We start from the raw sequence: 230,686 nt of genomic DNA, 5'->3' as shown, positions 1-230,686 counted from the left end.
GACAGCAGCAGAGCGGCTACGCGCTGTGTACCGTTCATTCGGCGGGCAGGCGGAGCAGGTGGCTTGGCCAGGTTTGCAGCGGTTGCTGCGGCGGCGTTGGCGGAATTCATCATTTTGTCACTTCAATCCTAAGGAGACAGCCTTGGGCAAACCGGAGAATGTGAGGCCGGAGAAATTCGACCTCAGATGTCCATACCGCCGGCCTGGGCGCTCATGATCTCCGTCAACGAAACGCCGAAGCGCGAGTTGTCGTCTTCCACAACCACCACTTCTCCGCGGGCGATGACACGGCCGTTGACCACGATGTCGATCGGTTCGCCAACACGATGATTGAGCGGAATGACCGCGCCGCGACCGAGTTTCAGGAGGTTGGAAACCAGCATGGTCGCAGATCCGAGAACCACCTGGATGTTCACGGGAATGCCGAGGATGGTGTCGAGATTTCGGTCGTCACCGATGGTATCGCCATTCTGGTTCTTTTCCGGCGATTCCACCTTGGCGAAACTTGCGGCATCGGCCGGGCGGGTTTTCGGGCCTTTTTCAGCGTCGATGTGATCGATGATTGTTTCGGACATTACATCTTATCCTTCTGGTTCATGGAGACCGTGCGGAACGGGCTTTGCAGCGAATTGTCGATACGGTGGACGCGTGTCGGCGCCTGTTGATGGACCTGGCCGCGATGAATGGTCGTTTCCTTGCGCCCGCCGGACTGAGCGGAACCGGCGGCGCCAGCTGCCTGCTCGCCTGCAGTGTCGTCGGCGAAGATGTCGATGTCGTCGCGAACGGGCGCAAAACGTTTCGGGTCATGCAGGACGGCGGTCGCCTTGGAGAGCTCCTTCAGCTCCGCGCGCAGCACGGACTGCTGGCGCTTTGCCTCACGAGTCAGACCGTCGATTTCCGCGATCAGCTCCCGAGCATCGTCCATCCGGTTGCCGAGCGCATTGAGGATCTGTGCACCCTTGACGTTGATCTCCTGGATCGAGACCTCGATGCCGTCGAGCGCGAGGGCGGTCTGATCGAAGATACGCTGGTAGTCATCGTGGTAGCTGCCCAGTCGGCGCAGCTCCCGGTGCATGGAAAGCATCCGGACCGTGGTCGCGACAAGCGCGAGCAGGAGAACGCCATCAACGATTGCGGAGATCATCGAACAGATCCTTTTCTTCCTCATGGATGAGCTCTTCGATCTGCAACGTGTAGGATCCGTTCAACTGTCCAAGCTGGCAGGTGAAGACGGGCTGGTCGTTGCAGGCGAGTGTGACCGGAGAGCGGGCTGTCGCCTGAAGTTCGATGACCTGTCCGACCCGGAGGTTTGCAAGGTCGCCGAGCGACATTTCACGTTCTTCGAGAATGGCTTCCAGCTTGACTTCGGTGCGCTGGATCTCGTTGTGGAAATGCTGGGTCCACTGTTTGTCGCGGCTCGACATCTCGCCGGACAGAACCTGGGAAAGGCGCTGCCGCAGCGGGTTGAGTGTCGAGTGCGGCATGACGATGAACACTTCGCCGCCGCGCCCGATTGCCTGTTGCAGCAGTCGGGCCACCACGGCCGGGTTGTTCCGCCGGCCGACCACCGCAAAGTCCATGCGGCTTTCGATGCGCTCGATCTTCAGCGTTGTTTCGGCAATCGGGGCAAAGCTCTCGGCAAGTGCCTTGGCGGCTACCTCGAACATGGTGCGCGCGATCCGCGTTTCGATATTCGAGAAGGGGCGTTCATCGTCGATGGGAGGCTCGGTCCCGTCAGCACCGAAGAGGACATCCACCAGTGTGAAGATGAAGTCCCGGTCGAAGCCGACGAGTACACGGGCATCCCATTCCGGAGAATAAAGCACGGCCACCAGCGCATTGGATTCGAACTCGTCGAGTACGTCGCCGATGCGGTTGTTTTCAACGTAGCTCACCGAGATGTAGGACGGTGAGGGGGACTTCTGGCGCATGGCGTCGGCCATCAGGCGAGCCATGCGGTCGAACACCACCGGAAGCATCGGCAGGCGGTCAACGGAAATTCCGGCGGCATCCAGCAGTCTGTCGGCGATCATCGCGCGTTCGGAGCTGGAAGCATTGGAGCTTGCGGTCGCTGCTTCGATCATGGCTTAGGCGGCTCCCTGCAGGTCCTGGACGTTATCGGCACCAGCGCCGCCAGCACTCATCGTCTCGTTTTCAACTTCGTCGATGGTTGGACGGTCGTAGTCGGAGATGGTCTTGCGGCCATGCTCGAGGGCGATCTGCGGATCGGCGCCGTTCATGAAGGCAAGCAGGGTCTGCTTGACGACGATGTAGGTACGAAGGCGGGACTCGCGGACGTTGCGGATCTTGGAGGCGATCGGGCCGAACAGCGAGTAGGAGAAGAAGATGCCGACAAACGTGCCCACGAGTGCCGCGCCAATCAGGCTGCCCAGCAGCTGAGGAGACTGGTCGATTGCGCCCATGGCCTTGATGACACCGAGTACGGCCGCGATGATGCCGATGGCAGGCAATGCATCAGCGATGCTGCTCATGGCATGGTACGGCTTCATCTGGTCGCGGTGGATGGTGTGAAGTTCTTCGTCGACCAGCGCTTCGATTTCGTGAGCGCGGGCATTTCCGACGATGATCAGTCGGAAATAGTCGCAGATGAAGGTTGTCAGACTGGCATTGCGAAGGACCGACGGATACTTCTGGAAAATCGGAGAAGTATTCGGGTCTTCAATGTGCGGCTCGACCTGGTTGCGGCCCTTGGCGCGAAGCTCACGCATCAGGCCGTAGAGAAGTGCCAGAACGTCGAGATATTCCCGCTTGTTGGGAACTGCGTTGCGCAACGCATCCGACACGGCAACCAGGGTTCCCCTGATTACCTTCATTGGATTGGCAACGACAAAAGCACCGATAGCGACGCCAAGAATAATGACGAGCTCCCACGGCTGCCAGAGGACGGAGACCTTGCCTCCGAGTGCGGCAAAGCCGCCTATAAGGGACGCGCCTGCTATGATCAGGCCGATAAGAATAGTCACCTAACAGCTCCCAACTGGTGTGGATTGCAACTCTGATTGGGAGGACGCTACTGGCCGAGACTTGCCTGAAGCTGACGCGCGAAAGCCTTTTGGAAATCATCACCGGTCGTCAGCCTGGCGTAAGGTTTGCGAGTGAGTGTTCCCCGAAAGCCTGCCCGCCATGGGCCCGCAATGGGGATAGAACCATGATCAATACATTGAGCCAGGTTCAGCTGGTCAGAACCAATATGGAACGCTCGCTGAAGACGGTCGCCGCGGACCCTATGGTCGAACGTCAGACCGAATATTATCGCGAGAACATCCGCAATATTAAGTCCATCGACGAATTCCTGGCTGATGATCGCATCTTCAACTACGCAATGACTGCCATGGGTCTGGAGGACATGATCTACGCGAAGGCGTTCATTCGGAAAGTGCTGGAAGAAGGCACGGACGAACGTGGCGCATTCGCCAATCAGTTGGCCGATACCAAGTACAAGAATTTTGCTGAAACCTTCAATTTCAAGCGGTATGGCGAAACGACGACTTCTTTTGCACGGACGCAGGACGCGATTGTACAGAAGTATCATCGGCAGACTCTGGAAGTGCGCGAGGGTGAACAAAACCAGGGTGTCCGTCTGGCACTCTATTTCGAACGCCGTGCGCCCGATATCACCAACGCGTACGATGTTCTGGCCGACCGCGCGCTTGCCGAGGCCGTTTATACTTCCCTTGGCCTGCCGCAAGAATTTGCGATGACCGACATCGACAAGCAGGCAGCCTACCTGGAAGAACGTCTGGATTTCAGCAAGTTCGGAGATGCGGACTACCTGGCGAAATTCCTCAACCGGTTCTCGGCACTCTATGACCTTTCCAACGGCCCGTCCGGCAACATGTCGCCAACACTTGCTCTTTATGGCAATGGCCGAGGGGTTATCCAGATGGGCGAGGGACTGTTGGCAAGCATCCAGAATTTCCGCCTCGGAGGCTTTTGATCCATGGAATCCGCTCTTTATGTTGCGCTGTCTGCGCAGGTTGCACTTTCGAACCGTCTGGAAACGGTTGCCAGAAACGTTGCCAACATGAACACAGCCGGCTACCGGGCAGACGAGGTCAAGTTCGCAGAGCTCGTTTCCAAGGCCGCTCAGGACAAGGTCAGTTTCTCCACCGGTGGCGAGAAATACATTTCCCGGCAGTACGGCAGCCTGAACAAGACCGACAATCCGCTTGATCTCGCAGTGGAAGGCGAAGCCTGGTTTGCAATCCGCGATGTCAACGGCAACTTGTCCTATACACGGGACGGGCGCTTGCAGATCGGCAATGACGGAACCTTGCGTACCTTGACCGGACAACAGATCCTGGGAGCAGGCGGGCAGCCGATTGCACTCGATCCGGATGCCGGGACACCCTTGATCACGCAGTCGGGCGAGATTTCCCAGGGCGACGTTGGAATTGTCGGCCAGGTCGGTTTGTTCCTGATCCCCGACGATGCCCAGCTCACGCGTGCTGAAAACTCGGCGGTCATTCCCGACAAGCCGGTTATTCCCGTGCAGACCTATGACACAAACGGCGTTCGCCAAGGTTATGTCGAAGGCTCGAATATCAATCCCGTCCGGGAAATGACCAAGATGATCATGATCTCGCGCGCCTTTGAGAGCGCGACGAAGATGATCGATACCAGTAATGAAAGCCAGGAGAAGGCCATTCGCGAACTGGGGGCAACCTCATGACGGCGGTGGATGCAACACAGGCGGTGGGCAAGCCGATGGACCTCAATGCTGTCATGGATGGTTCGCCCGTCAAGGCAGCGCGGCCCGGGATTTCGCCCAAGGCTGAAAACTCTGCCTTCAGCTTCGGTGACTTCATCGACGTGATCAATCCCTTGCAGCATATTCCGGGGATTGCGGAGCTCTATCGATCGGTGACGAACGACGAGATTTCCGACAACGCCCGCAAGGCCGGCAATGCTCTTTACGGCTTCGCACTCGGCGGGCCGGTCGGATTGGGAGCCATGCTCGCCTATAACGAAGTCGGCGATCGCCTGAACAGCGGTCAAGAAAATGTCACGGCACAGCCCGTCGAAGTTGCGGAAGTGGCTCCAGTCGGCGACCCGGCGCCCACAAGCGATGTTCCTGTGCCAGTGCGCAAGCCTGGTGTTGAGCCAACTGCAACCGAAGCCGATAAGGCTGCTGCCACAGCCGTACTTGGTGAAACCGTGGCATCGGCTGGTCGCAAGGGCACTCCGCCAACTGCTCTTGTCGATCTCATCAACAGCACTGGTGCGGCTCCCGGGCCGGATGGGGAAACAATGACATCACCCGACAAGTCTTCTTCGGGTAATGCCTCATCCGTTTCCTATCTCGACATGCCGGATAGCGCCACGCCATCGGGACCGGTAATGCCCGACCAGCAGGGGCTTGACCGTCTCGCTTCGCACAAATCCAACCATCTGCCTCTCGATGTCTTGAAAGCTCTTCAGGAACGCCATGCCGAACGCTCCGTATCTGAACGCACTTGATCAAATCTCCGCGTCTTTGTCGGCCCTGGAAACTGAGATCGGGCCCGTCAAACTCAGCGGACGTGTGACCCAGGTTTCTTCCGAATCCATTCGCGTCTCCGGTCTTTCCCGCGTGGTTTGCCTGGGCGATCTGGTGCAGTTCGAAGGGCGGGCCGGCATCCGGCAGGGCGAGATCATCCGGCTCGACCAGAAGGACGTGGTAATCAAGCCATTGGAGCGCGTGACCGACATTGGCATCGGCAGCGTTGCTTCGGTCATGGGCGGACTTGCCATACATCCGGACATGAGCTGGCGCGGCCGGATCGTGAATGCGCTTGGTGAACCGATTGATGGGGCAGGGCCGCTTGCCCATGGTGTGGAAGCGTTTCTTCTTGACCGCGCACCGCCACCAGCAATGAACCGAAGCAAGATTTCCGAAGGCGTTCGAACCGGTGTGCGGGTGATCGATCTGTTCACACCACTGTGCGTCGGTCAGCGTGTCGGCGTTTTTGCTGGTTCCGGCGTTGGCAAATCCACACTTCTTGGCATGCTGGCCGGGTTTGGGGACTTTGACACGGTTGTGGTCGGTCTCGTTGGCGAACGCGGCCGCGAAGTGCGCGAGTTCATTGATGACATCCTGGGCGAGACCTTGGCGCATTCCGTTGTTGTCGCCTCGACTGGCGATGAAAGCGCCATGCAGCGCCGGCTTGCCCCCAAGACGGCTATGAGCGTTGCCGAGTACTTTCGTGCGCAAGGTCACAAGGTGCTGCTCATTCTGGATTCCGCCACCCGATTTGCCCATGCCGCACGGGATGTGGCGCTGGCGGCTGGGGAACCTCCTGTCGCCCGCGGGTTTCCGCCAAGCGTCTTTGCTGATCTTGCCCGCCTCATCGAACGCGCCGGACCTGGAAGCAGCGGCGAGGGCTCAATCACAGGGATCTTTTCCGTTCTTGTCGACGGTGACGACCACAACGATCCGGTTTCCGATGCCATTCGTGGTCTTCTGGATGGGCACATCGTTCTGGATCGTCAGATTGCCGAGGCCGGCCACTATCCGCCGGTCAGCGTATTGAAATCCACCTCGCGGCTTGCCGACCGGGCCTGGACACAGGATCAGCAGGAACTCATCCATCGGATCAAGGGGCTGATATCCTACTATGAAGATACGAAGGATCTCCGCCTGATGGGCGGTTTCCAGACTGCGGGCGACGAAAAACTGGAAAAGGCCTGCAGACTTGTGCCCAAGATTTACGAAGCGCTGAGACAGCGCGCAGACCAGGTGGCACCGTCCGATCCCTTTGCAGACCTGGCCCAGGCTTTAGCTGCCGATACGTAAACCATTTTCCACATCTCTAGTATAAATACGAAATTGCCGCCTTGTCTGGCGGCGATTTTTGTATATATCAGTGTTACATCTTATTAAGGATTGCGGAAAAACGCGGTCCCCGGCATTTTAATAAATTTTTCTCTCAGTTTATTGGTAATGTCCGTGATTTTTTATTTAGTTTTCTATGTGGATATAAGAACTTCCCCCACTATAAATTCTGAAATAGTTGTCGAGTTAGGGAAGAAACGTTGACCTTGTGAAGCTCCAAAATTACGGATTCTACATTGGTAAAATCCAAGGGGCTGATATGTTCATAATCGTAGACTCAAGAGAGATAGTGACCGCAGGCTATGCCTCGGCATTCGACCGGGAAGGCTATGCCTCCCTGGAACTTCATCCATCGGAACTTCTTGACTGGCTGGAAATCACCTGTGCCCAGGATCTGGGCTCGGTTGACGCCATCCTTCTGGGAGAGTGTGAAGAAAGATGCGGCTACGTTGCATCGATCCGAAGCCGGTGTCCGGAAGCCCAGATCGTGGCTCTGGAAGATACCGCCAACCTTGAGAGCACGCTCGACCTGTTTTCCGCAGGTATGGACGATGTTCTGAAGAAGCCGGTTCATGTTCGGGAAATCATTGCCCGCGTCGGAGCTTTCCGCCGCCGGATCACTTCCCGGAACAATTCAGCAGGCACCGGTGCCATCGAAGTCTTCTTCGACGGTCGCGATCCAGTCGTCGGTGGGGACGTCATGGAACTGCCGCGCCGGGAACGCCGCATTCTTGAATATCTCGTCAAGAACAAGGGACGGCGTGTCACCAAGACGCAGATCTTCAATGCTGTTTACGGCGTCATGAACGACGGCGTGGATGAATGTGTCGTGGAAAGCCACATCTCCAAGCTGCGCAAGAAATTGCGGAAAAAGCTTGGTTACGATGCAATCGAGTCGACGCGCTACATCGGCTACATGCTGAAAGATGCCACGGCCACCAAGCAGAAGGTTGCAGACACCCGGCGTCAGGTTCAGGCCTCGCCAGCAACCGCACACGCTGTAGAGGTTCCGGTTGACAGCCGCACCACCACCAACAAGCCGTTTTTGTCAGTGGTCAATGCCTGATCGGAATAAGCTCTGAATATGAAGACCTTGCAAGGAACAATAATTTGCAATGGCAACGATCGAGCGGACTGGTATGAAAGTTTTGCCGGAGACAATTGCATGATGCGATGCCGCTCTAATTCGTCGAATTCAGGTTTTTTGTAGATGCAAGACTATCTGTTTTGCTGTGGAAAGAAGGCTCTTTCAATTTACAATTGATTTTTATGGAAAATTTAGAAAACCTACCCAGAATATACGACACACTGACGCTCTAATCACATGATCTCCGCTGCGCGGCGCATTGATGGGGCGAGGGGCAATATAGATGTGTCTGTGAATCAAGTATTGAAGAGACGGTCCGCAAAGGCGGTTCGGTTTTCGTCCTTGACTGGAAGCCATTTAAAACGGCGTTCTGCCGGAGTTTTATGAGCTGGAACGGACACCGTGAATTGAGGTGGGCGTCTTGACACTGAACGGCAGTACGTCGTTGCCATATACTCCCAAGGAGATGGGCCGTTCCAGCCTGTCCCGGACATTCATTCTCTATACGCTCGGTCTTTTCGCTGTTCTTGGCGTCATATTCATCGGCATTCTCACGAAGATCACGTGGGACGCCTCTCACGCACGCGCCATTCGTGTAACGGAGGCCTTCTTTCAGGCAACCAAACGCCCGTTTGAACGCGCCATCTGGACAGTCAATGCGGACGCGACCCTGCAGCTCATCCGCGGGTTGGAAAGTCTCGAAGTTGTCGAGAAAGTCTGGGTTGAAACACCGGACACAGGCAATTTCGGTGAACCTGTTACCGGGCCGCGCGCTGCCGAAGCTCTTAGTTATACCCTCAATTCGCCCAGCACCATCCTGCACAAGGATGCAATCGGGCAGGTGTTCATTCTCATCGACCGCAACACGATTTCCTATGAAATCGTTTCGACTGTCGGGTTCATCGTCACCGCGATCATCGTCTATCTGCTGTTGCTCGCCATCGTGATCAGAACAGTCTTTCGCCGTCTGATCGGTCAGCCGCTTTCGGCAATCGTGGAATACCTTTCCACGCCGCGCCTGATCGAAGATCCACCCAAGGCCGAACTGATGCCTGGCCGTGCGGACGAAATCGGTATTCTCGCCGCCAGTCTCCAGTCCATGGTTCAGCGCCGGCATCTGGATTTGCAGAAAATTCAAGAATACCAGACTAATCTCGAGGACTTGGTCGCCCACCGGACGGAGCAGCTTAAGTTGGTGCAGGAAGAGCTTATCCAGGCAGATAATCTGGCCGCGCTTGGCGCGCTGGTTGCCGGGGTTTCGCACGAGCTGAACACGCCTCTTGGAAACGCGTTGATGGCGGCCACGACCATCAAGGATTCAACTGGTTACTTGCGTACCGAACTTGAAGAGCAGAAACTGAGCAAGGAAGCTCTGGAAAACGAAGTCGAACGTATTTCCGATACCGCGCATATTATCGAGAAAACACTCGGCCGGGCCCGCGAGCTCGTCGGGAACTTTCGTCAGGTGGCTGTCGACAGGCAGAGCGAGAAGAAGCGGTCCTTCAATTTCGACCACATCATTCGTGAAACTCTTGCAACACTGCAGCCGACGCTCAAGAAAACGCCTTTCAAGGTCGAGCTTGATCTCCATGCGGACGAAATCATCGACAGCTATCCTGGCGCGGTCAGTCAGCTCGTTTCGAATTTTGTCGAAAACGCCATCAAGCACGGATACGAGGGGCGCAGCGAAGGTCTGATCAAGCTGTCTTCCCAGGTGGTTCACCCGAAGGACAAGAACCGAAACAATTCGAACGAACGCAAGATTATCTTCAAATGTCAGGATTTCGGTGTAGGCATTCCGGAGAAGAATCTGAAAAAAGTATTCGAGCCGTTCTTCACGACGAAGTTCGGCAAAGGAGGATCCGGTTTAGGGATGGCGATTTGTTACCAGCTGGTCACCGAAGCCCTGAACGGAACCATCTCGGTGTCTTCCAGCGTTGGGTCGGGAACGGAATTCATTATCGAATTCCCCGCCTTGGCTGCTCAGGACACCAGGAAGCCTCTCGGACAGAAGGTGCATTGAGATGGTGATGGACTTTCTTGCCCCCTCCGAGCCGGAAGTGAAGAAGATCGCGAAGGCGCCCTGGAAAATCCTGATTGTCGATGACGATCCCGACGTACATGAAGTCACCAAGATCGCCGTTGGTGGATGCATCTTCGAAAATCGTCCGTTTGAACTTTTGCATGCTCTGTCGGCTCAGGAAGCCCGGCAGATCCTGTTGAAACACCCCGATATCGCGGTGGCGCTTGTCGATGTCGTGATGGAAAGCGATACGGCAGGCCTCGGGCTTGTGAGCTGGATCCGTTCCGAACTCGGCAATCATTTCACGAGGTTGATCCTGCGCACAGGTCAACCCGGGTATGCACCGCAGACCGACGTGATCATGAAATTCGACATCGACGGCTACACCGAAAAAGCCGAATTGTCGCGAACCAAGCTGATTACAGCCATCGTTACAGGTCTGCGCGGTTACAAGCTTGTCATGTCGCTTGAGACTAACCGCAAGAAGCTCAAACAGTTAAACGAGCATTTTGCAGCTATTGTCGAAAAGAACGCCCTGAGTGAATTTGCTGCGGCAGTCCTGAAGCATTTCACGGTTCTTGTCGGGCAACCTGTCGACAGCCTGTTGTGTGGTCTTGAGACGCTTCCCGACTACGGTTCCTTCGACAAGTCCAACGTCCGTGTGCTCGCGGCAACGGGAAATTTCGAGGACAAGATTGACCTGCCGGTGGACGTCATCAGTGACGATGCGATCCGCAATGCCGTGGCAAGATGCGTGGAGACGCAGGCAACATGCGCGTCGCCCAAAGGGCTTGCTCTTCCGCTTGTCACCCGTAACGGCATGACAGGCGCGCTTTATCTCGGTATTTCCGAGGAGTTGCTGGAGGAGCTCGTCGGGTCGGAAGTCGTGCAGTTGTTTGTTTCCAACGTCGCGCTTGGCTACGAGAAGACCGGCCTTTTGGAGCATATTCGCAACCTTGCTTATGTCGATCGCGTGACCGGGTTGTCGACATTCTCCGGTTTCATCGAAACCTTTCAGCGCCACGCCGCCAACGGTGCCAAGCTGCTGGTCGTTCATTCCGACATCCAAAGGTTCCGTGTCATTGTCGACGGGATCGGCGACGAAAAGGCGGGCGCGGTCTTGAAACGGACCGGTCACCGCCTGTCGCAGACCTTCCCCGATGCGCTCACCATTGCCAGGAAGGAAAAGGACGAATTTCTGATCCTTCTGAAGGGCGGTGAAGAGAATACGATTCAGGATGTGGTTGCGCGGATCGAAGATGCTTTCCAGCAACCGATAACGCTCGAAGACAACCAGATCACCCTTCGACTGCGGCTGGGGTTTGCATCCACCGGCACCGAGACGCAGGGCGCGGAAGAACTCGTGCGTTTTGCCTCCATCGCCCTTAACGATGTGCGTCAGAAAGGGGTGACCAACCACGCGGTTTTTCATCCGCTGATGCAGGAGGCAGCCTTTGAGCGCCTGCGGCTTGCTTCACTGCTTACCGGTAGTTCCAACCAGACGAAGTTTTCGCTGAATTATCAGCCGATCATGCACGCCCGGGACGAGAGCCTTGCGTCCTTCGAGGCCCTGATGCGGTTCCGTACCCCGAGTGGAACGTTCCTGAATACCGCTCGGATGATCGAAGCTGCCGAAGCCAGTGGTCTTATTACCGAAATCGGCGCATGGATGTTCAAGACGTCGTTCACCGAGTTCAGCAGCTTGACCGGAATTTCCGATGACGTTCGGTTGAATGTGAACCTGTCTCCCAGGCAGGTTCAGGCAAACCGGATCTACAAGGACATCGAAGATGCTGTGACAGCCGCCGAATTGCCGCTGGATCGCCTGGTGTTCGAGGTGACCGAAGGGCTGTTCCTCAGCAACGATCAGGTGACCCTGGCCTTCCTGACGTGGCTGCGTGACAAGGGGGCGCGCGTCGTTATTGACGATTTCGGCACCGGGTATTCCTCGTTCAGTTATCTGCGCAAGCTGCCGGTTGATGGTATCAAGATCGACCGAAGCTTTATCATGAACATGGATCAGGATGCGGATGCGCTTGCTGTCGTGAAATCCATCATCGCCGTTGCGCAGGCGCTGGATCTGAACGTTACAGCAGAAGGTGTCGAGACTGTTGCCCAGAGAAATATCATGCAGGAGCTGCATTGCGACTACCTGCAAGGATATTTCTACGCCAAGCCTCTGGCGACCAATGACCTGTCCGGTTTCATCCAGAAGGCCGTCGAACCGGGCGTTGCCTTCGGATAAAACAGTTTATCCGTCCGTTTATCAATTTCTGGCCGGAACTGTCAGGACAGAAGTGCCTTTTTGGCGCATACTGCGACAGCTAGGTCATACGTTGAATTGAAGACATCGGACAGCCTGTCAAGGATTGCGTTCTGCAATTCTGTTCACATAAGCGATTGAAAATTTGTACGAAACACGCTCTCATGCGGGAAAACGTGTTTGCGGCGGACGCGTCAATCGCGTTGAATGTCGACTGAACCTTTGTAAATATGCGCTAAAGCGCAACTTGGGGAGAAAACATATGGACATGAGCGGCTCCCACCGGATTCCGGCCAAACGGGAAACCGTATGGCAAGCCTTGAACGATCCGGATGTCTTGCGGGCCTGCATCCCGGGCTGCGAAAGCCTCGAGAAGACCTCGGACACCGAAATGACCGCCGCGGTCACATCGAAAATCGGGCCTGTCAAAGCCAAGTTCAAAGGGGAAGTGACCCTTGAGAACATCAATCCTCCGGAAAGCTACACGATCTCGGGAGAAGGCAAGGGCGGCGTCGCCGGGTTTGCCAAGGGGTCTGCAGATGTGAAGCTTACGGAGGAAGGTGACGAAACCATACTTTCCTACGAAGCCAAGGCGCAGGTCGGGGGCAAACTTGCCCAGCTCGGCAGCCGGCTGATTGATTCTACCGCCAAGAAAATGGCGGAAGACTTTTTCACTAAGTTCTCCGAGATGGTCGGTTCACCGGCAGGACAGGACGAAACTGCGACCGCAGCTGGTGCCGATGACGATCTGGATCCCGGAGTGGCCGAGGAAGCCAAGCGGATCGCGATCGAAGAGTCCCCTGGCGAAGTCATGCACGCAATTGAGGATGCGGAGCATGCAGTCGAGGAAAAGATCCATCAGGCGGAACAAAATATTGAAGCCGCTGCGGGACGCAACGTGTTCGGCGGCCCCATGGTCTGGGGGCTCGTGTTGCTCGCCGCCGTGATTGTCGTGCTTGCACTTGCAAGTTGACCGGGTAGGACAAATCTTGAAATGATCGGGCTCTGACAATTTAGGACGCGCCAGGGCCCCAGCACAAAACACGGTGACAAGCCGGGAAATTGGGTCAGTGACACGCAATCGAATTCGATTGTTTATTCGTACGCTGGTCTGGATCGGACATCAGAGGTCTTGCCTGTCATTTCATGCAGGTGGGCCGGTTTGATCGCTCCGATTCAGGGAATTTCATGAGGGAGAGGAATTCATGTCGAAAGTATCGATGGTATTGAACGGCAAGACGGTTTCGGCTGATGTCGAAGACCGGACGCTGCTCGTATCGTTTATCCGGGACGTGCGCGGATTGACTGGTACGCACGTTGGCTGCGACACCTCGCAATGCGGTGCCTGCGTTGTGCATGTCGACGGCAAGGCCGTAAAGTCTTGCACCATGCTCGCAGCCCAGGCCGACGGCGCAGAAGTTGTAACACTTGAGGGGATCGGCACAGCCGACAGCCTGCACCCCGTACAGGCAGCTTTTCGTGAACATCACGGGCTTCAGTGCGGCTTCTGTACCCCCGGCATGATCATGACCGCCGTGGACATGATCAAGCGTCATGGTGCTGGAAATCTCGACGAGGCAACCATTCGCCACGAGCTGGAAGGCAATATCTGCCGCTGCACCGGCTACCACAATATCGTCAAGGCGATCAAAGCCGCCTCCGATCAAATGGCTGGTATGGCTCAGGCCGCCGAATAACGGCGTTGGCCTGAACTCCCAAAATTGATGCGCGAACACGTTCGCGCAGCAGGACAGCAAGACCGATCAATCGAATGAGATGCCGGGAGGAACAGGCATCTTCGTATTGACCGCCAGGTCTTGAGAGACAGTTGCCTTAAAGGCAGCAGCCGGATTGTCCGGCGAGTGGAGGATGTCCGGTACTGGCGGAGCCGGCAGATATTCGGGAGAGAAGAAATGGCAGTTGAAGGGATTGGCGCCCGTGCCTTGCGCAAGGAAGACAAGCGCTTCATTACCGGCAAGGGCAAATACACCGACGATATGACCATGCCGGGCATGGGGTACGCTGCTTTCGTTCGCTCGCCGCACGCGCATGCAAAGGTCAAGGGGATTGACGCGAGCGCTGCTCTGGCAATGCCGGGTGTGGATGCGGTTCTCACCGGCGACCAACTGGTGGGTGATGGTATCGGCAACCTGATCTGTGGCTGGATGATCCATTCCAAGGATGGTTCGCCGATGAAGATGGGCGGTTGGCGCGCATTGGAACCGGAAATTGTCCGCCATGTCGGGCAGGCCGTTGCCGTGGTTGTGGCCGATACGCAGGCTCAGGCACGTGATGCCGCTGACGCGGTTGTGGTTGATTATGAGGAATTGCCTGCCGTTATCGATCCGCTTGCGGCACTCGAAGCAGGTGCCCCGCAGATTCACCCGGAAGCCGAAGGCAACCTGATCTACGATTGGGAAATTGGCGACGAAGGAGCCACAAACGCGGCCTTCGAAAAGGCCGCCCATGTCACGCGCATGGAGATCCACAACAACCGCCTCGTTCCGAACGCGATGGAGCCGCGCGCAGCTCTCGCAGGTTACGATGCGGCCGAGGAGCACTATACGCTTTACACCACTTCGCAGAATCCACATGTGGCTCGCCTGGTGTTGTCGGCCTTCTACAACGTTGCTCCTGAAAACAAGCTGCGTGTGATTGCGCCTGATGTCGGTGGTGGCTTTGGTTCCAAGATCTACATCTACCCGGAAGAAATGGTCTGCCTGTGGGCGTCCAAACGTGTCGGTCGTCCGGTCAAGTGGGTGTCTGACCGGACCGAAGCCTTCCTGACGGATGCACATGGCCGGGACCATCGCTCTGAAGCGGAACTCGCGCTTGACGCGGACAACAAGATCCTGGGCCTCAGGGTCAAGACGATCGCCAATCTCGGCGCCTACATGTCGTTGTTCTCGTCTTCCGTGCCGACGTATCTCTACGCTACGCTTCTTTCGGGTCAGTACGACATTCCGGCTATCCACGCCAACGTGAAGACGGTCTACACCAACACCACACCGGTGGACGCCTATCGGGGCGCAGGCCGGCCGGAGGCGACCTATCTTCTGGAGCGGATCATGGAAACGGCAGCCCGTGAAGTGGGCTTGTCGCCGGCAGAGTTCCGTCGCAAGAACTTCATCCGCACGTTCCCGCATCAGACACCGGTGATCATGTGCTACGACGCAGGTGATTATGATGCGACGCTGGATGCAGCCCTGAAGGCCGCGGACTACGACGGCTTTGCCGCCCGCAAGGCGGAAGCAGCTTCCCGCGGCAAGCTGCGCGGTATTGGTCTGTCCTGCTACATCGAGGCGTGCGGTATTGCACCGTCCGCTGCGGTCGGTTCACTTGGTGCTGGTGTCGGTCTTTGGGAATCTGCGGAAGTGCGGGTAAACCCTGTCGGATCGATCGAGGTTCTGACGGGGTCGCACAGTCATGGTCAGGGACACGAGACAACCTTTGCCCAGCTGATCAGCGAACGTTTTGGCCTGGATACCAATGCGGTGTCCATTGTTCATGGCGATACCGACAAGGTTCAGTTCGGTATGGGAACCTACGGCTCGCGCTCCGGTGCGGTCGGCATGTCGGCAATCGTCAAGGCGCTCGACAAGGTAGAAGCCAAGGCGAAGAAGATTGCTGCTCACCTGATGGAAGCCTCCGAAGGAGACATCCAGATCGAAGGTGGCGAATTGAAAGTAGCCGGTACCGACAAGAAGCTGACCTTCACCGAGGTGGCTCTCGCTGCCTACACGGCGCACAACCTGCCTGAAGGCATGGAGCCGGGCCTGAAGGAAGGTGCCTTCTACGATCCGACCAACTTCACCTTCCCGGCAGGTACTTATGTCTGCGAAGTCGAGGTGGATCCGGATACGGGCAAGACGGAAGTGGTCAACTTCGTCGCGGCTGACGACTTCGGCAACATCATCAACCCGATGATCGTGGAAGGTCAGGTGCATGGCGGTATTACGCAGGGCATTGGCCAGGCACTTCTGGAAAATGCGTCCTACGACGAAAACGGCCAGCTGCTGACGGCGTCCTACATGGATTACTGCATGCCGCGTGCCGATGATGTGCCGTCCTACAATCTGTCGACGCATGTCACGGCCTGCCCAGGCAACCCGCTTGGCATGAAAGGTTGCGGCGAGGCTGGGGCTATCGGATCTCCGCCGGCAGTTATCAATGCGATCACGGATGCGATCGGGGACAACAGCCTGTCGATGCCAGCCTCTCCTGAAAAGGTCTGGGCGCTTTACCATGCAGGTGTGAAGCAGGCGGCCGAATAACGCCACAACGGGATTTTCGGGCGGGGCAACCCGCCCGCCATTGCACAGTTCGAAATCCGGGGAGACCCAGCATGTATGAAACGACGTATCACAAGGCCGGATCGGTAGCGGAAGCTGCTTCACTAATGGCCAATGCCGATGACGGCAAATTCCTTGGTGGTGGCCAGACTTTGCTGCCAACCATGAAACAGCGGCTTGCAGCCCCCAGCGATCTGGTGGATGTCACCAAGATTGCGGACATGAAGGGGATCAGCGCAAACGGCGATGGTGTGACCATCGGCGCAGCAACGAGCCATTTCGAAGTCTCGACTTCCGATCTGGTGAAGCAGAAGCTTCCTGGACTGGCGTCACTCGCCGGTGGCATTGGTGACCCGGCGGTTCGTCATATGGGCACCATTGGCGGCTCGATTGCCAACAATGATCCTGCAGCCGACTATCCTGCTGCGCTGGTTGCGCTCGGTGCTACCGTTGTCACCAGCAAGCGGGAACTGGCAGCGGAAGAGTTCTTCACCGGCATGTTTGAAACCGCGCTTGATGAAGATGAAATCGTCGTCGCCGTCAAGTTTCCGGGTGCTGCGGCCAGTGCCTATGCCAAATACCCGAACCCGGCATCGCGTTATGCCATGGCCGGTGTCTTCGTTGCCAAAGGCAACGATGGCTCCGTCAAGGTTGCGGTGACCGGAGCAGGGCAGGGCGGTGTCTTCCGCATGTCCGCCATGGAAACGGCGCTTGCAAGTAATTTCTCAGCCGACGCCGTCGCCGGCATAGCACCCGACGCAGACGATCTTCTGTCAGACATTCACGGGTCTGCTGCTTATCGTGCGAACCTGGTTACCGTTATGGCAAAGCGCGCCGTCCAGAAGGCGTAACCGACCTCGTGCTGATTTAAGAATAAGAACCCGGCCGAGACTCGGCCGGGTTTTGTTTTCCTGAGGGAGGAGTAGTCAGCTTCTCGATTGGGGGACGAGCGCAGACAGTCGCACTGCTAGCTGCCACGTCACGTCAGAGTACCAGTATGGGCACTTCTGCTCCGGCTTCCAGTGCAGGTGCATGAGGTGGACGGACCACAAGTGCGCCGGATTTGGCGAGCAGGTTCAACATGGAACTGTCTTGCCGGGAAAACGGCGTTACGATCAGATCGCCGTGTTCCGAATTGGAAAGCGTTGCCCTGACGTAGTCCTGCCTGCGGTCGTTCTCGGGCAAGGGAGAAGCGAGTATGGCTCGTTGAGGTCCGGACTGTTCCGGCGTCTGACCGAGCATTGCCTGCATGAGTGGCTTCAGAAACAGCAAGCCGCATATAAGGCTTGAGACGGGGTTTCCGGGCAGACCAAGAACCTTGGTGCCGCCAAGACGTCCAGCCATCAACGGCTTGCCCGGACGCATTGCAATTCGCCAGAACGCCAGGTCCATGCCTTCCTGTCCAAGGACACTTTGAACAAGATCGTGGTCGCCGACCGAGGCCCCCCCAAGTGTGACCAGAATGTCGGCCTTCTCGGTAATCGCACGCCTAACGTGGGTCGCAAGTGCCACCGGTTCGTCGGGTGATATTCCAAGATCGAGTGGCTGACCGCCGCAATCTTCCACGAGTGCGGCGATACCTGCGTGGTTCGAGGCGATTATCTGATCCGGTCCCGGTTCCGTTCCTGGGCGAACGAGTTCATCCCCGGTTGCGAGTATCGCAACCTTCGGTCTGCGGTGCACCGGCAGGACCGCGTGGTTCATTGCAGCGGCAAGGGCGAGATGCCGGTAGGCAAGTTTGAGCGGCGGTTGCAGAAGCACATCACCTTCGGAAAAGTCCAGGCCGGCCGGACGGACGAATGCGCCCTTGGCCGGGTTCTCCAGAACGGTTATGCGCTCGCCTTCACGCTCTGCGTTTTCCTGGATCAGGATCGTGTCCGCACCGGCCGGCACAGGAGCACCGGTAAAGATCCTCACCGTTTCTCCGTTGCCGACCGTTCCGCAAAAACCATGGCCGGCCGGCGCTTCGCCGACAACGGTCAAGGATGTTCGGGAAGCGGAAAGATCTTCATGACGAATGGCGTAGCCGTCCATCGCAGACGCTGCGAAGGGCGGTTGGGTTCGGGTGGAAACAAGGGGGGCGGACAGATATCTGCCGTTGGCGCTCTCGAGCGGAACATATTCCGTTTCAAGAGGTTTTACGCCGGAAAGGAGCTTCGTCAGCGCTTCGTCGACAGGCATCAGGCTCATCAGGTGCCACCCAGGCTGCCGTCCTTGTCGAGTGTCCAATGGCCGGATTTGCCACCGGATTTTTCGACCAGACGGATATCTCCGATGACCATGCCCCGGTCTACTGCTTTCGCCATGTCGTAAATCGTCAGGCAGGCCAGCGAGCATGCGGTCAAAGCTTCCATCTCGACACCTGTCTGGCCGCTGACCTTGGTTGTCGCTGTCACTATGAGGCCGGGAAGATCATCATCGGTATCGATGTCGATGGACACCTTGGACAACATCAGTGGATGGCAGAGCGGTATCAGTTCGTGGGTCTTCTTGGCGGCCAGGATGCCGGCTATGCGAGCCGTGCCGATAACGTCGCCTTTCTTGGCGTTACCGGACCGGATGAGATCCAGGGTTTCAGTCCGCATGGTGACAGTCCCGCGCGCGACGGCAATCCGATGCGTTACGGACTTCTCGGATACGTCCACCATGTTGGCAGACCCTGCCGCATCCAGATGGGTCAGAATGGCGTCCTTGTTGGCCATGTCCGCCTAAACCGCTTCGGAGAGGGCCGGACGGGCCAGGAGCGTTCTGGTAGCCGAGGCGACGTCTTCCTGACGCATCAGGCTTTCGCCGATCAAGAACGTTGAAATACCAACCTTGTTCATTCGGGATAGGTCGGCGGGGGTGAACAGGCCGCTTTCGCCGACAATGATTCTGTCGTCCGGAATGCGCGGTGCGAGCTCTTCGCTTGTTTCCAGCTTGGTCTCGAATGTCTTGAGATTGCGGTTGTTGATACCGAGCAGACGAGACGACAGCTTGAGCGCACGCTCCAGCTCATCAGCGTCATGTACCTCGAGCAAGACATCCATTCCGAGTTCGAACGCGGTGTCTTCCAATGCTTTGGCGGTGTCGTCATCAACAGCGGCCAGAATGATCAGGATGCAATCGCCCCCCCAGGCTCTGGCTTCATATACCTGGTAAGGATCGTAGAGGAAATCCTTGCGCAGCGCCGGAAGGGCAACAGCGTCACGTGCAGCAGCCAGAAATTCAGGCTTTCCCTGAAAAGAGGGCGTATCGGTCAGGACCGAAAGACAGGCTGCGCCGCCTACTTCGTAAGCCTTTGCCAGGAGAGGTGGATTGAAATCTTCCCGAATGAGCCCTTTCGAAGGGCTGGCCTTCTTGATTTCCGCAATGAGAGCGTATTCACCGGTATCGTGTTTGGCTTCGATCGCCTTGAGAAACCCGCGTGGAGCACTCACGTCTTTGATGCGTGCCTTGAGTTCGTCGATCGGAACGGATGCCTTTGCAGCGACGATTTCCTCGCGCTTGTAGGCTTCGATCTTTTGAAGAATGTCTGCCATGTCTTACCCGTTCGATGCTGCGACAAGCTTTTCCAAGGTGTCGGCTGCGGATCCGCTGTCAATGGATTGCGCCGCCAACTCGACACCATCCTTCAAGGTTTCCACCTTGTCTGCAACCAGCAGGGAGGCAGCCGCATTGAACAGCACCACATCTCGATAGGCGTTCTTTGCTCCGGCGAGGACGTCGCGCAGGGCTTTCGCGTTTTCCGAGGGAAGTCCGCCCTTGAGATCTTTCGGATCGGAAACGGCAAGGCCGACATCTTCGGGTGAAATTTCAAACGAACGGATTGTCCCGTTCTTGAGTTCGGCAATAGCGGTTGGACCGGTTGTGGTTATTTCGTCCATTCCGTCGGACCCGTGGACGACCCAGGCCTTTTCGGACCCTAGCTCGCGAAGAGCTTCCGCAAGCGGCTCCACCCATTTGCGGGCAAACACACCAACCATCTGGCGCTTCACACCTGCGGGATTGGTCAATGGGCCAAGCAGGTTGAAGATTGTTCGCGTGCCGAGTTCCATGCGTGTTGGACCCACGTGTTTCATGGCTGCATGGTGCAGCGGGGCGAACATGAAACCGATACCCGCCCTGTTGATGCAATCGGATATTTTCCTGGCATCGATATCGATGTTGACGCCAAGTTCGGCGAGCGCTTCTGCAGCGCCCGACTTGGAAGACAATGACCTGTTGCCGTGTTTGGCGACCGGTACGCCGCTGCCGGCGACGACCAGGGCCGTGCACGTGGAAATATTGTAGCTGCCGGAATTGTCGCCACCCGTTCCCACTATATCCATCGCGTTGGCCGGGGCCCTCACAGGGATCATCTTGGACCGCATGGTAGCGACCGCACCCGTGACTTCGGCAATGCTTTCGCCGCGCACACGCAAGGCCATCAGAAACCCGCCAAGCTGCGATGGTGTTGCAGATCCCGACAGGATCACCTCAAAGGCTTCGCGGGCTTCTTCAGGGCTCAAGGCGTGACCGTCTGACACCTTGGCGATGAAGTCCTTGAATGTGCTCATGTCGTCATTCCACTTTCAAACGGATCAATTCCGGTCCAGCCCGATCATCTGGGCGATACCGGCATTGTTTATCTCGACCCCTGCCTTGGTTTCCCGGTCGGAGATGAACTGGCCGAGCAGCGTGTCCTGAATTTGCTGGGAAAGCTGCTGACCCAGGGCCGCTACTTGCGGTGCGTCGCTCTGGAAGTCCGGTACGTTGGAACCGCTCACTTTAAGCACGATCCGACCGTTGCCATCGTTGGTTTCGGTGACCGCGCTTGTTCCAACGGGGCCGTCGAATACTGCCGAAACAGCTTCGCGGCCGAAATCCCCGGACGGCGTGTTGCGCTTCAGGTCAGTTGCGGATTTCACTTCCAGCCCGGTTTCTGCGGAAAGGGCAATGAACGGCGTGCCGCCCTCTACCTTGGCCAAGAGGTCTGCCGCAGTGTCGCTCAAGCGTTTGCCGAGTTCATCCTGCTTCCAGGCGGCAATGACGTCTTCGCGAACTTCGTCGAGGGTCCGTTCGCGCGACGGAATAACCTTTGCGACGTCATACCAGAGAAAGCCTTGCTCACCGAGCTGAAGGACATCGTTTTCGATGCCGATGTCACTGTCGAACGCACCTGCTACAAGTCCCTCAGCATCAGGCAAGGTTACGGGTTTACCGTCTTCACCGTTTCCGGATGCATCAAAAGCTGACGGAGTTTCTACAGTCAGGGAGAAACGCTCGCCGATTTCGTCCAGCGGAGCACCGCCTGCCCGGGCATCCTCGACTTCGTTAAGCAGATCCAGAATTTCCCGTTCCGCCTGTTCCTTTGCGAGGCTCTGGACGATCTCGTCCTTCACGTCTTCGAAGGGTTTGGTGCTTTCAGGAAGGATTTCTTCGACATTCAGAATGACGGTCGAGAACCTGCCTTCCACCGTACCGCTGGTGGCGCCTTCTTCGAGGCTGAAAGCGGCGTCGCCGATAGCTTCATCGAGAAAATCGGTCTTTGCCATGATGCCAAGGGCAACGTCGTTGTTGGCAAGGTTGCGTTCACTCATGAGTTCGTCAAAGGTCTTGCCGTTCGCAATTTCTTCGGCAGCCTCTTCTGCAGCCTGTTGAGACGGGAATGACATCTGACGGATCTTGCGGCGTTCGGGCTGGAAGAAATCTTCCGACCGGCGCTCAAACTCAGCGCGAGCGTCTTCGTCGGAAATGTCATCCGGACGAGAGAGAGACGTCGGCGTGAGTGAGACGTATTTGATTTCACGGAACTCGGGTGCGCGGAAATTGTCCTTGTTCTCTTCGAAGTAGGTTGTCAGGACACCTTCGGCCGGATCCTCGATGTCTCCGATGAATTCCGGTGTGACGACCAGGTAATCAACGCTTCGCGTTTCTCCCTGATAGGCGTCAAGAACTTCCAGATAGGCAATCGGCGCCTTCATGCTTCCGGCGAGGCCTTCTGCAAGTTGCGCACGCTCTGCAACCTTGCGGCGTTCGACGACATATTCGTCTTCCCGGTATCCGTTTGCCTGCAGAACCTGCTGTAGTCGGGTCTTGTCGTACCTGCCGCCAAGGCCCTGAAATGCAGGGTCACTCTGGATAATGGTCGCCAGGCGTTCGTCCGAAACACCGAGTTTCATGTTTTGTGCGGTGTTGTTCATGGCCGCTTCGGCCACAAGCTTGCCCAGGGTTTGCTGCGGAACACCGAGGGTCGCACCTTCTGCCGGCGTCAGCGGCCGGCCGAACTGTTGAGCCAGCCGTCCGAGGTCCTGCCTGTAGGCCCGGTCAAAATCGAACAGGGAGACTTCCGTGTCACCGACCTTGGCGGCGGTGTTCTGGCCGACACCGGTCAAGAAACCGCTAATGCCCCACACGGCGAAGCTAAAGATCAACAGAGCAATAAACAGTTTGGCAACCCAGGTGCCAGCGCCCTTGCGCAGCGCGTCAAGCATGACGACTCCCGTATTCTTCTTCGTTCCGGCAGCCGGCGTGACCGGCTGAATTCAGGACCGGCCTTGGCCGGAGCGGGCGGATCATAAAGACGCCGCGCCGCCGCCGCAAGGCGGCCTTTTACAAACTTCGGAAGCGATTTGGGTTTTCCCGTCCTCAGGGTGATTGCAACGCGTGTGCGCTTCTGCTCTATAGGCGGCAAATCAAGGATCATGCCGCGGGAGAAACTGAACATGAGCGCAGCGATCAAACCGCTGGTTGCCGGTAACTGGAAAATGAACGGTCTGAAGGCAAGCCAGGCTGAAGTCTACAAGATGATCGCCGGCATCAGTTACGATCTGGCGGATTCGGTCGATGCGATGATTTGTGCGCCTGCAACGCTGATCGCAGCAATCGCGGAAAAGGCTGGCAGTGGCGCGCTGTCTGTAGGTGGTCAGGATTGCCATACCGCTGTTTCTGGTGCCCACACCGGTGACATTTCTGCTGAAATGCTTGCAGATGCCGGCGCAAAGGCTGTCATCGTCGGTCATTCCGAACGCCGGACGGATCACGCTGAAAGCGATGTTGATGTCAATGAAAAGGCTCGGGCAGCCTGGAGAGCCGGCCTTGTGGCGATTGTGTGTGTCGGCGAGACAGAAGCCGAGCGCAAGGCAGGCCAGGCACTTGCTATTGTCGACCGCCAATTGAACGGATCGGTTCCGGATGGGGCGACTGCCGAAAACTGCGTGATTGCCTACGAGCCGGTCTGGGCGATCGGTACAGGTCTGACACCCACCGCAGGTGATGTTGAGGAAATGCACAAGGCAATGCGGGACAATCTTTCCGCAAGGTTCGGCGGGGAAGGCGCTTCCATGCGCCTTCTTTACGGCGGGTCTGTGAAACCGGGCAATGCGCGTGAACTGATGTCTGTTGCCAATGTCGACGGCGCCCTTGTTGGCGGCGCCAGTCTCAAGGCTGAAGATTTCCTCGGCATACTTGCTGCTTATTCCTGAAGACACCGAATATATTGTGCCCGGCCTTGAAGCTTCTGTGTCGAAGGCGCAATTGAAGGGTGGAAAGCTGGCGGCGTCTGGTGTAGAAGGCCGCCAATCTTGAATTCAATGAAGAATGGCGTTCGATGGAAACCGTAGTCATCGTAATCCACTTGATGGTCGTCTTGGCCCTGGTGCTTGTTGTCCTCCTGCAGCGTTCCGAAGGCGGCGCGCTTGGCATTGGCGGCGGAGGCGGTGGTCTGATGTCCAGTCGTGGGACTGCGAATATCCTGACGCGTGCAACTGCCGTTCTGGCGGTCGCTTTCTTCGCTACATCGCTGACGCTCAGCCTTATTGCAAAGAATCAGGACCGGCCCGGTTCGATTCTTGATGCTGTTCCGACAGCAACCCAGGATGCGCCTGCCACGACGGACGGCACGACCGAAGGCGGTTCAGGCGGTGTTCTCGATTCGTTGAAACAGCTGAACCAACAGCAACCTTCCGGACCTCAGGTCCCGGCCGCCCAGTAAGGCGGCCGAACGGGTCTTCTGGCCCATTCACCCGACATATGCCCTGCGGCTTAACTCGCAGGGCATTTTTATGTGTTGAGAACGCAACTCCCGAGTGGCCAAGGCGCCCTCGGCAAGGATATGGTATTGGTCCATGGCGCGATATATTTTCATCACTGGCGGCGTGGTCTCCTCGCTTGGAAAAGGTCTTGCTTCTGCAGCACTGGGCGCATTGCTCCAGGCTCGCGGTTACAAGGTCCGTCTCCGCAAACTCGATCCCTACCTGAACGTCGATCCGGGCACCATGAGCCCGTATCAGCATGGCGAATGCTTTGTGACCGACGATGGTGCGGAAACAGACCTCGATCTCGGCCACTACGAACGGTTCACCGGTCGTCCTGCGAACCAGCAGGACAACATCACCACCGGGCGGATCTATCAGGACATCATCGCCAAGGAGCGGCGCGGCGATTATCTGGGCGGAACCGTCCAGGTCATTCCGCACGTGACTGATGCGATCAAGAACTTCGTTCTGACCGGCAACGAGGACTACGATTTTGTTCTCGTCGAGATCGGCGGAACTGTGGGCGATATTGAAGGCCTGCCGTTCTTCGAGGCGATCCGCCAGCTTGGCAACGATCTTCCGCGAGGCGACGTCGTCTATGTGCATCTGACCCTGATGCCCTACATCCCGAGCGCCGGTGAAATGAAGACCAAACCGACGCAGCACTCTGTAAAGGAACTGCGGTCCATCGGTATTCAGCCGGATATCCTGATGATCCGTTGTGATCGCCCGATCCCGGAAACGGAAAAACGGAAGCTGTCGCTATTCTGTAACGTGCGCGAGAGCGCGGTCATTCCGGCCTATGACGTCAAGTCGATCTACGACGTGCCGGTCGCCTACCACAAGGAAGGGCTGGACGACGAAGTTCTGGCTGCTTTCGGCATCAAGGGGGCGCCTGCACCGGTGCTCGATCGCTGGAACGGCATTTCCGAGGCGGTTGCCAATCCGGAAGGCGAGGTCAAGATCGCGATTGTCGGCAAGTACACCGTTCTGAAGGATGCCTACAAGTCGCTGATCGAAGCATTGGTCCATGGCGGTATCGCCAACCGGGTCAAGGTGAACCTTGAATGGATCGAATCGGAGACCTTCGAGAAGGAAGACCCGAGCCCTTATCTGGAAGGTGTTCACGGAATTCTGGTTCCCGGTGGTTTTGGGGAACGGGGTGCCGAGGGCAAGATTGCTGCGGCACACTTCGCCCGGACGCGCAAGATCCCGTATTTCGGAATTTGCTTCGGCATGCAGATGGCGGTTCTGGAAGCGGCGCGTAATCTCGCCGGGATCGCCGAAGCCAATTCCACCGAATTTGGTCCGGCGAAGGAACCTGTTGTCGGCCTGATGACCGAGTGGACGAAGGGCAACCGCAAGGAAGTGCGCGACGCCGAAGGCGATCTGGGCGGTACGATGCGCCTTGGAGCCTATCCTGCTGCGCTCAAGACCGGTTCCAAGATTGCTGAAATTTATGGAACGACCAGCATTTCGGAGCGTCATCGCCACCGGTATGAAGTCAACATCGGCTACCGCGATGAACTCGAGAAATGCGGACTGATTTTCGCCGGGACATCGCCAGACGGTGTTTTGCCGGAAACGGTCGAAATCGCGGATCATCCCTGGTTCGTCGGTGTTCAGTACCATCCGGAACTGAAGTCCCGTCCTTTCGATCCGCATCCGCTGTTTGCATCCTTCATAAGCGCAGCGATCCATCAGGGCCGTCTGGTCTGATCGCCCAAGGCGGGAAGGGGACAAGATAATGGTGCGCGGGCTCGATCACGTCGTTGTAGCGGTGAGGGATCTGGAGGCCGCGGGCCAGGCGTGGGCCGACCTCGGTTTCACGGTTACCCCCGAAAATCGCCATTCCTGGGGAACGGCCAACCGTTTGGTTCAGCTCGACGGTTTTTTCGTCGAGTTGTTGAGCGTTGCCGATCGGGATCTCATTTTCGAGGCTTCTGAAGAGGTTTTCTCGTTCGGAGCTTTCAACCGAGATTTTCTGTCCCGGCACGAAGGGGCCAGCATGCTGGTGCTGGACAGTTCCGATCCTGCGAAGGACAGGGACGATTTCAGCAAGGCTGGACTGAAACTCTACGAGCCGTTTTCCTTCGAGCGCACCGCCAATCTGGCGGATGGCGGCAAGGTGCAAGTTGCCTTCGACCTGACATTTGTCAGTGATGCACTTGCACCGGAGATCGGCTATTTCACCTGCAGGAATCGATTTCCCGAAAATTTCTGGAAAGAAGCCTTTCAGGATCATGCCAACGGCGCGTCAACGATAAAGACAGTCTATCTCGTTGCCGGCGATCCCTCGGATCATCACGAGTTTCTGGGTGGGTTCACGGGCCAACGCGAAATGCGCGCCACCAGTCTGGGTCTGGAGATCAAGACTGCTCGTGGAACAATATCCGTGCTAACGCCATCTGCGTATGCGTCACTGGTCGGCACTGATGCAGCTGCGCAAATCGCCGGTTCCCTGCCGCAGATTGTTGCTCTGGAAATCGGCTGCAAAGGCCTGGATGAGCGCAAGATAGTGCCAGCAGGCCAGCTCAACGGGCTCACGCTGATCCTGTCGCCAGTTGTCTCGTAAATGAAATACATTCTTTTTGAGAAGGCTTAGCCGGGAGACGTGTTCCGCCCACGGCTCTCTGGCAGGATTTGCTGCACTTTATCGCATTCAGAAAATTTGCCGACGCACAAACCATTAGGTGTGTTTCGTGATTGCCGTGTCGGGCAATGTATACGTGACTTTGAAAACGTTAAGGAATTTTTCCCGCCAAGACCACACGGCAAGGGCACTATTCACTTGTTGAATCAACCAGTCCTTTTATAGTGAACCCCAAATTATGCGCCTTGACCTGATGGTCGGACTGCGGAGTTCCCGAATGACTTTTTTGCCTTTTGCCTCTTTCCCTCGCAATTTTGCACTCGTTGCTGCAACCTCGGCGCTCTTGGCCGCGTGCTCTGACGACTCGCAAAAGGCCGCTCCGGCAGCGCCGCCACCATCGGTGACCGTTGCGAAGATTGCGTCCCAGGATATTCGCCAAAGCGCACGTTTTGTCGGGCAAGTCGCTGCAATCGACCAGGTCGATCTCATGGCTCGCGTCAAAGGTTTCCTGGAAGAGAAAGCTGTGCCGGACGGCTCCGTCGTCAAGAAAAACGACCTGTTGTTCACGATTGAAAAAGCGCAGTATCAGGCCGCACTGACAAAGGCCAAGGCGGATCTTGCAAGCGCAAAGGCAGACGCTGCACTTAAGGCTGCTGACGAGAAGCGTGACAGGGACCTCCGAGACAAGGGGCATCTCTCCGAGGCTGCTTACGAAGCGACCTTGGCGCAAAAGCAACAGGCGGAAGCCTCTGTGGAGGCAGCGCAATCGTCTCTGCAGGAGGCGGAACTCAACCTCAGCTACACCGACATTTCGGCACCTTTCGACGGCCAGCTCGGCAAGACCACCTACAGCGTTGGCGAGGTGGTCGGACCCACGACGAATTCACTGGCCAGCTTGATCAGCCTTGCTCCTGTCTATGTCAATTTTTCCGTCAGCGAGGCGCAGTACCTCAACGCGGTCAAGACACACGGGATAAACCCTGCCGATATCCAGCCGGATGAGTCTCCAGACCTGAAACTGGTTCTGCCAAACGGGCAGGACTATAATGAAAAGGGCAAAATCGTCTTCATCGACAATCAGGTCGATACGGCGACAGGCACCATCTCCTTCCGCGGACAATTCGATAACAAGGACATCCGCCTGATTTCCGGAACCTATGTGACGGTGGTTCTCGAAGCGCCGAAAACGGAAACGGCGCTGGTTGTGCCGCAGGCTGCCATTCAAAGGGACCAGGAAGGTGCGTTTGCACTGGCAATCACGTCGGACAAGAAGGTCGAACAGCGCTACGTGACACTGGGTCAGCAGGAAGGCACGGATTTCGTCGTCTCTAAAGGCCTGAAGGAAGGTGACGAGGTCATCATCGAAGGGTTGCAGAAAGTGCGCCCCGGCGTTGTCGTGAACCCGGTACTTGCTTCCAAGCCGGCGGAGAAAAGCTAAATGTTTTCACGCTTTTTTATCTACCGGCCGAAATTCGCGCTGGTCATTTCCATTGTTATCACTATTGCCGGTGTGCTTGGGTATCTGTCGCTTCCGGTTGAACAGTTTCCGAATATCACCCCGCCGGTCGTAAATGTTACGGCGACCTATACCGGTGCCAATGCCGAAGTGCTGGAAGAAACTGTTGCCGCCCCAATCGAAGGGCAGGTCAACGGCGTCGACGACATGATCTACATGCAGTCGACCAGTAACGACAGCGGCAACTATTCGCTCAACGTTACCTTCGCTGTCGGAACAGACCCGGACATTGCCACGGTCAACACGCAGAACCGGGTCAGTCAGGCCAACAGCCAGCTGCCAAGCGATGTGACCAACAACGGTGTGACAGTGCAAAAAGCCAGCACGAACATGTTGCTGGTCATTACACTGTTTTCGCCAAACGGCAGTTACGATCCGGTCTTCCTGTCAAACTATGCCTCGATCAACCTGAAGGATGCACTTGCCCGTGTGCCTGGGGTTGGTCTGGCAGACGTCATGACCGACTTTTCCTACGGCATGCGCATCTGGCTTGATCCGGACAGGTTGACCAGCCTGGGCATGACGCCGACGGATTTCATCACCGCCGTACGTGACCAGAACATTCAGGTGGCTGCCGGTCAGATCGGCGCGCCTCCGGTTCCGGACGGACAGCAGTTTCAGTACACGATCAAGGCAAAGGGCCGTCTGGCCTCACCGGAAGAATTTGAGCAGATCGTTCTGCGGACCGGTGCAGACGGCGCGGTCGTAACGATTGGCGATGTTGCCCGCGTCGAACTTGGCGCACAGGTTTACAACGCCTCCGGCGAATACAACGGCAAGCCTTCCACGGTTCTGGCAATCTATCAGGCACCAGGCGCAAACGCGCTTCAGGTATCGGAAAACGTGCTGGCTCGCCTGGATGAACTGGCCAAGAATTTTCCGCCGGACATGCAGTACGGCGTACCCTTCAACACCACGGATTTCGTTCAGGCTTCTCTCAACGACGTCATCACCACACTTTTCCTGACCTTCCTTCTGGTGGTCTCGGTGGTGTTCATCTTCCTCGGGAACTGGCGAGCGACAATCATTCCGACTGTTGCCATTCCAGTGTCGCTTATCGGCACGTTTGCCGTGCTGCTGGCACTTGGCATGACGCTCAACACGATTTCGCTGTTCGCACTGGTGCTGGCTATTGGTATCGTTGTGGATGATGCCATCGTCGTCGTGGAAAACGTGGAACGCATCATTGCCGACGAAGGCTTGTCGCCGAAAGAAGCCACGACGAAAGCGATGGAACAGATCACCAGTCCGGTGATTGCCACGACGCTGGTGCTGCTGGCGGTGTTCGTTCCGACTATCTTCATGCCAGGCATTACGGGCCGTCTCTATTCCCAGTTCGCAGTCACCATCTCGGTCTCTGTGTTGATTTCCTCAATCAACGCGCTGACGCTGTCTCCGGCTCTCTGTGGCCTGATCCTGAAAGCCCGTTCTGGCCCGCCGCGCGGCATCATGGGGCTGTTCGACCGTGGCATAACCTCGGTACGCAACGGATATACCGGTATTATTCGCCGCCTTGTTCGCTTCGCCGTGATAGGGCTTGCCGTTGTTGCCGGGGCGGTCGCCTTGATCGTGACACTCGGCGGATCACTGCCTCAGGGCTTTCTGCCTTCGGAAGACCAGGGCTACCTGATGGTCGACGTTCAGCTTCCCGATGGAGCGTCGTTGCAACGGACGGAGAACGTTACCAAGCAGGTGGTTGACCTGACCTCCAAAACGCCGGGTGTGGAAGACGTCGTCATTGTCAACGGCTACTCAATCCTCAACGGCGCAACGTCCTCGAATGCGGCGCTGGTGATTGCGACCATGAAGAACTGGGAAGACCGTCAGGCACCCGACCTTCGCATTGACGCGATCCTTGCAAAGTTCTGGGCGGAATTTTCGACTATTCCTGGCGCGAATATCATTGCCTTCAACCCCCCGCCGATTCCGGGCCTTGGCACGACCGGCGGTGTTCAGGTGATGCTGCAACAAACTGGTGGAGGTTCGCCGCAGGATTTGTCATCGGCACTTGGCTCGATGATTTATTCTGCCAACCAGAGTGCCGAAGTTGGGCGAGCCTACTCGACTTTCCGGGCCAATGTGCCTCAGGTCTTTATCGATCTTGATCGTGAAAAGGCCAAAACGCTCGGCATCAATGTGTCGGATGTCTTCACGACACTGCAGGCTTATCTGGGCTCGTACTATATCAACGACTTCAACATCTTCGGCCGGGTCTACAAGGTGATGATCCAGGCGGAAGGCAAGTTCCGCGATCGGGTGGAGGATATCGGTGCACTTTATGTGCGGTCGAGCGACGGGACGATGGTGCCCATGCGCAGCATTTTGACGACACAGAATGTCCTCGGTCCGCAGATCCTGACCCGCTACAACATGTTCCGTGCCGCTGCCGTGATGGCTGATCCGGCACCTGGAGCCTCAACAGGTGTGGTCATCAACGAAGTCAATGCCGCGGGGGCTGAAGCTCTTCCGGACGGGTATTCTCTCGAGTGGACAGGTACAGCGCTGCAGCAGCTCGGATCGGGGCAGATCGTTCTATTCATCCTGCTTTTGTCAATCTTGTTCACGTATCTCTTCCTGGTCGCTCAGTATGAGAGTTGGACGATGCCGATTGCGATCTTGATGTCGGTGTCCTTTGCAATCCTCGGGGCGCTTGTTGCGGTCTTTGCGACTGGGGGGGATGTCAACCTCTACACACAGATTGGCATGATCATGCTTGTCGGAATGGGCGCCAAGAATGCCATTCTCATCGTGGAGTTTGCAATGGAGCAGAGGGCCGATGGCAAGTCGATCAAGGATGCAGCAGTAGAAGCGGCTCATCTTCGGTTCAGGGCGGTCATGATGACGGCCTTGTCGTTCTTGCTGGGTGTCGTGCCTTTGATGACCGCATCAAGTGCTGGTGCGGCCAGTCAGAAGGCCATTGGCTTCGCGGTGTTCGGTGGCATGCTGTTTGCGACCTGCATCGGCATTCTCATGATCCCGATTCTTTATGTGAACATGCAGACCATGCGTGAAACCGTCAAAAGCTGGTTTGGCGGAAAAGGAAAAACCCAGACGGAACAGGAGCCTGTTGCGTCCTGACGTGAGAAAATTTTCAATAGGCAAACGGTTTTGCGTTGTTTGAATCTTACTTAAGGTTAGTTTGGCCGGGCGATCCAGATGGGTTGTCCGGCTTTGCTTTTAGGTCAAATGCCAGCAAGTTCTCAGGTCTCGGGATCGCGAACTTGGATAGTGAAAACACAGATCTCGTCCACCGTGCGACGCGCAAGCGGTGGATACTACAAGCTTAAAATTTTTAAGGCTAAGGTTTTGGAAATATTGGTGAGCCGACAGGGGTTCGAACCCTGGACCTACTGATTAAAAGTCAGTTGCTCTACCAGCTGAGCTATCGGCTCTCACCAATTTCCGAAGCGGTTCAGTGCGTTGTTGCAGCGCCACCGCGTTGGTGGCGTGTGTTTAGGCCGACCTTGAGGACAATGCAAGAGGCAAAATCGATTTTTTCAACAGGGTAGCAAAAAACAGCGTTGTTCAGTGGTCACTGTTGAAAACACACAACCAAATTCGGGAAATGGTGAATTCTCGCACATGTTATTAGCAACAACGGTCCTTCGATTGATAGTATTATCAAGTACAGTAGATTTTACTCTTTTTAACTCTAGTTGCTAATTTTCGCTTCTAAGAAAATAACGATCATTCTCCTGCGAAAACTGTCAGGTAGCGCAATAAAGCTATGTGAGGTAACGTTATCAGGCACATGAGAGGTTACATGCACACAACGACAATCGACACCCACACGAGCTCCGTCGAGTTCGATTTCGTGAAAGGGCACATCGCGGCGACGATGACGCTGATTCACGGATTGATCGACCAGGGTTTGATCGACCGGGAACGGCTCGACCTGTTTTTCGCGTCGTTTATCGGAGACCTACCGCATAGCCGGGAAACGCTCGGCTTGCGTCTCATCCTTGACCAGTGGCGGCAGGGCCTTCGCGACGGTGATGCTGAAGAAGAGCTAAAGGGGAAGCTCTTTGAGGTAATCCGGGGAGGGCGAAACAACTGACGCTGTCTGGAGTATGGCCGGTCCAAGGGGTTGGGGACCGTGGCATATTCTCGTCCGTAGCATTTGTTCAATCTAAATTTGTTCTGATCAGAAATTTTTTCAAACTGTTTGTGCTATCGGTCCGGTCATGGGCTCGGTAACTTGTGATTGAACCGATCGTCCCGAACTGGTGTTGACGCGTCGCCTTTGCTATCCCTTCGACATTGCGTAATCTTGCGGGTGCCTCGGCAGCCAGATGTGCAGGAGTCGCGCTGCAGCGCCTGATGCTGGGTTGTTGCAGTCGGTGTGTAGCCGAGTTGTTGAAGGATACCGCCATATTTGTCGGCGGCAGAAGGGCGGAACATTTGGCAAAGTCTCAAGAGACCCTCGTAGCAGCGCAGTGCTTTACGCGCCAGTTGTCCGGTTCCAATACCGCATGCAGCCGTCTTACCGCACTTCTGGGCGCGGGATTGTTGGTTATGAGCGGTGCAATCGCTGGCGTGCGTGCGGATGAACAGCATTTCATTACGATTGGCACCGGCGGCGTTACCGGCGTCTACTATCCGTCCGGCGGGGCGACTTGCAAGATCGTCAACATGACACGCGCCGACCACGGCGTTCGTTGCTCAGTCGAAACCACGCTGGGGTCAATTGCCAATATCGAAAAGATTCGTTCCGGTGAAATCGATTTTGGTTATGTGCAGTCCGACTGGCAGCATCACGCTTTTCTCGGGACCTCTGCCTTTGAAGAGGTCGGGCCGTTTGACGAGCTACGCTCTATCTTTTCACTTCATGCCGAAGTCGCAACGATCGTCGTTCGAGACGAATCTTCTTATCGGGTCTTCGATGATTTGAAAGAGGCAAAGATAAATATCGGCAGCAAGGGATCGGGGTCTGCAGCTTCCTGGAACGCACTGATCAGCGGCCTTGGCTGGACGCAGAGTGATCAGGAAGATCTTGAAGAGCTCAAGATATCGGAGCTGTCTGAAGCTCTTTGTTCAGGCAGAATTGATGCCTATTTCGAATTGATAGGTCATCCGGCTGCGTTGATCGAGGAAACTCAGGCTCGTTGCGATATTCGTCTGATTGGTATCGATGGCAAGGCGGTTGACGAGCTTTTGACAGAAGTTCCCTATTACATGCCGGCCGACATCCCTGCGGGCCTTTATGGTCTTTCGCAGCCAGTGGATTCCTTCGGCGTTGTCGCGACCTTCGTAACGTCTGCGCGCATGCCGGAACCGATCGTGACAACACTCGTAGAAGCGGTTTTCGAAAATTTCGACAGTTTCAAACGTCTGCATCCCGCACTTGGCCGCCTGACCGAAAATGACCTGGTTGCCTACGGCATGCCGGCGCCGCTACATCCTGGCGCATTGACCTATTTCCAGGAAAAAGGCCTAGTGCCCGCAACTGCACCGGCCAAGGCAAACTGACCGGTGTTCACAGCTCTCCAAATGGTGAGCACCTTGTGTCTTTGGTCAAAGCGGGGAAGCGGCTAATAAGGTCGCTCCGAGCCTCGCCGGATTGCCGGTGGGCTGCCCGAACAACCGGAATGTCGAATGATCCAGGAAGTCACCATCATAGGTGCCGCGCTTGCCGGTGTCCTATCTTTTGTCTCGCCTTGCGTCCTGCCTTTGGTGCCACCTTACCTGGGGTTCCTTGCGGGCGTTTCGCTGGAGCAACTATCAGGTGAAGCAGAAGACAGCACGGCTGCATCGCGTCGGGTGTTTCTGAGTGCCCTGTTCTTTGTGCTTGGTTTTTCAACCGTGTTCGTTTTGCTGGGGGCGACTGCCAGTTTTCTTGGCCAGTTCATTCGCGCCTATCTCGATTACCTGAGCTATATCGCCGGCGCCGCGATCATCGTTATGGGCCTGCATTTCCTTGGCGTGTTCCGCATAGGCCTGCTTTACAAGGAAGCGCGTGTTCACGTGGAGAAAAAGCCTGCGGGTCCGCTTGGCGCCTATGTCATCGGCCTTGCCTTCGGCTTTGGCTGGACACCTTGTGTCGGCCCAATACTGGCTGCCATTCTGTTTGTCGCTGGCGGAAAAGAAACGGTTGGGCAGGGTGCCTTGCTCTTGAGCGCCTATGCACTCGGCCTCGGTATCCCGTTCCTGATTGCCGCGCTTTTCGCTTCGCCGTTTCTCAAGTTCATGCGGCGGTTCCGCAAGCACATGGGTGTCGTTGAAAAGACCATGGGCGGCGTTCTCGTATTGACCGGGGTCATGTTCCTGACCGGGCAGATGGCGGTCTTGTCTTATTGGCTCCTGGAAACGTTCCCCGCGCTGCAGACCATCGGGTAAACGCAGCGCCAAAGTTCTTCGTCTTGGCGCATTGCATCAACCGACTGAAATCTAACGAGATTAGGTTGCCTTAAAACGCCGTGTCGCGAAATTCCGCCGCAGTCACGAGCGGGTCACCCGCGAACAGGGCCGGGTGACAGAGCTCAGTCACATCCAACAGGTGAAGACACGCAACGGCAGCGTCCGCCGCATTGGCAAACGGTCCGACCATCAAGGCAATACCGCCTTGAGGCGTATTTCGTTCCATCAGGAGCGGGCGAAGGTCACGCATGCGTTCCGCATTTTGATTCTTGAAATCGGCCCATGCTTTTGCTGCTGCAGCAGTTGAGCTGTAGTGACCGATAATCGCTCCGAAATCGCTTCGCTTCAGTTTGCTGTCACCGCCACCGCGAAGCCGTCCGGCGGGACTGGAAGGCGTGATAACCGCAGGTCGACTTGTCGTCTGGGTAGGTGTTGCGTCGAACGGCTCCGGCGAGGGCGGTGTAGAAGGCGTATTGTCTTCAACAGCCAAGGGGATTGAACCTGTCGCTTGGGGTTCGCCACCTGGCGCGGGCAGATCTACCCTTGGCAGGTCGACTATCCGGACCGGTTCGGCAGGATTGAAACTTCGGGTAGGCGCGTCGACTGGAGCGGTTCCGGAATCGATGCTGACCATCCGGGGGGGCGCCTTGGGAACATCAAGGGCCGGCGTTGCAACCTGTTTCTTGGTGTCCGCCTGATCTGGTGCCGCAGAAGTCGTCTGGTTCAGCTTTGAAGCATCGCGTTTTGCTTTAGGCGACGCTACGGGGACGGGAAGTGGTTTTTCCAGTTTTTCCGTCACCTCGGTGCGGACGATGCCCGGGCTCGGTTCCACTGGTTCGCCGCTGTCTCTGTCGGTATTTCCCATTTCAGAGAGCCTGGAAAAAGCAGCTTCCTTCTCCAGTGCAGCGATGCGGCGCGAATACGCAATATTTTGTTCGGCAAGTGCGCTAAGGCGTCGACGCAACCCGACGATTTCTTTTTGCAGCACAGCGATCTGGCTCTGGTCCAGACCGGGAAGGGGGGCGTGATCACTATCTTCCGGCAACTGCATGACTTCTACTGGCACTCCTCTGGCGGAAGGTGACGTGATGGAGGCAGTTGAACCCACGCTTCCGATCGGGGGCAGAGTTATTCCCGTCGGGAAATCGAACTTCGGTGTGAACTGGCCGTGGGCGTTGCTGAACTGATAGGAAGCAAGGCCGACAGTTCCCATGCAAACGGCCGCAAATGCCCAGGAAAGCAGGCCGACACGCGAAGGCGTGAACGTATCCCGGACAACGTCCCGAACAGATTTTTGTGCCTTCCGTTTTGCCAAAAGTCCTGCTTTCCGAGCCTGAAACCGAATCTCAAAGAAGATACCTCATCAGGTGCGCATTATGGTTAATGAAAAGCAAACCGAAGCACTCAGGAAGTCAGATCTTTCAATGTTCTGTGGATCGGGGCATATAGAGGCCGACTTGTGTGGGTGATGCCCGAAAAATTGACAGTGGACCTTTGATGACTTCCCGTTCTTGCCTTTCGATTGTTCTGGCCGCCGGACTCGGCACCCGGATGAAATCCAACCTGCCAAAGGTGATGCATGAGATCGGCGGACTGCCGTTGGTCGGGCATGTGGTAAAGGCCCTGAAACAGGCTGGCTCTGACCGAATTTCCGTCGTAACCGGCCCAGATATGCCCGAGCTTGAAAAGCTGGTTCAAAACCTTGCACCGGAAGCGCACTGTCATGTCCAGCACGAGAGGCTGGGTACGGCTCACGCGGCGCTTGCCGCCCGTTCTGCGCTGGCCTCGCCTTCGGACGATGTCCTGATCCTGTTCGGCGACACTCCACTGGTGACGGCAGACACGATAGGCAAAGTTCGACGGGCCTTGTCGGATGGTGCAGATCTGGCAGTGCTTGGGTTCGAAACCCAACAACCATTCGGCTATGGCCGGTTGCTGACCGATAACGGGCAACTGGTTGCCATTCGGGAAGAAAAGGACGCCTCGGAAGCAGAACGGAGGATCACGTTCTGCAATTCCGGCATCATGGGTTTCTCGGGGCAGCATGCTCTCTCTTTGTTGGATGCGATTGGCAATGCCAATGCCAAAAGCGAATTTTACCTGACGGACGCGGTTGAAATCGCCAACAGCAGGGGCTTGAAGGTTGTTGCGGTTTCCGGCTCGGAAGTCGAAACGCAAGGCATCAATACACGTGCCCAGCTGGCTGCCTGTGAAGAGGATTTCCAGGTTCGTATGCGTAATTTCGCTTTGGAAAACGGCTGCACATTGCTTGCGCCGCACACGGTTTATTTCTCGCATGATACCGTTCTGGAATCTGATGTGGTCGTAGAGCAGAATGTCGTCTTCGCCCCGGGGGTAAGGGTCGCAAGGGGAGCAAGGATCCGCGCCTTCAGTCACCTTGAGGGAGCATCCGTTGGCAGAAATAGCGCTGTTGGCCCCTATGCCCGTCTGCGGCTCGGCGCGGTTCTGGGGGCCGACACCCGTGTCGGTAACTTTGTCGAAGTCAAAAACACGACCTTCGAAGACGGTGCCAAGGCCAATCATCTCAGTTACATCGGCGATGCAAGTGTCGGTTCGAAGTCGAACATTGGTGCTGGCACGATTACCTGCAATTACGACGGCTACCTGAAACACCGGACAGAGATTGGAGCGGGCAGTTTTGTCGGTTCCAATTCCACGCTGGTGGCACCGGTCAGCCTTGGCAGTGGATCTTTTGTCGCTGCCGGAAGCGTGATCACCGATGATGTGGACCAGGATTCCATGGCATTTGGCCGCGCTCGGCAGATCGTCAAGGAAGGCAAGGCAAAACAGCTGCGGGAGCGGCTGAAGGCTGCCAAGGAAACCAAATCCTGACTTTCATACAATTCTCGACCCTTGTCATTTAATGAAACAGGGATTGATTTCTGGTTGGCAGGCGCTGTCGTCTAAAGCAGTGCGGTCCGTTGGATCCATTTTTAAAGGGCTTTTTGCATGTGTGGCATTGTTGGCGTGTTGGGAACGGTTGATGCGGCGCCGCGGATCGTGGATTCGCTGAAGCGGCTGGAATACCGGGGCTATGATTCTGCTGGCGTTGCCACATTGGTGGATGGTGCCATCGTGCGCCGCAGGGCGGAAGGCAAGCTGCGCAATCTTGAAGCTGTTCTCGAAAAGTCGCCCCTGACAGGCATCTCCGGGATCGGTCACACACGGTGGGCAACACACGGTGCACCAACTGTTGCCAATGCCCACCCGCACCAGGCCGGCTCGGTTGCCGTCGTTCATAATGGTATCATCGAAAACTATCTGGAACTGCGAGAGGAAATCGTCGCTGCCGGTGCCGTGCTGGATACCGAAACCGACACAGAAGTCGTGGCCCATCTGGTCAATCTGGCGATGGCCAAGGGACTTTCTCCTCGCGATGCTGTTGCACAGGTTCTGCCGCGCCTGAAGGGTGCTTTTGCATTGGCGATGCTGTTTTCCGGTGAGGAAGATCTTCTTATCGGTGCCCGCAAAGGATCGCCGCTTGCTGTCGGGCATGGAGACGGGGAAATGTTCTTCGGGTCCGATGCCATCGCCCTGTCGCCGTTTACCGACCGGATTACCTATCTTGATGAGGGCGATTGGGCTGTCATCACTAGGGCAGGTGTTGAGATTTTCGATCAGGCGAACCAGCCTGTCACGCGCCCGGAAGCAAGGTCGTCTGTCACCTCCAGTCTTATGGACAAAGGCAACTACAAGCATTTCATGGCCAAGGAAATCCACGAGCAGCCGGAAGTGCTGGGCCATACGCTGTCACGCTATTTCGATTACACGACCAAGCGGGCCCGCGTGGAAGGGGCTGACCAACTCAAGTTCAAGGACCTGTCGCGTCTGATCATCACGGCCTGCGGGACAGCGTATCTTGCCGGTCTGGTGTCCAAATACTGGTTCGAGAAATACGCCCGTCTTCCCGTGGAGATCGATATCGCCAGCGAGTTCCGCTATCGCGAAACACCGGTGAGCGACAAGGACACGGCGCTGGTCATTTCCCAGTCTGGCGAAACTGCAGACACGCTCGCCTCACTGCGCTACTGCAAGACGAATGGTGCCACGATCGGCGCGATCGTCAATGTTCCGGAAAGCACGATAGCCCGGGAAGCCGACAGGGTTTTCCAGACAATTGCCGGACCTGAAATCGGCGTTGCCTCGACAAAGGCCTTCACGTGTCAGCTTGCGGTGCTCGCCGGTCTTGCCCTGCAGGCCGGACGGGAGCGCGGCGTGCTGACGCCGGAGCGGGAGCAGGAGCTTGTCGCGGAATTGATCGAAGTGCCGAGCCTCGCTCTCAAGGCCCTGGCCCGTGAAAGCGATATCGAGAAACTGGCGCATCCGCTCTCCAAGGCAAGCAATGCACTTTACCTCGGCCGGGCAACCAATTTCCCGCTTGCACTGGAAGGCGCGCTGAAGCTCAAGGAGCTCTCCTACATCCACGCAGAAGGCTACGCTGCCGGGGAACTCAAGCACGGTCCTATAGCCCTCATCGATGAAAACATGCCGGTTTTCGTGATCGCGCCCTTTGACGCGATTTACGAGAAAACCGTTTCCAACATGCAGGAAGTGGCCGCGCGCGGCGGACGGATCGTGCTCATCACAGACGAGCGCGGTGCGTCGGAGTGCGGCAATGCGGCCGAAAATACCGTCATTCTGCCGGACATGTCGGATATCGTTGCGCCGATCATCTACGCGTTGCCTGTTCAGCTCATTGCCTACCACACGGCTGTCTTCATGGGCACCGATGTCGATCAGCCGAGGAACCTGGCCAAATCGGTGACGGTTGAATAGTCCATGGACAGCACAAGCACGCAAGACCGGGTTTTGCCCTTTGAGGAGCGGTACAGGGCCGACGTCATTGCGCTCTGGGAGAAATGTGGCCTGACGCGCCCCTGGAATGATCCGGACAAGGACATCGACCGCAAGCAGACCGACGAAAACGGAGCCTTCTTCGTGCTTCTGCGCGGGGACAGGCTTATCGGGTCCGTCATGGCCGGGTATGACGGCCACCGCGGCTCGATCAACTATCTTTCAGTCGATCCCGAATGCCAGACGGCGGGCCTTGGGAAAATGCTGATGAGCCGCTGCGAGGCATTCCTGGTTGCGAAGGGCTGTCCGAAGATCAACCTTATGGTACGTCAGGACAACGACAAGGTTCTGCGGTTTTACGAACAACTCGGATATGCGGAAGAAAGCGCTGTTTCCCTTGGGAAACGGCTTATTCCAGACATTTAGCCCGTCGACCTATGACGGATCCTTGCAACCGTCGGGAGGGGTGTTGCCCGGGCCCGATGGACGAGACAGGACGTAGGCTGCGCAGCCGATCATGAACAGTCCGACACCTATGGCAAGCCACAGGTCAGGATGGGCTGAAAGATAGAAGACGCAATATCCGAAGGTCATTCCGGAAATGGCGAAGATCTTTGCCTTCGGCGGGATCGCGCCATGTTCGCGCCAGGCAATCACTGGCGGCCCGAAGATAGGGTGGTTGAGGATGCGCGCCTCAAGTGCGGGAGAGGATCTGGCAAAACAGGCAGCGGCGAGGATGAAGAAGATCGTGCTCGGCAGAATGGGAAGGAACGCACCGACAATCCCGAGGCCGACACATCCGGTTCCCAGAAGTTTGAACGTGGTCCGCCGCAACACTGCCTCCAAATCCGGCATAATTTGAATACATCGCTGAAAAATAAATCAAGCGAAGGATACCGCACTGCGATAAAGATGCTTATCTAATTGCGGGTCAGTTGAAAAGACGAGCACACACAGGGAAGTTTCGGGTTTAACCCATGAGCCGACACAAACATAAAGCAGAAGACGCGCACAAGATAGGCCATCGGCCGGGTGCGGCAACACGTCTTCGCAACTACTTCCTGACAGGGCTGGTCATCGCCGGCCCGATCGGCATTACCCTGTGGTTGACCTGGACCTTCATCAAATGGGTGGACGGCTGGGTCAAGCCGTTTGTACCCAAGATCTACAATCCGGACACCTACCTGCCGTTTCCGATACCCGGTTTCGGGCTCATTGTTGCAGTTTTTGTCCTCACGGTCGTCGGCTTTCTTGCAGCAAACTTCCTTGGGCGTAGTCTTATCTCGGTTGGCGAAAAAATCGTCGGTCGCATGCCGCTCGTTCGTAACATTTACAGTGGCTTGAAGCAGATTTTTGAGACAGTGCTTGATCAGCGTGGAAGCAGCTTTACCACAGCTGCACTGATTGAATATCCGCGTAGAGGCCTCTGGGCGATTGTGTTCATCTCCACCGACACCAAGGGCGAAGTGGAGCGCCGGCTCAAGGACAAGGCCGATACACTTTCCGTGTTCCTGCCGACCACGCCGAACCCGACATCGGGTTTCTTGCTGTTTGTTCCGAAGGAAGATGTGATCGAACTGGACATGAGTGTCGAAGATGCCGCAAAGCTCGTGATCTCGGCTGGTCTGGTCAATCCGAAATATCCGGAAATTCTCGCAGACGATATTGTCGATCCGGCGCAGCTGGAGCGGGTGAGAAGCTCTGAAGACGCCTGAGTGCGTTAGCAACCAATGTAATCCATTATTCACTTTGCCCTACGTCGTCAGGCGTCCTTGCCGACTTACGTACGATTGGCTCAAATGGCTGCTGGTGTAGTCGTGCCGACACCTGGGAATTGACTCGCTGCTGTTCGAACTTGTCAGCCGGCCCTGAGGAGCCTGATCGCGGCATCGCGGCCGAACAGATACAAAAGACACCGCAGAGCTTCGCCGCGTTTGGTTTTCAGATCCGGATCCAGTTCAAGGATAAGTCTCGCGTCGTCGCGTGCAACTTCCATCAGATCGGCGTGTTCGTCGGCGCGTGCGATACGAAAACCTGGCGTGCCGGATTGTCGGGTGCCGAGAATTTCACCACCGCCGCGAAGCTTCAGATCTTCTTCCGCGATCAGGAAACCATCGTTGGTCTGGCGCATGATGTTGAGGCGCGCGCCAGCCGTTTCTCCAAGCGGTCCCTTGTAAAGAAGGACGCAGGACGAAGGCTTGTCACCGCGTCCGACACGGCCTCGCAGCTGGTGCAATTGCGCGAGGCCAAAACGTTCGGCGTGTTCGATCACGATTATGGTGGCATCGGGCACATCGACGCCGACTTCAATAACGGTTGTTGCCACCAGCACCTTGGTTGCGCCGGACTTGAAGTCTGCCATTGCGGCATCCTTTTCGTCGGCGTTCATGCGGCCATGGACCAGTGAGACGCGTTGCCGAAGAGCATGTTCCAGAACCCGGTGACGCTCCTCAACGGCGGCCAGGTCGATCTTTTCGGATTCTTCGACCAGTGGACATACCCAATAAACCTTCTGTCCGTCGGCGACCGCTGCACCAACCCGGCCAATGATCTCGTCCAGGCGGTCCAGTGACACCGAAACGGTGGTGATGGGCTTGCGGCCCGCGGGTTTGTCCGTCAGGCGCGACACGTCCATGTCGCCAAAGCCTGTCAGCACAAGCGTTCTCGGAATAGGAGTGGCGGTCATGACCAGAACATCGACGCCGTTGCCCTTGGCCGAGAGGGCGAGCCGTTGATGCACACCGAAGCGATGCTGCTCGTCTACGACGACCATGGCCAGATTGCGAAAGGTCACGGTTCCCTGGAAAAGGGCGTGGGTGCCGACCACGAGGTCGATCTCACCTGCGTCCAACTGCTCCTGTCGAAGGCGACGTTCCTTCTGGCTGTCCTTTCCGGTCATCAGGGCAAGGCGAATGCCTGCTTTTTCGCACAGCGGCAACATCGAGGCGTAGTGCTGGCGGGCGAGAATTTCCGTCGGGGCCATCAGGGCTCCTTGCGCACCGGTTTCTATCACCTGTGCCAGGGCGGCAAGCGCAACAACGGTCTTGCCGGCGCCGACATCGCCTTGCAGAAGTCGCAACATGCGCACCGGCTTGGCGAGGTCTTCATTGATTTCTTCGATCGCTTTTGCCTGACTGCCGGTCAATTGAAACGGCAGTGACGCTATCACCGCTTTTTGCAGTTCCCCTTTGGGGCTTCGCGATATTCCGCCAAGCGTACGCATGTGTGCCCGCACCATGGCAAGAGCCAACTGGCTGGCGAGCAGCTCGTCATAGGCAAGCCGCTGCATGAAGGGGGAGGCGGGGTCGATGTCGTTGCGTTCATGCGGTGCATGCAGTGTCTTCAAGGCTTCTGCAAAGTCCGGCCAGCCAGTCTGGTGAAGATGGGCGTCATTCAGCCATTCCGGGAGGTGAGGCACACGGTCGACAGCCGCCCGCACAGCCTTTTGCAGGGTTTTGGAGCTCAAACCGGCGGTTAACGGATAGACCGGTTCGATCGCCGGCATTTCTTCCGCTTCCTCAGGTTTCAGCGAATAGTCCGGGTGCACCATCTGAGGGCGCTCGTTGAACCATTCGACCTTGCCTGACACGATTCTTCGTTCGCCTTCGGGAAAAGTTTTCTCCAGCCAGTCATGGCGCGGGTGAAAGAAGACAAAGGTGATCTGGCCTGTCTCGTCGTAGGCGTTGATCCGGTAAGGTGCTTTCGAATGCCGGGGGGGCGCCATGTGCCGGCCGATGGTGACATCCAGTGTGACGATGTCGCCATTTTCCGAATAGGCGATGCCCGGGCGGTGCCGCCGGTCTATAAGGCTATGAGGAATATGAAAGAGCAGATCAGCAACGGTAGCGTCACGGTCCGGCTGGCTGCCGACGAGGCCGGACACCAGCTTTTCGATCTTTGGTCCGATTCCGGGCAAAGTCGAAACCGGGGCAAACAGGGGATCGAGGACCGGCGGGCGCATGTTCGGCGTGTAAACCTTCGAGAGACGGCAGGGCATTCGGTATCAGGAACCCCTGTTCTGCCACGAAGGCGGAGCGCTGCGCAACAAATAGAACATTCTGTGAACTGGGCGCTGACAAGCTCGTTCTCTGGCGCTATATAACCGACACGAAATCACTCGTCCGGCCGATATCGGCGAAAACAATACTGCCTTTGCCTAAAGGCCGGTCAGCTTCTCATAGGTCTGTTTCTCATGTCCGAAATGTCCGGCGCACACGTCGATACAAATGGTGGCGAACGGGATTCCCGGCGCAAGAAAATACTGTTTCGGTGCTGGCATCGGGGCATGAAGGAAATGGATCTGCTGTTGGGGGGATTTGCGGATGCCAAGATCGACAGCCTTACGGAAGAAGAACTCCTCGAACTCGAGCACCTGCTGACAGCGCATGACCAAGATCTGTACGCCTGGATGACAGGTCGCAAGCCCTTGCCGCAGGAGTGGGACGGTCCGCTTTACCGCCGCATCATTGCCTATCATGAAGCCGCCGGTCCGGCCGGGTTCGGCAGATAACAACAAGGACGCCAGCTGTGTTTGACAGCCTGCTGAAGGATCAGGCCAACGTGACGCTTGCCGGCGTTCCGGATGGGGCCGAAAGCTACGCTCTTGCAAGGCTGCTCGCCGAAACCCGGGCGCAGGGCCTTGCCCTGGTATTTGTCGCTCGCGACGCCACGCGCATGGCCATGGTCAGCGAAGCACTTCAGTTCTTCGATCCAGAGGTCGAAATCCTGCAGTTGCCCGCCTGGGATTGCCTGCCATACGACCGCGTTTCGCCCAATTCTGCGATCAGTGCACGCCGCTTGCTGGCGCTCGGCCAACTTGCGCGAGGCATGACGGATGGCAAGAAAACCGTACTGATGACAACGCTCAACGCGGCACTTCAGCGTGTCCCCGAGCGCTCTTTCATGGCCGACCAGACCTTCTCCATGGCACCGGGTAACCGGGTCGACATGGGAGCGATCTCCACATGGCTGGAGATGAACGGTTTTTCGCGAACTCCGACCGTTCGTGAAACCGGTGAATATGCTGTTCGAGGCGGTATTGTCGATCTCTTCGCGCCTGGAGCGGAGGAGCCCGTGCGGCTCGATTTCTTCGGCGATACCCTTGAATCGATCCGCTCATTCAACGCGGAAACACAGAGAACCTCCAAACAGCTGAAACGCCTTGACCTGGTTCCGATGAGCGAGGTCGTATTGTCCGAGGAAGCCATCTCCCGCTTCCGTCGTTCCTATCTTGCCAATTTTGGCGCAGCCAGCCGAGAAGACGTGCTCTATCAGTCGATCAGTGACGGTCGCCGATACGCAGGCATGGAGCATTGGCTGCCACTGTTCCACGACCGACTGGAAAGTCTGTTCGATTACATCGGCGATACGCCTGTCGTTCTGGACACCAGCATGAGTGACGCAGTCCGCGAACGCGTTGACCAGGTCACGGAATACTACCGCGCACGTCAGGAAGCGCGCGAAATGGGGACAAGCGCCGGAACGGTGCCTTACATGCCGGTGGAACCGGCCAGTCTCTATGTCACCGAAGAGGAATGGCGTGCAGCTGTCGCCGACCGCGCAAGCGCCGCACTTGATCCCTTTACGCCGCCGCCAGGCAGCGGCAAGACGATTGTCGAACTGGGTGGGCGTCAGGGCCGGAGTTTTGCTGCCGAAAGGGCAGCGGGCGACATCAACATTTTTGACGCGCTGACAACTCACGTGCGCCAACTGCAAAAGCAAGGCAAACGCACGGTGATTGCCTGCTGGTCAGAAGGTTCGCGCGACCGTCTCGGCCAGATTCTTGAAGACCATGGTCTTGGAGCGGTCAAGAATGCGGACACGCTGAAGGACATCGAGGGCCTTCCCGCCAAGACAACCGCGCTGTGTGTACTGGGCATCGAGCATGGCTTTGAGCTCAATGACGTCGTCTTCATCGGCGAGCAGGACATTCTCGGCGACAGGCTGGTTCGCAAGTCGCGGCGCAAGTCCAAGGGCGCCAACGTCATTACCGAAGCGACGGGCCTTTCGGAAGGCGATCTCGTCGTTCACGTGGACCACGGTATCGGTAGGTTCATCGGTCTGAAAACGATCGAAGCAGTCGGCGCGCCGCATGACTGCCTGGAACTTCAATATGCCGGAGGCGACAAACTCTATCTTCCGGTCGAAAACATCGAGCTTCTGTCCCGCTATGGCTCGGAAGACCAGGAAGCCCAGCTCGACAAGCTCGGTGGTGGTGCCTGGCAGGCACGAAAGGCCAAGCTCAAGAAGCGCATTCTGGAAATCGCCGACGGCCTGATCAAGACAGCAGCTCAACGCGCTCTCAAGACTGCGCCGGTGGTGGAAACACCGGAAGGCGTCTACGACGAGTTCGCGACGCGATTCCCCTACGAGGAAACAGACGATCAGCTTACGGCGATCGATGCGGTTTTCGACGATCTGTCATCAGGGAGGCCGATGGATCGGCTGGTTTGCGGCGACGTTGGGTTCGGCAAGACGGAAGTGGCACTTCGTGCAGCTTTCATTGCCGCCATGTCCGGGCGCCAGGTTGCGGTGGTGGTACCTACGACCCTTTTGGCCCGTCAGCACTTCAAGACCTTCTCCGAGCGCTTTCATGGTCTGCCGATCAACGTAGCCCATGCATCCCGCCTGGTGCCCACCAAACAACTGAGCCTGACCAAGAAAGGCATCACGGACGGTTCAGTCGATATTGTCGTCGGCACCCATGCTTTGCTGGGCAAGTCCATCGAATTCCGGGATCTCGGCCTGCTTATCATCGACGAGGAGCAGCATTTCGGGGTCAAGCACAAGGAGCGGCTGAAGGAGCTGAAATCGGACGTTCACGTGTTGACGCTATCGGCCACACCGATCCCGCGGACCTTGCAGCTTGCGCTGACCGGGGTACGCGAACTGTCGCTGATCGCAACGCCGCCTGTGGACCGACTGGCAGTGCGCACGTTCGTTTCGCCGTTCGATCCGTTGGTGGTTCGAGAAGCCCTTCTGCGCGAGCATTACAGAGGCGGGCAGAGCTTCTATGTCTGTCCGCGCCTTGCCGACATCGCAGAGCGCCTCGAGTTCCTTGAAAATCAGGTGCCTGAACTGAAAGTGGCGGTTGCCCACGGCCAGATGCCTCCGGGGGAACTGGAAGACGTCATGAACGCCTTCTATGAGGGCAAGTACAACGTCCTGCTGTCGACAACGATCGTGGAATCCGGGCTGGATATTCCGACCGCGAACACGTTGATCGTACACCGGGCGGATATGTTCGGCCTTGCACAGCTCTACCAGCTGCGCGGCCGTGTCGGCCGGTCCAAGACCCGCGCCTACGCGCTCTTTACGGTTCCTGCGAACAAGACGTTGACGGCGACTGCCGAGCGCCGATTGAAAGTCCTTCAGTCTCTCGAAACGTTAGGGGCAGGCTTCCAGCTGGCAAGCCACGATCTCGACATTCGCGGGGCAGGGAACCTGCTTGGCGAGGAGCAGTCCGGGCATATCAAGGAAGTCGGATTTGAACTGTATCAGCAGATGCTGGAAGAGGCGGTTGCCCAGCTCAAGGATGGTGGCGCGGATTTTGGCGACGAGCAGTGGTCACCGCAAATCAACATCGGCACGCCTGTGCTTATCCCGGAAAACTACGTCGCCGACCTGCAACTGCGTCTGCAGCTTTACCGCCGTTTGGGCGATGTCACCGAGGCGGAGGAAATCGATTCCTTCGGCGCGGAACTGATCGACCGGTTTGGACCGTTGCCGGAAGAAGTGCAGCATCTCCTAAAGATTGTCTTCATCAAGGGGCTTTGCCGCAAGGCCAATGTCGAGAAGGTCGATGCCGGGCCGAAAGGGATCGTCATCACGTTCCGCAATAGCGAATTCTCCAATCCGGCCGGTCTGGTTTCCTACATTGCCGAGCAGGGTGTCCTTGCGAAGATCCGACCGGATCAGAAGGTGGTGCTGACGCGCGATTGGGATAAAACCGACGCACGTTTGAAAGGGACCGCAACGGTGCTGACCAAGCTGGCGCGCCTGGCGGCCGCCTGAGGCAGAGTTCGCCGGCTCGCTCAGACGTGTGGAACGAGGGCGCGGACCCGAGCAGGGGCCAGCCCAAAATCGCATTGAAAGTGTGGTTATCCGGAGGGTCGAGGAGTTCGCGATGGACGAACTGGTGGCCCCAAGCCAGAGTAACTTCCTGTTTTACAGTGTTTTTCTGTAACAACGCTTGAACCAATTGAAGGGGCCGCCGGGATACCTGATGTTGGCGGTTGACACCCGACAGGCCTCAGCCCGCATCCGTCCATCCTTCGGCGCCCACCAGAGGTACGTAGGCGACAGCACCGAGATTGTCTGTTTTGAACTCGGTTTCGGAAAGCCTTTCGATCCGGATGAGATCTTGCTGCCGCTTTGACCTGCCAACCGGAATCACCAGTCGACCGCCTACCTTGAGTTGCTTTTTGAGAGAATCGGGGACAGCCGGCGCTCCCGCCGCAACTGCGATGGCATCTAAAGGGGCTTCCGCCGGACAGCCAAGTGTTCCGTCGGCGCAAATAACCTCGACGTTCCTGCAACCTGCCTGTTCCAGATTTTCCCTGGAAAGGTTGACGAGCTCCTGAAGTCGATCGATCGAAATGACTTTGTGAGCGAGATTTCCAAGCACAGCAGCTGCGTAACCAGAACCTGCTCCGATCTCCAAAACCTTCGCGTTTTCGCTGATTTCAAGCAGTTCGCAAGTGAGAGCAACAACATAGGGCTGGGATATTGTCTGGCCATATCCGATGGACAAAGGCCCATCCCAGTAGGCTCGGTTTACCTCGCTCTCCGGAACAAAGATATGGCGCGGCACACTGGCCATGGCGGCCAGAACCCGTTTGTCGCTAATGCCGCGCCTGCGCAGTTGCTGCTCAACCATTTCTTCGCGTGCGGTCGTCCACTGATCCATGGGCTGCTCTCGCCGGACACAAATTTACCGTGCATTTGATTGGCTGTCTCAAGACTCTATTAAACCTAAATCCGCATAGTGAGAGAACCAAGAGGCCAGTGTATCAGCGTTAAGGTCCAAAGAGTGCCCCGAGCAGCTACCCGTCAGCGAAAACAGTCATTTCTCCGTCGATTGATCACGCCTGCAATCGCCATTGCTGCGCTTGGTTATTTTGGCTTCCATGCGATGAGCGGTGAGCTCGGTATGGTTGGCCGAGCAATGATCGAGCGTCAGGTTTCCGAACTTGAAGGTGAATTGGCTGTCTTGACCGCCCAGCGTCAGGAGCTCGTCTCAAGGGTTAGTCTGCTTCGGCCGGAGAGCCTCGATCCTGATATGCTCGATGAGCGCGCAAGGCTTAATCTCAACCTGGTGCATCCTGACGAGCTGGTAGTTCTCAGGCCGGGCCACCGTTACAGCATGAACTGAATTTCAGTTGATTTTGCTGCATTAACAATAATCTGGTTAAATATAAAATTCTGTAGTATCAACAATACCTTGATACTGTTGTTGCAGTGCGAGATGCGTGGATTGGATTGACAGACCCAACCGGATAAGTTGCTCCTACCTATCTTAGGGGAAACGTCACGCCGAGATGAGGGTTATGGCCACAGCATCAAAGACCACTTCCGCTAGCTCCAAGAGCACCAGCCGGACACGCAGCTCCGCCAAGAAGGCGCAGCCTGCGATCGCCGAGTTCGATAAGGACGAAGAACTTCACGCTTACCGCGAAATGCTTCTGATCCGACGTTTTGAGGAAAAAGCCGGGCAACTGTACGGCATGGGCCTCATCGGCGGGTTTTGTCATTTGTATATCGGACAGGAAGCTGTCGTCGTCGGTATGCAGATGGCCAAGAAAGACGGCGATCAGATGATCACCGGTTACCGGGATCATGGCCACATGCTGGCAATGGATCTCGATCCGAAAGGCGTGATGGCGGAACTGACCGGTCGTCGCGGTGGCTTGTCGAAAGGCAAGGGCGGCTCCATGCACATGTTCTCCAAGGAGAAGCATTTCTATGGCGGCCATGGCATCGTCGGTGCGCAGGTGTCGCTTGGCACCGGCCTCGGGTTCGCGAACAAATACCGTGAAAACGGCAACGTGGCGATGGCCTTCTTTGGTGACGGTGCGTCCAACCAGGGTCAGGTCTACGAGAGCTTCAACATGGCCGAGCTGTGGAAGCTTCCGGTCGTTTACGTGATCGAGAACAACAAGTACGGCATGGGCACCAGCGTTGCCCGCGCCTCCGCCACCACAGATCTTTCCCAACGCGGTGCTTCCTTCGGAATTCCGGGCAAGCAGGTCGACGGTATGGATGTGCGCGCAGTCAAGGCAGCCTCCGCTGAAGCTCTGGAATGGTGCCGTGAAGGCAAGGGGCCGTTCATTCTTGAAATGATCACCTACCGCTACCGCGGCCACTCCATGTCGGATCCGGCGAAATACCGCTCCAAGGACGAAGTCCAGAAGATGCGGACCGAACATGACCCGATCGAACAGGTGCGTGCGCGCCTCATGGACAAGGGTTGGGCATCCGAAGACGACCTCAAGGCCATCGACAAGGATGTGCGGGCCAGGGTCGCGGAAGCTGCCGAATTTGCACAGACGGATCCGGAACCGGATGTGTCTGAACTCTACACCGACATTCTGCTCTAAGGCCGGGGGACAACATGCCGATTGACATTTTGATGCCGGCGCTTTCGCCGACTATGGAAGAGGGCAAGCTCGCCAAGTGGCTGAAGGCCGAGGGCGACACCATCTCTGCAGGCGATGTGATCGCCGAAATCGAGACCGACAAGGCCACTATGGAAGTGGAAGCGGTTGATGAAGGCACGCTGGGAAAAATCCTGGTTGCCGAAGGAACCGACAACGTCAAGGTGAACGCGAAGATTGCGGTTCTGCTGGCCGAGGGCGAAGACGCCAGTGCCATCGACGCTGCAGCTTCCGCGCCAGCCGCCGCTGCGGCCCCTGAAGCCCCTGCGGCTGCAGAAGCTTCGAGCGCACCAGCTGTCGCCTCTGCTCCGACGCCTGCTGCTCCTGCGCCTGAAACTGCTGACGATCCGGAAATCCCGGCCGGTACGGCAATGAAGTCCTCCACCGTTCGCGAAGCTTTGCGGGATGCGATGGCCGAGGAAATGCGCCGTGATCCGGACGTCTTCATCATGGGTGAGGAAGTCGCGGAGTATCAGGGCGCCTACAAGATCACCCAGGGCCTGCTGGACGAATTTTCCGCCAAGCGTGTCATCGATACGCCGATCACCGAGCACGGCTTTGCCGGTCTTGGCGTCGGGGCAGCGATGGCCGGTCTGAAGCCGATCGTCGAGTTCATGACCTTCAACTTCGCCATGCAGGCGATTGACCAGATCATCAACTCCGCCGCCAAGACGTTGTACATGTCCGGCGGTCAGATGGGTGCCCCGATTGTCTTCCGTGGACCAAACGGTGCCGCGGCGCGAGTCGGTGCCCAGCATTCACAGGATTACGCTTCCTGGTACGCCCACGTGCCGGGCCTGAAGGTGGTCCAGCCGTATTCGGCTGCGGATGCAAAAGGCCTTCTGAAGGCAGCAATTCGCGACCCGAACCCGGTCATCTTCCTGGAAAACGAAATCCTTTACGGTCATTCCTTCGAAGTCCCGGACATGGACGATTTCGTTCTGCCGATCGGCAAGGCGAAGGTGGAACGCGGCGGAACGGACGTGACGCTGGTTTCCTGGGGCATCGGCATGACCTACACCATCAAGGCGGCTGAAGAGCTGGCCGGAATGGGGATCTCGGCCGAGGTCATCAACCTGCGCACCATTCGTCCGCTGGATATCGACACCGTGCTGGCGTCCGTCCGCAAGACAGGTCGGATCGTGACAATCGAAGAAGCCTTCCCGATGTGCTCCGTTTCATCGGAAATCGCCTACCAGGTTCAGGAAAAGGCGTTCGACTATCTCGACGCACCGATCCTGCGCGTGACCGGCAAGGACGTTCCCATGCCTTACGCTGCAAACCTGGAAAAGCTGGCTCTGCCGAACGTTGGTGAAGTCATCGATGCGGTCAAAGCCGTAACCTACACCGCCTGAGGCCAGGGAGACGGACATGCCAATCAATATTACCATGCCGGCCCTTTCTCCGACCATGGAGGAGGGCAACCTGGCCAAATGGCTGGTCAAGGAAGGCGATCAGGTTTCGGCCGGTGATGTAATCGCCGAGATTGAAACCGACAAGGCGACCATGGAAGTGGAAGCGGTTGACGAAGGCACCGTCGGCAAGATTGTAGTGCCTGCGGGAACCTCAGGTGTGAAGGTCAACGAACTGATCGCCGTACTTCTGGAAGACGGTGAAGATGCCAGTTCCATCGACACCTCCGGTGGATCGGCGGCACCTGCTTCTTCATCGGGAGGCGACAAGGCTCCGGCTGTGCCGGAAAGCTCGCCGGCGATCGAGGTCGGGGCAAAGGCGGCAACGGATCCGGTTCCGGCTCCCAAAGCTGCTGACGGTAACCGCATCTTTTCGTCGCCGCTGGCTCGCCGTCTGGCTCAGCTCAACGGTCTCGACCTGAAAGCACTTTCCGGTTCCGGTCCGCATGGCCGCATCGTCAAGCGCGACATTGAGGCTGCTCTTGCTGCAGGTACAGGCAAGGCAGCGCCCGCCGCCGCTGCTGCGGAAGCGCCGAAAGCTGCCGCGGCACCGGCCATGGCAACCGGTCCGTCCGCGGATCAGGTTCTGAAACTGTTCGACAAGGACAGCTACGAACTCGTGCCGCATGACGGCATGCGCAAGACCATTGCCAAGCGTCTCACCGAGTCCAAGCAGACCATTCCGCACTTCTATGTGTCCGTGGACTGTGAACTCGACGCTCTTCTGGCTCTTCGGGCACAGCTCAACGATGCTGCCGCCAAGGACAAGGAAGGCAAGCCGGCCTACAAGCTTTCGGTCAACGACATGACCATCAAGGCTCTGGCTCTGGCTCTGCGCGATGTTCCTGATGCGAACGTATCGTGGACCGACGATAACATGGTCATGCACAAGCATGCCGACGTCGGTGTCGCCGTTTCCATCCCGGGAGGCCTGATCACGCCGATCATCCGCCGGGCGGAAGAAAAGCCTCTTTCCGTCATTTCCAACGAGATGAAGGATTACGGCAAGCGCGCGAAAGAACGGAAGCTGAAGCCCGAAGAGTACCAGGGTGGTACCACCGCGGTCTCCAACATGGGCATGATGGGCGTGAAGAACTTCTCGGCCGTCGTCAACCCGCCGCATGCGACCATTCTGGCTGTCGGCGCCGGCGAAAAACGCCCTGTCGTCAAGAACGGCGAACTGGCTGTTGCCACGGTGATGAGCGTGACGCTTTCGACCGACCACCGCTGCGTGGACGGTGCGCTTGGCGCCGAGCTTCTTGCCGCGTTCAAGGGCTACATCGAAAACCCGATGAGCATGCTTGTTTAAGCCTCATCTCCGGCGCGGCGGCAACGCCGCGCCGTTTTCAATCGATGACTTCATTCGCCGGGGAAATACACCATGGCTGATACCAATTACGACGTGATCATTATCGGCTCAGGGCCGGGTGGTTACGTGACCGCTATTCGTTCTGCCCAGCTGGGCTTCAAGACTGCGATCGTTGAACGCGAACACCTTGGTGGCATTTGCCTCAACTGGGGTTGCATTCCGACGAAGGCCCTCCTGCGTTCTGCAGAGATCCTGGACCACGCCAACCATGCCAAGAGTTTCGGGTTGACGCTGGAAGGCTCCATGAAGGCGGACGTCAAGGATGTCGTTGCGCGCTCGCGCGGCGTTTCCGCCCGACTGAACGGTGGCGTCGGTTTCCTCATGAAGAAGAACAAGATCGACGTGATCTGGGGTGAGGCCAAGCTCACCAAACCGGGCGAAGTCAAGGTCGGAAAATCTTCCAAACCTGTTGTCGAGCCGCAGAATCCGGTTCCGAAAGGCGTGAAGGGTGAAGGCACCTACACCGCCAAACATATCATCGTGGCAACTGGTGCGCGCCCGCGTTCTTTGCCTGGCATTGAACCGGACGGCAAGCTTATCTGGACTTATTTCGAGGCCATGAAACCGGCCAAGATGCCAAAGTCGCTGGTGGTCATGGGGTCAGGTGCGATCGGGATCGAATTCGCGTCTTTCTATCGATCCATGGGCGTCGACGTAACGGTTGTCGAGCTGATGGCCAACGTGATGCCGGTCGAGGACGAGGAAATCTCGAAATTCGCGCGCAAGGCTCTGGAGAAGCGCGGCCTGAAGATCATAACCGAAGCAAAGGTGACCAAGGTCGACAAGGCGGCAGATTCGATTACTGCCCACGTGGAGACCAAAGATGGCAAGGTCAGCCAGATTAAGGCTGATCACCTGATTTCCGCTGTCGGCGTTCAGGGCAACATCGAGAATATCGGTCTGGAAGCGCTCGGCGTTAAAACCGACCGAGGCTGTGTGGTCATTGATGAGTATGGGCGCACCAATGTGCCCGGCCTCTATGCCATTGGCGATGTCGCCGGTCCGCCAATGCTTGCCCACAAGGCTGAGCATGAAGGCGTGATTTGTATCGAGAAGATTGCAGGTGTGCCTGGCGTTCACGGGATGGATCATCGCAAGATTCCGGGCTGCACCTACTGTAACCCGCAGGTTGCCTCTGTTGGGCTGACCGAAGCAAAGGCGAAGGAACAGGGCCGCGACATCCGCGTTGGCCGGTACATGTTCAACGCCAACGGCAAGGCCATCGCGCTTGGCGAAGACAACGGCATGATCAAGGTTATCTTTGACAAGAAGTCCGGCGAGCTTCTCGGTGCGCATATGTGCGGCGCAGAAGTGACCGAACTCATCCAGGGCTTTGTCGTCGCGATGAACCTCGAGACTACCGAAGAAGAGCTGATGCACACGATCTTCCCGCATCCGACCTTGTCGGAAATGATGAAGGAAGCTGTGCTGGACGCCTACGGCAAGGTGCTCAACGCCTGATCCCTTTTGGTCTCGGCGCAAAACTGCGCCGAGGCCGCTCTCCATTTGCCGTACTCTGGATCTGCAAGCAGTGAAAGAAATGCGCAGGCCTGAAGGTTGATCAGGACATCAACGCTGGACGCTTTTTCTGAAACGGGTAACGTGAAACCGTCTGAGAAAAGGCTGAAAGGAGCCGTCAGTCATGGATGTAAAAGCAATTTTGATCTGGGTTGCAATCGGCATTATAGCCGGTTGGCTTGCAAGCGTCGTCGTTGGCGGCGGTGGTCTGATCCGTTACCTCGTCAGCGGTCTCATTGGCGCGTTTGTTGGTGGTTTCCTGTTCAAGCTCGCAGGTATCAACGTCAATCTGGGCAATGCCTACGTCAATGAAATTGTCGTGGCGGCCGTTGGAGCAATTGTCGTTGTGCTGCTTGCGCGACTGATCGCCTGACGAATTGAAATTTCTGGAAATAGGAGTCCGCGATGGGGTGGATCATCACAATCATCATCGGCCTCATTGCGGGCGCCGTTGCTCACCGGGTGCTGAACAGTCGCGGAGGTTTTCTTGGCAGCCTCGTTGTCGGCCTTGTCGGAGCGCTGGTTGGCGGTGAACTCGCATCGCTGCTCAACCTGCATGTGACAGGTGGTATTCTCGATCGTCTGATTATCGCGGTTCTGGGCTCTATCCTGTTCCTGTTCATCTGGAAGAAAATGTTCAAGTGAGCACAAATCCGGACGAATTCGAGAGCCTGGAGGCTTTTGTTCTCAGGACAGGCGACAAGCTTCGTTATGGTGATACGGACCGGCAGGGACACGTCAACAATGCCGTGTTCGCCACTTTTCTGGAAACCGGCCGTGTTGAATTGCTCTACAATGAAGCGCTGGCTGACCTAGGCGCAGCTTTTGTGATCGCGCGGCTGGAGCTGGATTTCCTGGCGGAAGTCAACTGGCCGGGCGAAGTGGAGATCGGCACAGCCGTGCTTGACGTTGGTCGCAGTTCGTTCAAGCTGTTCCAGAAGGTTTTTCAGGATGGAAAGCCGGTTGCGCAGGCGGTGACCGTCATCGTCCAGATGAGCGAGAGCACGCGAAAGTCTCAACCGCTGTCGGAACGTGCACGCGAGCGGCTTCAGGAACTGACCGGTCCTGCGCTAAGCACATAGCTGGCTCAACGCTAATCCGTCTTGACCTTTCACCGGAATAACGACACTTAAGGCCCATGGTTACGATCGTCGACACGCTCAATCGCCCGCAGCAACAATCCGAAGCGCGCCCGCGCCACCCGGAAAAGGCTCACCGTCCGGACAATCCGATACAGCGCAAGCCGCACTGGATCCGTGTCAAGGCGCCGACATCGCCGGTCTACCGCGAAACGCAGAATGTCGTGCGCGAGAACAATCTCGTTACGGTTTGCGAAGAGGCGGGATGCCCGAACATCGGTGAATGCTGGTCAAAGAAGCATGCCAGCTTCATGATCCTTGGTGATACCTGTACACGTGCCTGCGCCTTCTGCAACGTGCGCACGGGCATGCCAGGGCCAGTCGACCCGAAGGAAGCTCAGGGTGTTGCGGATGCCGTTGCCGCAATGGGGCTCGAGCACGTGGTGATTACCTCCGTCGACCGGGACGATCTGGACGATGGCGGTGCACAGCATTTCGCAGATGTGATCAATGCCATTCGCAAGACCGCGCCATCGACCACGATCGAGGTTCTGACGCCTGATTTCCTGCGTAAGGACGGTGCTCTGGAGATTGTCGTGGCGGCGAAGCCCGATGTCTTCAATCACAACCTTGAGACAGTGCCGTCGAAATATCTGACCGTTCGACCCGGCGCGCGCTATTTCCATTCGATCCGCCTTCTTCAGAAGGTCAAGGAACTTGATCCGGAAATGTTCACCAAGTCCGGGATCATGGTCGGGTTGGGGGAAGTGCGCAACGAAGTGCTGCAGCTGATGGACGACCTCCGGGCGGCCGATGTCGATTTCCTGACGGTCGGCCAGTATCTGCAACCTTCCAAGAAGCACCATCCGGTCGTTTCCTTCGTGACGCCGGAAGAGTTCAAAGGCTATGAGCGTATTGCTTACGCCAAAGGTTTCCTGAAGGTGTCGGCAAGCCCGTTGACGAGGTCGTCTCACCACGCTGGTGAAGATTTCGCGGATCTTCGCGCCGCGCGCAAAGCAAAGCTCGGCCACTAACGCCAAAGCAACAGGACACTGGACACCGTATGCCCAGTTTTTCATCCGACCACAAAGTCAACCACAAGGCGGACGAGATGTTCCGCCTTGTTGCCGACGTAGAGCGGTATCCCGAATTCGTGCCGTTGTGCCAGGATCTTCACGTGCGCGGTCGCAAGGAGCTGGATGGTGGACGGACGGTACTGGTGGCCGACATGACGGTTGCCTACAAGCTGTTCAAGGAAACTTTCACCAGCCGCGTTGAACTGCGCCCGCAGGACAGGACGATTCTGGTTGAGTACCTGGATGGCCCGTTCAAGCACCTGGAAAACAAATGGACTTTCGAGGATGCAGGCGAGGGCAGCTGCAACGTCGGTTTCTATATTTCCTACGAATTCCGCAGTCGGACGCTCGGCTCTCTCATGGGCGTTATGTTCGAAAAGGCCTTCCGAAAGTTTTCAAGCGCCTTCGAAGCTCGCGCGGACCAGGTTTACGGGACCTGATTAAGCTGACTTTTGGGCCTACTTGAACTGCTTGAAGGCGTCGCGAATGATGCGGATACGGCTCGACTGCATGTCGAGGGGCTCTGCCTGGCGACGGATCTGCTCGATTTCCTTCTTCTTCAACCCGAGACTTTCGAGCGTTGCGAAGGATGTATAATCGGTACAGACGGGCGTGCGGCTGGAGCCGACATTCTCTTCGACCACGAGGTTTCTTCCGGCAGCAGCTTCTTCTTCCGTCCAGATAACGGTGTTCGAGGACACCCAGAAAGTGCGGTCGCAATATTGGGCCTGGTAGTAGCCCTCTTTCGGTTTTGTCAGAATTTCATGAAATCCGGTGAACGTACCGTTGGAATACTGGGACCTGATATAAAAGTCGCTCTGAGCGTGAGCTACGCCGGCAAAGGTAGTGCCAGCGGCCGTCAAAGCAGCGAAGAACGCGAGGGCGCGTTTCATGTCAGGGTCCTTTTTTCTGCGCGTTTATGTCACCTGTTCCTGTTGAAAGTCTAAGCTGACCAGCTTACCCGAGCCTTACCAGCCCGGTGCCGGCTTTTTTAGTTGCCGTGATATGACTTGGCAGCGTTGTCGCCGTCCGTTGTTTTGAACGCTTCGCGAATGACTGCAAAACGGTTTACCCGCTTTACTGACGACCCGTCATTTTGAACGACAAGTCTCGGATCATCCTGTACGCCGAGGTCTTCAAGCGTCACTTGTTCTTCAGGATGATCGCATATCGGCCGCCAGCCTTTGCCCCGATTGAACTCCACCCGAACCTTGTAATCCTGCTGCACTTCGAGCTGCGTCCAGGCGACTGTCGCATAGCGTACAAAGTAGGATCTGCCACAATACTGAACTTCCACCAGCCCGTCCGCCATTCGGTCATAGATGCGGTGGGAGCCGCGGAACAGCTGATTACCGTCGCGCGAAATAATGTAGGTGTCACCCGGTTTCGGCGTGTTGTTGCCGGCCTGCGCATTGGCGCACGCAAGGGCGAGGGCACTTCCTGCAAGAAGCGCACGTTGGATTAACATATCCCGTTCCCTTTACCGCGAAATCATTTCGCGAGTTGGTTCCTGCTTACGGTGACCATACGGCAAGTGTTTGTAAAAGTGATTTCGTAAGGGAAATGAGTTTGATTAAAACTTTAAAAGCACTGATTTTGTTGACGAAATATCGAATAACTGTCCAGAAGCGGCCGGCTTTTAGCGTGTGTGATACGTGCTGTGGCCTTCTTCGGCGCTATTGCTCTGGAACATTGCGCCGATCGCGGAAAGCCTGCTTTGTGGGGCCGAAGTCTCATCTGGAGCGGCCAGAAGATCGTGCGCACTCATTGTGACGCCGATGTCCTCAAGACTGACCTGTCGCTCGGGATTGCCGCAGATCGGACGCCAGCCACGGCCAAAATTGAATTCCACCTGAACTTTGTTGCCGCGTTCGGTTTCCACTTGCGTCCAGGCGACCGAATGGCTGCGTACAAAATAGCTACGCTGGCAATAAGAGACCTTTTTCAATCCGCGGGCGTTTTCCGTGAACAGCTTGTGACTGCCCACAAAGTGTCCGCTGCGATCGCGTGAAATCAGGTAAAAGTCGCCAGGCTGAGGTATGGCACCTGCAAAAGCGGTGGAGCCTGCGCACAAAAATGCAGCCAGAATGGTCGCTGGTTTAATCATAAAGGTTCTGATCTTGAGTTACGTTGAGGTCAAGTTGTCTGGAATATACATATGACCATGCGGAAGCCCAGCGCGAACTCCCATGAGCGTTAATGAGCATTTACTCAGGAAATTGCATTTAAAATCGATGTGAGGGCAGTTCTGACGGTGGCAAGCCGGATTGATTGCCGGCCGTTGTCTGCAAACCAGCAATGGAGATGATCCGTCGGGCGATCCTTTGCCGCAACGGCAATATGGACAGTGCCAACCGGTTTTTGAGGACTTCCGCCACCTGGCCCAGCGATACCCGTTACAGAGACTGCTACATCCGCATTGGATCTGGCGAGCGCTCCTTCTGCCATGGCTATCGCGACTTCCTTGCTGACGGCCCCATGCTTTTCGATAAGGTCTTTCGGAACGCCCAGCATTTCGTTCTTTGCTTCATTGGAGTAGGTCACAAACCCCCGGTCCACGGCGGCCGAAGATCCCGCGATCTCCGTAAGCGCACCGCAAATCAGGCCTCCGGTGCAAGATTCTGCCGTCGCTACCATTTTCTTGGCGGCAATGAGCCCGTCCAGCACAGCAATTGACAGAGGTGCAAGCTCTTCCAGGTTGTTCGGAGATGTCTCGGTCATGGATTTCTAGTCCTCGTCCTGAAAAGGAAGACGCACAGTCACACTGGCCAGGGCCGCGATACCTTCCTTGCGGCCTGTAAAACCCAGGCGCTCGGATGTCGTCGCCTTGACCGAGATCCTCGAAACAGGCACGGCGCAAATCCTGGCAATCGAAGAGCGAATTGCCTCGCGGTGGGGCCCGATCTTCGGTTCCTCGCACACGATGGTGACGTCGACATGCGCCAGTCTTCCGCCGCGTTCAAACAGGCGGCGCATGGCGTCCAATTGAAACTGGTCAGAAGAGGCGCCTTTCCACTGCGGGTCGCTTGGAGGGAAATGCTGGCCGATATCGCCATCGCCAATGGCACCAAGCGTAGCGTCCGTTATAGCGTGCAGCACCACATCCGCGTCTGAGTGACCTTTCAGCTTGCTGGAGTGGGGAATGGCTACTCCGCCCAAAATGACGGCATCGCCATCTTCAAAGGCGTGGACGTCGTATCCGATCCCGGTTCTAACATCGGCAAGTTCTGAAAGCGGCAACGGTGAGGCGGGGGTAGTCGACATCAGTTGTAACTCGGCCTGTTGTTCTGCACGACGGAGGTCGGCGGCAGTTGTGATCTTGAATGCAGCGGGGTCGCCCTCCGTCAGGACAATGGTCATCCCGTCCCATTCCGCAAGGCCGGTGTCGTCAGTAAAATCGAGTTTTCCCGCTGCTACCGCCTTTTCATGCGCCCTGAGTATGCGCTGCAAGGGAAAGGCCTGTGGCGTCTGCGCTGCCCAGAGCCCGGTTCTGTCAACGGTTTCCAGCGAACGACCCGATTGATCTGCTCTTTTTAACGTGTCGGCCACGGGCAGCGCGGCGAGAACGCCTTCGTTCCCTGCCTGCAGTTGCTCAAGCAATCTGTCTATCACGGCAGATGGGAGGAACGGCCGTGCAGCGTCATGGATCAAGACGTAATCAAATCCTTCGAGTGCGAGAGCCTTCAATCCTGCCAGGACCGATTGCTGCCTGGTGGCACCACCGTAGACTGCCGGTCCGATCTTGGACGCTGTTTCAGTGGAGGCCGCTCTTGCTGCTTCAGAGAAATGGTTCACGTCGTCAGGGTGAATGACGGTTACGAGACGGTTGATCCGGGGGTGATTCCCGAGAGCATCCAGTGTATGGCTCAGCACAGGACGGCCAGCCAATGGCCTGTATTGCTTGGGTAACGCATTGTCGGAGCCCGCAAGACGGGTGCCACGCCCTGCGGCAACGACAAGGGCGGCAGCGGTTTTTGTCATTAACGGGCTCCTCGTGCTCTGCATCAAACCGTCAGCTTTGAACCGTCTTTACCTAGGAACCTGTTCGGACCGCAAATTTTGACTTGTTGCATTGCGAAACTTGTCTACAATATAGGCAATTATGAATCTGCACAGTCAATAAGCAGAAAAGAGACGCTGTGTCGCCGTCTATGAAAACACTCACGATTGGCCGGTATCAACTCGCAAACCCGGCCGTGCTCGCGCCGATGTCCGGTGTGACCGATCTCCCTTTCCGCCGGCTGGCTGCCAGATACGGCGCCGGCATGGTCGTCAGCGAAATGGTTGCGAGCGAATCCTTCGTCAAAGGCGACGCCGAAACGCAAATGCGTGCGGAGGCTCAGGACAAGGGGCTTCATGTCGTTCAGCTTGCAGGGCGTGAAGCCCGCTGGATGGGGGAGGCCGCCAAGGTTATCGCTGGTCTTGGTGCCGATGTAATCGATATCAACATGGGCTGTCCCGCAAAAAAGGTGACATCCGGATACTCCGGTTCCGCACTGATGCGGGATCTCGACCATGCCCTGACGCTGGTTGATGCAACGGTGGCAGCGGTCGATGTGCCCGTCACTTTGAAGATGCGCCTTGGTTGGGATGACAAGAACCTGAATGCACCGGAGCTGGCCCGCCGTGCGGAAGCGGCCGGGGTGCAACTCATCACCGTTCACGGGCGCACCCGATGCCAGTTCTACAAGGGCAAGGCCGATTGGTGTGCGATAGCAGCTGTCAAGGAAGCTATTTCGGTTCCCCTGATTGCCAATGGGGATTGCAAGAGTGCTGAAGATGCCTTGCGTATGCTTGAGCTTTCCGGCGCTGACGGCGTGATGATTGGCCGGGGTGCATATGGACGTCCCTGGTTGCCGGGCCACATCGGACATTTTCTGGCAAGTGGCGAACAGCTCAACGCACCAACGGGAACAGAGTTGGCGGAGTTAGTGGCGGAGCACTACGAGGCCATCCTCAGCCACTACGGTGAGCGGCAGGGTGTTCGCATCGCGCGCAAGCATCTCGGTTGGTATCTGGACGAGACAACGTCTGCTGGCGCGGCCGACATCCCTGGATCTGTCCGCAAGACCCTTATGACTTCCAATCAGCCGTCGGAGGTTATCCGCCTCGCAAGCGACTGGCTTTCTTCCTCGAACAAACGGACAGCAGCTTGAAGGACATCATGTCTCAGACAGGCCGTACGGCCGCGCTTGCCAGTGACGGGCCGACTATACTGGATGCCTTGCCACACCCGGTGCTTTTGGTTGCGCCGGACGGCGTGATCGAGTCTGCCAACATGGCCGCGGAAATTTTCATGCGGTCCAGTGTATCGGTGCTTCGTCGCCATCCAATCAGTGACTTTGTTCCTTTCGGGAGCCCCTTGCTGACCCTGATCGAGCAGGTGCGCGAACGCAGCGCGCCGGTCAACGAATACAAGGTCGACATCGGTTCTCCGCGTATCGGGGCGCCGAAGGTGGTCGATATCAACGCTGCACCTGTATCGGAGCGGCCGGGGGCTGTGGTGTTGATGTTCCAGGAACGCACCATGGCGGAAAAGATCGACCGGCAGCTGACGTCCCGTGGAGCCGCCCGCACCGTGACGGGACTTGCCGCCATGTTGGCGCACGAGATCAAGAACCCGCTGTCAGGAATTCGTGGCGCGGCCCAGCTTATAGAGCAGTCGGTGCCAGCCGAAGACCGGGCGCTGACACGTCTGATCATGGATGAGACCGACAGGATCGTGAAACTGGTCGACCGGATGGAAGTATTTTCGGACGAACGGCCGATCGAAAGAGAGCCGGTCAATATTCACGTGGTTCTGGACCACGTGAAGCGCTTGTCGGATTCCGGCTTTGCCCGCGGCAAACGGATTGTGGAGATTTATGATCCGTCGTTGCCTCCGGTTTATGCCAACAAGGATCAGCTGATTCAGGTTTTCCTGAACCTGATCAAGAATGCCAGCGAAGCGATTGGCGATGATCCCGATGGTGAAATTCGCGTTTCGACGGCGTTTCGGCCCGGTGTGCGGCTGTCTGTTCCCGGTACCGACGAAAAGGTCAGCCTGCCGCTGGAGTTCTGTGTTCAGGACAATGGACCGGGCGTTCCGGAAGACCTTCTTCCGCATCTGTTTGAGCCGTTTATCACGACTAAGACCAATGGCTCAGGCCTTGGTCTGGCACTCGTTGCCAAGATCATTGGTGACCACGGCGGTGTCATCGAATGTGACAGCCAACGCCAGAAGACAGTTTTCCGCATTCTGATGCCCGCGTTCACGGGTGACAGCACAGCTTCGTCCGACCGGACCAGCAGAGGAACCGAGTAACCATGCCGACGGGCACGATTTTAGTTGCAGACGACGACGCAGCCATCCGCACAGTTCTCAACCAGGCCCTGTCCAGGGCAGGTTATACGGTGCGGCTGACTTCCAACGCCTCAACGCTCTGGAGATGGGTCTCATCCGGCGATGGCGATCTTGTGATCACCGACGTGGTCATGCCGGACGAAAATATCTTCGACGTGCTGCCACGCATGAAAAAGATGCGGCCGGAGTTGCCGGTTCTGGTCATGAGCGCACAGAACACCTTCATGACGGCCATCAAGGCTTCGGAGAAGGGGGCGTATGAATATCTGCCCAAGCCGTTCGACCTGAAGGAGCTGACCAGTATTGTTCAGCGCGCACTGGAAGAGCCGAAGAAGCGGCCGGCTGTCGATCTTGATGATGCGGGCGAGGGCATGCCACTTGTGGGGCGGTCTCCCGCCATGCAGGAGATCTACCGGGTTCTTGCACGGCTGATGCAGACCGACCTGACGGTGATGATCAACGGCGAATCCGGTACCGGCAAGGAACTTGTCGCAAGGGCGCTTCATGATTACGGCAAGCGGCGTAACGGACCGTTTGTTGCCATCAACATGGCGGCCATTCCACGAGACCTCATCGAAGCCGAGTTGTTCGGTCACGAGAAGGGTGCCTTTACCGGAGCACAGAACCGCAGCTCCGGCCGGTTTGAACAGGCAGATGGCGGCACATTGTTTCTGGACGAAATCGGCGACATGCCGATGGAAGCTCAAACCAGGTTGCTGCGCGTCTTGCAGCAGGGCGAATACACCACTGTCGGTGGTCGCACCCCGATCAAGACGGACGTCAGGATCATTGCAGCCACCAACAAGGACCTGCGGCACCTGATCAACCAGGGCCTTTTCCGCGAAGACCTTTATTTCCGTCTGAATGTGGTTCCGATCCGCCTGCCGCCGTTGCGCGAGCGCGTCGAGGACATTCCGGATCTGGTGAGGCACTTCTTTACGCTCGTTGAAAAAGAGGGGCTGCCGGCAAAGCAGATCGACCAGGGAGCGCTCAATCTTCTGCGCCGGTATCGCTGGCCTGGAAACGTGCGCGAACTGGAGAACCTCGTTCGTCGTTTGGCTGCGTTGTATCCGCAGGACGTGATCAGCGAAAATCTGCTGGAGCAGGAGTTGAGTCAGCCTTCGGTCTCGCCGATGGAAGAGGAATCCCAGGAGACCGTCAATCTCGGTGGATCGGTCGAGCGTTATCTATCCGGCTATTTCGACACGTTCGGCGATGCCTTGCCGCCTCCCGGCCTCTATCACCGCATCCTGAGGGAGGTGGAGTACCCTCTGATCAGCGCAGCATTGGCGGCGACGCGTGGTAACCAGATCAAGGCGGCAGAGCTTCTCGGTGTCAACCGGAACACACTGCGCAAGAAGATCCGGGATCTCGACATCCAGGTGATGCGGTCTACCCGATAGTCTTTTCAGGACAGGGCGGCAAATTGATGCGGTCAGGCCGAAAGGTCTGGCCGTTTTTTTTTTGTTCCAGTTGCAGGTTGTCGTGACGAGTGGTCTTGTGATTCACGGGGTGGGAAACCACGAGGAGATAATTTCGCCCTCAATATAAGCCTGGTTTCATTGGGTCATCTGAAGGAAAATTCCAATTACAGACGGGGCAGTCATTTTGTGAATGCTGCAAAAAAGAATAACGAATTCAGCAGTGTGCGATAAAGTGATCACCTGTCCACCGCAAATTTTCTGCGCCTCTTCTGGTCTGTCGCAATTTCGCAACATTGTGTGATAAGTTTGCCGCAAATACATCAAGACAGTCCGCGTTTGGCGAGCTGAAATCAAAAGAGACCGAATGATACTGGAAGCAGTACAAGAACCCGTCGCTCAATCCAGCGCCGCAGGCAAATTCTGGCGGCGTGTGGGTCTTGCGATCATCCTGCTTGCCCTCGTTTCCATCGGTGTCACCTTCGTTATCCTGATGGGGCTGACGTCCATCGATCCCACGCGGGAAGTCATCATGGTCGCAATGACCATAAATGGTGCGCTCGCGGCAATTCTCGTGGGTGTCATCGCCTTCGAGATCCTGAAGTTGTGGCAAGCGCGGCGGCGTGGACGGGCTGCTGCTCGCCTTCACGTGAGGGTCGTGGCTCTGTTCAGTGTGGTTGCTGCTGTACCGGCCGTTCTCATGGCGATTCTGGCGGCGATTACATTGGACCGCGGCCTTGATCGCTGGTTCGAGGACCGGACGCGTCAGATTATCGACAACGCCCTGACCGTTGCTCAGGCCTATCTTCAGGAACACGCCAGGGTTCTGCGCGGCGACCTGATCGCCATGACCAACGATATCGACCGGGCAAAGGCGGTTTATGAATTCGAGCCGACCCGTTTCGATCAGTTCTTTGCAACGCAGGTTTCCCTTCGCGGTATCCTCGCAGCCTTTATCCTGAACGAAAACGGCGAGGTGGTCACCCGCGTCGTCATAGATCCCAACGCGGAAGTGCCGCTGCCGCCTGCCGACAGCTTCTTCAAAGCAAAATCCGGGGATCCGATCCTGATCGCACCGGGAAGTTCCAACCTGGTCGGCGGTGTCATGAAATTGTCCGCCTATGACAATTTCTATCTTTATGCCGTTCGCGCCATAGATCCGCGCGTTGTCGAATATCTGCGTCTTGCCGAGACGGGTGCTTCGCAATACCAGCAGATGGAGAATAGCCGCTTTGGCGTCCAGGTGGCCTTTGCTCTGGTCTATCTCGGCGTTGCGCTGGTGTTGCTCTTGTCGGCGATCTGGATAGGTTTCGGGTTTGCCAATCGACTTGTTTCGCCGATCCGAACGTTGATTTCGGCAGCCGACGAGGTGTCCAAAGGCAATCTCGTCGTCAAGGTTCCGACCGAGAAATCCGGTGGTGACCTCGCCAACCTGGGCGAAACCTTCAACAAGATGACCGGTCAGCTTCTCGGGCAGCGTGATGCGCTTCTGGCGGCGAACGAGCAGATCGACCGCCGCCGCCGCTTCAACGAAGCCGTTCTTTCCGGAGTGTCCACCGGCGTCATTGGCGTTGACGATGAAGCCTCGATCATGCTGATCAACCGCTCCGCCCTGGAATTGCTGCAGCTGGATGAAGTGCAGATCCTGAACAAGTCTCTGATCGAGGTGGTTCCTGAGCTGAACGACTGCATTTCCGATGTCTTGAAGAATGACAGTGACAGGGTTCCGGAAACGCAGATCGAGATCACGCGGGGCGGACGCCTGCGTACGATCAACGTGCGTATAACGAGGGAGCAGTCTACCCGGCGCGAACATGGTTTTGTGGTGACGCTGGATGACATTACAGATCTGGTTTCGGCACAGCGCAATTCGGCCTGGGCGGATGTTGCCCGGCGCATCGCGCATGAGATCAAGAATCCGCTGACACCGATCCAGCTCTCGGCAGAACGCATACGCCGCCGCTACGGCAAACGCATCGAGGAGGACCGGGAAGTCTTCGATCAATGCATCGACACCATTGTTCGGCAGGTGGGCGATATCGGTCAGATGGTGGACGAGTTCTCGTCCTTCGCCCGTATGCGCAAGCCAACGAAGACATCTGGAGATCTGCGCGAGGCGGTGCGCGATGCGGCGTTCATGCAGTCGGTGGCAAATCCGGAAATCAGTGTTACCGCGGATGTTCCGTCCAGTCCGGTGACGGCTGTCTTTGACGCGCGTCTCGTTGGCCAGGCTCTGACCAATGTGGTCAAGAATGCTGCGGAGGCGGTGAGTGCGCGCATTGGAGACGATTTGCCCAAAGGCAAGGTGACCGTGCATTTGCGCGGTGAACTGGAAGACGGCAGCGGCCGGATCGTGATTGATGTCATCGACAATGGCATCGGGCTGCCGGAAGAAAATCGCAGCCGGCTTTTGGAACCCTATATGACAACCCGGGAGAAGGGGACGGGCCTTGGCCTTGCCATCGTCCGCAAGATCCTGGAAGACCACGGCGGTGGCATCGAATTGCTCGACGCCCCCAAAACCAACCCTGAGGACACGGGCACGCTCGTTCGACTGACATTGGCAGCACATGCCGAGATCGAGCCGGAGACCGACCTGCAAAACCAGACTGTGACTGCCCATGGCGCATGATATTCTTGTCGTAGACGACGAAACCGATATTCGCGAAATGATTGCCGGCATCCTGGATGATGACGGTTATGGAACGCGGACCGCGCACGATTCAGACAGCGCCCTGGCCGCAGTGAAGGAGCGCAAGCCTTCGCTTGTCATTTTGGATATCTGGTTGATGGGAAGCCGCCTCGACGGCCTGGCTCTGCTCGATATCTTCCGTGAAACGGATCCTGAAATGCCGGTCGTGATCATCTCCGGTCACGGCAACATTGAAACAGCGGTCTCTGCCATCAAGCGCGGGGCCTACGATTACATCGAAAAGCCGTTCAAAGCAGACCGGCTGGTTCATATCGTCGAGCGCGCCCTGGAAGCTTCCAGCCTGAAACGTGAAATCCGCGATCTGAAGCAGCGCAGCGGCGAAACCAGCGAAATCATTGGCAACTCCTCGGCAGCTCACAACCTTCGGCAAACCATCCAGAAGATTGCGGGAACGAACAGTCGCATCCTGATCGTCGGTCCTTCCGGTGCGGGCAAGGAGCGTGCTGCTCGGATGATCCACGACATGTCGCCGCGTGCCAAAAGTCCGTTCGTCGTGCTGAATGCTGCAACCATCACGCCGTCGCGGATGGAAGAAGAACTTTTCGGCATCGAGGATGAGAACGGCAATCTGCGCAAGATTGGTGCGCTCGAAGAAGCGCACGGCGGTACGCTTTACCTCGACGAAGTCGCCGATATGCCTGCCGAAACCCAGGGTAAAATCCTGCGGGTTCTCGTTGAGCAGAGCTTCGCCCGTGTTGGCGGCACTCAGAAGGTTCAGGTCGACATTCGTATCCTGTCCTCGACATCGAAAAATCTCGAGGAACACATTGCGTCGGGACTGTTCCGGCAGGATCTCTACCACCGTCTGAGCGTGGTTCCCCTGCGTGTGCCCGGCCTTGCCGAGCGGCGTGAGGATATTCCGGTATTGGTGCATCACTTCATGCACCAGATTTCCGGTGCTTCGGGCATTCCGCAAAGGCCTATCGGTGATGACGCCATGGCGGTTCTGCAAACGCATGACTGGCCGGGCAACGTGCGTCAGCTACGCAACAACGTCGAACGTCTGATGATTCTGAGTCGCGGCGACCCGGACAGCACCATCACTGCGGACCTGCTGCCAGCGGAAATCGGCGAAACTCTGCCGAGCCTGCCCACGTCAGGTACAGGGGAACACCTGATGTCCGTACCACTGCGGGAGGCCCGAGAGATCTTCGAGCGTGAATATCTTCAAGCTCAAATCAAGAGATTTGACGGGAACATCTCGCGGACTGCCGAATTTGTCGGTATGGAACGGTCTGCGCTTCACCGGAAGCTGAAAACCCTGGGCATGACCTGAGGCACTTCGGGAAGCGATAGGTAACGGCAAGGCGGGAAAGGGATCTTTCCATGAAAATCGTGATTTGCGGCGCGGGGCAGGTGGGCTACGGCATTGCCGAGCGTCTGGCTGCGGAACAGAACGACGTGTCCGTGATCGATTCTTCTCCGCAACTGATCAACGCCATTGGTGATCAACTGGACGTGCGTGGCTTTGTCGGCCATGGCGCGCATCCGGACGTTCTTGCACAGGCCGGGGCCGAAGAGGCCGACATGATTGTTGCCGTCACGCTTTATGACGAGGTCAACATGGTGGCCTGTCAGGTGGCGCATTCGCTCTTTAACGTTCCCACAAAGGTCGCCCGTATCCGGGCGCAATCCTATTTGCAGGGGCGCTGGCGTAATCTGTTTTCGCGCGACCACATGCCGATCGACGTGATCATCTCGCCAGAAATCGAAGTTGGCGAGATGGTACTGCGCCGTCTGGCGCTTCCAGGCGCTGTCGAGACTGTCCGGTTTGCCGACGACCAGGTTGTTGTCGTCGGGATCATGTGCGAGGAGGACTGCCCGGTGGTGGACACTCCCTTGCGCCAGCTTACCGAACTCTTCCCGGACCTTGGGGCCGTTGTCGTCGGCCTTTATCGCAACAACAGGCTGTTTGTCCCCAAGAGCAGCGATTCCATTCTGACGGGTGATCTTGCCTATGTGGTTGCCCGCCGCGACCAGGTTCGCAGAACGCTGAGCATTTTCGGACACGAGGAACCGGAAGCGGCCCGTGTCGTGATTTGCGGTGGTGGCAACATCGGGCTGTATGTCGCCAAGGCACTTGAACAGCGTCAGTCCGGAACAAAGATCAAGCTTATCGAAGCTTCCCGTGAGCGGGCGATGGCTGTTGCCGATGAGTTGAAGCGATCGGTCATCCTGCACGGCAGCGCGCTGGATCAGACGATCCTGAATGAAGCCGATGCCGGCGATGCCGATACCATGGTGGCTCTCACCAACGAGGATGAAGTCAACATTCTGTCTTCCGTCATGGCGAAGAAGCTTGGCTGCAAACGCTCCTTGTCGCTGTTGAACAATCCGAGTTACCCGGCTTTTGCCAACGCGCTGGGGATTGATGCGTTTATCAACCCGCGCGCCGTAACCATCTCTCGCATTCTCCAACACGTCCGACGTGGTCGTATCCGGGGCGTTCATTCGCTTCAGAACGGGGCTGCGGAAATTGTCGAGGCGGAAGCGCTGGATACGTCGCCGCTGGTCGGCAAGCCGCTTAGGGTTATCGATCTGCCGTCCGGTATCCGCATTGGTGCGGTTTTCCGCGGCGGCGAGGTGCTTACGCCTAATGGTGACCTGCAGATTCAGGCACAAGACCGTATCGTGATCTTCGCGGTTGCGAACCGCGTGCGCCAGGTAGAACAGATGTTCCGCGTCAGCCTTGACTTCTTTTAAGGCTGAGTGGCTTCTTTCTGGCCTTGCTTTTGTCTGACCGAAAGGTCAAAACTTTCAAAAATACCAATCGGTTCGTTTCGAACCGTCCTGTTCTGGAGGAACCATGAGCCGGATTGCCTATGTCAACGGCCAGTATGTGCGTCATGCCGATGCTGCGGTGCATGTTGAAGACCGCGGTTATCAGTTTGCCGATGGCGTTTATGAAGTCTGTGAAGTCTGGCAGGGCAAGATCGTCGACGTTCCGCGCCATCTGGACCGCCTTGGCCGGTCCTTGAGTGAGCTGCGCATAGACTGGCCAATGGCCCGCAACGCCGTGGAATTCGTGCTACATCAGGTCGTCCGTCGGAATCTGGTTCGCAACGGACTGGTTTATATCCAGGTGACGCGCGGTGTTTCCAAGCGCGATCACTTCTTCCCGCCGGCGCACGTTGCGCCGTCGATCGTTGTGACCGCCCGTTCGTCCAGCCCGACTGCTGCCAAGGCACAGGCCGAACAGGGTATCTCGGTGTTCAGTTATCCGGAAAACCGTTGGCCGCGCGTTGATATCAAGACCGTTGCGCTTTTGCCGAACGTGCTGGCGAAACAGAACGCCAAGGAACAGGGCGGCAAGGAAGCCTGGTATGTGGATGCCGACGGCAATGTCACCGAAGGCGGATCGACCAACGCCTGGATCGTTACCAAGGAAGGCGTTTTGGTCACCCGGCCGGCCGAGAGCGGGATCCTGCGCGGTATCACACGCGCCGTGGTACTCGATCTCGTCCAAAAGGAAGGGCTGACGTTTGAGGAAAGACCGTTTAGCCTTGAGGAAGCTTTCGATGCGAAGGAAGCATTCGTCACGGCAGCGACGACTGTCGTGATGCCTGTGACACGTTTGGACGGCAGGATTATCGGAAACGGTCATCCTGGATCGGTGGCAACCCGATTGCGCGAATTGTTCCATACTGCTACTGATTTGCAGGCGGTATGATTCGATTGGCCTTATTGGGTCGAAAGTACGAAACTATTTTAGACCGAGGCAGACGGTCTTGACTGGTGGGCTATACGAAAAGCGGGCGGTGCGTCAAACATTAGTCATTGATACTGAACGGCTTTTGACGGTAGGCTGCTGAAACGCCGGATGCTCGGCCGCATCCGGGGCAAATAGGATAAAAAGACTGATGGCTGAGCGCGCACAAAATCTCCAAGACACTTTTCTTAATCACGTTCGCAAGCAAAAAACTCCTCTGACGATTTTTCTGATCAACGGTGTGAAATTGCAGGGTGTCGTGACATGGTTCGACAACTTCTGCGTTCTGCTGCGTCGTGATGGGCATTCCCAGCTGGTTTACAAACACGCGATTTCCACAATTATGCCAAACGGACCTGTTCAACTGTTCGATCAGGCTGAGGAAAACGCTGAAAAGGCAAGCTGATTGAAACCGAAGTCTCGCGCAGACGATTTTTCTAAATCCAACGGTTCCGAGGAACCTGGCCAGAAATCTCTAAGGTTGAAAGATACTGGGGTAGACCGTCTGCCCCAGCCCTTCCGTGCGATGATTCTGGAGCCGGTTCTGCAGTTGCGTGGCGAAACCGCGCAGACAGAACTGCGCGGCAATCGCAGCCCGGAAGCGCGGCTGGAAGAAGCCCTCGGCCTGAGTGCTGCCATCAATCTCAATATCGCGCATTCCGGCGTTGTCCGGGTCAACAATCCCAAGCCTGCAACCCTGTTTGGCGATGGCAAGGTTGCCGAGCTTGCCGGGATCGTTGCAAGCGAGGATCTGGACCTCGTTGTCATAGATCATCCGCTCACCCCGGTTCAGCAGCGAAACCTTGAACGCCGGCTGAAGACCAAGGTCATCGACCGCACAGGTCTTATCCTGGAGATCTTCGGCGACAGGGCCCGCACCAAGGAAGGTCGGCTTCAGGTCGATCTGGCGCATCTGACCTGGCAGAAGAGCCGTCTCGTCCGCTCCTGGACCCACCTTGAGCGCCAGCGCGGCGGCGCAGGTTTCATGGGCGGTCCGGGTGAAACCCAGATCGAGGCCGATCGGCGCCAGATTCAGGACCGGATCATTGCGCTGCAGAAACAGCTGGAACAGGTTCGCCGGACGCGTGACCTGCACCGCAAGAAACGCAAGAAAATCCCGCAGCCGGTTGTTGCGCTGGTCGGTTATACCAATGCCGGTAAATCGACGCTTTTCAATCGGATGACCGAATCTGACGTTTTTGCCAAGGATCTTCTGTTCGCCACGCTCGATCCGACCCTGCGCAAGGTAGCCTTGCCGCATGGCAAGGAAGTCATCCTGTCGGATACGGTGGGGTTCATCTCCGATCTTCCGACCCACTTGGTCGCCGCATTCCGGGCGACGCTGGAAGAGGTGCTTGAAGCGGATCTCATTCTGCATGTGCGGGACATTTCGCATGCCGACACCGAAGCGCAGGCAGAAGACGTCAAGAAGACGCTAACCGATCTTGGTGTAGACGCGTTAACGGGCGCGCCGATCATCGAAGTCTGGAACAAGATCGACTGCCTTGATCCGGCTTACCGCGACAAGTTGCTGGAAGATGCCGGTGAAGAGGGGCCGATTGCCCTTTCCGCGCTGACCGGCGAAGGGATCGAGCAGCTTTATGCCCGTGTCGATGCTTTCATGGCGCAGCACGACGACATTCTGACTGTGAAGATCCCCGTTGCCGATGGCGCTTTGCTGGCGAAACTTTATCAGATGGCAGAGGTGCTGGAACGCACCGATGCCGAAGATTTCGTAACAGCGGAAGTGCGCGTTTCCGACAAGCAACGTGGCCCGTTTCGCGAGCTTTATGCCGCTTATCTTTAGTTAATCAGATAAAAAGCCGGAATGGGCCGAGCAGGGGGAACTATTTGTTCTTCGCTGCCTGCCAGGCTGCTTCCATCTCATCCAGCGTCATCGCTTCAAGTGTCGTGTCCGCTTTCACTGCGTGAGCTTCAATGGCTGCAAAACGCTTGCGGAATTTCCGGTTTGTGCGCCTGAGAGATTCTTCCGGATCGATGTCCAGATGCCGGGCGAGGTTTGCAAGCGCGAACAACGTGTCGCCGAGTTCGTCGGAGATCCGGTCTTTGTCCGGAGCGGATTTGGCGAGTTCCTCGTCGAGTTCGTGGGTTTCTTCTCTGATCTTGTCCAGAACCAGTCTGGCATCGTTCCAGTCAAAACCAACCCTTGAAGCCCGTCGCTGCAGCTTTTCGGCTTCCTGAAGGGCCGGGAAGGCGGTCGGGACGTCGTCGAGAAAGCCCTTTTGCGCTGCTTCCATGCCGAGCGCTTCCCTGGCGGCTCGCTTTTCCGCCCGCTCTTCAGCCTTGATCCGTTCCCAGATACCTTTGACCAGCTCCGGTTTTTCTCCGTTTTCGTCACCGAAAACATGCGGGTGCCTGCGGATAAGTTTTTTTGTGATGGCTTCGACCACATCGCCAAAGTCGAAGTGGTCGTCTTCTTCAGCCATGCGTGCATGGTAGACGACCTGAAGCAACAGATCGCCGAGCTCCTCGCGCAGTTCCACCAGATCGTTCTTGGCAATGGCGTCCGCGACTTCGTAGGCCTCTTCCAGCGTATAGGGCGCGATGGTCGCGAACGTCTGTTCCAGATCCCAGGGACAACCGGTTACGGGCGTTCTGAGCGCTGCCATGATTTCGATAAGGCGGGAAATTTCGCGGCTGGGAGTCATGGAGTGGAAACATCCTGTCTGCTTGTCATCCGGATGATGCCTTTTGGCATATCCGGGATGACAAGTGGAGAGGCAAATCACCCCCTGACGGACGGATGCCAGAAGGTGACGGCGCGTTCCAGGAGCGCGACGAGGCCGTAGAACAGCGATCCGGCGAGGGCGGCAACGGCGATTTCTGCCCAGACCATATCGACATTCATGCGGCCGACCTCCGTGGAGATACGGAAACCCATGCCGACGATTGGTGTACCGAAGAATTCAGCGACAATGGCACCGATCAGGGCGAGCGTCGAATTGATCTTCAGCGCATTGAAGATGAAGGGCATGGCCATCGGCAGACGCAGCTTGAAAAGCGTCTGCCAGTAGTTGGAGGCATAGGTGCGCATCAGGTCGCGTTGCATGGCATCAGACGCGGCGAGACCTGATACCGTGTTCACCAGCATCGGGAAGAAGGTCATGATGATCACGACCGCTGCCTTGGACGGCCAATCGAAGCCGAACCACATCACCATGATGGGGGCGACACCGATGATCGGCAGTGCAGACACCAGATTGCCGATCGGCAGCAGGCCGCGGCGAAGGAACGGCACCCGGTCCACCAGAATGGCAGTGATGAACGCCGAACCACAGCCGATGGCGTAACCGGCCAGAACGGCTTTCAGGAAAGTCTGGCGAAAGTCAGCCCACAATGTTGGTCCGGAATTGGTCAGGCGGACCCAGATTTCGGAAGGGGCCGGCAACAGAACCTTCGGAACGCCCGCGCCAGTGACCACGATTTGCCACAGTACCAGAAGGGTAATTCCAAAGAGTGCCGGAATGGTGAGGTTGATGAGCCGGGCTGCAAGTGGCGACAGGTTGCGCCATGTGGCGAGACGTTCAACGAAGAGCCAGGCCGCTGCCCAGGTTGCTGCTACCAGGGCCCAGAAACCGAGCGTGGCCTGCCCGACGTGGTGCGAGGAAGTTGAGATCAGCAGCCAGGCAGCAATGGCGGTAATGATGCCGAGGACAAGATCTCCAAAGGGGTTGCGCATGAAGCCAAGTTCGTAGCGTACACCGGCGACTGCCAGGATGACCAGGCAAAGGGCCAGACGCGGAACATCCATGATGCCGTAGTCCGGTCCGAAGATCGGACTGAACAGGCCAACTACCACCATGGCTACGATGAACCAGGCCAACAGCGCCGGCATATCGAGGCGGCTCTTTTTTGCGGTCATGGTGCTCATCCGGCCATCCCCATGCGTTTCAGCGTGCGCTTCTCGATCATGCCTATCAGGGCAACCAGGGAGCCTGCCAAAAAGGCGGCCATCAGAAGTGCCGACCAGATCTGGACAGTCTGGCCGTAGTAGGAGCCGGCAAGCAAACGCGCGCCGAGACCGGCCACGGCACCGGTCGGCAGTTCACCGACGATCGCTCCAACGAGAGAGGCAGCCATGCCGATTTTCATTGATGTGAAAAGGTAGGGCACTGCATAGGGCAGGCGCAGTTTCCAGAACGCCTGGAAGCGCGTCGCCGAATAGGTGTGCATCAGGTCCATGTGAATGACTTCAGGTGATCTCAGTCCCTTCACCATGCCGACCGTGACCGGGAAGAAGGACAGGTATGTGGAGATCATCGCTTTGGGCAGCAAACCTGAGATCCCGACGGCGTTGAGAACGACGATGATCATCGGCGCGATGGCCAGAATGGGAATGGTCTGCGAGGAAATGACCCACGGCATCAACGATTTGTCGAGAACACGCGAATGAACGATGCCAATTGCCAGAAGAATGCCGAGTGTCGTGCCGATCAGAAACCCGAGGAGCGTCGAAGAGAGTGTGATGCCCGTATGATAGACCAGCGACCGTTTGGACGTGATCTTCTTGTTTACCGTCGTGTCCCAGATTTCAACAATCACCTGGTGCGGCGCAGGCAGGACCGGGCGCTCCTGGTAAAGCGTATCGGTGACCAGTTGAGAGAACCCGACATCATTTTGTCCGGCGCGCTCATACATGTCTTGCTGGAATGGCGTGTTGAGTGCAACTGCGGCGACATACCAGAGCGCAATGATCGCCAAGACTACGACGGTGACCGGACCGACCGTTCCAGACATCAGACCGGCAAATGGGTTCAGGCTACGGGTCTGCGAAAGAGAGGCGTCAGTCATGTATCCGCGCCTTTCCTGCGATCGCAAAAATGCGCTGCCAAACCCTGGTCGCACGACCATCAAGGGCCTGGATTTCTACGGCAGGGTTGACATAAACAAATGTCGCAGGTCGATGCGATCTAGTCTTCATAGGAGTGTCCTGCCTTCAAGCCATCCCGTACCCGGTGGGCGATTTTCAGGAACTCCGGTGTCTCGCGAATATCGAGACTGCGATCGCGTGGCAGATCGCTTTCGATCACGTCGTAGATACGGCCCGGGCGCGGGCACAGTACGACGATCTTGGTCGACAGGAACACCGCTTCCGGGATCGAGTGGGTCACGAAGACAACGGTCTTGTTGGTCTTGGCCCAAAGCTGCAGCAATTGTTCGTTGAGATGGTCGCGTACGATTTCGTCGAGCGCACCGAAGGGTTCGTCCATCAGGAGCAGATCCGGCTCGACGGCGAGGGCGCGGGCGATCGACGCGCGCTGCTGCATGCCGCCTGAAAGCTGCCAGGGATACTTCTTTTCGAAGCCGGTGAGGTTCACCAGCTCCATGTTTCGGGAAATCCGCTGTTGCTGCTCGGCCTTTGAAAGCCCCATGATCTCAAGAGGCAATGCCACATTCTTGGCAATCGTTCGCCAGGGATAAAGGGCGGCAGCCTGAAAGACATAGCCATAGGCCCGATTGAGGCGCGCTTGTTCAGGTGAGACACCATTGACCGTGATGGACCCCGCGGTCGGCTTTTCAAGATCGGCGATAACCCTGAGCAATGTGGTCTTGCCGCAACCCGACGGACCGATGAAGGAAACGAAGTCTCCCTCTTCGATCTTCAGATCGATGTCTGAAAGCGCGTGAACCGGGCCGTCGTTCGTCTCGAATGTCAGCGAGAGGTTCTCGATATCGATCACCCGGTTCGGGCTGGCGCTTTGTTTGTTTTCCACCATTTCGGTGTCCTTTGCGCTGGCAAGTGCAGTCATCAAGTTCCTCGCGGCACGAGTCGGGTCCGGATTGACGTGTTCGTTTCTTGAAGGCCCCGCCTGTTTGAAAGGCGGGGCCGGATTGGTTCAGACGCCGCTGGCGGGAATGCCGGTGCGTTCCACCTTACGCGGTGCCGTCATTTCCTTCCACGTGCTTAGCGCCTTGTTGACGGCCTGATACGGCTTGCGGGCGACAAATTCGCCATGACCCTGGCTGTGGTTGACGGTGCCGTCTTCCACTGCAACGCGGCCACGGGTGAGTGTGTAGCGCGGCAGCCCTTTGACGGCCTTGCCTTCGAAGACGTTGTAGTCGATGGCGGACTGTTGGCTGGAGGCGGAAATGGTTTTCGATTTTTCGGGATCCCAGACGACAAGATCGGCATCTGCGCCAACCAGAATTGCTCCTTTTTTCGGATAGATATTCAAGATTTTTGCAATATTGGTTGAAGTGACCGCGACGAATTCATTGGGTGTCAGGCGACCTGTATTCACGCCATATGTCCACAACATCGGCATCCGGTCCTCAAGACCACCGGTGCCGTTCGGGATTTTGGTGAAATCGCCGACACCGGTGCGCTTCTGCTCGGTGGAGAATGCGCAATGGTCGGTCGCAACCACCTGCAAGGAGCCGGAAGCGAGACCTGCCCAGAGGCTGTCCTGGTGTTTCTTGTCGCGGAACGGAGGCGACATGACCCGGCGTGCGGCGTGGTCCCAGTCGGCGTGCTTGTATTCGCTGTCATCCAGCGTCAGATGCTGGATGAGCGGTTCGCCATAGGCACGGATGCCGTTCTGGCGAGCCCGGCGAATGGCCTCATGCGCCTGTTCCGAAGACGTGTGAACGATATAGACCGGTACACCAGCCATATCCGCGATCATGATGGCGCGGTTGGTTGCCTCGCCTTCCACTTCCGGCGGGCGGGAATAGGCATGTGCTTCGGGGCCATTGTTGCCTTCCGCCAGCAGCTTTTGCTGCAAGGTGGCGACGACATCGCCGTTTTCCGCGTGCACGAGAGGAAGGGCGCCAAGCTCGGCGCAGCGTGAGAACGAGGCGAACATCTCGTCGTCATTCACCATCAGGGCGCCCTTGTAGGCCATGAAGTGCTTGAATGTGTTGATGCCCTTCTGCTGGACGATGGTCTGCATGTCGTTGAAGACCTGTTCGCCCCACCAGGTGATCGCCATGTGGAAGGAATAGTCGCAATGGGCCATCGATGACTTGTTGTCCCACATCTGCAGGGCTTCCAGCAGGGACTGGCCGGGTGAGGGCAGGGCGAAATCAACGACCATGGTCGTGCCACCGGCCAACGCTGCGCGTGTGCCGCTGTCAAAATTGTCCGAAGAGAATGTGCCCATGAACGGCATTTCGAGGTGGGTGTGCGGATCGATGCCACCCGGCATGATGTAACAGCCGGTCGCATCCAGGGTTTCGTCACCAGACAGGTTGGGGCCGATTTCGACAATGCGGCCACCTTCGATTTTCACATCGGCTTCGTAGGAAAGATCGGCAGTTACAACCGTACCGCCCTTGATCACTTTGCTGGCCATTTGTGTTCCCCTTCTCGTTTGTTCACTCGTCCGGTGCGTTGCACCGGAAATTTCCTTCGTCAGCCTGCCTCATGGACAGGTTTGTACCGGTGACGTCAGATCCCGGTCTTTCAGGATCATCGCAATGTTCTGCTGCGCTGCGAATTCGCAGGCTTCTTGAAAGTCTATCGGCCGGTCCGTGTATTCTGCATCGAAGATCGGCTTGCCTGCCCGGACATAGGCGTTGACGTCGTCGCACCATTTGTCCTGAAAACAGCTTTCGGCGATCAGGAAGTCCATGTGGCCAATTAGATCGGCAGTCAGGTCGGGCACATTCTTCTGCCCGATGCCGAGATCGAGCGAATGGGCAATGGTGGCCAGTCTGGCGACATAGGCAACAACGTCGTCCGCGGTGATCGGAAACCCGCTGTCGTTGTCATGAACGTCCATGTTGTCAGGTTCAATCGCGTCGAAACCCTCGTTCCTGCAGGCCTCGAAACGGGATTTCATGATGGGAAGCAGGACATCGAGGCGGCGGATATCGAGAAAACGCTCGTCCGGCCAGTCTTCATAGGTTTTGCCGAGCACGTCGTCCGGAAATGCGTTGAAATCCTCGGAGGTGTTTTCCAGGGTTCCGATGCTGACATAGCAAATGGTGCGGACACCTTTTTGCCTGAGAGCTGCCAGGTCATCCGGCGTCACAAGGTCTGGGTGCAGATCCAGAACCCTGACATTCCTGTCGAGATCGACCGGCTCCGTGAGTTGCCAGTCCCAGCTGTCTCCAACGGAAAAGGCAAAGGCAGGTGCTGCGGCCCAAAACTGGGCGCAGACCATTGCCAATGCCTTTCCGTTAAAAATCATGTTCCTCTCATTTCCCTGTAACGGGCCTCGGTTCAGGTCCGGGGCAGCCAGGTGTTCGTTCAATCCGGTCGCTGACGCGACAGGTTGGCCGATGTTTGTGCTATTCCACGATCCCCGCAGTCTCGACCACCGCGTGGAACAAGACGTCAGCACCCGCTTTGGCCCAATCCTTGGAAATCTCTTCTGCCTCGTTGTGCGACAGACCATCGACACAGGGGCACATGATCATCGCAGTCGGTGCGACCTTGTTGATCCAGCAGGCATCGTGACCCGCGCCGGAAATGATGTTTTGATGGGAATATCCGAGACGCTCGGCAGCGTTGCGAACCGCATCGACGCATCCCTTGTCGAATTCTACCGGGTCGAAACCGCCGACTTTTTCAAATTCGACGTCCAGTCCCATGTCATCGCAGATCTTCTTGGCGCCTGTCTTCAGGCGATCTTCCATATCCTTGATGACGGCGAGATCCGGAGAGCGGAAATCGATCGTGAAGACAGCCTTGCCGGGGATCACGTTTCGTGAATTCGGGAAAACCTCGATGTGGCCGGCAGCGCCCACCGCATGTGGAGCATGCGACCAGGCGATTTCATCGACCAGTTCCAGAATACGGGCCATGCCGAGGCCGGCGTTCTTGCGCATGGGCATCGGCGTGGAGCCCGTGTGGCTGTCCTTGCCGGTAACCGTCACTTGCGTCCAGGAAAGGCCCTGGCCGTGGGTCACGACACCAATATCCTTGCCCTCGGCTTCCAGGATCGGACCCTGTTCGATGTGGAGTTCGAACATTGCGTGCATCTTGGTCTTGCGTGCACCGACTTCTTCATCACCAACCCAGCCGATGCGCTTCAACTCATCGCCGAACTTCAAGCCTTCGTGGTCGGCCCGGTCATAGGCCCAGTCCTGTGTATGAACACCAGCAAAGACGCCTGACGCAAGCATTGCCGGTGCAAAGCGAGTGCCTTCCTCGTTGGTCCAGTTGGTGACCACGATCGGGTGTTTGGTCTTGATGCCGAGATCGTTCATGGTTCGGATGACTTCCAGTCCTCCAAGCACGCCGAGAACGCCGTCATACTTGCCGCCGGTCGGCTGTGTATCGAGGTGCGAGCCGACATAGACGGGCAGGGCGTCCGGGTCTGTTCCCGGCCGGGTCATGAACATGTTGCCCATGGTGTCGACAGCCATGGTCATGCCGGCTTCCTCGCACCATTTCTGGAACAGCTTGCGGCCCTCGGCATCGGCATCGGTCAGGGTCTGGCGATTGTTGCCACCGGCAACACCCGGACCGACCTTTGCCATCTCCATCAGACTGTCCCAGAGGCGTTCTGCGTTGATCCTCAGGTTTTCGCCGGGGGCTGCCATGCTTGTGTCTCCTAAAACGTGTCTTTGTCTCTTGTCTTGCCGGGTATCAGTCGATGGCGTTCAGCACGCTGCGCAGCTTGCCGAACAACTCGTCGATCTGTTCCTTCGAAATGATCAGCGGCGGGGACAGGGCGATGATATCGCCAGTCGTGCGGATCAGCAGCCCGTCGTCGTAGGCCTTCAGGAACGCCGAGAATGCTCGTTTCGTCGGTTCCCCTGCAATTGGCGTCAGTTCGATTGCGCCAATCAGACCGAGGTTGCGAATGTCGATGACATTCGGGCAATCCTTGAGCGAATGCAGGCCGTCTTCCCAATATTGGGCAAGGTCAGCCGCACGTGTCAGCAGGCCTTCTTCATCGTAGGTGTCGAGTGTTGCAAGAGCGGCTGCGCAGGCGAGCGGATGCGCGGAATAGGTATAACCGTGGAACAGCTCGATCATGTGTTCCGGGCCGGTCATGAACGTATGATAGATGTCGGACGTACAGAACACCGCCCCCATCGGTACGACGCCGGACGTCAGGCCCTTCGCTGTTGTGACAAGATCCGGCGTTACACCGAAGAAATCAGTCGCAAACGGTGACCCCAGACGACCGAAACCGGTGATAACTTCGTCGAAAATCAGCAGAATGCCGTGCTGCGAGCAGATTTCGCGCAGGCGTTCCAGATATCCCTTGGGCGGGATCAGAACGCCGGTCGATCCGGCGACCGGTTCAACAATGACAGCTGCGATGGTCGATGGATCATGAAGCTGAATGATACGGATCAGCTCTTCTGCATATTCAGCGCCGTTTTCCGGCATGCCGCGGGAGAATGCATTGCGCTCGGGATCGTGGGTATGGCGCATGTGGTCGACGCCGGTGAGCATCGTGCCGAAGGTCTTGCGGTTGGAGACGATGCCGCCAACCGATATGCCGCCAAAGCCGACACCGTGGTAGCCACGTTCACGGCCAATCAAACGGGTGCGAGTGCCCTGTCCGATCGCGCGCTGGTAGGCAAGTGCAATCTTCAGTGCAGTGTCCACGCTTTCCGATCCGGAATTCGTGAAAAAGACATGGTCCAGCGGGGAGGGCATCATGGCCGCGAGACGCGCAGCAAGTTCAAATGCCTTGGGATGGCCCATCTGGAAGGCGGGTGCATAGTCCAGCTCGGCAATCTGTTTCTGGACCGCTTCAACGACCTTGGGACGGGAGTGACCGGCGTTGCAGCACCAGAGGCCGGCCGTGCCGTCGAGAACCTGACGTCCGTCGGCAGTGGTGTAATGCATGTCCTTGGCCGACACGAACATGCGTGGGGCCTGCTTGAATTGCCGATTGGCCGTGAACGGCATCCAGAAAGCTTCGAGATTGTTGGTGGCAGCCTGGCTCGATGCTGACATACGTCCTCCTTGCGACCCTTCGTGCTTGAAGCGGCCGACTGTTGCTGATTTGTGATGGAAGGAATAGCACGCGCACTGCGTCAACGGCAGTGCCGACTGCGCTGGTCCTCTCCCCACACTGTTCCCTGGCGTTCCGGTTGGGCTTTTGCCTCTTTCCCGTTCGCCTAAATCCTCTGTCTGGCCTTGCAGCCGCCCCGGGTTGCCGGGATTCCCGAACTGGCCGATGGCTGCCGTTTGTTCAAGACATCCCCATTGCGAGGGACGGATCAATCGACTAGCCTTCTGACCATCTGGTCAATTTACCCTAGGAGGGATTTGACCAAATGGTCAAGATGCAAATCCGGTCGTCATGACTAATTTCTGGTCATTCCCTCCGGTGCTGAACTTGCCAGTTGTGAAATCGGTGTTTTTTCCGGAAAAATGCCATGTGGTTTGGGTGTAGGGTTGCGACCCTTCACGGCAGAAGACGGAACGGTAGATGGCGGATTTGGGCGAGCAGACGCAGGCATCCTTTAAATCAGGCGGGCTGAGCCGGATCCAGGAAAAGAACCGGTCCCTGATTCTGGAAGCGGCGCTTGGCGAGTTTTCCATGAAAGGATTTTCCGGCGCGACAGTTGAGCGGATTGCTGCGGATGCCGGAATGTCGAAGTCCAACCTGCTCTATTACTTCTCCTCCAAGGAGGCGATCTATAGCGCGACGCTGGCCCATATCCTGGAGGTATGGCTTGCCCCTTTGAAAACGCTCAATCCGGATGGAGAGCCGGCGCAGGAACTGGCTGCCTATATTCGCCAGAAGATCGAAATGTCTGCCAGGTTTCCGGAAGCCTCAAAGTTGTTTGCCAACGAAGTGATGCAGGGCGCGCCACAGATATTGCCGATCCTGCAAACGGATCTGAAGCGTTTGGTGGCCGAAAAAAGTCAGGTGATCGAAGACTGGATTGCGGCAGGCAAGATGCGAAGTGTCGATCCTGTCCATCTCATCTTCACGATTTGGGCAACCACCCAGCATTACGCGGACTTTTCGGTGCAGATCAAGGCGTTGACCGGGAAGGACCTTTCCGACGCGGCCTTCCAGGCCGAAACTGAAGCCGCGGTGACGTCGCTTATCTTGAGCGGTGTCGGCCTGAAGTTGCCGACCGAGAGCGATCAGGCGGTATGAGCGGCGAGACGGACGATCCCTTTGCTGCTTCAAAGATTGCAGTGACCGGACGCCTGTTCATCCTCAAGGATGATCTCACAGAAGATTTCATTCGCGCCTCCGGGCCTGGCGGGCAGAATGTCAACAAGGTCTCAACGGCAGTTCAACTGCGGTTCGACCTTGCCGGCAATGAAACACTTCCCGAAGACGTCAAGACGCGAGCGGCGAGGCTTGCAGGCAGCCGGCTGACTCTGGGCGGCGAGATCGTCTTGCAGGCGGATCGGTTCCGGACCCGCGAACGGAATCGGGAAGACGCGTTGGAGCGTTTGCTGGACTTGCTTCGAAAGGCTACGGAAAAGCCGAAACCCCGCAAGGCCACGAAACCGACCCTCGGATCCAAGAAGCGTCGTCTCGACGCCAAGAAACAACGTGGTCAGATCAAGAAAATGCGCGGCCGTTCAAGTGGTTACGACGGTTAAGGGACGTAGAGTATGGCGTCGATTACAGGTCCGTGCCGTACATGCGCGCAGCAACCCTAGATATATTTACCTATAGTTCAAGTTAAACAAGATTCAAGAAGATGTCGCTAGTGTGATACGGGAAAACACCTACCTAAAGGCGATTTCTTATGACGTTGTTATTGCCGCAAAGTGACTGCCGAGAAATTGTCGATGCGTTTAGTCGTTCTCAAGCGATCATACAATTCAAACCCGATGGCACAATTTTGGAAGCGAATGAGAATTTTCTCAGGACCTTCGGGTATTCGTTGGATGAAATAAAGGGACGACATCACAGGATGTTCGTCGATCCGGACTATGCAAAGTCGTCCGATTATGAACGTCTTTGGAAGGTTTTGGCGAAGGGGGAGTATCAATCAGCTGAATTTGCCCGGATTGCCAAGGGAGGCAAGGAAGTCTGGATCCAGGCAACCTACAATCCGGTCATCAGCAGGTTGGGGACCGTTCGGAAGATCGTCAAGATCGCGACCGATATTACCGAGAAGAAACGAAAGGCGCTTGAAGCCCAGGGGCAGATAGACGCAATCAACCGATCGCAAGCCGTTATTCAATTTGACCTGGACGGCACGATCCTCGATGCGAATTCGAATTTCCTGAAGTCGCTCGGTTACGAACTTTCGGAAGTGAAAGGCAAGCACCACAGCCTGTTTTTGGATCCGGAAGATCGGAACAAGCCAGAATACAAGGCTTTCTGGCACAAGCTTGGAGAAGGGGCTTACCAGAGCGGTGAGTTCAGACGCCGGCACAAGGACGGTAGGGATATCTGGATCCTGGCTTCCTACAACCCGATCCTCGATGCGGCTGGTCACCCGTTCAAGGTCGTGAAATTTGCGACCGACGTAACCTCCGAAAAGCTTCGAAATGCCGAATATGAAGGTCAGATCGCAGCAATCAGCCGTAGCCAGGCGATGATTTCCTTCACCAGGGAAGGGATCATTCTCGACGCGAACGAGAACTTCCTGCGTACGACCGGGTATTCTGCCGCTGAGGTGGTCGGTAAACACCACCGCATGTTTGTGTCACCCGATTACGCACAGAGCAAGGAATATGCCTCGTTCTGGAAGGAACTGGGGGACGGGAAACATACGTCGGCCATCTATCAGCGTTACGGCAAGAGTGGCACTCCTATCTGGCTGCAGGCGACCTACAATCCGATCTTCGACGCGTCCGGTAGGCTCATCAAGATTACCAAGTTTGCCACCGACGTTACGCAGAACATGAAGTCACGACAGACAGCCATTGCGGCCGCCGAGGAGACACTTGGAACTGTTGAGCAGACAGTTGCTTCTGCCAGGGAAATTACCGGCTCTGCACAAGATGTGTCGCGTGGAATGGACGAGGCGCAGCGGGCGGTCGATGACATGCAAACCCGCTCCGAAGCAGCCGGAAGATCCACTGAAACTCTCCGCAAAGCTGCGGCTTCCATGGACGATGTCGTTCAGCTGATTTCGAAAGTTGCGGATCAGATCAACCTTTTGTCCCTCAACGCAACGATAGAGGCCGCCCGTGCAGGCGAGGCGGGACGAGGCTTTGCTGTTGTGGCGAACGAGGTCAAGGATCTCGCGAGCCAGACATCTCAAGCAACAACGCGCATTTTCGCCGAGATCGAGGAGATGCAGACCGTTGCGGGAGCTGTAGATGAAGCGCTGAAGGCCATCCAGTCGTCAATCACCGAAGTGCAGGAATTGGTTCAGGGAACATCAACTGCAGCAGAACAGCAATGCGCTGCGACTGACGAAATCAGCAGCAAGTTGATGCTTGCATCCGAAAATGTTGCGTCCGTCTGCAGCAATCTGGACAATTGGGTCGTCGGCATGGAAAACCGGCGGAAAAGCGAGCGAACCCGCGTGCATAAACATGCCGAAATCAGGTTTGGCGAAAATGAGAGCCTGCAGTGTTCGGTGAGGGACATTTCAGAAACCGGAGCACGGCTTCATCTGAAAAATGCCGGAAATGTTCCGAGCCAGTTCACTCTCCATTTCAACGATGGAAAGGCTGAAAGAAGTTGCCGCCTTGTTCGCAGGGATGGCGACAACATCGGCATAGAATTCGTGAAGAGTGTTCTTGCGTTGAGCGCATGACGGCCGTGCATCAGATATCCCGTTCTGCCCGGGTAATGCCGTGGGTGATCAGACGATCGATGATTTCCGGATAGCTGACGCCGCTTGCAGCCATCGCTTTGGAATACATGCTGATATTCGTAAAACCGGGGATCGTGTTTAGTTCGTTCAGCAGGAAATTCATTTCCTGCGTCACAAAGAAATCGACGCGGGCCATGCCATCGCACCCCAGGGCCCTGAACGCCTTTGCCGCCAGATCCTGCATCCGGCCTTCGACCTCGTGCGGCAAATCTGCGGGCACCTTCAAGGCCGCGCCGTCTTCGTCGACATATTTTGCGTCATAGGTGTAAAAGCCATGGCTTTCGGCAGGAACAATTTCACCCGGCCTGGAGACGAACAGCGTGCCGTCGCTTTCCTCCAGGACCGCGAATTCGATTTCGCGGCCAAGAACGAACTCCTCGGCAAGAAGCTTGTTGTCGTGCTTGAATCCTTCCTTCAACGCGGCCTCAAAGTCGTCTGCCGTCTGAACCTTGCTGACACCGACCGAGGAACCCTGGCGGGCAGGTTTGATGAATACGGGCAAACCAAGTTCGCGCTTCAGGAGTTCGAAGTCCGGCACATCGTCCGGCCGAATTGTGAGTGATTTGGCCGTGGGGAGGCCGGCCTCGATGAGAAGCCGTTTTGCAAGATCTTTGTCGAGTGCATTTGCGGACCCTGCGATACCGCATCCAACGAGCGGAACCCGGGCCACTTCAGCAAGACCCTGCACCGCACCATCTTCGCCATGGAGGCCATGAAGCACGGGAAAGACCGCGTCAAGCTTGGCAAAGTCACGAGGCAACCCGTTTTCATCCAGTGCAATCACTCGGCCACGGCCACCTGGAACCGGACAGATTTCAATGCCAGTTGTCGGCCGGCTCAAAAGTCCATTTTCTAAATTGCTCAGCAGCCATTGTCCTTCACGGGTGACGTAGACCGGAACCGCGTCATACTTGGAAGGATCGAGCGCGTTCATGACATTTGTGGCGGAAAGGACCGAGACTTCGTGTTCCGCAGATCGCCCGCCAAACAGGATGGCTACACGCAGTTTTTGAGAAAGATGGGCCAAAAAAGGTCTCCGGTAGAATCGAATATGCAAATCAAAAGCTGCATCAGCGATAGCGCGATATTGTGGCTACGCAAAGTCTGGCTGGCGGCGTACTCGGGTCCAATTCACTGAGACCCGGTTTGGGCGCACGATAAGACAGTGTTGGTCGCAAATGGCACCGTTTCGCCAGGACGAAGGAGAGGGGGCAGGGATGGCATCTAGAAACACCATGCTGCACGGAAAAACAGCACAGGGCCTTACCCTGATGAACTGACCTTCATGGGGAGTATCAAGCCCCATTGTGTCGCCCGGGAGGTACCAAACACTTCAAAGCCCGCTTTCTTATACGCTGAAATGGCACGAGTGTTGTCCGGGTGGGGATCGGTCGCAACGACCGGAACGCCGGCCTCGAACAGTGCCTTCAGGTGCTGCGCGATAAACGCAGGGCCGTGCCCTTTACCTGTCATGTCTGCTTCGCCGATGTACTGATCAATGCCCCGAGATCCCTTGGGTAGCGAGAAAAAATGGTGATCTTCCCAGCCGTGAACGCTGTAGTCCTGCAAGTAGGCGAAAGGGCGCTGGGTTGTCTCAACAATCCAGCGCTTCACCCGCGTGTCTTTGAGTTTTTGCGCAGTAAAGGGCTCGGCCGTGTCCCACCACTTGCGGACATGTGGTCGCGACTGCCATTCCGCCAAGAGAGGTAGATCTGCCGGGGTCACTTCTCGAAAAGTGTAACGTTCGCTTGCTGACATATCAGAACAATATCATACAGACATAAGCACCGGCGTCAGGCGCGTCGATACTGTGTGCGGTTCAGACTAGCTGCGAGAACTGCAGTGTTTTTCGGGTAATAACCTAGTAATAACAGTAGCTTATGAACTTGTTCGGGAAGGGGTGTCCAATCCGGATCTGTGATCTGCCGGAGATGAGAGGCATTGTTTGAGGCAGGTTTTGAACCGCCGCAAAGGCCATTTTCACTCGGCAACGACTTCTTTTCCGGGGGCATTTGGCTGGGAAAAGATGCTGATTTGATTAGATTTAATGGTAAGATTTGATTGGAAAAGCAACCGTGGACAATATGGAAATCGACCGAAACACAGTTGCGCTCCTCATACGCCAGCAGTTTCCACATCTTGACCATCTACCAATTGAACCGGCTTCCCAACAGGGCTGGGACAACGCCACCTTCAGGCTCGGTGATGCTCTTTCCGTGCGTCTGCCACGAAATGAATCCTATGCCGAAGCAGTGAAGAAAGAAGCGCGTGCGCTGGCTGTCTTGAGTGAGCATCTGTCCGTTGAAGTGCCGAGTGTCGTCTCTGTCGGCCTGCCAAGCGAGACATTTCCGCTACCGTGGTCGATAAGGCGTTGGGTCGAGGGAGATACACTTGAAAGCGCTGACGGTGTAAATCCGGAAACAATCGCGGTTTCGCTTGGCAAAACCCTGTGCGATTTGAGCGCGATCGATACGGGTGGCGGGCTCCTTGCAGGCAAGCACTCATTCTATCGTGGTTGTCATCCCAGCGCTTACGGCGACGAAGTTCAAACGAGTTTGGATATCCTCGGCAGCAAGGTGGACGCAGTGCGGTGCCTTGAGGTCTGGCTGCGTGGCATGACGTCAGCCTGGACGGCCAGACCTGTCTGGTTCCACGGAGATGTAGCGGTCGGAAACATCATCGTAACCAAAAGCGTCGTCAAAGCTCTCATAGATTTTGGAACCTTCGGTATCGGTGATCCTGCCTGTGACTTCGTTATGGCCTGGACGTATTTCGACCCCGAAAGCCGGAAGAATTTCCGGGATGCGTGCGAGTTAGATGATCAGACCTGGCAACGGGCCAGAGCATGGGCGCTTTGGAAAGCTCTGGTTTGCATGTCCGGTCTTTCAAGCCCGGACACCGATGGAACGCAAGCCAAAGCTCTGCAAGCTATCTGCAATGACGTCGACTAGCCGACACAGCCAAGGTCCAGAGCTGGAGCAATGGTGAGAAAGCCCGATAGGTGACATTTGTTGCTGGGACGATGGAGGGCTCCCAATCCACATCTGTAATTCGCATAATCAATATTATGGAACATTAATAGTTAGACGTGTTTGCCTTGCTTTGCCAATGCCTTAGTGTCGGATCCGATTGGCGTTGCCAGTCAGTTTGTGTTGCGGAGCGTCATTCCGCCCATCAGTCGTGCTGTCGTATAGATCAATCGCTGTCGTTCGCGTCGATCACCTTGCGGGCGATTTCAAAGGAAAAGCCCGCCCGGCACATTGCAGCCAGATCCTTGTCGCGCCGGTCATCTCGCGTTCGTGTGGTTCTGTATGGACCAAGCCGTCTGCGTCTTGCGAAGATCCGAGCGGCTTCCTCGTCGCTGCGTTCGTCTTGTGCCAGCACCGTGTGTATCGTTTCTCTGTCAACGCCTTTGGCAGCCAACTGAGCTTCGATTTTTCGCGTTGAGCCACCGCGGCGCCGCAGCCCGGCAGTTTTGGTTTCCGCGTAGGTCTTGTCGTTGACGAGACCTGTCTGAACGCACTTTTCAACGACCGCATCAATCAGGTCGGCATAGTCGGCCGGATCGAGTTCCAGGCTCATGCAGGCTTTCAAAACCTTGCGTTCAAGAACCTTGCGAAGATTGGCGGCCGATGTCGCATAGCGTTCCAGGTAATGAAGCGCAGACTTGATCAGCCGATCTTCCGTCGGTTGTTTGTAGCGTGGCTTACCAGCCATCGGTGGTTAGAGCGCTTTCTTTGCCTGTGCCTGTGTCTTCAACGGACAGGAGCATACCATCATAGGCAGGTTCTATGGTTTCAGGCAGTTCCGATGACAGGACTTTGTAGTCCAAGTCATTGTGAAGATTGGTGAAAATGGTGCGTTTGGGAGCAATTCTGGAAGTCCAGGACAGCGCATCCGCCAGGCAGAAATGGCTTGGATGAGGTCTGCGGCGCAAGCAATCCAGGATCAGAAGATCCAGGTATTTCAACTGGTTGAGGCTGTTCTCCGGAATGTCCGAGACATCGGGGATGTAAGCTGTGTCACCAATGCGAAATCCGAGTGCATTGATCTCTCCGTGGACAACCTCGAAAGGGTCGAAGGTGATCGGACCGCCGTTTCCCTCAATGGTGACTGCTGTATCCGGACGAAGATCACGGCGTTCCAGAATGGGCGGATAGTTGGAGCCTGCCGGTGTTTCAAAGCAGTAGCTGAACGCTGTGAGTGCCCTCGCGCTTGTCGCTTCGTCCATATAGACGGGAACTCTTTTGCCGGATTGCACCCAAAAGGCCCGCAAATCGTCGATACCGTGCAGATGATCGGCATGCGAATGTGTATAGACAACCGCGTCCAGGTGCTTGACGTTGGCAGCCAGCAATTGCGACCTGATGTCGGGTCCGCTGTCTATCAACACCGTTGTGCACTCGTTATCCACACGCTTTTCCACAAGAAGCGCACAGCGGCTGCGGCGGTTCTTCGGTTCGCGGGGATCGCAATCGCCCCAATCATTGCCGACACGCGGCACGCCTCCGGAAGAGCCGCATCCTAGAATGGTCAGCGTCAAGGTCATGAAGCAATCGCTTTTGTCTGCAGGTTCTGACGAGGCACCTTGCTGAAGAGCCTGAAGAAATTCTCTGTGGTCTGCCGAGCTATCTCTTCTTCCGAAACGCCCCTGGTTTCCGCCAGAACCGCTGCAGTCATCGCTGTATAGGCTGGTTCGTTACGTTTGCCGCGTCTCGGCTGCGGTGCGAGATATGGGGCGTCGGTTTCCACCAACAACCGGTCAGCCGGCAATTCTCGGGCTATGTCACGGATCTCTTCCGAGCGCTTGAAAGTCAAAATTCCGGAAAAGGACACATAAAGGCCAAGCTCTATTCCGGTCAGTGCAAGGTCTCGGCCGGACGAAAAGCAATGCAGCAGGGCCGGGAAGGCCCCCTTCCCCATTTCTTCGCGCAAGATGGCTGCCATATCGTCATCCGCGTCGCGTGAATGAATGACCAATGGCAAGCCGGTGCGCCGTGCGGCTTCTATGTGGATGCGAAGGCCTTCCGCCTGTGCATCGCGCGGAGCCTTGTCATAGAAGTAGTCGAGACCGGCCTCACCGATGGCGACCACCTTGGGGTGGTTCGCCAATTGCACGATTTCATCGGCTGGAATGCCGCGCTCCGTGCCGGCGTTGTGCGGATGGGTGCCAACGGAACAATAGACTTCCGGATATTCCTCGGCGATTGCCAGAACCTGGTCAAACTTGCGGATGTGGGTGCAGATGCTGACCATCAGTTCCACGCCGGCCGCCTTGGCCCGCGCGATCAGATCGGCACGTTCACCGTCAAAATCCGGGAAATCGAGATGGCAGTGGCTGTCGACAAGCATTGAGGATCCAAATGAGTTTGATCGGTATGGCGCATATAGGTGTTGCTGCCGCCTTTTAACAAGAGAATCGGGGCTTGCCCAAGTCACGAACTCTCGCTTGTGACGATTTCCAATCTGTGTTGCCGCCTGGTGGGCCTTGACGGGTCAGGCTGCGCGCAAAGCGAAGAAAAAATCCAGCACGACCTGTTTCTTGTCGAGATTGAGCGCGTCCGCATCCCGGATCGCCTTGTTCATTTTTTCCCAGATCTCGACGATCCCATGTGCGTCACGCACACCCTTGCCAAGATCCCGGCGCATACGGTCATGCAGCCAGATCTGAACGATGTGCTGGAAGCTTTCCCAATTGTCGGATTGGCCGCGTGCGGCCACCAGGTCCGCCAATGCATGCGCAGCGGCCAGGTCGAGCTGTTGCGGACGGTCGGCGAGCTGACGAACGCCCTTGGCTATTGCAAGACCATCTCCCGAAAGCAATGTGATGGCAGATCGCAAGCTGCCGTCGGCTGTCTGAGCGAGTTCACGAAGGTCATCCGCCGAGGCAACCGATCCGCCAGACAGGTCCTGCAGGCCCTGACCAACCTCCTGCTCGCTTAAGGGATCCAGATCGAGGCGCCGGCATCTGGACCGGATTGTCGGCAGCAGCCGGCCTGGTGCATGGCTCAGCACCAGGAACAGGCATCGTTGCGGTGGTTCTTCAAGGATCTTTAGGAGCGCGTTGGCGGAACTGATGTTCATGTCGTCCGCAGCATCGACAATGCAGATCCGCCAGGCCTTGGCGGATGCTGTGGTACCGAAGAAGGAAACGGTTCTGCGCACCTCATCCACCGGCAGGTCGGCTTTGAACCGTTTGGATTTCTCGTCCCAGGGTCGACGCAAATGCAGAATGTTCGGATGCCCGCCTGCCTTCAGCTGACGGGACACTGGATGGTCGGGCGCAACCGCAAGGTCGCGCGCGGCGGCAACCTGCTGTCCGAATCTGTCCGGATTTGCGATCACGAAACGCGCGAAACGAAAGGCAAGCGTTGCCTTTCCGATCCCCTTTGGACCACCCAGGATCCAGGCATGATGAAGCCGCTCGGACCTGTAGGCGTCCAGAAGAGCCTGTTCCGTTTTGGTGTGTCCGATCAGGATGTCCCGCTCATGGGGCAACGGATAGCCAGGAAGAGCATCAACTTCAGGAATGTCGATCGGTGCATTGGCACGGGCCATCAGTGCGCCTCTTCAGCAGTGACGCCCGATGCGCCGCCTTCATTCAGGTCGCCGGCAAAGGTTTCCTGCACGGCATTGCGAATGGCCGTTTCGACCTCGGCAGGCTCCTTGGCACCGTCGATCACGGCAAATCGGTAGGATTCGCTCCTGGCGAGTTCGAGGAAAAGTTCACGTCTTCGCTGATGGACCTTGAGCTCTTCCCCTTCGAACCTGTCCGGGCCACCGCTGTCATCCGTGCGAGAACGTTCCGCCACACGTCCAAGCCCGACTTCTACCGGAACGTCGATGAGGATCGTCAGGTCGGGATAGATGCCGGCAACCGCGGCCGTTTCCAGCAGTTTCAGATAGTCGCGATCGACGCCCGCCTCGCCCTGGTAAACCCAGGTCGAATCGGCGTAGCGGTCGCAGAGAACCCAGTCGCCACGCTCCAGCGCCGGTTTGATGGTGGTATCCACATGGTCCGCGCGTGCCGCGGCGAAAAGCATTGCTTCGCCGCGAGGACCGAGGTCCTTTGCGCCGCCAGACAACAGCATTGCACGGATCTTCTCAGCCCCTGGCGAGCCGCCTGGTTCGCGGGTTACGACAACGGATAGCCCCAGACCTTCAAGATAGGTTTTCAGGCGGGCGATCTGGGTCGATTTTCCGGCCCCCTCGCCACCTTCAAAGGTAATGAAATGTCCTGGCACCCTATCCCGGCTCCGCTAGTTCTTGTTGGTCTTTGTCACCGGCTTTAGCAGCAATTGCAATCTTTGTGCACCGTTTACCCGATCCAGCCGAACAGCAGCTCCTGCAGGCCGTCCAGAGCCCTGCCGATCATGGTGCCTTCCGCAACAGCGCCACCGGTTACCAATGGAGAGCGGTAGACGACCCCATCCTTGCCGATGACCCGGATTTCGCCAACCTGCTCTCCAGCGTTGACTGGCGCGGGGAGCGGTCCGTTGTAGATAACGCGTATCCTGTAATCGAGTGTGCCACCTCGCGGCAGCAGCACGTCAACGCTTTTCTCGGATACTAGCGGAACACTGCTGGTCACACCGCCAAACACCCGACCGTCCGCAACAACATCGCCCGCTGAAAACAATGTCTGAACGGAAAAATACTCCCAGGCGCCTTCGATGACCTCCTTGAGTGTCTGAAGGCGGTGTTTGTCCGACGAAAGACCCGCAACCGCAGCAATAACCCTGCGTCCATTCCTGTCCACCGAACCGAGGCCGGAATATCCTGATTCTGCATCATTGCCGCCGCCGAGGCCATCAAGGTTGCGGATTTCACCAAGCAAGGGGTTCTTGTTGCGCTGGAAAATCTTGTTCCAGGTGAATTCCGGGATAGCGAACATCGGATAAAGATCCGCGTGGTTCTCCAGAATGTACTCCGCAAGCCTTGCCTGATCACGGACAGTGGTCTGGCTTGGGACTTCCGGATAGCCAGTCGGGTTGCCGAAGCGGCTGTTCTTCATGCCGATGGATAGCGCGAATTCGTTCATGCGCACAGCAAACGCTTCTTCGGACCCGTCCAGGCATTCGGCAAGCACGATGGCGGAATCGTTGCCATTGTGAACCAGCAATCCCTTGAGCAAGTCTTCAACCGAAATATCGGATTTGATGGCGGCGAACATTGTGGCACCACGACCCGAGGGAGCGCCGCCGGTTCGCCAGGCGTGTTCGCTGACCTTGCAAGTCTGATCAAGCGAGAGATCGCCGTCTTTCACAGCCTTGAAAACCGTTGCCGCTGTCATGACCTTGGCGAGAGCGCCGGGAGCGAACGGCTGGTCAGGTTCCTTGGCAAAAAGGATTGTGCCGGAGCCGGGCTCATAGAGGAAAGCCATCGGAGCTTTCGTCACGATTGTTTCGGCTGCATTCCCTGGGAGAGCGAACGCAGAGACGACAAAAAAAGCAGAAAGCGCTCCTCGCCCTACAAGGCGACGAGACGCTTTCAAAAATCCGGATGCAATATATGCGGAGGCCATGAACCGCTTGCCCTATTTTTAGATACAGGCGCGGCGTGTGGAAGAAGCCGGACCTACTCCGGGTTCCGGGCCGATTAGCCGTCGTTTTCCAGTTTGACCACCAGCTCACGCATCGAAAGGCCCGTGTCGGACACATTTGAAAGCAGCGAATGCGCGTCGGAAATTCGGCGGTTCGCAGCAAATGAGGAAATTGCACTGCCTGACACGAGACCTGCGGACGTTCCCGGAGCCGGGACGCGCAGCACGCCGAGTGTTCCTTCCGCCGGCGCAAGAACCGGAGCGGAATAGGCCGATTCGACCGGCTCGAAGCGGTTGTTGGACGCAACTTCGATTGTCGGCTTGCCGGCTTCGAATGCCTGCGCCGGATCGAAGGCAACCGTCAAGGTGGTCTGCTTCGCCCGGAAAGCCGTGGTCGTGGATGCGGTGGTCAGATAAGGACGTGCGCTTGGCGCCGGAACAGCTCCGAAGGTGACCTGCGGCGTGATTTGCTGAGGCGCAACCTGCTGCGGTTCGGCCTGTGCCAGCATTGTGCCCGGCATTGTCGCGCCAGGTTCGACCGCACCTGGGCCACGGTAAGAGGCCATAAGGAAGCCTTCGTCCTGTCCGTGCAGCGGTGCACGGCCGACGTACTCGACCTTTACCTTGCCGATGCCGGCGCTCTTGGTGCCAAGCATCGTTGCCGCGCGTTCAGAGAGGTCGATGACGCGGTTGCCGTGGAATGGGCCGCGATCATTGACGCGAACGATCATCGAGCGGCCGTTTTCCACGTTCGTCACGCGGGCATAGGACGGCAGCGGCATCGTCGTGTGCGCAGCTGTAAGGGAGTTACGGTCGAAAACCTCGCCGTTGGCTGTCTTGCGACCGTGGAAAGTCGGTCCATACCAGGAAGCCAGGCCGGTCTTCTTGTAGTCCGGATCTTCCTTTGGGTAGTACCACTTGCCGGCAATCTTGTATTTCTTGCCGACGATATAGCGTCCGCCACCCTTCGGCACGGGTTGGCCTTCAGCAACCATTTTCGGGCTGCCTTTGACACCATATTTTTCCGGGCTGAATTTTGATTTCTGCTGCTGCGGCGCGGTGCTGCAGGCTGCCACGGCCGAAACCGCTGCTGCCACAATCAATCCCGTGCGCAACTGGGCGCTGAGTTTCCGTGCAGGACGCGATTTACCATCAAGCGTCACAGCTGGTTCCCCTGAAGACGTTCCTGCCACCTGGTTTGTCACCCGGCAAGATTTCCCGCCTGTCCCTTGCATACTGCCGTCCTACTCACTTACGCGCTGGCGGCCCCGCAGCTCACGCGATCATTCCGGCGTGTGGTTCGGTCCACACCGGTTTTCAAGGCATTGTTCCGATCTTCAGATCAGTCCCCGCAAGACGCACTAGCCCCCGCTGCACATCCCGCATATGCCCTTGTTAAAGCGTAGTTTTATTACTTCAAAGTAAACTGCCCGTCGAGGCCGCCGCGTTGCCCAAATTCAACTCTCCACCGGATTCAGGCGACCCGAGGTTCATTTCTCAAAGGCTGTTTGTTGTAACAGTCTGAAATATATGACTAAAAACTGCGTCAATTTGCCTGTCGCCGGCTGTTGCGCACAGGACACAGGTGAGAAGAAATCGTCATTCGGATCAGTTGTGACGTACATCACATTCAGACCTGTCAAATCAGCCTAGGGTGAACTCATTGCTGATGACCGCCCTGTCACAGCAATGCTGGACCCCACCTCCAGCTTCGGCCGCCGGTTCAAAACCCTGCCCACGACACCGGACCGGCGGCCCCTACCCTTTGGCGATGTTCCTGCGCCCGCACTGCCCGTCCTGCCCCTGTGTGCAAGCGGCGCGGGAACATCCCAAAGGAGCTTGATTTCCCCACACATCCACACGATTTCGCCCGCCTGAACTTCATGCTGGTGATTCCGGCTTGACTTTCCGAGTTAGAAAAAGGAAACGGTTTGCACAGCCGGGCCGCCAAGGCACCGGCATGGTGAGGTGGCCGAGTGGTTTAAGGCAGCGGTCTTGAAAACCGCCGTGCGTGAGAGCGTACCGTGGGTTCGAATCCCACCCTCACCGCCATTTAGGTCGCCATGAATGGCTGATTTTCAACAATTCCTTGCTTATTGCGACTCGATGACTTAGTCCGATGACTTAACGGATGACCTAATCGAGGCAAACATGCGCGATCCGGCGAACAAGAATCTCAAGAAGCGACCGAATGGATTCTGGCACTTCCAGCGGATGAAGCCGGCCGATGTGAGAGACCGCCTGGGCGGCGGGAAATTCGTCCAGATCGCTCTCGGCACGGACTCGTTGATTGAAGCGCGGCGCAAACGTGACGTGATCAACATGCAGCTTGATGCTGAGTGGGCCGCACTGCGCGGTGATCCGGCGGACTATCTGCGCGCAAAGGAGTTGCTGCCAAAGCGTGAAGCCATTGCCGGATTGCCAACTGATCCGGCGATGCGTGAGATGCTTGTCGATATGGTGCGCCAGCAGCTTCACCAGATGTTTGCAGGGGTTGATGCAAATGCGGCTCAGGAGCTCCTTGCTGCTTCCCCAGATGATATTGCCGCCAAGTTTATGGAAGCTCACCCGGCAGCCATCCAGGCAACAGCCAATTCGCTCAAGTCCGCGCCCACGCCGGCAGCGGCGGCATTTGTCATGGAAGGCGCTCAAAAGGCGGCACTTTCCAAAGCTGGCTTTGCACCGGATCAGGTTGCCGATGCGGTCAAACAGGTTTCCGGTGAAGCAGCCGGCTCTCATGACACCAAGGTGTCGAAGGCCGTGGTGTCTTACCTAAGTCGCGAGGCTGCCGTGTTCACCAGCGCCCATTCACCAAATCAGAAAAAGGTCTTCGAAAACCAGAAACGCAGATCTGCCTCGCGTTTTGTCGAAGTTGTCGGCGATCTGCCTGTGCTTGAAATCACGCGCAAGGATGCCCAAAAGTTTTTCGATTTCTGGCATGGGCGGATCTACAGTCCGGCGCCTGGAGAAAAAAAATACAGCGCCAACTCTGGCTCTAAAGAGATCGGCGACATGAAACTGATCTGGCAGGCATTCGCGGATCGTGAGCAGAGTGATGCGAAAAATCCGTTTGATCGGCTGTCGTTCAAGATTGTGCGACGCAGGAAGCTTGCCTATAGCCGTGATTGGGTGGCTAACAAATGGCTGAAGGGCGATGGCCTCGCCGGTATGAATGACGAATTGCGCCGGATCTTGCTTCTGCTTGTTGAGACGGGTTCAAACCCTGCAGAGATCCTCCGAATGCCCCTGGAGCGTTTCCGCGTTGATGACAAAATTCCGCATCTGATCGTTGACCACCTTGGTGATGAGGACACCACGCGGGGTCGGGTTAAGACCGATTTTAGAATCCGGCAAGTGCCTCTCGTTGGTGTTGCCCTTCCGGCTGCGAAGGCACTTGTGAAGTCCGGCGGGATTCAGCGCTACTGGGATGCAAGCGGAAGCTTCAGCGCTGCGTGTAACAAATTTCTGAGCGAGAATGAGCTTCAGCAAGAGGGCCGGACGGTTGGCTGCCTGCGGCATAGTGTGATTGAGGCGCTGAAAAATATAGGCGTCGAAGGCGATCTCCGCCGCGAAATTGCGGGGCACAGTGGCGGCGCTGATGTGCACAGCGAGCACTATGGCAGGTTCTCGCTAGACAAAAAACTGGACGCCATGAAATGCATCGCACTGCCCTTTGATCTGAAGTTTGTTTAAGCGGGACACCTATTTGAAACTGAAGTATTCTAATTGACCGGCTGGTTTGCGGCATGAGAGACTCAACTCAGAATTGATTTTGGAGTTGAGCCAAGAGATGCCTGAGAAAGACGTTTTCAATCTTCATGTCACTGAAATTGGTGCAGTGCTCGATAGAGGTAATGCCAAGTATATAGCGTCACTTCAGCTTGCAGCAGCATATGGTCAGATCGCACTTCGGAGTGCTCTTGTCTTGAATGGCGGGGCACTGTTTGCAGGCTTGGCATTTATGGGGGCTATTGCGAAAGGAGATAGTCTCCAGTCAATCTCAACGGGATTTTTTGCGGCTAGTGCTTGTTTTGTCTTCGGAATTTTTGGAGCGGCTCTGGGCTCTTTCGCTGCGTACAAAAACTTTATTCATGGGGCTGAATGGATCGTTTTCGATACTGAGATCGAGGCAACGGAAAAATCAAAAAAGTATTTTTCAAGCTATTATATGGAGAATCGCGAAGAATACGAAAATACACAATTAAAAAATACGAATAAACGGGATGATGTTGGAAAGAAACTAGATCAGACTGCACTTTTTTCGACGGTACTAGGTATTTCGTCTTATATTTTCTTCACCGTTGGGTGCATTGTTGTCGGTGGAACGGTTGCCACTGCTTAGTACGAGGTGAGTCTAGGATGCCGCGCACTCCACCCAGTACAGACCCAATCACGGTGGCTTTCGCCCGCGAGGCCAGCTGCCAACTTATCATCGATTGCCTGCAGTGCGCCTATTCTGAAGTGTTGCCTCTGGACGGTTTCCCGCCTGATGCATTTGTCATGGACCTGCATAAGGGGCGTGGTTGGCGATGCCCTCGATGCGGTGGCACGGCGCTGGAGACGCGACCGAAATATCCGTCAAAGGAAGAGCGTAGCGTTCACTTGATTGGATTGGAAGAGAAATGAGACTTATGAGATCTAGTGGATCGCCTCTCGAACGCATCGCCTTGCCCTTCGATACGGCGATTGTGCGAAAGGACGGGTCCTCATGAAGAAACTCGCACACCAACAAGCAGGTGAATTAGGCGAGGCCTTGGCGCTGGCGAAATTGAACACGTTGGACCTTGCGGCGTACAGCAGTCCTCCAGGAGCTCCTGGGCATGACCTGGTTGTCGTTAGCAATGGGCGCGCGCATTCGATTGAAGTGAAAACCCGTCAATTTGCTAAGTCGGAATCAGAAATTGGCCGCTGGCCGGTCGATATGAAAACGAAAGCGGGTGCAGACTTTTTCCTTTTCGTCGCGCTCGATATTCGAACTATGACACCTAGTTTCTATCTGCTCACACGCGAACAAGCTTTATCCTGCCACAAGGATTATTCCGGCTCTGGGAACTGCGTACCAAGCGCGGTAAGGGCGACCGTGGCTGCGAACGATTTTCGTGCTCTGTTATGATGCGTTCTCCACCCAGCACAAGGCCTGTAACAGTAGACTTCCCTAGCGATGCTGGCTGTTGGATGATTATAGATTGCCGACAATCAGCTTCCGAAGAAGTACTGCCGATTGATCAACTCCCGCCAGACGCTTAAGTGAAAAGTCTTCACGAGGGGCGCGTTTGGCGCTGCCCGCGCTTTGGTGGTCAGCATCTAGAATCTTGCCCGAAGTATCCTTTAAGGAAAGAGCTTAGGGGGCACTTGATTTGGTTGGAGACAGGTTGATTATCCTGTCCCCGGCACCGAAAGCGCGAGAATAGTAGCCCACCTAAGACTCTTGGCTTTACTACTAATTTGAAGGCCCTTCATCAGAAGGTCTAAGATAAAGAGCTTTCAATATTAAGTATATTGACTTTCTGTCAAATGCATCAGCCACGAGATATGAAAGTATATCATGTCTCATATCTTCGGTCATTCTCTGCGTGTATGGAGATGATTTATCTATTCTATTTGCTTCAAACCAATTTATTATCAAAGTACAAAAATCGAGCGCGACAATTGCCTCTCTTCCGTCAATTAAATCTTGTTTTGCTTTTTCGAAGAGCTCTTCAGGGCCATTGAAGCTATAATCAATATCTTCATGGTATTCATGCTCGTACAAGTTACCAAAAAATGGCTCCGAACAGAGGGCGTAAAGCAGAAGAGCGCAGATTTTTAGATGGGAAAGCTCGGTAGTGCTTTCATGAATCTCATTATCTAGCCAGTCTTGATGACTTTCCACCCACTGCTCATGGATCTGCTTAAGAGTATTAGGTATGAAGTCACCATACACTCCATAAACCTTCATGCAAACAAAGCAGAACCTTCTGAAGTCATAATTAAATTCCTCAAAGTTGTCCAGCCACTCATCTAGTTTGTTTTTGTTAAAATCAATCATCCGATTCACTCTACAGCCGAATCAGAACTTAATAACAAAAAAGGCGGAAGAAATCATTCTTCCGCCTATCCATTTAGTTGATTCTTTTTTTGGCACTACTGCCGAGCGTCATGTATCATTTCTAAAGTCGAAATGAACCCGAGAGTGGGTGCAGGATTATCTTTGATGGTAGCGCGTCCGTTCGGATAAAGTTTCCTAAACCGCGAAATATCACGCGGGAGCGCTTCGCTTTCTTTCCGCTTCGGGTCAATGCAAACTTCCTGCATGACTACTTAATCCTTCAAATCCAACCAATGCCTCGGCGAATATATAGCTGATCAGGGATTGTCAACAAATAACAATCAACCTTCTATCACACATTCGTTTCTGCATCAGTTCCATTAATAAAACGTTGATCTCTGTCACTGGTTCCTTATTTATTCGGAGCGACGCTTCACCATTGCACTGCGAACGGACTTCGTCAACACCCGCCTTGTTGCGCCGGGCCGGCAGAAAACCGCGAATCTAGCAGCCAATCCAATGCGCTCGCAGCCACCACCATGCCGATACGCTGCAGCTCCGGAAAAGCATCCTCGTAGCTCTTGCAACGCGGGTTCAACTCCAGATCGATGCTCACAGACCTCATCGCGAGCCGGTGCTCAGACCGGGCATGCCCCATGCGCTCTGACCGGACGCCCAGCAGCTTGGAGTACATCTTGCCAAGCGCCTGGGCGCCTGGGTTATTCGCACGATCCAGCAGCAACTCGAGCACGCTACCCTCAAACTCATCGAGCGCGGCCTCGAGCTGAGCATCAGTCTGCCGGCTCGCAGCGTCACTGGTCAGGCCAAGCTCGAGGATCACTTCGACACTGTGCGTCACGCCATCCCAGGCATTCATACTGGTCTGCGGCACGCCGCCTGCGCGATCGATCGTCACCAGAATGAACGGGCATTGCCGATCAGCGGCATGGAACTGGATCTCATCAGACTTCGTGTCGAACACCATGCCCTTGGCGATTGTGGGATAAGGCTGGCGCCCCTGATTGCTCAGGAGCGCGACGATTGCCTGCCGCAGGTCTCTCCGCTGCCTGGCGCTCATTGATGCACAACCGGCTTAGAGCCGCCAAACTGACCACCCTGCGCGCGGGCAGCCTTTGCGGCGCGGGCAGCAGCGACGGCATCGGCATGATTTGCGCTGTTGGCGGCCGGCGCGTCCTGCTCCGCCTCATCACCAGACACCATGCCGGCGCGGGCATAGGTCCGGTGCTTCTGCGCCGAATCTGCGGGCTTGCCGTATTTGGCGGTGCGGATAGAGCGCGCGGTGGCACGGGCTGCTTCAACCGCGGATTCATCAACGCCAGGGCGCTGCTGGGCGGCTGCCGCGAGGTTCGCGGCCTTCTTCTTGTCCCAGGCGATCTGTTCGGCCTGCACCTCTGCCAGATCGATGCCGGCGGCTGCGAGGCGCTGCTCGAAGGAGTCGACGGCTGCAGTGGAGGATTCCGACGCGAGTGCGGCCGGCGCAGCGGGCACCTGCGCACACTTGGTCACCAAAAAACCAGCCTCAAGCAGCAGTTTGGTACCTTTTCGCGCATCCGCTGCCTCATTCGTGGCGAAGGTGTTAGAGCAGCCTGCCGCGAGTTTTGCCGCCTTCACTTCCGCAAAGACTTCATTGAAAATAGACATGTCAGTTACTCCACGATGGTCGCGGTGAGAAACGACACATCCGGGCTGCCGGTGTCGTTCTGGATCTGCCGCGCGAACTTAAGCACCTGATCGAAGTACCGGGAATAGTGCCCGTCCTCGTCCTTCTCGCCTGTGAAGGTCAGGAAGTCGCCCGGCGCGATGTCGATGCGGTCTTTGTCCACCGACTGGCGCCAGGCTTTGTGAACCTTGCGCCGCGCCGCGTTGTCGAGGCCCACTGTGTAGTAGGCTGCGAGCAGGTTCTGATCGCCGTTGTCCGACGTGAAGCTTACCCTGCACGCCTTGCGGTGATGAGTGTTCTCGATTGTTACAGTAGCCATTGGATTCCCTCTGTTAGGATGCGTTCTGTTCGTATTTCGCGGCAGTCTCGGCATCCACCCAGGCACCAGCGAAACCATCATGCCCAGGAGCTTCGCGGCACCAGACCTTTGACGGCTGGATCTCGCCGATCTGCGAGACGCTCAGCGCGTCACCATGGCCGGCAGATGCGATGCGGTGCAGATCTGCGTTGCGCTGCTCAAGGCCGACAGCCTGGAAGCGGCCGGCATTGATTGCGGCTTTCGTTTCTGCCTGCTCTTCCATGACGCGCAGCTGGGCCAGGGTGATGCCCTGGGTCCGCGCGTCGAGTTCTTCCTGGGCGCGCTCGCTGATGTCGCGGTCGGTGAACCGGCCGGCGCGGATCATGCGGGCGGCCTCCGGCGCGTCTGCCAGGGCATCCAGGGCCTGTTCCAGGGCGGCCTGAGCCTGGAGCGCGGTGTCCAGGCGCTTCTGCAACGTCCTCTGGCCAGCAAGGGCTGCCTTGATGCCTGCCTGCCTCTCTGCGTCGGCAGCCTCTTGCTCAGCGGCCTCCTGCAGGCCTGGGATTGCGTCACAGATGCTGGTCAGCACAGCCTCGGCGCCACGGATCTCGGACTCGAGATCGGCCTGCTCAGCTCGGAGCTTGGTAACTGTTGCGCTGGAGCCCTCGCCCAGGCCGATGGCGATTTCCGCATCAATGATCTGATCGGCGATACTATCGCGTACGATCTTATTTTGAACGATCAGATTTTCGAGCTCGAGCACGCGAGCTTTTGCGACTGAGAGCTTGTCGGCCGCCGTCTTCTGTTTGTCGCCGAACAGGCGGGTTATGATGTTCATTGTCAGTTTCCTTGTTGGTTTCGTTCGGTGTTGCGTTTGTTGCGTTCGGCTGCCAATTCCAGCCAAAAGCTGATCTTGTCTGCTGTCATCTGCTCGACCTCTGAGGGGCTGATGCCGCCTCCGAACACAAGCTCCGCAGCCGCCTTCTTGAGATCGTCTGCAGGAGCGTTGTGAACCTCGATTGCAGCGGCTTCGATGACCTGCATAGCTTTGCGTGACGGCAGCTGATCGATAGCCGACTCCGGCACATCCGCGAGAAGCACTGCCCAGTCAGCGGCAAGCTGGTAATCGAAATTGCCGTTACTGACCGGCGAGGCCGGGCCGGAGACGATCTCCGCAAAGGTCGGCGACCTGATAGTCACGCTGGCCAGCTGAGCACCGTTGTGCTCGATTGGATGGTCTAGCGCGATTTTCACTTTGAGAGCTCCTTGGGTGTCGGCCCGGTCATCCGCTGGATGTCGTCAATGTGATACCGTTGACGGCCACCAATTTTGCGAGGTTTCGGGTCGAGTCCCTGAGAGCGCCACCTTTCCATGGTTCGCACCGAGACACCGAGAAGGCGGGCTGCCTCGGCGGTGCCGATTAAGTTGGTCATGATTTCTCCGAAAATTTCGGGGGCGCAGCGAAGCAATAACCACGCCCCCGATCTTCAATTGCGCAGCTTTTACCGCGCCAATAATCGTATTGTGCAGAATGCCGACAAAAAACGTCAACCCCCGACACTTATTGCTTACTTGGTCTAGACCGAAGTAAATAACATCAATTCAAATTACTATTGAATAGAACAAGAAAAACCCCGCACCGCGGCGGGGTTTAGTCTTTAGAGTTGCGGATCGGCTAGGCCGCTGGAGCTCCAATTCGCAGAGCGTGGGGAGCCTGGGGCGGGGCTTGCGGGGGTGGCCCGGTTGCCCATGTTCGCCATCGCGCTGGGAATGGCGCCGGTGTTTGTGGCAATGGCTGGCAGGTAGCTGAGATATTGTTTGAGCTCCTGGATCTCGGCAGTCTGCTGGTCAATCTTGGCGTTCTGCTCATCGAGTTTCGCGCCCTGGTCAACCGAGCTGCTCGACAGCGTGTCGAGGCTGCGAGTCAGTGAGCTGTCGCCTGCCATCTCCCTGATCTGAGCGCCAGGGCCGCCAACATCGATCAGCGGAGTCCGTCGCTCGACCTTCGGAACCTGGAAGTTGTCATTCACCGGAGCTGGGAACGTCGGAATCTCTGGCGCCTGGGGAGCTGCCGGCGCATCAGACAGCGAAATCCCCGTCCAGCTCAGGGCATCATTGATCAGGCCGCGAACGGCTGAGCCGATGGCACTTGCCCAGGAGGCAACGCCAGCGACCACGTAGTCAACAAGGCCGGTCACAGCATTGGTGATCCCCTGCCCCCAGTCAGCAATTCCGGCAACCACGGAGTCGACCATCGAAGCGGCCTTCTCCTTGATGGCGGAGCCCATTTCAGAAACGGACTCAAGGTCCAGGCCTATGCTGCCCAGGAACTCGCCCCAGTTGCCGGCAAGGGTGGTCATCAGCTCAGACATGGCATCCTTGACGCCGTTGAAGGCAGTGCCGAAACCATCTGCGATCTTGCCGGCATCGAGCGTGAACACGCCCTCGATGACCTTGGCAAGCCCCTCAAACGATGTTGTCAGAATCGAGATGTTCGCCTCGACGACAGCGAGGATGTTGTCGAAGACAAGCCCCAGGCTGTTGGCGATGAAATCCCAGCCCTCTTTGAGCCCGTCACCCGGCAGGATGGCATCGAGGAATTTGCCGGCGGCAATCGCGAGTTTGTCGAATTTCTCGAAGACTGGCCCCAGATCCGGCAGGATGTTGACCACGCCGTCGCGGAATTTGCCCATGCCATCGAGAAACTGATCGAATGCTCCGGAGAAATCGCCTTGCAGCAGGCTTGAGAACGCGCCTTTCATCTTCTCCAGGCCCTCAGCAAATTTGCCGCCGGACAGATTATTCAGCGGCTCCCAGGCAAGATACAGCGCGCCGATGGCAGCTGCCGCTGCCAGCCCGTATGGACCCATGCGGCCAAGCATCGGCAGCATGCGGCCAAACCCAGCGGCAGCACCCTTCGCCATGCGCGCGATTGCGCCCCCGCTCTTGGCGGAAACCTTGCCCAGGGCGCCGATTGGCCCCAGGAGCAGGCCGATGCCTTTAGCGAGCAGTCGGACAGGCGCAAATACGAGCGCCAGGGCCTTGAAGCCAGCCGCAAGGCCGGTGACCGCGAAGCCAAGAGTCGCCAGCGCTGGCACGGCAATCGCAGCGGCACCGGTCAGCATGTTCAGCCCGGCAGCGAAATTTGGATTCGCCTTCGCGAAGTCGTTCATCCGATTGACAAGGCCGGTTAGTCCATCCACCAGCTTGGCGAAGGTCTCGCTGTTCGCCGCGCCAAGCGTGATATTGAAAGACGCCCAGGCGGACTGGAGCTGCTCCAGCTTGCGTGCCAGGGATTTGCTGGCTGTCTCGTTGTATCGTTCCGTCGCGCCGGCGCTTTTCTCGAGATCCTTGGTGTAGTCCTCGAACTCGTTGACCGACTGAAGGGCGGCAAGCATCGGGGCAAAGCGCTCTTTGCCGAAAATTTTCTCCATCTGGGCGATTGTGATCGCGCCAGAGTCGAGCAACTTGCGCATGTCCTTCATGAAGGCGGAGAAGTCGAAGCCCGTTGCGCGTGCCATCTCGCCAGAAAGGCGATCTCTCACCATGGACTCGGCCTCAGCGCCCAGCGAGCCCATCTCGTCTTGAATGAGGCGCAGGGCGTTATCCAGCCGGGTCGAAGCCTCTTTGCTGGTGTCGTTCAAAGCGGCCGCCACGGCATTGATTGAGCTATCGCTCAGCCCTGACAAGCCCGCACTCTGGGTTGCGGCTTTGATATTCTTGGCACCAACCTCACTGGATCCGCTCGCATATTTCTGCAGATCGACACCAATTGAATTGAGCGCTTGCTGGGCCTTTTTGGTCGGCGCGATCACGCGGAGCATGCCGGTTCTGAAGGCTTTTGCAGCTTCCGCGCCACGGAAACCATCATCGGCGATGGACATTTGCCAGGCAGCCATTTCCTCAAGACTCAGGCCCAGGGCCTTTGCCATCGGAATGGCGGTTTTCAAGTTGTTCGCCGCATCGGACATAGTCATGGCGGAGCCGGTTGCCATGGTGGTGACGATGTCGGCCGCTCGCGACAGCGCGGCGGTGTCAATAGAGCCGAAAGCACCCTGGGCAATGTTGGTCAGCCGATCTGCGTGTTGGGCTAAGCCATCAGTATCGACGCCGGCAGCCATGGCAGATTTGAGGATCGGCTCCATGCCACCGGAAATCTGCTCCAGGGTCGCGCCCATTCGAGCGAACTCCTGCTGCGCCTTGGCAATGTCGGTCGGCTTGAAAGTCGTTGTTTGCGACAGGGACAGCGCCCGTTCGGAAAGGCTGGCCATGTCCTTGTCGTTTGCCTGCAGCAGCGCCTGGGTTTTCTTCAGCTGATCTTCGAACTCCATGAATCCGCCAATCTGCTGGCGAAAAGCCTCGCCAGCAGCGAGGCCTCCACCAATTGCAGGCAGGCCAAGGCCGCCGGTGACGCCCTTCCCCATCGTCTGGAAGCGTTTCCCGACGCGATTGAGGCGGCGCTCGATCTGGTTTGCGGCGCCGTTTACGTTCGCGGTGATCTTGCGCAGAGTCGCGGAGACGCCGTCTAAGCCGTTGAACTTGATTGTTGAGATATGCAGCTTGGCCATTTACGCAGCCTCCTGCTCATCGGAGTCCAGCATCTCGACAACGGCGGAGCGGTTGACCTTGGGGTCTGCGATACCTTCAAGCATCTCCTGCTCACGGCGAAGCTGCTCGGCAACGTCGTCGAAGTCGAGCCCCAGCTGCTCGCATTCCCAGGCACGAGTCGTGATGCGGTTCTCGATGCGGCTCTCAGCAGCCCTTGCCTGTTTCACCGGGTCGGGGTGCAGGCGGTGACCACCGTTCCAAGTCGAATTGCAGAGCGCGGCGCGGTTCTCGTAAAACGAGACGTTGCCCGGCAGCAGGTCTGGCTCGCGGATGAACAGCTCCTCGAGCCAGCACTCAAAGACACCCTGGCAGAACGCGCCAAGAACGCGATTGCGCCGGCCGCCCTGGTGCCCCTGCTCCATGCCCAGGCTCAGCTGGCCGCCGGAGTAGGAAAGCTGAGAATAGTCCCCGGTTAGTTGCTCGAGTGACATTCCACCGGCGCCACGGGCCACCTCCCGGTTGAGCGTGCGCGCAAAGGGCTCATAGTCCGCATTAATGCCGGCAGCAGTCTTGTACTCGAGATCCTCATTCGGCAGCAGGTGGATTGTCTTGGTGCCGGCCGCGTCGAGGGTCTTTTTGTTTCCATAGAAGCCGGCTTTGACGCCCTGCCACTCAGCCAAAACGTCACCAAAGCCCGCGCCGGACTCGCCTGTGCTGCCGCCCAGGACGGCCATGGCCTGGTCGTAATTGAGCTCAGATTTCACTATCATGGCAAAGGCCGTTTGAGCTATCGCAGCACGCAGTGATGCATCGCTCAAGTCACCTTGTCTCTTGGCAGCCTCAGCTGCAGCAGCGATCAAAGACACCCCTCTGGTCTGTTCCGGGTCGAGCGGGTCAAAGTGGTGATGCACCAACTTACGGCCGGTGCTCCCGTGCGGCTTTACGCCAACAGCCTTATTGCGGCCGCGCACGTTGAGCCGGTCGCGCGGGTTCGTGTCCCAGATGAAATATTCGGTCGGCCTGCCGTTCTTATCGCGGCGAATACCTGCGCGCACGTCGTCCATCGAATGCGCGTTGTCGGGGTCCGCAAGCCGGTTCGGGCTGATCAGGTGAACTGCGGTCATGCAGGTGTCGGGGCCGCGATTCTTGATCGACTTGGTGACGGCCAGGATCTCGCCGGTGATCAGGAAGGATCGGGCAGCCTGTGTCTGGAGGGCTACCCAGTTATGGCGGCCGGAGGCGTCCACCAGATTGCGGCTGTCGCTGGTGTATTCCTTCCACCGGGACTCGACGGCGCGGGCAAGCTCGCGGGCTTGCTCTTGGGAGATGCCCAGGCGCTCAGCATTCGGCTGATAGCTGAGCGACAGGCCGCGCGGGCCGACAAGCATTGTCGTATGATGCTCCAGGGCGCCGGCTGCGAAACCATCACGTCTGACAAGCTCGGCTATGCGGGCCTCGACGAAATCGCGAGCGCCCAGTGCGTGGCCATCACCGGAGAGGTGCGGCGGGTTCCAAGCAGCATCTGTGACCGCGCGGCTGCGTTCGTTGTGCGGGGTTCCGTAGCCGGTCTCACTGGCTCCAAAGAAGCTTTTCAGTCTATTCCAGACCATTGTCATTCCTCGATAATTGTTGCGTTTTCGGCGGTGTGTTTCGCCGATCTGCAACAATTGTGCGGGGCGCGCATAACAATGATCAAGGCAGCGCTAGGCCGCAGATTCGAGGTTGAATCAGGCTGGAGGGCGCGCAAAAGAAAAGCCCCCGCCTGGGAGGCAAGGGGCTCAACTCACACACATCGCAACCGTCATAAGGAAAATGACTATTCGAGAATGCGGCACGCGCCGAAGAAAAGTCAAATCAGCCGTTCAACATGGTGCCCAGCTTGGCGAGACGCTCGGAGGGGCTGGGTTTTTTCGTGCCGGCGGCGGGGCTGCCGTGGTGGACTGTTAGGGCGTTGCGGAGCTCTTTCCAATTTGGGCGCTGAGACTGAGCCGCCGCGCAGGCATAGGAAACGCAGTCGAGCACTTCATTTCGAACGCCTGGGATTGGCTCAAAAACAGCGACAGCACGCCCACCGACACGCTTGAACACGCGCTTCTCACCCAGTAGCTGCTCGACGATCTCATCGCGCGCGATAGATTCAGCGAGCATTAAGGCACCTGGCTCTGTGGTCGGGGCAACGAGTCGCTGAAAGACGAACGTTTTTGCCGCATTTGATCCAATGATCTGGAGCCCGGCAGCTCCGGCCTTCTGCTTGCTCTGCGTCCTGCGCCACATTGCAGACTCCATCGCCCTGCCCTTGATTGGATGCACGTTATTCCTGGGCGCGCAGAAGGCATAAGCCTGATCAGTGAAGGCCGACGAATCCACGGCGGCGATGCTGAAGCCGATCTGACCGCCAAGCTCATGTTGCCAAGTCTGTTTCAGCAGTTTGTCGAGGGCATCCCATCCCTCTCCAAAGCTCGGGTCAATCGTCGGATCATGCGGCGCCACAATGTGGTCGAGCAGGACGATTCCGCCGCCATCTTCCGGTGCCTGGAAGCCCAGGATTGACGCCTCCCAGCGATCCGCCTGGAGATCGACACCAACAGCAAGCTGGAGGATGTCGGCCGGCACCAGATCCATGCCGCAGGAGCGCGTGCGTGCCTTAACCGTTCGGATGTCGAGCTCATCCAGAGACATGCTCCACGGCAAACCCTCGACCGTGTTGACGAATGTTTGCTGAGTTTCGGGCGATTTTTTCGCCCCGAGCCACTCAGCCACCAGTCTCGCCCAACTCGCGCGCGGGAATGGGCTATAAAGCGTGTTGATGAAAAAGCCAGCCTTTCCGTTTCCGGCGTTCTCGGGTGCGTGGGCGATCCATTCGCCGGCCTCAAGCATCGCTTTTTTGTGCTGCTCTTCGAATAGCTCACCACAATGCGAGCATTGATACCGAATGTCTGCGGACTCCAGCCGGGTCGCTGGCCATTCTGATGGAACTAGGGCCTTGACTGCATGGCCATCTGCGCGCAGTTGCTTGAATTTGAGATCCTGCATTGCCCCGCAACACGGCGCCGGCACATGGAAGTGCCTCTGATCGGTCGCCAGAAAGCGTTCGGTGATGATGTCAGTCTCAGCCTCAACAGGGGTAGAGGCGATGTAGGCAAACGCCCTGGAGCTGTTCTGCAGGCGGCGGAGCGCCAGGGAGAGCGGATCGCCCTCGCCGCCATTCTTGATGGCGTCGTTATAGGCAGCCACCTCATCGGCGCAGACCGTATCGAGGTTGTGTCGGCGCAGTGTTCGCGGGCTCGCGGCGAACATGTATCTGAGAGATCCGCTTGGGAACGTCTTCAGAAGCAGGTTGTCGGTTGTCGCGAAATCGAGCTTTGCTTTGACCGGTTGACATGATGACAGACTGGTCGCGAGCACATCGCTTGCGAAGTCGCGCCCGTCAGCCTCTGTCGGCAGGGTTATAGCCATGTAACCACCCTGCTCTGCGATCTGGTAGTTGATTCCGGCGGTCATCAGCATGGTCGCTCCGACGCGGGCCGACTTCATGAAAACGCACTCTTCAATCTGCGGATCGCTGAAGGTGTCCAGAATCTCACGCTGATATGGGATGAGCCGCACCTTACTGCCGTTCTCGACATGGTGCAGCTCAGCCCACTCGCTGGCAGTCAGATTCTGCGGCGGTCGGAACTCCTGCAATGCGGTGACGGCCAGGAGCGCGGCCTTTGCCGCATCAAAGCACTTATGATCTGGCTGCGCGGTCATTTGCGATTGTCTTTCGCGGCAGCGTCGATCAACGATTCAGCATCTTGCAGAACGCGCTTTTTCAGCAGGTCGGGGATGCGGGCGGAGTCGTCGGCCAAATCTTGCAAGACTTGGTGGCAAGCCTCAGTGATGGCGGCCTGATCGGATCTCGTTAAGCCATGGAGTCGGCTGCTGAGGGCTGCCGGCATCGACAGGATTCGAGTCCTGGCAGTGCTGCAAACGACATTGATCGCGGCCTGCATAGTCTCGCGGTCGACTAGGTCGCCTTGCATCTGATTAAGCTTGGCTTCGATGAGCTGCCGCTGCGCGCGTTTGAGAAGTGCGGATTCCCTTACTGCGTCGATCTGGCTGTCATCGCCGGCAGCGTCAACAGATCGACCGGCTGCGGCCTCGCGGAGTCGTTCGTTGTTTTCACGAACGGCGGCTTGCAGGTTGTAGCGCACGGGGCGTTTCGTGCCAGGGATAGCGGTCAGTCTGCGCTCACGGCGGAGCTCTGAGAGTGTTGTGCGTGACATTCCCAAAAAGCCAGCCAAGGCAGTCTCTGTCACCTCAATTTGTGCGAGGTTTTCAGTGTCTTGTGTCATTTTACGTGTCCGGTTTGCGTGTTTATTTATTGTCGCGGACGACACATAAAAATGTAAACCGGAGCGCCGGGGTGCGATTCCGCGCCCCATTTTCTATTTTCATAGTTTCGAATAGTTGACCGCGGTCATTTTATTTGAGCTGACGATTTTCAATCGCGCACAACTGCGTCGCGCGCGATATGTTCTGACACAATCAAAACTCGCAGAAATCCGCCGAAAAAAGCCGGTGCCCCGTCGATAAAAACCGATTATTTGAGCGATAGAATGCGGTGTTTCACCCCCGCATAAGCTTGTGCCCCTGGGAAGGACCCGAATGCAGGGGTGCAGGGTGTGGGGTGGTGGCCGGCAGGGCGGCGGGTCGGCGGTGGGCAGGCAGCCGTCCGGCGCTAGGAGTGCGAGACGGTCGGCGAACAGCACAAACAGAAAGAGCCGCAACGCGCGCGGCGCCACGGCTCCTGCTTATCTGTGATCCTGGGGCAATCAGTGGCTGCCAGCACAGGGGTTTGATGCACCTGGGGTTTAGAGCCTGCTCCAGGCGCGATCAAGCTTCTGCCGATAGGCGCCGTCATAAGCACTGAAATAGCGCTGCGAAGTCGGCTCATTGACTTCCGGGTATCTCAGCAGCGTGCTGGGCGGCACGGAATAGTAGGTGCGTGTTATCTTCCTGCTATCGCCTTCACTGCCGGCAACAAGTGTGTTGCCGTTCATGTTGCGGACAAAGGCCGCGCGCCGCTCGAAGATGTTGAGCGAGAAGACGCCTTGCTGTGTCTGGACGCCTCGCCCTCGGAAATCTCCTTTCGGGTCTGCGTCTTTTGCCCAGGCAGCGAGACTGTAGCGCGGCGTGCGCATCGACAGTGTGCCGCCGAGTCCACCGTCCGGCTTGATCCGCGTTCCTGAGTGAATATCACCCCTTGCCTGCTTGTGCTTGTTGAAGCGGCCGAACTTGATCACCTCGCGCTTTGCCACGGTCTGGGCGCGGCGTAGGGCATCGATGTTTGACCGGCGCATCAGCTTTTCATTATCGACGGCCAGCTTGTCCAGGCCGCTTGTGAGGCGGCGCAGGTCGCTGACATCTACCTTCAAATCAATCATCGCGCCAGCTCCACCGGAAGATTCCGCATGATGTCGCGGAGCGTTTCTTTGTCACCGGCCATGATGTTTGCCCGCATGCCTGCAAGGACGCCCTGGAGCGCGTCAATGCCGATCAGCGCATCATGACAGCGGCCTTCAAGCGCAAGAGCTGCCAGATGGCGCACAAGGTCCGTTGCAGCGCCCTGGACAGCCTCCTGCCCCAGCAGGGTAGCATCGCGGTCGGCGGCCTCCTGAGCGGCCTCACGGGCCGCTCTGTGCTTTGACAGGCTGATGATCTCACCGGGCATTGGTGACCTCCTTGGCCGGTTCCTTTGCCGGTTTCGGCAGCTGGCCGCCGATCTGACCGGCGCGCTTGCCCAAGTCCTTGAAGGACAGCAGGGGGTGTGCTTGTTCCTTGAAGAGTCTCACTGAATCCACTCCGGGTCTTTATGGTTTACGACTATTCCTGTCAGGTCACCGATAGGGGTCGAGCTGATGCCCATGGCCGCTTCTATGACCGCTTTGGCCTGCGTGAAGCCCTCCCCCAACGGATCGCTTCCGGCATCGGCCAGGATCATGAAGGCCTCAGCAGCTGCACGGCACATGTCTTTGAAGTCTTGATCGTGCTTATTCCAGCCAATCGCAGAAAGGCTCATCAGCCATGCCGGCAAGCGGTGGCCATCGCGTGCGCATCTGGCTGTCTCTGCTGCCATCTGCATCTTGCGGTCAAGGCCGGTCAACCGGCCGTCGATATCCACTAACGCGGCGAAGTCGGCGAGCACATCGTCGATGCGATGTGACTTAAATTCGGGATAAGGGGTTTCCCAGCGCCTTCTGCGTTCGTCGCTATAGTCCAGCAGGTGGGCGCGGACTCGCTTCCATTTGGTCATTGCCGCAGGATCATCCTGATTGTTCAGGCACCAGCAGAAATCTGCCAGCAGGCTGTCGAGCTCGCAGCGGTACTCTTCGAGCTTTCGTCTGTTCTTAGGCGTGTCGATCAGTACGAAGGTGTTGCGCTCGGTTCTCGTGTTGGTTTGCATGTGTCATTTCCCAAAGTCTCCTTTCAATGGGTTGATGTTGCGGGTTGCTGCTGTGTGTGTTGTGTTGCTGTTATCCCTGCGCCTGTGACCTCGCTGCCAGAGCTTCCTGGGCCAGGATGCGGAGCATTGGGCCAAAGTGGCGCTGCTCTTTCTGTGCCTCCTGCTTGATCCGCCGCTCCAATTCCGGCGGCATCGTAAGTGTCTTGTGAGCCATCGATTTCCTCGTTCTGTTGATCACATTCTCAGGATGTCATGGCGTAACAAAAAATGTCAACACAACCCCTTGACAAGCTAGTCAGAATGTTGCAGGCGGATTTACCGCGGTCGATTGGGCATGAAAAAACCCGGCGCGGTGGCCGGGTGACTTCAGTCAGCTCTGATCTCTCGATTACCTCACCTGCCGGAACAGGCCGGTTACCACCGCATGCACCAACCCAATTGCGCTGACAGCGGTACTCCCCACAAGGAGACCTAGAACAGTCTCCGGCAGGGAAAATCCTTTCCAGGAAAACCCACTCGCGATTACCATGAGCGCAACGATTAGAGAGTACACGACCAAGTACCAATAGACTCGAGAAGCATACTTCTTGCGGAGACGAATGTTGCTGCCCTTGTCCTCGTTGTCCAACATGGATGCGTGGACAGCGACGGCTTCCTTGGCTGCAGTTATCTCATCTTTGTCTTGCGCATCTTGAGATGTTTTTTCTTCAGCGACTTCGACGGTACGTCGCATAGCCGCTTCTAGCAGCGCCTTGTTTAACCGAATGCCCCCGTCACCGCTCACGCAACATTTGCCTCTGTCAACAACTGTCGAAAGTGGTCTCGAATAGTCTCATTCGAAATCGGTCGGTTTTTCTGGGGCTCGTATGACATTGACCACGGTGTACCCGCCTCGTGCGTCAACGCAGAGAGCTTGAAGGCAGGCATGTGGCCATACTTCTCCCACACCATACCAATGATGAAATCTTCATCTGGACGCAGAGGTTCTTTGGCAACCTCACCTTGGTCGAGAGAGAAAGGCGTATCGTCTCCCCATTTAAGCGGCTTGGCGACGCTGGAAGAGCCGTATTTCTTCAAGGCATCATATAAAGAGCGGATCACCGGCCCGAATTGCCATGCTTCGACTTGCTCGCTGATCAACGGCCGATCAGTAGCACCAAGCATCCAGCCGTGTGCAAGGTACACCAGCTTCTGCAGCTGCATCTGTGTAAGCTCGCCATTGGAACGGTTGATAAACTCATTCGCGATGGCAAGCGGGGAATGTGGTTTAGACATCGCTCATCGCTCCTGTTTTCGAGTCACAACATTAGTGTCATGAGAACAAAACATCAACGGCATTAATGTGGCGTTAAGTTTTTGCATTTCAACGACAGCACCAAAGAGACGACATGAATAACACTGATGTAGTAAATCATTAACCATGACATTTTATGCATACATTGGGTTTCGCGGCTTGATTGCACTCCGGTTGTGGACCTGTCCACCTTTGCCCAGGCGCCACAGTGCTCCTGGGCTTTTTCTTGCCCCTGGAGTGCGCTGCTCAGCAAAGACGCCCGGCGCTTCAGAAACGCCCTCAGCACGCTTCAGAGGGCTTCCTGACGATCTCCGCGCCGGTCAAGGCTGCCAGCAGCTTGGCCCGCGCCTCTTCGAGTGTCCCGGCCCTCACGATGGCGTAGGAGAGCCTCCTGCGGCTTCCTGGGGCCGCCCAGCGGTAATGCACCTGGAACTCATCTGCCGCAGGCTTAATTCGCTGCACATAATCCTTGGCGCTGTCGTCAGATACCCAGATGTGCGGAGCAATGGCAGCCGCATGCGCCGGGCTGGCAGGAACAAATCCGAACTCAGCAAAGCACTTCTCGACGGGCTCAGGCCGTCCGGTGTCTTCGATGGCGGGTTCCTGCACCTGGGGTGCTTTCGTCTCGGCATCGAGAATCTCAGCGCCGGGCATAGCACGCTGTAGGATCTCGATGGCCTCCTGCATGTTATCGGCCTGCACAATGGCTTTAGCTTTGCTCTTCTGACGCCCGGCGCCCCATTTGTAAGCGACAACGATCTCGCCATCGCGCGCATCCGACCAGTGCGCGGTTTTCAATGGGCGGTCAGCGTCTCTGCGCCCAGGCCAGATATGCGGGGCAATGGCGATGGCGTGTGCGGCAGTGCCAGGGACCAGACCGAACTCTTCGAAGCATGCCAGCACGGTCTCATGCCGCGTCTCTGTCGAGTTGCCACACTGAGTTGCCACACATGCCACCTTAGACCCCTCATTTGCCTTAGTAGTCACTATAAGGCGATTGAGGGGTCTAAGGCCTTCATTGTGGCAACTCGCAGACCGATCATCCGGCTCATGCGCGATCTCCGCGCCAGGAAATAGCTCAGAGGCGCTGACCATAGCCGCATCGACGGTCTCACCTTCAACAAAGCAGATGCCACCCCGTCCCCCACCGGCAGGCCGGATCTTGAGGCGATGCCAGCCCACCATGTCGAGTTCAGAATGCAAAAGACTGAAAGCCTGACCCTTTACGGCCGCTTCGTCGATCAGTTTGCAGAGATCCTTCACACCGTTGTCTCTGCGTTTGTTTTCGAAGAATTTCTGTGCGTCCTGCCCCTCCTCCGGCACATCAACGCAATGAGTCATCCAGGGTGATTGATTGACCAAGGTGCGCAAGGCCTGGGCACGCAGCCCAGCATTGCCGTTTCCAAGCGGCCAAATACCTGCCAGCAAAAGCCCTCCAATCCAGCCAGCAACGGCATCATATTCCTTCGCGCTGAAAACCTCATCGACCTTCACACCTGGATCACTTGCGGTAAGCAAGGTGATGTCCACCGGTGTGCTTTCATCACGGTTGACGGCGCGGGCTCGACCATCCTCCTGATAAAGCTCATCATTGACAAGCATGCTGCGGATGCGCTCGCAATAGGGCTCTGGATGCGCCTCCTGCCAGATCGCCACAACACGACCGTCACGCAGCGTGATTTCCTTTGGCTGAGGCTGGATACGATCTTTGGCCTTACGTCCGCTTGACCGCTTCTTTTTCCCATGCTCAGGAAACAACTCGACAACATTGCCGCGATCATTCTGCGGCTCTTCAATGTCAATCCGCCGGCGGAAGATCAGCTCGGCATATAGCTCGATCACTTCATCCTTTGGTCGGTTGCGGCCAATCACTTCGAGGTGCCGGCAATTCTTCATCTCATTGATGCCGCGCATAGCGCCGTGGTGACCGTGCAGCACGCCCTCCAGCGCGCTCACACTAGCCAGGAAGCGTTCAGAGACAGCATGCAGGATCAAAGCCCCCTGCCCGCCCAGTTGCTTGTTTCGCAGATGGTGGAACAACGCTGCCCGCGCGGAGTTGCGCATCTGTGCATTCCGGCCACCGTCACTGAAGATCTCGACGCCTTGCTCATTAACAGTCCGCGACGGTTCCATGCTCCCTTTGCTGACCTGGGAGTCAGTACACAGAATCCTCCGCACACCGGCCCCATCCTCGATCCGCACATCGGCGGCAGTGAAAATGTCCGGCCACCAGGGCTGCAAGGCTTCTGGGTCGCCGCTGGCGTCCAGGATGATCGTCGGCACCTGCGCGATCTGCCGCGACAGCTTGGAGCGCATGCGGGCATAGGATCGCGTCTTGCCGGTGTCAGACTCGGTGCTGCCGAGGCGCCTCAGTTCCAGATGCGGGATTCCTTTCTCAGGGTCGCGCGCATACAGAGCGTCTTCTAGCCCCTGGATCAACGCACTCAATATGCCGCTGATCGACTTGACGGCATTCAGCAGGGCGCTGATCGGTGCTACCACCCCGCCGGGATCGTTATCTTCTGCCGAAGGCGCCGCATCGAGATCTGCGAAGGCATTTGATGGCAGCTGCACGACAGCCTTCCAGATGCGGCTCTTCAGTTCTTCAAGCTCGATCTTGGCGCTTTCAATTGAGCCGACTAGGCGATTGCCCCGCAGCTCATGCGCGATTGCCTCCGCCGTCAATTTGTGGCCGCCCTGCGCCGCAAGGTGCAGCATGTCGCGGATCTGCTGCAAGATCTCGACGTTCTCGCTGTGATCGTACGGCAGCTCCTGAACTTCCGTCGCCTTCTGCTCATGATGCCGCTGCGAAGATTCCGCGGACTCCATGCGCTGACCATGACGCTCGGCACGCTCCCGCGCCTGGTCCAATCTATCGAGCGCTTTGTAATAGTTGCGCTGCGCACGCTCCAATGCTGCTGCAGCTTTCTCGCGGTCCCGTGCGGTCAGAAGTTTGCGCTCTTTCTTCTCCATGCGGGCCTTACAGGTCGCCACCCACTCCTGAGCCTTGATTATGCGATCAAAACCGGCGTTCGCGCGGTCCTCATGCTTGACGGCAAGCTCCGCCGCACGGCGGGCTTTGGGCTCATGCTTTGCTCGGGTACGCTCGAGCACATACTTGGCTACGTGCGCCTCTGCGGCGTCGTGCAGCGCCTGAATGTCTTGTGTCAGCACCTCGATATCGGTGCCGCGCGTTTGGATGCTCAGCAGATCAACAGGGCTGGTTTCATCAATGACGACAAGGTCGAAGTGCTCCTGATCGTCCTGCTTATTGCGGCGCTGGATTTTCGAGGGTAGCGACGACAGAGTCACATCACCGGCAACAATGACGATCTGTGCGTCTCGCGCGTCCTGGCGCACGTAAAAGCATGCGTCAGCAAGCGGGCAAATCGCGCAGGCATCGCTTGTGACGCCACCGGCAGAGCGTACCGTCGCGACAAGCTTGTCATTCTGACAGGCGCTGACTTTGGGCTTGCCGTCTTCCGGCTTGACGCGCGGGTCCGGTGATCCTGCGCCAATCCAGCGCTGCGCCATTGATTGCAACTCGCCATCTGTAAGCTCGGGCTTGATTGTGCGCAGGGCGTTAAGCAGATCATGCTCGGCTTCTGCGGCCTTCTGGTGGGACTGTAAGCGAACAAGGACGCGGAAATCAGGATTGCCGATGCAGGTTTCAGCGACTTTCTTCCAAGCCGCATCAGACTTGCCGCCACCGACAGTTACCTTGATCAGCGATTGCTGAAGCTTGCCGCCATAGCCTGGCTCAAGGATGACGGCTCCGGACACCATGATATCGACGACATCAGCAATAATCTCACGCCCAGCATCTCGCGAGATCTCGTTGTCATTTTGGAAGATCGGCAGGCGGTCGAGCTGCGGGGTGCAGATGCGCAGAACCTCGGCACCTTCCGGTGTCGAGCGGAAAAGATCTTCGAAGGATTCAACGGGGAGTCTATGGGTGTCCTGGGTGTTGACGCAGGAGGCGTCGGCCCGTAAAATTCCAATTGTCACTTGGTTCTTTCCTTAGATCTTTGCTGGTGACCGCTCCTAAGACGCGCCAACGTCGTTAGGAACTCTTCTGAAAGGCTCAGCGTTCGTTAGCGCTGGGCCTTTCTTCATTTCGTCAATTGAACTCCGCCGCCCCTAAAATGATCAAGCGAACGAAATTCCAATATGTCGGATAGATACTTCCGCTATAACGGAAACGGCGGAACACTGCCGCTCCGCCGAATTTTCGGACCTAAATATGTCCCCACAATCTCGATAGCTTCAAACCACCCCTGCCCGCACCAGCGTCGAGCCCAACAGCACGCCTGCCCAGATGCCAGCGATACCAAGCCACAACGTGACAGCGGCGGCTTGCAACTCTTGTTCAATCCACTGCGCGGCGTTACTCTTCCATGTGTTCATTCTGCTATCTCCAATGGTTGATTGATCATCCGGCCGGTCGGTGTTGCTGCACCTGACCGGCCTTTTCTTTTTGGGCTCTCAGCCCCGCGCCTCCGCCTGCCGACGCTTCAGATCGCCGAGCGTTTCCGCGCCTTCGAATTGAGACTCATCGATGTCGATCTCCGCTGCGCGCTCGTGCTCGCTATCGGCGGCCAGATCCCGCAGCATTGCAGTGTCCTGCCAAGTATCCTGCTCAGGCTTGCCCTTCAGATCGCCGATCAGCTTTGCGTCCTCTGCGGTGGAGCGGAGCCAATCCTCGACGCGCGACAGCTCCCAAATGCGCAGCCGTGTCGGCCGCATCGGCGCCGGGAATGTCGGATCTTTGACCACCTTCGCCGCAGACTTCAGCGTGCAGTGGCAAAGCTCGGCGACTCGTTCAATCGTGATTGTTTCCATGTCATTTCCTTTCCTGTTAACGCTCAATTGGCGTCTTATTACCAGAAGATAATCTGAAGATAAGTGGCAGATAAAACAAGAGTCAACCATGGGTAATGAAGAAATTTCACGGCCTAGACCAGAAAGCGCAAAGCAACCCGATAGAGTTTTGTATCTCTGATAGACTTTTCTATTACAAGCAAGCCAACCGCAACTAAGAAAAAGCCCCGTTTCCGGGGCTTTCTTCATTCAACCTGCCGTGACGATCAGCGGACATTGATGCCCAAACAATCGGGCGGCCGCGTCAATAGTTTTCTGCGGCGCATCCACCAACACGACGCAATACGGTTTGATGGCTGGCGCCCTGGCGCAGCGAGTCAGGTCGTCGTGACTCGCGACCATCTTGTCGAAGTCACCGGCCACCCTCGGGGAGAAAGCCGCCCAGGACTCGTGTGCCATGAACAACTGCTCGACGCGGTCGATGTCCGCGACGATGAGCACGCCCGGAATGCCGCCCTCGTTCCCCGCGAATGGCTTTTCCGAGAACTCGCCGACACACTCGATCACGCGATCAGCTTGCCAGCCAGCCTCCCAGGCGCGCCCAATCTCTTCCAAAGCCTGCTTGAACGTCTCGACGATCTCAGGTGTACAGTCAGCAGCACCGGGGCCCTGCTCCTGTCTGTAAGCCTCCCAGAGCGGTTGCAGCTTCGCCTTACACTGGCGCTTTATTGCACAGATAGACTGGGTCAAATCGACACTCTTAACCGCTTGCATGCAAGCACTCCTCCGCTGCTTGACGGTGCGCGCAGGTGGTGTTGGCAGCATCCACCGGATCAAATCGACTCTGTCAGGCGGTTGGTCGGTCAAGTAGGTGGAAGAACTTGCGTAATGTTCGCAGCAGTAAATCGTCATTCAGAATGGCTCCATTTCGATTGAACTGAAGCCATGATCGCGGCTCCGCCCCGAAATGGTCCAGCGCGCCGAAACGCGCTTAGTGCGCCTGGAGTCTACCCCTTGCGACAACGCCCAATGCGCGCCTAGAGTGAATTTATGAAAGAGATAATCTTAGCTTGCGCCGTCCTCGCCGCCGTTGATGGCGACACGGTCAAATGCGACGGCGTCAACATGCGCATCATGGGAGACGGCGCGCCGTATGAATCCGGCATCGACACACCGGAGCTACGCGGCAAATGTCAGCAGGAAGTGGAGCTCGCCCGCGCCGCTAAGGGCAGACTGCAGGAGCTGCTTGAGACGCCCGGCGCCCAGGTAATAGACAGCGGTGAGCGCGACAGATGGAAACGCCCCCTTGTGTGGGTGCGGATGCCAGACGGCCGGACGGCTGGAGCGATTCTGCTTAATGAGGGGCACGCTAGGGTCTGGACACCTGATTATAAGGCGGACTGGTGCGATTGATCGATGACTTAAAATCACCTAACTGATGACCTAATGCCCTCGAAAAAAGTCAATAAAAACAATGTTCAAGGGGTCGGTTGGACGGTCACCCTCACCGCCATTTTTTTCTCAGGACATTTCAAATTGATCCCGCCGCCCGTGCACGTATGCATTGGTATCACGCGTAATTTGATGCAGATTTCTCTTTCCCCTATCATCTGATCCGGAGGAACCGTCGCTTGTTGCGGCGGCGGCTACTGGGAGGAGATAGCCGGCATGTCAGTGATGCACGAGCCCTGGCTTGTTGCGCTGTCCCTGGTGATGGCCTTTCAGGGCAGTTTCGTAGGCTTGAACCTTGCCGTTCAGGTTCGCAGCGCGATTGACCCGAGACGTCGGCTGTTGCTTGCAGGGGCAGCATTGACCGTCGCCCTTGCCATCTGGTCCATGCATTTCGTCGGAATGCTGGCAGCCCGTCTGCCTGTCGCCGTAGATTTTCTCGTTCTACCGACACTGCTGTCGTTTCTCGTCTGTGTACTCGTTGTCGGTATTGCTGTTTTCGCAGCGAGCAATGCGCGGCTGACCCCGATTCGCCTCGGCCTCTCCGCCTTCGTCATGGGAAGCGGTATCTGCACCATGCATTATCTGGGCATGTACGCCTTGCATGGTTCGCTGCAAATGGAGCACGACCCGGCCTACGTTTTTGCAAGCTTTCTGATTGCCTTCAACGCAGCCGGTCTCGCCATGTGGCTTCTTTTTGGCCTCGGCCGCCGCCCTCCTCTCGTCATTTCGGCAGCGGTTCTGGCGCTTGCGATTTCAGCTATGCATTACACGGCCATGGCAGGATTGACCTATGAAACGCTGCAACCGGTTTCAGGTACTCTTGCGCCAGCCCTGAGCCCCGGAATGCTGGCTATTCTCGTTTCCTGCGTAGCATTTCTGGTGTCGGGCCTGTTCCTGCTGGCCCTCGTTCCAGCCCAGGAAGACCAGACCGATAGCGGCATGGTCAGGAACCAGCAGCTAGAGGAAGAGCTGCGTGCGGCAAGTGAAGACAAGCAGGGCCAGTCAGCGCAAGCCGCAATGGCTGTTAGCGGCAAAACCGCATCAGGATTGCAGGCGGCGGCTCAAGCGGTCCGGCCAGGTCAGCCACTTGGCAAGGGAATGCTGCCGATCGAGCGGGACGGCCAGAAGACCAAGATCGGCGTGCTGGATATATATGCCATTCACGCGGACGCCCATTACACACGTCTTTATGATGGCAGCAGAGAATTCTTCTGCCCTCTTTCCATCAGTGAAGCGGAACAGCAGCTTGATCCGCGCACCTTCAACCGTGTCCACCGAAGTCACATCGTCAACCTCAGCCGCGTTGTCAGCTACAAGCGCTCCGGTGACGGTGGTGTTCTAATCCTGGCGGGCCAGGAGGGGCAGAGTGTTCCTGTCAGCCGGTCTCGTTGGGGGCGGGTGAAAGCGCGATTGAAGGCGCTTGGCCAAAACAGGCATCAAAGCCATACGGGGCATGAACAGCCTGCTGCCGCGCAATAACCAGATCATCGGTTTGGTTCACTTTCGGTGTTGCAGTGCATGCAACGCCGCAAAATACGCCGTTCGTGCAAATGGGCATCAAGCGGACACTCTTCATGGTGGTGGTATTTGCGGCTTGGGCTCCTATTGTAAGCTATTGTAATTACCTTACTTTTTTGAAAGCATTTCAATTTAAGCCGTGAAATGCGTCAGAAGAGCTGTCGCAGTTCGTGCAGGACAGCACGTCATCCGTGTGGCCAGACAGGCTGTTTGTGCAAGCGTTCTTGAGTGTGCGCCGCACTGTTCCGCACCCTTCTCAAACGTGAACAATTCGGCCGTTTCCAGCGTCCGGACACGACGTTGCCGGTGGAAGGCGAAACCAATCGCTTTTCGGGAAAACCGGCATCCGGCCCAGAGGTGGCCGGCAGAGGGAGGAGAAAGACGTGATACCTGGTGCATTCACCTATCACCGGCCATCGTCCGTGGCGGAAGCTGTCGCGATCCTGGTCAGCCATGGCGACGAAGCCCGGCCACTGTCCGGTGGCCATAGCCTGATCCCCATGATGAAGTTGCGCATGGCAGCGCCGGAACATCTGGTCGACCTTGGTGGCATTGCCGATCTCAAAGGCATTTCCGACGACGGCGGCACGATCACCATTCGCGCCATGACCACGCAGCATGAGCTGATCGCCTCGGACCTCTTGGCGTCAAAACTGCCGATCATTCGCGAAACGTCGCTTCTCATTGCCGATCCGCAGATCAGATATGTCGGCACCCTTGGCGGAAATGTCGCCAATGGTGATCCGGGCAACGATATGCCGGCGCTGATGCAGTGCCTTGATGCGACCTATGTTCTGACCGGGCCGGACGGCGAACGAGAAGTGCCTGCACGCGTCTTCTACGAGGCGGCCTATTTCACGGCCCTTGCGCCTGAGGAAATTCTGACAGCCGTTCGTATACCCGTCCCGCCTGCAGGGCATGGCTATGCCTATGAAAAGCTGAAGCGCAAGGTTGGCGACTATGCGACAGCCGCTGCTGCCGTGGTCCTGACGATGGAAGGTGGCAGTGTGTCCTTCTGTTCGATTGCCCTCACCAATGTCGCGGATACACCGCTTTTTGCGCAGGAAGCCGGAGAGATTCTGGCTGGTTCGACGCTCGATACGGCAACCGTTGCCCGCGCGGTCGCGGCGGCTGAGGCGATCACCGAGCCCGCTTCAGACGGACGTGGACCTGCAGAATATCGCACCAAGATGGCAGGCGTGATGTTGCAGCGGGCGCTCGCAAAAGCTGCATCGCGCGCATCCAGCTGAACCAGGATCGAGGGAAACGACTATGAGCGATATTGAACAGATCCCGGTCACCATGACCATCAACGGCAAGAAGGTGCAGCGTTTTGTTGAACCGCGCACGCTTCTGATCCATTTCCTGCGAGAGGATCTCAACCTCACCGGGCCACATATCGGTTGCGAGACTTCTCACTGCGGTGCCTGCACGGTTGAGCTGAACGGCATGTCCGTGAAGTCCTGCACCATGTTTGCCGTTCAGGCAGACGGCGCAGAACTGACCACCATCGAAGGCATGGCCAATGCGGATGGTACCTTGTCCGCGCTTCAGGAAGGCTTCCGGCAGATGCACGGGCTGCAGTGCGGCTTCTGTACCCCGGGCATGATCCTTCGTGCCCACACGCTGCTGAAGGAAAACCCGAACCCCACGGAAGAGGAAATCCGCATGGGCATTTCGGGCAATCTTTGCCGCTGCACCGGTTACCAGAACATCGTCAAGGCGATCCAGTACGCCGCTGCGAAGCTGAATGGTACTGAATTTCAGGAGGCTGCAGAATGAACGACATGACCCCGACAAGGGAACAGCGCGAAGCCGCCCTGGAAGGCATGGGCTGCAAGCGCAAGCGTGTGGAAGATATTCGCTTCACGCAAGGCAAGGGCCAGTATGTCGATGATGTGAAACTGCCCGGGATGGTGTTCGGCGATTTCGTCCGTTCGCCCTATGCCCACGCCAAGGTTACGAAGATCGACGCTTCCGAAGCGCTGAAACTGCCTGGCGTGATCGCCGTCCTGACGGCGGAAGACCTGAAAGGCGTCAATCTTGCGTGGATGCCGACACTCGCCGGTGACGTACAGATGGTGCTGGCCGATGGCAAGGTGCTGTACCAGAACCAGGAAGTCGCCTTCGTGGTAGCCGAGAACCGCTACATCGCCGACGATGCCATTCAGCTGGTGGAAGTCGAATATGAAGAGCTTCCCGTCCTGACGGACCCTTTCAAATCGATGGATCCGGACGCTCCGGTTCTGCGGCCTGATCTCGACGGCAAGATGGAAGGCGCACACGGGCCGCGCAAACACCACAACCACATCTTCACCTGGGAAGTTGGCGACCAGGAGGAAACCGACAGAGCCTTTGCTGAAGCCGATGTCACCATCAAGGAGCTGATCTCCTATCACCGCACGCACCCCTCACCGCTCGAAACCTGTCAGTGCGTTGCATCGATGGACAAGATCAAGGGCGAGTTGACGGTCTGGGGAACGTTCCAGGCACCCCATGTCATCCGAACGGTGGCCTCTCTGCTCTCGACTATTCCGGAGCAGAAGATCCATGTGATCGCGCCGGATATCGGCGGCGGTTTCGGCAACAAGGTCGGGGCTTACCCGGGTTACATCTGCGCCATCGTTGCGTCCATCGTCACCGGTGTGCCGGTGAAGTGGGTCGAGGATCGGATGGAGAACCTTTCGACGACGTCCTTTGCTCGCGACTATCACATGACCGCGGAAATCGCTGCGAAGAACGACGGTACTGTCACTGGTCTCAAGGTGCATGTTCTGGCTGACCATGGCGGCTTTGATGCCTGTGCCGATCCGTCGAAATGGCCGGCTGGTTTCTTCAACATCGTAACCGGGTCCTACGACTTCCCGGCAGCGCATCTGGCTGTCGACGGGGTCTATACCAACAAGGCACCGGGCGGCGTCGCCTACCGCTGTTCGTTCCGCGTGACGGAGGCGGCCTATTGCATCGAGCGGGCGATGGATATTCTGGCCCAGAAGCTCGACATGGATCCGGCGGACTTGCGGATGAAGAACTTCGTCAAACCGGAGCAGTTCCCCTATCACTCGGCCCTTGGCTGGGAATATGACAGCGGCGACTATCACACCGCCATGCAGAAGGCGATGGACACGATCGGCTACCGCGAGCTGCGCGCTGAGCAAAAGGCCAAGCAGGAAGCTTTCAAGCGGGGGGAAACCCGCGAGATCATGGGCATCGGCGTGTCGTTCTTTACCGAGATCGTTGGTGCCGGACCGTCCAAGAATTGCGATATCCTCGGTGTTGCGATGTTCGACAGCGCCGAAATCCGCGTGCACCCGACCGGCTCGGTGATTTCCCGCATGGGCACCAAGTCGCAAGGCCAGGGGCATGAAACCACCTGGGCGCAGATCATCGCGACGGAAATCGGTATTCCGGCCGCCGACATCATGGTGGAGGAAGGCAACACGGATACCGCGCCTTACGGTCTTGGGACCTATGGCTCGCGCTCCACACCGGTTGCCGGTGCCGCGATTGCGCTTGCGTCTCGCAAGATCCGCAACAAGGCGCAGATGATCGCGGCTCACATGCTGGAAGTTTCCGAATACGACCTGGAATGGGACGTGGACGGTTTCCAGGTGAAAGGCAATCCGCAGGCACGTAAGTCCATGAAGGAGATTGCCTGGGCTGCCTATCACGCTCCGCCTCCAGGCATGGAACCGGGTCTTGAAGCGGTCAGTTATTATGACCCGCCCAACATGACCTATCCTTTCGGCGCCTATCTCTGTGTAATGGATATCGACGTCGACACCGGCGTTGCAAAGACACGGCGGTTCTATGCGCTGGACGACTGCGGCACCCGGATCAATCCGATGATCATCGAGGGACAGGTCCACGGCGGCCTGACGGAGGCCTTCGCCATCGCGATGGGTCAGGAAATTCGCTACGACGAGATGGGCAACGTGCTGGGTGCGTCCTTCATGGACTTCTTCCTGCCGACGGCGGTCGAAACACCGCATTGGGAAACGGATTTCACCGTCACCCCCAGCCCGCATCATCCGATCGGCGCGAAGGGCGTTGGCGAAAGCCCGAATGTCGGCGGTGTGCCGGCCTTCTCCAACGCGGTCAACGACGCCTTCAAGTTCCTCGGGTCGACCCATATCCAGATGCCGCATGACGCCTGGCGTATCTGGCAGGCGGCCAAGGACCTGGGTGCGCACGCATAATGCACTTCTTACCGCAGGCTGGCTCCTCCGGGACAAAGCCTGCGGTGACGTTCCGATCGTCCTCTCGTGACTGATTCTGGATCAGCACCTGAAAGACGATGGATGCGACCTTCTCACCGAACGGACCAGCATGACCCAGACCAAGGATCAGATAGCGCTTCAGCTCGCGGATGCCGGTTACATCGCGGACGAAGGTCTTGCGACGGCACTTCTCCTGACCGGAATGCTCGGGCGGCCGCTGCTTCTGGAAGGTGAAGCCGGCGTCGGCAAGACGGAAGTGGCGAAGGCTCTGGCGCGTCTTGAGAACACCGATCTCATCCGCCTGCAGTGCTATGAAGGCCTCGACCGCTCCGATGCCATCTACGAGTGGAACTATCAGCGCCAGCTTCTGGCCATCAAGGCGCGGGAAGGATCTGGCGACAGTGCAGAAACTGTCGAGGAAGCGATTTTCTCCGAGAAATATCTTCTGGAACGCCCCCTTCTGGCGGCCATCCGAAAGGACGTGCCGCCGGTTCTGCTGATCGATGAAATCGACCGGGCAGATGAGGAATTCGAGGCATTCCTGCTTGAGATCCTGTCTGACTTCCAGGTGTCGATCCCGGAACTTGGAACGGTTCAGGCAGTTACAATCCCACGCGTGGTTCTGACCTCAAATGGTACACGCGAACTGTCGGACGCATTGCGCCGGCGTTGCCTTTATCATTTCGTCGATTACCCCTCGCCCGACCGCGAAACACGAATTCTGCTGGCGCGTGTCCCGGGTCTGGATGCTGCTCTCGCCCAACAGATCGCCGAACTCATGAACAAACTGCGCAAGGAAGACCTCGTGAAGGTTCCAGGCGTTGCCGAAACCATAGATTGGGCGGCGGCTCTTCTCGGCCTTGGGGCGAAAAACCTGCACGAGAGCCGGGAGCTTGTCTTTGAGACGCTGTCTTGTGTCCTGAAAACCCGGGAGGACAGTGCCCGTGTCAGCCGCGAAGTTACCGACAGGTTGCTTGGAAAGGTGGCTTGAGCAATGTCCGGCCTTTTCCTTGAAACCAGTGCAGACATCGGGCCGATCCTGAGGCTGCGGCTGGCAGGGTTTGTCCGCTCACTGCGTGACAGTGGCTTCAAGGTCGGATTGGCCGAGACCCGTGATGCTAGCCGGTTGCTGTGTTCGCGGATTATTCAGCGCCCCGGAAGCTTGAAGGCGGCGTTTCGCAGTCTTTTTTGTGGACGCTTGTCCGACTGGCAGCGTTTCGACGACATCTTCGATGCCTATTGGATCGGCAAGGGTGTCAAATCTGGCGTGAAGGTTACCGGGACGAGTACGCGCAAGGGCATGAAGACCATTCGCGAGTTGATAGACGCAAGTGGTAACCGTCAGGAGACAATTGCAGGCGATGTCGAACGCCTCCCCGGCGAAGAGGATGAGGCGAGCGACGACGCTCCCTCCGGGCGGCGGGAAGGTGCGAGCATTGCCGAAAACCTCGGCCAGCTGGATTTTCGACATCTCAGCGATCCGGACGCCCTTAAGCAGGCCCATGAGCTTGCCGAACGGCTCGCACGGGCAATGCGTATAAGACTGACCCGCAGGGATCGTCAGAAACGAAAAGGCCGGAAGCTGGATCTGCGCAGAACCATCCGCCGGTCCATTGCCCATGGCGGAGCACCTATTGAACTTGTGCGCAAGGGCCCTCGCGAGAAACAGTTGCGATTGGTGATCCTGCTCGATGCGTCCGGGTCGATGAACAACTACACGGGTGTATTCACTCGGTTCGTGCACGGTTTGCTTGATAGCTTCCGCGAAGCAGAAGCGTTTCTTTTTCATACCCGTCTTGTGCACGTCTCCTCAGCCCTTTCGGAGCGGGACGCCGGCCGTGCGCTCGATCGCATGGGGCTGATGGCGCAAGGGATCGGTGGCGGCACGAAGATCGGCGCGGCACTGGCCGACTTCAACAGATGGCACGCCGCCCGGGTCGTTCACTCGCGCACCTGCGTCCTGATCCTGTCGGATGGCTACGACACAGGCACGCCGGAAGCACTTGGCGATGAGATGGCACGGTTACGTAGGCGCTGCAGGCGCATTGTCTGGCTCAACCCGCTGCTTGGCTGGCAGGGATATGAACCGACAGCCGGAGGCATGGCCGCCGCCCTGCCCCATGTCGATTTCTTCGCGCCAGCCCATAACCTCGCCAGCCTTGAAGCCCTAGAGCCTTATCTTGCGAGACTTTGAACGATGGGAGATGTCGAGATGAAGCATTCTGTTCCCGTGTCCGGCAAAGAGGCCGCGCCAGAGGTCGTGCAGGACCTGCCGCGCCTGATGAACCGATTGCAGGGTGACAACGAACCCTTTGTTCTGGCAACCGTCGTACGCACCATATCGGTGACCGCGGCCAAGGCGGGCGCGAAGGCCGTGATCGACAGGAATGGAGACATTGTCGGCGGCTGGATCGGCGGTGGCTGCGCAAGATCGGCTGTCATCAAGGCGGCAAAGTCCGCTTTTGAAGATGGTCAGACACGATTGATCTCCCTACAACCGGCGGACCTGCTGGCGGAGATCGGCGTGGAAGCCGGTGAGGAGCGCGAAGGCATTCAGTTTGCCCGGAACATGTGCCCGAGCCAGGGGACTATGGATATCTTCATAGAACCGGTTCTGCCGCGGCCCACGCTTGTCATCTACGGCGCCAGTCCGGTTGCCGTTGCCCTTGCGAGCCAGGCGCCTTCCATCGGATTTGACCTGACCTTCTGCGCGCCTGCAGAAGAGCTGTCCGTCTTTTCAGGTGCCGGGAAAAGAGCAGAAGGGTTTGACAGTCCCGTTCGAAGCAACGGGCAGATCTACTCCATTATTTCGACCCAGGGACGCGGCGATCTGGCGGCCCTGAAGGCAGCTCTTCTGACGGATGCGCGCCACATCGGATTTGTCGGGAGTCGCCGGAAGATTGCAGCCCTCAAGGCTAAATTGCGCGAGGAAGGCGTAGCGGATCAGACCCTCGACCGGATCAAGGGGCCCGCAGGCCTTGATCTGGGAGCCATTGCACCGGAAGAAATTGCACTCTCTATCCTGGCGGAACTTTTGATGATCCGCCGCAGCGGACACCGCCAGACCAACATCCATCACATTTGACCCCACCAGGGAAGCAATCACATGCAAATGAACGACAGCCAGCGGATCGAAGCTCCAAAGCATAAGGTTTGGGAGGCATTGAATGATCCGGAAGTCCTGAAGGCCTCTATTCCGGGATGCGAAGACCTGATCAAGCATTCCGATACTGAACTGGAGGCGAAGGTACGTCTCAAGGTGGGCCCAGTAAAAGCAACTTTCGGCGGCAAGGTGACGCTCAACGATCTCGATCCGCCGAACGGTTACACCATTGAAGGCGAAGGTTCCGGTGGGGTAGCCGGCTTTGCCAGAGGTGCCGCCAAGGTTCATCTGGAAGAAGACGGTCCTGACGCGACGATCCTTCACTACGAGGTTGATGCGAAGGTTGGCGGCAAGCTGGCGCAGCTTGGTGCCAGATTGATCGATTCAACCGCCAAACGGCTTGCCGGTGAGTTTTTTACCGCCTTCGGCGAACAGGTCGCCCCGGGAACACCGGCTGCGACGAACGAGGTGGAAGCCGATACCGCGACAGCAGACGCTTCTCCTCCAGATAGCGACGAGAAGAAGGGATGGATCAAAGGCCTTTTCGGCGGCAAGAAAAAGCAGGACGTGGCTGGCGACGAGGGTAAGGTCGACGAACCTGCGGAATAAATCCCGACTGCAAGAGCCGCTTGTCTGGCTCTTGCAGATGTTCAAACCGGAGGAATTGTTATGGCACATACCGAAGTTCAAGCCATGAGTGGCATTCGCGAAATGATGCGTGATCCATCGCTGGTTCTGGCGCTCGCCACCGGTTCGGCCTTGACCGGGTTTTTGCTGGTGGCGCACGCCTGTTGTCTGGGCATCACCGAACAGCATTTCCTGCCGTTGGTTCAGATCTGCTCTTTCACCGGCTGAGACTGTTTTACGATAGATCAGCACAGCCTGCTTAAGGACTGAGCATGGTGCATTCTTCACCATGCTGCCCATATTCTGCTCAGAACACCATTTGCTGTTGATTGGTTTCGACCAACTCAATCCAGATTCTATTTCTTAAATTATTGAAACAATGTACGAAATTTCCATCTTCGCCTTTCTGGCATTCCCCTTGCTTTGGTTATGATGTGCAGCGCGCCTAGGGATCCGGTCGCAAGACGACGCAGGACCGAGAGGTGCAAGCCGGTTGAGAGGCATATGCCGACATAGACCGGTGACACGGCGGGACAAAAACCCGGGAGACAACTGCACGAGGTTTCGCGCGCGCGAACCTGCTCCCGGCCGTGCGCAAAAACCTCATGACGTAAGTCCGGTTCTGATGACCGGGCCCAAGACAGGAGACGCGCACAGATGTTGAAATCGATTGCCAAAGCTTCCCTCCTCGCCGCAGCGCTGACGCTGCCTCTTTCCCTCACTTCGGCCAGGGCCGAGGAAAAGACGGATTTCAAGGTCTGCTGGTCCATCTATGTCGGCTGGATGCCCTGGGGTTATCTGCAGGACAGTGGCCTCATGAAGAAATGGGCCGACAAATACGACATCTCCGTCGAGATCGTTCAGATTAACGACTACGTGGAGTCCATCAATCAATACACCGCAGGAGAATATGACGGCTGCTCCATGACCAATATGGACGCCCTTTCGATCCCGGCAGGCGGCGGTGTCGACACGACTGCGCTTATCGTCGGCGACTACTCCAACGGCAACGATGGCATCATCCTGAAGGACAAGACCGAGCTTGCCGATATCAAGGGACAAAGCGTCAATCTGGTGGAGCTTTCCGTCTCCCACTACTTGCTCGCACGGGCGCTCGACACGGTTGGTCTCAGTGAACAGGATTTGACGGTCGTCAACACATCCGATGCAGACATGATCGCTGCCTATCAGACGCCGGATGTCACGGCAGTGGTCACCTGGAACCCGCTCCTGTCTGAAATCGAAGCGGAAGCAAATGCCACCAAGGTGTTCGACAGTTCCGGCATTCCAGGCGAAATCATCGATATCATGATGGTCAATACCGAGACGCTTGCGGACAATCCCGCCTTCGGCAAGGCTCTTGTAGGTGCCTGGTACGAACTGATGGGGATCATGTCGTCAGACAGTGACGAAGGCATCGCGGCACGCACCGCCATGGCCGAAGCCTCCGGCACGGACCTTGCCGGCTACGACGCGCAGCTCGCGACGACCAAGATGTTCTACACGCCCGCAGAAGCGGTCGCGTTCACCAAGTCCGCTGAACTTCCCGAGACGATGAAATTCGTTGCCGAGTTCCTTTTCGACAAGGGCATTCTGGGTGAAGGGGCACCCAGCCCTGAATTCGTCGGTGTCTCTTTCCCGGATGGATCGATCTATGGCGATACCGGAAACGTGAAACTGAAATTCGACCCGAGTTTCATGACGATGGCAGCAGAAGGCACGCTCTAGGCTTCCTTTGCTGATCCGGTGTTCCGGCGCCTCGGCGCCGGAGCCGCAGCCATAGACTGATCGGACCGTTTTATGCGTATCATCAACCGGAAACCCTCCCGGGTCACCGCCCTGGCGCTTGGGCTCCTGCCTTTCGTGCTGACATTGGTCGCCTACGCGATTGCCAGCCATTATCGGCGGCTCGACAATCCGGCGGACAAGCTTCTCCCTTCCATCACCAGCATGGGAGAAGCCTTCTGGCGCATGGCGGCAGTGCCGGACCGGAGGTCGGGAGACCTTCTGCTCTGGTTGGATACTTTCGACAGTCTCTGGCGTCTTTGGACAGGGATGGCAGTGTCGACGCTTCTGGCGATCTCCCTTGGCATTGCCATCGGCTTCATTCCCCATATCCGCAGCGGACTGGCTCCTTATCTCGCGACATTCTCGCTGATACCGCCGATCACCATCCTGCCGATCCTGTTCATTACCTTTGGTCTTGGCGAACTCGCAAAAATCGCCCTGATCGTGATCGGAACGGCACCAGTGATGATCCGTTCCACGGCCCAGGCGGTTCTGGACATTCCCCGAGAGATGATCATCAAGGCGGAAACACTTGGGGCCAGCGTCTGGCAAATGGTTACGCGGCTCGTGTTGCCGCAGGTGCTTCCGCACCTGATCACCAGCCTGCGGCTCTCTCTCGTGCCAGCCTGGATCTTTCTGATTTCAGCAGAGGCTATCGCGTCCACTTCGGGGCTTGGCTACCGCATCTTCCTGGTGCGTCGCTATCTCGCGATGGATGTGATCCTGCCTTATGTCGTCTGGATCACGCTGCTGGCGTTCCTGCTCGACAGAGCCTTGCTGCTGTTGTCCCGCCGCGCTTTTCGCTGGCACCATCTGGGAGGTGACGCGCTATGAATACTGCGTCTAAACTCTCGGTCCAGAACCTGGCAAAATTATACGACGGCGTGCCTGTTCTCGAACGGGTCAACCTGGAAGTCCAGACCGGGTCTTTTTGCACGATCGTTGGAGCATCCGGCTGCGGAAAATCGACTTTCCTGCGGATGCTGCTTTCCCAGGAACATCCAAGCCGTGGACAGATCCTCCTGGATGGCACTCGCTTGCCTCTTGAGCCGACATCCGATCGCGGGATCGTCTTCCAGAAATACTCGGTGTTTTCGCATCTGACCGTGGCTGAAAACCTCATCCTTGCGCAAGAGTTTGAAACGTCGCGCTGGACCGGGCGGCTTTTTGGCACTTCCCGCAAGGCGGCTTTTGAATCGTCCGACGACCTGCTTGACAGGATCGGGCTGCGACCGGCGGCAAACAAGTATCCGGCGCAACTGTCCGGTGGCATGCAGCAACGTCTCGCGATCGCCCAGGCCTTGATCAAGAAGCCAAGCATACTGCTGCTCGACGAGCCTTTCGGCGCGCTAGACCCGGGTATACGCGTCGACATGCATGAATTGCTTTTGGGGCTCTGGAAAGAGTTGTCCATGACGGTGTTCATGGTGACGCACGATATTCACGAGGCCTTCAAGCTCGGCACGCGTCTGCTGGTGTTCGACAAGATCCGCCACGACCCGCAGGCGCCACAGGCCTACGGCGCGACCATCACCTACGATCTGCCACTCAAATCGCCAACTGGAGCATCCTTGCGGTCTCCGGAGGCCATCGCAGGTGCAATTGGTGCTCCACAAACAAACAAGCCCACTCCGTCTTTCCAAAACATCCATACCCCAAACAATCAGGAATGAGGACCATCCCATGAGTTTCAATCGAGCCTCAGGCCCCAGGACGCACCACCTAGCCGCAGGTCAATTCACCCGAGACCCCAACCGAAGACAGCATCATCCCGACTTCGACAAACTTCAATTGCGAGGTTGGAAGGCCGCTGAAAAGGAAGGTGCCCTGCCCTCTGCCGCGTGGGAAAAGGAAAAAGCCTGGGCACTGCGAATGGGACTGACAGGATCGGATAGTCTCACCGACAAATCGATCCCGACCTTTGCCCGTGGAGAACTGCCCCACTACGCGGGGATCAACACCTTCCTGAAAGCGCCCTATATCGAGGATGTGACAAAGGTCGGGGCTTATGATGCCGCCGTCATCGGCATCCCTTTCGATGGGGGCACCACTTACAGACCTGGTACACGGTTCGGGCCGCAAGGAGTTCGGAAGATTTCCGCGCTCTATACGCCCTACAACTACGAGATGGGTGTCGATCTTCGGGAACAGATGACGCTTTGCGATGTCGGTGACATCTTCACCATTCCAGCCAATATCGAAAAGACGTTCGACCAGATTACGCGGGCGGTCTCGCACGTCGCATCGTCCGGAGCCTTGCCGATCATGATCGGCGGCGATCATTCAATCGGCTTTCCTTGCGTACGCGGGATTGCCCAGTGCACGTCCAAGCGCATTGGTATCGTGCATTTCGATCGGCATATCGACATTCAGGAAAAGGACCTGGATGAGCGGATGCATACGACGCCCTGGTTCCACGCGACAGATCTCGTCAATGTACCGGCTGTCAATCTGGTTCAGATCGGTATCGGAGGGTGGCAGGTGCCGCGCGAAGGTGTGGAAGTTGCCCGGGAGCGGAACACCAATATCTTCACCATGCGCGATGTCGAGGAACTGGGATTGGCGGAAACGGCCGCACGGGCGCTGGAACTGGCATGGAAGGACGCAGATGCAGTCTATATCTCGTTCGATATCGACAGTGTCGACTGCGGGTTCGTGCCCGGTACCGGCTGGCCGGAGCCAGGTGGCTTTCTGCCGAGAGAGGCACTTGAACTGGTGTCGCTGGTCGCGAAGGAAGGCATCTGCGGTCTGGAGGTCGTAGAAGTTTCACCACCTTACGATTGCTCCGACATCACAGCCCTTCTGGCAACTCGGGTGATTGTTGATGTTCTCGGGACCCTGGTTTCCCATGGAAAAATGGGTTCGCATAAATCCATCATCGACAAGCCGGTGTCCGTTCCGGCCGGTCCGGACGTGGAGTAAGGCGATGGCGCGACATCATCACGGGCACGATCACCATGTTCATCACGATCATGAACATGGTCACCACCACCACCACCACCACACACATAACCACGATCTTGGAAGTCTCGCCGGACATAATCACGTGGGCCCGGACCATCTGCATTCTCATGTTCATGGGGCTTCGCATGCGGACCGGGCCGAAGAACTGCAGGCACTTGCGGTGAGCTTCATCGACGGCTTTCGGGCTGCCGACGACAAGACCAGTTACCTGCGTCTTGCCGGCGTCCCGTTTCACCGCCCCGGTGCCGATGGTCTCATACAGCACCTTGTCGACGCAAAGATCGTCAGCAATTGGCAGGTCGGTACAGCCTCGCCGGCCTTTGCTTCCCGAGAACTCGTCTACATGAGTTTTCCAGGTTCAATGGTCCAAGCCCGGGAGACCATGACCTTCACCTTTGTATCCCTGTCGCAACGGTCAGACATTGACCTCATCGACATCCTCACCACTCGTCTGGCCCATGGAGATATCGCAGAATGAAACAGCTTTTGATGACGTCAATTCTTGCCTTGGCATCCACCCCTGCATTTGCACACCCTGGTGCGCACGATCATCTGACCGGTTGGCAAGGCGCAGGTGAGCATCTGCTTGGCTCGCCATTTCATCAGCTGCTGCTCGTCGTGGCTGTCAGCGGGGTGGTTCTGGCCATTTCCCTGGTCCGGAAATCGAAAAAGACCACGAGGAAACAGCCTGTAGAACGCAGGTCCTGAGAGTCTCTCTCGTTAAAGCGGGGCCTTGATACCAACCGAGGTATCAGAGCCCCGCGAGAGTGCTTTTGGAATGATCCGAGAAGAACAGGGTCGTTATGTCGTCGATCGCCATGGGACCGCCGAACAGGTAGCCTTGGCCGATGGTGCAGCCGATATCGACCAGTACATCGCGTTGCTCGACTGTCTCGATGCCTTCGATCAAGACCTGAGAGCCCATGGTTTCGGCAATACCAAGGACCATCTTGAGAATATCGCGAATTTTCTTGTCCTTGACCGCCTTGGTGGCAAACGACCTGTCGATCTCGATTTCGTCCCAGTCAAAGTCCGTCAGGTAAGACAGGGCGGAATAACCGACGCCAAAGTCATCCAGCGAAATGCCGATACCCAATGATCGCAACTCAACGAGTGTCGTCTGAATGCGGCGCAGATCGCTCATCAGGGTTGTTTCGGTCACTTCCAGTTTCAGCCTGGAGGCTGGCAGACCGGTCCGACCGAGGCATTCGTCGAGCATTGCAACGACGTCGTCGCTCAGAATTTGCGCAACAGAAAGGTTGACCGACAGGCTCAGGTCCGATGGCAACAACTGCACTTCCGAACACGATGTTTCCAGGATCTTCCATCCCAGCGATACGATATCGCCATTGCGTTCAGCGATCGGGATGAATTCCGAGGGTGAAATCCATCCCAGTTCGGAATGGTACCAGCGTGCCAAGGCTTCAACGCCGAAAATCCGCCCGGTCATGAGGTTGAACTGAGGCTGGAAGTGCGGAAGGCATTCGTTCGCCTCTATGGCGCGGGCAAGTGCGTTTTCGACGATTGTCCGCCGTTCCATTTCCGCGCGCATGGCCGGTTGGTAGGTCACGACGCGGCGGCGGCTGTAGCTGACGGCGTTACCAACCGCGAGATCCGCATTGCGAATGATGTCGGTGGCATCTCGCTCGACGGTAGTTGAATCCGCATAGCCGATAGCTGGTGAAATCAGGAAGGATCCGAGTGCCGTTGGGACCGGGCGCAGGAAGATGTCGTGGATCCGGTTTGCGACGACAGAAGCAGTCAGCCCAACCTCTTCATCACTTACAGTCATGAGGAGAAATCCCTTGCCTCCTGAGCGGGCAAGGCAATTTACACCTTCCATCCGGTCTACCGCGTGACGCAACAGGTCCGCAGTCGATGCCAGGATAGCTTCCTCCGTTACAAGGCTGAACTTGTTGATAGCCGGCAGTCTGGACTCCAGATCGATGTTGAGAATGCTCAAGGTCTGATCAGGAGCGAGTGTATCGTGAGTAGAGCGCACGATCTCTGCAAAGACACGGGAATTTACCAGGCCTGTAACACTGTCGTGGTCCAGCCGGTGCTCCAGAAGCCTGGTTTGCTCGCGAGTTGCCTCTGCCTGTCCTTGCAGCACCTGGCTGCGCTTGTTGGAGAACCAGATCCATCCAAGGCTGACCAGAAGGAAAACAACAACGAGCGCGTCCTGTACAATTTGGTGGAAATGAAAGCTCTTTCTCGCCGCCGACATTTGCTTGGCAGCTTCCTGGGTCACCATCTGATTGATTTGTTGAAGGGAACTTCCTATCCCCTGCAGGATGATCAGTGCATTGCTCACGGAGGTCTGGTCATCGAGCGTATCCAGGAACGGTTTCACCCGGTTGCTCGTACGAACGATGTGAACCAGTTTGTCCTGGATGTAGTCCGACGGCCCCACAATTTCGCTATAGGCGTCGCTGGGCCACGTTTCGAAGGCGTTCAGCAGTGCTTCGTAGGTTTTTCCAGCCTCTGCAGCATCTTCCGGGCTTTTCAAGGCACTGTACCGTGCAATCAGTTTTTCCAGGGCCGTAGTGTTAAAGCGCAGCGTGTCGTTGAGGACCGAACGTTCCAACTGATCCTTGTGAAGGTAGTCGGCTTGCGCGCTATAGAGCGAGTAGGCGTTTACACCGAGCAAAAGCGTAAGGGAGGCGCAAAGCGCCGGAAATCCTATTCGCAACAGTTTATCAAAAATCATTGGCTCAACCGCCTTGATGACAGATTACACCGCCCCAATTGGAGCTTATCGATAGTCCTCTCCGGCCCAATGTCTCTGTCACAGACGAACCGGTGCCCCCCGGCTTGCCATTTCCGGTATCAGCGGCAGGCCATCTACCTGCTGCGCTGGACCAGCGGTGGATTACGCCCGATTGTTAGCGCCGCAAACTTTCACGAAACTTGCGAGTAAAAAACGGTTGTAGACCCCGATCGCGGAAAGATCTTTCTGCCCTTCAATCCACGATGTAGGAATTTAGACCCGACAACGGTTAAGACCGTCTAAATGCCAAAAGACGCAACGTAAATTATGCTTGGTTTTGTGGTGGATAACGGGGATGGGCACAAGATTGCTGTCATGTTGCCATTGTTTACCCAAGGTTGTCTTGACGCGCTCATTCCAACACGAAATCCTGCAGCTGAATCGTGAAATCGTGTTGGGAGCGGGTGCAAATGCCGATCTTAAGGACACTCCGAGATGGGCTTACGCCAACCGGGCTCATAGTAGCGGCCAGTTTCTTCGGTGCCGCACTGACGCCGTCGATGATGCCGAGGGAACCAATTGTACAAGCGACCCTCGCCGCCGTGGCAGCGACGTTTGGCTATGAGGTGACCCTTCTGGCAAGGAGTGTCTGGCGTTATCTGGAGTTGCCGGAGCCCAAGGGACGTTTGTGGACACTCTGGCTCCTTGCCGCTTGCGGTATCAGCCTTGCGATCATGGTCTACAGTCTGTCGAAAGCTGCCAGTTGGCAGAACGCGACCCGTGAAGCTGTTGGTTTGCCGCCGCTCGAGAGCGCAGCGCCGTTCTTCATCGTCACTGTTGGCGTGTTGATCGCACTTTGCTTGTGGCTGGTTTTCCGGGTTGCAGGTGCCTTGCGTAGAGCCGTTGCTGTTGTTCTGGACAAGATGCTTCCGAGGCGCGTCGGCGTGGTCCTGTCCATCGTTCTGGTTGGCTGGTTCCTGTGGGCACTTGTCGATGGAGCCCTTGTACGTAATGCGTTTCGTATGGCCGATACGTCTTTTCTGGCTGCAGACCTGCTTCTTGAACCTGATATCGAAAAACCTGCTGATCCCGAAAAAACCGGCAGTACCCGGTCGCTGGTCAAATGGGAGGAGATGGGGCGTTGGGGTCGTCATTATGTCGCGACCGCTCCGACTGCAGCAGAGATTTCCGAATTCTGGCCGGATAATGCCGTTGATCCTATCAGGGTCTATGTTGGACGAAGGTCTGGTGACACCGCAGAAGAACGCGCCCAACTTGCTTTGCAGGAACTGATCCGCGTTGGCGGATTTGACCGATCGGTTCTTGTGGTTGTGGTACCACCCGGCACCGGTTGGATGGACCCGGGAGCTCACGACACAATCGATTTCATGCTTGGCGGTGATGTGGCGACAGTGGCTGTCCAATATTCCTATCTGACCAGTTTTCTGGCGCTGCTTGCCCATCCAGATTACGGGGTAGATCAGGCTCGAGCCCTTTTCAACGCGGTCTATGCCCACTGGACGCAGATGCCCAAAGACAGTCGGCCGGAGCTTTATGTTCACGGTCTCAGCCAGGGGGCCTTCAACTCCCAGGCGACACTTCCCCTGTTTGACATGCTGGGTGACCCGATCCAGGGCGCCTTTTGGGCTGGGTCTCCTTTCTTTTCGCGATATTGGTCGGAGGTCCGGGATCGGCGGAAGGCTAACAGTCCGGCATGGCGTCCGAACTATGGAAACGGCTCGCTTGTCCGGGTGATGGATCAATATGGCGGACTGGAGGGGAACTATGCGCCCTGGGGGCCAATTCGTGCGGTGTTTCTGAATTATGGCAGCGACCCTATCGTGAACTTCACGTTCGATACGGGTTTCAGGCCGCCAGCCTGGATGGCCTCACCGCGTGCGCCGGATGTTTCAGAAAAACTGTCCTGGTTTCCCGTGGTGACAATGCTTCAGATTGCGCTGGATTCCATGTTTGCGCTGGATGTTCCCAGATACGGGCACTACTACATTGCGCCTGATTACATCGACGGATGGGCTGCAGTTGTCGATCCGGACGGCTGGTCACCAGAAAGAGCGGAAGCGCTGAAAAAGATATTCGAGCGCCGTGATCCTGCGATCTAACGCCCGGAACCAATTGGTTGGACTATCGATTTTCCAGGAGGCTGGCCAGGCCACGCTTGAAGGTTTCTCCGGCTGGTTCTGCTGCTTTCACGATGTCTGCAACCTTGAAGAATTCCATGGTCTTGAAACGGCCGACAGGCGGTTCAATCAACAAATCAGGTTGATTGCAGGCCAATTTGGCGGCGACCAACGAGTGAAGGGTGATCGAGAACGAGCCGATCCAGGTTTCCAGGCCGGTTGGAAGCCCGCTTTTTCGCTCTTCGAAAGAGCTGCCAGTAACATCGACAGCGACTGTCGGAATGCCGTCGTCCTGAAAGACATCAAACGGTGTCGGGTTGACGAAGCCCCCGTCTATCAAAACCTGGCCGTCTATCCTGACAGGCGTCAAAAGCATGGGGAGAGCGGACGAGGCTGCAATTGCAGGCAGTAAGGGCCCCTCCTCCAGAACCACCTGCGACTGGGTGTAAAAATCCGTCGCAACGATCTTCATTGGCAGTTTCAAATCCGAGAACTGCTCGGCCAGGTCTTCAGGAAACACCGTTTCGAAAAGAACGATGGGATCGATAATCGCCGGACGGACAACATTGAAGAGCGACGACCAGGTTCGGCCATCCTTCAGAAACAGCTTTTGAAGCAATTGCGTTTTCTGGGTGAAGAGATCAACTGCAAACTGTCGGATCTCTCGACCGCTCATACCGCTGGCGTAAAAAGCACCCAGGATCGACCCCATTGATGTCCCGGCAATTTCGACGGGTTTGACACCCAGGTCATCCATCGCTTCCAGAATGGGAATGTGAGCGAATGCCTTTGCGGCTCCGCCACCAAGAGCCAGACGGAACCCCTGGGCAGAGCTGCTGCTGTGTGTCGTCATTTCTGCCTCTGGGGCGCTGCTGGCAGAGGCCAAGCCAGCCATGCTGCCAGATCCAGCAGCGGCCGCGGCGAGCATCAGTTCTCGTCTGCGGATCATTCGTCAAAGGTCCGTATCGTGTGGATTGCGGCGATCCATCCTGGATGGAAACGAAATTATAGTTTCGTTTGTAGAGGTGTCGATGTTGCGATTCAACGTTGCGGTGATTTCTGCGCAAGTCTTCGATCAGAACGATCGCGATGGAAGCAGGTGCTTTACGCATAACATTCAGACAATCGGTCACCGGATATGAAAACGGCCCGGAAAAGCTGGCTCCGGGCCGTCCTGGATAGGTGATAACCGCGATTATTGCGGCAGTTTGTCGTCGATACCCTGCACGTACCAGTTCATGCCGAGAATGGCTCCATCATCGAGGGCGACGCCATCTTCAGCGGCAACCGAGCCGTCTTGCTTGGTGATCGGGCCGGTGAACGGCTCCCAACCGCCGGCGATCTTGGCTTCGGTTTCCTTGGCCATTGCAACGACATCATCCGGGAGATTGGTGTAAGGCGCCATCACGACGTGACCTTCGGCAAGGCCTGCCCAGGTGCTCTTGGGCTCCCAGGTGCCATCCATGACTTCCTGGATGCGCTCGATGTAGTACGGACCCCAATCGTCGATGATTGCCGTGTACTGGGCTTCCGGTGCGAACTGGATCATGTCGGATGCCTGACCGAAGCCATGCGCGCCACGTTCCTGTGCGACCTGAAGCGGTGCGGTGGAATCGGTGTGCTGCGTAATGACATCGGCACCCTGATCGATCAGCGCCTTTGCAGCGTCGGCTTCCTTGCCCGGATCGAACCAGGAATTGACCCAGACGACCTTCAGCTTGAAATCCGGGTTGACGGACTGAGCACCGAGCAGAAATGCATTGATGCCGGACACCACTTCCGGGATCGGGAACGAGGCGATGTAACCTGCGACGCCGGATTCGGACTGTTTGGCGGCAATCTGACCGATAATGTAACGGCCCTGGTGGAACTTGGAGTTATAGGTCGCGACGTTGTCGGCAGTCTTGTAGCCGGTCGCGTGTTCGAACTTCACATCCGGAAACTTCTTGGCGACCTTGATCGTCGGGTTCATGTAGCCGAAGGACGTGGTGAAGATGACATTGCAGCCTTCACGGGCGAAACGCTCGATCGCGCGCTCTGCATCCGGACCTTCCGGCACACTTTCAAGATATGCGGTTTCCAGCTTGTCGCCGAAATGCTTTTCCGCATCAAGACGGCCCTGGTCGTGCTGATAGGACCAACCGAAGTCGCCAACTGGTCCAACGTAGATAAAGCAGGCTTTGACGTCTGCAGCGTTTGCGGCAGAGCCGGCAGCTGCGAAGGCAACGGCGGCAACGGTTGCTTTCAAAAGAGATTTCATCTGGTTCTTTCCCCTCTGTTTCGATCTCTCTGTTGCGATCTTGTCTAAGGCCAAGCCCCCGATCGCACCGGGGCCGGGCCGACCGGTGGCTGGGAGGCTTACCGGTCTGGAACGAATGGCTTGCCGAGACAGGCTGGCGTGTTGACGAGCGTCAGTCTGCGGTTTGCCGAAATGAGCACAAGCACCAAAATAGTCGCAAGGTACGGCAAGCTGGACAGCAGTTGGGACGGAATGTCCAGCTCAACTGCCTGGGCGTGGAGGTTCAGGACGCTGACTGCACCAAACAGATAGGCGCCAATAACCACGCGAAGCGGCAGCCAGGACGAGAACACGACCAATGCCAGCGCAATCCAGCCTCGGCCTGCAGTCATGTTTTCAACCCACTGAGGCGTATAGGCAAGCGACATGTAGGCACCCGCCAGACCTGCACAGGCGCCGCCAAAAAGAACCGCTGCGAACCTGATGCGAATAACGGAATAACCAAGAGCGTGAGCCGACACGTGGTTGTCACCAACAGACCGAAGCACGAGGCCAAGCCGGGTCCGGAACAGGAAATAGGCAACAGCGATGACCAGCGCGAAACTCACATAAACGAGCGCGTCCTGCTGGAAGAAAACAGGCCCGAAAAACGGAATGTCGGACAGCACAGGAATGTAGAGATCCGGAAGTTTAAGGCCTGGAATGCCGATGAAGGCCTCCCCGATCAGGCCCGAGAAGCCGACGCCGAGGATGGTTAGGGCAAGACCGGTTGCCACCTGATTGGTTACCAGGACGAGCACCAGGAAGCCAAAAAGTGCCGACATGGCCATGCCGGCGGCAATTGCCGCAAAGACGCCGAGCGTCCCGGATCCGGTCTGATTGGCGACAGCGAAACCAACCACGGCCCCCATGATCATCATGCCCTCGACACCAAGGTTCAAAACACCGGAGCGTTCAACGACGAGTTCGCCGATCGCAGCAATCAACAGCGGTGTTGCCGCGGTAATAACGGTCAGGAGAACGGCTTCAAACATGGGAGACCTCCCCTGCCGAACCACGGCGGCCGACAAATCTGATGCGATAGAGGATAAGTGTGTCGCAGGCGAGCACGAAGAACAGCAGAAGGCCCTGAATGACACTGGCAATCTTGTTGGAGACACCCATCGCCGATTGCACCGCTTCGCCGCCGATATAGGACAATGCCAACACGAAACCCGCGACGATGATACCGAAGGGATTCAGCCTTCCCAGAAAGGCGACGATAATGGCTGTAAATCCATAACCGGGAGAGATGGTCGGGAGGAGCTGGTTGAGTGCGCCGGACACTTCCATCGTACCGGCAAGGCCTGCTAGACCACCGGCAATTGCGAAGGAAAACAGCGTCAGTTTCTTTGCAGAAAAACCGGCAAAGCTGCCTGCGCGAGGACTTTCGCCCATCACTCTGATCTCGAAACCCTTTATGGTCTTGCCAAGGACCACCGCAAGCACGACTGCGACGATCAACGTGATCGGGGCCGCATAGCTGAGCGACGTGCCGGGGACGGTGGACAACGTGGCGGCGTCGGAGAAGAGCGCCGATTCCGGGAAGTTGTAACCGCCGGGATCCCGCCACGGTCCGCGAACCAGGTAGTCCAGCAAGAGACTGGCGACATAGACCAGCATGAGGCTGGTCAGGATTTCGTTGGTATTGAACCTGGTTTTCAACAGCGCCGGGATCAGGGCCCAGAGTGCCCCACCGATAGCGCCGAAAGCCATCATCAAGGGAAGCGTGGCAGCACTTTCGAAGTCCGGCATCAGAATGGGCAGAGCAGAGCCGAACAGCGCGCCGACGACGAACTGGCCTTCAGCACCGATGTTCCAGTTGTTCGACAAATAGCAAACCGACAAGCCGCAGGCGATCAGGATGAGCGGTGTTGCCTTGGCAATTGTCGCGTTGAGAGACCATTCTTGTGTCAGAGGTTCGATGAAGAACTTATATAATCCGTACAATGGGTTATGTCCGGATATTGAGAAAATGAGTCCGGCTGCGATTGCGGTCAGACCAACAGCGATCAACGGCGACAGCAGTGCCATCTTTCGGCTGTGCTCTTTTCTTTTCACGAGTTCGACGCGCATCAGGCAACCTCCCCTTGCGCTTCCGCGCCGCCTGCCATGAGCAGGCCGACCCGCTCGCGGTTCATGTCTGAAGTCGGCTCGGCCGCAGACAGATAACCTCTGGAAATAACCGCAATCCGGTCGGCGATCTCGAAGATTTCATCCAGGTCCTGGCTGATCACCAGCACCGCCGATCCGGAGCGGGCAAGGTCGATGAGCGCCTGCCGGATAAGAGCGGCGGCACCGGCATCGACACCCCAGGTTGGCTGGTTCACGATCAGCACACCAGGTTTGCGGTCCAGCTCGCGGCCGACTACAAATTTCTGAAGATTGCCCCCTGAAAGGGAACGCGCTTCCGGATCGTCATGGGACATGCGCACGTCGAAGGACTTCTTGATGCGCTGTTCCATCTTGCCTGCATTGGCATTGGAGACGAAGAAACCACTGACCAGCTTGTCGCCGGTTCTGTGGCGCGTCAGAACGATGTTCTGCGATAGTTTCATGCCCGGTACGGCGCCGTGGCCGAGACGTTCTTCTGGCACGAAAGCCGCGTTCTGCCTGCGTCGCCAGGTAATGTTCCTGTTGCCGCAAGGCTTGCCATCCAGAACGACCATGTCGGCTGCCACAGGCATTTCGCCGGAGATCGCGTCAAAGAGCTCACCCTGGCCGTTGCCTGCAACGCCGGCGATCGCAACCACCTCACCGGCCCTGAGATCCAGCGAGACCTTGTTCAGCGCTGTTGCGAATGGCGTTGCGGCTTTTGCGGACAGGTTCTTCAGGGCAAGCCGGGTTTCGCCGATCTGCGGCTTTTGAGAGCTGGCGCTTACGGAGGCAACGTCGGCTCCCACCATCATGCTGGCCAGAGATGCCGGTGTTTCCTTGGTTGGGTCACATTCGCGAACCACCTGGCCATGCCGAAGGATCGTCGCGTGGTGACAGATGCGTTTGACCTCTTCCAGCCGATGGCTGATGTACAGAACGGCACAGCCTTCCTTGGCCAGGCGCTCCAGCGTCAGGAAGAGAAGATCCGCTTCCTGGGGCGTAAGCACCGACGTCGGTTCGTCCATGATGATCAGCTGCGGTTCCTGAAGCAGGCATCGGACAATCTCGATACGCTGTCGGATGCCGACCGGCAAGTCTGCAACAATGTCGTCCGGATTCAGGGGCAAACCATAATCGCGCGACACGGATTGGATCCGATTGGCAAGCTCAGACATTCGCCCCGGATTTGGCAATGCCAACGCGATATTTTCTGCAACCGTCAAGGCTTCGAACAGCGAAAAATGCTGGAACACCATCCCGATGCCGAGTTCGCGGGCAGCTGCGGGGTTGCCGATGTCGACCCGTTGGCCCTGCCAGAGAATTTCACCGCCATCCGGCTCCAGTGAACCGTAGAACATTTTTACGAGGGTCGATTTGCCTGCGCCATTTTCGCCAAGGAGTGCATGTATTTCACCCTTGTTTATGACGAGATCGACCCTGTCGTTCGCCAGAATGTCGCCAAATCGTTTGGTCAGGCCCCGGGCATCGAGCAAAGTATCCTTTCCGGATCTGCTTTGCCGCGCCGTGCCGCCGTCCCCTGTCATCGTTTCTGTTTCTGCCACGCCGTCCCCCAAGCGAATGCCGCCTTATTGACCAAGTGTTAGTTTTTGTGCAAGCCCCCCGGCTGCAGCGGCCTGTTGATGATTTCCAGCTTCGTCCCGAACCAGCAGATCGACAGCTATTCCTGCAGCGATTGCAGCCGGTTGTTTTGATTTGACTGAAGTCACCCCGACAGGACAGACCATGTTTGCCGTCAAAGTGTCATTCAGCCCCCGGGCCTTCAGTCGTTTCAGGAAGCGCGCCCGCTTGGTTTTGGAGCCGATCACACCGCAATAGGCAAAGCGTTGTTTAAGCAAGGCACGTGCCATGATGTCTTCATCCAAGGCGTGCGAGTGGGTCATCGCCAGGACAAAGGCGCCATCAGGGGCTTGTTCAAGGCAGACAGCTGGATCAGGGTTTGAAACTTTCCGGACATTTCCCGGAACCGCAGCCGGAAACTGGTCCGCCCTGCTGTCGATCCATGTCACGCTGAAAGGCAGAGGTGCGAGCGCCAGGACAACCGCTTTTCCCACGTGCCCTGCACCAAAAAGATAAAGTTCGCGCCGCTTGCTGCCAAATTGCTCGATCAGCAATTGCTTGCCCGTTTTTTGGTCAAGTTGAAGGAGGAAGCGGTTCGTTGAAACGTCCGGCAGCAGATCGCGTGTCTGCACCACACCGTTCACAACACTGGCCTCGGTGGAAAACTGCGTTCCGTCGTTTTCCCGAAGCGAGAGTGTCTGAGCCATTTCAAGCGATGACGTTGTCAGCACCTCGATGGCAATTTGCGTACGCCCACCGCAGCACTGACCGAGGTCCGGGCCAAGCGAGACATTGTGGAGCTCGAGGCTGGCCACGCCATCCCGGAGAGCTTTGCGGGCACGGCGGATGGCTTCGAACTCAAGCGTGCCGCCACCAATCGTGCCATAAAATCCACCATCAGCCGTTACCACCATACGAGCACCGTCTTCGCGTGGTGTCGAGCCATCGGCACGAGCAACGGTTACGAGTGCACAAGCGCCGTTTCGCTTCAAACAGTCGGCAATGTGCCCCCAGACCTTCATCAGGAGATCTTCCTCCGGCGCATATCCTGGACGGCTTTCATGATTGCCTCAGGTGTTGCCGGTGCGTCCAGATTGGGAACAACTCCCGGGCTGAGGCTCGCGACGGCATCATTGATCGCGCAAAACACTGCATTGGCCAACATGACAGGCGGTTCGCCAACGGCCTTGGACCGGTAAACGGTTGCCTGAGGGTTGCCGCTGCCTTCATAGAGACGGACGTTGAATTCCTCGGGAATGTCGGATGCTGTCGGGATCTTGTAGGTCGAGGGAGCGTGTGTACGAAGGCGCCCCTTTTCGTCCCAGACAAGTTCTTCGGTGGTAAGCCACCCCATCCCCTGAACAAAGCCACCTTCGATCTGCCCCAGGTCAATCGCAGGGTTCAACGAATGGCCGACATCGTGAAGAATATCCACCCGGTCGACGGTCATCTCGCCGGTCATCGTATCGATTGTCACCTCGGCGCATGCGCCGCCAAAGGCAAAGTAATAGAAGGGGCGCCCGGTCGCGCTTTCCCGCTCCCACGTTATCCCTGGCGTTGCGTAATAGCCTGCGTGTGAAAGCTGAATACGTGCCATGTGCGCCAGCTTGGCGACTTCCGAAAGGGCAAAGCTCTGGTCACCGACAACCACCTTGTTATCGCCGAAGAAGATTGCTTCTGGTCCGCATTGATGCAGTTCGCACAGGAAGGTTATCAGTCGGTTCTTGATTTCCTTCGCCGCCAGCTTGGCGGCCATGGCGTTGAGGTCTGTCCCGGAAGATGCAGCCGTTGGGCCCGTGTTGGGAACCTTTGAGGTGTTGGTGGCGGTGATGCGTACCTTGTTCAGACTGACACCGAATTCCTCCGCAACAACTTGCGCCACTTTCTGATACAGCCCCTGGCCCATCTCGGTGCCACCATGGTTCAGATGAATCGAACCGTCGGTATAAAGATGAACGAGCGCACCGGCCTGGTTGAGATGTTTCAGCGTGAAGGAAATGCCGAACTTAACCGGTGTCAGGGCCAGTCCCTTTTTCAGAACAGCGTTGTTTTCGTTGAAGAAGCGCACATCATCACGTCGTGCCCAATAGTCTGAACTCTCTTCCAATTGGGCGATCAGGTCATGCATGACCTGAAACTCTTCCACCGGCATGCCGAAAGGCGTCAGGTTCCGTTCTCCGTCATAGAAATTCAGCTTGCGAATTTCGAGCGGGTCCTTGTCGAGACTGATCGCGATCGCATCGATCATGCGTTCGGCGGCGAGCATGCCTTGCGGTCCACCGAACCCGCGGAATGCGGTATTGGAGCAGGTGTCCGTGCGCAAGCGCCGGGAGCGGATGAGTGCATCCGGGTAGAAGTAGCTCGAATCGGCATGAAAAAGCGTCCGGTCGTTCACGCCAAGAGACAGGTCGACCGAGTAGCCGCAACGGGCCAGGAATTCCATGTCGACAGCACGGATGCGACCTTCGCTATCGTGGCCGACCTGCCAGTTGACCTTAAAGTCGTGTCGCTTGCCGGTCATGATCATGTCGTCGTCGCGGTCGAGGCGGATCTTGCAGGTTCGGCCCGTGTGACTGGCTGCGACGGACGCCAGGGCAGCCCATTGGTTTGCCTGCGATTCCTTGCCGCCGAAACCGCCTCCCATGCGGCGAACCTCAGCCGTGACAGCGGCATCGGGTACACCGAGCACCTTGGCAACCGTGTGCTGAATTTCGGTCGGGTGCTGGGTCGAGGAATACACCAGCATGCCGCCGTCTTCCTGTGGCTGGGCCATGGCGACCTGGCCTTCCAGGTAAAAATGCTCCTGTCCACCGATTTTCATGCTGCCAGTGAGGATTTCCTCGGCTGCGTTCATGCCGGTTTCAGGCGAACCACGCCGGAACTGATAATCCGGAAGCACTGTGGTGCCGGCGTCGACAGCGTCTTCAGCCGTCAGGATGGGGGTGATCGGTGCAATATCGATCTTTGCCTTCAACGCCGCTTTGCGCGCCAGGTCTCTTGTTTCGCCGACGACGGCAAAGGCGACCTGCCCGTAAAACAGGATTTCATCCTCGGCGAAAACGGGATCATCGCCAAAGGCGGATGAACAGTCATTCTTTCCCGGGACATCCTTCGCGGTCAGGACGGCAACCACACCAGGTGAAGCCTGGATTTCGTCAAGGTCCATTGCCAGGATCCTGCCCCTGACAGCCTGCCTTGACCAGCCGGGCACAACGTGAAGCGTGCCAACGGGTTCAACCATGTCGTCGATATAGGTCGCCGTACCGGAAACGTGTTTAGCCGCGCTGTCATGGGGCAACGCCTTGCGGACATGCTTCAGAGGTGTTGTCAGGTCATTGGGGTCAAGCTGCGCGGTCATGGCCTGCCTCCCGCTTGGCAAGCACACGGAGTTCTTCCGGTGCGGTGCCGCTGACCTCCATAAGGGCCTTTGCGAGCAACGCCCGCGCCGTTTCCATTCGGTACTCGGCACTTGCGCGCATATCTGTCAGTGGTGTGTAATCGGAAAGCAATGCCTGCATGGCAGCGCCCCAGGTGGACGGATCGTCCAGCGAAGCTCCTTTCAAGGCAGCTTCCGCACCGGTTGCCCGTTTCGGTGTTCCTGCCATGCCGCCAAAGGCGATCCGGGCATCCGTAACCATGCCTTCTCCATCCACAGTCAGGCGGAATGCTCCCATGACGGATGAGATGTCCTGATCGAAGCGCTTGGTGATCTTGTAGCAACGGAAAGCCTGATTGGCAGAAAGCCGGGGCACGAAGAGACCGGTGACGAACTCTCCCGGTCTGCGATCCTGCTTGCCGTAGTCGATGAAGAACTCTTCCAGTGGCAACGCCCTTGAGCCTTCTGCGGAATGCAGTTCCAGAGTTGTCCCCAGAGCGATCAATGCGGGTGGTGTGTCGCCGATCGGCGAGCCATTGGCGATGTTGCCACCGACTGTTCCCGAGGCGCGAACCTGCTTCGAGCCGATCCGGCGCCAGAGTTCACCCAGGTTTGATGAAATGCCGGTCATGGCTTCTTCGGTCGCGGCATAAGTGGCCGTTGCGCCGATCAGCACCCCGGACTGACTGTCTTCGACACGGTCGAGGCCCTCTATTCGGCCAAGCCAAATCATCTTGGGCAAGTCGCGCAGATGCTTCGTGATCCACAGACCGACATCTGTCGCCCCGGCAACGAGGGTCGCATTGGGGTGCTGGCCGTAAAGAGCTGCCAAACCGTCAAGCGTTGCCGGCGAGGAAAAGAAGCAGTCGCTATCTCCGATGAAGACATCGCTGCTGTCGGACAATTGTCGCAACTGTTCCCGCGTTTCATGAGCACGCCAAGAAAAAGCATCGTCTGCAGCGTCAAAACAATAGTCCAACGCCGCGTCGATAATCGGCCTGTAGCCGGTGCACCGACAAAGGTTTCCAGCCAGCCATTCGGTGACGGTCTTGCGTGATTTTTCCGCCCCTGCGTCATGATAGAGCGTGAAAAGCGTCATGATGAAGCCGGGTGTACAGAACCCGCATTGTGAGCCATGCATTTCGACCATCGCGGCCTGAACCGGGTGGAGCCTCGTATCGTCGGAGAGGTCTTCGACAGTCACCAGTTCAGCGCCATCAATCATGCCGAGCAACTGGATGCAGCTGTTCACGGGCTGATAGACCAATTTGCCGTCGATCAATCGGCCAAGCGCGACGGTGCAGGCCCCGCAGTCACCCTCGCCGCAGCCTTCCTTCGTTCCGGTTTCGCGGCGGCGGAGGCGCAAGTAATCGAGAACGGTTTCCGTTGGACCGACATTCGCAAGTTCAACGATTTCACCACCCTTGAGGAAACGGATCGTGTCACGCATGGGCCTGCTTCCCCATGTTAGCCAAAAACGGACCGGAGACATCTGATGCGTAACAGTTTGAACACTCCGCATGCATTGGGAGCATTGCATCACGAGCCGCAAAATGGTGGTCATGGAGTACCCGGTGCAAAGCGTGCGGTTCAGGTGATTTACCCATGCTCCACAGCCTGCTCAGCAGGCCGCTTTCGGGCCCTGCCAAGGCTGTATTCAGATCGTGCGTAGGCAAACGCCCCATCAGTTTTCTCCCTCGCACGGCGCATTGCCGCAAAACTGTCACAAAAAATGTGCCTTAAAAAAACATGGAACCAAAGCGCTCATTTGAGACCGCAATGTTGCCTATTTGGCATCAAGTGCTGAAAGTTGGTCCCTCAAAGCGAACACGGCATGGTCGAAAAACATGCCTGGCGCAAGCGCAAGAGCACGCAGAGACGACGTTACCACACAGAGTCGGTCGGCCTGAAGCGGCGTATCGGACAAAGGTTTGAAGATCAGGAAACCGTTGGCAAGGTCGTCTTCGCAACCAATCATCGTCTGAAAGCCAATTACCTGTTCCTCCCTGGCAAGGGCTCGCATCAGCCTGAGCGAATTGGCTTCCACATAAGTGCGCGAAGCGCCGGGTATCCGGCTTCGAACGATGTCCAGGCGGGTGCGCAATGACAGTCCTTCTGCGGGTAGCGCCACCGGATATTTCAGGCAGTCTTGCAGTCCAAGTGTTTTCGCTCCGGCCAACGGATGATCCGGACGCATGAGTGCTCCGATCACGAGATCATGGTGAAAGGCGGTTGTGAGTGCCTAGGTCTCCGGCGGGTCGAAAGTGAAGCCGACATCCGCTTCAGCCGCCTCCACCTTTCGGGCGGCTTCTCTGGATGAGGAAATCGAGACATTCACGTGAATGCCGGGATAGCTCTTGCGAAACGTGCTGATGACCGCCGGGAGGAGCTTTTCGGCAACGCTTTCGACGCTTGCAATCGAAACCGTACCGCGTCGCAGTCCCTTCAAGGCGTCGAGTTCGGCAACCGTGCCTTCGAAATCGGAATAGGTTCGCCGGATATGTGCCAGCAGCAACTCTCCGGCTTGCGACAGACGCAGGCGCCGGCCGACACGGTCAAACAACTGCAGTCCGAGAGCCTCTTCCAGCCAGAGAACCTGCCGGTTGATGGCAGATGACGCCACGTTGAGCTCCCGGGACGCGGCGCGGATCGAACCGGCCTCGGCGACGGCCAGAAAATAGCGCATCGCCGGGCTGTAAAGATTTCGAGAAAGATCCTGTGCTCGTCCGGACCGCATGAAATTCCTGCTCTTAGGGGATCAGGACCGTGGTGCCGGTGGTCTTGCGGCCTTCAAGGTCCTGATGCGCCTGGACGGCGTCGGCAAGCCTGTATTCCTGGTTGACGCCGATCTTGACGATGCCTTTCTGGACAACATCGAACAATTCGCCCGCGGTCGCTTCCAGTGCTTCGCGGCTGGCGATGTAGCTGAACAGCGTCGGCCGGGTTGCGAACAGTGAGCCTTTCTGGGCGAGGAGCGCCAGGTTGAAGTCGGCAATCGGCCCGGAGGACTGACCGAAAGTGACCCAAAGGCCCCTCGGTTTCAGGCAGTCGAGCGAACCGGGATAGGTGTCCTTGCCGACACTGTCATAAACAACATCGCAGCCCTTGCCGCCGGTAATATCCTTTACCCTGTCGACAAAGTTTTCAGTCCGGTAGTTGATCACGTGCTGGTAGCCGTGTGCCTTTGCAAGTTCGACCTTTGCTTCCGAACCGGCTGTGCCGATGACAGTGGCGCCGAGATGTGCTGCCCATTGACCGGCAATCAGGCCGACGCCTCCGGCAGCAGCGTGAAACAGCAGCGTCGTATCCGGGCCAACGGAATATGTCTGGCGCAGAAGATACTGTGCCGTCATGCCCTTCAGCATCATGCCGGCAGCGGTCTTGTCATCAATCCCGTCCGGCAGGACGACAAGACGGTCAGCCGGAACGATTCTTTCCTGCGCGTAGGCACCGAGCGGGCCAACATAGGCAACACGGTCGCCGGGGCTGAGATGTGTCACACCCTCACCGACCGTCTGCACGACCCCTGCCCCCTCGTTGCCGGGGCTGAACGGCACGCCGGCAGGCGCTGGATAGAGGCCCGAGCGGAAATAGGTATCGATGAAATTGAGGCCAACTGCTGTGTGGCGGATGCGCGCCTCACCTGGGCCGGGTTCACCGACTTCGATATGTTCCCAGCGCATGACATCCGGTCCACCGGTTTCGTGTACGCAGATTGCTTGAACCATGACTTTATCCCCGGGGTGATGGGCCGAGACCGATTTGGTCTTGCGGCAATTGAAGTTGGCAAGACCATAAATGATTTCAACGCCATCGGAAAAGGTCATTCCGAAGCATAAATGGCATCAGGCGTTCGTGATGTTTCCTTCCGGTCAGCGCTTCAAGAGAAAGCGCGGCACAACACCGGTGCCTTGGTTCGCGCCAGTGCCAAAACTGTATTTTGAATGTAGGGAAAGGTCAGTCGACCCTGTCGAGCAATTGCTGAACAGCAGAGACCAGCAGCAGATAGAAGCTGGCTGCCGTGAATGCCCAAGCGAGCGGGCCGTTCAATGCCATACCGTCCAGAATTGCGTAGGCGGCCAATCCCATCCAGAGCAATGTCACCGGCAAGGTAATCATGCGCCAGCGACGCACGCGGACAGGATGGACAAAGCGGACCGGTGCGAACGTCAGTGCGCAGCACAAGAGCACGAACATGATCGTGAAGCTTTGCGATGGCGACAGAACCATGAGGCCGAAAACGACCATGTTCCATCCAGCGGGAAAACCCTTGAAGGAGCCATCGGGTGTCTTCATGCCGTTGTCGGCAAAATAAAGAGCGCCGGTAAAGACCACGAGCCCGCCACAAATCCAGTTCCAAGGGCTTGTGAGCATCAAGCTCCAGGAAAGCGCGAAAGCGGGAAGAAACACGTAAGTGGCGTAGTCGATCACGAAATCCAGCGAGGCGCCGGACCAGCGAGGCAGACGCTCTGCAATCTTGTAACGGCGTGCCAGCGGACCATCGATGCCATCGATGAAAAATGCCAGTCCAAGCCAGGCGAACATCTCCGCCCAGTTTTCACGCGCACCTGCCAAGAGGGCAATAAGAGCGATCGGAGCACCGGAAGCCGTCAGGATATGGATCAGGAACAGAGCGGGCTCAGTCCTCTCTTTACCTGGTGTAATATCCGCCACGGGGTTCCCTCACTTTATGATCTGAACGCAGTAAACTGGTGCATTTGCGTTCTGAGATGTGTGCGGTTCACGATTGACCCGCTGGCCCATGGATCACACACTGACGCTGATACGGTCCTTTATTGCAATCGTATGACAGTGTGAACCTAAAAAACAGTCCCCGCACCAATAGCAGTGAATTTAGGTTGCCGCATTTCCCAAAAGGATGAGGGAAACGAGGATACCTGCCCAGACCAGCAGAACAGCCCCGATGGCAGGTGGCAGAATGCGGCTTGGGAACGTTTTTTCAATGGCCATCAACGCGCCGAGTAGCGCGATCCAGACGATGTTCATCAGGCCGACCGCGAACATGACAGTCATTACCGCCCAGCAGCAGCCAAGGCACACCCAGCCCTGCACCAGCCCTTCCCGCAAGCCAGACATCGCACCCGGCCCAGCATCGTCACTGGCAAACACCCAGCGCGGATACCAGCAGCGCCGGAGACAGGCCTTTTTGGAGGGGGTGAACTGATATAAACCAGCGGCGAAGAGGACCGACGTCGTCAGAGCCATGCTTGCAGGTGCCATCATATCCGTCATGGCGCCTGCCCTGGACAAAGCCCATTGCGCCGCGGTTGCTGCGACTGCGTAGCCAAGCCAGACCGCCAGATAGCCGAACATTGCGGTGACAACGAGAAGTACCGGCGTTGCCGTACTGCCGGACTGTGCCGAAAGCTCGGTGTAATAGGCCCGAAGCATCGGCACGGCGGTAGGCAACATCATGGCAAGGGCCATCATTGCCCACATCAGGAAGATCTTCACAAGATCAACTGTCGTCATGTCTGCACCAGGCATGCCGAATGTTGCGCTGGTCGGCAGGCAAAGAACCGCAAGTGCGGCCCGCGCTTCCGCAGGCAAACCTGCGAACTGGTTGAAACTGTTGAGAATCACCATGCCGGGTCCGGCTTCGCTCATATCCATGACCGGTACCATGTCGGCTACCATTGCAATCAGGTATGCCCAGCCGGCAGCGGCCAATATCGAGACCAGCACAAGCACTAGCGGCCAGCCACGCATATTCTGTTCCGGCTTGGTGGAACCGGCCTGATTGGAAGGTGTGCGCGTCAAACTCGTCATTTCGGCCTTTAGGTGGCGTGTGTGTCCGGGGTCTTGAGACGTCTTAGCGGATTAGTCGATGCAGGCATTTGATCTTACTCATGGTCGACCTTGAATGCCCTGCGTGTATTCGTCCCGTTGATTTTGAGCCCGCAAACAGCAATTTAGATCTCAAGATCAAATCAGATGGAATTTTACCATGTCCAGCAGCCACGCGCCGGAACAGTTTGACATTGCAATCGTCGGCGGAGGGCCATCCGGGCGAATTGCAGCTCTTGCTCTGGCCCAGCAGGGATTATCGTGTGTCCTGATTGCCCCCTCAATGGAAATCAAGGATGGCCGGACAACCGCGCTGTGGCAGCGTTCAATCGATCTGTTGCGCGATATTGGCGTCTGGTCGGACATAGAAGGCAACGCCGCATCCTTGAAGAAGATGCGCATGATCGACAGCACGGGGCGGCTTTTTCGTGCACCTGAAGTGGTCTTCGACAGTTCTGAGCTTGGCCTTGAAGAGTTTGGTTTCAATATCTTGAACAGTGAACTTAACGCGGTACTTGAAAAATTTTGTGCTGCGCAATCCGGACTGGAGGAGATTTCGGACACTGTCGAGAGTGCCGAATTCGGAGACGATCACGCTACCCTCGTCACCAGTGGGGGTAGGACGATTTCAGCCAAATTGGCCGTAGCTGCAGATGGCCGCCGGTCGACACTGCGTGAAGCAGCCGGGATTGAAGTCAAAAGCTGGTCCTATCCGCAGGTGGCTGTTGTTTTGAACCTTGAGCACCGGCTTCCACACCAGCAGGTCTCGACCGAATTCCATACTGCGACTGGTCCGTTCACATTGGTTCCGCTCCCCGGCAGACAGTCATCACTTGTTTGCGTGGAAACTGCGGACGGTGCTGCAGATCTGTTGGCGATGACGGACGAGGACCTAGAAGCGGACCTCGAACGGCGGGCACATTCGATTCTGGGTCGTTTCAAACTGTCTACGAAACCACAAAGTTTTCCGCTTTCAGGACTGACTGCCACTTCCCTTGTGGGGCCGCGTCTGGCGCTTGTGGGCGAGACAGCGCATGTCTTTCCGCCCATCGGCGCGCAGGGTCTGAACCTGTCGTTGCGTGATATCCGTGACCTCATCTCCGTCGTGGCATCGGCCAAACGCGCGCACGCCGACTTTGGTGGCAAGACCGTTTTGAGTGCTTATGAGAAGAAACGGTTTAGCGATATTCGGACACGGACAAACGCGGTGGACATGCTGAACAGATCGCTGCTGACAGGCTTTCTGCCGGTCCAGGCTGCGCGAAGCGCGGGCATGTATCTGGCCGGCAAGATTGGTCCGTTGCGGCGCCTACTCATGCGGGAGGGCATTGCACCGGGAACCGCCTTTCAATTATATCGATAGACGGTTTTCGGGTGCTGCTTTCAAACCCGTGTCCGTGCTGCTGATCGCTTGGCGCTGTGATACGTCAGCGCCATGCCGATCATCTGACGGAGCGCATCCTCCGGTAACGGCCGACCTTGAGTGAAGTGAACGCTTCTATCGCCGCCGAAGACGAGGTCCGGGAACATTGTACGCCAGTCAGACACCAGTGAGGACTGGCAATTGACATAGAGAGCAACGTCCCCTGCCCCGGAATTGTCCCGGTCTATCCGGATTGTCGTTCCGGTTTTCGGGCGCTTCGTCAGATAGCTGGCCTGACCCCATTTCATGGTTTCTTCCAGTTCTCCGATATCGTCGCGTTGCGTCGCCGTCTCGGTGATCAATGACCTGATGGTCAGCAGTTTCTCGCGGATACCCGCCGGATATCTTTCGAATATCGCAAGGACGTCCGGATTGTCTTTCACCACAAGTCCTCTTGTTGCGACCGGGATGCCTGATTTGATTTTCTAGCCACCGGTTGGAAGGAAACCGCTCGTCAGCGCCCAGATGAAACCGGTAACGGTGACGATCGACAAGGCCGTTCCTATCAATACGAAGCTCGACGCCCGCTGAACATACGTTCCATATTGCTGCGCAATTACAAAGACGTTTGTCGCCGGCGGCAGGCAGGACATCAGAACCGCGGTTGCGATCCAGTTGGGATCGAAGCCGCCAAGCCAGGTCAGAAGCAGAAAAATCAGGATCGGGTGCAGCAGCAACTTCACACCCAGCACCAGTGGCAGTTCCAGCGGTATCCGACCGATCGGACGAAGCGCAATGCTGACGCCCATGGCAAAGAGGGCGCAAGGCGCTGCCGCATTGCTGAGATAGCGCAGAAGCGTATCTATCGCTTGAGGTGGCTTGACCTCCAGTGCGGCGGCGAAGACGCCGGCAATCGTTGCCAGGATGAACGGATGGGTGAAGATCCTGACCACAATCTTCTTCAAGGTCCCAAGGATCGATTCTTCTTCGGTACCGGCCAATGCCATCATCAGCGGTGCCAGAATGAACATCAGCGCATTGTCAAAGGCCAGGATGAGCGCGGTCGGTACGGTTGCCTGCTCACCCAGAACAGCCAGTGTCAGCCCCGGCCCCATGTAACCGATGTTGGAATAGGCCCCGGCAATGCCCAGGATCGTGGATTCGCCGATGTTGCCGCGTGTTGCGACCACACCTATGCAGAAGGAGATCGCGAACACGATGTAGGTCGTGAAGGTCGTGGCTGTAATGTAGGACGCGTTTGCGAGCTCTTCGATCGGTGTCTCAGACAACAGACGGAAGAAGAGCGCCGGAAGGGCCAGGTAGATCACGAAGAAGTTCATCCAGCTCAGGCCTGCCTCGGGCAGGTTCTTGATCTTGCCGGCACCGAAGCCGAGAAGGATCAGTCCGAAAAACGGAAGAGCCAGTGAAATGACGTTCTGCATTCAAATACCAAAGATGAAGACGACGCGCTGTATCGCGGTTGGTTGGGTTTGAAGGCGCTTGCATCTTGCGCCTGGCTTGGATATGGACGCGTGACTTGGAGGTCACCTCGGTGATCCGCATTCCAATCAGGTCTGAGGGCGCATCGCAAGGCCCCAATCAGTCGGACAAGGTCGGAAGTGCCCTCTTTTCAGGACGGGCGGACAACATGAAAGCATTCGGTCGTAATGTCCCGCAAAAAAAAGCAGCGTAAACACCCGAAGCTCACAGCTGTGCAAAACCGGGTGGAAGGCTTTGCGCTGACGGTAGCCATCTGGCTGTTCCGCCTGATCCCCGTGGACGTTGCCTCCTATGTCATGGGCGCCTTCTGGCGTCGGCTCGCACCGTTCAATCCCAGACACAAGCGTGCTCTGCGCCACTTGAAGAAGGCCTTTCCGGGCATGCGGCGCGCGGAACGAGAACTGATTGTGCGTGGAATGTGGGAGAACCTCGGCCGCGTGGCAGCCGAAACTTTCCACATCGACCGACTTCTGAAACAGGACTACCGGTTTGAAGCAGTTGCGGATGAAATCACCGAGCAGGTTCTGAACGGCGAGCGTGCCTGTTTGTTCGTTTCATTCCACAGCGCAAACTGGGAACTGTGTGTTCAGCCCGCCGTCCGGCGCGGTATCGAGATAACGGGCGTCTATCAGGCTCTGCGCAATCCGGAGGCCGACAAGGCCCTGCAGGCGCTGAGGAAAGACCTCTACAAAGGTGGCCTTTTGTCGAAAAGCCACCAGACCGCTCGCAAGATCCTGGCGACCCTTAAAAGCGGCGGTATCGTCGCGATGATGGGAGATCTCAGGGAAACGCGCGGTGTGCAGGTGCCTTTTTTCGACCAGATGGCTTACGCCACGCCGGTCCCGGCTTCGCTCGCCCGGTCCTGCAACGTGCCGATTGTTCTCGGCCGTGTCGTGCGCAAGAAAGGTGTGCATTTCCGGATTGAGGCCCAGGCCGTCGAAGTGCCTGTAACGGATGACAGGCAGGCGGATATCGAGGTCGCAACCGCCAGGATCCACGCAATTTTCGAAAGCTGGATCCGCGAACACCCCGAACAATGGATGTGGATCCACAAGAAGTGGGCGCCTCCAGGTAAAACGTCTGCCCAGAAACAGGCCCGGCGCGCAGCAGCGGCTCGTCTGGAAGACGATTAAGCCTGTTCTCCTTTCGGGGTATGGTTGCAGCGCAGCATTGACGTTATAGCTATTCCTCAAACTGGTGGAGGAAAGCTGTTTCATGAAAACCCCAAGCGCATTCTACAAGCCGCTCGCAATCGGCGCGCCGGACCCGTATCGCGAGCTTCCCGTCTCGCTGGAGCGCATGATCCATTTCGTCCCTCCACATATTGAAAAGATGCGGTCCAAGGTGCCGGATCTCATCAAGAACGTCGATGTCGTACTCGGCAACCTTGAAGATGCAATCCCCGCCGATGCCAAGACCGATGCCCGCAGGGGCTTCATTCAGATGGCGCAGGACAATGACTTCGGAACCACTGGCCTGTGGACCAGGGTAAATTGCCTCAACAGCCCCTGGTTTCTCGACGACCTGCTTGAAATCGTTCCTGCGGTCGGAGAAAAACTCGACGTGGTGATGCTTCCCAAGGTGGAAGGCGCCTGGGACATTCATTATCTCGACCAACTGCTTGCGCAGCTTGAAGCTAGGGCTGGTCTTTCCAAGCCGATCATGATCCACGCCATTCTGGAAACGGCCGAAGGCGTCAAGAACGTCGAAGAGATTGCAGCGGCCAGTCCACGGATGCACGGCATGAGCCTGGGACCGGCAGACCTTGCGGCTTCCCGCGGTATGAAAACAACACGTGTGGGCGGCGGCCATCCCGACTATGCGGTTCTTTCAGATGCTGACGGCACAGGTGGCAGAACCGCATATCAGCAGGATCTCTGGCATTACACGGTCGGAAAGATGGTCGATGCCTGCCTGTCTTACGGCCTGAAGCCCTTCTACGGCCCCTTTGGTGATTTTTCCGACGCGGCGGCCTGCGAAAGCCAGTTCCGTAATGCATTCCTGATGGGCTGCCTTGGCGCGTGGTCCCTGCATCCGACGCAAATCCAGATCGCGAAGAAGGTTTTCTCTCCGGATCCGGGCGAAGTCGCCTTTGCCCGCAAGATCCTTGAAGCGATGCCGGACGGAACCGGTGCCGTGATGATCGACGGCAAAATGCAGGATGACGCCACCTGGAAGCAGGCAAAGGTGATCGTCGACCTTGCAAAACTGGTTGCATCCAAGGACGCAGAACTCGCGGAGGTCTACGGCCTTTAGACTTTCGCAAGGCTCGTCGTCTAAGGTTTAATGTTACAATGCTTGCACGCCGGCTGCCGACACGGTATCCCGGCAGTGCATGCAGTATGCGGACGAGTAACCATGCGAACGGCAAAATTCAGAATTGGCCAGGTCGTCCGGCACCGGATCTACCCCTTCCGTGGCGTTATTTTCGATGTCGATCCGACCTTCAGCAATACGGAAGAATGGTGGAACGCCATCCCGGAGGACGTGCGTCCTTTGCGCGACCAGCCGTTCTATCATCTCCTCGCCGAGAACGAGGAGACCGAATATGTGGCCTATGTCAGCGAACAAAACCTGGAAGCGGATATGACCGGTGAACCGGTGCGCCATCCGCAGGTTGAAGAGATTTTCGAGGAACAGACGGACGGCTCATATCTGCCGCGCAGCGTAGAGATCCACTAATCGTCCCAATTCCCGGCGATTTTCAGTCTTGATCTTCAAATACAAAAAAAAGGCCGGAACTTTCACAGTTCCGGCCTTATTCATTTCTGGCAAAGCAGCCTGTTACTGGCTTTGCTTCTGAGCGTCGATCAGCTTCTGACGCGCTTCGTCAGCGCGCTTCTGCAATTCGCTCTGCAGTTCTTCCTGACGCTTTTGCAGCTCGGCAATGTTCATCGGCTCGCCGTCGTAAACCTTGGTGAAGCCGATCAGGGTCATCTTGAAGACGATTTCCTTGGCTTGCTGGTTATACGGAGCCACAATCACCTCACCGCCCTGCTTCATGGTGTTGATGAACGAGTCATCAATCGCCAGTTCTGCGTAGCAGGCATTGGGTGCGCAGATGCTGTACTTGCCCTGTACGGGCTTGCCATCATCGATCTGGATACGCACACCCGGCTGGATAAGAACGCCGGTCGGTACAGCGACCAGCAGTTTCTTGCGGGCTTCGCCCTCAGTTTCCTGAATAGCAATGTTACTCAGGAACTGTCCGGTATTTGTGCGCAATTCAATCGAAATAAAGCAGATTTCCTTCTGCGTGTTCGGATTGGTGTTACACGCTTTCGTCCATGGGCTTTTTTCTTCCTGGGCGATTGCGGGTGCACCTGCAAAAGAAGATAGGGCTACGAACGCACCTACTGCACATCCGAACAATCCTCTTTTCAAAACACTCGTCATCGATACGTCCTCAATCGTGCGTGTACGAAACTTTCGCGTTGTTCTGAGCCATTCCGGAACCAACCGCAAGGCCCGTAACGACATTCAAACCGTGAAACCATGGTAAGACACTTAATTTGGGCGAGAGGGTGGCCGATTTGCAACGCACCCCTGTCAGCGAATTGAAACCTGAATATCTTGCGGTTTGTTGCTTGTCTCGGGCGCGTCCGTGGGAACCCTGTGCTACTGTAATCGCTGAGAATCAACAGAATCTCCGGCGGTGGTGATGCGTAGTTCGATAGTTTCCGGTCTTCTTTTTCATGCCGGCAAGGCGATCGGTTTGGCAACCTCGTCTGCATGCCTGCTTGCATTGACAATCAGCCTGCCCGCCAGCGCGGACGATGAAAACGTCCCCTGGACGCATGCAATCGCCATGCACGGGACACCTGCACTTGGACCTGACGAACCCTTTCCCTACGCCAACCCCGATGCGCCCAAGGGCGGCACAATCACGCTTGGTGTACAGGGAACCTTCGACAGCCTGAATTCCTTCATTGTACAGGGCGGCTGGACCTCGGCACGTGGGATGCGCGAACGCGAATTCGGCAACAACATTCTGGAAAGCCTGATGGTCCGCTCCTATGCGGAACCCTTTTCCCTTTACGGTCTTCTGGCGCAACGTGTGCGCATGCCGGACAGCCGGGAGTGGATCGAGTTCGAGCTTAATCCGGATGCAAGGTTTTCCGACGGGACACCAGTCACAGTCGATGATGTCATCTTTTCTCTGGAAGTGATCCGCGACAAGGGGCGCCCGCCCTATCGAAACTGGTATGCGGCCATCACCGAAAAGCAGGTCACCGCACCGAACCGGCTGAAGCTGGTATTCGAAAACGGTGAAAACCGCGAACTGCCGCTGTTGATCGCGTTGGCTCCAATTTATTCCAAGGCAGCCACGGATGCGGAGAATTTCGACAAATCGTCATTGAACCCGCCGACCGGCACAGGGCCGTACACCTTCAAGACGATCGAGCCAGGCAGGCTCGTCGTTTATGAGAAGAACCCGGACTATTGGGCCAAGGACCTGCCTGTCAAAGCCGGTTTCGACAATTTCGACGAGATCCGGGTAGAATATTTCCGCGACGAGACGACCTTGCAGGAATCCTTCAAGAAGGGCCTGGTCCAGGCGTTGCAGTTCCGGGATCCTGCCCGTTGGGCAACGGGGCTTGATTTTCCGGCAGTGAAAAATGGCGATGTTCTCAAGCGGGCAATTCCGCTCGGGATTCCCGCCGCCATGCAGGGCATCGCATTCAACACCCGCAAAGACCAGTTCTCCGACCCGGCTGTACGCAAGGCCTTGCGCATGCTGTTCGATTTTGAATGGGTGAACCGCAATCTCTATTACGGACTTTACACGCGCACGGCAGGGTACTGGGACAATTCCGAGCTTTCATCTGTTGGCCGTCCGGCAAGCGACCGGGAAAAGGAATTGCTGGCTCCCTTCCCTGACGCCGTCGATCCCGAAGTGATGGACGGCACCTGGCGTCCAGCGGAAGCGGACGGTTCAGGACGTGACAGAAAGGTGCTGCGGGCAGCGCTGGAAGCCTTCGGCAAGGCCGGTTACAGGCTCAAGGACGGAAAGCTCCTGCACTCGGAAAACGGCAATCAGCTTTCCTTTGAAATTCTTGCCAAGAATGAGGACGAAGAAAAGCTGGCTCTTGCTTATATCCGTACTCTTGAGTTGCTCGGCGTATCCGCAAGCGTGCGCAGTGTAGATCCGACGCAATTCGAAGACCGCAGGACGAAACGCGAGTTTGATATGGTGTTCAACACCTGGTTCTCCTCGCTGTCCCCTGGCGCCGAGCAATATGGACGCTGGTCGTCAAAAGCAGCGGAAACGGAAGGATCCTTCAACTTTGTGGGCGCACATGAACCGGCGATCGATGCGATGATCGACGAGATTGTCGGTGCAAGGAGCCGCGACGAATTCGTGGCTGCCGTTCGCGCATTCGACCGCGTTCTGATTTCGGGAGCCTACGCAGTCCCGCTTTATCATGTCGCGGACGATTGGGTGGCGCACTGGAAGCAGATCGTTCCGCCGCAAAACGAGTCGCTCTACGGCCACGAGTACGACACCTGGTGGTCGGCCAAGGCGCAATAATCGGACCAATGGACGAAAAACAAGATGAAAGCCACGCCTGAAAGCCTGTCCACGGAGTATCATGAGAGCGGAGCCTGGTCCGATGTGCCGCTTGATGAAATGTTCCGCAAGACAGCCGCAGAACACCCCGACCGGCTTGCGCTGGTTGATGCTCCTGACAGGGCTACCTGGACAGGTGGTGCTCCCCGAGCGTTGAGTTATGCCGAAGCCGATCGGGAAATTGATCGTCTTGCCGCTTTCTACACCACCGTAGGGCTGTCATCCGATCATGTCGTCGGTGTCCAGGCTCCCAACACAGTCGATACCGTAATCGCGATCCTGGCAGCCCTGCGTGCTGATCTGATCATTTCTCCCTTGCCATTGCACTGGCGGCAGAAGAACGTTCTGGAAGCCTTGAACTCCATAGGCGCCAAGGGATTTGTCGCGGCAGACCGGGTAGAAACGCGCGAGGTTGGTGTTGCCGCACGCGATGTTGCTGCAGACCTGTTCTCGTTGCGGTTTGTTTTCGGCCTTGGCAAGGACGTTCCCGATGGTTTGATCGAATTGGGGCCGATGCTTGCCGAAATGGGTGACGATCTGAAGTTCACTCCGAGTGAGCGCCCTGATCCGGCTGACCACACTGCGACCATCTGCTGGAGCCGAAGCGGAGAGGAAAACGTTCCGGTTACACGCTGCCATAACCATTGGGTATCGGTCGCACATATGATCGTGCAGGAAGCTCATGTGCGCGATGCCAGCGTGATGGTCCTCCCCTATTCGCTCAGTGGTTTGACCGGCCTGGGCGGAGGACTGGTTCCCTGGCTGCTCACCGGCGGCACCTTGCATCTGCACCACCCGACTTCACTTGCCAATCTTGCCGCTCATGCCAACGAGGTTCAGGCGGATATCGTCATGACACCCGGGCCATTGGCACAGACGCTCGACCGTAAACTTGAAAACACCAAGACGACGCTACTTGCAGCCTGGAATATTGCGGCCCCGCACCCGACGACTTTCGTTGCGCGGCGCCGTCTGATCGATCTTCACATCGCTGACGAATTCGCACTCGTTGCCAAGGCGCGAGGTCCCTCGGCGAAGATGAAGGCCACCGCGCTGGGAAAGCATAGCGGGCCGATCGGGTGTGAAAGCGGGCCAGCCCTTCTTGAGATTGCGGTCACCGACGAGGTGGATACGCAAGCTCCAACGCTTCTGGTCAAGGGACCAATGGTTCCCGATGTCGGGTGGCGAACCATCAATGGTGACCAGCGGCGTGTCCGCTGGGAAGGAACCGGTTTTCTGAATACCAACATCAAGGTTGAACTGACGGATGGCGGCATCGCAGGTTTCGGTATCCCGGGCCACTATGCCCTTGGCACCGGCAACCTTGAAACGGTGGATGTTGTCTACGCAGGGTACCCGGGCGTCAAGGAAGCTGCTGCCTTCATAGTGGAAGATCCTCTCCTCGGAGCCAGGATGTACGCAGCGCTTGTACCCGAGGCCGGGAACGTTCCAGATGCGGGTGCCTTTTTCGCGTATCTGGATGCCGAAGGCGTGGACCTTGCCAAGATCCCCCATCGTGTGTTGATTTTACAGTCTCTGCCGCGGAACGAGGATGGAACCATCAGCCGGGAACGGCTGACCATGCGGACACAGCGATTGCCTGCTGCCGTGGCTTAGGTGGGGATAAGGAATGGATGTTGAAACCTCGCTTTCCTGGCGCGGCCCGTATTGGTATGCGGGACGTCGGCCAAGGCGGAGCAGCAATGGTGATGCGCCAGAAGATTTAGACGTGTCGCTTATCAGCATGTTCGACCGTCGCAGCAAGCTGCCCATGGCGCTGCCCGCAGCGATCGTGGTTGATATCAGCATCCTGGAAGACGACCGGAGAGACGAATTCTTTTCCTGGCTGCTTCCGCAAATCAGACTCCTGGCAAGTGAAGTCCCTTTCTACATCCTCACTGGCAGCGACGATATTCTACCCCCCGGTCTGCAACCGACTGCAATCATCGATAAGGTCGTTCCCGATGAAGTCCTGCTGATGTTGATATGCATTCATCAGCGCGCATTGCTTCGGTCAGAGGAAGCCCAACTTCGCAGACGTATTTTTGGCAGGATTCCGGGTTTCGGGAGCGCTCCGCATCATTCAGGAACCAGCAGCCTGCTTGTCGTTGGCCTGAGCGGTCGGTTTCTGGAATGGCAGGACGCCAGTGAAGAAAAGGTCGAGGTTGTCGGTGCATTCGACGGCAGCATGGCCGTCGAGTTCATGTCCAAGCGTGCATTTGACGCCGTGGTCATTGATGCGCCCTTTGAAGATGCCGTCGACTATATGCAGCAGATCCGCAGGGATGCCCGTTTCGCGGGGTTGCCGGTTCTGGCTGTCTGTGAGCGGGAGGAAGATCTCGTTCAACTGTTCCGAAACGGAGCCTCGGACGTGCTGGTCGGAGAAAACCGCAAGGAAACCCTCGCCCGCCGTCTAAACTCCGCCACCCGTTTCGGCAAGAGGCGCCGTCTTGCAGACAGGGTGCTTGCGGAAAGCCACATGTGGTTGCGCCAGCAGATCCATCAGGGCGGACTTGGCGTTGAGGAATACACGAATTATCTCGAAGCCTGCAGCAATGGCCTTGCGGCGCGCGGCCTCGATCTTTGGGAAATGAGGCTTCAGCCTGAAAACTTCGGCATTGCGGTCACTTCCGCAGAAGAACTGGAAGACATCAACACGACCTTGCTGTCCATCGCGGACGCCACGAGCCGGGACGAGGATCTTGTCTGCCTGGTGAAGGACTTCGGGCCGGTTGCCGTCTTGAAGAACGAGGCTGGCACGACAAGGCTGCAGAAGCGGATCAGCTCGATCCTCACACACACTGTTCTGTGAACAGACGCTGGTCTGTATGCGTCTTTTGTCTATTGCCTTAACACTGCCGCGAATTTGGGGTTGGCATATTTGTCAGAGTCTTTAGCCTGACAAAAATATCTCCAACGTTCTGGATGTCCGATGACCCTATCATCCGCCCTTACCGTCGATGTCGTATCCGATGTAATGTGCCCCTGGTGCTTCATTGGAAAAAGACGCCTTGAAGCGGCGTTGAAGTCGGTTCCGCAGCTCGATGTGCTGGTTCGTTGGCACCCCTTTCAGCTTGACGCCACCTTGCCGAAGTCTGGCAAGGACAGAAAACAGTATCTGAGTGACAAGTTCGGTGGTCTGGAGCGGGCGGACACGTTCTACAAACAAATCCGTGCAGCGGGACAGGAGGAAGGCATCAACTTTGCTTTTGATGATATCACCTTGTCGCCGAATACCCTTGATTGCCACAGACTGATCCTTTGGTCACGTGACGACGATCTTCAGGACGAAGTCGTGGAGCTTCTGTTCAAGGCCTATTTCCTGAACGGAGAAGATCTGACACGCCCCGAGGTTCTTGTGCGAATTGCCGAGGAAGCGGGGATGCAGTCCGATCTGGTGGAGCATCTGTTGGGAACCGAAACCGATCTCGACAAGGTAGAGGCCCAGATTGCCAATGCTCAAAAGTCCGGGATCACAGGTGTGCCATGTTTCATTATCGATGGCAGGTTTGTTCTGGCAGGTGCCGAAAAACCGGAAACAATTGCCGCAGCGCTTCTGCACGCCGACGAAACACGGACCGATCCACAAGCGGCAGTTTCCAATTAAAAGCAGCTTGAGTTGCCGAAACAAAAAAGCCCCGCTAGAAAGCGGGGCTTTTCTGATTTTGACGACCTGAAAAGATCAGCCGCGCAGAATGGAACGGCCTGCATAAACCGCCTGTGCGCCCAGTTCTTCCTCGATACGGATGAGCTGGTTGTACTTTGCGAGCCGGTCGGACCGTGCAAGTGAACCGGTTTTGATCTGGCCGCAGTTGGTGGCAACCGCGAGGTCAGCAATGGTGCTGTCCTCGGTCTCGCCCGAGCGGTGGGACATCACAGCAGTGTAGGCTGCCTTGTGTGCGGTCTCGACGGCGTCCAGCGTTTCGGACAGCGTACCGATCTGGTTGACCTTGATCAGGATCGAGTTGGCAACGCCGAGGTCGATACCCTTGCGCAGACGCTCGGAATTGGTGACGAACAGGTCGTCGCCGACCAGCTGGCACTTGTTGCCGATAAGGTCGGTCGTTGCTTTCCAGCCGTCCCAGTCGTCTTCTGCCAGACCGTCTTCGATCGAGATGATCGGGTAGCGGGAAACGAGATCGGCGAGATATTTTGCCATTTCCTCAGGAGCCAGCGTCTTGCCTTCACCTTCCAGCACATATTTGCCGTCCTTGAAGAACTCCGTCGATGCCGCGTCCAGTGCCAGGAAGACATCTTCGCCTGGCTTGTAGCCGGCGGTTTCGATCGCCTTCATGACGAAGCCGATAGCTGCGTCTGTCGATTCCAGATTGGGAGCAAAGCCGCCCTCATCGCCAACATTGGTGTTGTGACCGGCTGCGTTCAGTGCCTTTTTCAAGGTGTGGAAAATTTCAGAACCCATGCGCACGGCATCGCCAAGGGACTCGGCGCCCACCGGCATGATCATGAATTCCTGGAAATCGATCGGATTGTCGGCATGCGCGCCGCCATTGATGATGTTCATCATGGGAACCGGAAGCGTGCGCGCAGACGTGCCGCCGACATAGCGGTAGAGCGGCAGACCGGACGCCTGGGCAGCGGCGCGGGCAACCGCGAGCGATACGCCCAAAATGGAGTTGGCGCCAAGACGCGACTTGTTGTGAGTACCGTCGAGATCGATCATGGCCTGGTCGATCTGAAGCTGATCTTCAGCGTCCAGACCGCCAACGGTCTCGAAGATTTCTCCGTTTACGGCATCAACTGCATTCTGGACACCCTTGCCCATGAAGCGGTCGCCGCCATCGCGCAGTTCGACGGCTTCGTGTGCACCGGTGGAAGCTCCGGACGGAACGGCAGCCCGGCCGAAGGAACCATCCTCCAGGAAAACGTCGACTTCAACGGTCGGGTTACCACGGCTGTCAAAGATTTGACGGCCGATAACATCGATAATGGCGGTCATGGAAAGAACTCCCTTGTCGCATGCACCTGAATTGACGGTCTGCCGGAGAAAATCCGGCCGTTTGGAAGCCGGAGTACCGGCGTTTTTCCGGAGCTCTTGCCCCTCAAAGGAAAGCCGCACACAAGGTGCGGCTGAAATTGACTATTCTGCAGCGGCTGCCGGTGCCTTGACGACGTTGTCGAGCGCCTTCAACTGGGTCAGCAACGCTTCGAGTTGATCGAGCGGCACCATGTTCGGTCCATCGGACGGCGCGTTGTCCGGATCAGGGTGCGTTTCGATGAAGAGACCTGCAACACCCACGGCCACTGCTGCGCGCGCAAGAACGGGTACCATAGTCCGGTCGCCGCCGGTGGAAGCGCCCTGCCCGCCCGGTTGCTGCACGGAATGTGTTGCATCAAAAATAACCGGCGCACCTGTCTGTGCCATGATCGGCAGCGAGCGCATATCGGTAACAAGCGTGTTGTAGCCAAAGCTGGCGCCGCGTTCGGTCAACATGACATTGGCATTGCCCGAACCGGTCACTTTCCCCAGAACATTTTTCATGTCCCAGGGCGCCAGGAACTGACCTTTCTTGATGTTGACCACGCGGCCGGTCTTTGCCGCTGCCACAAGCAAGTCCGTCTGGCGGCAGAGGAATGCCGGGATCTGCAGGACATCGACAACTTCCGCAACCGGTGCGCATTGCTCGGGGCTGTGCACATCGGTCAAGACCGGCATGCCGAATTTTTCCTTCACTTCGGCAAAGATCGGCATGGCTTCTTCCATGCCAACACCCCGTTTTCCTGCGAGAGATGTCCGGTTGGCCTTATCGTATGAAGTCTTGTAAATGACGCCAATACCGAGACGATCCGTAATTTCCTTGATCGCGGCTGCGCATTCCAGTGCGTGCTCGCGGCTTTCAAGCTGGCACGGGCCGGCAATGAGGCTGAAAGGCGCATCATTGCTGAAGGTTACATTGCCAACGGAAACTACGCGGTTTGCCTCGGTCATTTTCCACCTTATGCCATGCGGTTGCCGCTTGAGCGCGGCAACTCGTTCAGGAAACAAGTCCGATCTTGGAACTTGCGGAGTTCCATAGCGTTCTTTTCGCCTGCCCGCAACATCGCTATGGCGGAAAGCGGACAAGCCTTAAATCGATTTAAAAGTGTGTAGTCTCAGCCCGACATAAAATGATCACTTTGTCGAAGTTATTGCGTTAGTATTGCAGTGCACAAGCTTGCAACCGGCCGAAGACCTGAGGGGCCGGCTGATTGCCACTTGGGCTAACTGCAACGTCGCGCCCGCGGACGATCTGAGTTTAGAACGTGTATTCAACGGCTCATGAGACTATTAGTGGGTAAAAGAAGATTGAGTTCGTATTTGTAGACCATCGGAAGGCCTGACATGAACAAGCCCATTCGCAAAGCGATCCTGCCCGTGGCAGGTCTTGGAACTCGGTTTCTGCCCGCGACCAAGGCAGTACCGAAGGAAATGCTGACGATCGTTGACCGTCCGATCATCCAGTATGTGGTGGATGAAGCACGGGCCGCAGGTATCGAACATATCGTTTTCGTCACCGGGCGAAACAAACAGGTTATCGAAGACCATTTCGATATGGCCTATGAACTGGAAGATACCCTCAAGGCGAGAAACAAGACTGCTGCTCTGGAACTGCTTGAAAAGCACCGCCCGGTTCCGGGTGCCACTTCCTTCACCCGTCAGCAGGCCCCGCTTGGCCTCGGCCACGCTATCTGGTGCGCACGCGATATTATCGGCAACGAGCCCTTTGCCATTCTGTTGCCGGACGTGATCATCAAGTCTCAGGTCAGCTGCCTCAAGCAGATGGTAGACCTCTATCAAAATACGGGTGGCAACATCATCGCCGTGGAAGAAGTTCCCGAAGACCAGACAGATCAGTACGGCATTGTGGAACTCGACGGAGAACTCGGTGCAAATGCGCACAAGATCTCAAACATGGTCGAAAAGCCCGCCCCCGGTACGGCGCCATCCAATTTGATGATCACCGGCCGCTACATTCTACAGCCGGAAATCTTCGATCTTCTGTCCAACCAGGGCAAAGGTGCAGGTGGCGAGATCCAGTTGACCGACAGCATGCTCGCCTTGATGAAGGAGCAGCACTTCGCGTCGCTCAAGTTCGAGGGTCGGAGCTACGACTGCGGTAACAAGGCCGGCTTCCTGAGCGCCAATATCGCATTCGGCATGGACGATCCGAAACTTGCTCGGGAACTGGTTCCGTTCATGGAAGAGATCATTCGCAAGCCTTTGGCCGCCGAATAATCTGCGATCGTTTTCACTGCGGACTTGAAAAGGTTCGCCAGAAGCCTTTAGGAGTGGGCCGGGTCTTGCGCAAGACCCGGCCCTTTCCGTTTGCTCCAATCCCGGATGCCTCATGCACGACAATTCCATTCACTCCACCAAGATCGCGGTTATCGGTCTGGGTTATGTCGGTCTGCCCGTGGCGGTGGCCTTCGCTGCGAAGGGTTTTGACGTTCTCGGGTTCGATATCAACGAAAACCGGTTGAACGAGTTGCGCAGCGGTCAGGACAGCACGTCGTCTGTCGATGACGCGGATTTGCAGCAGGAAACGTTGGTATTTTCCAACAACGAAAAGGATCTGAGCGATAGGGATGTCTTGATAGTGGCCGTGCCGACACCTGTCGATCACGCCAAAAGACCAGACCTTTCGCCTTTCAGAAACGCAGCGGCAACCGTCGGCCGCAATCTGAAACCAGGGGCCATCGTTGTCTTTGAATCAACCGTGTATCCAGGGGCAACCGAAGAGATCGCAGTTCCCGTCCTCGAGACGGAATCGGGACTGCTCTTCAACAGGGATTTTGCCGTCGGTTATTCGCCAGAGCGCATAAATCCTGGCGATACCGAGCGAGGCTTTGCGGACATCACCAAAATCGTTTCGGGTTCCAGCCCGGAAACAGCCGAAACGCTCAATACGCTCTATGGAGCGGTTGTCACAGCCGGCATTCACCTTGCTCCGTCGATCCGCGTAGCGGAAGCGGCGAAGGTGATTGAGAACACACAACGCGATCTCAATATTGCTCTCATGAACGAACTGGCGATGCTATTCCACCAGATGGGCATCGATACCCGGGACGTGTTGAAGGGGTCTTCAACCAAATGGAACTTCCTGCCGTTCCAGCCGGGACTGGTCGGGGGGCACTGCATCGGTGTCGATCCCTATTACCTGACCCACAAGGCACACGAGATCGGCATGACACCTCAGGTTATTCTGGCGGGTCGCGGCACCAACGAAGCAATGCCGGCGTTTATTGCAGGCAAGATCATCCAGGAAAGCGTGAAGCTTGGCATGCCCATGCCTCCGAAAGTTGTCGTTCTCGGCATTACCTACAAGGCAAATGTGCCTGATACCCGTAATTCCAAGGTCGTCGATCTCATCAGGGAGCTGGAAAAGTTTGGGGCCCGTGTTCAGGTCTGTGATCCACTTGCACATCCCGATGAGGTTGCGGCCGAATATGGAATCACCCTCACCCGGGAAGAAGACCTCGATGCTGCGGATGTTGCCGTACTTGCGGTCCCGCATCGGCATTTTTTCCAAGATGGAACCGGTTGGCAGGTCCTGAAAGACGTTCTGAAAGATCAACGCGGCCTGGTTGCCGACATACCGGCGCTTTTGGATCGCTCCACTTGTCCGGAGGGAATCCAGCTCTGGCGCCTTTGATTCTAAAGGGCTATTTCCCGGTTTTGTTGTGCCTCGGTACGCGACACGAAAATTCGCAGCTCAAGGTCTGCTGAAAAACGGATCAAACTGCCGGGAATTGCCGCAAGGGTTTGCTCGTATTTTAGCAATCTGAAAAGGGTTTCGAGCCGTATACTATTCGGGTTTCAGGAAAGGAGACACCGAACATGGCTCATGCTCGTTTCTGGAAGATGGTGGCGGTGGCCGGCGTCAGCGCGTTGCTGGCTACAGGGTCTGTCCACGCCGAAGAAGGGCTCGACAGCAGTGCCTTTCACAAGATCATCAAAAATCAGATGAGTGCCTTTGCGACGGGTAATGCCCAGGCAGCCTTCTCTTTCGCAACCAGTTCCTTGCAACAGCGGTTTCAAACACCAGAGTTCTTCATGGAAATGGTGCGGCAAGGCTACCAGCCAGTTTACAAGCCTCAAAGCGTGACGTTCGGCCGGTCAAAAATGACCAAGCTCGGGCCAACGCAAGAGGTCTATGTAACCGGTCCAAATGGTCAAAACTGGTTAGCTCTCTACAGTTTCGAGCAACAGGATGACGGCAGTTGGAAGATTTCCGGGTGCTATCTGACCAAAGCGGATGGATTTTCCGCCTAGTCAGTTTCAGCCTGAACCTGGATTGAGTGTGCCGGGTTACAGCGCGGCAATATCGCCGCGCGCCCAGTCTTCCTTGGTCTTTGCGTAGAAGTCTTCGAAAGACCCGGCGTCAATCGCGTCGCGCATGCCCTGCATCAGGTACTGATAGTAGGCGATGTTGTTCCAGGTGAGCAGCATGCCGGCCAGTCCTTCGCCAGCTCGCACGAGATGGTGCAGATAGGCTCTGCTGTAGACGCTAGACGCGGGACAGGTGCTCGCCTCGTCCAGCGGGCGTGGGTCGTCCTGGTGACGGGCATTCTTGAGGTTGACCTTGCCATAGCGCGTATAGGCGAGACCGTGACGTCCTGCGCGGGTCGGCATCACACAATCGAACTGATCAATCCCGCGCTTCACGCTTTCCAGAAGATCGTCCGGTGTCCCAACGCCCATCAGGTAACGTGGCTTGTCCACCGGCATCACTGGCGTCGTGATGTCGAGCATGCTCAGCATGACGTCCTGAGGTTCACCAACCGCCAGACCGCCAACCGAATAGCCTTCAAACGGCATTTTGCCGAGTTCTTCTGCCGAGCGAATACGAAGGTCGGGTTGATCACCACCCTGAACGATACCGAAAAGCCCCTGCCCTTTTCCTGGTCCACCCATGGCTTCGAACTGGTTGCGAGAGCGTTCTGCCCATCTGAGAGACAGCTCCATAGCTCTTTGGACTTCTTCACGGGGGCTCGGCAACTTGATGCATTCGTCCAGCTGCATCTGGATATCTGACCCGAGGAGACCCTGTATCTCGACTGAACGTTCCGGTGTGAGATGGTACTTCTGACCGTCAATGTGGCTTTGGAAACGCACACCATCTTCATCCAGCTTCCGCAGCTGAGCCAGCGACATCACCTGGAACCCGCCGCTGTCGGTGAGGATCGTGTGAGGCCAGTTCATGAAGGTGTGCAGTCCGCCAAGTCTCGCGACCCGTTCGGCAGTCGGGCGAAGCATCAGGTGATATGTATTGCCTAGAACCACGTCTGCACCGGTTTCACGCACCTGCTCCGGGTACATCGCCTTCACAGTTGCCTGAGTGCCCACCGGCATGAAAGCGGGTGTGCGCACGACACCGTGAGGCGTCGTGATTTCGCCGCGCCGCGCCGCGCCGTCCGTGGTGATCAGCTTGAAGCTGAAGGTCTTGCCGGTTTGTTCGGTCATGATTGGTCCTCAGACAGCGCCTTCCTGCGGGAAAAGCAAGGAAGCGTCGCCATAGCTGTAAAAACGGTATTCCTGAGAAATAGCGTGTGCATAGGCACGCCGCATCGTGTCCAGACCCGAAAGAGCCGACACCAGCATGAACAACGTAGAACGCGGAAGATGGAAGTTGGTCATCAACGCGTCGATCGCCTTGAAGCGATAGCCGGGCGTGATGAAGATCGAGGTTTCACCCGCAAAGGCGGCAATGGCGCCACTTGCCTGGGCGGAGCTTTCAAGGATCCGCAGGGATGTCGTGCCGACGCTGACAACCTTGTTACCCCTTGCCTTGACGGCCAGAAGTGCAGCGGCAGTCTCTTCGGAGATTTCGCCCCATTCTGCGTGCATCTTGTGATCTGCAGTGTCTTCCGCCTTTACCGGCAGAAAGGTGCCGGCTCCGACATGCAGTGTTACGCGGTGCTGTTCGATACCGCGCTCGCTCAATGCCTTCAGCAGTTCAGGCGTAAAATGAAGACCCGCAGTCGGTGCGGCAACGGCACCGTCCTTTTCGGCAAATATCGTCTGATAGTCCTTGCGGTCCTGGTCGTCTTCGCCACGCTTTTGCGCAATATACGGTGGCAAGGGTATGTGTCCAACGGATGCGATTGCAATGTCGAGATCAGGTCCGGACCGGTCGAAAGTCAGCAATACTTCACCGCTGTCGCCCTTTTCGGTCACTTCCGCCGTTAGCCGTGTGCCGAACCCTTCGAAAAGGACAGTATCGCCAACTTGCAACTTCTTTGCCGGCCGGACGAAGGCCTTCCAGCGGTCCGGCCCGGTGCGCATGTGCAGCGTCGCCCCGATGCCCGCGGTAATGTCTCCTCGCAGACGTGTTCCTTCAAGCTGTGCGGGTATCACCTTGGTATCGTTGAAGACCAGCGCATCACCGGGCTCCAGCAACAGCGGCAATTCGCGAACACCCGTGTCGGACAGTTCAGGTTCAGCACCTGGTTTAACGACAAGCATGCGAGCGGAATCACGTGGCCGAGCCGGGCGCAAGGCGATCCGCTCGTTGGGAAGAACAAAGTCGAATTGGTCGACGCGCATGGTGATTTGCTACTGACGGATCTCTGGAAGGTTTCGGGGTGCGGCGCCATTCCATACCAGAGCGGCAACCGGACTTTCAGTCAGCGGCTCTTACTGGCGACGGCGGAGCAGGTCAACCGTCTGACGGTACATCCAAAACAAAACAGCGCGGATGACTGATCCGCGCTGCATCGTTAAAGCCACTTTCAGGTGGTTCAGGCCGCGTCGGCCGCCACTTTCAAGGAGACGATATTGTCCGGATTGGAAACCGGTTCGCCACGCTTGATCTTGTCGACATTGTCCATGCCTTCGACCACTTCACCCCAGACGGTGTACTGACCGTCGAGCCAGGGTGCATCGGTAAAGCAAATGAAGAACTGGCTGTCACCGGAGTTCGGGTCCATTGCGCGAGCCATGGAGCAGGTGCCGCGCACGTGCTTCTCATTGCTGAATTCCGCTTTCAATTTCTTGCCGGAACCACCAGTGCCAGTCCCCTGCGGGCAGCCGGTCTGTGCCATGAAGCCGTCGATTACGCGGTGAAACACGATGCCGTCGTAAAAACCTTCGCGGACCAGTTCCTTGATGCGTGCGACATGCGTCGGCGCGAGGTCCGGCTTCAGTTCGATAACAACCGGTCCCTGGCTGGTTTCCATGAGAAGGGTGTTTTCGGCGTCTTTGATTTCAGCCATCGAGTATCTCCTTGGGTATTTTCGAAATTGTAGTCGCGTGAACGTTATTGTGCGTCCGAGGCGACCTGCATCTTGATGATCTTGTCCGGATTTGCCGGCGGTTCGCCGCGGGTGATGTTGTCGACGAATTCCATACCATCGACGACTTCACCGAATACGGTGTACTGGCCATTCAGCCAGTCGCCATCGCCGAACATGATGAAAAACTGGGAATTGGCGCTGTCCGGGCTAGCGGAACGTGCCATGCCGAGCGTGCCACGCTTGAACGGTGCGTTGGAAAACTCAGCCTTCAGGTTAGGTTCGCTGGAACGGCCCGTGCCGGTGCCCGTCGGGTCACCGGTCTGGGCCATGAAGCCGTCGATGACGCGATGGAAGACGATCCCGTCGTAAAACCCTTCGCGGGAAAGCTTCTTGATCCGCTCAGCGTGAGCCGGAGCAAGGTCCGGACGAAGCTGTATGACGACGCGTCCGTCCTTCAAATCGAGATAAATTGTGTTTTCCGGATCGGTGCCTTGGGCACTGGCGGCCGAAGGCAGGATCAGAAGTGAAGCCAGAACGGCAAAAATTGCAAAAAAGCGCGACACTGGAGACTCCTAAGGTTCAGGTCTAGAGCTTGGCTTTGAATTACGCGCCGGGTTTCGCGCGCGATCTCAATGGTTCGGCAACCGGTTCCGGCACAAAAGCGGAGATTTCTCCGCCCATCTTCGCGATTTGACGTACCAAGGTGGCCGTGATGTGGCGCACGTTCGGAGAAGCCGGAAGAAATACCGTACGAATGTCCGGTTCCAGCGTGCCGTTCATGCCCGCCATCTGCATCTCGTAGTCAAGATCCGTCCCGTCCCGCAGACCGCGAACCAGGTAAGCGGCGTTTTGCTGGCGTGCCGTTTCGATGACCAGATTGTCGAAGGCGATGACATCAATCCGTTCAGCTTCCTCCGGAGTGAATTCCGAACGAGCCGAAGCATGGATCAATTCGACCCGTTCCTCGAAAGAAAACAGGGGAGACTTGCCGGGGTGAATGCCGATGGCAACCACCACCTTGTCCGCCAGCGCAAGCGACTGACGCAATATATCCATGTGGCCATTGGTGACGGGATCGAAGGATCCAGGATAAAGCGCAATACGATTCATGGCACCTTCCTTACTCTGCCTGCACCTGCCTAACAAGTAGAACGCAGGCATGAACGCGTCTTTTGCCAGTAACTGACATTGTGTGACGACCGTCACAACTCTCTTTGCAAACCTAGGTCAAAGTGGCTCCATCGAAATCAATTGGCGTGAGCAGGAGCCAGCATCATGAGGAGCACTACTACAATCGACCGGACCGCAACGGCTATCACGGTACGTCCTTTTGCCTTTCAGGCGAAGGCAATCGATCCGGCCGGACAATTCAAGATGGCCGCTATTTTCGTTCTGGCGTTGTTGACGATGATTGCCGCAGGCATGATGAGCATGCACCCGAGCAAAGCGTCGCAGGCAGAAGGTCTGACCAGCCTGGCAACGCAGGGACTTGCTTCCACAAAGTCCGACCGCGCTGTGCAAATTCCGGCATCAAAGGCATGTGAAACACAAGCTTGGGGCGCCTGGAGCGAAGACTGTGCAGCGGCACTGACCGGTGCGAACCGTGTACGCAACGTGTCCTTCGTCACCGTCGAGAAAACTGCACCCACCGTAAATGAAACAATTCTGGCCCGTTACCCCGTGGCCAACTGAGCTTCGTCTCAAACCTCCCTCCCCGTAACGGCAAACAGCGGCTCAGGTTCCACCCTGGCCGCTGTTGTCGTTTTCAGGTCTAGCCAATCAGGGATCAGGCTTCCGGAGGCGTTTCATCTCCTTCGGCGGAATCGGTCCCGGCGTCATTCTCACCTGGTTCAGCTGAACCTTCAGCTTCTCCTTCCAGGGCGTCTTCGAGGACGTCGTCTTCATCGACTTCGGAGATCCCTTCGACCGCAACGACCTTTTCGTCGGCTGCCGTCTTGAAGACGATCACGCCCTGGGTCGCACGTCCGGCGATGCGGATACCGTCCACCGGACAACGGATCAACTGGCCGCCATCCGTTACCAGCATGATCTGGTGGCTGTCCTCGACAGGGAAAGACGAGATCAGTCCGCCATTCCGGCTGTTGACAGCCATGGCCGTGATGCCTTTGCCGCCTCGGCCGGTGACCCGGTACTCGAACGAAGACGTCCGTTTACCGTAACCGTTTTCAGAGATGGTCAAGATGATCTGCTCGGCTGCACTCATCTGAGCGTAACGTTCCTGAGGCAGATCGCCGGCAACTACGCCCTCTTCATCTGCACCATTACCGTTCTCATCTGCTTCACCACGCATTGCACGGGAAAGCTTCAGGTAAGCGGCGCGCTCTTCTGCCGTCACATCGATGTGGTGCAGAATCTGCATGGAGATCACACGATCCTCATCGGCCAGACGAATTCCGCGCACCCCGACAGAATTACGACCAGCGAAGACACGAACATCCGTTACGGGGAAGCGGATACACTGACCGAAGTTGGTCGTCAGCATCACATCGTCATGTTCAGAACAAGTGTCGACGCCGACAATCCCGTCACCGTCTTCCAGCTTCATGGCAATCTTGCCGTTGCGGTTGATGTTGACGAAATCGGACAGTTTGTTGCGGCGGATGGTGCCGCGAATGGTCGCGAACATAACATCCAGGTTTGCCCAGCTGTCCTCGTCTTCCGGCAATGGCAGAATCGATGTGATCTGTTCGCCCTGTTCGAGAGGTAGCAGGTTGATCAATGCCTTTCCGCGCGAGGTCGGTCCGCCGAGTGGAAGACGCCACACTTTCATCTTGTAACAGATGCCGCGCGAGGAGAAGAACAGAACCGGCGTGTGGGTATTGGCGACGAACAGCCTGGTGACGAAATCCTCGTCCTTGGTCGCCATGCCGGACCGGCCCTTGCCTCCGCGCCGTTGTGCTCGGTAGGTCGCCAGCGGCACGCGCTTGATGTAGCCACCGTGAGACACGGTCACGACCATGTCTTCGCGCTGGATCAGATCTTCTTCGTCGAAATCTGCCCCGCCTTCGATGATTTCGGTTCGTCGCGGAGTTGCAAATTCTTCCTTGATCTCAAGCATTTCGTTGCGAACGATCTCCTGGATCCTGGCCCGGGAGCGCAGGATGTCGAGATAGTCGGAAATTTCCGCACCGATCTTGTTGAGTTCTTCCTCGATTTCATCGCGGCCCATCGCCGTCAGGCGCTGCAGACGCAGATCGAGAATGGCTCGTGCCTGTTCTTCTGACAGTTTGTAGGTGCCGTCGTCCTGCACCATGTGGCGCGGATCGTCGATCAGAAGAATGAGCGATTCAACATCCTTTGCCGGCCAGTTGCGCTCCATCAGCTGCGCTCTCGCCGTTGCCGGGTCCGGAGCGCTGCGGATGAGCTTGATGACTTCATCGATGTTGGCAACAGCGATGCCCAGGCCCACTAAGATGTGGGCACGGTCACGGGCTTTCTTCAGCAGGTAGCGGGTGCGTCGCTGGATCACCTCCTCGCGGAAGGAGACGAAGGCGCGCAGCATGTCGGAGAGGTTCATCTGCTCCGGCTTGCCGCCGTTCAGAGCAACGATGTTGGCACCGAACGATGTCTGCAACTGACTGAAACGGTAGAGCTGGTTCAGGATCACGTCCGGAACCGCATCGCGCTTCAGCTCGATCACGACCCGCATGCCCGAGCGGTCGCTCTCGTCACGGATGTCCGAGATGCCCTCGATACGCTTGTCGCGCACCAGTTCGGCAATCTTCTCGATCATCGTCGATTTGTTGACCTGATACGGGATTTCCGTGACGATCAGTGCCGTCCGGTCCTTGCGTACTTCCTCGACGTCGACTTTCGCCCGCATGACGATCGAACCGCGGGCCGTTTCATAGGCACTACGGATACCCGACCGACCGAGGATCATGCCACCCGTTGGGAAATCCGGGCCTGGAACGATCTGCATCAGTTCTTCGAGTGACATCGCCGGATTTTCCATCACGGCAATGGCGGCATCGATCACTTCGCCCAGGTTGTGCGGCGGAATGTTGGTTGCCATGCCGACTGCGATACCGCCGGCACCGTTGACGAGGAGGTTCGGGAACTTGGCAGGAAGGACGACGGGCTCGCTCTCGGAGTTATCGTAGTTTTCCTGAAAGTCGACCGTCTCCTTGTCGATATCGTCCAGCAGTTTGTGGGCGACTTTTTCGAGACGGCACTCGGTGTAGCGCATGGCCGCTGCTGGATCGCCGTCGATGGAGCCGAAGTTGCCCTGCCCGTCAATCAACGGCAGTCGCAGCGAGAAATTCTGCGCCATGCGCACCAGCGCATCGTAAATCGCGCTGTCGCCATGCGGGTGATACTTACCCATGACGTCACCGACCACGCGGGCCGACTTGCGATAGGGCTTGTTCCACTCGTAGCCGTTTTCGTGCATCGAGTAGAGAATGCGCCGGTGAACCGGTTTGAGGCCGTCGCGGACGTCAGGCAGCGCACGCGACACGATCACGCTCATCGCGTAATCGAGATAGCTGCGCTTCATTTCATCGACGATGGAGACCGGTTTGATATCGGACGGAAGACCGTCAGTGGGCGTGCTGTTGTCCTGGTCAGCCAAGGAAGACACTCATTTCATTGTTATTGCTTGCTCTTTTATATCCGATTCAAGACGCCGCTCCAAATTCTCGGCGCTTTTCCACCTAAGTAATAGAGGTTTAATTTCAATGCCTTACGAGCAGTATACACAGGGGGCAAAAATCATTTGGCTTGAGAACATGCCACCACATCGCAAAGCTCTATAGTAAGGCGACAAAAGCGCCTTAAAAACCGGTCCGGGAATCGCCATGCTCGACTACTACATCAACGCCTTCGCGACCCTATTTGTCACCATTGATCCGGTCGGCCTGGCCCCGATGTTTCTTGCAATCACGGCTGGAATGAGCAAGCACGACAGGCGCAAGGTCGCCATTCGGGCAACCATTACGGCGGCGGCCATACTCCTTGTTTTTTACGCGTCCGGACAGACGGTGCTGAATGTACTCGGCATCTCCGTTTCCGCTTTCAGGGTCGCCGGAGGCATCCTGTTGTTCCTGATCGCGATCGAGATGATTTTCGGCAAGCGCCAGGCGCGTAAAACCGAAACCGCCGAAAAGGCGATGGAATCGGAAGCGCATCATGGAACGATCAATGAACTCGCCATCTTTCCTTTGGCGATACCGCTTATTTCGGGACCTGCGGCAATCTCCGCGATCATCCTGTTGTCCAGTCAGGCTCCGGATACCCTCGCCTATGCAGGCCTCGGCGGCGTCATCGCGATCATCCTGCTGAGTTGCATGGGTGCCTTTCTCTTGGCTGACAAGATTGAACGGCTCCTGGGAGAAACCGCACAGTTGGTTATCACCCGACTTCTCGGCGTGTTGTTGGCAGCTCTATCCGTACAATTCGTTGCCGACGGCATTTTGGCCTTTATCCGCACCTGACTGAGGCAACGCTTAACGGTCCAGGTTCAACTTGTATTCTTGTGGCGAAACACCGTGCACCGTGTCTCGTGCCCGGATGATGACCTGTGACACGCCCTCTGGGATCGTGATGCCCGATTGGGATCGCGTGAAGGGTTGCTCGTCGACATGGGGGTGAAGGAGCACTCTCTCGCCTAACAATTCTCCGTCTGGCGTCAAGATCTGCCAGAGGTCGGCGTAGTGGTCCCAACCCGTATCGTCATGCCTGAGAGTTACTGCGAAGGTCCACGTGCCTGCAGATCCGGTTGCTTTTGCCGAGACAATCTCGACCTCACCTGCCCGTGCTGAGCACGCTCCGAACACTAAGGACAGGAGCAACACCGCAAGCGCTGTCGAACATCTTAGGTTCATGACGCATTTCTCCCTTGGATTTCACAGGAGCATCCTCGCAACGGGCCGCGGATTGACAAAGTCACGAATGCGTCAGGAGGCTCAATGGTTTGCGAGCGACAAACGAAACTCATCTGCCTGGAAAAACGTCAGCCTGCCTGCTGAAGGTGGCTGTCCCGTTTAAACCCTTTTGGCCAGAGCGTCTTGTTTTCGTTCCCCCAGCGTGCAAGGGCCTTCACCACCGGCTCCAGCGACACGCCAAGGTCGGTCAGTTGATATTCAACCTTCGGCGGAACAACAGGATAGACGGTCCTCACGATCAACCCGTCAGCTTCCATACTACGGAGTTGAGCGGTCAAGATCCGTTGTGTGATGTCCGGAAGCGCTTTCTGGAACTCGTTGAAGCGCATGACTTCTTTTTCCATCAACAGGAACAGAATGACGCCTTTCCACTTGCCGTCGATCAAACTGAGCGCTGCTTCGACAGCACAGCCCGGATGGCAGCCATAAACGTCCTTGACCAGTTTGGGTCCTGATTTCCTAACGGTATCCATTTTGTGCCTAAGGTTCTTTTTTGTCAGTTACGGCTAGAATTGTGCATTCTTGCGCAAAACAATTTTATGATCAATTTGATTGGTACGCAAATCAGGAGAACACAGTATGCGTGCCATCGGATTTTTTGAACCACTTCCTATTGATGACCCGAAGTCGTTGACTGATCTCGACCTACCAAGGCCGGTGCCTTCCGGAAAGGATCTTCTCGTTGAGGTCAAGGCTGTTGCGGTCAACCCAGTCGACACCAAGGTGCGGCAATCCCGAACTTCGCAAAACGGCGCGCCAGTCGTCCTTGGATACGACGCGGCCGGGATCGTCGCCGAAGTGGGTCCTGACGTTACCAGCTACAAGGTGGGCGATGAGGTCTATTATGCCGGCGACATCACCAGGGACGGAACCAACTCGGAGTACCATCTCATTGATGAACGCATTGTGGGCCGCAAACCCACGAGCCTGAGTTTTGCCGAGGCAGCAGCCATGCCCTTGACGGCGATCACCGCCTGGGAAGCCCTGTTCGACCGGCTGAAGGTGAATGACCCGGTTCCAGCTGGTTCGAACACTCTCCTGATCATTGGCGGCTCGGGAGGCGTCGGTTCCATTGCGGTTCAACTTGCCCGCCAATTGACGAACATGACGATTATCGCAACTGCTTCAAGACCGGAGAGCCGTTCCTGGGTGAGTGAGCTTGGTGCGCATCATGTTCTCGATCATTCAAAACCGATGGCGCCTCAGATCGAAGCCCTGGGACTGGAAGCCCCCGGCTATGTTTTCTCGACAACGCACACAGAGCAACACGTGAACGATATTGCAGAATTGATCGCGCCACAGGGCCGTTTTCTGCTCATCGACGATCCCGACAACGTCAGCATTGGGCCCTTCAAACTGAAGGCGATATCGATCCACTGGGAGATGATGTTTACCCGTTCCATGTACCAGACGACCGATATGGATGAGCAACGCAAGCTGTTGAACAACGTCGCTGACCTTGTTGATGCAGGCAAGCTCAAGACCACGTTGACGGAAGTGATTGAACCCATCAATGCAAGTAATCTGCGCGTCGCGCATCAGAAGATTGAAAGCAATAAAACCATTGGGAAGATCGTTCTTGCCGGGTTTTAGGATCAAGTGATGCCGTTTAACAGGTGACACTTACCTCCTCTTGCACATTCAGGCTGCCATCTTCATGCTTTCGCTGGAGGCTTGGTGATGGCGGAACACAACGTTGAAGACATTCGGATCAAGCTCTTGTCGCTCAAGTCCGAACTTGAAACATTGAGCGAATTGTCCGGGGAAGCCCGTGCCACGGTGGAGCTAGATCAACAATCAGTCGGTCGATTGTCGCGTATGGACGCGCTTCAAGGACAAGCGATGGCACAGGCAGCCGAACGGCAGCGCCGGGCGACAATCCAGAAAATCGACGCGGCCTTATCAAGGTTGGAAGCTGGCGAATACGGTGACTGCGTGGAGTGCGGTGAAGAGATTTCCGTGAAACGGCTACAGGTGGACCCGGCCGCAGCATTCTGTATCAAATGCGCAAGATAAGGGCACACATTTCGCTCTCAGGTCTATCGCTCGAAATGTCGACGCAAGCCTGTCAGGAAATCCGACACTTTTCGTGAAATCTCAATCAGCGGGAACGCCTTCAGCCGAGATTCCGTCCAGTCTGACTGCGGAGCAAGCTGCATCTGCAGTTCGATTAGTGCTTGTCGTTCCCCGATACCAAGCGGAAGTTTTTCAGCCGCTGCCAGGAGCAGCAGTTTCTCATGAATTTGCCGTAGGATGGAAAGCGCCTCACCCATCCGTTCCGTAAGTCCGGGATCTTCCCGCCATGTGTGCCCGTGAAACACTTCCTGCGTCACACGTTGTCCTGCACCGTGACAATCATAGGTAATGCATCCACTGAATCCGAGACGCGACCTGTCATCGAAGATGGCACAACGTCCGCAGCTATCCAGGTTCGGGCAAACCTCGCCTGCTGCCTTGTCGATACCAAAGGACTCGGATTGGTCAAATGCAAAGACAACACAGCAAAGGGCTGCACAAGAAGCACAGTCTGGTGTCAGGTCCGGATGCCGTGGTGTATTCATTCACGCTCAAATCTCAACAAGGCGCTGAGCCACCAATTTCGAGAGCTCGTTTTGTGATCTTTCGAAAGCCTGTCGATTATTCAAATCTATTAAGTTGAGCAATCCAGTCTCTTTTCAAGAAGAGACTTCTTCCCCGTCAACTCTGACAGCCATGAAGGACTTGGTCAAAAACAGGAATTTTTCCTGCTTGACGAGCGCATCATCGAAAAGCGCCTTGAACATGGACTTGCTCAGCAGGCGCGCACTTTCGACGATTTCGACGGCCTCATCGGTATTGGCACCCTTTGCCCAATGCCCCAAGGAAAAGTGAGCAACAAGCCAGACCCTTAAGGGCTTCGGCAGCCAATGGAAAAAGAGCGTCATGCAATGCGGCTCAATGGGGAACCAGAAATTTGGTGTCTGGACAAAATAACCGCCGTGGAAATCCCGGATATTTGACGCAAACCGCTTCATTTGCGCCCAGTCACCAACATGCTCGATTACGGAGTTTGAATGGATCAGGTCATAGTCCTGAGGGTCCAGGTAACTCCAGATGTCTTCTGTGGCATTACCTGTTAAAAAATCAAATCTCCCGTCTGCCTCAAAGGCTTGAGATCCCGGTAGATTTAAAAGTGTAATCTGTACGTTGTTGCGATCCAGAAAATCTTTGTCGATGATGTTCCAATATTGAACAGTCCCGCCAATATCTAGTATTTTTACACGGCCCTTCTCAGAAAACTTACTTTCTATCAATTCACAAAAATACTTAATTCTCTTTTTTCTAGCTGCTTTGCCGAGACTGAAGCCGTCATTTTCATATCCAGAAATAATTTTAGTTAATTTACTCACTTCAATCATTCCCATCTTTATTCGGCGAAGCAACTGACAGAGCAACAGTTTGTGGACTGTTTATATGAGCGCCTGCAAATATTCAGTTAATCGAAGCAAATTGCAGTTCGCTCACAGCATCGAGGCGCTATAAACAAAAGCAAATGCACAAACACTGACCTTTCGCCAATGCATGCAGGCTCGACAATCGTTCGTGCAATCACATTCCTGCGTTCGCAGAGTTACCTGCGATATTTTGGTCCGCCCACGTCAAGACCCGCCAAGCGACGTCGGGTCCAAGTGATCCAAAGCCTTGCTTATTCCCACTCAATAGTGCCGGGTGGTTTTGACGTAATGTCATAGGTTACGCGGTTGATGCCCTGTACCTCATTAATGATACGGGTTGCCGTCTCACCCAGGAAATCATGCGTGAAGGGGAAATAGTCGGCGGTCATGCCGTCGACTGACGTCACGGCTCTCAACGCGCAGGCGTAGTCATATGTGCGGCCATCGCCCATGACACCGACCGTTCGCACTGGAAGGATGGCAACGAAAGCCTGCCAGATATCGTCATAGAGACCGTGCTTACGGATCTGGTCGATATAAACCGCATCAGCCTTTCGAAGAATTTCAAGTTTCTCGCGGGTAATTTCGCCCGGGCACCGAATGGCAAGGCCCGGTCCGGGGAACGGGTGGCGGCCGATGAACTTCTCGGGAAGGCCGAGTTCACGGCCAAGCGCCCGCACCTCATCCTTGAAGAGTTCACGCAGCGGCTCGACCAGCTTCAGTCCCATCTTTTCCGGCAACCCGCCGACATTATGATGCGACTTGATGGTGACCGACGGACCTCCGGAGAAGCTGACGCTCTCAATCACGTCCGGATAGAGCGTACCTTGAGCGAGAAACTCAGCGCCCTCAATCTCATTCGCATGTTTCTGGAAAACGTCAATGAACAGTTTTCCGATGATCTTGCGTTTGGTTTCCGGGTCGGAAACACCGTCCAGCTCTCCCAGGAACAGTTCGCTTTCATCCGCATGGATCAAGGGAATGTTGTAGTTATCCCTGAACATGGACACCACTTCTTCCGCCTCGTTCAGGCGCAACAAGCCGTGGTCCACGAAGACACATGTGAGCTGATCCCCGATCGCCTCATGGATCAATACAGCAGCAACGGAGCTGTCGACACCACCGGACAGACCACAAATGACCCTCTTGTCACCGACCTGCTCGCGGATGCGCGCAATGGCATCGTCCTTGTAGGCTCCCATAGTCCAGTCACCGGTAAAGCCGGCAAGTCGGACGAAATTCTCATAAAGCTTCTTGCCGTTCGGCGTGTGGTGCACTTCCGGGTGAAACTGTACGGCGTAGAAGTTTCTCTCCTTGTCCGCGGTAATCGCGTAGGGAGCGTTTGGCGATGTGCCGAAGACCTCAAAGCCTGGTGCGATCCGGCTGACATGGTCGCCATGGCTCATCCAGACCTGTTCTTTCCCGTCGGCAAACCATCCATCCAGGATCGACAGTTTGTTCTCGACAGGTGTCACGAATGCTCTGCCAAACTCGGCCGTGCCGCCACCGCCGGAAATCTTGCCACCGTCAACCTGTCCGCCCAGCTGTTGCATCATCACCTGTTGGCCGTAACAGATCCCCAGGATCGGAACGCCCATTGTGTAGACACTTTCCGGCGGACGTGGTGAACCGGCTCGTGTAACCGAATCCGGGCCGCCTGAGAAAATTACCGCCTTGGGCGAAAACTCGCTCAAAAAGGCGTCGGTAACGTTCTGATATGGGTGGATTTCGCAGTAGACATTTAACTCGCGCAGGCGCCGCGCGATGAGCTGCGTGACCTGGGAGCCGAAGTCGATGATAAGAAGGCGCTGATGCTGGGTCATGGCCAGCTTCTAACCGGTCTTTTGAGTAAAATGAACCCGAATTTCACAGCCGATGCTGTCCCGCACAAGATTTTGCCGCCAACGCCTGTTTCGCGGCTTTCTTGTGTCGTAACTTTGGCGGGCAAATGTTTCCGGCGGACAAGCTGTGTACGGCTGAAATTCGCTTTTGACCGGCGCGCGCCTGCTCCTTAGGTTAACCATAAGCCCCCGTGCTTCGTCTCCGGTGAGACAAGCTGCTGGCAGGTGCTTTTAGGAAAACCGACCCAGATGACCGCAGCTGCCCGTAAAGCGTTTGAAGAAGCCGTAGCCCTTGAAAATGCGGGCAATCTTGACAGGGCGCTGGTGTCTTATCTGAAAGCCCAGGAACTGTCGCCGGACGACACGGAAATTGCCTACAGAACGGCATCCGCGTTGCTCCAGACCGGTTATCTGGACGAGGCGCAATCGCAGTTGCGCCGCATCGTGTTTGCCGAACCAGACCACCTGAATGCTCGCGCGAGTCTCGGAAACTGTCAGTTGCTGCTCGGTGACATGGCAAACGCTCGGCAAAATTTTGCTGATGTGCTCGCCCAAGCACCGGACAATCGAAATGCGCTCTATGGTCTTGCCAGTGTCTTGCTGAAAGAAGACAAACCCGAAGAAGCTTCCGTTCCGGCCCGACGCCTGGTCGAGCTATTGCCGGATACGCCAGCTGTCTTGTCTCTTTTCGCAGACACACAGGCGCGTGTTGATCAAAAGGCAGCAGCGATCGCAGCTTATCGGAAAGCGCTGAAGGCCGATCCGGATTACGGTCCTGCACTAATTGGTCTTTCGCAGACATTGCTGCTGCGTAAGCGCTTTGACGAAGTGATCGAGCTGACGATCCGGGCAAGTGAGCGAGCGCCGGCAGACCCGCTTCCCCTGGACCTGTTGTCCGATGCACTCGCCGGGAAAGGCGCCCTGGAAGATGCTCGTGAAGCCGCGCTTGCCGCGTTGAAGCTATCTCCGAGATCAATACAGACCCACGTTCGGCTCAGCAGTATTGCGCGTAAGTTTGGAGATCATGGTGCAGCTCTGAAACACGCTCTGGCCGCGCACGATCTCGACAAATCAGCAAAAGAACCTCTGAATGCACTTGGAGCCGCCCTCGCCGCACTCAAATATTCCAATCAGGCCAGATCCGTCCTGACGGCCATGTCTCGAGGCGACGGTCTGGAGCCGGCCATTCGAGAACTCGTCGAAGGCCTGGTTGTCGCCGAAAGGAAATCACCGGAAGCAGGCCCAGTAAGCTCGCCTGCGACTTCAGCAACGGAAGAACCCTCGTCAGATAATCCCGACGCTGCTGTAAAAATCGCTCAAGAAAAAGAAACCAAACAGGAAATTCAACACCAGGAAAGCCTTGAGCCCGTGACTTCGAAGAAGTTACTCGCAACAGACGGCGATCAATTGCCGAACGTTCTTGGGCTGCGCCGTCAGGACAGATCCTGACGGCAAAAACTGTCTGATCTCACTGCACGCGCCGGAACAGGGCAATGAAGAAACCGTCCGTTTGGGTAGACCCGGGCGTCAGCAGAATGTCGCCACGGTCGGAAACGTATTTCGGGAGCCGTGCATCCGGCAGAGTTGTTTTCCAGATATCCAGTGCGGAAACAGACTGGAACGATGGATTTTGCTCCAGGAACCAGTCCGCCTGGGCCTGGTTTTCCTCACGCAGGACGGAACAGGTCGCGTAGGCGAGACGTCCCCCCGGCTTGACGTATCTGCTCGCGCTTTCCAGTACACGGCGCTGGTCTTCGATACGATCCTGCAAGGCCTTTTCCGCCAGCTTCCACTTGGAGTCCGGCCGGCGACGCCATACGCCGGTCCCCGTGCAAGGGGCGTCGATGAAAACCAGGTCCATCTGATCGACAAGATCGTCTAGGCTTGAGGTTGCAGGATCTCTCACCTGAATGTTTCGAACACCGGCCCGCTGCAGTCTTTCGTGGATCGGAGCAAGCCTGAGCCGGTCCGCGTCATAGGCATATAGCTGCCCCTTGTTCTGCATGGAGGCAGCCAGAGCCAGTGTCTTGCCACCACCGCCAGCGCAAAAGTCCAGCACCTGTTCGCCAGGTTTGGCTTGTGCGAGATGAGCCGCCAGTTGGCTGGCCTCGTCCTGCAATTCAAACCAACCCTTTCGGTAGCCTTCCTCGGCCTGAACATGCGGCATGCGGCCAAGATCAGGCTTGGCCTCGATGCGTGCACCAACTGGTGACAGCGGTGTTGTCTTTGCCCCGGTATGAGCCAGCCGCTTGAGAACCTTGTCCCGGTCAGATTTGAGCGTATTGGTTCTCATGTCGACCGGAGCGCGTGTTGCCAGCGCCTGGCCTTCTGCAATGGCGCTTTCGCCGAAGACGGTCTCAAAATATGGCCAAAGCCATTCTGGAATATCTGCCTGTTCAAAAGGCGACGGCGTGCTGTCAGGCTCCTGCGAGAGGCAAGCGATTTCATCAGCTGACAATGCAGCCGGAGCATGATGATCCTGCTCAAGAATGTCGCTTAACGCCTGCAGGCCTTTGCCCCAACTCAGGCAATAGGTCGCAAGAACAACGGCTCTTGCCGAACCGTCTTTCATTCTTGCACCAAGCGAAGCCTTGTTCCGAAGTGCGTCAAACACAAGATTGCCGATGACCGTCCGGTCACCAGAACCTGCAAACCGGTGTGCGGAACCCCAGTCTTTCAGGGAAAGCTGCACAGGCCTGTGCCGCGTTTCCACTTCAGTCAGGACTTCAATTGCCGCCGCCAGGCGTCCGCCATCTTTCATGCTGTTCCTTTGCGGGGCGCCTGTAGCAAAGCGCCCCGATACCGAGTAGTTTAAACGTTGGACGGGTAATTTGGGCTTTCCCGTGTGATCGTCACATCATGGGCATGGCTTTCCCGCAGGCCTGCACCAGAGATCCGCACAAAACGCGCCTTTTCCTGAAAATCAGGAATGTTGCGGCCGCCAACATAACCCATGGCAGCTCTCAAGCCACCTGCTAGCTGATGCAGAACGCTGCCAAGCGCACCTTTGTAAGGCACCTGACCTTCGATGCCTTCCGGTACAAGCTTGAGACTGTCGCGTACTTCCGCCTGGAAATAACGATCGGCCGAGCCACGTGCCATGGCGCCGACGGACCCCATGCCCCGATAAGATTTGTAGGATCGTCCCTGGTGCAAATAAACCTCGCCCGGGCTTTCTTCAGTGCCTGCCAGAAGAGAGCCGACCATGACGGACGCCGCGCCGGCGGCAATCGCCTTGGCCAGGTCACCGGAAAATTTGATGCCGCCATCGGCGACCACCGGTACGCCCTGCTTGTCCGCTTCGTTCACTGAATCCATGATGGCCGTTAGCTGCGGAACACCGACACCAGCGACAATTCGGGTGGTGCAAATGGAACCCGGGCCAATGCCGACTTTTACCGCATCTGCACCGGCATCAATCAAAGCCTTGGTTGCGTCACTGGTTGCAACGTTGCCTGCAAGTACCTGTACGGAATTGGAAAGGCTTTTTACCCGGCCGACCATGTCGAGGACCTTCTGGGAATGACCATGGGCCGTGTCGACCACAAGTAGGTCCACACCTGCGTCGATCAGACGTTCTGCACGGGCAAACCCTTCTTCCCCGACGCTAGTTGCTGCCGCAACGCGTAACCGGCCCTGATCGTCCTTGGACGCATTCGGATTGAGCTGTGCCTTTTCCATGTCCTTGACGGTGATGAGACCGATACAGTTCCGGTTGTCATCCACGACCAGAAGCTTTTCGATGCGGTTCTGATGAAGGAGCCGCTTGGCGTCATCCTGGCTGACGTTCTCGTTGACAGTGACGAGATCGTCCTTCGTCATCAGTTCATGGATCTTCTGGTCGGGATTGGACGCGAACCGCACGTCCCTGTTTGTCAGGATGCCAACCAGCTTGCCAGTGGTCTGACCGCCTGCTCCGCCGTTTTGAACGACCGGAACGCCGGAAATGCCATACCGTTTCATCAGGTCAAGAGCGTCCTGCAGGGTCGCGTCCGGCCCGATGACCAGCGGATTGACCACCATCCCGGATTCGAACTTCTTGACCATCCGGACCTCCTCGGCCTGCTGGTCGAGAGAAAGGTTGCGGTGAATGACGCCAATGCCACCAGCCTGAGCCATGGCGATTGCCAGACGGCCTTCGGTAACTGTGTCCATCGCCGACGAGATGATCGGAATATTGAGTTCAAGTTCCCGTGTGACCCGGGTGCGCAGGTCAACTTCACCCGGCATGACTTCCGAGTGGCCAGGGATCAGCAAGACATCGTCAAACGTCAGGGCTTGCTGTCCAGTGGTAGGGACATAGAAGGATGCCATTGCCAATTCCCCTTTGTAAAAAAATAGCTGAGACGCACGCTTTGATCAAAAGCCTGCATCTTTCGAGTCGCTTCGGCTGTGCCGGAGAAGTTGGCGCGGGTCAATAACACGCAGGTGACAGAAAGAAAAGGGGGTGACGCCCGCTATGGGGCGTTCCCCCTGTCTCTCATGGCAAACCGGCTTCCCGGTCGAGTTGAAAACGGTTCAGTCCGGATCAAGATCACTTCCGCGAAAGCCCTTCGCGATCACATAAAGTTCCGGGCTTTCCTTGCGACTTGCCGGCGGTTTCAGATGGGCGACCGATTTGAATTCGCGTTTCAGGTCGTTAAGCAGTGCATTTTCCGTCCCGCCCCGAAAAACCTTCGCCAGGAACGAGCCACCCGGAACGAGGTTGCGTCTCGCGAAATCGATTGCGATCTCGAAAAGATGCGTCGTGCGCAAATGGTCGGTCTGCTTGTGGCCGGTGGTCGGCGCCGCCATGTCGGACAGAACGACATCGGGCTTGTGGCCACCGAGCGCTTCCAGCAAGGCGGCTGGAGCATCGTCGTCCAGGAAGTCTTTTTGCAGGAATGTCGTTCCTCGCACGTGGTCCATTTCCAGATAGTCGATCCCGACCACCTTGGGCGCTTCCACGGAGGACTGCACCCTTTCCACCGCAACCTGACACCAGCCACCCGGTGCGCAACCAAGGTCGACCACCCGGTAACCGGGTTTCAGCAATTTGTGCTTGTCGTCGATCTCTATCAGCTTGTAGGCAGCTCGCGACCTGTAACCGTCCATCTTCGCGCGGCGCACGTATGGATCGTTCAATTGCCTCTGCAGCCAACGCGTGGAGGATTCGCGCCGACCAGCGGACGTCTTCACCTTGACGTGGAGACCTCGGTCGCCTGTTCCCTTTTTGCCCTGACTCATGTTCTGTTCCCTTGGCGCCCGCGATTATGCCGAGAGCCGTTTTTGCGGTGCGACCAGACACCATCGGCCGCCATCAATTCTGTAAGAATACCTTCGCGAAGTCCTCTGTCCGCGACGCGCAGACGTGAGCAACTCCAGCGGCGGCGGATGGCTTCCAGGATGGCACAACCTGCCAGAACAAGATCAGCCCTATCCGCACCAATGCATGGATTATCCACGCGTGCCTCATAAGGCATGTCGCGCAGCTGATCAATCATTCTGGAGACGTCCCCATCTTCCAGCCAGGTACCGTCGACCCTGCGCCTGTCATAACGTTTCAGGCCCAGATGGACACCGGCCAGTGTGGTGACCGTACCAGATGTTCCGAGCATATGGACCCTGCCCGACGCGATAGCTTCTGTCAGGTTATTAGCAAGATTGAACGCTGCCAGATGTTCGGCGGCATCTTCAATCATGGCTTCGAAGATATCCGGTGTCACGTGAACACCGCCGTGACGCTCTGCAAGGTTGACGACGCCGACCGGCAACGAGATCCAAGACCGGATGAAGCGGGTCAATGCATAGCCCCGTGCGCCACAACGGTTGCGCAGGTCCAGCCAGACGATCTCTGAGGACCCTCCGCCGATATCGAACAGAATCACGCCATCGGCGTCGTGATCCACAAGCGAAGCGCATCCGGCGACTGCCAGGCGGGCCTCTGTCTCGCGGTTCACGACCTCGAGCGCCAAACCTGTCTCCGCCTTCACCCTTTCGATGAAGTCAGCACCATTTTCGGCTGCCCGACAGGCCTCTGTCGCGATAAGCCTTGAGCGAGCAACCCCTCTGTCGGCAAGTTTCCGGTGGCATTGGGCAAGAGCATCGATTGCTCGCTCCATGGCCGCATCGCTCAACATTCTGTTCGAGCCGACACCTTCTCCGAGGCGCACTATTCGGGAATAGGCGTCGACCACACGAAATCCGCGATCTTCAGGTCTGGCGATCAAAAGACGGCAATTGTTGGTCCCAAGATCAAGCGCGGCATAAAGCGGTGAGTTGTTCCTGCCTGCAGACCGATCGAATGGTGCGGAATTACGAGAACCGTCGACCTGTTCCTTCCGGCCAATTGACGAACGATTTTCACCATCCCGACGCACACGCAATTCGTGATTACGGTGGGAGGGGGTACTGGTACTCTTTTCGAGTGTCTTTGAGCTGACAACGATGTCGCCATCGTTTGTCCTTGCAACAGGTGCTGCTTCCGCTCCGTTGGTGGACTGTTTGCGCCGTCGGCCACGTCTACGGGCTGCCTTCTTTCCCTTCAGGCTCGTCGTGGTGTCAGGTTGTCGTTCCGCACCATCCTGGTTCAGCCCACCTGCCTGGACGTTTTGCACGCCCTCACCACCGGCTGCCCGCCCGCGCTTCCGTTTTTTGCGACGTTTCTGGGAAGTGGACGCACCCTCACCCTTTCGCGCAGGCTGTTCCTGCGCGGCGAGTGCTTGATCGACGGGTCCGGTCACAGCACTGGACGGATTTCGCCCGTCCGTATCAGGCACTCCGTTGACGACACCGTTTGCCTGTGTCGCAGAGTTGCCTTTGGGGCGCTTGCCAGACTTGCGCTTTCGGCGTCGTCTGGATGTTCCCCCGGGCTCCCTGGGAGCCCCGCTGGTTCCGGACACATCAGGGGTACGACGCCCTTTCTCGGGCGGTTCCTGACCTGACTGAGTCACGTTTTTGCCTTTCAGATCTCCAGTGCTGCCGCCGTTTTTCAAGGGGCGCTGCTGGGGACTGCGTCTTTCGTTGACAAAACTGTAACAGGTTGCCCCTCGTCGGAAAAGCTTTCCTTGAAACGAATGCATACAGTCTTTCGCGAGACTTTCCACAGGCATGCAATTTCACAAAAAAGTCGTCGACGGGTCTTGCAATCGTGAATGTGATGGATGTATATGCGGCACACCAATCGAGAGCGACCAATCATTTCGCCCTGTACCGACGATTGGCAGCTCGCCTTATGAGCATTGTTGGGGAATAGGTTAACGGTAGACCCACGGACTCTGACTCCGTTAGTCCTGGTTCGAATCCAGGTTCCCCAGCCAACTCTTTTCCATTGTATAGTCAATGACTTAGTTGTCAGAGTTTGCGTGACTTTATGGTGCGCATGTCGTGTTTGATCACTCGCAATTTCCCGCCATTTCCTTTGGTTTCTCTGCGGTTACGGCGTCTCCATGCAACATGTTTGCAACATGAGATATCGGTCAAAGTGATTATCGAGAGCATCGACATTCCTGCCGAAATCATGTGCTAACTGCACTGACAATTGTGTCTTTGGACGTGAAGCGAGACTAAATCGGGCCGGAAAACGGTCCGACCCTATTTGCTATCGCGGGGTCACGGGTTCGAGTCCTGCCGCCGCAGTAATATTGGAGTTGTCCCAGCCTTACACGAAAGGTGCATCGCGCAACTGCGAATGACGCTTAGATTTTGGCGATAAGTGTTGTAGCGCGCAACTTCGATTGGCGAGACGCGCAACTTCGAATGGCGCCCAGATTTTTGAATTATACACATTCAGAATTCGGCCCGGAGCGGTTAGTGAATTGCAGATACGCTGCTGCGGTGCGGTCAGCCGAAGCCGTCATTCATTGCATTTGCGAAGTCCCTTGCCGTAGGGCAGAGGCAATGCGGGTAAATTAGGCCTAAATTGAAATGGCGGATTGGAAACGCACCTAACTGTCAGTTAATTGGAGAAAATTGGCCTGCTTCCGATTGGCGACAACGACGCTCGCCCCGTACACCACGGTCGCAACCACAAAACCCAGCAAGGCGGCAGTGTTGATATCAATTAACGTCAAGCAGAGAGCTACGACGAGCCCAGAACACATCGAGGCAACAGCACCCCAGCGCGTCTTTCGCTTCAGATAGAGCGCGCCAAGGGCGGCCGGCAGGAACACTGTTAGCGAGTTGAAGGCTGCGATGACATTTGAGAGCACGTCACCGAAGGCGAGCGCGGTCATTGTCACAAGCACCATCAAGCAAAGGATAATCCACCGCAGTGCTGAAAGCCTTCGGTCACCCAACGCCACCGTCAACGGCATAACGAATGTATCGATGGACGACATGATGCACGCGGTGAACATGGCCGTGGCCGACCAAGCTGCACCCGCTGGCATCAATCCGGAAAAGGTATCGAAAACGGAGCCGCCGCCCGACCAGTATCCGGCCAGCGAAATCATTGCGTAGCAAGCGCCGCAAACCACCGCTGCTCCCAGATAGCTGGCCACCGCGACCCTATCGCTACTCGCCACCGTAACGCGCTGCCAATTGTCAACGGCCAGCACGGCGCTCCACGGAAGGAGCAGCCAGATCCCAATAAGGATTGTCGGCTGAAACGGCTCAATCTGAAGGAAGTCGACCGATGCCCCCGAAAGCTGAGGCAACCCGAGCGCGGCCACGGCAACCGCACCCAATATGATGGCTGATTGCAGAATGTCCGTCGTCACGGCCGCCCGGTAGCCGCCCACAAGCAGATAACCCGTCAGCACAGCCGCGCAAACAATCGTTGCCAAAGCGGTCTGCCCTGCAAAAAGACTGGCAGCAATGACGCCCAGAGCGCTTAACTGAACCGCAGAGCGCAGGATGAAGACCACCGCGATGGGAAGCCACGTAAGCCAATTCCCTCTGGTTTCATGCGATCGCGCAATCAAGTCGATCAGGCCGATAGCCCCCACTACCGCAGCCCGCCGGCGGATCAGAGGCGCCATGAGCGCGCAGAGTATCAGGCCGAGCGCATAAGAAGCGGCGATCGAAAACCCGATCACCGGGCTCTGCGAGGCAAACAGGAACAGGGCGACAAACGTACCGATCCCGATGTTCCCACAAATGGCCCCGGCCGCCGTGGCCAAAAAGCCGTTGCCCCCTTTGTTGCTGACGAAAGCACCGATCGGGTCGTCACCTCGAAATCGTCGCTGAACCGCAAGGGACGCGAGCAGAGGCAGCAACAGCACAATGGCGATCGCCAACATGCTGCCGAAGCGGGGATCATGCATTCCGGTTATTTCCCGTCGGCCAGAAGTCCAAGAGGCCCCTGAAGCAATCGTGCCGTCAGTTCGGTCTGACCTTGCACGCCGACCTTTTCGTAGACCCTCTTCAGATGCGTCCGGGTCGTGTGAATGGACACGTCGAGTTGGCGCGAAATTTCGGTTGGCGACAGTCCATTGACCAGGCAGCACGCCGCCTGTGCTTCCTTAGCAGTGAGGCCATAGCCGAACTGAAGCAGCTCATGAAATGTGTCAGAGAGATCACGCGTCTCGGTATCCGCAGCCCGCAAGATCATCACACCCGACGCCCCCTGCCTGTTTAAGGATGTCTGGCGTAGAGTTTGCGGCCGAAAGTGAAAACCGACCGCCTTTCCCCCGACCATCAGCAGCGCCTCACCCTGACTTTTGCGGGATTTGTTTCGAAAATCCGTATTCAGCAGCATCGCCAAAGCGTTGTTCAGGGCCACCATATCTTCGCTGTCCGCATCAAATCGAACACCTCCGACGAGGGTCGAAACAGCTTCCATAAAGGGACGGTTTGCATAGGAAATTTCGAAGTCATCGTTGACGATGGCCATGCCGATCTCGAAGCGCTCGATCACTTCATGCAAGACAGCACCGACGGCGGCCGAGCGCATGATCTGCCGGTTGAGGCTAAAGGACCGATCCCAGTGCGGCATCAATTCCGCAACTATGGTCTCCAGCTCTTGCTCCTCCAGACCGTTTTCGCCGGAAGCCGCAAAGGCCACCCGATACAGCATCTCGATCCAGCGGTTATCATCGGAGATTGCACCGTAACAAAGCTCCACCAGCGCGTCCGGCTTCAGCTCATGCCGAATGTCTGCCAGGCCCAGGCGCTGAAGGATGTCCTTGCTCACCCCTTCGATTCCGCCGCCATCAGCGGCTTCACGCGATGTGTTGTCGGGATTGAGCGGGAGCCCTTCGCACCAATCATCAATAATGCTGGAAATTCCAAAGCGTCGATCTTCGGCAAACAAGGCGGTGCGCCCGCCTTCGACGCAGTGGCTCTCAACATCATAAACACCCACTTTGTTGAAATGCTTCCGGATCGGGGCGATGAAGCGGCCATTCGCGGTCATCGGGTCATCCCCGCCATACAACAGAAGAACCCGGGTGCCCTCTTTCACCTCAATGTTGCGAGGCCATTTCCATGCTTTTTCAATTCCGCGGAAAAGCTCGTAGAAATATCCTGTCGTGGGGGTTGGCCAGGCATAGGGATCATCCAGGATGGATTGGGTGAAAGCCTTGTCCGACGAAATGACATCGATCAGGTTTTTCCGGTCTTCCAGGTGCGCTCCCAAGAACGTATAAAGCTGGTAAAAGGTCAGTTCATCGGGGCGCTCTGGTGGATGTAGAAGCGCTCGAACCCGCGTTATGCTTCTCGCAAGTTTCATCAAGCCCGGCTGATTGGGCGGCGGCGTCACGAACACAATATTGCGGGCGAGATCAGGCTGAGCCTTAAGGCACTCGAGAACCAGAAGCGCCCCGATATTGGGCGCGACAATAAGCCGGTCCTCCCAGGGGATGCCGTCGAAGGCAGCCTCGAGCCCCAACTTGAAATCGCTGACCAGGTCATCCCAGCCGCGACCGATTTCAAGATGTGCGTAGGGCGCACGCTCTGACACTGAATAACCATGCCCGCGCAGGTCAATTCCGTGAACGGTCCAGCCGCGGTCGGCCAACCCTTGCATGGTCTGCGAGATATTCAGCGTATGGAGGGCTTGGCTATGGGTCACGAAAGCAGATTTTCCGCTGGGTTTGTCTGCTGGAAAAGTTCTGAAGGCGAGCGGCACGCCGTCCATCGTGACTATGTTGCGTGTTTGCATATTGGATTGGCTGGAACTGAGGGCACTGCGAGAGAACATCATCGAATGTCAACTGCAGGTACAATTACTTCTCGGAAAGAGCCCTCGAATTACCATGCCGAAACCGGCAAGTAAATGACAAACTATTGTTTTTTATCTCAAATTGACTGAGTAGAACCATCTAGGCAACTAGGTGACACTCGAAACCCAGTGACGATTTCGTTTTGGCGCCAGGGACACCGGTGCATTTCAAGCGTGTTCTCCGGCGCGCCAGGACTTAGCCTGCGGCCCAAAAAGTCAGCGGTTGAGGAACCGGCTGTTCACCCACCCCGTCGTCGGCCCTTGTCTGGTCAGACACCACTCTCCAAGGCAGTGGTTGTTCACAATCTCGATCCCGCAACTGCCTGCTGCGAACGTTCCGATCCGGCCATAGTCGGCACCTGGACCTGAACGCACATTCAGATAGGAATTCACTCCTGTCACGCAGCCCGGGCGGCCGACATTGGCAGGCCTGCCTGCACCGGTTTGCAAGGCATTGAACTGCAGGTTGGCGTTCGGACCCGTGTAGACGTTATCGACGATCCGGCAGCTCATGCCGGAAAGAACCGGGGCAGCACCGCTCAGCTTGAAGCTTTGACCGGGCACGAAGTCACCATAGACGTAGTAGTCGACCTCGCCGCAATTGGCATTGAAGATGCGGCTCATTCCCTCAAGATACCCGTTGGAGACCTTGCCATCGAAGAGAAGCGTCCCAGGCCTGACGCCGTGAGCCGACAGCCCCTGTCGCGGCTTTTCATAGTAGATGCGAACGGAGGAGCCACTGACCTCCACACGCATGGTTGAGCCGTTGTGTTCGTAGCGATGGTCAGCCGCCACCCCGGGCGCCACGCTGGCGGCGATCAGCCCGACACTCATGATGAGCTTCATAATCCTGTGCATGGGGGGCTTCCTCAATTTTGCTCTGGCTGAAGATAGCGGCCCGGAAGCCAGCCATTGCCATCAGGGGTCACAACTTCACACCAACGGGCGTCCAGAACGGACAATTGGGCGGCGCGCGACGCGGCTTCGAACCCGATATTGTCAACATCCGGATCACAGTCGTTCAGTTGCAGCGCGCGCGCATCACCTGACAGCGATCTCACAATGCTCTCACTGCGTGACGGCCCCGCACGCAGCGCAACGGCTCGGCCCGGGGGGACGCCGCGCAACCGATAGGTGAATTTGTAGATGCCAAAGCCCGGATTATCGAAGTCCTGGTCCGGGTCCGGGTCAGACTGCTCACCTTGATGCGTCTGCCAGTTGGGCGTCACCCCACCGTTATGCGCGTTAAGCTCCACCAACAGCACTTCATCGGCGACAATAAGCGTTCCGCGTGGGTTAGCGCTGCCAGAGCGTGGAAACTCCACAATCAAACGCCCCGTCTTTCGCTCGCCGGATCCATCGGCAAACGTAGTCAGATCAAAGGCGGCGGCCTCGTCGGTTTGCTGGGCAAGCGAAAACCGGGTTTCGGCCGAAGCACCGTTCACGAAAAAATTGGCGAGGTTGCCGGAAGCCTGCAGGTTTCGACCACGCCCGGACATCGTGACATATCCCAGAGACTCGCCGGTCTCCTCATAGAGGCCCCAGGTTCCCTCCAGCGCGCCGCCGCCACCCGGTGCAGGCGCTGGTACCTGCGTGTTGCGGCGAGACGCCGTGATGCTGTTTGGAAGATTGTAGATGCGGTTCAAGTAAGTGGAATTATAGCCTTTGCGGAAACGGTTCGGGAAACGCCGCACCTCGTCGAACACAGCCCTCATGCATTGTGACGTTTCGCAGATGTGCGTCCGCGCCGTCGCAAACCCGTCGTAATCCCAACCTCGTTGGGGATGGTGAATGGACGCGCTGAAAGAGGTCACATCGCGGCGCAGAACCAGGAGACGGTCCTGACTGTCTCCCGACAGCCGGAACGCGACGCGAAACTCTTCTCCAATCCCGCCATTCGAGGGGTTGAGAAGGCCAACTCCGCTCGTTTTCACATCCACGAACCCACGCGCATCGGCGCTTGCAACCAGATCCCGGCAAAAGCCCAAGTGCATGGTTTGCGGACATTGCCCGCCCGGTCGCGCGTAAATGGACAGATCAATGGATGCGGTGTTCTGGCGCTGGTAGTGGATGACATCGGCGCTGATCTCGAATGCCGGGCCGACATTCACCAGATCGTAGCCACCATACCAACGGCTTAACCCGGTGCGCGGGTTCCGGCCCGTGTTGCTGTTGGCGTTTGCGTTCCCGTTCTCCTGCAACACGTTTCTGCTACCGTTGAAGGACAGCCAACTCAAGAACTGCCCTTCGGTGAAATTCACGTCTTGCTCTGGAAAGCGCCGCTTGATCTGACTGGCAAACTTGAGCGGCGCGACACGGCTCGCCGTGCGCGTGGCCGTCCACCGGTTCCGGCTTTTCAGCTCAGGCAGCCCATCCTTGCTCCAGTTCCAGACACCAACCATGCGATCGTTGGCGCGCCGCCAAAAAACCGTGCCCCACTGACCGTTGTTCCAATAGAACACTGCATGGGCTGTCTTGCGGTCCGGTCCGATGATGCCCTCGATCGTGCCATTGTCCGCGTAGTCACCGTAAAGCCGAACGCCTTCCTGGATCAGCCGCAGCTGACCGTAGTTGCTGTCCCAGTTCCCGGTCCAGTCGTCCGCACGCGCCGCAACGGCTCCGAGCAAGACGATGGCGAGTGTCATCACCAAGCGGAGGGTCATGGCAGGATCACCTGATTGTCTTCACCGTAGGAAAAGCCGGGGGCTTGGCCGTCTGCCCGCTCGATCATCAGGTCCCCCAGCGGGCGGCCGTTCGGCATGATCTGCGTCGCGTTCATTTTCCCTCCCGGAAAGAAGCAGGAAGCAAAAACATCGCACTCCGATTGCCCTGACTTACAGATCTCAAAATGGCCGTTGCCCATGCTGCGAGGTTGGAAAACCATGCGTTCAACCGGCTTGCCACGCTCAGCAATGCTGCAATCATAACGCCCATTGTTCACCTGGCAGGTGCCTGCCGCCTTGGGCTTGAACGGATTTTCTTCCGGCCCCTTTGGATCGACGAAGCGCTTCACAAAGACTTTTCCGTCAGGGTAGATCACGACCGGATTGCGTTGGCAGCTCTGCACATGCATCGGATCATCGATGATTTCCTCAAGCGGACTGCCCGGACCGTACATAGCGAAGACGCCAGCAAGAGTTGTCGGGTTGCCGGTCTCCGCCTTCTGCAATTCGAAGGTAGTCTCGTTGTCGGAGAGATCATCGGTTGCTGCGTCTTCCGACGGTTCAATCGGCGAAGATGGCTCTTGTCCTTCACCCCTGCTCCCAAGATCCGCACGTTGAACCAGGCAACCGGTATATTTCACCTTCAGCTGCTCAAGGCACCCGGTGTAGGCGGGGGAGTCCAGATATCCCTTTTCGTCGGCATCCAGGCGCTCGCCTTCACCCACCTCAAGGCGGATATCAGCATAGTCGCCGGGGACATCGATCATGAGCCGGCTGCGTCGATCGCCATATCCCTCGCCGCCAACGCTCACACCCCAGGTACCGGTGGGAACGTAGAACGGTGTCAGCTCACCCTTGGAAACTCCACTCCCCTTGACCCAGGATTTCACGTCACCCGGTGGCCCGGCGTACCAATATGCTGTCTGCCGCTTGACCGGAGTTCCATCTGCCTGCCGCGCGTCGAGATAAACTCTCGTTGCGTCGAAGGAGAAATCAAACTCCGTGGTTCTGCCCCCCTCGACCTCGACAAGTCGCTCGGCGGAGGTTGTGTTGTCCAGATTGCCGCGCACAAGGTACGTCCCCGGCGACAAGACAACCGTCAACTGATCCATGTTTGCCGATGCCACCGGCTCCTCAGAAACCGCTTGATCGTGCACCTCGAAGATTTCGAAATTGACACGACGACGTGAGCCTCCGATTGCGGTCGGGAACGGATCGCCCTTCGCGTAGGGCAAATCGGGGTTGATGAAGACATTGAGTGTCAGCGCAGCCGAGAGAGCCGCCTCGATCACATGCTCGCCATCGCCTTCAGGCACTTCAAAGGCGTACCGGACCGTGTAGCCGCCGCTCGTCCCGCCATCGCGCTGGAAAAGCCCCACATATGAACCCGGTTCCAACGTAGCGACCGCAGAGTTGCCATGCGCTTCGGGGTACCGAAACTCGAACGCACCGTCCGCAATGGCTCCACCATCAGCTTTTTCAACGACACCGCTTAGCTGGCGAATGCCGATCTGCTCGCCATCCGGTGTGTCGCGAAAAATGAACCGCACATCGCGCTCCATCGGCAGAAAATCGTCTTCACTGGGGGCAATCGGCTCGGCTTGCACAGTGAGCCTGAGTGCATCGGACAACTCTTCAGCGTTCTTGGCCGACAGGTACATCCCGCCCGTATTCTCGGCGAGGCATTGCACCTGGCTTCCTTCGTCCTCCGACAGTCCGAAGCCGATCACATGCGTGGTGAAATCAATGCCAAGTGACTCCAGTTCATTCGCCAGTGCACACGGATCGGCGTTGCAGGTCTCGATCCCGTCCGTCACGAGAACGACCGTTGCGGCATTCTCAGTAAATTTCAGCTCTTCCGCCGCGATGCGCACCGCGTCTGCCAATGGCGTCTTGCCCTTGGGTTTCAGACGATTGGCGGCCCCCACCATTTGCGGCACGGTCTGGCTGGCCGGACCGGTTGGAACCACCGTTTCAATGTCTGAACACTGTCCCTTTTCGCGATGCCCATAAGCAATCATGCCGATGTTTGCGTCGAGAGGAACCTCACCCAACACGCCGGAAAGCGTTTCGCGCGCGATCTCGATCTTGGTCTTTCCCTGGATCTGCCCCCACATGGATCCGGAACCATCGAAGACAACCATCAGATCGCTTGCAACAGCACTGGCCGTGCCACAGGCCAGAAATGCCGACGCAAACGTCAGTTTTCTTAGGTTGAGAAGGGTCATGCTCGCTCCAAAGCTAGTCGTTTGGGCGGATGCTAACCACTTGCATGAGGGGCCACGTCACTCAAATGAGTGATGCGCGGTGCGCCTGCCTCCTTATTCCTGTTTGAAACAGGTGGAGCCAACATGCGCAAAACACATTGGGATCCCTTCTCCGGCCAGCTTGAAGTCGAGCGGCATACATTCCAACCCGCCGCAAAAGGCCCTGGCATCGCGCGATACGTTTTGCTTACGGGGCTCGGCGCTACGCTTTTCATCGGCGGCAAGGCGCTTGGTTTCGATCTGATAGCCTTCCTTGGAGTCCCCTTGTTTTTTGGCGGCGTTCTGCTGCTGGCGTTCAACATCAACGACAAGAAACCCGAACGCCATGCCCTGGCCTTTGATTCCCTGGGTCAGAAACTGGGCGGATCCTGGCATTTGCAGGTACCTTCCATTCGCCGGTCCCTGGGCGCACGCAGGCAGCCGACAAAGACCGATATCCAGGCCTTGGCGCAGGGCGTGTTTTCCAAGAGGCCGGACCTGACCGTCTCAGCGGAGCAGATCGACGCGCTTGCTGCAGTGAAGTACCGGACCGACAAGGGGCCGCCTGCAATTACCTTCACGGATCCGCAAATCTATGCCGTGACATCAAGGCTGAAGCCGTTTCTCATGCCGAGTCCCGTCTCAGCGGCTCCCATCTCGCCTGAAGCCTTGTTCTGGTGGCATCACGAGGAAACCCCGCTCTGGATGGCTGCCCAACTCGTCGAACACGACATCAGAAACCCTGTTCTCGTCTCTGCCAGCAACCTGTCGGGGAATTACACTCTGCGCATGGTCATCGCAGTGAAGGCGGCGCTTGACTTCGACCTGAGCGTCATGTTGAGCGCCGAAATCCCTGCCCTGAAAAGCCGTTTTGATGCCAGGCTGGAAAGCGTCGCCTTCAACGATCTCTACAAGGTGCAGCTTCGCTCAGGAGAGCAATTGAAGCTCTTCCAGCTTTTGACGCCCGCGGCTCAAACGCTGCTGATCGACCTGTTCCGTGCTGCCGGTGCTGAAATTCGGGTGGAAGCAAGCACAATCTACCTTCGTTGTGCGATGCCGGTTACGTTCGACAAGCAAAACCCCTCCCGATGCGCGGCGGAAATGCAGGGCCATGTGGAGGCCATCAGCACCAGGTTGCTTCGTCTCAAGACCTATATGGAGTAGCGCTGCCCCCTAATGGAGTGCCACCTCCGGTCCCGCGTAGACAGCTTCGAATTCGCTTTCGCCAAGCACGAACGAATTGGCCGGTCTGATGCCGTGACGCGGTGCGATCATGTTGCCCGGAAAACTTGCGATACGCGCATTCAGGTTCTGAACGTTGCCGTTGTAGATCCTGCGAGCCGCCGCGATCTGATCCTCCGTCTCTTCAAGCTGTTTCTGAAAGGCTTCAATGTTCCCGGTCGCTGTGATGGCCGGGTTATCCTCCACTTGAACCAAGACCCCTCGAAGGTGATGAGACAACGCACCTTCCTGCTTGGAGATTTCGTCCGCATCCCCTGATCTCATGGCAACTTCGGCCTGATTTCGAACCTCGATCAGCTTCTCAAACAATGCCGTCTCATGGCGCATGGCGGACTTCACCGCTGAAACCAGCCCCGGAACGAGTTGATGCCGCCGTTTCAGCTGGACCTCAATTCCGGACCAGGTCTCAACGACCTGGGTTTGGGCCGTCTGCAGTCCGTTGAAGGTGACGACGTAGACCAGGGTGAGGCCCGCGCAGAGGGCCAGCAGAGCAACGAGCAAAATCAACAACTGGCCGACCACATTCAGCCCCCCTTCAGGAAAAGTGTTACGCGATTGCCCTGACAAGAGACCGAATAGCCCAATCGCACATCACTCATCTGAGTGACGCGCCGCCCGCTGTTTCAAACGAGGGTGAGGCGCCCGAGACAACTTGGCTCCACTTGAAGGAACGAATGGGACATCAATGAAGACACTGATCTTTGCAGGCGTGATAGCCGCCGGTTTCACCATGGCGACTGCGGCTGTGGCATCACCATGTGGGCTGCGCGCCGAGAGCTATTTCGGCGACCACGAAACCGATATCGAAGGAAACTGGAAGCTGGAATGGACAAAAGGTCTGTTGACTGTTTCGGGCCGGCCACAGGCCATGGAGACCTTGCCGCCCACCATGGTCATGCGCCTCTCCCTCGAGGAGGATCACCTTCAGCTGCGAGGCGAGACAGTCAAACGCGATTTTGCCGTATATTGGGATCAGACGACCCAAGCCAGTTTCGACCCACGGGAGGATGATCCGGACCCTCTCGCCGCAGTGAACACGCAGGAGATGGAAATCCTCTACGATTGCAAGGTCGAGGACATGCCGTTCCTGCGCGGACAATCGGTGGGCACCGGCAAAGGTCCTGTTACGGATCTCTATCTTTGGATGGCCTCAGCGGATCAGATGGTGGGCCTTTCTGTTGCCGAAACAGGACCAGCCACCGCGCGTCTCCAGTTTGTCCTGACGCGGGAGTGATCTTCATCCCAACATCATCGGTTGGCGCCTTGGCACTTTGGCGTCAGCCCTCAAACTTCTCACAAGCCAGCGCCTCGATCGCTTGGCAGCTCGAACAGCTTTCGTAGTCCAGCCAGAAATCGAGTGACTGCCCCTCATTCAGATGGCGATAGGCCTCCATGACACGTGCCGGAGCATCAAGGAATATGCCTGACCGGGCACCGTTGACCTTGAAGGCCGCGGCATTTTGAGGCGAACCCTGGATTCCGCATGCCTTGCCCCACAAGATCTGTGTCTCGGCTGAGCCTGGTGTAAGCTCCCCGGAGCGGCGCAAGTCTTCGCGATAGGCAACCTCGCACATCGTATGCGCATATCCGATGTCCTGGTCGACACATGCTCGCCCTGAGCACCAAGCCAGGGGTTCGTCCTTGTGGTTCTTCGGGCGAGCGAAGACCACCAGCGCCTGCCCCTGAAAGCCGGAAGCACAAGCGGGAGCACCGGCTTCGGCATGATCGTCGGGCTGTTCCTCGTATGGACCGACTTTCGTTAGAAACATGCCAAGGGTCGCCTTGTCGCTCAGGTAAAATTGCGCCTCAATTTGACCGCTCGACACCTGGGAGAGCACGACAACATAGCGCGTCCCCGCGTAGCTCACCTCACCAGTGCCAATCGCCCCGTTGAACCGGTAGTCTTCAACCGGCCAGGACCGGTTCAGGCCGTTTTGGGTTTCGTTGCAAAAGCGCGTACTCACGCCAGTCGGGCATTGGCCGTAGTCATCAATATGAATGCGCGCGTTGCTTCCGGTGCCGCGAAAAACCACATCTCCGCTTTGGACCAGCACATTGGGACGGCCGGTTGAAATCGGCATCTTTTCCGCAATGAAGACCTGCATGTGGCCATAACCGTCCAGGGGATAGAGATCCTCGAAAGCCACAGGCAGTTGCCGGCCACCAACATCATATTCAGGCTTGGCATCCCGTGCGGTCGGGTTCACGCCCAGACCGCTCTGCGCCATGAGTCGCGTGCGGATAAGATCCGCCTCGAGTTTTCCGGTGTCGCCACGCAACCGCAAAAACCAGGTGTCGCCATTGTAGGTGAAACGACCAATTCCGTAGCTGCCGTTGAAACCATAATCTTCAATCGCAATCGCCTCACCAATATTCTCTTCCGCCATTTTGCAGAAAGCCGGAGCGGCGATTTTCACATCGTTTGGGCACTGACTGTAGCTGTCGATGCGGATCTCTTCCTGACCCGGAGCAACGCGTGCCAATTGAATTCGCGCCCATGGTTCAGATGAATTGCCACCGTCAGGCGCCCCCTTCTCAACTTTGAAGAAAAACAGCTTGAGGTACCCCGCTCCGGCGACTGGAAAGAGATCGTCATCGGCCCCATCGACCGGACCCAGATTATTAGCCCGGTCCGTAAGACCGCCTGGCACCAAAGGGGCCTGACCATCTGCTTCAGGCGACGAGTTGCTGCCGGCCTGGGCGTCACTCGGTTCACTTGCCTGAAACCAATTGTTGATGGCATCCACCAGCTCGGCGTCATCACCCGCCTCAGCCCGGGTCGCCTCGGAGGATGAAGGGAGCCCTCCTTTGCCGTTCGGCGAGCATTCCGTTTCGAAATACGAATAAAGATTGCCCGAACCTCGGGTCGCAATGCGCAAAACGCAATCGTTGCTGGACTCGATTTTCACATCCACAGCAAATGCCGGATCCCGCCCGGTCAGCTCCCCCTCGAGGACCTTTACAACGCCGCCGCCAGTCACCTCGAGCATGCCGGCTAGTCGCAGCTCACCGAAACGGGTAGCGCTCTGGCACATTCGTTGCCAACCCTGCTTGTATGCATCATTTTCCGCATCAAACGCACGTGTACACACAACTGCATCATCGGCCGCAAACTTCATGTCCAGTTCCATCCGGCCTGCCCCATAGGGCGTGGCGAAGCCTTCAAAGCGATGACCTTCACGAATAAGCAGGACCGGAAACGGTGCTGCGGATGCGGTAGGGTCCTCGTCTGCTGTCGAAGATGTGGACGTTGACCGTCTTTTGCAGGATGTAAGCTTGTGAAACGCCATCAGCGACGAAGGCAGGCCAATTCCAAGATCGGTATAGCAACCATTTCCTGGCGTCAGAGTAAACTCACGAGAAAAGCCGGTATCTTCTCGCTTCAGTTCTCCGGTAAAGGCTGAAACCGCTGACCAGGGATCTCGCTGCAATGTGCCGGTAAAGACACCCGATCCATCCTTTTGCAGGGATTCACAGAGCGCTATCCACTCAGAAGACGGCTCGCCATCAGGTTCTCCCAGGGAAGAGTAGCAGTTGTCCCCCCATTTTGCGACGAGACGAATCTCAAGCGCGTCTTCGCCACTTCGCGTCGCCAATCCGGAGAGCTGCGTTTCTCCAACTTCAAGAGAAAATCGATCAACTTCTTCACTCTTCGCCCAACTTGAAACTGCATCAGCTCCGAAGAGAAAGCCAATGCAAGCAAGTGAGAAAATCCAGTTGGGAAGTCGGGACATTGTGCGGACGCTCGCGGAGCAGGTTGAAAAGTCGCATTCTCGACCTGCGTACGGATTGGCACATCACCCATGTGAGTGATGACGAGGTCAAAAGACCTCACCCCTCCAGCACCACTGCTCTCTAACAAGGCCTACGGGAAGGCAGGGCAGATCGCCAACCGGCTCGTCCGTTCCGATCTCGTGATCCTCGACGGATCGGACTATCTGACATTCGCCCAGACAGGCGGACAGCTGCTGTTCCCTCTGATTAGCAAACTCTATGAACGCACATCGATCATCGTCACCACCATCCTGGCATTTGCCGAGTGCTGCATGCTCTCCGTGCCGAGAACTATGTTTGGTCCGTTGCCGGTTTCAGGGACGCCGATTGCGGTGTTTCGATGAAACTGAAGCGCATGAATGCACTGCCCGTTACTTGCATCTGCTTAGCTGCCTACTCTGCTGTCCAGACGACATTTCCCCTCACGCCGCCCTCCTCCCCTCCCTCAACTTCGCCCGCATGCGGAACGCCGTCCTCTCCGACACGCCGGCCTTGCGCGCGGCCTGCCGGGCACTCACCCCATTCTCCAACTCCGTGATGAGCACCCGCCGCGCCTGCGCCATCGGGCTCGTGCTTCCCATCGGGATCACGACATGCCGGACGCCGGCCTCTCTGTGCTCCGCGGAGAGCGTGCGGAAGCACTCGCAGATCTGATCGGTCGCTTCCCCGCCGACGGTTTTTACCAGCCAATGATCGACCATGGCGCCACGGGACTGTTGATGCGGATGCCTATGGTACGACATAGAAGGGCTTTGCCGTTGACCATGTATTTCAGGAAATCTGCCGATTCCTTGTACCGCGATGTTCGTGCTCCGGGGTATCGACACCGCAGAGGTGGATTTTCACCAACGGCCGGGAAAGCTGGAAGGTATCCCCGTCGATCACCCGGGATATGGGAGAGGACCTTTCATCAGCCTTGGAGACAATGACGTCAGCAAAGAAGCGCGGCGGTGATGATAGGGACTTTGATCACGCCACTTTCTTCAGTTCCTTGTCGGCAATGCGCCGGAACATTTCGTCGCTGAGCAGAATTCGCATTGTTGCTGTCGGTTCTGCCGGGTTCACTTGCTTTGCCCGTGCAAGGATCGCTTCCAGGTCCAGATCGTCGAAGATGTCGAGGAAGCAAGCCCGCCGCGTCAGCTCCTCACGGTTCAGGATGAGCCAAGACACCGCCGTGATGCATGGCGCCTGCCAGCTTCCCCGGTTCTTCTTGCTGTTGATCATGCCAAGTACCTGCCGCAGATGCTCAGGTCCGTGGACGCGGAGAAGCTTCTGACAGGTCCGACGGGCACGGGACTCATGCCGGCCGCGCGGTTTCACGGTTGCCGGCACGAAGCGGACACCAAATTCGGCGGCAAGACGATCGACAATTGCACCTGAAGCCATGAGTCATCCTAGCTTTCTAAATCCGATTTCTATCACAATCCGCAAAGCCTTTGCTTATTCGTGTTAATCGGCATGATCAGGAAACCGACCGGTGTGTGCGGGCGATCGCATCTCGCATCGGCAGGCAGTTTTGAACTCTTGGAGCTCAATTTCGATCTGTTCCGGATCAACACCGGCCCTGGCCATTTGGCGTTCGAGATCGATTAGGATCCGCTTCCAGTAGATTGAGACATCTTTCGGAGAGTTGGATTTTTGCGAGAGCACCTCGGCAACGCGCCGGATCTTCCCAACCCTTCGAGCACATGGGAAAGGGATCACCTTGGGAGATCGGTTCCATTCGAATAAGGGAAGGTCGAATTCATTTCTCTGCATGGCCACCCTCCGGGAAAATATAGATAGTACTCGCAAAACAGTGAGCGGACCTTGTGGCGAAAAGAGTAGGCGTTTTCATGCGTTGAAGCCTCCAACAATAACTGCCGTTTCACTGTTCTGAGAGCGAGACACTCTCTGTTCTGAGAGCGAGCGTTTTTTCTTCTTTGCCGCTTTGGACCTGCGTACAGCGCGCTGGTTTGCTCTAACCTCCGGCCAGCGCTCAACGTCTTCGGCCGTAATGGCTTTCCATTCATTCGTCCACGGCTCCCCTTTATCTGTGCCAAAAGAGGTGATCCTAAAGAGATTTGGGTGTGGTGTTCCGTCGGCGGCCTTTCCGCGTCTAACCGTGACAAGTCCCTTGAACACAAGCTCGTCGATTGCGTCAGCGACAAGGTTCGCAGATGCACCGAAATCGCGGAAATTGTCGTGAGTGACGATCAGATCACCGTTGCCTATCCGCCCTTGGCGCAAGTATTCGACTTTGATGCGGTTATAGATCCTCAAGGCATTTATCGACAGCGAAGTGTAGGCTGGGGACGATAGAAACTCCTCGGTTTCCCAGATCCACGCTTTGCCCGATTCATGCTCCCCATACTTGGGCGGAGAACGAAACTTCTCTCGAAGGTTTGCCTTCTTGCCGGAGCTTGTGCGGCTCTTGTCTCTGGGGTTTTGGTAGCTCAAGCGGCATCCTCCCTTCTGCCCCGGACGAGTATAGGCAGTCGGGGGTCTTCGATGGCCTGGTATGTCGCCAGAAAACCGAGTACGTGGTGATACGCTTCGAAACCGTGCTCGGTGTGAATGACGACGCCGATTTCCTCAGCGCCGTCCAGGACCACAAAAGATCGGCTCCCGATCATGCCGCATCCTCTCCCTCAAAGAGCTGTTCAAGCTTTTTTCGGGATGCGCACCAGCGGCCGGCGACCTTTTGGGCCGGCAAGGCTCCCTTCTCCAGTGCGTGATATGTCTGCCGCGGTGTTCGACCGATTACCTGTGCAATGGCAGCAACGCCCCAAATGACGCCAAGCGGCTCGTGTTGGTTCTGCTCAGTCATAGGAGGTAGTTATCCCGTTCCGCGTCGTGAGTGTCTTCAAGGTCGCAATCGCCGTCTCGGATATCTGTGAGCTCGATGAGCCTCTCAATCATGTCGTCAACCTCTGCCCACGTCGCGCACAGACCGACCTTCTGCAGATGTTCTATCAGTTGCGCGCTGCTCCCGAGGGCTAGTGAGTTCAATTGAAGTGTGCTATTTGTCTGCATGTTCATTGCTGCATTCCTCGTAGGGATGTTGTGAACCACGGCTCGGAGAGGTTGCAGCCTCTGCCGGGCCTTCTTTTTGTTCGAAATCCGCTTCCTGGGCGGTGTTTCCGAGCTTCGCGCTGGTGTATGGGTGCCGCCCTGCCCTAAAGGGCCAAAGCGAGCAATCAATCGCTTCACAGAGCCGAACTTCACTTGGTTGGTAGACAGAGCAGTCCAGGCACTTGGCCCGAATAGCCTGCATCGGCGTCATACGCTTGTGACCAGCCTCTTCGGCTACCCCAGCAGTGGGAGGCCAGATGGCAGCGAGTTGGGTGCGTGTCACTCCGCGGCCTCCTGAAAAAATGCCACCAACTTGGACCTGCTGGCGACGTAACGTTCCCCGACCCGCTTTACCATCGGGAGCTTACCTGATCGGATCAGATGGTAGGCCTGTTGATAATTGCGACCGATTACGCGACCGATCTCGTCAACTCCCCAGATGAGATCTAGAGGCTCACTTTCACTCACTATATCTTCCTTTCTATCCATTGGATACAAAGCGAATAATATCCAATGGATATGATTGACGTCAAGCGCTATACACCCGATGGATATGACTTTCAGTGGAAATGGATAGATGTCAGAGAAACGCGCTAAACCGGATCAATTCCAACTGCGAATGCCACCGGGCCTCAGAGACCGCATTAAGATCTATGCAGAACTGCACGGTCGTTCCATGAACGAGGAAATAGTGAGACTTCTCGAAAGAGAGTTTCCCGAACCTTGGAATGTGGATAGTCGGATCTCTGATCTGCTCAAAATGCTTTTGGTCATTCGCAAAGGTGGCTCAGACGACCGAATTATCAAACTCGCAAATGAGCTCGAAGAGACCGTGCGCGGTATAATAACCGGTCAGGTAGGCGGTGTGGATGATGAAGCAATTGCCGCGATGGACTGGCGTTGGCAAAGATACCTTGAAGAGCGAATGGAAGATGACCGAGGCCTTCTAAATCTTGATGAAGAAGAAGAAGAACAACTCAGCAAATCCGGTACTACAGCAAAGTTCATTAATGTCGAAGAACCGGCTCGCCTAGAACGCATTAAATCGCTTTTTCCTGATCTGAGCGATGAACATCTCAAGCTTATATCTGGCGCGGTCGAAGGTGGAAGTGTGGAGAAAGTTCTCGAAACAGTTGGAAGCGTGGTTCATCGGCAAAAACTAGAACAGCAAGCTGCCAACAGTCCAACCAATATCGACGATGACCTTCCCTTCTGAGGACTGATCGATGTCCGTTCGTAAGCGCACCTGGACCGACGGTAATGGGGAAGAACGCTCCGCTTGGGTGGTCGATTATAAGGACCAAGGCGGCAAGCGGCGGCTTAAGACCTTCAAGTTGAAGAAGGAAGCCGACGCGTTTGCACTGACCGCTGGCGTCGAGGTCCGCGATGGCACCCACGTTCCCGATCGCGACACCATCACCGTGGAGGAAGCTTGCACGGCCTGGCTGAAAAACTGCATCCGGAGCGGCTTGGAGCGCTCCACGCTCGATCAGTACGAGCAGCACACCCGCCTTCACATCAACCCGTTTATTGGTCCCCTGAAGCTTTCCAAGATCAATGTGCCGGCCGTCCGCGCCTTCCAGGATGATTTAAGAGACAACGGCCGATCGGCTGCGATGATCTCCCGGGTCACCGTTTCATTTGGCAGTGTTCTCTCCGACGCCCAGGAACGCGGTTTGGTGGTGCGCAATGCCGTCCACGAAATGAAAAGCCGCAGGAAGAGCAAAAATTCCTCTCAGGGAAGGAAAAACGCGCGACTCAAGTATGGGGTGGACATACCCACCAAGGAAGAGGTCCGTGCATTAATTGAGGCTGCTGGAGGCAGTTTTCGTCCATTCCTGATAACAGCTATCTTCAGCGGTCTCCGTTCTTCAGAACTCCGCGGCTTGAGCTGGTCGTCAGTGGATCTGAACAAAGGTGAGCTCGAGGTGCGCCAGCGGGCGGACAAGTACCAGACCATTGGCCTTCCGAAATCCGATGCCGGGCACAGAACGATCCCCCTGCCCCCGATCGTGATCAATACGCTGAAGGAATGGAAACTTGCCTGTCCCAACGGTGATGCCGATCTGGTCTTTCCGAATGGCGCCGGCAACATCGAGTACCATGCCAACATCATCAAGCGCGGATATCATCCGGTCCAGCTCTCAGCCGGCGTGACCACTGCGGCGAACGGCAAGGATGGAGAACCGGTCGCATCGCCCAAATACTCAGGCCTCCATGCGCTTCGGCACTGGTTTGCGTCTTGGTGCATAAACCGAAAGGCAGACGGTGGTCTGGAGCTCTCTCCCAAGCAGGTCCAGGAACGCCTCGGTCACAGCTCCATCACGGTCACGTATGACACCTACGGGCATTTGTTCCCGGCCACGGACGAAGCGAAGGACCTGGCGGCTGCTGAAAACATGTTACTTGGAATGAAAGGGACATAGCGAAACAACTTGATTGGCGAGATTTGGATCTCAGTTTAGGGTCGGTTTGGTCTCTTTTATCGGGCGGGAAGTCTTCACCCATCAGTCGCGCGTTCGGGCCACTGTCGGTTAGAATGGCGATTGACGACACCAGTAAATTCACAATCCCTGAATGACCGAAATGGGCCATCACCAGACTGCCGGATCCCAAATACTCGGTCACCCAAGCCGACATTCGTTATGACAATTTCTGCGGTAGCTCTCGGCCCACTGCTGACATTGGCTGTCGTCTCAATCAATGGCGGCTTTGCGTCCCCATTTCGGACGTTTAATGGAAGCTCTGCGCTGTCGAAAGCGGACATTGCAAATGCTGAGATTGATCTATCGATAGAGGTCATGGCACGTGTTCGGCAAGTCGCTAAAAGCCACTCTTTGGTTGCTTACATGGTTTCGTTATCCAACCTTTGAACGCTCCGTGACGGAGATCCACGAAATACCTGTCATTTCCGATCTGCCCGCCCTTCAATGAAATCTCGAATTCAGATCCACCGCAGGTATGCGTAGTGCACACCGGTGAAACTGGTGTAGTCGGGATGGCGTGGTGGAGTGTCAGGGCGAGAATGCCCAGTGTGGCCAGAGCATGGCTTGATGTGTCTCCGCTGGCCACAGCAACACGCTCAAGATGATGCCGGTCCTTGAGGGTGGCCAGAAGGAGTCCAAGGGTCTTTCCGACCCTCTCGAGGTTCAACGGACCCGAAACCGTTTCGCCCCTGGCGGTGTAAATGATCGGGCTCTGTCCTGCCTGGAGTGCCGCTGAAGCCGTCTGCAATACGCGTTCGACTTTCTGCTTCAGTCCGTCACCCGTTGCAAGCGCCCTGAAGTCGACCTTTATGCCCTTGAAACTCAGATCTTCCGCGGTTTCGATCTAGCGCGCGGTTGTCGGCGAACAGCCTCCTGAAACAACTGCGATACGGTACTGGTCGACAAGGGGCGGCAAAGCTGCCGGTGGCTGCAGCAAGCCAACTTCGTGCCACTTTTGCAAAAGCGCATACCGGCATCACGTTTGAATTTGCCATCATGCGAAGTTGTTCTTGATACCCGCATTGAGAGCAAATGAGGGCGGTCGATGCCGCCCTCATTTGTATTAATCCGCCCCGTGCGCAAGATCTCTGGCTTGAACAATCTTCTTCTGGGTGACCGCAAGGACAATCGCGATACCGAGACCGATCGTATCGGTAACCCAACCTCCCGCAATCATTGTCAATCCGCCGACCAGAAGTCCCACTCGGACAACCATTCCGGCGTGGCCAAAGAACCAGCCCTGAACAGCGCACGACAACAGGTAGACGCCTGCGATTGCCGTGATGGCTACATGAGAAATCTCGAACCAGTTGCCATTGAGCAGCATAGCGGGCGAGAAGAAGAACATGTAGGGTACCACAAATGCAGCGAGCCCAATTCGGAAACTCTCGACACTGGTCTTCACCGGGTCGGACCCTGCAAGAGCGGAGCCGGCATAAGCAGCAAGGGCAACAGGCGGCGTAATCGCGGACATGACTGCAAAGTAAAAGATGAAAAGATGTGCGACGAGCGGTTCAACGCCCAGGTTCACCACGCCGGGTGCGATGACACTCGCCGCTACCGCGTAGGCGGCTGTCGTCGGCATTCCCATACCAAGCACGATCGACACGATCATGGCAAAGAATAGCGCCAGAATCTGACTCTGATCAGCAAGCGCAAGTAATACGGTCGAAAAGCGGGAGCCGATGCCAGTCAGTGCGATCACGCCGACGATGATGCCTGCAGTGGCGCATACCGCCACGAGCTGAAGCACCATCCGGGCGCCGATATCGAGCGCGTGGAACAACTGGCGTGGTCCCATCCTGTTTGGTGTCAGCCAGGACACTACGGCTGCGGTAATCATCGCAAGTGTCCCGCAGCGGATTACGGAATAGCCCGCGAACAGCGCGTAGATGAGAACCACAATCGGCGTGAAGAGGTATATCTGTCGGACAAGTGATCCAATCTTCGGCAGCTGATCGCGGGGCAGTCCTTTCATGTTTGCTTTCTGCGCAGCAAGATCGACCATGAAGTAGATGGAAATGAAGTAGAGAATTGCAGGAATTATGGCCGCCCAAACAATCTCCATGTAGGAGATGCCCGTGATTTCGGCCATGATGAACGCTCCCGCCCCCATAATCGGCGGCATGATCTGGCCGCCGGTTGAAGCAGCGGCTTCCACCGAAGCCGCCGTCTGTGGCCGGTAGCCGACCCGCTTCATCATCGGAATCGTCAATGATCCCGTGGCCACGACATTACCTGCGGAGGTACCGTTAATCATGCCCATCAGGCCCGAGGCGAAAATGGCTACCTTTGCCGGCCCCCCCCGACGATGACCAGCCGCCGCGAACGCGAGATTCACGAAATACTCGCCAACGCGCGTCGTCTGCAGGAATGCAGCAAAGACAACAAACAGGACGATATAGGTCGAGGAAATGGCTATCGGGGCACCAAGGATGCCATTGTCCGTGAAGATGTAGGAGAAGAAGCGCTTCGCATCATAGCCGCGGTGTTCGAAAATCCCGGGCAGCCAAGGACCAAGGAACGCATAGGCAACAAAGACACCGGCTATAAAGACGAGAGCCAGTCCTGCCAACCGGCGCGTCAACTCAATGATCAATAGCACACCCGTGATGGCGGCCCACATATCTCCCGGGAGTGCCATTGGCATGCCGGCGCGCAGCTGGAGCTGACGGGAGAAAAAGATCAGGTATGCTGTGCAGGCGGCTGCGGCGACCGCGAGAAGAACATCTGACGGTGCGAATCTTGTCCGTTTCGTGTGCGGAAAGACCCAGCTGTGAACGATTGCAAGCGCGGTCCCGGCGGCGAGAGGCATTCCGAAACTGCTCATGGCCCAAGCTGGTGGAAGAGCCGCTCCCAGCACTTCGCCATTGATCCAGATAGCTGTCACGCCGGCGGCGCCATAAAGGACCGCCGCACCGGCAACCGCAAGAATTGCGTTGGCAAGGAGCGAGCCAGAAGTGCGTCCCTTGGCTTCCATCGAAGTTGCACCGAACAATAGAAAACCTAGGAACAGCCCTCCGCCAACATGTGTGAGGCGATAGGCCCAGGTTTCCAGCGGATACACATTCATCACCAGTAGATGAAAGACCGTGTAAGCCACACACAGACAGGCAACGATTGCGTTGCGAGTGCCGGTGAAATTACGCTGATTACCAGATATCGGCTCTTCATCCACCAGTGCGCGTGCGGTCTGCTCTTCGATCAAAGACGCCGCGTGAACTTTTTCTTCATTCTGTGTCGGTGTATTCGGCGATGAGGTCATGTTCTGGCTGCTCTGGCGTGGGATTGGAAACGCAACACGGGCGGAGAAGCAGGTTCAACCGCCCGTGCGTTCTAGCGAAGAAGGACAGGCTTACCGGTTGAAGCCAGGAAAGTCGTATCCGTTTTCCTTGAACCAGCGGATCGCGCCCGGGTGGAATGGAATGACCGTGTTCTTGACCACGTTTTCAGGGAGCGTTTCCTTGGCGGCTGCATGGTTCTGGACCATGCGCTCATGGTTTTCCATCGCAAGCTTGGTGATTTCATAGGCCAGGCTTTCCGGCATGTCCTTGTGCGCAATTGCAAAGTTCCAGAGCGACACCGTCTGCAGGCCTTCCGGCTGATCTTCGTAGGTGTCCGCCGGAATGAGGAACGGCTGCATCGCAGGCACGATTTCCATCATCTTGGCTAGCGTTTCGTCATCCATCGACAAGAACCGCACGTCGTTTTCGACTGCCAGCTGTGCGTAGGCTCCGGTCGGCAATCCGGCGGCATAGACGAACGCATCGATCAGGCCGTCCTTGAGCTGTCCCGCCGTATCGGCACCTCCGGCATTGCTGATGACGACACCGCTGTCTGTATTTTCGAAGAAGCGTGTCCAATAGGTCGCCGACGTGCCGCCGGCCGGGCCGACGCCAACACGCACACCATCCTTGAGGTCTGCAAAGCCTTTGATGTCCGAACTTGCAAGAACCGCAGCCTGAAGCGGTGTCTGATACATTGGGAACAGCGCACGGACGTTTTCATGCGGCACGCCCGGCATGAGCGGGCTTTCACCCTTGCGGGCTTCATCGGCAGGGCCGAGCGTAACAAAGCCCAGCTGATGTTCACCGGTTTCGACAAGCGTTACGTTCTGAACAGGGCCGCCTGTGATTTCCGCGCCGGCATTGATACCCAGTGCCTCGCTGATCATGGCTCCGAACCCGCTTCCGTATCCGAAATAGGTGCCGCCTTGGCTGCCAGTTCCGATCGTGACACTGCTTGGCCAGCCATCCTTGTCCTGTGCGCTGGCAGGCATAACGCAAAGTGCGCCAGCAAGCAGGGCCGCGGCTGATGAAATCCTGATAGACATGTTTCCTCCCATGTTTTCCTTTGGCATTGCTATGGATCTACGCGATGCCACTGGATGCAGCATGAAGAAGAACGAGACTGCAGAGAATGCTATGAAGATTATATTATTTTTCGTTATTATCAGGCACTGTCTTCAATGGTTTGCAGGTTCCTGTCCAGAACGTCCAGCAAGGCGTCCCGTTGCTGATCCCTCGTTCCACGGGTCCAGGCGGCGGCCAATATGAGCTTCGACCGCGTTGCTCCGGGTGGAATTGAAAGAGGCAGAAAACGAACGCCAGGTATGGCGATGCGTGCTGTCCAGCGGGGAACAATCGCCAGACCGGTACCCGTGGCAACAAGATTGACAATCGTGTGTTTTTCTTCCGCAATCTGAGCGATGCGGGCCGTCAGTCCGGCGTCCATAAACAACTTGATCGTGAGGTCATGCGAATGCGGCCTGGACCGGCGATCCGGAACGATAAGGGGAATGTCTGCCAGATCCTCGATGACGATTTCATTCTGTTTCGCCAAGATATGATCTTCCGGCAACGCAACCACGGCTGTTTCGTAGAAAAGTGTCCGGAAGTTAATTCGGGGATCGCGTATATCCGGCGGACGGCAGAATGCGATATCAAGGCTTCCGCTTAACAACTTGGGTAGTAGGTGGATTGTCTTCTGTTCAAAGAGTTGAACTTCAATGTCCGGGTGTTCGGCACGGAAGAACTGCAAGAGTTGAGGCATCAGTCCCGCAGAGGCGCTGTCAATCGCCCCGACCCGGAGTAGGGGTTTTTCACTTTTCCGGATGGCTCTGATCTTTTCTTCCAGCTGATCCGCCTGTGCGACCAATGACCTGGCATCTTCCAGAATAGCGCTCCCGGCGGCCGTCAGCGAGACATTGCGGGTTGTTCTGAAAAAGAGTTTGGTATCGAGCTGGTTTTCAAGGATTTTGATCTGCCGTCCCAGGGAAGCTGGCAGCATGTCCATGGACTGTGCGGCACGGCCGAAATGCAGCGTATCCGCGACACTGAGAAAACATCTGATCTGATAGATATTCACGGCAGGATCATTAATCTCAATTATTGCAGCTTTGTATATAATCTTATGTACGTTGAGCCGTCCAGCAAATACCTCCTAACGTCTGATCGAAGTTTGAACGCGTCTGTCCCGAGCGTAAATCAGGCAGCGCTCCAGAAAAATCCGGCGATCCATCCGGTTCCAAACATTCTCTGAGGCTCAGAAAGAAACCATGAAACATTACAAGATCGCAGCCATTCCCGCGGACGGTATAGGGCCGGAGGTTATTGATGCTGGGTTGCAGGCTTTGGATGTGCTGGCACGACGCGACGGCGGCTTCTCGCTGGATGTGACCCATTTTGACTGGGGCTCCGATCGCTACAAGAAAACAGGTTCATTGATGCCGGACGACGGTACGCAGCAGCTGAAAGGATTTGATGCGATTTTTTTCGGTGCTGTTGGTGCGCCGGACGTGCCGGATCATGTCACCTTGTGGGGCCTTAGACTGCCGATCTGCCAGGGGTTCGATCAATACGCGAACGTTAGGCCAACAAAAATCCTGCCGGGTATTTCCTCGCCACTGGAAGGGGTTGGCCCTGGGGATCTGGACTGGGTAATCGTTCGAGAAAACTCGGAAGGCGAATATTCCGGCCATGGCGGTCGGGCACACAAAGGGCTCCCTGAGGAAGTGGGAACGGAAGTCGCCATATTCACGCGCGTCGGAGTGACCCGGATCATGCGGTACGCATTCCGACTTGCCCAGTCCCGCCCGCGTAAACACCTTACAGTCGTGACCAAATCCAATGCGCAGCGCTTCGGTATGGTCATGTGGGACGAGATAGCAACCGAAGTCTCACAAGAATTTCCGGATGTCACCTGGGACAAGATGCTCGTCGATGCGATGACCGTTCGCATGGTAAAGAATCCCAGAAGCCTCGATACGATCGTTGCGACCAACCTTCATGCCGACATTCTTTCAGATCTTGCCGGTGCCCTGGCGGGTAGCCTCGGCGTTGCCCCAACGGGCAATATCGATCCGGAGCGCCGTTTTCCTTCCATGTTTGAGCCGATCCATGGGTCTGCTTTCGACATAACCGGCAAAGGGATCGCCAATCCAGTTGCAACTTTCTGGACAGCCTCCCAGATGCTGGATCACCTTGGCGAACCGGATGCGGCGAGCCGCCTGATGCGCGCCGTCGAGAAAGTGTGCGCAGACGGGGTCTTGACGCCGGATGTCGGCGGAAAGGCGTCAACCCAGGAGGTGACGGATGCGGTGTGTGAAGCCATCCGCATCGAGAACGCCTGACCACCATGAACGGCTCGGAAGCGCATGCATTATTGCGCCAATTGTTTGACGCGGCTATCGCAGCGGCAGATCCAGCAAGAGTTTTGGCAAAGAAATTGCCAGAAAAACCCGAAGGAAAGTGCGTTGTCGTCGGGGCCGGAAAATCCGCGGCGTCGATGGCGCGAGCCTTGGAACTCGCCTGGCCGGAAGTCGACCTTTCGGGTGTCGTAGTGACGCCCTATGGCCACTCCGTACCGACTGAAAGAGTGAAAGTTCTGGAGGCGTCACATCCCGTGCCTGACGAGGCCGGTGCGGCCGCTGCGCGTGCGATCCTCAAGGCCGCATGCGAGGCTGGGCCCGATGATCTCGTCCTGGCGCTATTGTCCGGGGGTGGATCGGCGCTGATGCCGCTTCCTAAACCGCCTTTGACGCTTGCGGGCAAGGTCCAGGTCAACCGCCTGCTCCTGAAATCCGGGCTGTCAATTGAAGACATAAACCGGATCCGCAGGCGACTCTCTCTGATAAAAGGTGGCGGACTGGCACGAGCGGCGAGACCGGCTCGCGTGGTCACCTTGGCAATCTCGGATATCCCAGGGGATGATCCTGCTTCGATTGCCTCCGGGCCAACCCAACCCGATCCGACCGCCCACGAGGATCTTTCTCATCTAGTCGAGAGGCTTGGACCCGATTTACCGCGAGCGGCACGCCAAATCCTTCTAGGTCCCTCGGAGCCTCAGACCGGAATGGAACCGGACTTTCGCCTGATAGCAACCCCGAGTATGTCACTGAGTGCTGCCGCGGAAGTGGCACTTGCGGCCGGGGTCACGCCGTTACTACTCGGAGATGCCATCGAGGGCGAAGCAAGGCATGTGGGAACCGTTATGGGAGGTATCGCTCTTTCATGCGCCAGACACGGAAAGCCGGTCGGTAGACCCGCTGTTCTCCTGTCCGGAGGAGAAACGACCGTGACCATCGGCAACAACTCTCCTGGCAAGGGGGGGCGAAATACCGAATTTCTGCTGTCTCTTGCCTTGGCGTTGAAGGGTGACCAGAGCATCCATGCCCTTGCAGCTGACACCGACGGTATCGACGGCACCGAAGATGCTGCGGGAGCAATCATCGGGCCTGATACGCTTGCACGAGCAGACGTCTTGGGACATGACGCACGCAGTTTTCTGGCTTTGAACGACAGCTACAGTTTTTTCGACAGGCTCGACAACCTCGTCCGAACCGGACCGACTCTTACGAATGTGAATGACTTCAGGGCGATATTAGTGTCGTGAGGTTTCGCAAATCGGTGAAACTAATCTGTGAGAAGGACGATGAAGTCAGTCGATTTGATCGTCCGCAACGCTGATCCAACTGCCGTAAGCCGACCGTCCGGTTGCGGCCCCCTCTCGGTCATTCGTGTAGACCGCAGCGAATTCACACTTTCCGCCCTTTCTAGCCTTGGTAGTTTGCGGAATGAACGGTGGGTTTTCAGATTAGGTTGATGACCCAGGAACGGCTGAAATGGCGGCGCGAAGCTGCCTGGCGGGTTGCTCCAGGACCAGTCAGCCACCTTCGGAATCGAGACGCCCCGGCAAGCGTACGGATGACATGTAATCCGACCGAAGCGAGTTACCAAAGGTTCTCAGGTTTCAAAAGTCTGTGCACAATACACGGAGCGTGATCCATGGACCCGAGGTGGAGCACGATCAGTCTCAGTCTACAGCCGAGTATAGGCATTCATTTAGTGAATTTGATAATTGAGATCTTTCGGTGGACATTGTTCACTGAGTGACATGTCACGATCAGGTGGTGTGACAGCTAAGAGGGTAGAAGCAGTTTCCATGAGCGTGAACCATCCGGCTTCCGCCCCCGGACTTAACGAAGACGCGTTCGCAGCAATTCAACCTGCCGCTCCAGACATACGAGCCACAGACATCCTCTCGGGGATCGGAACCCTATCCAGAGATCAACTCTGCGGAATGATCGCGATGATCGAATCCGTCGACGGGTTGTCCCTGGCGGTCGGCGCCGTCGATGCCGTTCGCGACCGCATCGGTCTTGGCCGAGAGGCGACCGCGACGAGCCTGCAAGAGGCGCGGACCAGTCTTTTCAATTCTAGAACCCCGGACGCCTCGTTGAGGTTTCGTCTTCTGGTTCGCATTTCCGAGGGCCTGGACGTTCCCTCGTCGCCCCCCCTTTCCGTCAAACACGCGATCAAATACGCATCCGCCATGGCGGTGCGAACGTCCGAACGCCTCAGCCCGGGGGTACGGCAGCGCCTTCACGCGGAAGCGAAACCGGTGCGTGGCACGGACCTCCAATCGCGCATCAGCGGCGCCGCTTCCGACATCCGAAACTCCCTGGCACGAATGGCGAGCCGCTCCGTTCCGATGCTGTTTCCAGAGATCGTCGCGGAGGAGCTCCTGGCGTTCTTCGCAGATACCGAGATGGTCGAGGCCGCGGCTCGAAACGCGGACCCCGAAATCGCGAAGGCCTTGCGCAAGGGCCACGAAGCGGCAATTGCGGCCATGACGGCCGGCGGCAGCTGGGCAACATTCGCCCTCCTCGTCGCCAACGCCGGGTTCGCCCCTTACATTCTGGCGGCGCAAGCGAGCGCCTTCATCCCTCTGGTCGGCGGCCCCGCCCTTGTTTCCCTGTTGGCCACCTTGATCAATCCGCTGACAGTCATGATCGGCGTGTCGGCCATCGCCTGGCTCGGCATGGGAAAGGGCGCGCAAATCGTACGCAGTCAGATCGCCGCGCGTTTAACGGTTCTCCTGTCCGCTTCCGGGGCGGGAAATCGCGATTTCGGTCTGGAAACCTTCCTTTCCGACATGCGCGTTCTCGGGGACCTTAACGACGAGGACTTCCTCTGGCTGCGGGAAAGGGACCTTGTCGCGCTCCGCAAACGCAAGGCCACACTGGACGGATGGACGCGATCTCCGATGCCGCGTGCCGCCATAGCGCCTCCGGGGCGCTGGAACGTCCGACCGTCCGGCACCGACGTCGCCAACGGCCTTCTTGTCTTCGGTCTTAGCGCCGGAGAGATGATCTGGCATTCGGTGGCGATGGACCCCAAGGTTCTTCAGGCCGCTGACTTCTCTCGGAAGGCGGATCTCGCCGATCCTCTCGATTTCGCGGCGAGCGTCAATGAATTCACCAGCGTCGGCGCCGGGATCTCGTTGCGCGGATACACTGCCGAGCGTCTCGTATACGACCACCTCGTTGCGGACGGACATGCAGTTTCCTTCCCGGAGGCGAACAACCAGCAAGGCTTCGATCTGCTGGTGGACGGGTCCGAGGTACAGGTGAAGTGTGGCAAAAGCCTTTCGATCCTGTCCGAACATTTCGAGAAGAACCCCGATATCCCCGTGATCGCCAATGCGGCGCTTGTGGAGGCGGCACGGGCGCATGGAGAGCCATGGGCTCCCTTGGTCACGACCCTCCCCGGTTTCGATCTCCCCACTGTCGAGGAGATGCTCTCTACAACGCTTGGACATGCAGCCGAAGTGGCGGATCCGGAGATACTGGAGTTCGCTCTGTCCATCGGTTTGCTACGCGGCGGACTTGAAGTCGCCCGGGGGCGCATTCCAATGGGAGATCTCCCCGCGTGGATGATGTTCGACGGGGCCTCTCGCGGCCTGTTGGGCGCCGTCGGAACCAAGGCTGGGGCGTGGGTTGGCCTTGTCACCATCCGGGCGGCTGGAGCCGTTGTTCTGGCACCCGTTATCGGCAGCGCGGCCCTCATGGCCAATGGCACAGTCAAGAATGCCGTCCAGTCCGGCCTCATGCGCGAATGGATCGCTCGAATGTCTGCCGCTGCGAAAGATCTCCATGACGACCTGATCGAAGCCTGTGACCGCCGCATTGCATGCCTGCAAACCCGCAATCTCGATCTCGAAGCAAACCTGGGCGGATCCGATCTTGAACGATGGATGGCGATCCGCGCTTCGGACGATCTCGTCGCCGCGATGGAAGACCGTCTTCTGCTCGAGACCGAACCACCGAAGACGGAAGCCGGATGCGCGGAGCTCCTCATTCTGGCTGCGGACATCGCTCCAGCGGATGCCTCGGCTCTCGCGAGCTCGCATCGGCTTCAAACCGTGCTTCTCGAGAAGCCCGGGCTAAACGAAGTCTTGATGAGGAATGGCGGCAGGAGCGTGAAGCGATTCACTATGAAACCCTTCCGACGCTAGTTCACTATGAAATTTGCGACGGCAATGACCTTCAGTGTTTGGTAGGTGAATGAACACAAGCCGCAGGATGCCAACCCGATCTGTTACAGCCCGCTCCCCTGACTGTCCGCCTAGTGGACCTCGGCGCCTGCCGCAGCGTAGGCCTGCTTTCAGGCCCACTTGCAACGGCAGAGAACGGCCGACATGTGAACGCTAAGCGGTCTAGTTCAGAAATTTCTGGCGAGGATGAATGAACTCGGAGCCTCGGTACTTAGCACCGGCATCCATGCGACATGGGCGCGACAACGAGCGCAGAATTGGCTTTATTGCGAGCGATTACCACGGACTCTGACTCCGTTAGTCCTGGTTCGAATCCAGGTTCCCCAGCCAACCTCTTCTTCTGAAAAAACTAGCCTGATGCTGAAGACGCACCTGTCCGTGTCGGTTTACATATAGTTCCGTTCGATCAAGTTGCTTGCCGTCTGATAACCTTGCTGGCACAGCGCAGTGCGCCATTTGCATGGGCAAGGCTTTCCCAGCCGAAGACCAGCTTGGGATCGAAGCCGAGATCCTTCCAGATCCTGGCGTTCTCCGCATCGAATTCCGTGAACCTGCTGTCTTCGCCGAAGCATGGCAACCACATGATTGGTTTGCCATTTCCCTCTCGTACCGCATTTTCCAGAAGGACGTTGTTGTAGAGTCGCGGTCTGACCGAGTTCTTTACGTCGACCCCAAAGGGAACTGGATTGCGGATGATTTCGAAACCCTGGTCCCTCAACCAATGTTCCGACGCATCGAGAAGTCTCTTTTCCCGCTTTGCCTTGCTGATGGCTTCTGGGGCCACGGCCACCGGGTCTGCCAGCAATAACAAATGCTTGCCGTTGTGGCGCAAACCTGTTGGAGAAACATATCTGTCGACATGGCTTTCGCACCGCTCAATGGTCGTAACCAGATCCGGCCGCAAATGAGAAAATGGAAGGTCCCCGAGCAGATCATTCGCTGTTTGCCAGTCCAGGCCTCCCTCACGGTTAGAATCAGCAGTGTTCTTGCCGGCCCTGTTTTTATGAGTATCGACGGTGGTTTTTTCGAACAGATCTTGTCTTCGGTATCCCCAATAGCAGACAGGTCTGTTATCGAGTTCACCGATACGCCGATCTGCGGCAAGCAAAGTGCTGTCACCGTCATACTTGTTGGAGGCTGATCTCAGTCGGCTTGTGTGACCGATGAGACGAAAGCCCTCACCAACGATCTGGTCTCCACCCGGCAAAAAGAGTGGGAGATCGTGGCAGGCGACAGAGAGGTGTTCGGCCAGTAACCTCGGCAAGATGCCCCTGGGCCAGTCGCATGCTGGAGCGGCAATCCGCAGGTCGTTGCCTCGCATTTGTACCAGGATGGAATCCTGTGCCCAGATATCTGCACTTTCAAGCGGCCTAGTGCCTGCCAGGACAATGTTATAGCGACACTCGGTCTGTGTTTCGATCCAGCTTCTCGCAGCCGCCTCGTTAAAAGCATCCGCAAATGCCAGGATTGAAACACTCGAAGGCATGGCCTTGAGCAAATTTCCGATCGCGGCAAGTATCTTTTCGGCGTGAGGATTGCCGGGATCAAAAACCTTTTGAGGTAGTGAGATCGCTATCGTTTCAATCAGACCGCCGCAATCCGGCACGATTGACCATGTGGTCCTGGCTTTCACAATCTCCATTTTCATTAGCAGTCACCTGCCGAGAATTTCTTTTTCAAGTGACTTGAGAAAAAGGGTGTTCTGTATTTTCCAACTGTCCTGACCATCATGCGTCTCAATCTCGATGTTCTCTTTCAGATTGGTCAGGAGCTTTTGAGCGTCTTGCCGTTTCAAGCTCTGCTCGAACTCGGGCAAGTACTTCAGAAAGTGAGCGCTTTCAGCTTCGGAAAGTCCTGTTTCGCTCAGCACGCGCACCCAGGTTCGCGTGGAAAAATGCAGACCGGTTGCAGCTTTCAGCAATGCATCATGTGCGCTTTCGGCAATGAACCCGCCTTTCAAAGCTGCAGACAGCGTCGCCTCCGCATCCACCAGCGCCAGTGTCAGCGGGCAATAGCTCAGTTCCGCCGGAGCGTGCGAAACAGCAACATCCGCATCCGATTGACGCCTTCCCGCTTGGTAGTCTGCAAAAATTGCCCCGACACCAACCATCCCGAATGGGAAACACTCTGCAGCCCGTAATGCGCCCATGCTGGCCGCGCCGTATACCCGGCACCCCTCCTGTAGGGCGAACAGGATTTCCTTGTGCCAGACAGAAGGTGTGGAATTGAAGTAACCATCAATCAATCCGATCACGCGGCGACCCTGCCCCACGGCTCGCAGAATGTCTCCGCGTGCCGCAGGTGGGAATACGTCTAGGCCATCAAAAAGATCGCCGGCCAAGCCGTGAACGCTCGGTCCTGCAAAAACGACGGGTTTCAACATGCAGTGCTCAGCACTTCCGTCGTCAGCAGTATCGAGTTCATGGACATTTCGGAGAAGCTGCCGGAATGCGCGTCAAGGCCTGTGACGATCGTCCTCACCACGTGAACGTCCGGGACCGGCGATTTGAGCGGAAACATGTAGGCATCTTCAATGCCAGCCGCCCGCATCAGCTTCAGGACATCCTGCCACCCCATGGACGACTGCCTTGCAGGGCGGAACTCAGCCTCAAGTTTGGCAAGAGGAATGAGTGGTGGCTGGTTCCTGGCTACGCCATCCTTGGACTGCTGAAAACGATCCATCGCAAGGTCGTCGCGCGCACCGGCGATGTCCGTCAGACGTGACTGCACCGCTTCAAGCAAGGCTGCGAGTATCGCCTCGGCAACGTTCGTCCGGCAGGCAATTCCCGCAGGAGCGCGCGAAATGACACCGGATGGCCCATTCACCTGCCGCGAGATGACAGCGGCAATGACCGGAAGTTTCACGCGTCCTGGAAGAGCGTATATGTGAAGATCAAGGCCGGCTTTTGAGACCTTCTCCAGAATCGCGTCTAGATCGGCGTTCGCGCCCTCGTAGTCGGTGACCTCCCGGATATTGTTGACGAACAAACCGAAAGTATCGACCACACTGGACGCGTCATGTTCCACGAGTTCAAGCAGGGCGTGTTCGATGGCCTTGTCGATCGAGAAATGCGCCGCCAACCCCTGGGATGTCATACGGAAGGCATGACGGTCCCAAGGCATGTCGCTACGCATGTCCATCCCGACCAATTCGTAGGGCGCGAAGCGTTGCTCGCCGGAAATCAGGGACGTTCCCGGAACCCAGGCGCGCTGGCGGGTCGGATCGAGCTGATGCGGGTTGACCCTTGCTAGATCAAAGAACGGAATGACGCTCCTTTGCTGTCGCGCCATGTCTTCGATCGTCGCGAACTCCGTGACGTGCTGTCGCGGTTGTTCGGCGACAGCACATTCCACGGCTTCCATGATCGCTGAAATCTTCGCCTGATCGTTGGTCACACCCTTTCCCTGGGAAACGGAAAGAGACCTGGAATTTGGCCTGGTTGCGAACCAGACCGGTATCCCGATCGTGTCCAGCCCGGTGATCTCACCCAATCTGGTTATGCCGAAGCTGCGCAGGAATTGCGGAGAGAAAGGATCGGATTGCACAGCGGATACCTCCTGTAGCGGTGCGATTTTGTCAGTCAGGCGCCTTCCGGATTAATCGTCCGAAAGCACGGCATCCTGAAGCGTGTCGGGATTTCCGGAATCAGAACCGGAGCCGGTCTTGGAAACCGGATCCTGGATCGGTGCCCAGCTCATTCTGTTGAGGTCCCAATCGCTGTCATCGACATCAGTGAGGAATGCAAAATCGACATCCGAGATCGTGCTGCCCTGCTTGATAGCCTGGTAGATACCTTCCGACTCGACCTGGCTGAGGCTTGTTTCCGGATTGCCGTCACTTTCGGCGAACAGAACACGGGCAGCAGCGGCGATGCGTGCATAGCCGTCGACACCGGCGTTTTGCGCTTCGTAAGCCAGAATTGTCTGGTGCGACACACGAGATACGCGCAGCGGATCCATCCGCAAAAAAACAACACCGTGACCACGTTTTCCGATCACGTAAAATGACGAATTAGGCATAATTTTCTCCTGTAAATGGGTTTACCTAGTCGAAGCCGGCGAGTTTCAGACCTTCCAGAAAGATCTTGCTGTTCTCTGGGTTCTTGTCTGGCATGAAGCGACTGATTTCCTGCGCGGTCATCCCCGGATAAACATCCATGAGACGCCGTGCATATTGTCTTGCGCTCTCAATTTGTCCGTCTAGAGCGAGGCTTGCCGTCAGGATGCGCAACGCGGGTTCCTCGTCGTCCATCTGCTTGCACAGCCGGACGGCCTCTGCGTAGTCGGCCAGCTTGAAGGCGATGCTCGCACCCGCCCACCAGTAGATGTCCGGTGCAAGTGGATTGAGATCGATCGCGTGCTTGAAACGGTTCCAGGCGTCCTTGGGCTTGCCAAAATGCGCAAGCGCATCTGCGTGCTGTATGAGCAGATCCGAAGAGTTGGGGCTCAAGGTTTCGGCTTCCTGGAACTTGGCTTCCGAGGTCGCGTAATCACGTTGATAAAGCGCGATGACCGCAGCCATCCAGTAGCCGATACCGGCCGTCGAATCGATCTCGATGGCTGCGTCCGCTTCCGCCTTGGCGCGGTGAAGAAGGTGCGGATCCGTCCCCCCGAGCAGCAACCATTCCAGTTGCATTGTCTGCGCTATGCGAGCGCGGGCGATGGACAGGTCCTTGTCGTACGTGAGGCCTTGCCGGAATTCCTTTCTGGCCCGGCGGATCATGCTCAGATTACAGGTCTTGATGAGGTTCTGCCCCCGCAAGACGTGCAGATAGCTCTGGGCATTGATCGATCGGCCGGAGTCGAGCATCTGTCGCTCGATCTGCTGGGCGAGATTGGCTGCCACGGTTTTTGCAAGAAGCCGGAAGGTATAGTGAAGGTCCTCCGGCTCCATCGAATACTCCGCAGACCAGATGATCTCCCCTGTGCCGTCATCGATAACGGTAAAGGAAATCTTTTGGCTGCCCGGGAGCAGAAAACTCTGCACGGAGTAGTTGGACCGAATTTTTTCCCAATTGCTTATATTGCCGCCGCGAAAGTCACGCATCGTACTGAACGGCGAGACCACGACAAATGTCTTGAACCTGGAGAAACTGTTCGCGACATCCTCGACGAATGCCTCGGCAAGCTGCGCATTCGGATGTTGATCGATGTGGCGGGGCGACGAAAAGGCAACGCGCGGAACCGGTGGTTTGGGAGGTGCCGGACGCTCCTCAACCGGTTTGACGCCCGTCGGTGCGACCCAGACAGTTCCCGAAGGCTTGCCGCTTGTATTGCCAGGCACACGAGGCAAGGCGGAATTGAGAACCGAATTCATCAACCGGTCGATACGATCGACGCCATCCTGATCGCCACACCTGCCATAAGCTTTTGAAATGATGCGATAGCATTCGGGGCTGTCAGGTTCGAATGCCAGAAGCCGGTCAGCGATCTTGCCGATGTTGCCGCCACGATCCGCTCCGAAGCGTGTCGTTTCCTCAAGGGCTGCTGCTGCTCTGTTAAACAGTTTCTCCCTCAGGCTCGCGCGCTCGGTCAACAGCCAAAGGTTCAGCTGTTCACCTTCGAACTCCATACCATCGAGCAGTTCGCCGGTGAACTGCTCGATCCCGGACATCATGCCTTCAAGGTCGGTTGCCTTGCAGGACTGGAGAAAAGCGGCCAGGTCGGAACTTTGCGCCCCGGGACCAAGACTGATTCTGGTCTGGGTTGTTTCAATGAGCGGTCCGGCTTCGGGCTGCCTGCTTTGAACCCTCACAAGCAATTGCCTGAGGTTTGCCATGGCCCTGGTTTGGGCGACATCCTCCCAAAGCAGGGCAGCCGCCTTTTGACGCGCAAGCTCGTTGCCAGGAACAAGCAACAATACTGCAAGCAACGCGTATCCCTTGGCAGGAAACGGGGTATTCCGCGAGTAATACACTGACGGAACGCCAAGTAGTCGAATATTAGTGGCTGAACAACTTTTATTCATCACGTTGCCCCCTGGTAATTTTTTCTAACACAGTTCCCACCACAGAAGAACAGCACTGCCGTGACGGAGTCACGCCTGTGTGACGGCGCTATTGGGAATGTAGCTTTGCCGAAGGGACGAAGAGTGATCACACTTCGCGGCCAATAGCAAAAACTACGTATTATCAGATAGTAAGGAAACCATTCATGTCTGGTAAGATCTCCTTCAGGAGGACCTATGCGGGGTACGGAGACAATGTACGACCATTTGAGAGGGCTAATGACATAGGGTCCGTTATTACGGAATTTCTTTGGTACGAAGGTTCCCCATTTTATCCTCTTGGCGATTTGATCTCCGCAAATATCAGTTCTGT

Annotated in this window: 203 protein-coding genes, 3 tRNA genes, 2 pseudogenes and 1 riboswitch (2 of these 209 cut by a window edge); of the genes and pseudogenes, 96 read left to right on the top strand and 112 right to left on the bottom strand. The window is 56.9% G+C overall.

The window, feature by feature from the left end; translation table 11 throughout:
• The 5 genes from ACYQ6M_RS14730 to motA form a co-directional block, all read right to left on the bottom strand.
• On the bottom strand, nucleotides 1–113 hold the start of the coding sequence (locus tag ACYQ6M_RS14730) for a flagellar motor switch protein FliG (RefSeq protein ID WP_022998527.1). The gene continues 952 nt to the left of window position 1, outside the view; only the first 113 of its 1,065 coding nucleotides appear in the window; its start codon is at nucleotides 111–113; its stop codon lies beyond the left edge, outside the window.
• A gap of 69 nt (nucleotides 114–182) precedes the next feature.
• On the bottom strand, nucleotides 183–575 hold the full coding sequence (fliN, locus tag ACYQ6M_RS14725) for a flagellar motor switch protein FliN (protein ID WP_022998528.1): 393 nt from the start codon (nucleotides 573–575) through the stop codon (nucleotides 183–185).
• On the bottom strand, nucleotides 575–1,144 hold the full coding sequence (locus ACYQ6M_RS14720) for a hypothetical protein (protein ID WP_075283157.1): 570 nt from the start codon (nucleotides 1,142–1,144) through the stop codon (nucleotides 575–577). Before ACYQ6M_RS14720 ends, fliN begins: the two co-directional genes overlap by 1 nt.
• The gene (locus ACYQ6M_RS14715) at nucleotides 1,125–2,084 is read right to left on the bottom strand and encodes a flagellar motor switch protein FliM (protein WP_022998530.1); all 960 of its coding nucleotides are present in this window, start codon (nucleotides 2,082–2,084) and stop codon (nucleotides 1,125–1,127) included. The genes ACYQ6M_RS14720 and ACYQ6M_RS14715 overlap by 20 nt, the downstream gene beginning before the upstream one ends.
• 3 nt (nucleotides 2,085–2,087) lie before the next feature.
• A complete protein-coding gene (gene motA / locus ACYQ6M_RS14710; protein ID WP_022998531.1) occupies nucleotides 2,088–2,984 on the bottom strand; it encodes a flagellar motor stator protein MotA in 897 nt (298 codons plus the stop codon).
• A 185-nt stretch (nucleotides 2,985–3,169) separates the two neighbouring features.
• Here motA and ACYQ6M_RS14705 point away from each other — a divergent pair, with 185 nt between their 5' ends.
• The 11 genes from ACYQ6M_RS14705 to ACYQ6M_RS14655 all read left to right on the top strand — a co-directional run bounded on the left by ACYQ6M_RS14705 (nucleotide 3,170) and on the right by ACYQ6M_RS14655 (nucleotide 17,351).
• Nucleotides 3,170–3,958 (top strand): DUF1217 domain-containing protein, encoded by a 789-nt coding sequence (locus tag ACYQ6M_RS14705; protein WP_022998532.1) that lies wholly within the window; start codon nucleotides 3,170–3,172, stop codon nucleotides 3,956–3,958.
• A 3-nt stretch (nucleotides 3,959–3,961) separates the two neighbouring features.
• Nucleotides 3,962–4,693, top strand: a complete 732-nt coding sequence (gene flgF, locus ACYQ6M_RS14700; RefSeq protein WP_022998533.1) for a flagellar basal-body rod protein FlgF — start codon at nucleotides 3,962–3,964, stop codon at nucleotides 4,691–4,693.
• Entirely contained in the window at nucleotides 4,690–5,481 is a 792-nt protein-coding gene (locus tag ACYQ6M_RS14695; protein ID WP_460074446.1) for a hypothetical protein, read from the top strand. The genes flgF and ACYQ6M_RS14695 overlap by 4 nt, the downstream gene beginning before the upstream one ends.
• Nucleotides 5,450–6,796: a FliI/YscN family ATPase gene (locus ACYQ6M_RS14690; RefSeq protein ID WP_022998535.1), complete on the top strand. Its 1,347-nt coding sequence runs from the start codon at nucleotides 5,450–5,452 to the stop codon at nucleotides 6,794–6,796. Before ACYQ6M_RS14695 ends, ACYQ6M_RS14690 begins: the two co-directional genes overlap by 32 nt.
• A gap of 328 nt (nucleotides 6,797–7,124) precedes the next feature.
• The gene (locus ACYQ6M_RS14685; RefSeq protein ID WP_306354511.1) at nucleotides 7,125–7,901 is read left to right on the top strand and encodes a response regulator transcription factor; all 777 of its coding nucleotides are present in this window, start codon (nucleotides 7,125–7,127) and stop codon (nucleotides 7,899–7,901) included.
• A 442-nt stretch (nucleotides 7,902–8,343) separates the two neighbouring features.
• Nucleotides 8,344–9,945 carry a sensor histidine kinase gene (locus ACYQ6M_RS14680; protein ID WP_460074445.1) on the top strand — a complete coding sequence of 534 codons (1,602 nt, stop codon included), beginning with the start codon at nucleotides 8,344–8,346 and terminating at the stop codon, nucleotides 9,943–9,945.
• A 7-nt stretch (nucleotides 9,946–9,952) separates the two neighbouring features.
• Entirely contained in the window at nucleotides 9,953–12,190 is a 2,238-nt protein-coding gene (locus ACYQ6M_RS14675; RefSeq protein ID WP_460074444.1) for a bifunctional diguanylate cyclase/phosphodiesterase, read from the top strand.
• A gap of 280 nt (nucleotides 12,191–12,470) precedes the next feature.
• On the top strand, nucleotides 12,471–13,181 hold the full coding sequence (locus tag ACYQ6M_RS14670) for an SRPBCC family protein (RefSeq protein ID WP_206907994.1): 711 nt from the start codon (nucleotides 12,471–12,473) through the stop codon (nucleotides 13,179–13,181).
• Nucleotides 13,182–13,413: 232 nt separating this feature from the next.
• Nucleotides 13,414–13,905 carry a (2Fe-2S)-binding protein gene (locus ACYQ6M_RS14665; protein WP_031268448.1) on the top strand — a complete coding sequence of 164 codons (492 nt, stop codon included), beginning with the start codon at nucleotides 13,414–13,416 and terminating at the stop codon, nucleotides 13,903–13,905.
• A gap of 216 nt (nucleotides 13,906–14,121) precedes the next feature.
• Nucleotides 14,122–16,482 (top strand): xanthine dehydrogenase family protein molybdopterin-binding subunit, encoded by a 2,361-nt coding sequence (locus tag ACYQ6M_RS14660; protein ID WP_022998541.1) that lies wholly within the window; start codon nucleotides 14,122–14,124, stop codon nucleotides 16,480–16,482.
• A 71-nt stretch (nucleotides 16,483–16,553) separates the two neighbouring features.
• A complete protein-coding gene (locus tag ACYQ6M_RS14655) occupies nucleotides 16,554–17,351 on the top strand; it encodes an FAD binding domain-containing protein (RefSeq protein ID WP_022998542.1) in 798 nt (265 codons plus the stop codon).
• 133 nt (nucleotides 17,352–17,484) lie between these two features.
• On the opposite strand, the gene ACYQ6M_RS14650 is transcribed toward ACYQ6M_RS14655, so the two are convergent.
• Genes ACYQ6M_RS14650 through ACYQ6M_RS14630 form a run of 5 tightly spaced genes read right to left on the bottom strand, consistent with a single transcriptional unit; the run spans nucleotide 17,485 to nucleotide 22,955 of the window.
• Nucleotides 17,485–18,690, bottom strand: a complete 1,206-nt coding sequence (locus tag ACYQ6M_RS14650) for a molybdopterin molybdotransferase MoeA (RefSeq protein WP_460074443.1) — start codon at nucleotides 18,688–18,690, stop codon at nucleotides 17,485–17,487.
• Nucleotides 18,690–19,202: a cyclic pyranopterin monophosphate synthase MoaC gene (gene moaC, locus ACYQ6M_RS14645; RefSeq protein ID WP_055654413.1), complete on the bottom strand. Its 513-nt coding sequence runs from the start codon at nucleotides 19,200–19,202 to the stop codon at nucleotides 18,690–18,692. Before moaC ends, ACYQ6M_RS14650 begins: the two co-directional genes overlap by 1 nt.
• A gap of 6 nt (nucleotides 19,203–19,208) precedes the next feature.
• Entirely contained in the window at nucleotides 19,209–20,021 is an 813-nt protein-coding gene (trpC, locus tag ACYQ6M_RS14640; protein ID WP_460074442.1) for an indole-3-glycerol phosphate synthase TrpC, read from the bottom strand.
• Between the two features lie 3 nt (nucleotides 20,022–20,024).
• Nucleotides 20,025–21,038: an anthranilate phosphoribosyltransferase gene (gene trpD / locus ACYQ6M_RS14635; RefSeq protein ID WP_022998546.1), complete on the bottom strand. Its 1,014-nt coding sequence runs from the start codon at nucleotides 21,036–21,038 to the stop codon at nucleotides 20,025–20,027.
• 24 nt (nucleotides 21,039–21,062) lie between these two features.
• Nucleotides 21,063–22,955 (bottom strand): peptidylprolyl isomerase, encoded by a 1,893-nt coding sequence (locus tag ACYQ6M_RS14630; RefSeq protein ID WP_460074441.1) that lies wholly within the window; start codon nucleotides 22,953–22,955, stop codon nucleotides 21,063–21,065.
• Between the two features lie 231 nt (nucleotides 22,956–23,186).
• Between ACYQ6M_RS14630 and tpiA the strand changes: the two genes are divergently transcribed.
• From tpiA to ACYQ6M_RS14600, 6 genes are all read left to right on the top strand, one after another.
• Nucleotides 23,187–23,945, top strand: a complete 759-nt coding sequence (gene tpiA, locus ACYQ6M_RS14625) for a triose-phosphate isomerase (protein WP_460074440.1) — start codon at nucleotides 23,187–23,189, stop codon at nucleotides 23,943–23,945.
• Between the two features lie 125 nt (nucleotides 23,946–24,070).
• Nucleotides 24,071–24,454, top strand: coding sequence for a preprotein translocase subunit SecG (secG, locus tag ACYQ6M_RS14620; protein WP_460074439.1), 384 nt, complete (start codon nucleotides 24,071–24,073; stop codon nucleotides 24,452–24,454).
• A 133-nt stretch (nucleotides 24,455–24,587) separates the two neighbouring features.
• Nucleotides 24,588–26,216: a CTP synthase gene (locus tag ACYQ6M_RS14615; RefSeq protein ID WP_022998550.1), complete on the top strand. Its 1,629-nt coding sequence runs from the start codon at nucleotides 24,588–24,590 to the stop codon at nucleotides 26,214–26,216.
• A gap of 28 nt (nucleotides 26,217–26,244) precedes the next feature.
• Nucleotides 26,245–27,072 carry a VOC family protein gene (locus ACYQ6M_RS14610; RefSeq protein WP_075283165.1) on the top strand — a complete coding sequence of 276 codons (828 nt, stop codon included), beginning with the start codon at nucleotides 26,245–26,247 and terminating at the stop codon, nucleotides 27,070–27,072.
• A gap of 295 nt (nucleotides 27,073–27,367) precedes the next feature.
• Nucleotides 27,368–28,528: an efflux RND transporter periplasmic adaptor subunit gene (locus ACYQ6M_RS14605; protein ID WP_208984171.1), complete on the top strand. Its 1,161-nt coding sequence runs from the start codon at nucleotides 27,368–27,370 to the stop codon at nucleotides 28,526–28,528.
• Nucleotides 28,529–31,684, top strand: a complete 3,156-nt coding sequence (locus ACYQ6M_RS14600) for an efflux RND transporter permease subunit (protein ID WP_077292810.1) — start codon at nucleotides 28,529–28,531, stop codon at nucleotides 31,682–31,684. It abuts the gene before it with no gap.
• 238 nt (nucleotides 31,685–31,922) lie between these two features.
• Here ACYQ6M_RS14600 and ACYQ6M_RS14595 read toward each other — a convergent pair.
• A tRNA-Lys gene (locus tag ACYQ6M_RS14595) sits at nucleotides 31,923–31,998 on the bottom strand.
• Nucleotides 31,999–32,369: 371 nt separating this feature from the next.
• On the opposite strand from ACYQ6M_RS14595, the gene ACYQ6M_RS14590 reads away from it, so the two are divergent.
• From ACYQ6M_RS14590 to ACYQ6M_RS14580, 3 genes are all read left to right on the top strand, one after another.
• Nucleotides 32,370–32,663 carry a hypothetical protein gene (locus ACYQ6M_RS14590; RefSeq protein ID WP_031268452.1) on the top strand — a complete coding sequence of 98 codons (294 nt, stop codon included), beginning with the start codon at nucleotides 32,370–32,372 and terminating at the stop codon, nucleotides 32,661–32,663.
• Nucleotides 32,664–33,058: 395 nt separating this feature from the next.
• Complete coding sequence (locus ACYQ6M_RS14585) at nucleotides 33,059–34,075, top strand: TAXI family TRAP transporter solute-binding subunit (RefSeq protein WP_460074639.1); 1,017 nt, start codon at nucleotides 33,059–33,061, stop codon at nucleotides 34,073–34,075.
• A gap of 126 nt (nucleotides 34,076–34,201) precedes the next feature.
• The gene (locus tag ACYQ6M_RS14580) at nucleotides 34,202–34,942 is read left to right on the top strand and encodes a cytochrome c biogenesis CcdA family protein (protein WP_022998556.1); all 741 of its coding nucleotides are present in this window, start codon (nucleotides 34,202–34,204) and stop codon (nucleotides 34,940–34,942) included.
• Nucleotides 34,943–35,012: 70 nt separating this feature from the next.
• Here ACYQ6M_RS14580 and ACYQ6M_RS14575 read toward each other — a convergent pair whose 3' ends face one another.
• Nucleotides 35,013–36,176, bottom strand: a complete 1,164-nt coding sequence (locus ACYQ6M_RS14575; RefSeq protein ID WP_460074438.1) for a hypothetical protein — start codon at nucleotides 36,174–36,176, stop codon at nucleotides 35,013–35,015.
• 284 nt (nucleotides 36,177–36,460) lie between these two features.
• Here ACYQ6M_RS14575 and glmU point away from each other — a divergent pair, with 284 nt between their 5' ends.
• The 3 genes from glmU (at nucleotide 36,461) to ACYQ6M_RS14560 (ending at nucleotide 40,204) form a co-directional block, all read left to right on the top strand.
• A complete protein-coding gene (gene glmU / locus ACYQ6M_RS14570) occupies nucleotides 36,461–37,816 on the top strand; it encodes a bifunctional UDP-N-acetylglucosamine diphosphorylase/glucosamine-1-phosphate N-acetyltransferase GlmU (RefSeq protein WP_460074436.1) in 1,356 nt (451 codons plus the stop codon).
• Nucleotides 37,817–37,933: 117 nt separating this feature from the next.
• Nucleotides 37,934–39,760 carry a glutamine--fructose-6-phosphate transaminase (isomerizing) gene (glmS, locus tag ACYQ6M_RS14565; protein ID WP_062488706.1) on the top strand — a complete coding sequence of 609 codons (1,827 nt, stop codon included), beginning with the start codon at nucleotides 37,934–37,936 and terminating at the stop codon, nucleotides 39,758–39,760.
• Between the two features lie 3 nt (nucleotides 39,761–39,763).
• Nucleotides 39,764–40,204 carry a GNAT family acetyltransferase gene (locus ACYQ6M_RS14560; RefSeq protein WP_168686800.1) on the top strand — a complete coding sequence of 147 codons (441 nt, stop codon included), beginning with the start codon at nucleotides 39,764–39,766 and terminating at the stop codon, nucleotides 40,202–40,204.
• Nucleotides 40,205–40,213: 9 nt separating this feature from the next.
• Here the strand turns inward: ACYQ6M_RS14560 and ACYQ6M_RS14555 are convergent, their stop codons facing one another.
• The gene (locus tag ACYQ6M_RS14555) at nucleotides 40,214–40,633 is read right to left on the bottom strand and encodes a YbaN family protein (protein WP_062488708.1); all 420 of its coding nucleotides are present in this window, start codon (nucleotides 40,631–40,633) and stop codon (nucleotides 40,214–40,216) included.
• 122 nt (nucleotides 40,634–40,755) lie between these two features.
• Between ACYQ6M_RS14555 and ACYQ6M_RS14550 the strand changes: the two genes are divergently transcribed.
• Nucleotides 40,756–41,493, top strand: a complete 738-nt coding sequence (locus ACYQ6M_RS14550; protein WP_055654395.1) for a DUF502 domain-containing protein — start codon at nucleotides 40,756–40,758, stop codon at nucleotides 41,491–41,493.
• 143 nt (nucleotides 41,494–41,636) lie between these two features.
• Here ACYQ6M_RS14550 and recG read toward each other — a convergent pair whose 3' ends face one another.
• Nucleotides 41,637–43,739, bottom strand: a complete 2,103-nt coding sequence (recG, locus tag ACYQ6M_RS14545) for an ATP-dependent DNA helicase RecG (RefSeq protein WP_168692998.1) — start codon at nucleotides 43,737–43,739, stop codon at nucleotides 41,637–41,639.
• Nucleotides 43,740–43,970: 231 nt separating this feature from the next.
• Here recG and ACYQ6M_RS14540 point away from each other — a divergent pair, with 231 nt between their 5' ends.
• Together ACYQ6M_RS14540 and mfd are read left to right on the top strand one after the other, a co-directional pair.
• Complete coding sequence (locus ACYQ6M_RS14540; RefSeq protein ID WP_077292816.1) at nucleotides 43,971–44,288, top strand: FAD assembly factor SdhE; 318 nt, start codon at nucleotides 43,971–43,973, stop codon at nucleotides 44,286–44,288.
• Between the two features lie 17 nt (nucleotides 44,289–44,305).
• Entirely contained in the window at nucleotides 44,306–47,791 is a 3,486-nt protein-coding gene (mfd, locus tag ACYQ6M_RS14535; RefSeq protein WP_460074435.1) for a transcription-repair coupling factor, read from the top strand.
• Nucleotides 47,792–48,029: 238 nt separating this feature from the next.
• On the opposite strand, the gene ACYQ6M_RS14530 is transcribed toward mfd, so the two are convergent.
• Nucleotides 48,030–48,656 (bottom strand): protein-L-isoaspartate(D-aspartate) O-methyltransferase, encoded by a 627-nt coding sequence (locus ACYQ6M_RS14530; protein ID WP_460074638.1) that lies wholly within the window; start codon nucleotides 48,654–48,656, stop codon nucleotides 48,030–48,032.
• Nucleotides 48,657–48,857: 201 nt separating this feature from the next.
• Between ACYQ6M_RS14530 and ACYQ6M_RS14525 the strand changes: the two genes are divergently transcribed.
• From ACYQ6M_RS14525 to ACYQ6M_RS14480, 10 genes are all read left to right on the top strand, one after another.
• Nucleotides 48,858–49,151 (top strand): FtsB family cell division protein, encoded by a 294-nt coding sequence (locus ACYQ6M_RS14525; RefSeq protein ID WP_022998567.1) that lies wholly within the window; start codon nucleotides 48,858–48,860, stop codon nucleotides 49,149–49,151.
• 175 nt (nucleotides 49,152–49,326) lie between these two features.
• Nucleotides 49,327–50,376 carry a pyruvate dehydrogenase (acetyl-transferring) E1 component subunit alpha gene (gene pdhA, locus ACYQ6M_RS14520; RefSeq protein ID WP_022998568.1) on the top strand — a complete coding sequence of 350 codons (1,050 nt, stop codon included), beginning with the start codon at nucleotides 49,327–49,329 and terminating at the stop codon, nucleotides 50,374–50,376.
• A gap of 14 nt (nucleotides 50,377–50,390) precedes the next feature.
• A complete protein-coding gene (locus ACYQ6M_RS14515; protein WP_022998569.1) occupies nucleotides 50,391–51,788 on the top strand; it encodes a pyruvate dehydrogenase complex E1 component subunit beta in 1,398 nt (465 codons plus the stop codon).
• 16 nt (nucleotides 51,789–51,804) lie between these two features.
• A complete protein-coding gene (locus ACYQ6M_RS14510) occupies nucleotides 51,805–53,154 on the top strand; it encodes a pyruvate dehydrogenase complex dihydrolipoamide acetyltransferase (protein WP_075283173.1) in 1,350 nt (449 codons plus the stop codon).
• A gap of 72 nt (nucleotides 53,155–53,226) precedes the next feature.
• The gene (gene lpdA, locus ACYQ6M_RS14505; protein ID WP_367021989.1) at nucleotides 53,227–54,675 is read left to right on the top strand and encodes a dihydrolipoyl dehydrogenase; all 1,449 of its coding nucleotides are present in this window, start codon (nucleotides 53,227–53,229) and stop codon (nucleotides 54,673–54,675) included.
• A gap of 181 nt (nucleotides 54,676–54,856) precedes the next feature.
• Nucleotides 54,857–55,105 (top strand): GlsB/YeaQ/YmgE family stress response membrane protein, encoded by a 249-nt coding sequence (locus ACYQ6M_RS14500; protein WP_022998572.1) that lies wholly within the window; start codon nucleotides 54,857–54,859, stop codon nucleotides 55,103–55,105.
• Between the two features lie 32 nt (nucleotides 55,106–55,137).
• Nucleotides 55,138–55,377 (top strand): GlsB/YeaQ/YmgE family stress response membrane protein, encoded by a 240-nt coding sequence (locus ACYQ6M_RS14495; RefSeq protein ID WP_022998573.1) that lies wholly within the window; start codon nucleotides 55,138–55,140, stop codon nucleotides 55,375–55,377.
• Complete coding sequence (locus ACYQ6M_RS14490; RefSeq protein WP_022998574.1) at nucleotides 55,374–55,814, top strand: acyl-CoA thioesterase; 441 nt, start codon at nucleotides 55,374–55,376, stop codon at nucleotides 55,812–55,814. The genes ACYQ6M_RS14495 and ACYQ6M_RS14490 overlap by 4 nt, the downstream gene beginning before the upstream one ends.
• A gap of 56 nt (nucleotides 55,815–55,870) precedes the next feature.
• Complete coding sequence (gene lipA / locus ACYQ6M_RS14485) at nucleotides 55,871–56,845, top strand: lipoyl synthase (RefSeq protein ID WP_022998575.1); 975 nt, start codon at nucleotides 55,871–55,873, stop codon at nucleotides 56,843–56,845.
• A 29-nt stretch (nucleotides 56,846–56,874) separates the two neighbouring features.
• Entirely contained in the window at nucleotides 56,875–57,327 is a 453-nt protein-coding gene (locus ACYQ6M_RS14480; protein ID WP_023014591.1) for a type II toxin-antitoxin system RatA family toxin, read from the top strand.
• 18 nt (nucleotides 57,328–57,345) lie between these two features.
• Here ACYQ6M_RS14480 and ACYQ6M_RS14475 read toward each other — a convergent pair whose 3' ends face one another.
• The 5 genes from ACYQ6M_RS14475 to ACYQ6M_RS14455 form a co-directional block, all read right to left on the bottom strand.
• On the bottom strand, nucleotides 57,346–57,780 hold the full coding sequence (locus tag ACYQ6M_RS14475) for a hypothetical protein (RefSeq protein ID WP_022998577.1): 435 nt from the start codon (nucleotides 57,778–57,780) through the stop codon (nucleotides 57,346–57,348).
• 98 nt (nucleotides 57,781–57,878) lie between these two features.
• Nucleotides 57,879–58,355 (bottom strand): hypothetical protein, encoded by a 477-nt coding sequence (locus ACYQ6M_RS14470; RefSeq protein ID WP_022998578.1) that lies wholly within the window; start codon nucleotides 58,353–58,355, stop codon nucleotides 57,879–57,881.
• 171 nt (nucleotides 58,356–58,526) lie between these two features.
• Nucleotides 58,527–58,769, bottom strand: coding sequence for a hypothetical protein (locus ACYQ6M_RS14465; protein ID WP_460074434.1), 243 nt, complete (start codon nucleotides 58,767–58,769; stop codon nucleotides 58,527–58,529).
• 329 nt (nucleotides 58,770–59,098) lie between these two features.
• Nucleotides 59,099–59,608 carry a CinA family protein gene (locus ACYQ6M_RS14460; protein WP_075283178.1) on the bottom strand — a complete coding sequence of 170 codons (510 nt, stop codon included), beginning with the start codon at nucleotides 59,606–59,608 and terminating at the stop codon, nucleotides 59,099–59,101.
• 6 nt (nucleotides 59,609–59,614) lie between these two features.
• Nucleotides 59,615–60,868 (bottom strand): bifunctional 2-C-methyl-D-erythritol 4-phosphate cytidylyltransferase/2-C-methyl-D-erythritol 2,4-cyclodiphosphate synthase, encoded by a 1,254-nt coding sequence (locus ACYQ6M_RS14455; RefSeq protein WP_460074433.1) that lies wholly within the window; start codon nucleotides 60,866–60,868, stop codon nucleotides 59,615–59,617.
• 170 nt (nucleotides 60,869–61,038) lie between these two features.
• Here ACYQ6M_RS14455 and dusB point away from each other — a divergent pair, with 170 nt between their 5' ends.
• The 9 genes from dusB (at nucleotide 61,039) to hflX (ending at nucleotide 72,880) form a co-directional block, all read left to right on the top strand.
• Nucleotides 61,039–62,043 (top strand): tRNA dihydrouridine synthase DusB, encoded by a 1,005-nt coding sequence (dusB, locus tag ACYQ6M_RS14450; protein WP_460074432.1) that lies wholly within the window; start codon nucleotides 61,039–61,041, stop codon nucleotides 62,041–62,043.
• Between the two features lie 8 nt (nucleotides 62,044–62,051).
• Nucleotides 62,052–63,191 (top strand): two-component system sensor histidine kinase NtrB, encoded by a 1,140-nt coding sequence (locus ACYQ6M_RS14445; RefSeq protein ID WP_035909465.1) that lies wholly within the window; start codon nucleotides 62,052–62,054, stop codon nucleotides 63,189–63,191.
• 2 nt (nucleotides 63,192–63,193) lie between these two features.
• Nucleotides 63,194–64,633 carry a nitrogen regulation protein NR(I) gene (gene ntrC, locus ACYQ6M_RS14440; RefSeq protein ID WP_022998584.1) on the top strand — a complete coding sequence of 480 codons (1,440 nt, stop codon included), beginning with the start codon at nucleotides 63,194–63,196 and terminating at the stop codon, nucleotides 64,631–64,633.
• Nucleotides 64,634–65,018: 385 nt separating this feature from the next.
• Nucleotides 65,019–67,283 carry a sensor histidine kinase NtrY-like gene (locus ACYQ6M_RS14435; protein WP_168693011.1) on the top strand — a complete coding sequence of 755 codons (2,265 nt, stop codon included), beginning with the start codon at nucleotides 65,019–65,021 and terminating at the stop codon, nucleotides 67,281–67,283.
• Complete coding sequence (gene ntrX / locus ACYQ6M_RS14430; RefSeq protein WP_022998586.1) at nucleotides 67,273–68,640, top strand: nitrogen assimilation response regulator NtrX; 1,368 nt, start codon at nucleotides 67,273–67,275, stop codon at nucleotides 68,638–68,640. Before ACYQ6M_RS14435 ends, ntrX begins: the two co-directional genes overlap by 11 nt.
• Nucleotides 68,641–68,690: 50 nt before the next feature.
• On the top strand, nucleotides 68,691–70,067 hold the full coding sequence (gene trkA, locus ACYQ6M_RS14425) for a Trk system potassium transporter TrkA (protein WP_022998587.1): 1,377 nt from the start codon (nucleotides 68,691–68,693) through the stop codon (nucleotides 70,065–70,067).
• Nucleotides 70,068–70,170: 103 nt separating this feature from the next.
• A complete protein-coding gene (locus ACYQ6M_RS14420; RefSeq protein WP_022998588.1) occupies nucleotides 70,171–71,034 on the top strand; it encodes a D-amino-acid transaminase in 864 nt (287 codons plus the stop codon).
• A gap of 187 nt (nucleotides 71,035–71,221) precedes the next feature.
• A complete protein-coding gene (gene hfq / locus ACYQ6M_RS14415; protein ID WP_173006241.1) occupies nucleotides 71,222–71,479 on the top strand; it encodes an RNA chaperone Hfq in 258 nt (85 codons plus the stop codon).
• A gap of 120 nt (nucleotides 71,480–71,599) precedes the next feature.
• Nucleotides 71,600–72,880 carry a GTPase HflX gene (hflX, locus tag ACYQ6M_RS14410; protein WP_460074637.1) on the top strand — a complete coding sequence of 427 codons (1,281 nt, stop codon included), beginning with the start codon at nucleotides 71,600–71,602 and terminating at the stop codon, nucleotides 72,878–72,880.
• 40 nt (nucleotides 72,881–72,920) lie between these two features.
• Here hflX and mazG read toward each other — a convergent pair whose 3' ends face one another.
• The 8 genes from mazG to aptA all read right to left on the bottom strand — a co-directional run bounded on the left by mazG (nucleotide 72,921) and on the right by aptA (nucleotide 81,961).
• On the bottom strand, nucleotides 72,921–73,742 hold the full coding sequence (gene mazG, locus ACYQ6M_RS14405) for a nucleoside triphosphate pyrophosphohydrolase (protein WP_460074431.1): 822 nt from the start codon (nucleotides 73,740–73,742) through the stop codon (nucleotides 72,921–72,923).
• 77 nt (nucleotides 73,743–73,819) lie between these two features.
• A complete protein-coding gene (locus tag ACYQ6M_RS14400; protein ID WP_460074430.1) occupies nucleotides 73,820–74,965 on the bottom strand; it encodes an ABC transporter permease in 1,146 nt (381 codons plus the stop codon).
• Nucleotides 74,962–75,885, bottom strand: a complete 924-nt coding sequence (locus tag ACYQ6M_RS14395; RefSeq protein ID WP_460074429.1) for an ABC transporter permease — start codon at nucleotides 75,883–75,885, stop codon at nucleotides 74,962–74,964. Before ACYQ6M_RS14395 ends, ACYQ6M_RS14400 begins: the two co-directional genes overlap by 4 nt.
• A gap of 119 nt (nucleotides 75,886–76,004) precedes the next feature.
• Complete coding sequence (locus ACYQ6M_RS14390; RefSeq protein WP_031268472.1) at nucleotides 76,005–76,811, bottom strand: ABC transporter ATP-binding protein; 807 nt, start codon at nucleotides 76,809–76,811, stop codon at nucleotides 76,005–76,007.
• A gap of 120 nt (nucleotides 76,812–76,931) precedes the next feature.
• On the bottom strand, nucleotides 76,932–78,389 hold the full coding sequence (gene hydA / locus ACYQ6M_RS14385; RefSeq protein WP_460074428.1) for a dihydropyrimidinase: 1,458 nt from the start codon (nucleotides 78,387–78,389) through the stop codon (nucleotides 76,932–76,934).
• Nucleotides 78,390–78,458: 69 nt separating this feature from the next.
• The gene (locus tag ACYQ6M_RS14380; protein WP_460074427.1) at nucleotides 78,459–79,229 is read right to left on the bottom strand and encodes an endo alpha-1,4 polygalactosaminidase; all 771 of its coding nucleotides are present in this window, start codon (nucleotides 79,227–79,229) and stop codon (nucleotides 78,459–78,461) included.
• Between the two features lie 100 nt (nucleotides 79,230–79,329).
• Nucleotides 79,330–80,586 carry a Zn-dependent hydrolase gene (locus ACYQ6M_RS14375; protein ID WP_022998596.1) on the bottom strand — a complete coding sequence of 419 codons (1,257 nt, stop codon included), beginning with the start codon at nucleotides 80,584–80,586 and terminating at the stop codon, nucleotides 79,330–79,332.
• Nucleotides 80,587–80,632: 46 nt separating this feature from the next.
• Nucleotides 80,633–81,961 carry an omega-aminotransferase AptA gene (gene aptA, locus ACYQ6M_RS14370; RefSeq protein ID WP_022998597.1) on the bottom strand — a complete coding sequence of 443 codons (1,329 nt, stop codon included), beginning with the start codon at nucleotides 81,959–81,961 and terminating at the stop codon, nucleotides 80,633–80,635.
• Between the two features lie 478 nt (nucleotides 81,962–82,439).
• On the opposite strand from aptA, the gene ACYQ6M_RS14365 reads away from it, so the two are divergent.
• From ACYQ6M_RS14365 to ACYQ6M_RS14355, 3 genes are all read left to right on the top strand, one after another.
• Nucleotides 82,440–83,120, top strand: a complete 681-nt coding sequence (locus ACYQ6M_RS14365) for a TetR family transcriptional regulator C-terminal domain-containing protein (RefSeq protein WP_296600266.1) — start codon at nucleotides 82,440–82,442, stop codon at nucleotides 83,118–83,120.
• Nucleotides 83,117–83,578 (top strand): alternative ribosome rescue aminoacyl-tRNA hydrolase ArfB, encoded by a 462-nt coding sequence (arfB, locus tag ACYQ6M_RS14360; protein WP_055654348.1) that lies wholly within the window; start codon nucleotides 83,117–83,119, stop codon nucleotides 83,576–83,578. The genes ACYQ6M_RS14365 and arfB overlap by 4 nt, the downstream gene beginning before the upstream one ends.
• Nucleotides 83,579–83,727: 149 nt before the next feature.
• A complete protein-coding gene (locus ACYQ6M_RS14355; protein WP_460074426.1) occupies nucleotides 83,728–85,698 on the top strand; it encodes a PAS domain S-box protein in 1,971 nt (656 codons plus the stop codon).
• Between the two features lie 10 nt (nucleotides 85,699–85,708).
• Here ACYQ6M_RS14355 and ACYQ6M_RS14350 read toward each other — a convergent pair whose 3' ends face one another.
• Nucleotides 85,709–86,785 (bottom strand): D-alanine--D-alanine ligase family protein, encoded by a 1,077-nt coding sequence (locus ACYQ6M_RS14350; protein ID WP_460074425.1) that lies wholly within the window; start codon nucleotides 86,783–86,785, stop codon nucleotides 85,709–85,711.
• Between the two features lie 236 nt (nucleotides 86,786–87,021).
• Nucleotides 87,022–87,516: a GNAT family N-acetyltransferase gene (locus ACYQ6M_RS14345; protein ID WP_460074424.1), complete on the bottom strand. Its 495-nt coding sequence runs from the start codon at nucleotides 87,514–87,516 to the stop codon at nucleotides 87,022–87,024.
• Nucleotides 87,517–87,842: 326 nt separating this feature from the next.
• On the opposite strand from ACYQ6M_RS14345, the gene ACYQ6M_RS14340 reads away from it, so the two are divergent.
• Entirely contained in the window at nucleotides 87,843–88,709 is an 867-nt protein-coding gene (locus ACYQ6M_RS14340) for an aminoglycoside phosphotransferase family protein (protein ID WP_460074636.1), read from the top strand.
• Between the two features lie 244 nt (nucleotides 88,710–88,953).
• On the opposite strand, the gene ACYQ6M_RS14335 is transcribed toward ACYQ6M_RS14340, so the two are convergent.
• The 7 genes from ACYQ6M_RS14335 to ACYQ6M_RS14305 form a co-directional block, all read right to left on the bottom strand.
• Entirely contained in the window at nucleotides 88,954–89,475 is a 522-nt protein-coding gene (locus ACYQ6M_RS14335) for a regulatory protein RecX (protein ID WP_228868111.1), read from the bottom strand.
• A complete protein-coding gene (locus ACYQ6M_RS14330; protein WP_460074423.1) occupies nucleotides 89,465–90,307 on the bottom strand; it encodes an MBL fold metallo-hydrolase in 843 nt (280 codons plus the stop codon). The genes ACYQ6M_RS14335 and ACYQ6M_RS14330 overlap by 11 nt, the downstream gene beginning before the upstream one ends.
• The gene (locus ACYQ6M_RS14325) at nucleotides 90,304–91,110 is read right to left on the bottom strand and encodes a TatD family hydrolase (RefSeq protein WP_460074422.1); all 807 of its coding nucleotides are present in this window, start codon (nucleotides 91,108–91,110) and stop codon (nucleotides 90,304–90,306) included. Before ACYQ6M_RS14325 ends, ACYQ6M_RS14330 begins: the two co-directional genes overlap by 4 nt.
• 144 nt (nucleotides 91,111–91,254) lie before the next feature.
• Nucleotides 91,255–92,316: a DNA polymerase III subunit delta' gene (locus ACYQ6M_RS14320; RefSeq protein ID WP_228868117.1), complete on the bottom strand. Its 1,062-nt coding sequence runs from the start codon at nucleotides 92,314–92,316 to the stop codon at nucleotides 91,255–91,257.
• Nucleotides 92,316–93,002: a dTMP kinase gene (gene tmk / locus ACYQ6M_RS14315; RefSeq protein WP_055654335.1), complete on the bottom strand. Its 687-nt coding sequence runs from the start codon at nucleotides 93,000–93,002 to the stop codon at nucleotides 92,316–92,318. The genes ACYQ6M_RS14320 and tmk overlap by 1 nt, the downstream gene beginning before the upstream one ends.
• A 74-nt stretch (nucleotides 93,003–93,076) precedes the next feature.
• On the bottom strand, nucleotides 93,077–94,156 hold the full coding sequence (locus ACYQ6M_RS14310; RefSeq protein ID WP_209009500.1) for a D-alanyl-D-alanine carboxypeptidase family protein: 1,080 nt from the start codon (nucleotides 94,154–94,156) through the stop codon (nucleotides 93,077–93,079).
• Between the two features lie 200 nt (nucleotides 94,157–94,356).
• Complete coding sequence (locus ACYQ6M_RS14305; protein ID WP_460074421.1) at nucleotides 94,357–95,463, bottom strand: septal ring lytic transglycosylase RlpA family protein; 1,107 nt, start codon at nucleotides 95,461–95,463, stop codon at nucleotides 94,357–94,359.
• Between the two features lie 799 nt (nucleotides 95,464–96,262).
• Between ACYQ6M_RS14305 and ACYQ6M_RS14300 the strand changes: the two genes are divergently transcribed.
• The 4 genes from ACYQ6M_RS14300 (at nucleotide 96,263) to ACYQ6M_RS14285 (ending at nucleotide 99,413) form a co-directional block, all read left to right on the top strand.
• Nucleotides 96,263–96,352 (top strand) — tRNA-Ser (locus ACYQ6M_RS14300).
• 99 nt (nucleotides 96,353–96,451) lie between these two features.
• Complete coding sequence (locus ACYQ6M_RS14295) at nucleotides 96,452–97,993, top strand: DUF6538 domain-containing protein (protein ID WP_460074420.1); 1,542 nt, start codon at nucleotides 96,452–96,454, stop codon at nucleotides 97,991–97,993.
• Between the two features lie 97 nt (nucleotides 97,994–98,090).
• Nucleotides 98,091–98,642, top strand: coding sequence for a hypothetical protein (locus ACYQ6M_RS14290; RefSeq protein WP_460074419.1), 552 nt, complete (start codon nucleotides 98,091–98,093; stop codon nucleotides 98,640–98,642).
• Between the two features lie 366 nt (nucleotides 98,643–99,008).
• Complete coding sequence (locus ACYQ6M_RS14285) at nucleotides 99,009–99,413, top strand: hypothetical protein (RefSeq protein WP_460074418.1); 405 nt, start codon at nucleotides 99,009–99,011, stop codon at nucleotides 99,411–99,413.
• A gap of 327 nt (nucleotides 99,414–99,740) precedes the next feature.
• Here ACYQ6M_RS14285 and ACYQ6M_RS14280 read toward each other — a convergent pair whose 3' ends face one another.
• From ACYQ6M_RS14280 to ACYQ6M_RS14180, 21 genes are all read right to left on the bottom strand, one after another.
• Nucleotides 99,741–100,328, bottom strand: a complete 588-nt coding sequence (locus tag ACYQ6M_RS14280; protein ID WP_460074417.1) for a hypothetical protein — start codon at nucleotides 100,326–100,328, stop codon at nucleotides 99,741–99,743.
• A 460-nt stretch (nucleotides 100,329–100,788) separates the two neighbouring features.
• Nucleotides 100,789–101,406 (bottom strand): hypothetical protein, encoded by a 618-nt coding sequence (locus ACYQ6M_RS14275; protein WP_460074416.1) that lies wholly within the window; start codon nucleotides 101,404–101,406, stop codon nucleotides 100,789–100,791.
• The gene (locus ACYQ6M_RS14270; RefSeq protein ID WP_460074415.1) at nucleotides 101,403–101,990 is read right to left on the bottom strand and encodes a hypothetical protein; all 588 of its coding nucleotides are present in this window, start codon (nucleotides 101,988–101,990) and stop codon (nucleotides 101,403–101,405) included. Before ACYQ6M_RS14270 ends, ACYQ6M_RS14275 begins: the two co-directional genes overlap by 4 nt.
• Before the next feature lie 5 nt (nucleotides 101,991–101,995).
• Nucleotides 101,996–102,328 (bottom strand): hypothetical protein, encoded by a 333-nt coding sequence (locus tag ACYQ6M_RS14265; protein WP_460074414.1) that lies wholly within the window; start codon nucleotides 102,326–102,328, stop codon nucleotides 101,996–101,998.
• A 13-nt stretch (nucleotides 102,329–102,341) separates the two neighbouring features.
• On the bottom strand, nucleotides 102,342–103,145 hold the full coding sequence (locus tag ACYQ6M_RS14260; RefSeq protein ID WP_460074413.1) for a hypothetical protein: 804 nt from the start codon (nucleotides 103,143–103,145) through the stop codon (nucleotides 102,342–102,344).
• Nucleotides 103,146–103,147: 2 nt separating this feature from the next.
• Nucleotides 103,148–103,561: a phage tail assembly protein gene (locus tag ACYQ6M_RS14255; protein WP_460074412.1), complete on the bottom strand. Its 414-nt coding sequence runs from the start codon at nucleotides 103,559–103,561 to the stop codon at nucleotides 103,148–103,150.
• Nucleotides 103,558–103,740 (bottom strand): helix-turn-helix transcriptional regulator, encoded by a 183-nt coding sequence (locus tag ACYQ6M_RS14250; RefSeq protein ID WP_460074411.1) that lies wholly within the window; start codon nucleotides 103,738–103,740, stop codon nucleotides 103,558–103,560. Before ACYQ6M_RS14250 ends, ACYQ6M_RS14255 begins: the two co-directional genes overlap by 4 nt.
• A gap of 225 nt (nucleotides 103,741–103,965) precedes the next feature.
• Nucleotides 103,966–106,875, bottom strand: a complete 2,910-nt coding sequence (locus tag ACYQ6M_RS14245) for a phage tail tape measure protein (RefSeq protein ID WP_460074410.1) — start codon at nucleotides 106,873–106,875, stop codon at nucleotides 103,966–103,968.
• The gene (locus ACYQ6M_RS14240) at nucleotides 106,876–108,465 is read right to left on the bottom strand and encodes a phage portal protein (protein WP_460074409.1); all 1,590 of its coding nucleotides are present in this window, start codon (nucleotides 108,463–108,465) and stop codon (nucleotides 106,876–106,878) included.
• A gap of 244 nt (nucleotides 108,466–108,709) precedes the next feature.
• Complete coding sequence (locus tag ACYQ6M_RS14235; protein ID WP_460074408.1) at nucleotides 108,710–110,605, bottom strand: terminase gpA endonuclease subunit; 1,896 nt, start codon at nucleotides 110,603–110,605, stop codon at nucleotides 108,710–108,712.
• On the bottom strand, nucleotides 110,602–111,189 hold the full coding sequence (locus tag ACYQ6M_RS14230) for a hypothetical protein (RefSeq protein ID WP_460074407.1): 588 nt from the start codon (nucleotides 111,187–111,189) through the stop codon (nucleotides 110,602–110,604). The genes ACYQ6M_RS14235 and ACYQ6M_RS14230 overlap by 4 nt, the downstream gene beginning before the upstream one ends.
• A gap of 519 nt (nucleotides 111,190–111,708) precedes the next feature.
• Nucleotides 111,709–112,281, bottom strand: a complete 573-nt coding sequence (locus tag ACYQ6M_RS14225; RefSeq protein ID WP_460074406.1) for a hypothetical protein — start codon at nucleotides 112,279–112,281, stop codon at nucleotides 111,709–111,711.
• Nucleotides 112,278–112,568: a hypothetical protein gene (locus ACYQ6M_RS14220; protein WP_460074405.1), complete on the bottom strand. Its 291-nt coding sequence runs from the start codon at nucleotides 112,566–112,568 to the stop codon at nucleotides 112,278–112,280. The genes ACYQ6M_RS14225 and ACYQ6M_RS14220 overlap by 4 nt, the downstream gene beginning before the upstream one ends.
• Nucleotides 112,558–112,689, bottom strand: a complete 132-nt coding sequence (locus tag ACYQ6M_RS14215) for a hypothetical protein (RefSeq protein ID WP_460074404.1) — start codon at nucleotides 112,687–112,689, stop codon at nucleotides 112,558–112,560. Before ACYQ6M_RS14215 ends, ACYQ6M_RS14220 begins: the two co-directional genes overlap by 11 nt.
• A complete protein-coding gene (locus tag ACYQ6M_RS14210; protein ID WP_460074403.1) occupies nucleotides 112,686–113,300 on the bottom strand; it encodes a hypothetical protein in 615 nt (204 codons plus the stop codon). Before ACYQ6M_RS14210 ends, ACYQ6M_RS14215 begins: the two co-directional genes overlap by 4 nt.
• A 388-nt stretch (nucleotides 113,301–113,688) precedes the next feature.
• Complete coding sequence (locus ACYQ6M_RS14205; RefSeq protein WP_460074402.1) at nucleotides 113,689–114,033, bottom strand: hypothetical protein; 345 nt, start codon at nucleotides 114,031–114,033, stop codon at nucleotides 113,689–113,691.
• Nucleotides 114,034–114,080: 47 nt separating this feature from the next.
• Nucleotides 114,081–114,575 carry a Panacea domain-containing protein gene (locus ACYQ6M_RS14200; protein ID WP_460074401.1) on the bottom strand — a complete coding sequence of 165 codons (495 nt, stop codon included), beginning with the start codon at nucleotides 114,573–114,575 and terminating at the stop codon, nucleotides 114,081–114,083.
• Nucleotides 114,576–114,873: 298 nt separating this feature from the next.
• On the bottom strand, nucleotides 114,874–118,602 hold the full coding sequence (locus ACYQ6M_RS14195; protein WP_460074400.1) for a hypothetical protein: 3,729 nt from the start codon (nucleotides 118,600–118,602) through the stop codon (nucleotides 114,874–114,876).
• A gap of 258 nt (nucleotides 118,603–118,860) precedes the next feature.
• Nucleotides 118,861–119,001: a hypothetical protein gene (locus ACYQ6M_RS14190; protein WP_460074399.1), complete on the bottom strand. Its 141-nt coding sequence runs from the start codon at nucleotides 118,999–119,001 to the stop codon at nucleotides 118,861–118,863.
• 78 nt (nucleotides 119,002–119,079) lie between these two features.
• On the bottom strand, nucleotides 119,080–119,436 hold the full coding sequence (locus ACYQ6M_RS14185) for a hypothetical protein (protein ID WP_460074398.1): 357 nt from the start codon (nucleotides 119,434–119,436) through the stop codon (nucleotides 119,080–119,082).
• Between the two features lie 228 nt (nucleotides 119,437–119,664).
• Nucleotides 119,665–120,189: a hypothetical protein gene (locus ACYQ6M_RS14180; RefSeq protein WP_460074397.1), complete on the bottom strand. Its 525-nt coding sequence runs from the start codon at nucleotides 120,187–120,189 to the stop codon at nucleotides 119,665–119,667.
• 276 nt (nucleotides 120,190–120,465) lie between these two features.
• Between ACYQ6M_RS14180 and ACYQ6M_RS14175 the strand changes: the two genes are divergently transcribed.
• The 16 genes from ACYQ6M_RS14175 to ACYQ6M_RS14100 all read left to right on the top strand — a co-directional run bounded on the left by ACYQ6M_RS14175 (nucleotide 120,466) and on the right by ACYQ6M_RS14100 (nucleotide 135,795).
• Complete coding sequence (locus ACYQ6M_RS14175) at nucleotides 120,466–120,828, top strand: thermonuclease family protein (RefSeq protein ID WP_460074396.1); 363 nt, start codon at nucleotides 120,466–120,468, stop codon at nucleotides 120,826–120,828.
• Nucleotides 120,829–121,083: 255 nt separating this feature from the next.
• Nucleotides 121,084–122,346 carry an MHYT domain-containing protein gene (locus ACYQ6M_RS14170; protein ID WP_460074395.1) on the top strand — a complete coding sequence of 421 codons (1,263 nt, stop codon included), beginning with the start codon at nucleotides 121,084–121,086 and terminating at the stop codon, nucleotides 122,344–122,346.
• 422 nt (nucleotides 122,347–122,768) lie between these two features.
• Nucleotides 122,769–123,635, top strand: a complete 867-nt coding sequence (locus ACYQ6M_RS14165) for an FAD binding domain-containing protein (RefSeq protein ID WP_460074394.1) — start codon at nucleotides 122,769–122,771, stop codon at nucleotides 123,633–123,635.
• Between the two features lie 22 nt (nucleotides 123,636–123,657).
• On the top strand, nucleotides 123,658–124,167 hold the full coding sequence (locus ACYQ6M_RS14160) for a (2Fe-2S)-binding protein (protein ID WP_022998613.1): 510 nt from the start codon (nucleotides 123,658–123,660) through the stop codon (nucleotides 124,165–124,167).
• A complete protein-coding gene (locus ACYQ6M_RS14155; protein WP_077292841.1) occupies nucleotides 124,164–126,584 on the top strand; it encodes an aerobic carbon-monoxide dehydrogenase large subunit in 2,421 nt (806 codons plus the stop codon). The genes ACYQ6M_RS14160 and ACYQ6M_RS14155 overlap by 4 nt, the downstream gene beginning before the upstream one ends.
• A gap of 130 nt (nucleotides 126,585–126,714) precedes the next feature.
• Nucleotides 126,715–127,596, top strand: coding sequence for an AAA family ATPase (locus tag ACYQ6M_RS14150; protein WP_460074393.1), 882 nt, complete (start codon nucleotides 126,715–126,717; stop codon nucleotides 127,594–127,596).
• Between the two features lie 3 nt (nucleotides 127,597–127,599).
• Nucleotides 127,600–128,799, top strand: a complete 1,200-nt coding sequence (locus tag ACYQ6M_RS14145; protein ID WP_460074392.1) for a vWA domain-containing protein — start codon at nucleotides 127,600–127,602, stop codon at nucleotides 128,797–128,799.
• Nucleotides 128,800–128,817: 18 nt separating this feature from the next.
• A complete protein-coding gene (locus ACYQ6M_RS14140; protein WP_460074391.1) occupies nucleotides 128,818–129,690 on the top strand; it encodes an XdhC family protein in 873 nt (290 codons plus the stop codon).
• Nucleotides 129,691–129,711: 21 nt separating this feature from the next.
• Nucleotides 129,712–130,317, top strand: coding sequence for an SRPBCC family protein (locus tag ACYQ6M_RS14135; protein ID WP_460074390.1), 606 nt, complete (start codon nucleotides 129,712–129,714; stop codon nucleotides 130,315–130,317).
• A 60-nt stretch (nucleotides 130,318–130,377) separates the two neighbouring features.
• Nucleotides 130,378–130,563: a hypothetical protein gene (locus tag ACYQ6M_RS14130; protein ID WP_460074389.1), complete on the top strand. Its 186-nt coding sequence runs from the start codon at nucleotides 130,378–130,380 to the stop codon at nucleotides 130,561–130,563.
• A 206-nt stretch (nucleotides 130,564–130,769) separates the two neighbouring features.
• Nucleotides 130,770–130,885, top strand: a riboswitch (guanidine-I (ykkC/yxkD leader).
• A gap of 107 nt (nucleotides 130,886–130,992) precedes the next feature.
• Nucleotides 130,993–132,063 carry a putative urea ABC transporter substrate-binding protein gene (locus tag ACYQ6M_RS14125; protein ID WP_077292846.1) on the top strand — a complete coding sequence of 357 codons (1,071 nt, stop codon included), beginning with the start codon at nucleotides 130,993–130,995 and terminating at the stop codon, nucleotides 132,061–132,063.
• A gap of 72 nt (nucleotides 132,064–132,135) precedes the next feature.
• Nucleotides 132,136–132,957, top strand: a complete 822-nt coding sequence (locus ACYQ6M_RS14120; RefSeq protein ID WP_460074388.1) for an ABC transporter permease — start codon at nucleotides 132,136–132,138, stop codon at nucleotides 132,955–132,957.
• Nucleotides 132,954–133,796, top strand: coding sequence for an ATP-binding cassette domain-containing protein (locus ACYQ6M_RS14115; RefSeq protein ID WP_460074387.1), 843 nt, complete (start codon nucleotides 132,954–132,956; stop codon nucleotides 133,794–133,796). The genes ACYQ6M_RS14120 and ACYQ6M_RS14115 overlap by 4 nt, the downstream gene beginning before the upstream one ends.
• A gap of 10 nt (nucleotides 133,797–133,806) precedes the next feature.
• Nucleotides 133,807–135,045, top strand: coding sequence for an agmatinase family protein (locus ACYQ6M_RS14110; RefSeq protein WP_460074386.1), 1,239 nt, complete (start codon nucleotides 133,807–133,809; stop codon nucleotides 135,043–135,045).
• Between the two features lie 4 nt (nucleotides 135,046–135,049).
• Nucleotides 135,050–135,565 (top strand): hypothetical protein, encoded by a 516-nt coding sequence (locus ACYQ6M_RS14105; protein WP_460074384.1) that lies wholly within the window; start codon nucleotides 135,050–135,052, stop codon nucleotides 135,563–135,565.
• Nucleotides 135,562–135,795 carry a hypothetical protein gene (locus tag ACYQ6M_RS14100; RefSeq protein WP_168686832.1) on the top strand — a complete coding sequence of 78 codons (234 nt, stop codon included), beginning with the start codon at nucleotides 135,562–135,564 and terminating at the stop codon, nucleotides 135,793–135,795. Before ACYQ6M_RS14105 ends, ACYQ6M_RS14100 begins: the two co-directional genes overlap by 4 nt.
• 43 nt (nucleotides 135,796–135,838) lie before the next feature.
• Here the strand turns inward: ACYQ6M_RS14100 and ACYQ6M_RS14095 are convergent, their stop codons facing one another.
• Entirely contained in the window at nucleotides 135,839–137,797 is a 1,959-nt protein-coding gene (locus tag ACYQ6M_RS14095; protein ID WP_460074382.1) for a putative bifunctional diguanylate cyclase/phosphodiesterase, read from the bottom strand.
• 470 nt (nucleotides 137,798–138,267) lie between these two features.
• On the opposite strand from ACYQ6M_RS14095, the gene ACYQ6M_RS14090 reads away from it, so the two are divergent.
• Nucleotides 138,268–139,917 carry an alpha/beta hydrolase gene (locus ACYQ6M_RS14090; protein ID WP_460074381.1) on the top strand — a complete coding sequence of 550 codons (1,650 nt, stop codon included), beginning with the start codon at nucleotides 138,268–138,270 and terminating at the stop codon, nucleotides 139,915–139,917.
• Between the two features lie 22 nt (nucleotides 139,918–139,939).
• Here the strand turns inward: ACYQ6M_RS14090 and ACYQ6M_RS14085 are convergent, their stop codons facing one another.
• From ACYQ6M_RS14085 to ACYQ6M_RS14030, 12 genes and pseudogenes are all read right to left on the bottom strand, one after another.
• Nucleotides 139,940–140,788, bottom strand: a complete 849-nt coding sequence (locus ACYQ6M_RS14085) for a patatin-like phospholipase family protein (protein WP_235814877.1) — start codon at nucleotides 140,786–140,788, stop codon at nucleotides 139,940–139,942.
• 342 nt (nucleotides 140,789–141,130) lie between these two features.
• A complete protein-coding gene (locus tag ACYQ6M_RS14080; RefSeq protein WP_022998629.1) occupies nucleotides 141,131–142,195 on the bottom strand; it encodes a BMP family ABC transporter substrate-binding protein in 1,065 nt (354 codons plus the stop codon).
• A 98-nt stretch (nucleotides 142,196–142,293) separates the two neighbouring features.
• The gene (locus ACYQ6M_RS14075) at nucleotides 142,294–143,208 is read right to left on the bottom strand and encodes an ABC transporter permease (protein WP_077292855.1); all 915 of its coding nucleotides are present in this window, start codon (nucleotides 143,206–143,208) and stop codon (nucleotides 142,294–142,296) included.
• On the bottom strand, nucleotides 143,201–144,292 hold the full coding sequence (locus tag ACYQ6M_RS14070; protein WP_460074635.1) for an ABC transporter permease: 1,092 nt from the start codon (nucleotides 144,290–144,292) through the stop codon (nucleotides 143,201–143,203). Before ACYQ6M_RS14070 ends, ACYQ6M_RS14075 begins: the two co-directional genes overlap by 8 nt.
• Nucleotides 144,289–145,854 (bottom strand): ABC transporter ATP-binding protein, encoded by a 1,566-nt coding sequence (locus ACYQ6M_RS14065; RefSeq protein ID WP_062491649.1) that lies wholly within the window; start codon nucleotides 145,852–145,854, stop codon nucleotides 144,289–144,291. Before ACYQ6M_RS14065 ends, ACYQ6M_RS14070 begins: the two co-directional genes overlap by 4 nt.
• Nucleotides 145,855–145,896: 42 nt before the next feature.
• Nucleotides 145,897–146,910 (bottom strand): xanthine dehydrogenase accessory protein XdhC, encoded by a 1,014-nt coding sequence (xdhC, locus tag ACYQ6M_RS14060; protein WP_460074380.1) that lies wholly within the window; start codon nucleotides 146,908–146,910, stop codon nucleotides 145,897–145,899.
• Nucleotides 146,910–149,246 carry a xanthine dehydrogenase molybdopterin binding subunit gene (gene xdhB / locus ACYQ6M_RS14055; RefSeq protein ID WP_460074379.1) on the bottom strand — a complete coding sequence of 779 codons (2,337 nt, stop codon included), beginning with the start codon at nucleotides 149,244–149,246 and terminating at the stop codon, nucleotides 146,910–146,912. Before xdhB ends, xdhC begins: the two co-directional genes overlap by 1 nt.
• Nucleotides 149,230–150,714 (bottom strand): xanthine dehydrogenase small subunit, encoded by a 1,485-nt coding sequence (xdhA, locus tag ACYQ6M_RS14050; RefSeq protein ID WP_460074378.1) that lies wholly within the window; start codon nucleotides 150,712–150,714, stop codon nucleotides 149,230–149,232. Before xdhA ends, xdhB begins: the two co-directional genes overlap by 17 nt.
• 336 nt (nucleotides 150,715–151,050) lie before the next feature.
• Nucleotides 151,051–151,950 (bottom strand): annotated as a pseudogene (locus ACYQ6M_RS14045) (LysR family transcriptional regulator).
• Between the two features lie 64 nt (nucleotides 151,951–152,014).
• Nucleotides 152,015–152,992, bottom strand: coding sequence for a quinone oxidoreductase family protein (locus ACYQ6M_RS14040; RefSeq protein ID WP_031268497.1), 978 nt, complete (start codon nucleotides 152,990–152,992; stop codon nucleotides 152,015–152,017).
• Between the two features lie 229 nt (nucleotides 152,993–153,221).
• Nucleotides 153,222–153,938 (bottom strand): CDP-alcohol phosphatidyltransferase family protein, encoded by a 717-nt coding sequence (locus ACYQ6M_RS14035; protein ID WP_055654288.1) that lies wholly within the window; start codon nucleotides 153,936–153,938, stop codon nucleotides 153,222–153,224.
• A 180-nt stretch (nucleotides 153,939–154,118) separates the two neighbouring features.
• Nucleotides 154,119–155,054, bottom strand: a complete 936-nt coding sequence (locus tag ACYQ6M_RS14030) for a DUF2182 domain-containing protein (protein WP_460074377.1) — start codon at nucleotides 155,052–155,054, stop codon at nucleotides 154,119–154,121.
• A gap of 178 nt (nucleotides 155,055–155,232) precedes the next feature.
• Between ACYQ6M_RS14030 and ACYQ6M_RS14025 the strand changes: the two genes are divergently transcribed.
• Complete coding sequence (locus ACYQ6M_RS14025; RefSeq protein ID WP_460074376.1) at nucleotides 155,233–156,435, top strand: UbiH/UbiF family hydroxylase; 1,203 nt, start codon at nucleotides 155,233–155,235, stop codon at nucleotides 156,433–156,435.
• Between the two features lie 20 nt (nucleotides 156,436–156,455).
• Here ACYQ6M_RS14025 and ACYQ6M_RS14020 read toward each other — a convergent pair whose 3' ends face one another.
• Both ACYQ6M_RS14020 and ACYQ6M_RS14015 read right to left on the bottom strand, forming a co-directional pair.
• On the bottom strand, nucleotides 156,456–156,878 hold the full coding sequence (locus tag ACYQ6M_RS14020; protein WP_460074375.1) for a DUF1801 domain-containing protein: 423 nt from the start codon (nucleotides 156,876–156,878) through the stop codon (nucleotides 156,456–156,458).
• Nucleotides 156,879–156,920: 42 nt separating this feature from the next.
• The gene (locus tag ACYQ6M_RS14015) at nucleotides 156,921–157,877 is read right to left on the bottom strand and encodes an AEC family transporter (protein WP_022998641.1); all 957 of its coding nucleotides are present in this window, start codon (nucleotides 157,875–157,877) and stop codon (nucleotides 156,921–156,923) included.
• 225 nt (nucleotides 157,878–158,102) lie between these two features.
• On the opposite strand from ACYQ6M_RS14015, the gene ACYQ6M_RS14010 reads away from it, so the two are divergent.
• The 3 genes from ACYQ6M_RS14010 to hspQ all read left to right on the top strand — a co-directional run bounded on the left by ACYQ6M_RS14010 (nucleotide 158,103) and on the right by hspQ (nucleotide 160,617).
• Nucleotides 158,103–159,068: a lysophospholipid acyltransferase family protein gene (locus tag ACYQ6M_RS14010; protein ID WP_168686843.1), complete on the top strand. Its 966-nt coding sequence runs from the start codon at nucleotides 158,103–158,105 to the stop codon at nucleotides 159,066–159,068.
• A gap of 82 nt (nucleotides 159,069–159,150) precedes the next feature.
• Nucleotides 159,151–160,191: an HpcH/HpaI aldolase/citrate lyase family protein gene (locus tag ACYQ6M_RS14005; protein ID WP_460074374.1), complete on the top strand. Its 1,041-nt coding sequence runs from the start codon at nucleotides 159,151–159,153 to the stop codon at nucleotides 160,189–160,191.
• A 102-nt stretch (nucleotides 160,192–160,293) separates the two neighbouring features.
• Nucleotides 160,294–160,617, top strand: a complete 324-nt coding sequence (gene hspQ, locus ACYQ6M_RS14000) for a heat shock protein HspQ (RefSeq protein ID WP_022998644.1) — start codon at nucleotides 160,294–160,296, stop codon at nucleotides 160,615–160,617.
• A gap of 102 nt (nucleotides 160,618–160,719) precedes the next feature.
• Here hspQ and ACYQ6M_RS13995 read toward each other — a convergent pair whose 3' ends face one another.
• Complete coding sequence (locus tag ACYQ6M_RS13995; protein ID WP_022998645.1) at nucleotides 160,720–161,331, bottom strand: invasion associated locus B family protein; 612 nt, start codon at nucleotides 161,329–161,331, stop codon at nucleotides 160,720–160,722.
• Nucleotides 161,332–161,596: 265 nt separating this feature from the next.
• On the opposite strand from ACYQ6M_RS13995, the gene ACYQ6M_RS13990 reads away from it, so the two are divergent.
• From ACYQ6M_RS13990 to ACYQ6M_RS13975, 4 genes are all read left to right on the top strand, one after another.
• Nucleotides 161,597–163,468 carry an extracellular solute-binding protein gene (locus ACYQ6M_RS13990; protein WP_460074373.1) on the top strand — a complete coding sequence of 624 codons (1,872 nt, stop codon included), beginning with the start codon at nucleotides 161,597–161,599 and terminating at the stop codon, nucleotides 163,466–163,468.
• Between the two features lie 24 nt (nucleotides 163,469–163,492).
• Entirely contained in the window at nucleotides 163,493–165,124 is a 1,632-nt protein-coding gene (locus ACYQ6M_RS13985) for an AMP-binding protein (RefSeq protein WP_077292865.1), read from the top strand.
• Between the two features lie 112 nt (nucleotides 165,125–165,236).
• Nucleotides 165,237–166,319, top strand: coding sequence for a PleD family two-component system response regulator (locus ACYQ6M_RS13980; protein ID WP_208993803.1), 1,083 nt, complete (start codon nucleotides 165,237–165,239; stop codon nucleotides 166,317–166,319).
• Nucleotides 166,320–166,439: 120 nt separating this feature from the next.
• On the top strand, nucleotides 166,440–167,114 hold the full coding sequence (locus ACYQ6M_RS13975) for a DsbA family oxidoreductase (protein WP_031268503.1): 675 nt from the start codon (nucleotides 166,440–166,442) through the stop codon (nucleotides 167,112–167,114).
• 75 nt (nucleotides 167,115–167,189) lie between these two features.
• On the opposite strand, the gene eno is transcribed toward ACYQ6M_RS13975, so the two are convergent.
• Both eno and kdsA read right to left on the bottom strand, forming a co-directional pair.
• The gene (eno, locus tag ACYQ6M_RS13970; protein WP_031268504.1) at nucleotides 167,190–168,464 is read right to left on the bottom strand and encodes a phosphopyruvate hydratase; all 1,275 of its coding nucleotides are present in this window, start codon (nucleotides 168,462–168,464) and stop codon (nucleotides 167,190–167,192) included.
• Between the two features lie 141 nt (nucleotides 168,465–168,605).
• Entirely contained in the window at nucleotides 168,606–169,454 is an 849-nt protein-coding gene (gene kdsA, locus ACYQ6M_RS13965) for a 3-deoxy-8-phosphooctulonate synthase (RefSeq protein ID WP_460074372.1), read from the bottom strand.
• Nucleotides 169,455–169,847: 393 nt separating this feature from the next.
• On the opposite strand from kdsA, the gene galU reads away from it, so the two are divergent.
• From galU to ACYQ6M_RS13950, 3 genes are all read left to right on the top strand, one after another.
• The gene (gene galU, locus ACYQ6M_RS13960) at nucleotides 169,848–170,741 is read left to right on the top strand and encodes a UTP--glucose-1-phosphate uridylyltransferase GalU (protein ID WP_022998652.1); all 894 of its coding nucleotides are present in this window, start codon (nucleotides 169,848–169,850) and stop codon (nucleotides 170,739–170,741) included.
• A gap of 112 nt (nucleotides 170,742–170,853) precedes the next feature.
• Nucleotides 170,854–172,158 (top strand): nucleotide sugar dehydrogenase, encoded by a 1,305-nt coding sequence (locus ACYQ6M_RS13955; RefSeq protein WP_209169321.1) that lies wholly within the window; start codon nucleotides 170,854–170,856, stop codon nucleotides 172,156–172,158.
• Between the two features lie 185 nt (nucleotides 172,159–172,343).
• Entirely contained in the window at nucleotides 172,344–172,778 is a 435-nt protein-coding gene (locus ACYQ6M_RS13950; RefSeq protein ID WP_228868165.1) for a DUF4864 domain-containing protein, read from the top strand.
• Between the two features lie 36 nt (nucleotides 172,779–172,814).
• Here ACYQ6M_RS13950 and tgt read toward each other — a convergent pair whose 3' ends face one another.
• The 5 genes from tgt to coaD form a co-directional block, all read right to left on the bottom strand.
• Complete coding sequence (tgt, locus tag ACYQ6M_RS13945; RefSeq protein WP_460074370.1) at nucleotides 172,815–173,969, bottom strand: tRNA guanosine(34) transglycosylase Tgt; 1,155 nt, start codon at nucleotides 173,967–173,969, stop codon at nucleotides 172,815–172,817.
• A gap of 9 nt (nucleotides 173,970–173,978) precedes the next feature.
• Nucleotides 173,979–175,052, bottom strand: a complete 1,074-nt coding sequence (gene queA, locus ACYQ6M_RS13940) for a tRNA preQ1(34) S-adenosylmethionine ribosyltransferase-isomerase QueA (protein ID WP_168686850.1) — start codon at nucleotides 175,050–175,052, stop codon at nucleotides 173,979–173,981.
• A gap of 194 nt (nucleotides 175,053–175,246) precedes the next feature.
• Complete coding sequence (locus tag ACYQ6M_RS13935; RefSeq protein ID WP_208997921.1) at nucleotides 175,247–175,711, bottom strand: peptidylprolyl isomerase; 465 nt, start codon at nucleotides 175,709–175,711, stop codon at nucleotides 175,247–175,249.
• A 53-nt stretch (nucleotides 175,712–175,764) separates the two neighbouring features.
• Nucleotides 175,765–176,304: a peptidylprolyl isomerase gene (locus tag ACYQ6M_RS13930; protein WP_209014793.1), complete on the bottom strand. Its 540-nt coding sequence runs from the start codon at nucleotides 176,302–176,304 to the stop codon at nucleotides 175,765–175,767.
• 40 nt (nucleotides 176,305–176,344) lie between these two features.
• On the bottom strand, nucleotides 176,345–176,851 hold the full coding sequence (gene coaD / locus ACYQ6M_RS13925; RefSeq protein ID WP_022998659.1) for a pantetheine-phosphate adenylyltransferase: 507 nt from the start codon (nucleotides 176,849–176,851) through the stop codon (nucleotides 176,345–176,347).
• Nucleotides 176,852–177,016: 165 nt separating this feature from the next.
• On the opposite strand from coaD, the gene ACYQ6M_RS13920 reads away from it, so the two are divergent.
• Complete coding sequence (locus tag ACYQ6M_RS13920) at nucleotides 177,017–177,433, top strand: phosphopantetheine adenylyltransferase (protein ID WP_460074369.1); 417 nt, start codon at nucleotides 177,017–177,019, stop codon at nucleotides 177,431–177,433.
• A 94-nt stretch (nucleotides 177,434–177,527) separates the two neighbouring features.
• Here ACYQ6M_RS13920 and gyrA read toward each other — a convergent pair whose 3' ends face one another.
• Entirely contained in the window at nucleotides 177,528–180,335 is a 2,808-nt protein-coding gene (gene gyrA, locus ACYQ6M_RS13915) for a DNA gyrase subunit A (protein WP_460074367.1), read from the bottom strand.
• A 226-nt stretch (nucleotides 180,336–180,561) separates the two neighbouring features.
• Between gyrA and ACYQ6M_RS13910 the strand changes: the two genes are divergently transcribed.
• On the top strand, nucleotides 180,562–181,197 hold the full coding sequence (locus tag ACYQ6M_RS13910) for a MarC family protein (protein WP_022998662.1): 636 nt from the start codon (nucleotides 180,562–180,564) through the stop codon (nucleotides 181,195–181,197).
• A gap of 12 nt (nucleotides 181,198–181,209) precedes the next feature.
• On the opposite strand, the gene ACYQ6M_RS13905 is transcribed toward ACYQ6M_RS13910, so the two are convergent.
• Nucleotides 181,210–181,587 carry a hypothetical protein gene (locus tag ACYQ6M_RS13905; protein WP_152506559.1) on the bottom strand — a complete coding sequence of 126 codons (378 nt, stop codon included), beginning with the start codon at nucleotides 181,585–181,587 and terminating at the stop codon, nucleotides 181,210–181,212.
• 128 nt (nucleotides 181,588–181,715) lie between these two features.
• The gene (locus ACYQ6M_RS13900; RefSeq protein ID WP_022998664.1) at nucleotides 181,716–182,120 is read right to left on the bottom strand and encodes a winged helix-turn-helix transcriptional regulator; all 405 of its coding nucleotides are present in this window, start codon (nucleotides 182,118–182,120) and stop codon (nucleotides 181,716–181,718) included.
• A gap of 106 nt (nucleotides 182,121–182,226) precedes the next feature.
• Between ACYQ6M_RS13900 and ACYQ6M_RS13895 the strand changes: the two genes are divergently transcribed.
• Entirely contained in the window at nucleotides 182,227–183,240 is a 1,014-nt protein-coding gene (locus ACYQ6M_RS13895; protein ID WP_022998665.1) for a zinc-binding alcohol dehydrogenase family protein, read from the top strand.
• Between the two features lie 87 nt (nucleotides 183,241–183,327).
• Nucleotides 183,328–183,663, top strand: a complete 336-nt coding sequence (locus ACYQ6M_RS13890; RefSeq protein ID WP_022998666.1) for a TraR/DksA family transcriptional regulator — start codon at nucleotides 183,328–183,330, stop codon at nucleotides 183,661–183,663.
• Between the two features lie 23 nt (nucleotides 183,664–183,686).
• Here the strand turns inward: ACYQ6M_RS13890 and ACYQ6M_RS13885 are convergent, their stop codons facing one another.
• The 3 genes from ACYQ6M_RS13885 to guaA all read right to left on the bottom strand — a co-directional run bounded on the left by ACYQ6M_RS13885 (nucleotide 183,687) and on the right by guaA (nucleotide 186,904).
• Nucleotides 183,687–184,208: a hypothetical protein gene (locus ACYQ6M_RS13885; protein WP_022998667.1), complete on the bottom strand. Its 522-nt coding sequence runs from the start codon at nucleotides 184,206–184,208 to the stop codon at nucleotides 183,687–183,689.
• 114 nt (nucleotides 184,209–184,322) lie between these two features.
• Nucleotides 184,323–185,045: a methyltransferase domain-containing protein gene (locus ACYQ6M_RS13880; RefSeq protein WP_031268507.1), complete on the bottom strand. Its 723-nt coding sequence runs from the start codon at nucleotides 185,043–185,045 to the stop codon at nucleotides 184,323–184,325.
• Between the two features lie 287 nt (nucleotides 185,046–185,332).
• Nucleotides 185,333–186,904: a glutamine-hydrolyzing GMP synthase gene (gene guaA, locus ACYQ6M_RS13875; RefSeq protein WP_062488775.1), complete on the bottom strand. Its 1,572-nt coding sequence runs from the start codon at nucleotides 186,902–186,904 to the stop codon at nucleotides 185,333–185,335.
• Nucleotides 186,905–187,171: 267 nt separating this feature from the next.
• On the opposite strand from guaA, the gene ACYQ6M_RS13870 reads away from it, so the two are divergent.
• A complete protein-coding gene (locus ACYQ6M_RS13870; RefSeq protein ID WP_075282780.1) occupies nucleotides 187,172–188,371 on the top strand; it encodes a tetratricopeptide repeat protein in 1,200 nt (399 codons plus the stop codon).
• 19 nt (nucleotides 188,372–188,390) lie between these two features.
• On the opposite strand, the gene ACYQ6M_RS13865 is transcribed toward ACYQ6M_RS13870, so the two are convergent.
• The 4 genes from ACYQ6M_RS13865 to ACYQ6M_RS13850 form a co-directional block, all read right to left on the bottom strand.
• Complete coding sequence (locus ACYQ6M_RS13865) at nucleotides 188,391–189,683, bottom strand: RsmB/NOP family class I SAM-dependent RNA methyltransferase (protein ID WP_460074363.1); 1,293 nt, start codon at nucleotides 189,681–189,683, stop codon at nucleotides 188,391–188,393.
• A gap of 50 nt (nucleotides 189,684–189,733) precedes the next feature.
• Nucleotides 189,734–191,236: an IMP dehydrogenase gene (gene guaB / locus ACYQ6M_RS13860; RefSeq protein ID WP_022998672.1), complete on the bottom strand. Its 1,503-nt coding sequence runs from the start codon at nucleotides 191,234–191,236 to the stop codon at nucleotides 189,734–189,736.
• A 204-nt stretch (nucleotides 191,237–191,440) separates the two neighbouring features.
• Nucleotides 191,441–192,148 (bottom strand): RlmE family RNA methyltransferase, encoded by a 708-nt coding sequence (locus ACYQ6M_RS13855; RefSeq protein WP_022998673.1) that lies wholly within the window; start codon nucleotides 192,146–192,148, stop codon nucleotides 191,441–191,443.
• Nucleotides 192,145–193,518 carry a Ppx/GppA phosphatase family protein gene (locus ACYQ6M_RS13850; RefSeq protein ID WP_460074362.1) on the bottom strand — a complete coding sequence of 458 codons (1,374 nt, stop codon included), beginning with the start codon at nucleotides 193,516–193,518 and terminating at the stop codon, nucleotides 192,145–192,147. Before ACYQ6M_RS13850 ends, ACYQ6M_RS13855 begins: the two co-directional genes overlap by 4 nt.
• A 628-nt stretch (nucleotides 193,519–194,146) precedes the next feature.
• Between ACYQ6M_RS13850 and ACYQ6M_RS13845 the strand changes: the two genes are divergently transcribed.
• Nucleotides 194,147–194,220 (top strand) — tRNA-Gln (locus ACYQ6M_RS13845).
• A gap of 627 nt (nucleotides 194,221–194,847) precedes the next feature.
• On the opposite strand, the gene ACYQ6M_RS13840 is transcribed toward ACYQ6M_RS13845, so the two are convergent.
• The 5 genes from ACYQ6M_RS13840 to ACYQ6M_RS13820 form a co-directional block, all read right to left on the bottom strand.
• Nucleotides 194,848–196,167: a hypothetical protein gene (locus ACYQ6M_RS13840; protein WP_460074360.1), complete on the bottom strand. Its 1,320-nt coding sequence runs from the start codon at nucleotides 196,165–196,167 to the stop codon at nucleotides 194,848–194,850.
• A gap of 5 nt (nucleotides 196,168–196,172) precedes the next feature.
• Nucleotides 196,173–198,047 (bottom strand): serine aminopeptidase domain-containing protein, encoded by a 1,875-nt coding sequence (locus ACYQ6M_RS13835; RefSeq protein WP_460074359.1) that lies wholly within the window; start codon nucleotides 198,045–198,047, stop codon nucleotides 196,173–196,175.
• 234 nt (nucleotides 198,048–198,281) lie between these two features.
• Entirely contained in the window at nucleotides 198,282–198,923 is a 642-nt protein-coding gene (locus ACYQ6M_RS13830; RefSeq protein WP_460074357.1) for an SH3 domain-containing protein, read from the bottom strand.
• Nucleotides 198,924–198,934: 11 nt separating this feature from the next.
• Nucleotides 198,935–200,728 (bottom strand): SH3 domain-containing protein, encoded by a 1,794-nt coding sequence (locus ACYQ6M_RS13825; protein WP_460074355.1) that lies wholly within the window; start codon nucleotides 200,726–200,728, stop codon nucleotides 198,935–198,937.
• Nucleotides 200,725–202,956, bottom strand: coding sequence for a vWA domain-containing protein (locus ACYQ6M_RS13820; RefSeq protein ID WP_460074353.1), 2,232 nt, complete (start codon nucleotides 202,954–202,956; stop codon nucleotides 200,725–200,727). The genes ACYQ6M_RS13825 and ACYQ6M_RS13820 overlap by 4 nt, the downstream gene beginning before the upstream one ends.
• Nucleotides 202,957–203,079: 123 nt before the next feature.
• Between ACYQ6M_RS13820 and ACYQ6M_RS13815 the strand changes: the two genes are divergently transcribed.
• On the top strand, nucleotides 203,080–204,138 hold the full coding sequence (locus ACYQ6M_RS13815) for a hypothetical protein (RefSeq protein ID WP_460074351.1): 1,059 nt from the start codon (nucleotides 203,080–203,082) through the stop codon (nucleotides 204,136–204,138).
• A gap of 9 nt (nucleotides 204,139–204,147) precedes the next feature.
• Here ACYQ6M_RS13815 and ACYQ6M_RS13810 read toward each other — a convergent pair whose 3' ends face one another.
• Complete coding sequence (locus ACYQ6M_RS13810; protein ID WP_460074349.1) at nucleotides 204,148–204,726, bottom strand: LemA family protein; 579 nt, start codon at nucleotides 204,724–204,726, stop codon at nucleotides 204,148–204,150.
• A gap of 175 nt (nucleotides 204,727–204,901) precedes the next feature.
• Here ACYQ6M_RS13810 and ACYQ6M_RS13805 point away from each other — a divergent pair, with 175 nt between their 5' ends.
• Nucleotides 204,902–205,450 carry a hypothetical protein gene (locus ACYQ6M_RS13805; RefSeq protein WP_460074347.1) on the top strand — a complete coding sequence of 183 codons (549 nt, stop codon included), beginning with the start codon at nucleotides 204,902–204,904 and terminating at the stop codon, nucleotides 205,448–205,450.
• 43 nt (nucleotides 205,451–205,493) lie between these two features.
• On the opposite strand, the gene ACYQ6M_RS13800 is transcribed toward ACYQ6M_RS13805, so the two are convergent.
• On the bottom strand, nucleotides 205,494–207,950 hold the full coding sequence (locus ACYQ6M_RS13800) for a hypothetical protein (protein WP_460074345.1): 2,457 nt from the start codon (nucleotides 207,948–207,950) through the stop codon (nucleotides 205,494–205,496).
• A gap of 126 nt (nucleotides 207,951–208,076) precedes the next feature.
• Here ACYQ6M_RS13800 and ACYQ6M_RS13795 point away from each other — a divergent pair.
• A pseudogene (locus tag ACYQ6M_RS13795) lies at nucleotides 208,077–208,256 on the top strand (ATP-binding protein); the annotation flags it as partial.
• 156 nt (nucleotides 208,257–208,412) lie between these two features.
• Here ACYQ6M_RS13795 and ACYQ6M_RS13790 read toward each other — a convergent pair.
• From ACYQ6M_RS13790 to ACYQ6M_RS13770, 5 genes are all read right to left on the bottom strand, one after another.
• Complete coding sequence (locus tag ACYQ6M_RS13790; RefSeq protein WP_460074344.1) at nucleotides 208,413–208,691, bottom strand: hypothetical protein; 279 nt, start codon at nucleotides 208,689–208,691, stop codon at nucleotides 208,413–208,415.
• A 268-nt stretch (nucleotides 208,692–208,959) separates the two neighbouring features.
• Complete coding sequence (locus ACYQ6M_RS13785) at nucleotides 208,960–209,376, bottom strand: hypothetical protein (RefSeq protein WP_460074342.1); 417 nt, start codon at nucleotides 209,374–209,376, stop codon at nucleotides 208,960–208,962.
• Between the two features lie 63 nt (nucleotides 209,377–209,439).
• A complete protein-coding gene (locus tag ACYQ6M_RS13780) occupies nucleotides 209,440–209,748 on the bottom strand; it encodes a DUF6074 family protein (RefSeq protein ID WP_460074340.1) in 309 nt (102 codons plus the stop codon).
• Nucleotides 209,749–209,823: 75 nt separating this feature from the next.
• Nucleotides 209,824–210,429 carry a hypothetical protein gene (locus tag ACYQ6M_RS13775; RefSeq protein WP_460074338.1) on the bottom strand — a complete coding sequence of 202 codons (606 nt, stop codon included), beginning with the start codon at nucleotides 210,427–210,429 and terminating at the stop codon, nucleotides 209,824–209,826.
• Nucleotides 210,426–210,605: a hypothetical protein gene (locus ACYQ6M_RS13770; protein ID WP_460074337.1), complete on the bottom strand. Its 180-nt coding sequence runs from the start codon at nucleotides 210,603–210,605 to the stop codon at nucleotides 210,426–210,428. Before ACYQ6M_RS13770 ends, ACYQ6M_RS13775 begins: the two co-directional genes overlap by 4 nt.
• Before the next feature lie 1,016 nt (nucleotides 210,606–211,621).
• On the opposite strand from ACYQ6M_RS13770, the gene ACYQ6M_RS13765 reads away from it, so the two are divergent.
• Both ACYQ6M_RS13765 and ACYQ6M_RS13760 read left to right on the top strand, forming a co-directional pair.
• Nucleotides 211,622–212,260: an Arc family DNA-binding protein gene (locus ACYQ6M_RS13765; protein ID WP_460074336.1), complete on the top strand. Its 639-nt coding sequence runs from the start codon at nucleotides 211,622–211,624 to the stop codon at nucleotides 212,258–212,260.
• 10 nt (nucleotides 212,261–212,270) lie between these two features.
• Nucleotides 212,271–213,470 carry a tyrosine-type recombinase/integrase gene (locus ACYQ6M_RS13760; RefSeq protein ID WP_460074334.1) on the top strand — a complete coding sequence of 400 codons (1,200 nt, stop codon included), beginning with the start codon at nucleotides 212,271–212,273 and terminating at the stop codon, nucleotides 213,468–213,470.
• Between the two features lie 397 nt (nucleotides 213,471–213,867).
• Here ACYQ6M_RS13760 and ACYQ6M_RS13755 read toward each other — a convergent pair whose 3' ends face one another.
• From ACYQ6M_RS13755 to ACYQ6M_RS13740, 4 genes are all read right to left on the bottom strand, one after another.
• Nucleotides 213,868–214,341: a nucleotide-binding domain containing protein gene (locus ACYQ6M_RS13755; RefSeq protein WP_460074634.1), complete on the bottom strand. Its 474-nt coding sequence runs from the start codon at nucleotides 214,339–214,341 to the stop codon at nucleotides 213,868–213,870.
• Between the two features lie 252 nt (nucleotides 214,342–214,593).
• Nucleotides 214,594–216,738 carry a TRAP transporter permease gene (locus tag ACYQ6M_RS13750; protein ID WP_460074333.1) on the bottom strand — a complete coding sequence of 715 codons (2,145 nt, stop codon included), beginning with the start codon at nucleotides 216,736–216,738 and terminating at the stop codon, nucleotides 214,594–214,596.
• A 147-nt stretch (nucleotides 216,739–216,885) separates the two neighbouring features.
• Nucleotides 216,886–217,863, bottom strand: a complete 978-nt coding sequence (locus ACYQ6M_RS13745) for a TAXI family TRAP transporter solute-binding subunit (RefSeq protein WP_031269398.1) — start codon at nucleotides 217,861–217,863, stop codon at nucleotides 216,886–216,888.
• Between the two features lie 119 nt (nucleotides 217,864–217,982).
• Nucleotides 217,983–218,897 (bottom strand): LysR family substrate-binding domain-containing protein, encoded by a 915-nt coding sequence (locus tag ACYQ6M_RS13740; protein ID WP_460074332.1) that lies wholly within the window; start codon nucleotides 218,895–218,897, stop codon nucleotides 217,983–217,985.
• 190 nt (nucleotides 218,898–219,087) lie between these two features.
• On the opposite strand from ACYQ6M_RS13740, the gene ACYQ6M_RS13735 reads away from it, so the two are divergent.
• From ACYQ6M_RS13735 to ACYQ6M_RS13725, 3 genes are all read left to right on the top strand, one after another.
• Nucleotides 219,088–220,161 carry a tartrate dehydrogenase gene (locus ACYQ6M_RS13735; RefSeq protein ID WP_460074330.1) on the top strand — a complete coding sequence of 358 codons (1,074 nt, stop codon included), beginning with the start codon at nucleotides 219,088–219,090 and terminating at the stop codon, nucleotides 220,159–220,161.
• Entirely contained in the window at nucleotides 220,158–221,423 is a 1,266-nt protein-coding gene (locus tag ACYQ6M_RS13730) for a glycerate kinase type-2 family protein (RefSeq protein ID WP_460074633.1), read from the top strand. Before ACYQ6M_RS13735 ends, ACYQ6M_RS13730 begins: the two co-directional genes overlap by 4 nt.
• Nucleotides 221,424–222,119: 696 nt before the next feature.
• Nucleotides 222,120–224,327, top strand: a complete 2,208-nt coding sequence (locus tag ACYQ6M_RS13725; protein ID WP_460074329.1) for a hypothetical protein — start codon at nucleotides 222,120–222,122, stop codon at nucleotides 224,325–224,327.
• A 445-nt stretch (nucleotides 224,328–224,772) separates the two neighbouring features.
• Here the strand turns inward: ACYQ6M_RS13725 and ACYQ6M_RS13720 are convergent, their stop codons facing one another.
• Genes ACYQ6M_RS13720 through ACYQ6M_RS13700 form a run of 5 tightly spaced genes read right to left on the bottom strand, consistent with a single transcriptional unit; the run spans nucleotide 224,773 to nucleotide 230,238 of the window.
• The gene (locus ACYQ6M_RS13720; protein ID WP_460074327.1) at nucleotides 224,773–226,014 is read right to left on the bottom strand and encodes a hypothetical protein; all 1,242 of its coding nucleotides are present in this window, start codon (nucleotides 226,012–226,014) and stop codon (nucleotides 224,773–224,775) included.
• Between the two features lie 6 nt (nucleotides 226,015–226,020).
• Entirely contained in the window at nucleotides 226,021–226,746 is a 726-nt protein-coding gene (locus ACYQ6M_RS13715) for a TfuA-like protein (protein ID WP_460074632.1), read from the bottom strand.
• On the bottom strand, nucleotides 226,743–227,912 hold the full coding sequence (locus tag ACYQ6M_RS13710; RefSeq protein ID WP_173017365.1) for a YcaO-like family protein: 1,170 nt from the start codon (nucleotides 227,910–227,912) through the stop codon (nucleotides 226,743–226,745). Before ACYQ6M_RS13710 ends, ACYQ6M_RS13715 begins: the two co-directional genes overlap by 4 nt.
• Nucleotides 227,913–227,963: 51 nt before the next feature.
• Nucleotides 227,964–228,386, bottom strand: coding sequence for a hypothetical protein (locus tag ACYQ6M_RS13705; RefSeq protein ID WP_031268516.1), 423 nt, complete (start codon nucleotides 228,384–228,386; stop codon nucleotides 227,964–227,966).
• 25 nt (nucleotides 228,387–228,411) lie between these two features.
• On the bottom strand, nucleotides 228,412–230,238 hold the full coding sequence (locus ACYQ6M_RS13700; protein WP_460074325.1) for a BTAD domain-containing putative transcriptional regulator: 1,827 nt from the start codon (nucleotides 230,236–230,238) through the stop codon (nucleotides 228,412–228,414).
• Between the two features lie 281 nt (nucleotides 230,239–230,519).
• Between ACYQ6M_RS13700 and ACYQ6M_RS13695 the strand changes: the two genes are divergently transcribed.
• Nucleotides 230,520–230,686 carry the 5' portion of a hypothetical protein gene (locus ACYQ6M_RS13695; RefSeq protein ID WP_055654213.1) on the top strand. The gene runs 334 nt beyond the window's last position, so only the first 167 of its 501 coding nucleotides appear in the window; it begins with the start codon at nucleotides 230,520–230,522; the stop codon falls past the right edge of the window.

The sequence above is a fragment of the Roseibium sp. ROS1 genome, assembly GCF_054658215.1.
The sequence above is the reverse complement of the archived record's forward strand: the minus strand, read 5'-3'. Positions and strand labels throughout refer to the sequence as shown.

Bases quoted from the DNA above. Each gene is read 5' to 3' on its own strand.
- fliN (WP_022998528.1), bottom strand. From the start codon at position 575: ATGTCCGAAACAATCATCGATCACATCGACGCTGAAAAAGGCCCGAAA.
- ACYQ6M_RS14720 (WP_075283157.1), bottom strand. From the start codon at position 1,144: ATGATCTCCGCAATCGTTGATGGCGTTCTCCTGCTCGCGCTTGTCGCG.
- ACYQ6M_RS14715 (WP_022998530.1), bottom strand. From the start codon at position 2,084: ATGATCGAAGCAGCGACCGCAAGCTCCAATGCTTCCAGCTCCGAACGC.
- ACYQ6M_RS14705 (WP_022998532.1), top strand. From the start codon at position 3,170: ATGATCAATACATTGAGCCAGGTTCAGCTGGTCAGAACCAATATGGAA.
- flgF (WP_022998533.1), top strand. From the start codon at position 3,962: ATGGAATCCGCTCTTTATGTTGCGCTGTCTGCGCAGGTTGCACTTTCG.
- ACYQ6M_RS14695 (WP_460074446.1), top strand. From the start codon at position 4,690: ATGACGGCGGTGGATGCAACACAGGCGGTGGGCAAGCCGATGGACCTC.
- ACYQ6M_RS14690 (WP_022998535.1), top strand. From the start codon at position 5,450: ATGCCGAACGCTCCGTATCTGAACGCACTTGATCAAATCTCCGCGTCT.
- ACYQ6M_RS14675 (WP_460074444.1), top strand. From the start codon at position 9,953: ATGGACTTTCTTGCCCCCTCCGAGCCGGAAGTGAAGAAGATCGCGAAG.
- ACYQ6M_RS14670 (WP_206907994.1), top strand. From the start codon at position 12,471: ATGGACATGAGCGGCTCCCACCGGATTCCGGCCAAACGGGAAACCGTA.
- ACYQ6M_RS14665 (WP_031268448.1), top strand. From the start codon at position 13,414: ATGTCGAAAGTATCGATGGTATTGAACGGCAAGACGGTTTCGGCTGAT.
- ACYQ6M_RS14660 (WP_022998541.1), top strand. From the start codon at position 14,122: ATGGCAGTTGAAGGGATTGGCGCCCGTGCCTTGCGCAAGGAAGACAAG.
- ACYQ6M_RS14655 (WP_022998542.1), top strand. From the start codon at position 16,554: ATGTATGAAACGACGTATCACAAGGCCGGATCGGTAGCGGAAGCTGCT.
- ACYQ6M_RS14650 (WP_460074443.1), bottom strand. From the start codon at position 18,690: ATGAGCCTGATGCCTGTCGACGAAGCGCTGACGAAGCTCCTTTCCGGC.
- moaC (WP_055654413.1), bottom strand. From the start codon at position 19,202: ATGGCCAACAAGGACGCCATTCTGACCCATCTGGATGCGGCAGGGTCT.
- trpC (WP_460074442.1), bottom strand. From the start codon at position 20,021: ATGGCAGACATTCTTCAAAAGATCGAAGCCTACAAGCGCGAGGAAATC.
- trpD (WP_022998546.1), bottom strand. From the start codon at position 21,038: ATGAGCACATTCAAGGACTTCATCGCCAAGGTGTCAGACGGTCACGCC.
- ACYQ6M_RS14630 (WP_460074441.1), bottom strand. From the start codon at position 22,955: ATGCTTGACGCGCTGCGCAAGGGCGCTGGCACCTGGGTTGCCAAACTG.
- tpiA (WP_460074440.1), top strand. From the start codon at position 23,187: ATGAGCGCAGCGATCAAACCGCTGGTTGCCGGTAACTGGAAAATGAAC.
- secG (WP_460074439.1), top strand. From the start codon at position 24,071: ATGGAAACCGTAGTCATCGTAATCCACTTGATGGTCGTCTTGGCCCTG.
- ACYQ6M_RS14615 (WP_022998550.1), top strand. From the start codon at position 24,588: ATGGCGCGATATATTTTCATCACTGGCGGCGTGGTCTCCTCGCTTGGA.
- ACYQ6M_RS14610 (WP_075283165.1), top strand. From the start codon at position 26,245: ATGGTGCGCGGGCTCGATCACGTCGTTGTAGCGGTGAGGGATCTGGAG.
- ACYQ6M_RS14605 (WP_208984171.1), top strand. From the start codon at position 27,368: ATGACTTTTTTGCCTTTTGCCTCTTTCCCTCGCAATTTTGCACTCGTT.
- ACYQ6M_RS14600 (WP_077292810.1), top strand. From the start codon at position 28,529: ATGTTTTCACGCTTTTTTATCTACCGGCCGAAATTCGCGCTGGTCATT.
- ACYQ6M_RS14590 (WP_031268452.1), top strand. From the start codon at position 32,370: ATGCACACAACGACAATCGACACCCACACGAGCTCCGTCGAGTTCGAT.
- ACYQ6M_RS14580 (WP_022998556.1), top strand. From the start codon at position 34,202: ATGATCCAGGAAGTCACCATCATAGGTGCCGCGCTTGCCGGTGTCCTA.
- ACYQ6M_RS14575 (WP_460074438.1), bottom strand. From the start codon at position 36,176: ATGGGAACTGTCGGCCTTGCTTCCTATCAGTTCAGCAACGCCCACGGC.
- glmU (WP_460074436.1), top strand. From the start codon at position 36,461: ATGACTTCCCGTTCTTGCCTTTCGATTGTTCTGGCCGCCGGACTCGGC.
- glmS (WP_062488706.1), top strand. From the start codon at position 37,934: ATGTGTGGCATTGTTGGCGTGTTGGGAACGGTTGATGCGGCGCCGCGG.
- ACYQ6M_RS14560 (WP_168686800.1), top strand. From the start codon at position 39,764: ATGGACAGCACAAGCACGCAAGACCGGGTTTTGCCCTTTGAGGAGCGG.
- ACYQ6M_RS14555 (WP_062488708.1), bottom strand. From the start codon at position 40,633: ATGCCGGATTTGGAGGCAGTGTTGCGGCGGACCACGTTCAAACTTCTG.
- ACYQ6M_RS14550 (WP_055654395.1), top strand. From the start codon at position 40,756: ATGAGCCGACACAAACATAAAGCAGAAGACGCGCACAAGATAGGCCAT.
- recG (WP_168692998.1), bottom strand. From the start codon at position 43,739: ATGCGCCCGCCGGTCCTCGATCCCCTGTTTGCCCCGGTTTCGACTTTG.
- ACYQ6M_RS14540 (WP_077292816.1), top strand. From the start codon at position 43,971: ATGTCCGAAATGTCCGGCGCACACGTCGATACAAATGGTGGCGAACGG.
- ACYQ6M_RS14530 (WP_460074638.1), bottom strand. From the start codon at position 48,656: ATGGTTGAGCAGCAACTGCGCAGGCGCGGCATTAGCGACAAACGGGTT.
- pdhA (WP_022998568.1), top strand. From the start codon at position 49,327: ATGGCCACAGCATCAAAGACCACTTCCGCTAGCTCCAAGAGCACCAGC.
- ACYQ6M_RS14515 (WP_022998569.1), top strand. From the start codon at position 50,391: ATGCCGATTGACATTTTGATGCCGGCGCTTTCGCCGACTATGGAAGAG.
- ACYQ6M_RS14510 (WP_075283173.1), top strand. From the start codon at position 51,805: ATGCCAATCAATATTACCATGCCGGCCCTTTCTCCGACCATGGAGGAG.
- lpdA (WP_367021989.1), top strand. From the start codon at position 53,227: ATGGCTGATACCAATTACGACGTGATCATTATCGGCTCAGGGCCGGGT.
- ACYQ6M_RS14500 (WP_022998572.1), top strand. From the start codon at position 54,857: ATGGATGTAAAAGCAATTTTGATCTGGGTTGCAATCGGCATTATAGCC.
- ACYQ6M_RS14495 (WP_022998573.1), top strand. From the start codon at position 55,138: ATGGGGTGGATCATCACAATCATCATCGGCCTCATTGCGGGCGCCGTT.
- lipA (WP_022998575.1), top strand. From the start codon at position 55,871: ATGGTTACGATCGTCGACACGCTCAATCGCCCGCAGCAACAATCCGAA.
- ACYQ6M_RS14480 (WP_023014591.1), top strand. From the start codon at position 56,875: ATGCCCAGTTTTTCATCCGACCACAAAGTCAACCACAAGGCGGACGAG.
- ACYQ6M_RS14475 (WP_022998577.1), bottom strand. From the start codon at position 57,780: ATGAAACGCGCCCTCGCGTTCTTCGCTGCTTTGACGGCCGCTGGCACT.
- ACYQ6M_RS14470 (WP_022998578.1), bottom strand. From the start codon at position 58,355: ATGTTAATCCAACGTGCGCTTCTTGCAGGAAGTGCCCTCGCCCTTGCG.
- ACYQ6M_RS14460 (WP_075283178.1), bottom strand. From the start codon at position 59,608: ATGACCGAGACATCTCCGAACAACCTGGAAGAGCTTGCACCTCTGTCA.
- ACYQ6M_RS14455 (WP_460074433.1), bottom strand. From the start codon at position 60,868: ATGACAAAAACCGCTGCCGCCCTTGTCGTTGCCGCAGGGCGTGGCACC.
- dusB (WP_460074432.1), top strand. From the start codon at position 61,039: ATGAAAACACTCACGATTGGCCGGTATCAACTCGCAAACCCGGCCGTG.
- ACYQ6M_RS14445 (WP_035909465.1), top strand. From the start codon at position 62,052: ATGTCTCAGACAGGCCGTACGGCCGCGCTTGCCAGTGACGGGCCGACT.
- ntrC (WP_022998584.1), top strand. From the start codon at position 63,194: ATGCCGACGGGCACGATTTTAGTTGCAGACGACGACGCAGCCATCCGC.
- ACYQ6M_RS14435 (WP_168693011.1), top strand. From the start codon at position 65,019: ATGATACTGGAAGCAGTACAAGAACCCGTCGCTCAATCCAGCGCCGCA.
- ntrX (WP_022998586.1), top strand. From the start codon at position 67,273: ATGGCGCATGATATTCTTGTCGTAGACGACGAAACCGATATTCGCGAA.
- trkA (WP_022998587.1), top strand. From the start codon at position 68,691: ATGAAAATCGTGATTTGCGGCGCGGGGCAGGTGGGCTACGGCATTGCC.
- ACYQ6M_RS14420 (WP_022998588.1), top strand. From the start codon at position 70,171: ATGAGCCGGATTGCCTATGTCAACGGCCAGTATGTGCGTCATGCCGAT.
- hflX (WP_460074637.1), top strand. From the start codon at position 71,600: ATGATTCTGGAGCCGGTTCTGCAGTTGCGTGGCGAAACCGCGCAGACA.
- mazG (WP_460074431.1), bottom strand. From the start codon at position 73,742: ATGACTCCCAGCCGCGAAATTTCCCGCCTTATCGAAATCATGGCAGCG.
- ACYQ6M_RS14400 (WP_460074430.1), bottom strand. From the start codon at position 74,965: ATGAGCACCATGACCGCAAAAAAGAGCCGCCTCGATATGCCGGCGCTG.
- ACYQ6M_RS14395 (WP_460074429.1), bottom strand. From the start codon at position 75,885: ATGACTGACGCCTCTCTTTCGCAGACCCGTAGCCTGAACCCATTTGCC.
- ACYQ6M_RS14390 (WP_031268472.1), bottom strand. From the start codon at position 76,811: ATGGTGGAAAACAAACAAAGCGCCAGCCCGAACCGGGTGATCGATATC.
- hydA (WP_460074428.1), bottom strand. From the start codon at position 78,389: ATGGCCAGCAAAGTGATCAAGGGCGGTACGGTTGTAACTGCCGATCTT.
- ACYQ6M_RS14380 (WP_460074427.1), bottom strand. From the start codon at position 79,229: ATGATTTTTAACGGAAAGGCATTGGCAATGGTCTGCGCCCAGTTTTGG.
- ACYQ6M_RS14375 (WP_022998596.1), bottom strand. From the start codon at position 80,586: ATGGCAGCCCCCGGCGAAAACCTGAGGATCAACGCAGAACGCCTCTGG.
- aptA (WP_022998597.1), bottom strand. From the start codon at position 81,961: ATGTCAGCATCGAGCCAGGCTGCCACCAACAATCTCGAAGCTTTCTGG.
- ACYQ6M_RS14365 (WP_296600266.1), top strand. From the start codon at position 82,440: ATGGCGGATTTGGGCGAGCAGACGCAGGCATCCTTTAAATCAGGCGGG.
- arfB (WP_055654348.1), top strand. From the start codon at position 83,117: ATGAGCGGCGAGACGGACGATCCCTTTGCTGCTTCAAAGATTGCAGTG.
- ACYQ6M_RS14355 (WP_460074426.1), top strand. From the start codon at position 83,728: ATGACGTTGTTATTGCCGCAAAGTGACTGCCGAGAAATTGTCGATGCG.
- ACYQ6M_RS14345 (WP_460074424.1), bottom strand. From the start codon at position 87,516: ATGTCAGCAAGCGAACGTTACACTTTTCGAGAAGTGACCCCGGCAGAT.
- ACYQ6M_RS14340 (WP_460074636.1), top strand. From the start codon at position 87,843: ATGGAAATCGACCGAAACACAGTTGCGCTCCTCATACGCCAGCAGTTT.
- ACYQ6M_RS14335 (WP_228868111.1), bottom strand. From the start codon at position 89,475: ATGGCTGGTAAGCCACGCTACAAACAACCGACGGAAGATCGGCTGATC.
- ACYQ6M_RS14330 (WP_460074423.1), bottom strand. From the start codon at position 90,307: ATGACCTTGACGCTGACCATTCTAGGATGCGGCTCTTCCGGAGGCGTG.
- ACYQ6M_RS14325 (WP_460074422.1), bottom strand. From the start codon at position 91,110: ATGCTTGTCGACAGCCACTGCCATCTCGATTTCCCGGATTTTGACGGT.
- ACYQ6M_RS14320 (WP_228868117.1), bottom strand. From the start codon at position 92,316: ATGGCCCGTGCCAATGCACCGATCGACATTCCTGAAGTTGATGCTCTT.
- ACYQ6M_RS14295 (WP_460074420.1), top strand. From the start codon at position 96,452: ATGCGCGATCCGGCGAACAAGAATCTCAAGAAGCGACCGAATGGATTC.
- ACYQ6M_RS14290 (WP_460074419.1), top strand. From the start codon at position 98,091: ATGCCTGAGAAAGACGTTTTCAATCTTCATGTCACTGAAATTGGTGCA.
- ACYQ6M_RS14285 (WP_460074418.1), top strand. From the start codon at position 99,009: ATGAAGAAACTCGCACACCAACAAGCAGGTGAATTAGGCGAGGCCTTG.
- ACYQ6M_RS14280 (WP_460074417.1), bottom strand. From the start codon at position 100,328: ATGATTGATTTTAACAAAAACAAACTAGATGAGTGGCTGGACAACTTT.
- ACYQ6M_RS14275 (WP_460074416.1), bottom strand. From the start codon at position 101,406: ATGAGCGCCAGGCAGCGGAGAGACCTGCGGCAGGCAATCGTCGCGCTC.
- ACYQ6M_RS14270 (WP_460074415.1), bottom strand. From the start codon at position 101,990: ATGTCTATTTTCAATGAAGTCTTTGCGGAAGTGAAGGCGGCAAAACTC.
- ACYQ6M_RS14265 (WP_460074414.1), bottom strand. From the start codon at position 102,328: ATGGCTACTGTAACAATCGAGAACACTCATCACCGCAAGGCGTGCAGG.
- ACYQ6M_RS14260 (WP_460074413.1), bottom strand. From the start codon at position 103,145: ATGAACATCATAACCCGCCTGTTCGGCGACAAACAGAAGACGGCGGCC.
- ACYQ6M_RS14250 (WP_460074411.1), bottom strand. From the start codon at position 103,740: ATGACCAACTTAATCGGCACCGCCGAGGCAGCCCGCCTTCTCGGTGTC.
- ACYQ6M_RS14245 (WP_460074410.1), bottom strand. From the start codon at position 106,875: ATGGCCAAGCTGCATATCTCAACAATCAAGTTCAACGGCTTAGACGGC.
- ACYQ6M_RS14240 (WP_460074409.1), bottom strand. From the start codon at position 108,465: ATGGTCTGGAATAGACTGAAAAGCTTCTTTGGAGCCAGTGAGACCGGC.
- ACYQ6M_RS14235 (WP_460074408.1), bottom strand. From the start codon at position 110,605: ATGACCGCGCAGCCAGATCATAAGTGCTTTGATGCGGCAAAGGCCGCG.
- ACYQ6M_RS14230 (WP_460074407.1), bottom strand. From the start codon at position 111,189: ATGACACAAGACACTGAAAACCTCGCACAAATTGAGGTGACAGAGACT.
- ACYQ6M_RS14225 (WP_460074406.1), bottom strand. From the start codon at position 112,281: ATGATTGATTTGAAGGTAGATGTCAGCGACCTGCGCCGCCTCACAAGC.
- ACYQ6M_RS14220 (WP_460074405.1), bottom strand. From the start codon at position 112,568: ATGCCCGGTGAGATCATCAGCCTGTCAAAGCACAGAGCGGCCCGTGAG.
- ACYQ6M_RS14210 (WP_460074403.1), bottom strand. From the start codon at position 113,300: ATGCAAACCAACACGAGAACCGAGCGCAACACCTTCGTACTGATCGAC.
- ACYQ6M_RS14205 (WP_460074402.1), bottom strand. From the start codon at position 114,033: ATGCGACGTACCGTCGAAGTCGCTGAAGAAAAAACATCTCAAGATGCG.
- ACYQ6M_RS14200 (WP_460074401.1), bottom strand. From the start codon at position 114,575: ATGTCTAAACCACATTCCCCGCTTGCCATCGCGAATGAGTTTATCAAC.
- ACYQ6M_RS14190 (WP_460074399.1), bottom strand. From the start codon at position 119,001: ATGAACACATGGAAGAGTAACGCCGCGCAGTGGATTGAACAAGAGTTG.
- ACYQ6M_RS14185 (WP_460074398.1), bottom strand. From the start codon at position 119,436: ATGGAAACAATCACGATTGAACGAGTCGCCGAGCTTTGCCACTGCACG.
- ACYQ6M_RS14180 (WP_460074397.1), bottom strand. From the start codon at position 120,189: ATGCAAGCGGTTAAGAGTGTCGATTTGACCCAGTCTATCTGTGCAATA.
- ACYQ6M_RS14175 (WP_460074396.1), top strand. From the start codon at position 120,466: ATGAAAGAGATAATCTTAGCTTGCGCCGTCCTCGCCGCCGTTGATGGC.
- ACYQ6M_RS14170 (WP_460074395.1), top strand. From the start codon at position 121,084: ATGTCAGTGATGCACGAGCCCTGGCTTGTTGCGCTGTCCCTGGTGATG.
- ACYQ6M_RS14160 (WP_022998613.1), top strand. From the start codon at position 123,658: ATGAGCGATATTGAACAGATCCCGGTCACCATGACCATCAACGGCAAG.
- ACYQ6M_RS14155 (WP_077292841.1), top strand. From the start codon at position 124,164: ATGAACGACATGACCCCGACAAGGGAACAGCGCGAAGCCGCCCTGGAA.
- ACYQ6M_RS14150 (WP_460074393.1), top strand. From the start codon at position 126,715: ATGACCCAGACCAAGGATCAGATAGCGCTTCAGCTCGCGGATGCCGGT.
- ACYQ6M_RS14145 (WP_460074392.1), top strand. From the start codon at position 127,600: ATGTCCGGCCTTTTCCTTGAAACCAGTGCAGACATCGGGCCGATCCTG.
- ACYQ6M_RS14140 (WP_460074391.1), top strand. From the start codon at position 128,818: ATGAAGCATTCTGTTCCCGTGTCCGGCAAAGAGGCCGCGCCAGAGGTC.
- ACYQ6M_RS14135 (WP_460074390.1), top strand. From the start codon at position 129,712: ATGCAAATGAACGACAGCCAGCGGATCGAAGCTCCAAAGCATAAGGTT.
- ACYQ6M_RS14130 (WP_460074389.1), top strand. From the start codon at position 130,378: ATGGCACATACCGAAGTTCAAGCCATGAGTGGCATTCGCGAAATGATG.
- ACYQ6M_RS14125 (WP_077292846.1), top strand. From the start codon at position 130,993: ATGTTGAAATCGATTGCCAAAGCTTCCCTCCTCGCCGCAGCGCTGACG.
- ACYQ6M_RS14120 (WP_460074388.1), top strand. From the start codon at position 132,136: ATGCGTATCATCAACCGGAAACCCTCCCGGGTCACCGCCCTGGCGCTT.
- ACYQ6M_RS14115 (WP_460074387.1), top strand. From the start codon at position 132,954: ATGAATACTGCGTCTAAACTCTCGGTCCAGAACCTGGCAAAATTATAC.
- ACYQ6M_RS14110 (WP_460074386.1), top strand. From the start codon at position 133,807: ATGAGTTTCAATCGAGCCTCAGGCCCCAGGACGCACCACCTAGCCGCA.
- ACYQ6M_RS14105 (WP_460074384.1), top strand. From the start codon at position 135,050: ATGGCGCGACATCATCACGGGCACGATCACCATGTTCATCACGATCAT.
- ACYQ6M_RS14100 (WP_168686832.1), top strand. From the start codon at position 135,562: ATGAAACAGCTTTTGATGACGTCAATTCTTGCCTTGGCATCCACCCCT.
- ACYQ6M_RS14095 (WP_460074382.1), bottom strand. From the start codon at position 137,797: ATGATTTTTGATAAACTGTTGCGAATAGGATTTCCGGCGCTTTGCGCC.
- ACYQ6M_RS14090 (WP_460074381.1), top strand. From the start codon at position 138,268: ATGCCGATCTTAAGGACACTCCGAGATGGGCTTACGCCAACCGGGCTC.
- ACYQ6M_RS14085 (WP_235814877.1), bottom strand. From the start codon at position 140,788: ATGACGACACACAGCAGCAGCTCTGCCCAGGGGTTCCGTCTGGCTCTT.
- ACYQ6M_RS14080 (WP_022998629.1), bottom strand. From the start codon at position 142,195: ATGAAATCTCTTTTGAAAGCAACCGTTGCCGCCGTTGCCTTCGCAGCT.
- ACYQ6M_RS14075 (WP_077292855.1), bottom strand. From the start codon at position 143,208: ATGTTTGAAGCCGTTCTCCTGACCGTTATTACCGCGGCAACACCGCTG.
- ACYQ6M_RS14065 (WP_062491649.1), bottom strand. From the start codon at position 145,854: ATGACAGGGGACGGCGGCACGGCGCGGCAAAGCAGATCCGGAAAGGAT.
- xdhC (WP_460074380.1), bottom strand. From the start codon at position 146,910: ATGAAGGTCTGGGGGCACATTGCCGACTGTTTGAAGCGAAACGGCGCT.
- xdhB (WP_460074379.1), bottom strand. From the start codon at position 149,246: ATGACCGCGCAGCTTGACCCCAATGACCTGACAACACCTCTGAAGCAT.
- xdhA (WP_460074378.1), bottom strand. From the start codon at position 150,714: ATGCGTGACACGATCCGTTTCCTCAAGGGTGGTGAAATCGTTGAACTT.
- ACYQ6M_RS14040 (WP_031268497.1), bottom strand. From the start codon at position 152,992: ATGGTTCAAGCAATCTGCGTACACGAAACCGGTGGACCGGATGTCATG.
- ACYQ6M_RS14030 (WP_460074377.1), bottom strand. From the start codon at position 155,054: ATGACGAGTTTGACGCGCACACCTTCCAATCAGGCCGGTTCCACCAAG.
- ACYQ6M_RS14025 (WP_460074376.1), top strand. From the start codon at position 155,233: ATGTCCAGCAGCCACGCGCCGGAACAGTTTGACATTGCAATCGTCGGC.
- ACYQ6M_RS14015 (WP_022998641.1), bottom strand. From the start codon at position 157,877: ATGCAGAACGTCATTTCACTGGCTCTTCCGTTTTTCGGACTGATCCTT.
- ACYQ6M_RS14010 (WP_168686843.1), top strand. From the start codon at position 158,103: ATGTCCCGCAAAAAAAAGCAGCGTAAACACCCGAAGCTCACAGCTGTG.
- ACYQ6M_RS14005 (WP_460074374.1), top strand. From the start codon at position 159,151: ATGAAAACCCCAAGCGCATTCTACAAGCCGCTCGCAATCGGCGCGCCG.
- hspQ (WP_022998644.1), top strand. From the start codon at position 160,294: ATGCGAACGGCAAAATTCAGAATTGGCCAGGTCGTCCGGCACCGGATC.
- ACYQ6M_RS13995 (WP_022998645.1), bottom strand. From the start codon at position 161,331: ATGACGAGTGTTTTGAAAAGAGGATTGTTCGGATGTGCAGTAGGTGCG.
- ACYQ6M_RS13990 (WP_460074373.1), top strand. From the start codon at position 161,597: ATGCGTAGTTCGATAGTTTCCGGTCTTCTTTTTCATGCCGGCAAGGCG.
- ACYQ6M_RS13985 (WP_077292865.1), top strand. From the start codon at position 163,493: ATGAAAGCCACGCCTGAAAGCCTGTCCACGGAGTATCATGAGAGCGGA.
- ACYQ6M_RS13975 (WP_031268503.1), top strand. From the start codon at position 166,440: ATGACCCTATCATCCGCCCTTACCGTCGATGTCGTATCCGATGTAATG.
- eno (WP_031268504.1), bottom strand. From the start codon at position 168,464: ATGACCGCCATTATCGATGTTATCGGCCGTCAAATCTTTGACAGCCGT.
- kdsA (WP_460074372.1), bottom strand. From the start codon at position 169,454: ATGACCGAGGCAAACCGCGTAGTTTCCGTTGGCAATGTAACCTTCAGC.
- galU (WP_022998652.1), top strand. From the start codon at position 169,848: ATGAACAAGCCCATTCGCAAAGCGATCCTGCCCGTGGCAGGTCTTGGA.
- ACYQ6M_RS13955 (WP_209169321.1), top strand. From the start codon at position 170,854: ATGCACGACAATTCCATTCACTCCACCAAGATCGCGGTTATCGGTCTG.
- ACYQ6M_RS13950 (WP_228868165.1), top strand. From the start codon at position 172,344: ATGGCTCATGCTCGTTTCTGGAAGATGGTGGCGGTGGCCGGCGTCAGC.
- tgt (WP_460074370.1), bottom strand. From the start codon at position 173,969: ATGACCGAACAAACCGGCAAGACCTTCAGCTTCAAGCTGATCACCACG.
- queA (WP_168686850.1), bottom strand. From the start codon at position 175,052: ATGCGCGTCGACCAATTCGACTTTGTTCTTCCCAACGAGCGGATCGCC.
- coaD (WP_022998659.1), bottom strand. From the start codon at position 176,851: ATGAATCGTATTGCGCTTTATCCTGGATCCTTCGATCCCGTCACCAAT.
- ACYQ6M_RS13920 (WP_460074369.1), top strand. From the start codon at position 177,017: ATGAGGAGCACTACTACAATCGACCGGACCGCAACGGCTATCACGGTA.
- ACYQ6M_RS13910 (WP_022998662.1), top strand. From the start codon at position 180,562: ATGCTCGACTACTACATCAACGCCTTCGCGACCCTATTTGTCACCATT.
- ACYQ6M_RS13905 (WP_152506559.1), bottom strand. From the start codon at position 181,587: ATGAACCTAAGATGTTCGACAGCGCTTGCGGTGTTGCTCCTGTCCTTA.
- ACYQ6M_RS13900 (WP_022998664.1), bottom strand. From the start codon at position 182,120: ATGGATACCGTTAGGAAATCAGGACCCAAACTGGTCAAGGACGTTTAT.
- ACYQ6M_RS13895 (WP_022998665.1), top strand. From the start codon at position 182,227: ATGCGTGCCATCGGATTTTTTGAACCACTTCCTATTGATGACCCGAAG.
- ACYQ6M_RS13890 (WP_022998666.1), top strand. From the start codon at position 183,328: ATGGCGGAACACAACGTTGAAGACATTCGGATCAAGCTCTTGTCGCTC.
- ACYQ6M_RS13885 (WP_022998667.1), bottom strand. From the start codon at position 184,208: ATGAATACACCACGGCATCCGGACCTGACACCAGACTGTGCTTCTTGT.
- ACYQ6M_RS13880 (WP_031268507.1), bottom strand. From the start codon at position 185,045: ATGATTGAAGTGAGTAAATTAACTAAAATTATTTCTGGATATGAAAAT.
- guaA (WP_062488775.1), bottom strand. From the start codon at position 186,904: ATGACCCAGCATCAGCGCCTTCTTATCATCGACTTCGGCTCCCAGGTC.
- ACYQ6M_RS13870 (WP_075282780.1), top strand. From the start codon at position 187,172: ATGACCGCAGCTGCCCGTAAAGCGTTTGAAGAAGCCGTAGCCCTTGAA.
- ACYQ6M_RS13865 (WP_460074363.1), bottom strand. From the start codon at position 189,683: ATGAAAGATGGCGGACGCCTGGCGGCGGCAATTGAAGTCCTGACTGAA.
- guaB (WP_022998672.1), bottom strand. From the start codon at position 191,236: ATGGCATCCTTCTATGTCCCTACCACTGGACAGCAAGCCCTGACGTTT.
- ACYQ6M_RS13855 (WP_022998673.1), bottom strand. From the start codon at position 192,148: ATGAGTCAGGGCAAAAAGGGAACAGGCGACCGAGGTCTCCACGTCAAG.
- ACYQ6M_RS13840 (WP_460074360.1), bottom strand. From the start codon at position 196,167: ATGCATGATCCCCGCTTCGGCAGCATGTTGGCGATCGCCATTGTGCTG.
- ACYQ6M_RS13835 (WP_460074359.1), bottom strand. From the start codon at position 198,047: ATGATGTTCTCTCGCAGTGCCCTCAGTTCCAGCCAATCCAATATGCAA.
- ACYQ6M_RS13830 (WP_460074357.1), bottom strand. From the start codon at position 198,923: ATGCACAGGATTATGAAGCTCATCATGAGTGTCGGGCTGATCGCCGCC.
- ACYQ6M_RS13825 (WP_460074355.1), bottom strand. From the start codon at position 200,728: ATGACCCTCCGCTTGGTGATGACACTCGCCATCGTCTTGCTCGGAGCC.
- ACYQ6M_RS13820 (WP_460074353.1), bottom strand. From the start codon at position 202,956: ATGACCCTTCTCAACCTAAGAAAACTGACGTTTGCGTCGGCATTTCTG.
- ACYQ6M_RS13815 (WP_460074351.1), top strand. From the start codon at position 203,080: ATGCGCAAAACACATTGGGATCCCTTCTCCGGCCAGCTTGAAGTCGAG.
- ACYQ6M_RS13805 (WP_460074347.1), top strand. From the start codon at position 204,902: ATGAAGACACTGATCTTTGCAGGCGTGATAGCCGCCGGTTTCACCATG.
- ACYQ6M_RS13800 (WP_460074345.1), bottom strand. From the start codon at position 207,950: ATGTCCCGACTTCCCAACTGGATTTTCTCACTTGCTTGCATTGGCTTT.
- ACYQ6M_RS13790 (WP_460074344.1), bottom strand. From the start codon at position 208,691: ATGGTCGATCATTGGCTGGTAAAAACCGTCGGCGGGGAAGCGACCGAT.
- ACYQ6M_RS13785 (WP_460074342.1), bottom strand. From the start codon at position 209,376: ATGGCTTCAGGTGCAATTGTCGATCGTCTTGCCGCCGAATTTGGTGTC.
- ACYQ6M_RS13780 (WP_460074340.1), bottom strand. From the start codon at position 209,748: ATGCAGAGAAATGAATTCGACCTTCCCTTATTCGAATGGAACCGATCT.
- ACYQ6M_RS13770 (WP_460074337.1), bottom strand. From the start codon at position 210,605: ATGATCGGGAGCCGATCTTTTGTGGTCCTGGACGGCGCTGAGGAAATC.
- ACYQ6M_RS13765 (WP_460074336.1), top strand. From the start codon at position 211,622: ATGTCAGAGAAACGCGCTAAACCGGATCAATTCCAACTGCGAATGCCA.
- ACYQ6M_RS13760 (WP_460074334.1), top strand. From the start codon at position 212,271: ATGTCCGTTCGTAAGCGCACCTGGACCGACGGTAATGGGGAAGAACGC.
- ACYQ6M_RS13745 (WP_031269398.1), bottom strand. From the start codon at position 217,863: ATGTCTATCAGGATTTCATCAGCCGCGGCCCTGCTTGCTGGCGCACTT.
- ACYQ6M_RS13735 (WP_460074330.1), top strand. From the start codon at position 219,088: ATGAAACATTACAAGATCGCAGCCATTCCCGCGGACGGTATAGGGCCG.
- ACYQ6M_RS13725 (WP_460074329.1), top strand. From the start codon at position 222,120: ATGATCGAATCCGTCGACGGGTTGTCCCTGGCGGTCGGCGCCGTCGAT.
- ACYQ6M_RS13720 (WP_460074327.1), bottom strand. From the start codon at position 226,014: ATGAAAATGGAGATTGTGAAAGCCAGGACCACATGGTCAATCGTGCCG.
- ACYQ6M_RS13705 (WP_031268516.1), bottom strand. From the start codon at position 228,386: ATGCCTAATTCGTCATTTTACGTGATCGGAAAACGTGGTCACGGTGTT.